Origin of the sequence: Halolamina pelagica, from assembly GCF_001307315.1 — an archaeon.
GTDB lineage: Archaea > Halobacteriota > Halobacteria > Halobacteriales > Haloferacaceae > Halolamina > Halolamina pelagica_B.
Window position 1 is genome coordinate 893,142 of record NZ_LGUC01000001.1, and the last position, 226,173, is coordinate 1,119,314.

199 protein-coding genes, 8 tRNA genes and 48 pseudogenes are annotated in these 226,173 nt (G+C 68.7%); 132 read left to right on the top strand and 123 right to left on the bottom strand.

Features of this window, described 5'->3' with window-relative positions; all coding sequences use genetic code 11:
• A pseudogene (locus tag SY89_RS04715) lies at positions 1-1,124 on the top strand (ATP-binding protein).
• Positions 1,121-1,384 carry a hypothetical protein gene (locus tag SY89_RS04720; RefSeq protein ID WP_054583343.1) on the top strand — a complete coding sequence of 88 codons (264 nt, stop codon included), beginning with the start codon at positions 1,121-1,123 and terminating at the stop codon, positions 1,382-1,384. Before SY89_RS04715 ends, SY89_RS04720 begins: the two are co-directional and overlap by 4 nt.
• An 11-nt stretch (positions 1,385-1,395) precedes the next feature.
• On the opposite strand, the gene folP is transcribed toward SY89_RS04720, so the two are convergent.
• The gene (gene folP, locus SY89_RS04725; RefSeq protein ID WP_054583344.1) at positions 1,396-2,625 is read right to left on the bottom strand and encodes a dihydropteroate synthase; all 1,230 of its coding nucleotides are present in this window, start codon (positions 2,623-2,625) and stop codon (positions 1,396-1,398) included.
• Between the two features lie 111 nt (positions 2,626-2,736).
• On the opposite strand from folP, the gene SY89_RS04730 reads away from it, so the two are divergent.
• On the top strand, positions 2,737-4,287 hold the full coding sequence (locus SY89_RS04730) for an alpha,alpha-trehalose-phosphate synthase (UDP-forming) (protein WP_054583345.1): 1,551 nt from the start codon (positions 2,737-2,739) through the stop codon (positions 4,285-4,287).
• Positions 4,288-4,601: 314 nt separating this feature from the next.
• Here SY89_RS04730 and SY89_RS04735 read toward each other — a convergent pair.
• Positions 4,602-4,674, bottom strand: a tRNA-Asp gene (locus SY89_RS04735).
• A gap of 223 nt (positions 4,675-4,897) precedes the next feature.
• Between SY89_RS04735 and SY89_RS04740 the strand changes: the two genes are divergently transcribed.
• The 9 genes and pseudogenes from SY89_RS04740 to SY89_RS04780 all read left to right on the top strand — a co-directional run bounded on the left by SY89_RS04740 (position 4,898) and on the right by SY89_RS04780 (position 15,820).
• A complete protein-coding gene (locus SY89_RS04740) occupies positions 4,898-5,125 on the top strand; it encodes a DNA-directed RNA polymerase subunit H (protein WP_049979642.1) in 228 nt (75 codons plus the stop codon).
• Complete coding sequence (locus SY89_RS04745; protein WP_054583346.1) at positions 5,125-6,693, top strand: DNA-directed RNA polymerase subunit B''; 1,569 nt, start codon at positions 5,125-5,127, stop codon at positions 6,691-6,693. Before SY89_RS04740 ends, SY89_RS04745 begins: the two co-directional genes overlap by 1 nt.
• A 1-nt stretch (position 6,694) precedes the next feature.
• Entirely contained in the window at positions 6,695-8,527 is a 1,833-nt protein-coding gene (gene rpoB / locus SY89_RS04750; RefSeq protein ID WP_054583347.1) for a DNA-directed RNA polymerase subunit B, read from the top strand.
• Positions 8,528-11,438, top strand: a pseudogene (locus SY89_RS04755) (DNA-directed RNA polymerase subunit A').
• Between the two features lie 3 nt (positions 11,439-11,441).
• Positions 11,442-12,680, top strand: coding sequence for a DNA-directed RNA polymerase subunit A'' (gene rpoA2, locus SY89_RS04760; protein ID WP_054583348.1), 1,239 nt, complete (start codon positions 11,442-11,444; stop codon positions 12,678-12,680).
• A gap of 49 nt (positions 12,681-12,729) precedes the next feature.
• Positions 12,730-13,152 (top strand): NusA-like transcription termination signal-binding factor, encoded by a 423-nt coding sequence (locus SY89_RS04765; RefSeq protein WP_054583349.1) that lies wholly within the window; start codon positions 12,730-12,732, stop codon positions 13,150-13,152.
• 105 nt (positions 13,153-13,257) lie between these two features.
• On the top strand, positions 13,258-13,686 hold the full coding sequence (locus tag SY89_RS04770) for a 30S ribosomal protein S12 (protein WP_049979636.1): 429 nt from the start codon (positions 13,258-13,260) through the stop codon (positions 13,684-13,686).
• A complete protein-coding gene (locus tag SY89_RS04775; protein ID WP_054583350.1) occupies positions 13,683-14,318 on the top strand; it encodes a 30S ribosomal protein S7 in 636 nt (211 codons plus the stop codon). Before SY89_RS04770 ends, SY89_RS04775 begins: the two co-directional genes overlap by 4 nt.
• A 128-nt stretch (positions 14,319-14,446) precedes the next feature.
• Positions 14,447-15,820 (top strand): PQQ-dependent sugar dehydrogenase, encoded by a 1,374-nt coding sequence (locus SY89_RS04780; protein WP_054583351.1) that lies wholly within the window; start codon positions 14,447-14,449, stop codon positions 15,818-15,820.
• Here the strand turns inward: SY89_RS04780 and SY89_RS04785 are convergent.
• The gene (locus SY89_RS04785; RefSeq protein WP_054583352.1) at positions 15,817-16,554 is read right to left on the bottom strand and encodes a DUF5781 family protein; all 738 of its coding nucleotides are present in this window, start codon (positions 16,552-16,554) and stop codon (positions 15,817-15,819) included. The two genes, SY89_RS04780 and SY89_RS04785, sit on opposite strands and share 4 nt — an antisense overlap.
• A gap of 322 nt (positions 16,555-16,876) precedes the next feature.
• Here SY89_RS04785 and SY89_RS04790 point away from each other — a divergent pair, with 322 nt between their 5' ends.
• The 6 genes and pseudogenes from SY89_RS04790 (at position 16,877) to SY89_RS04815 (ending at position 22,585) form a co-directional block, all read left to right on the top strand.
• The gene (locus tag SY89_RS04790; protein WP_054583353.1) at positions 16,877-19,066 is read left to right on the top strand and encodes an elongation factor EF-2; all 2,190 of its coding nucleotides are present in this window, start codon (positions 16,877-16,879) and stop codon (positions 19,064-19,066) included.
• Positions 19,067-19,208: 142 nt separating this feature from the next.
• The gene (locus tag SY89_RS04795) at positions 19,209-19,733 is read left to right on the top strand and encodes a hypothetical protein (RefSeq protein WP_054583354.1); all 525 of its coding nucleotides are present in this window, start codon (positions 19,209-19,211) and stop codon (positions 19,731-19,733) included.
• Positions 19,730-20,676: pseudogene (locus tag SY89_RS04800) on the top strand (homoserine dehydrogenase); the annotation flags it as partial. The gene SY89_RS04795 and the pseudogene SY89_RS04800, both read left to right, overlap by 4 nt.
• A 134-nt stretch (positions 20,677-20,810) precedes the next feature.
• The gene (tuf, locus tag SY89_RS04805) at positions 20,811-22,079 is read left to right on the top strand and encodes a translation elongation factor EF-1 subunit alpha (RefSeq protein WP_054583355.1); all 1,269 of its coding nucleotides are present in this window, start codon (positions 20,811-20,813) and stop codon (positions 22,077-22,079) included.
• The gene (gene rpsJ, locus SY89_RS04810) at positions 22,080-22,394 is read left to right on the top strand and encodes a 30S ribosomal protein S10 (protein ID WP_054583356.1); all 315 of its coding nucleotides are present in this window, start codon (positions 22,080-22,082) and stop codon (positions 22,392-22,394) included.
• 119 nt (positions 22,395-22,513) lie between these two features.
• Positions 22,514-22,585 (top strand) — tRNA-Ala (locus SY89_RS04815).
• Between the two features lie 138 nt (positions 22,586-22,723).
• Here SY89_RS04815 and SY89_RS04820 read toward each other — a convergent pair.
• From SY89_RS04820 to SY89_RS04850, 7 genes and pseudogenes are all read right to left on the bottom strand, one after another.
• The gene (locus tag SY89_RS04820) at positions 22,724-23,089 is read right to left on the bottom strand and encodes a DUF7289 family protein (RefSeq protein WP_054583357.1); all 366 of its coding nucleotides are present in this window, start codon (positions 23,087-23,089) and stop codon (positions 22,724-22,726) included.
• A gap of 118 nt (positions 23,090-23,207) precedes the next feature.
• A complete protein-coding gene (locus SY89_RS04825) occupies positions 23,208-23,468 on the bottom strand; it encodes a DUF7289 family protein (RefSeq protein WP_054583358.1) in 261 nt (86 codons plus the stop codon).
• 40 nt (positions 23,469-23,508) lie between these two features.
• Entirely contained in the window at positions 23,509-23,718 is a 210-nt protein-coding gene (locus SY89_RS04830; RefSeq protein ID WP_054583359.1) for a hypothetical protein, read from the bottom strand.
• A gap of 50 nt (positions 23,719-23,768) precedes the next feature.
• Positions 23,769-25,616, bottom strand: a pseudogene (locus SY89_RS04835) (hydantoinase B/oxoprolinase family protein).
• A pseudogene (locus SY89_RS04840) lies at positions 25,613-27,669 on the bottom strand (hydantoinase/oxoprolinase family protein). The pseudogenes SY89_RS04835 and SY89_RS04840 overlap by 4 nt, the downstream one beginning before the upstream one ends.
• 420 nt (positions 27,670-28,089) lie before the next feature.
• A pseudogene (locus SY89_RS04845) lies at positions 28,090-29,396 on the bottom strand (RNB domain-containing ribonuclease).
• Between the two features lie 65 nt (positions 29,397-29,461).
• Entirely contained in the window at positions 29,462-30,253 is a 792-nt protein-coding gene (locus tag SY89_RS04850) for a hypothetical protein (RefSeq protein ID WP_054583360.1), read from the bottom strand.
• A 91-nt stretch (positions 30,254-30,344) separates the two neighbouring features.
• Between SY89_RS04850 and SY89_RS04855 the strand changes: the two genes are divergently transcribed.
• Entirely contained in the window at positions 30,345-30,824 is a 480-nt protein-coding gene (locus tag SY89_RS04855) for an RNA-binding protein (RefSeq protein ID WP_054583361.1), read from the top strand.
• 55 nt (positions 30,825-30,879) lie between these two features.
• On the top strand, positions 30,880-31,152 hold the full coding sequence (locus SY89_RS04860) for a hypothetical protein (protein ID WP_054583362.1): 273 nt from the start codon (positions 30,880-30,882) through the stop codon (positions 31,150-31,152).
• On the opposite strand, the gene SY89_RS04865 is transcribed toward SY89_RS04860, so the two are convergent.
• Positions 31,153-31,647: a cupin domain-containing protein gene (locus SY89_RS04865; protein ID WP_054583363.1), complete on the bottom strand. Its 495-nt coding sequence runs from the start codon at positions 31,645-31,647 to the stop codon at positions 31,153-31,155.
• A gap of 40 nt (positions 31,648-31,687) precedes the next feature.
• The gene (locus tag SY89_RS04870) at positions 31,688-32,770 is read right to left on the bottom strand and encodes a molybdopterin-dependent oxidoreductase (protein WP_054583364.1); all 1,083 of its coding nucleotides are present in this window, start codon (positions 32,768-32,770) and stop codon (positions 31,688-31,690) included.
• A gap of 118 nt (positions 32,771-32,888) precedes the next feature.
• Here SY89_RS04870 and SY89_RS04875 point away from each other — a divergent pair, with 118 nt between their 5' ends.
• Positions 32,889-33,617, top strand: coding sequence for an SDR family NAD(P)-dependent oxidoreductase (locus SY89_RS04875; RefSeq protein WP_054583365.1), 729 nt, complete (start codon positions 32,889-32,891; stop codon positions 33,615-33,617).
• An 8-nt stretch (positions 33,618-33,625) separates the two neighbouring features.
• Here the strand turns inward: SY89_RS04875 and SY89_RS04880 are convergent, their stop codons facing one another.
• The 4 genes and pseudogenes from SY89_RS04880 to SY89_RS04895 form a co-directional block, all read right to left on the bottom strand.
• Positions 33,626-34,063, bottom strand: a complete 438-nt coding sequence (locus tag SY89_RS04880; RefSeq protein ID WP_054583366.1) for a pyridoxamine 5'-phosphate oxidase family protein — start codon at positions 34,061-34,063, stop codon at positions 33,626-33,628.
• Between the two features lie 68 nt (positions 34,064-34,131).
• Positions 34,132-35,285 (bottom strand): annotated as a pseudogene (locus tag SY89_RS19500) (pyridoxal phosphate-dependent aminotransferase).
• A 46-nt stretch (positions 35,286-35,331) separates the two neighbouring features.
• Complete coding sequence (locus SY89_RS04890) at positions 35,332-36,078, bottom strand: hypothetical protein (protein WP_054583367.1); 747 nt, start codon at positions 36,076-36,078, stop codon at positions 35,332-35,334.
• 43 nt (positions 36,079-36,121) lie between these two features.
• A complete protein-coding gene (locus SY89_RS04895; protein WP_054583368.1) occupies positions 36,122-37,123 on the bottom strand; it encodes a glutathione S-transferase family protein in 1,002 nt (333 codons plus the stop codon).
• A gap of 108 nt (positions 37,124-37,231) precedes the next feature.
• On the opposite strand from SY89_RS04895, the gene SY89_RS04900 reads away from it, so the two are divergent.
• On the top strand, positions 37,232-38,344 hold the full coding sequence (locus tag SY89_RS04900) for a hypothetical protein (RefSeq protein WP_144427133.1): 1,113 nt from the start codon (positions 37,232-37,234) through the stop codon (positions 38,342-38,344).
• Positions 38,345-38,365: 21 nt separating this feature from the next.
• Here SY89_RS04900 and SY89_RS04905 read toward each other — a convergent pair whose 3' ends face one another.
• From SY89_RS04905 to SY89_RS04920, 5 genes and pseudogenes are all read right to left on the bottom strand, one after another.
• Positions 38,366-39,277: a thiamine-phosphate synthase family protein gene (locus SY89_RS04905; RefSeq protein ID WP_054583370.1), complete on the bottom strand. Its 912-nt coding sequence runs from the start codon at positions 39,275-39,277 to the stop codon at positions 38,366-38,368.
• Positions 39,274-39,863 (bottom strand): annotated as a pseudogene (gene dcd, locus SY89_RS04910) (dCTP deaminase). The gene SY89_RS04905 and the pseudogene dcd overlap by 4 nt, the downstream one beginning before the upstream one ends.
• 171 nt (positions 39,864-40,034) lie before the next feature.
• Positions 40,035-40,316, bottom strand: coding sequence for a hypothetical protein (locus tag SY89_RS04915; protein WP_054583371.1), 282 nt, complete (start codon positions 40,314-40,316; stop codon positions 40,035-40,037).
• Positions 40,268-40,468, bottom strand: coding sequence for a hypothetical protein (locus SY89_RS16430; RefSeq protein WP_144427134.1), 201 nt, complete (start codon positions 40,466-40,468; stop codon positions 40,268-40,270). Before SY89_RS16430 ends, SY89_RS04915 begins: the two co-directional genes overlap by 49 nt.
• A gap of 42 nt (positions 40,469-40,510) precedes the next feature.
• Entirely contained in the window at positions 40,511-40,750 is a 240-nt protein-coding gene (locus SY89_RS04920; RefSeq protein WP_054583372.1) for a hypothetical protein, read from the bottom strand.
• Positions 40,751-40,849: 99 nt separating this feature from the next.
• Between SY89_RS04920 and pth2 the strand changes: the two genes are divergently transcribed.
• The 10 genes and pseudogenes from pth2 to SY89_RS04970 all read left to right on the top strand — a co-directional run bounded on the left by pth2 (position 40,850) and on the right by SY89_RS04970 (position 47,275).
• Positions 40,850-41,188 carry a peptidyl-tRNA hydrolase Pth2 gene (gene pth2 / locus SY89_RS04925; RefSeq protein WP_054583373.1) on the top strand — a complete coding sequence of 113 codons (339 nt, stop codon included), beginning with the start codon at positions 40,850-40,852 and terminating at the stop codon, positions 41,186-41,188.
• Between the two features lie 79 nt (positions 41,189-41,267).
• Positions 41,268-42,643 (top strand): annotated as a pseudogene (gene truD / locus SY89_RS04930) (tRNA pseudouridine(13) synthase TruD).
• A gap of 70 nt (positions 42,644-42,713) precedes the next feature.
• Positions 42,714-43,465, top strand: a pseudogene (locus SY89_RS04935) (DUF2103 domain-containing protein).
• A gap of 51 nt (positions 43,466-43,516) precedes the next feature.
• Complete coding sequence (locus SY89_RS04940) at positions 43,517-43,786, top strand: eL43 family ribosomal protein (protein ID WP_054583374.1); 270 nt, start codon at positions 43,517-43,519, stop codon at positions 43,784-43,786.
• A 3-nt stretch (positions 43,787-43,789) separates the two neighbouring features.
• Positions 43,790-43,924 carry a DNA-directed RNA polymerase subunit P gene (locus SY89_RS04945; protein WP_049981803.1) on the top strand — a complete coding sequence of 45 codons (135 nt, stop codon included), beginning with the start codon at positions 43,790-43,792 and terminating at the stop codon, positions 43,922-43,924.
• On the top strand, positions 43,921-44,178 hold the full coding sequence (locus SY89_RS04950; protein ID WP_054583375.1) for a KEOPS complex subunit Pcc1: 258 nt from the start codon (positions 43,921-43,923) through the stop codon (positions 44,176-44,178). Before SY89_RS04945 ends, SY89_RS04950 begins: the two co-directional genes overlap by 4 nt.
• A gap of 36 nt (positions 44,179-44,214) precedes the next feature.
• The gene (locus tag SY89_RS04955; RefSeq protein ID WP_054583376.1) at positions 44,215-45,042 is read left to right on the top strand and encodes a proline dehydrogenase family protein; all 828 of its coding nucleotides are present in this window, start codon (positions 44,215-44,217) and stop codon (positions 45,040-45,042) included.
• A gap of 82 nt (positions 45,043-45,124) precedes the next feature.
• Positions 45,125-45,832 carry a DUF502 domain-containing protein gene (locus SY89_RS04960; protein WP_054583377.1) on the top strand — a complete coding sequence of 236 codons (708 nt, stop codon included), beginning with the start codon at positions 45,125-45,127 and terminating at the stop codon, positions 45,830-45,832.
• A gap of 2 nt (positions 45,833-45,834) precedes the next feature.
• Positions 45,835-46,410: a YqaA family protein gene (locus SY89_RS04965; RefSeq protein WP_239685514.1), complete on the top strand. Its 576-nt coding sequence runs from the start codon at positions 45,835-45,837 to the stop codon at positions 46,408-46,410.
• 131 nt (positions 46,411-46,541) lie between these two features.
• Positions 46,542-47,275: pseudogene (locus SY89_RS04970) on the top strand (creatininase family protein).
• Here SY89_RS04970 and SY89_RS04975 read toward each other — a convergent pair.
• Together SY89_RS04975 and SY89_RS04980 are read right to left on the bottom strand one after the other, a co-directional pair.
• Positions 47,276-47,695 carry a DUF5790 family protein gene (locus tag SY89_RS04975; RefSeq protein ID WP_054583378.1) on the bottom strand — a complete coding sequence of 140 codons (420 nt, stop codon included), beginning with the start codon at positions 47,693-47,695 and terminating at the stop codon, positions 47,276-47,278. It lies immediately after the preceding pseudogene.
• A 123-nt stretch (positions 47,696-47,818) separates the two neighbouring features.
• A complete protein-coding gene (locus SY89_RS04980; RefSeq protein WP_054584666.1) occupies positions 47,819-48,160 on the bottom strand; it encodes a dihydroneopterin aldolase family protein in 342 nt (113 codons plus the stop codon).
• Between the two features lie 138 nt (positions 48,161-48,298).
• On the opposite strand from SY89_RS04980, the pseudogene azf reads away from it, so the two are divergent.
• Positions 48,299-49,083 (top strand): annotated as a pseudogene (gene azf / locus SY89_RS04985) (NAD-dependent glucose-6-phosphate dehydrogenase Azf).
• Positions 49,084-49,887 (top strand): MOSC domain-containing protein, encoded by an 804-nt coding sequence (locus SY89_RS04990; RefSeq protein ID WP_054583379.1) that lies wholly within the window; start codon positions 49,084-49,086, stop codon positions 49,885-49,887.
• On the opposite strand, the gene SY89_RS04995 is transcribed toward SY89_RS04990, so the two are convergent.
• Genes SY89_RS04995 through SY89_RS05010 form a run of 4 tightly spaced genes read right to left on the bottom strand, consistent with a single transcriptional unit; the run spans position 49,884 to position 53,890 of the window.
• Entirely contained in the window at positions 49,884-50,609 is a 726-nt protein-coding gene (locus SY89_RS04995; protein ID WP_054583380.1) for a hypothetical protein, read from the bottom strand. The genes SY89_RS04990 and SY89_RS04995 overlap by 4 nt on opposite strands.
• Positions 50,506-51,210 (bottom strand): hypothetical protein, encoded by a 705-nt coding sequence (locus SY89_RS17105; RefSeq protein ID WP_189319109.1) that lies wholly within the window; start codon positions 51,208-51,210, stop codon positions 50,506-50,508. Before SY89_RS17105 ends, SY89_RS04995 begins: the two co-directional genes overlap by 104 nt.
• Positions 51,207-52,415: a flippase activity-associated protein Agl23 gene (locus tag SY89_RS05005; RefSeq protein ID WP_054583382.1), complete on the bottom strand. Its 1,209-nt coding sequence runs from the start codon at positions 52,413-52,415 to the stop codon at positions 51,207-51,209. The genes SY89_RS17105 and SY89_RS05005 overlap by 4 nt, the downstream gene beginning before the upstream one ends.
• A 59-nt stretch (positions 52,416-52,474) precedes the next feature.
• Positions 52,475-53,890: a single-stranded DNA binding protein gene (locus SY89_RS05010; RefSeq protein ID WP_054583383.1), complete on the bottom strand. Its 1,416-nt coding sequence runs from the start codon at positions 53,888-53,890 to the stop codon at positions 52,475-52,477.
• Between the two features lie 209 nt (positions 53,891-54,099).
• Here SY89_RS05010 and SY89_RS05015 point away from each other — a divergent pair, with 209 nt between their 5' ends.
• The 3 genes from SY89_RS05015 (at position 54,100) to SY89_RS05025 (ending at position 55,570) form a co-directional block, all read left to right on the top strand.
• Entirely contained in the window at positions 54,100-54,783 is a 684-nt protein-coding gene (locus SY89_RS05015) for a hypothetical protein (RefSeq protein WP_054583384.1), read from the top strand.
• A gap of 59 nt (positions 54,784-54,842) precedes the next feature.
• Complete coding sequence (locus tag SY89_RS05020; RefSeq protein ID WP_054583385.1) at positions 54,843-55,037, top strand: cold-shock protein; 195 nt, start codon at positions 54,843-54,845, stop codon at positions 55,035-55,037.
• A 317-nt stretch (positions 55,038-55,354) separates the two neighbouring features.
• The gene (locus SY89_RS05025; RefSeq protein WP_054583386.1) at positions 55,355-55,570 is read left to right on the top strand and encodes a hypothetical protein; all 216 of its coding nucleotides are present in this window, start codon (positions 55,355-55,357) and stop codon (positions 55,568-55,570) included.
• Between the two features lie 80 nt (positions 55,571-55,650).
• Here the strand turns inward: SY89_RS05025 and SY89_RS05030 are convergent.
• The 3 genes and pseudogenes from SY89_RS05030 to SY89_RS05040 all read right to left on the bottom strand — a co-directional run bounded on the left by SY89_RS05030 (position 55,651) and on the right by SY89_RS05040 (position 59,774).
• Positions 55,651-55,723, bottom strand: a tRNA-Pro gene (locus SY89_RS05030).
• 42 nt (positions 55,724-55,765) lie between these two features.
• Positions 55,766-57,642: pseudogene (locus SY89_RS05035) on the bottom strand (SLC13 family permease).
• A 78-nt stretch (positions 57,643-57,720) separates the two neighbouring features.
• A pseudogene (locus SY89_RS05040) lies at positions 57,721-59,774 on the bottom strand (DEAD/DEAH box helicase).
• 132 nt (positions 59,775-59,906) lie between these two features.
• On the opposite strand from SY89_RS05040, the gene SY89_RS05045 reads away from it, so the two are divergent.
• The gene (locus SY89_RS05045) at positions 59,907-60,110 is read left to right on the top strand and encodes a hypothetical protein (RefSeq protein ID WP_054583387.1); all 204 of its coding nucleotides are present in this window, start codon (positions 59,907-59,909) and stop codon (positions 60,108-60,110) included.
• A gap of 143 nt (positions 60,111-60,253) precedes the next feature.
• Here the strand turns inward: SY89_RS05045 and SY89_RS05050 are convergent, their stop codons facing one another.
• The gene (locus SY89_RS05050) at positions 60,254-60,628 is read right to left on the bottom strand and encodes a cupin domain-containing protein (RefSeq protein ID WP_054583388.1); all 375 of its coding nucleotides are present in this window, start codon (positions 60,626-60,628) and stop codon (positions 60,254-60,256) included.
• An 80-nt stretch (positions 60,629-60,708) separates the two neighbouring features.
• Between SY89_RS05050 and SY89_RS05055 the strand changes: the two genes are divergently transcribed.
• Positions 60,709-61,893, top strand: a complete 1,185-nt coding sequence (locus SY89_RS05055) for a CBS domain-containing protein (protein WP_054583389.1) — start codon at positions 60,709-60,711, stop codon at positions 61,891-61,893.
• Between the two features lie 1,195 nt (positions 61,894-63,088).
• Here the strand turns inward: SY89_RS05055 and SY89_RS05060 are convergent.
• Positions 63,089-63,159, bottom strand: a tRNA-His gene (locus tag SY89_RS05060).
• Positions 63,160-63,273: 114 nt separating this feature from the next.
• On the opposite strand from SY89_RS05060, the gene SY89_RS05065 reads away from it, so the two are divergent.
• On the top strand, positions 63,274-63,729 hold the full coding sequence (locus tag SY89_RS05065) for a DUF5814 domain-containing protein (RefSeq protein WP_054583390.1): 456 nt from the start codon (positions 63,274-63,276) through the stop codon (positions 63,727-63,729).
• Here SY89_RS05065 and SY89_RS05070 read toward each other — a convergent pair whose 3' ends face one another.
• A complete protein-coding gene (locus tag SY89_RS05070; protein ID WP_054583391.1) occupies positions 63,730-64,116 on the bottom strand; it encodes a ribbon-helix-helix protein, CopG family in 387 nt (128 codons plus the stop codon).
• 125 nt (positions 64,117-64,241) lie between these two features.
• Between SY89_RS05070 and SY89_RS05075 the strand changes: the two genes are divergently transcribed.
• Complete coding sequence (locus tag SY89_RS05075) at positions 64,242-64,436, top strand: cold-shock protein (protein WP_049981782.1); 195 nt, start codon at positions 64,242-64,244, stop codon at positions 64,434-64,436.
• Positions 64,437-64,550: 114 nt separating this feature from the next.
• A complete protein-coding gene (locus SY89_RS05080; RefSeq protein ID WP_054583392.1) occupies positions 64,551-65,054 on the top strand; it encodes an acyltransferase in 504 nt (167 codons plus the stop codon).
• Between the two features lie 17 nt (positions 65,055-65,071).
• On the opposite strand, the gene SY89_RS05085 is transcribed toward SY89_RS05080, so the two are convergent.
• Both SY89_RS05085 and dacZ read right to left on the bottom strand, forming a co-directional pair.
• Entirely contained in the window at positions 65,072-65,878 is an 807-nt protein-coding gene (locus tag SY89_RS05085; protein WP_054583393.1) for a mechanosensitive ion channel domain-containing protein, read from the bottom strand.
• The gene (gene dacZ / locus SY89_RS05090) at positions 65,878-66,687 is read right to left on the bottom strand and encodes a diadenylate cyclase DacZ (RefSeq protein WP_054583394.1); all 810 of its coding nucleotides are present in this window, start codon (positions 66,685-66,687) and stop codon (positions 65,878-65,880) included. The genes SY89_RS05085 and dacZ overlap by 1 nt, the downstream gene beginning before the upstream one ends.
• A 122-nt stretch (positions 66,688-66,809) precedes the next feature.
• On the opposite strand from dacZ, the gene SY89_RS05095 reads away from it, so the two are divergent.
• On the top strand, positions 66,810-67,976 hold the full coding sequence (locus SY89_RS05095) for an AI-2E family transporter (RefSeq protein WP_054583395.1): 1,167 nt from the start codon (positions 66,810-66,812) through the stop codon (positions 67,974-67,976).
• 136 nt (positions 67,977-68,112) lie between these two features.
• Here SY89_RS05095 and SY89_RS05100 read toward each other — a convergent pair.
• The 3 genes from SY89_RS05100 to SY89_RS05110 form a co-directional block, all read right to left on the bottom strand.
• Positions 68,113-68,197 (bottom strand) — tRNA-Leu (locus SY89_RS05100).
• A gap of 67 nt (positions 68,198-68,264) precedes the next feature.
• Positions 68,265-69,140, bottom strand: coding sequence for a class 1 fructose-bisphosphatase (locus tag SY89_RS05105; RefSeq protein ID WP_054583396.1), 876 nt, complete (start codon positions 69,138-69,140; stop codon positions 68,265-68,267).
• Complete coding sequence (locus SY89_RS05110; RefSeq protein ID WP_054583397.1) at positions 69,140-69,961, bottom strand: class I fructose-bisphosphate aldolase; 822 nt, start codon at positions 69,959-69,961, stop codon at positions 69,140-69,142. Before SY89_RS05110 ends, SY89_RS05105 begins: the two co-directional genes overlap by 1 nt.
• A 99-nt stretch (positions 69,962-70,060) precedes the next feature.
• On the opposite strand from SY89_RS05110, the gene SY89_RS05115 reads away from it, so the two are divergent.
• From SY89_RS05115 to trmY, 6 genes and pseudogenes are all read left to right on the top strand, one after another.
• Positions 70,061-70,678: a pyroglutamyl-peptidase I gene (locus tag SY89_RS05115; RefSeq protein WP_054583398.1), complete on the top strand. Its 618-nt coding sequence runs from the start codon at positions 70,061-70,063 to the stop codon at positions 70,676-70,678.
• 105 nt (positions 70,679-70,783) lie between these two features.
• Positions 70,784-71,375: pseudogene (locus SY89_RS05120) on the top strand (DJ-1/PfpI family protein).
• Positions 71,376-71,530: 155 nt separating this feature from the next.
• Entirely contained in the window at positions 71,531-72,904 is a 1,374-nt protein-coding gene (locus tag SY89_RS05125; protein ID WP_054583399.1) for a M28 family peptidase, read from the top strand.
• Positions 72,905-73,178: 274 nt separating this feature from the next.
• Positions 73,179-73,613 (top strand): universal stress protein, encoded by a 435-nt coding sequence (locus SY89_RS05130; RefSeq protein WP_054583400.1) that lies wholly within the window; start codon positions 73,179-73,181, stop codon positions 73,611-73,613.
• A gap of 91 nt (positions 73,614-73,704) precedes the next feature.
• Complete coding sequence (gene ggt, locus SY89_RS05135; protein ID WP_054583401.1) at positions 73,705-75,399, top strand: gamma-glutamyltransferase; 1,695 nt, start codon at positions 73,705-73,707, stop codon at positions 75,397-75,399.
• Positions 75,400-75,479: 80 nt separating this feature from the next.
• The gene (gene trmY, locus SY89_RS05140; RefSeq protein ID WP_054583402.1) at positions 75,480-76,076 is read left to right on the top strand and encodes a tRNA (pseudouridine(54)-N(1))-methyltransferase TrmY; all 597 of its coding nucleotides are present in this window, start codon (positions 75,480-75,482) and stop codon (positions 76,074-76,076) included.
• A 20-nt stretch (positions 76,077-76,096) separates the two neighbouring features.
• Here trmY and SY89_RS05145 read toward each other — a convergent pair whose 3' ends face one another.
• The 3 genes from SY89_RS05145 to SY89_RS05155 form a co-directional block, all read right to left on the bottom strand.
• Positions 76,097-76,933, bottom strand: coding sequence for an RAD55 family ATPase (locus tag SY89_RS05145; RefSeq protein ID WP_054583403.1), 837 nt, complete (start codon positions 76,931-76,933; stop codon positions 76,097-76,099).
• A gap of 50 nt (positions 76,934-76,983) precedes the next feature.
• Positions 76,984-77,949 carry a beta-ribofuranosylaminobenzene 5'-phosphate synthase family protein gene (locus SY89_RS05150; protein WP_054583404.1) on the bottom strand — a complete coding sequence of 322 codons (966 nt, stop codon included), beginning with the start codon at positions 77,947-77,949 and terminating at the stop codon, positions 76,984-76,986.
• Between the two features lie 161 nt (positions 77,950-78,110).
• Entirely contained in the window at positions 78,111-78,596 is a 486-nt protein-coding gene (locus tag SY89_RS05155) for a DICT sensory domain-containing protein (protein ID WP_054583405.1), read from the bottom strand.
• On the opposite strand from SY89_RS05155, the gene SY89_RS18120 reads away from it, so the two are divergent.
• On the top strand, positions 78,587-78,916 hold the full coding sequence (locus SY89_RS18120) for a hypothetical protein (protein WP_054583406.1): 330 nt from the start codon (positions 78,587-78,589) through the stop codon (positions 78,914-78,916). The two genes, SY89_RS05155 and SY89_RS18120, sit on opposite strands and share 10 nt — an antisense overlap.
• A gap of 172 nt (positions 78,917-79,088) precedes the next feature.
• On the opposite strand, the gene SY89_RS05165 is transcribed toward SY89_RS18120, so the two are convergent.
• Both SY89_RS05165 and arcS read right to left on the bottom strand, forming a co-directional pair.
• A complete protein-coding gene (locus SY89_RS05165; protein ID WP_054583407.1) occupies positions 79,089-79,457 on the bottom strand; it encodes an SHOCT domain-containing protein in 369 nt (122 codons plus the stop codon).
• 48 nt (positions 79,458-79,505) lie between these two features.
• Positions 79,506-81,262, bottom strand: a pseudogene (gene arcS, locus SY89_RS05170) (archaeosine synthase subunit alpha).
• Positions 81,263-81,347: 85 nt separating this feature from the next.
• Between arcS and SY89_RS05175 the strand changes: the two are divergent.
• Together SY89_RS05175 and hemL are read left to right on the top strand one after the other, a co-directional pair.
• Entirely contained in the window at positions 81,348-82,496 is a 1,149-nt protein-coding gene (locus SY89_RS05175) for a sensor histidine kinase (protein ID WP_054583408.1), read from the top strand.
• A gap of 96 nt (positions 82,497-82,592) precedes the next feature.
• Complete coding sequence (gene hemL, locus SY89_RS05180) at positions 82,593-83,933, top strand: glutamate-1-semialdehyde 2,1-aminomutase (RefSeq protein WP_054583409.1); 1,341 nt, start codon at positions 82,593-82,595, stop codon at positions 83,931-83,933.
• Here the strand turns inward: hemL and SY89_RS05185 are convergent.
• Together SY89_RS05185 and SY89_RS05190 are read right to left on the bottom strand one after the other, a co-directional pair.
• The gene (locus SY89_RS05185; protein WP_054583410.1) at positions 83,930-84,352 is read right to left on the bottom strand and encodes a PIN domain-containing protein; all 423 of its coding nucleotides are present in this window, start codon (positions 84,350-84,352) and stop codon (positions 83,930-83,932) included. The two genes, hemL and SY89_RS05185, sit on opposite strands and share 4 nt — an antisense overlap.
• Complete coding sequence (locus SY89_RS05190) at positions 84,349-84,588, bottom strand: hypothetical protein (RefSeq protein ID WP_054583411.1); 240 nt, start codon at positions 84,586-84,588, stop codon at positions 84,349-84,351. Before SY89_RS05190 ends, SY89_RS05185 begins: the two co-directional genes overlap by 4 nt.
• Before the next feature lie 98 nt (positions 84,589-84,686).
• Here SY89_RS05190 and hemC point away from each other — a divergent pair, with 98 nt between their 5' ends.
• On the top strand, positions 84,687-85,835 hold the full coding sequence (gene hemC, locus SY89_RS05195; protein WP_054583412.1) for a hydroxymethylbilane synthase: 1,149 nt from the start codon (positions 84,687-84,689) through the stop codon (positions 85,833-85,835).
• Positions 85,835-86,569: a uroporphyrinogen-III synthase gene (locus SY89_RS05200; protein ID WP_054583413.1), complete on the top strand. Its 735-nt coding sequence runs from the start codon at positions 85,835-85,837 to the stop codon at positions 86,567-86,569. Before hemC ends, SY89_RS05200 begins: the two co-directional genes overlap by 1 nt.
• Positions 86,570-86,581: 12 nt before the next feature.
• Here SY89_RS05200 and SY89_RS05205 read toward each other — a convergent pair whose 3' ends face one another.
• The 3 genes from SY89_RS05205 to SY89_RS05215 are packed head-to-tail and all read right to left on the bottom strand — an operon-like array spanning position 86,582 to position 88,211.
• Complete coding sequence (locus tag SY89_RS05205; RefSeq protein WP_054583414.1) at positions 86,582-87,037, bottom strand: nucleoside deaminase; 456 nt, start codon at positions 87,035-87,037, stop codon at positions 86,582-86,584.
• A gap of 41 nt (positions 87,038-87,078) precedes the next feature.
• Complete coding sequence (locus SY89_RS05210) at positions 87,079-87,696, bottom strand: trimeric intracellular cation channel family protein (protein ID WP_054583415.1); 618 nt, start codon at positions 87,694-87,696, stop codon at positions 87,079-87,081.
• Positions 87,696-88,211 carry a nicotinamide-nucleotide adenylyltransferase gene (locus tag SY89_RS05215; RefSeq protein WP_054583416.1) on the bottom strand — a complete coding sequence of 172 codons (516 nt, stop codon included), beginning with the start codon at positions 88,209-88,211 and terminating at the stop codon, positions 87,696-87,698. Before SY89_RS05215 ends, SY89_RS05210 begins: the two co-directional genes overlap by 1 nt.
• Positions 88,212-88,411: 200 nt before the next feature.
• Between SY89_RS05215 and lonB the strand changes: the two genes are divergently transcribed.
• Positions 88,412-90,535, top strand: coding sequence for an ATP-dependent protease LonB (gene lonB / locus SY89_RS05220; RefSeq protein WP_054583417.1), 2,124 nt, complete (start codon positions 88,412-88,414; stop codon positions 90,533-90,535).
• A gap of 407 nt (positions 90,536-90,942) precedes the next feature.
• On the opposite strand, the pseudogene tatC (SY89_RS19810) reads toward lonB, so the two are convergent.
• Positions 90,943-91,715 (bottom strand): annotated as a pseudogene (gene tatC, locus SY89_RS19810) (twin-arginine translocase subunit TatC); the annotation flags it as partial.
• 632 nt (positions 91,716-92,347) lie between these two features.
• On the opposite strand from tatC (SY89_RS19810), the pseudogene tatC (SY89_RS18985) reads away from it, so the two are divergent.
• From tatC (SY89_RS18985) to SY89_RS05250, 3 genes and pseudogenes are all read left to right on the top strand, one after another.
• A pseudogene (tatC, locus tag SY89_RS18985) lies at positions 92,348-95,085 on the top strand (twin-arginine translocase subunit TatC).
• 187 nt (positions 95,086-95,272) lie between these two features.
• Entirely contained in the window at positions 95,273-95,452 is a 180-nt protein-coding gene (locus SY89_RS05245) for a ribbon-helix-helix domain-containing protein (RefSeq protein WP_054583422.1), read from the top strand.
• Entirely contained in the window at positions 95,449-96,183 is a 735-nt protein-coding gene (locus SY89_RS05250; RefSeq protein WP_204374419.1) for a queuosine precursor transporter, read from the top strand. The genes SY89_RS05245 and SY89_RS05250 overlap by 4 nt, the downstream gene beginning before the upstream one ends.
• Positions 96,184-96,329: 146 nt before the next feature.
• Here SY89_RS05250 and SY89_RS05255 read toward each other — a convergent pair whose 3' ends face one another.
• Positions 96,330-97,112: a 23S rRNA (uridine(2552)-2'-O)-methyltransferase gene (locus SY89_RS05255; RefSeq protein WP_054583423.1), complete on the bottom strand. Its 783-nt coding sequence runs from the start codon at positions 97,110-97,112 to the stop codon at positions 96,330-96,332.
• A gap of 222 nt (positions 97,113-97,334) precedes the next feature.
• Here SY89_RS05255 and SY89_RS05260 point away from each other — a divergent pair, with 222 nt between their 5' ends.
• Positions 97,335-98,732, top strand: coding sequence for a sodium-dependent transporter (locus SY89_RS05260; RefSeq protein ID WP_054583424.1), 1,398 nt, complete (start codon positions 97,335-97,337; stop codon positions 98,730-98,732).
• A gap of 30 nt (positions 98,733-98,762) precedes the next feature.
• Here the strand turns inward: SY89_RS05260 and SY89_RS05265 are convergent, their stop codons facing one another.
• On the bottom strand, positions 98,763-99,152 hold the full coding sequence (locus SY89_RS05265) for a MoaD/ThiS family protein (RefSeq protein WP_054583425.1): 390 nt from the start codon (positions 99,150-99,152) through the stop codon (positions 98,763-98,765).
• Positions 99,153-99,273: 121 nt separating this feature from the next.
• On the opposite strand from SY89_RS05265, the pseudogene SY89_RS05270 reads away from it, so the two are divergent.
• Positions 99,274-100,274 (top strand): annotated as a pseudogene (locus SY89_RS05270) (aldo/keto reductase).
• Positions 100,275-100,361: 87 nt separating this feature from the next.
• The gene (locus SY89_RS05275) at positions 100,362-101,387 is read left to right on the top strand and encodes a threonine aldolase family protein (protein WP_054583426.1); all 1,026 of its coding nucleotides are present in this window, start codon (positions 100,362-100,364) and stop codon (positions 101,385-101,387) included.
• Here the strand turns inward: SY89_RS05275 and SY89_RS05280 are convergent.
• The gene (locus tag SY89_RS05280; protein WP_189319110.1) at positions 101,384-104,164 is read right to left on the bottom strand and encodes a GAF domain-containing protein; all 2,781 of its coding nucleotides are present in this window, start codon (positions 104,162-104,164) and stop codon (positions 101,384-101,386) included. The two genes, SY89_RS05275 and SY89_RS05280, sit on opposite strands and share 4 nt — an antisense overlap.
• A gap of 184 nt (positions 104,165-104,348) precedes the next feature.
• On the opposite strand from SY89_RS05280, the gene alaS reads away from it, so the two are divergent.
• The 7 genes and pseudogenes from alaS to SY89_RS05310 all read left to right on the top strand — a co-directional run bounded on the left by alaS (position 104,349) and on the right by SY89_RS05310 (position 112,090).
• A complete protein-coding gene (alaS, locus tag SY89_RS05285; RefSeq protein WP_054583428.1) occupies positions 104,349-107,114 on the top strand; it encodes an alanine--tRNA ligase in 2,766 nt (921 codons plus the stop codon).
• Between the two features lie 43 nt (positions 107,115-107,157).
• A complete protein-coding gene (locus SY89_RS05290; RefSeq protein WP_054583429.1) occupies positions 107,158-107,673 on the top strand; it encodes a hypothetical protein in 516 nt (171 codons plus the stop codon).
• Between the two features lie 61 nt (positions 107,674-107,734).
• Positions 107,735-108,501, top strand: a pseudogene (locus SY89_RS05295) (alpha/beta fold hydrolase).
• A gap of 47 nt (positions 108,502-108,548) precedes the next feature.
• Positions 108,549-108,719, top strand: a complete 171-nt coding sequence (locus SY89_RS17110) for a hypothetical protein (protein ID WP_189319111.1) — start codon at positions 108,549-108,551, stop codon at positions 108,717-108,719.
• Complete coding sequence (gene corA / locus SY89_RS05300; RefSeq protein ID WP_054583430.1) at positions 108,716-109,702, top strand: magnesium/cobalt transporter CorA; 987 nt, start codon at positions 108,716-108,718, stop codon at positions 109,700-109,702. The genes SY89_RS17110 and corA overlap by 4 nt, the downstream gene beginning before the upstream one ends.
• A 91-nt stretch (positions 109,703-109,793) precedes the next feature.
• A complete protein-coding gene (locus SY89_RS05305) occupies positions 109,794-110,750 on the top strand; it encodes an AEC family transporter (RefSeq protein ID WP_054583431.1) in 957 nt (318 codons plus the stop codon).
• A gap of 125 nt (positions 110,751-110,875) precedes the next feature.
• Positions 110,876-112,090, top strand: coding sequence for an MFS transporter (locus SY89_RS05310; RefSeq protein ID WP_054583432.1), 1,215 nt, complete (start codon positions 110,876-110,878; stop codon positions 112,088-112,090).
• 76 nt (positions 112,091-112,166) lie between these two features.
• On the opposite strand, the gene SY89_RS05315 is transcribed toward SY89_RS05310, so the two are convergent.
• Positions 112,167-113,528: an MATE family efflux transporter gene (locus SY89_RS05315; protein WP_239685515.1), complete on the bottom strand. Its 1,362-nt coding sequence runs from the start codon at positions 113,526-113,528 to the stop codon at positions 112,167-112,169.
• A 213-nt stretch (positions 113,529-113,741) separates the two neighbouring features.
• Here SY89_RS05315 and mtnP point away from each other — a divergent pair, with 213 nt between their 5' ends.
• Positions 113,742-114,608 (top strand): S-methyl-5'-thioadenosine phosphorylase, encoded by an 867-nt coding sequence (mtnP, locus tag SY89_RS05320; protein ID WP_054583433.1) that lies wholly within the window; start codon positions 113,742-113,744, stop codon positions 114,606-114,608.
• A 12-nt stretch (positions 114,609-114,620) separates the two neighbouring features.
• Here mtnP and SY89_RS05325 read toward each other — a convergent pair whose 3' ends face one another.
• The 4 genes and pseudogenes from SY89_RS05325 to SY89_RS05340 form a co-directional block, all read right to left on the bottom strand.
• Complete coding sequence (locus SY89_RS05325; RefSeq protein WP_054583434.1) at positions 114,621-114,944, bottom strand: hypothetical protein; 324 nt, start codon at positions 114,942-114,944, stop codon at positions 114,621-114,623.
• A 239-nt stretch (positions 114,945-115,183) separates the two neighbouring features.
• A pseudogene (locus SY89_RS05330) lies at positions 115,184-117,111 on the bottom strand (ABC transporter ATP-binding protein).
• Between the two features lie 150 nt (positions 117,112-117,261).
• The gene (locus SY89_RS05335) at positions 117,262-117,534 is read right to left on the bottom strand and encodes a DUF7538 family protein (protein WP_054583435.1); all 273 of its coding nucleotides are present in this window, start codon (positions 117,532-117,534) and stop codon (positions 117,262-117,264) included.
• A gap of 18 nt (positions 117,535-117,552) precedes the next feature.
• Positions 117,553-118,038 (bottom strand): DUF192 domain-containing protein, encoded by a 486-nt coding sequence (locus tag SY89_RS05340; RefSeq protein WP_054583436.1) that lies wholly within the window; start codon positions 118,036-118,038, stop codon positions 117,553-117,555.
• A gap of 84 nt (positions 118,039-118,122) precedes the next feature.
• On the opposite strand from SY89_RS05340, the gene SY89_RS05345 reads away from it, so the two are divergent.
• From SY89_RS05345 to SY89_RS05355, 3 genes are all read left to right on the top strand, one after another.
• Positions 118,123-118,195, top strand: a tRNA-Val gene (locus tag SY89_RS05345).
• Between the two features lie 227 nt (positions 118,196-118,422).
• Complete coding sequence (locus SY89_RS05350) at positions 118,423-118,992, top strand: hypothetical protein (protein ID WP_054583437.1); 570 nt, start codon at positions 118,423-118,425, stop codon at positions 118,990-118,992.
• 60 nt (positions 118,993-119,052) lie between these two features.
• Positions 119,053-119,126 (top strand) — tRNA-Phe (locus SY89_RS05355).
• A 107-nt stretch (positions 119,127-119,233) separates the two neighbouring features.
• On the opposite strand, the gene SY89_RS16435 is transcribed toward SY89_RS05355, so the two are convergent.
• Together SY89_RS16435 and SY89_RS16440 are read right to left on the bottom strand one after the other, a co-directional pair.
• Entirely contained in the window at positions 119,234-119,503 is a 270-nt protein-coding gene (locus SY89_RS16435) for a DUF502 domain-containing protein (protein WP_144427135.1), read from the bottom strand.
• Positions 119,497-120,081, bottom strand: coding sequence for a DUF502 domain-containing protein (locus SY89_RS16440; protein ID WP_189319112.1), 585 nt, complete (start codon positions 120,079-120,081; stop codon positions 119,497-119,499). The genes SY89_RS16435 and SY89_RS16440 overlap by 7 nt, the downstream gene beginning before the upstream one ends.
• A 142-nt stretch (positions 120,082-120,223) precedes the next feature.
• On the opposite strand from SY89_RS16440, the gene SY89_RS05365 reads away from it, so the two are divergent.
• On the top strand, positions 120,224-120,646 hold the full coding sequence (locus SY89_RS05365) for a DoxX family protein (RefSeq protein WP_054584669.1): 423 nt from the start codon (positions 120,224-120,226) through the stop codon (positions 120,644-120,646).
• A gap of 45 nt (positions 120,647-120,691) precedes the next feature.
• Positions 120,692-121,476 (top strand): annotated as a pseudogene (locus tag SY89_RS05370) (enoyl-CoA hydratase/isomerase family protein).
• Positions 121,477-121,478: 2 nt separating this feature from the next.
• Here the strand turns inward: SY89_RS05370 and SY89_RS05375 are convergent.
• Positions 121,479-121,790: a hypothetical protein gene (locus tag SY89_RS05375; RefSeq protein WP_054583438.1), complete on the bottom strand. Its 312-nt coding sequence runs from the start codon at positions 121,788-121,790 to the stop codon at positions 121,479-121,481.
• A gap of 134 nt (positions 121,791-121,924) precedes the next feature.
• On the opposite strand from SY89_RS05375, the pseudogene nucS reads away from it, so the two are divergent.
• The 3 genes and pseudogenes from nucS (at position 121,925) to SY89_RS17115 (ending at position 124,451) form a co-directional block, all read left to right on the top strand.
• Positions 121,925-122,724: pseudogene (gene nucS / locus SY89_RS05380) on the top strand (endonuclease NucS).
• 61 nt (positions 122,725-122,785) lie between these two features.
• A complete protein-coding gene (locus SY89_RS05385; RefSeq protein WP_054583439.1) occupies positions 122,786-123,316 on the top strand; it encodes a 50S ribosomal protein L16 in 531 nt (176 codons plus the stop codon).
• A 736-nt stretch (positions 123,317-124,052) separates the two neighbouring features.
• Positions 124,053-124,451 (top strand): PfkB family carbohydrate kinase, encoded by a 399-nt coding sequence (locus tag SY89_RS17115; RefSeq protein WP_239685516.1) that lies wholly within the window; start codon positions 124,053-124,055, stop codon positions 124,449-124,451.
• A gap of 10 nt (positions 124,452-124,461) precedes the next feature.
• On the opposite strand, the gene SY89_RS18990 is transcribed toward SY89_RS17115, so the two are convergent.
• The 3 genes from SY89_RS18990 to SY89_RS05405 are packed head-to-tail and all read right to left on the bottom strand — an operon-like array spanning position 124,462 to position 125,730.
• Complete coding sequence (locus SY89_RS18990; protein WP_054583441.1) at positions 124,462-125,094, bottom strand: PfkB family carbohydrate kinase; 633 nt, start codon at positions 125,092-125,094, stop codon at positions 124,462-124,464.
• A gap of 5 nt (positions 125,095-125,099) precedes the next feature.
• Positions 125,100-125,465, bottom strand: coding sequence for a PfkB family carbohydrate kinase (locus SY89_RS18995; RefSeq protein WP_054583442.1), 366 nt, complete (start codon positions 125,463-125,465; stop codon positions 125,100-125,102).
• Between the two features lie 40 nt (positions 125,466-125,505).
• Positions 125,506-125,730, bottom strand: coding sequence for a DUF7860 family protein (locus SY89_RS05405; protein ID WP_054583443.1), 225 nt, complete (start codon positions 125,728-125,730; stop codon positions 125,506-125,508).
• A gap of 78 nt (positions 125,731-125,808) precedes the next feature.
• Between SY89_RS05405 and SY89_RS05410 the strand changes: the two genes are divergently transcribed.
• Positions 125,809-126,051 carry a hypothetical protein gene (locus SY89_RS05410; RefSeq protein WP_054583444.1) on the top strand — a complete coding sequence of 81 codons (243 nt, stop codon included), beginning with the start codon at positions 125,809-125,811 and terminating at the stop codon, positions 126,049-126,051.
• A gap of 21 nt (positions 126,052-126,072) precedes the next feature.
• On the opposite strand, the pseudogene htpX reads toward SY89_RS05410, so the two are convergent.
• Positions 126,073-126,946, bottom strand: a pseudogene (htpX, locus tag SY89_RS05415) (zinc metalloprotease HtpX).
• Between the two features lie 93 nt (positions 126,947-127,039).
• Between htpX and SY89_RS05420 the strand changes: the two are divergent.
• The 3 genes and pseudogenes from SY89_RS05420 to SY89_RS05430 all read left to right on the top strand — a co-directional run bounded on the left by SY89_RS05420 (position 127,040) and on the right by SY89_RS05430 (position 130,359).
• Positions 127,040-127,944, top strand: a pseudogene (locus SY89_RS05420) (NAD-dependent epimerase/dehydratase family protein).
• 95 nt (positions 127,945-128,039) lie between these two features.
• Positions 128,040-128,750 (top strand): fumarylacetoacetate hydrolase family protein, encoded by a 711-nt coding sequence (locus SY89_RS05425; RefSeq protein WP_054583445.1) that lies wholly within the window; start codon positions 128,040-128,042, stop codon positions 128,748-128,750.
• 496 nt (positions 128,751-129,246) lie between these two features.
• Entirely contained in the window at positions 129,247-130,359 is a 1,113-nt protein-coding gene (locus tag SY89_RS05430; RefSeq protein WP_054583446.1) for a 60S ribosomal export protein NMD3, read from the top strand.
• 131 nt (positions 130,360-130,490) lie between these two features.
• Here SY89_RS05430 and SY89_RS05435 read toward each other — a convergent pair whose 3' ends face one another.
• From SY89_RS05435 to SY89_RS05450, 5 genes and pseudogenes are all read right to left on the bottom strand, one after another.
• Positions 130,491-131,309 carry a hypothetical protein gene (locus SY89_RS05435; protein WP_054583447.1) on the bottom strand — a complete coding sequence of 273 codons (819 nt, stop codon included), beginning with the start codon at positions 131,307-131,309 and terminating at the stop codon, positions 130,491-130,493.
• Positions 131,306-133,166, bottom strand: a pseudogene (locus SY89_RS05440) (helicase C-terminal domain-containing protein). Before SY89_RS05440 ends, SY89_RS05435 begins: the two are co-directional and overlap by 4 nt.
• 77 nt (positions 133,167-133,243) lie before the next feature.
• The gene (locus tag SY89_RS05445) at positions 133,244-134,140 is read right to left on the bottom strand and encodes a DUF7351 domain-containing protein (RefSeq protein ID WP_463467454.1); all 897 of its coding nucleotides are present in this window, start codon (positions 134,138-134,140) and stop codon (positions 133,244-133,246) included.
• Complete coding sequence (locus tag SY89_RS16445; RefSeq protein ID WP_144427137.1) at positions 134,097-134,573, bottom strand: hypothetical protein; 477 nt, start codon at positions 134,571-134,573, stop codon at positions 134,097-134,099. The genes SY89_RS05445 and SY89_RS16445 overlap by 44 nt, the downstream gene beginning before the upstream one ends.
• A gap of 95 nt (positions 134,574-134,668) precedes the next feature.
• Complete coding sequence (locus SY89_RS05450) at positions 134,669-135,490, bottom strand: fumarylacetoacetate hydrolase family protein (protein ID WP_054584670.1); 822 nt, start codon at positions 135,488-135,490, stop codon at positions 134,669-134,671.
• Between the two features lie 141 nt (positions 135,491-135,631).
• Between SY89_RS05450 and SY89_RS05455 the strand changes: the two genes are divergently transcribed.
• From SY89_RS05455 to SY89_RS05470, 4 genes are all read left to right on the top strand, one after another.
• Positions 135,632-136,276 carry a DUF7504 family protein gene (locus SY89_RS05455; protein ID WP_144427138.1) on the top strand — a complete coding sequence of 215 codons (645 nt, stop codon included), beginning with the start codon at positions 135,632-135,634 and terminating at the stop codon, positions 136,274-136,276.
• 49 nt (positions 136,277-136,325) lie between these two features.
• A complete protein-coding gene (locus tag SY89_RS05460; protein WP_054583450.1) occupies positions 136,326-136,661 on the top strand; it encodes a DUF5783 family protein in 336 nt (111 codons plus the stop codon).
• A 69-nt stretch (positions 136,662-136,730) separates the two neighbouring features.
• Positions 136,731-137,108 (top strand): NifU family protein, encoded by a 378-nt coding sequence (locus SY89_RS05465; protein ID WP_054583451.1) that lies wholly within the window; start codon positions 136,731-136,733, stop codon positions 137,106-137,108.
• A 99-nt stretch (positions 137,109-137,207) separates the two neighbouring features.
• Positions 137,208-137,783 (top strand): Sjogren's syndrome/scleroderma autoantigen 1 family protein, encoded by a 576-nt coding sequence (locus SY89_RS05470; RefSeq protein WP_054583452.1) that lies wholly within the window; start codon positions 137,208-137,210, stop codon positions 137,781-137,783.
• On the opposite strand, the pseudogene SY89_RS05475 reads toward SY89_RS05470, so the two are convergent.
• The 4 genes and pseudogenes from SY89_RS05475 to metG all read right to left on the bottom strand — a co-directional run bounded on the left by SY89_RS05475 (position 137,784) and on the right by metG (position 144,186).
• Positions 137,784-140,185, bottom strand: a pseudogene (locus tag SY89_RS05475) (DEAD/DEAH box helicase). It abuts the gene before it with no gap.
• A gap of 78 nt (positions 140,186-140,263) precedes the next feature.
• Complete coding sequence (locus SY89_RS05480; RefSeq protein ID WP_054583453.1) at positions 140,264-140,506, bottom strand: ferredoxin; 243 nt, start codon at positions 140,504-140,506, stop codon at positions 140,264-140,266.
• Between the two features lie 91 nt (positions 140,507-140,597).
• Positions 140,598-141,940, bottom strand: a pseudogene (locus SY89_RS05485) (cytochrome P450).
• A gap of 165 nt (positions 141,941-142,105) precedes the next feature.
• Positions 142,106-144,186: pseudogene (gene metG, locus SY89_RS05490) on the bottom strand (methionine--tRNA ligase).
• A gap of 110 nt (positions 144,187-144,296) precedes the next feature.
• Between metG and SY89_RS17120 the strand changes: the two are divergent.
• From SY89_RS17120 to SY89_RS19000, 3 genes are read left to right on the top strand one after another with little or no spacing between them, the layout of a single operon-like run.
• Complete coding sequence (locus SY89_RS17120) at positions 144,297-144,500, top strand: hypothetical protein (RefSeq protein WP_054583454.1); 204 nt, start codon at positions 144,297-144,299, stop codon at positions 144,498-144,500.
• Positions 144,497-145,531: an amidase gene (locus tag SY89_RS17575; protein WP_054583455.1), complete on the top strand. Its 1,035-nt coding sequence runs from the start codon at positions 144,497-144,499 to the stop codon at positions 145,529-145,531. Before SY89_RS17120 ends, SY89_RS17575 begins: the two co-directional genes overlap by 4 nt.
• Entirely contained in the window at positions 145,528-145,716 is a 189-nt protein-coding gene (locus SY89_RS19000) for an amidase family protein (protein ID WP_204374421.1), read from the top strand. Before SY89_RS17575 ends, SY89_RS19000 begins: the two co-directional genes overlap by 4 nt.
• Here the strand turns inward: SY89_RS19000 and SY89_RS05510 are convergent.
• A complete protein-coding gene (locus tag SY89_RS05510; RefSeq protein ID WP_054583457.1) occupies positions 145,686-146,171 on the bottom strand; it encodes a DUF456 domain-containing protein in 486 nt (161 codons plus the stop codon). The two genes, SY89_RS19000 and SY89_RS05510, sit on opposite strands and share 31 nt — an antisense overlap.
• A gap of 81 nt (positions 146,172-146,252) precedes the next feature.
• Between SY89_RS05510 and SY89_RS05515 the strand changes: the two are divergent.
• Positions 146,253-146,623, top strand: a pseudogene (locus tag SY89_RS05515) (4Fe-4S dicluster domain-containing protein).
• On the opposite strand, the gene SY89_RS05520 reads toward SY89_RS05515, so the two are convergent.
• The 3 genes and pseudogenes from SY89_RS05520 to tmcA all read right to left on the bottom strand — a co-directional run bounded on the left by SY89_RS05520 (position 146,620) and on the right by tmcA (position 150,177).
• Positions 146,620-147,006 carry a hypothetical protein gene (locus tag SY89_RS05520; protein WP_054583458.1) on the bottom strand — a complete coding sequence of 129 codons (387 nt, stop codon included), beginning with the start codon at positions 147,004-147,006 and terminating at the stop codon, positions 146,620-146,622. The pseudogene SY89_RS05515 and the gene SY89_RS05520 sit on opposite strands and share 4 nt — an antisense overlap.
• 73 nt (positions 147,007-147,079) lie before the next feature.
• Complete coding sequence (locus SY89_RS05525) at positions 147,080-147,775, bottom strand: cupin domain-containing protein (RefSeq protein ID WP_054583459.1); 696 nt, start codon at positions 147,773-147,775, stop codon at positions 147,080-147,082.
• 84 nt (positions 147,776-147,859) lie between these two features.
• A pseudogene (tmcA, locus tag SY89_RS05530) lies at positions 147,860-150,177 on the bottom strand (tRNA(Met) cytidine acetyltransferase TmcA).
• 205 nt (positions 150,178-150,382) lie between these two features.
• Here tmcA and rpl7ae point away from each other — a divergent pair.
• Genes rpl7ae through ndk form a run of 4 tightly spaced genes read left to right on the top strand, consistent with a single transcriptional unit; the run spans position 150,383 to position 151,757 of the window.
• Entirely contained in the window at positions 150,383-150,745 is a 363-nt protein-coding gene (gene rpl7ae, locus SY89_RS05535; protein WP_054583460.1) for a 50S ribosomal protein L7Ae, read from the top strand.
• 3 nt (positions 150,746-150,748) lie between these two features.
• A complete protein-coding gene (locus tag SY89_RS05540; RefSeq protein ID WP_049979819.1) occupies positions 150,749-150,976 on the top strand; it encodes a 30S ribosomal protein S28e in 228 nt (75 codons plus the stop codon).
• Positions 150,976-151,296 (top strand): 50S ribosomal protein L24e, encoded by a 321-nt coding sequence (locus SY89_RS19515; protein WP_054583461.1) that lies wholly within the window; start codon positions 150,976-150,978, stop codon positions 151,294-151,296. Before SY89_RS05540 ends, SY89_RS19515 begins: the two co-directional genes overlap by 1 nt.
• Positions 151,293-151,757: a nucleoside-diphosphate kinase gene (gene ndk / locus SY89_RS05550; protein ID WP_054583462.1), complete on the top strand. Its 465-nt coding sequence runs from the start codon at positions 151,293-151,295 to the stop codon at positions 151,755-151,757. Before SY89_RS19515 ends, ndk begins: the two co-directional genes overlap by 4 nt.
• A 9-nt stretch (positions 151,758-151,766) precedes the next feature.
• On the opposite strand, the gene SY89_RS05555 is transcribed toward ndk, so the two are convergent.
• Positions 151,767-152,084: a hypothetical protein gene (locus SY89_RS05555; RefSeq protein WP_054583463.1), complete on the bottom strand. Its 318-nt coding sequence runs from the start codon at positions 152,082-152,084 to the stop codon at positions 151,767-151,769.
• 256 nt (positions 152,085-152,340) lie between these two features.
• Entirely contained in the window at positions 152,341-153,279 is a 939-nt protein-coding gene (locus SY89_RS16450) for a hypothetical protein (protein ID WP_144427140.1), read from the bottom strand.
• 132 nt (positions 153,280-153,411) lie between these two features.
• On the opposite strand from SY89_RS16450, the gene SY89_RS05565 reads away from it, so the two are divergent.
• Entirely contained in the window at positions 153,412-153,690 is a 279-nt protein-coding gene (locus tag SY89_RS05565) for a hypothetical protein (protein WP_054583465.1), read from the top strand.
• Here SY89_RS05565 and SY89_RS19520 read toward each other — a convergent pair.
• From SY89_RS19520 to SY89_RS19005, 3 genes and pseudogenes are all read right to left on the bottom strand, one after another.
• On the bottom strand, positions 153,687-154,214 hold the full coding sequence (locus SY89_RS19520; protein WP_054583466.1) for a hypothetical protein: 528 nt from the start codon (positions 154,212-154,214) through the stop codon (positions 153,687-153,689). The genes SY89_RS05565 and SY89_RS19520 overlap by 4 nt on opposite strands.
• A pseudogene (locus tag SY89_RS05575) lies at positions 154,207-155,900 on the bottom strand (sodium/proline symporter). The gene SY89_RS19520 and the pseudogene SY89_RS05575 overlap by 8 nt, the downstream one beginning before the upstream one ends.
• A gap of 16 nt (positions 155,901-155,916) precedes the next feature.
• On the bottom strand, positions 155,917-156,051 hold the full coding sequence (locus SY89_RS19005; RefSeq protein WP_275575393.1) for a hypothetical protein: 135 nt from the start codon (positions 156,049-156,051) through the stop codon (positions 155,917-155,919).
• Between the two features lie 140 nt (positions 156,052-156,191).
• Here SY89_RS19005 and SY89_RS15750 point away from each other — a divergent pair, with 140 nt between their 5' ends.
• The 5 genes and pseudogenes from SY89_RS15750 to SY89_RS19290 all read left to right on the top strand — a co-directional run bounded on the left by SY89_RS15750 (position 156,192) and on the right by SY89_RS19290 (position 160,216).
• A complete protein-coding gene (locus tag SY89_RS15750) occupies positions 156,192-156,827 on the top strand; it encodes an IS6 family transposase (RefSeq protein WP_080506588.1) in 636 nt (211 codons plus the stop codon).
• A gap of 58 nt (positions 156,828-156,885) precedes the next feature.
• Positions 156,886-157,059, top strand: a complete 174-nt coding sequence (locus SY89_RS17125) for an HVO_0416 family zinc finger protein (RefSeq protein WP_189319114.1) — start codon at positions 156,886-156,888, stop codon at positions 157,057-157,059.
• A 71-nt stretch (positions 157,060-157,130) separates the two neighbouring features.
• Positions 157,131-159,000, top strand: a pseudogene (locus SY89_RS05585) (UvrD-helicase domain-containing protein).
• Positions 158,997-159,218 carry a hypothetical protein gene (locus SY89_RS19285; RefSeq protein ID WP_321163889.1) on the top strand — a complete coding sequence of 74 codons (222 nt, stop codon included), beginning with the start codon at positions 158,997-158,999 and terminating at the stop codon, positions 159,216-159,218. The pseudogene SY89_RS05585 and the gene SY89_RS19285 overlap by 4 nt, the downstream one beginning before the upstream one ends.
• 296 nt (positions 159,219-159,514) lie before the next feature.
• Positions 159,515-160,216 carry a M24 family metallopeptidase gene (locus SY89_RS19290; protein WP_321163890.1) on the top strand — a complete coding sequence of 234 codons (702 nt, stop codon included), beginning with the start codon at positions 159,515-159,517 and terminating at the stop codon, positions 160,214-160,216.
• 149 nt (positions 160,217-160,365) lie between these two features.
• Here SY89_RS19290 and SY89_RS05595 read toward each other — a convergent pair whose 3' ends face one another.
• On the bottom strand, positions 160,366-160,614 hold the full coding sequence (locus tag SY89_RS05595) for a DUF7533 family protein (RefSeq protein ID WP_054583469.1): 249 nt from the start codon (positions 160,612-160,614) through the stop codon (positions 160,366-160,368).
• 91 nt (positions 160,615-160,705) lie between these two features.
• On the opposite strand from SY89_RS05595, the gene SY89_RS05600 reads away from it, so the two are divergent.
• Complete coding sequence (locus tag SY89_RS05600) at positions 160,706-161,302, top strand: riboflavin synthase (RefSeq protein WP_054584671.1); 597 nt, start codon at positions 160,706-160,708, stop codon at positions 161,300-161,302.
• A gap of 17 nt (positions 161,303-161,319) precedes the next feature.
• On the opposite strand, the gene SY89_RS05605 is transcribed toward SY89_RS05600, so the two are convergent.
• Positions 161,320-161,604: a helix-turn-helix domain-containing protein gene (locus SY89_RS05605; RefSeq protein WP_054584672.1), complete on the bottom strand. Its 285-nt coding sequence runs from the start codon at positions 161,602-161,604 to the stop codon at positions 161,320-161,322.
• A gap of 113 nt (positions 161,605-161,717) precedes the next feature.
• Here SY89_RS05605 and SY89_RS05610 point away from each other — a divergent pair, with 113 nt between their 5' ends.
• From SY89_RS05610 to SY89_RS05620, 3 genes are read left to right on the top strand one after another with little or no spacing between them, the layout of a single operon-like run.
• Positions 161,718-162,032 carry an EMC6-like membrane protein gene (locus tag SY89_RS05610; RefSeq protein ID WP_054583470.1) on the top strand — a complete coding sequence of 105 codons (315 nt, stop codon included), beginning with the start codon at positions 161,718-161,720 and terminating at the stop codon, positions 162,030-162,032.
• Positions 162,032-163,846 carry a ribosome biogenesis/translation initiation ATPase RLI gene (locus SY89_RS05615; RefSeq protein WP_054583471.1) on the top strand — a complete coding sequence of 605 codons (1,815 nt, stop codon included), beginning with the start codon at positions 162,032-162,034 and terminating at the stop codon, positions 163,844-163,846. Before SY89_RS05610 ends, SY89_RS05615 begins: the two co-directional genes overlap by 1 nt.
• A gap of 58 nt (positions 163,847-163,904) precedes the next feature.
• Positions 163,905-164,780, top strand: coding sequence for an ATP-grasp domain-containing protein (locus tag SY89_RS05620; protein ID WP_054583472.1), 876 nt, complete (start codon positions 163,905-163,907; stop codon positions 164,778-164,780).
• 16 nt (positions 164,781-164,796) lie between these two features.
• Here the strand turns inward: SY89_RS05620 and SY89_RS05625 are convergent.
• Positions 164,797-165,137, bottom strand: a pseudogene (locus tag SY89_RS05625) (Hsp20/alpha crystallin family protein).
• Positions 165,138-165,267: 130 nt separating this feature from the next.
• Here SY89_RS05625 and SY89_RS05630 point away from each other — a divergent pair.
• Complete coding sequence (locus SY89_RS05630; RefSeq protein ID WP_054583473.1) at positions 165,268-166,506, top strand: phosphoglycerate kinase; 1,239 nt, start codon at positions 165,268-165,270, stop codon at positions 166,504-166,506.
• Between the two features lie 3 nt (positions 166,507-166,509).
• Here the strand turns inward: SY89_RS05630 and SY89_RS05635 are convergent, their stop codons facing one another.
• The 7 genes and pseudogenes from SY89_RS05635 to SY89_RS19530 all read right to left on the bottom strand — a co-directional run.
• Entirely contained in the window at positions 166,510-167,535 is a 1,026-nt protein-coding gene (locus SY89_RS05635) for a type II glyceraldehyde-3-phosphate dehydrogenase (RefSeq protein WP_054583474.1), read from the bottom strand.
• An 85-nt stretch (positions 167,536-167,620) separates the two neighbouring features.
• Complete coding sequence (locus SY89_RS19010; protein WP_275575394.1) at positions 167,621-167,743, bottom strand: hypothetical protein; 123 nt, start codon at positions 167,741-167,743, stop codon at positions 167,621-167,623.
• Between the two features lie 172 nt (positions 167,744-167,915).
• Positions 167,916-168,173, bottom strand: coding sequence for a hypothetical protein (locus SY89_RS17585; RefSeq protein WP_204374423.1), 258 nt, complete (start codon positions 168,171-168,173; stop codon positions 167,916-167,918).
• Positions 168,170-168,907, bottom strand: a complete 738-nt coding sequence (locus tag SY89_RS05645; protein ID WP_054583475.1) for a DsbA family protein — start codon at positions 168,905-168,907, stop codon at positions 168,170-168,172. The genes SY89_RS17585 and SY89_RS05645 overlap by 4 nt, the downstream gene beginning before the upstream one ends.
• Entirely contained in the window at positions 168,908-169,165 is a 258-nt protein-coding gene (gene trxA / locus SY89_RS19295; RefSeq protein WP_321163891.1) for a thioredoxin, read from the bottom strand.
• A 248-nt stretch (positions 169,166-169,413) separates the two neighbouring features.
• Positions 169,414-169,599: a rhodanese-like domain-containing protein gene (locus tag SY89_RS19525; protein WP_394325749.1), complete on the bottom strand. Its 186-nt coding sequence runs from the start codon at positions 169,597-169,599 to the stop codon at positions 169,414-169,416.
• A 41-nt stretch (positions 169,600-169,640) separates the two neighbouring features.
• A pseudogene (locus tag SY89_RS19530) lies at positions 169,641-169,751 on the bottom strand (hypothetical protein); the annotation flags it as partial.
• Positions 169,752-169,873: 122 nt separating this feature from the next.
• Between SY89_RS19530 and SY89_RS05660 the strand changes: the two are divergent.
• On the top strand, positions 169,874-170,818 hold the full coding sequence (locus tag SY89_RS05660) for an aminopeptidase (protein WP_054583478.1): 945 nt from the start codon (positions 169,874-169,876) through the stop codon (positions 170,816-170,818).
• A 303-nt stretch (positions 170,819-171,121) separates the two neighbouring features.
• On the opposite strand, the pseudogene hmgB reads toward SY89_RS05660, so the two are convergent.
• The 6 genes and pseudogenes from hmgB to SY89_RS05685 all read right to left on the bottom strand — a co-directional run bounded on the left by hmgB (position 171,122) and on the right by SY89_RS05685 (position 177,369).
• Positions 171,122-172,457: pseudogene (gene hmgB / locus SY89_RS05665) on the bottom strand (hydroxymethylglutaryl-CoA synthase).
• 428 nt (positions 172,458-172,885) lie between these two features.
• Complete coding sequence (locus SY89_RS05670) at positions 172,886-173,215, bottom strand: hypothetical protein (protein WP_054583479.1); 330 nt, start codon at positions 173,213-173,215, stop codon at positions 172,886-172,888.
• 240 nt (positions 173,216-173,455) lie between these two features.
• On the bottom strand, positions 173,456-173,620 hold the full coding sequence (locus SY89_RS17130) for a hypothetical protein (RefSeq protein WP_189319115.1): 165 nt from the start codon (positions 173,618-173,620) through the stop codon (positions 173,456-173,458).
• Positions 173,620-175,812: a DUF4097 family beta strand repeat-containing protein gene (locus SY89_RS05675; protein ID WP_054583480.1), complete on the bottom strand. Its 2,193-nt coding sequence runs from the start codon at positions 175,810-175,812 to the stop codon at positions 173,620-173,622. The genes SY89_RS17130 and SY89_RS05675 overlap by 1 nt, the downstream gene beginning before the upstream one ends.
• Positions 175,813-175,851: 39 nt before the next feature.
• A pseudogene (locus tag SY89_RS05680) lies at positions 175,852-176,435 on the bottom strand (DUF2150 family protein).
• 82 nt (positions 176,436-176,517) lie between these two features.
• Positions 176,518-177,369: a TatD family hydrolase gene (locus tag SY89_RS05685; RefSeq protein ID WP_054583482.1), complete on the bottom strand. Its 852-nt coding sequence runs from the start codon at positions 177,367-177,369 to the stop codon at positions 176,518-176,520.
• 138 nt (positions 177,370-177,507) lie between these two features.
• On the opposite strand from SY89_RS05685, the pseudogene SY89_RS19535 reads away from it, so the two are divergent.
• Positions 177,508-178,142, top strand: a pseudogene (locus tag SY89_RS19535) (metal-dependent hydrolase).
• A gap of 57 nt (positions 178,143-178,199) precedes the next feature.
• Entirely contained in the window at positions 178,200-178,706 is a 507-nt protein-coding gene (locus SY89_RS05695) for a GNAT family N-acetyltransferase (RefSeq protein WP_054583483.1), read from the top strand.
• A gap of 41 nt (positions 178,707-178,747) precedes the next feature.
• Here SY89_RS05695 and SY89_RS05700 read toward each other — a convergent pair whose 3' ends face one another.
• Together SY89_RS05700 and SY89_RS05705 are read right to left on the bottom strand one after the other, a co-directional pair.
• Complete coding sequence (locus SY89_RS05700) at positions 178,748-179,383, bottom strand: GNAT family N-acetyltransferase (protein ID WP_394325730.1); 636 nt, start codon at positions 179,381-179,383, stop codon at positions 178,748-178,750.
• The gene (locus SY89_RS05705; RefSeq protein ID WP_054583484.1) at positions 179,380-180,018 is read right to left on the bottom strand and encodes a GNAT family N-acetyltransferase; all 639 of its coding nucleotides are present in this window, start codon (positions 180,016-180,018) and stop codon (positions 179,380-179,382) included. Before SY89_RS05705 ends, SY89_RS05700 begins: the two co-directional genes overlap by 4 nt.
• Before the next feature lie 108 nt (positions 180,019-180,126).
• On the opposite strand from SY89_RS05705, the gene SY89_RS05710 reads away from it, so the two are divergent.
• Positions 180,127-181,203, top strand: coding sequence for a DUF2891 domain-containing protein (locus tag SY89_RS05710; RefSeq protein WP_054583485.1), 1,077 nt, complete (start codon positions 180,127-180,129; stop codon positions 181,201-181,203).
• Positions 181,204-181,279: 76 nt separating this feature from the next.
• A pseudogene (locus SY89_RS05715) lies at positions 181,280-182,742 on the top strand (replication factor C large subunit).
• Positions 182,743-182,755: 13 nt separating this feature from the next.
• Here SY89_RS05715 and SY89_RS05720 read toward each other — a convergent pair.
• Genes SY89_RS05720 through SY89_RS05730 form a run of 3 tightly spaced genes read right to left on the bottom strand, consistent with a single transcriptional unit; the run spans position 182,756 to position 184,092 of the window.
• The gene (locus tag SY89_RS05720) at positions 182,756-182,974 is read right to left on the bottom strand and encodes a hypothetical protein (protein ID WP_054583486.1); all 219 of its coding nucleotides are present in this window, start codon (positions 182,972-182,974) and stop codon (positions 182,756-182,758) included.
• Positions 182,971-183,198 (bottom strand): hypothetical protein, encoded by a 228-nt coding sequence (locus tag SY89_RS05725; RefSeq protein ID WP_054583487.1) that lies wholly within the window; start codon positions 183,196-183,198, stop codon positions 182,971-182,973. The genes SY89_RS05720 and SY89_RS05725 overlap by 4 nt, the downstream gene beginning before the upstream one ends.
• A 51-nt stretch (positions 183,199-183,249) precedes the next feature.
• The gene (locus tag SY89_RS05730) at positions 183,250-184,092 is read right to left on the bottom strand and encodes a COX15/CtaA family protein (protein ID WP_054583488.1); all 843 of its coding nucleotides are present in this window, start codon (positions 184,090-184,092) and stop codon (positions 183,250-183,252) included.
• A gap of 105 nt (positions 184,093-184,197) precedes the next feature.
• Between SY89_RS05730 and SY89_RS05735 the strand changes: the two genes are divergently transcribed.
• The 9 genes and pseudogenes from SY89_RS05735 to SY89_RS05770 all read left to right on the top strand — a co-directional run bounded on the left by SY89_RS05735 (position 184,198) and on the right by SY89_RS05770 (position 195,885).
• Positions 184,198-185,301 (top strand): M24 family metallopeptidase, encoded by a 1,104-nt coding sequence (locus SY89_RS05735; protein ID WP_054583489.1) that lies wholly within the window; start codon positions 184,198-184,200, stop codon positions 185,299-185,301.
• 164 nt (positions 185,302-185,465) lie between these two features.
• The gene (locus SY89_RS05740; protein ID WP_054583490.1) at positions 185,466-187,721 is read left to right on the top strand and encodes an NADP-dependent malic enzyme; all 2,256 of its coding nucleotides are present in this window, start codon (positions 185,466-185,468) and stop codon (positions 187,719-187,721) included.
• Positions 187,722-187,895: 174 nt separating this feature from the next.
• Positions 187,896-189,547: pseudogene (locus SY89_RS05745) on the top strand (ABC transporter substrate-binding protein).
• A complete protein-coding gene (locus SY89_RS05750; RefSeq protein ID WP_054583491.1) occupies positions 189,548-190,546 on the top strand; it encodes an ABC transporter permease in 999 nt (332 codons plus the stop codon).
• Positions 190,543-191,577, top strand: a pseudogene (locus tag SY89_RS15755) (ABC transporter permease); the annotation flags it as partial. The gene SY89_RS05750 and the pseudogene SY89_RS15755, both read left to right, overlap by 4 nt.
• Positions 191,578-191,586: 9 nt before the next feature.
• Positions 191,587-192,765 carry an ABC transporter ATP-binding protein gene (locus SY89_RS05755; protein WP_054584674.1) on the top strand — a complete coding sequence of 393 codons (1,179 nt, stop codon included), beginning with the start codon at positions 191,587-191,589 and terminating at the stop codon, positions 192,763-192,765.
• A gap of 6 nt (positions 192,766-192,771) precedes the next feature.
• Complete coding sequence (locus SY89_RS05760; RefSeq protein ID WP_054583492.1) at positions 192,772-194,295, top strand: ABC transporter ATP-binding protein; 1,524 nt, start codon at positions 192,772-192,774, stop codon at positions 194,293-194,295.
• A gap of 96 nt (positions 194,296-194,391) precedes the next feature.
• Complete coding sequence (locus tag SY89_RS05765; RefSeq protein ID WP_054583493.1) at positions 194,392-194,883, top strand: CBS domain-containing protein; 492 nt, start codon at positions 194,392-194,394, stop codon at positions 194,881-194,883.
• 78 nt (positions 194,884-194,961) lie between these two features.
• Positions 194,962-195,885, top strand: a complete 924-nt coding sequence (locus tag SY89_RS05770; protein WP_054583494.1) for a DMT family transporter — start codon at positions 194,962-194,964, stop codon at positions 195,883-195,885.
• An 11-nt stretch (positions 195,886-195,896) separates the two neighbouring features.
• Here the strand turns inward: SY89_RS05770 and SY89_RS05775 are convergent, their stop codons facing one another.
• Positions 195,897-197,111: a metal-dependent hydrolase family protein gene (locus SY89_RS05775; RefSeq protein WP_054583495.1), complete on the bottom strand. Its 1,215-nt coding sequence runs from the start codon at positions 197,109-197,111 to the stop codon at positions 195,897-195,899.
• A 126-nt stretch (positions 197,112-197,237) separates the two neighbouring features.
• Between SY89_RS05775 and SY89_RS15760 the strand changes: the two are divergent.
• Positions 197,238-197,791 (top strand): annotated as a pseudogene (locus SY89_RS15760) (DUF1684 domain-containing protein).
• A gap of 7 nt (positions 197,792-197,798) precedes the next feature.
• Here SY89_RS15760 and SY89_RS05780 read toward each other — a convergent pair.
• The 8 genes and pseudogenes from SY89_RS05780 to SY89_RS19545 form a co-directional block, all read right to left on the bottom strand.
• Positions 197,799-198,725 carry a DUF7351 domain-containing protein gene (locus SY89_RS05780; RefSeq protein ID WP_054583496.1) on the bottom strand — a complete coding sequence of 309 codons (927 nt, stop codon included), beginning with the start codon at positions 198,723-198,725 and terminating at the stop codon, positions 197,799-197,801.
• A 52-nt stretch (positions 198,726-198,777) separates the two neighbouring features.
• Positions 198,778-200,112, bottom strand: a pseudogene (locus tag SY89_RS05785) (adenylosuccinate synthase).
• Between the two features lie 93 nt (positions 200,113-200,205).
• Positions 200,206-201,684 (bottom strand): small ribosomal subunit Rsm22 family protein, encoded by a 1,479-nt coding sequence (locus SY89_RS05790; protein WP_054583497.1) that lies wholly within the window; start codon positions 201,682-201,684, stop codon positions 200,206-200,208.
• Entirely contained in the window at positions 201,681-202,472 is a 792-nt protein-coding gene (locus SY89_RS05795) for a prephenate dehydrogenase/arogenate dehydrogenase family protein (RefSeq protein ID WP_054583498.1), read from the bottom strand. The genes SY89_RS05790 and SY89_RS05795 overlap by 4 nt, the downstream gene beginning before the upstream one ends.
• A 44-nt stretch (positions 202,473-202,516) precedes the next feature.
• Positions 202,517-203,686, bottom strand: coding sequence for a M24 family metallopeptidase (locus tag SY89_RS05800; protein WP_054583499.1), 1,170 nt, complete (start codon positions 203,684-203,686; stop codon positions 202,517-202,519).
• 74 nt (positions 203,687-203,760) lie between these two features.
• Positions 203,761-204,807, bottom strand: a complete 1,047-nt coding sequence (gene dph2, locus SY89_RS05805) for a diphthamide biosynthesis enzyme Dph2 (RefSeq protein WP_054583500.1) — start codon at positions 204,805-204,807, stop codon at positions 203,761-203,763.
• 115 nt (positions 204,808-204,922) lie between these two features.
• A complete protein-coding gene (locus tag SY89_RS19540; RefSeq protein ID WP_394325750.1) occupies positions 204,923-205,078 on the bottom strand; it encodes a helix-turn-helix domain-containing protein in 156 nt (51 codons plus the stop codon).
• Positions 205,079-205,210: 132 nt separating this feature from the next.
• A pseudogene (locus SY89_RS19545) lies at positions 205,211-205,611 on the bottom strand (bacterio-opsin activator domain-containing protein); the annotation flags it as partial.
• A 307-nt stretch (positions 205,612-205,918) separates the two neighbouring features.
• On the opposite strand from SY89_RS19545, the gene SY89_RS18150 reads away from it, so the two are divergent.
• Positions 205,919-206,389 (top strand): S1C family serine protease, encoded by a 471-nt coding sequence (locus SY89_RS18150; RefSeq protein ID WP_239685519.1) that lies wholly within the window; start codon positions 205,919-205,921, stop codon positions 206,387-206,389.
• Positions 206,386-206,955 carry a S1C family serine protease gene (locus tag SY89_RS18155; RefSeq protein WP_239685520.1) on the top strand — a complete coding sequence of 190 codons (570 nt, stop codon included), beginning with the start codon at positions 206,386-206,388 and terminating at the stop codon, positions 206,953-206,955. Before SY89_RS18150 ends, SY89_RS18155 begins: the two co-directional genes overlap by 4 nt.
• A gap of 4 nt (positions 206,956-206,959) precedes the next feature.
• Here the strand turns inward: SY89_RS18155 and SY89_RS05820 are convergent.
• From SY89_RS05820 to SY89_RS05840, 5 genes and pseudogenes are all read right to left on the bottom strand, one after another.
• Positions 206,960-207,441: pseudogene (locus SY89_RS05820) on the bottom strand (acyl-CoA thioesterase).
• A 72-nt stretch (positions 207,442-207,513) separates the two neighbouring features.
• Entirely contained in the window at positions 207,514-208,122 is a 609-nt protein-coding gene (locus SY89_RS05825) for a DUF4352 domain-containing protein (RefSeq protein ID WP_144427141.1), read from the bottom strand.
• 2 nt (positions 208,123-208,124) lie between these two features.
• Positions 208,125-209,486 carry an outer membrane protein assembly factor BamB family protein gene (locus SY89_RS05830; RefSeq protein ID WP_054583502.1) on the bottom strand — a complete coding sequence of 454 codons (1,362 nt, stop codon included), beginning with the start codon at positions 209,484-209,486 and terminating at the stop codon, positions 208,125-208,127.
• A gap of 77 nt (positions 209,487-209,563) precedes the next feature.
• Positions 209,564-212,842, bottom strand: a complete 3,279-nt coding sequence (locus SY89_RS05835) for a tetratricopeptide repeat protein (RefSeq protein ID WP_054583503.1) — start codon at positions 212,840-212,842, stop codon at positions 209,564-209,566.
• A 67-nt stretch (positions 212,843-212,909) separates the two neighbouring features.
• Complete coding sequence (locus SY89_RS05840) at positions 212,910-213,362, bottom strand: bifunctional nuclease family protein (RefSeq protein WP_054583504.1); 453 nt, start codon at positions 213,360-213,362, stop codon at positions 212,910-212,912.
• Positions 213,363-213,441: 79 nt separating this feature from the next.
• Between SY89_RS05840 and SY89_RS05845 the strand changes: the two genes are divergently transcribed.
• Complete coding sequence (locus SY89_RS05845; protein WP_054583505.1) at positions 213,442-213,897, top strand: DUF555 domain-containing protein; 456 nt, start codon at positions 213,442-213,444, stop codon at positions 213,895-213,897.
• 268 nt (positions 213,898-214,165) lie between these two features.
• On the opposite strand, the gene SY89_RS05850 is transcribed toward SY89_RS05845, so the two are convergent.
• On the bottom strand, positions 214,166-214,396 hold the full coding sequence (locus SY89_RS05850; RefSeq protein ID WP_054583506.1) for a UPF0058 family protein: 231 nt from the start codon (positions 214,394-214,396) through the stop codon (positions 214,166-214,168).
• Between the two features lie 239 nt (positions 214,397-214,635).
• Between SY89_RS05850 and cdd the strand changes: the two genes are divergently transcribed.
• From cdd to SY89_RS05875, 5 genes are read left to right on the top strand one after another with little or no spacing between them, the layout of a single operon-like run.
• Positions 214,636-215,058: a cytidine deaminase gene (cdd, locus tag SY89_RS05855; RefSeq protein ID WP_054583507.1), complete on the top strand. Its 423-nt coding sequence runs from the start codon at positions 214,636-214,638 to the stop codon at positions 215,056-215,058.
• Positions 215,059-215,105: 47 nt separating this feature from the next.
• Positions 215,106-215,690: a GNAT family N-acetyltransferase gene (locus SY89_RS05860; protein ID WP_054583508.1), complete on the top strand. Its 585-nt coding sequence runs from the start codon at positions 215,106-215,108 to the stop codon at positions 215,688-215,690.
• Between the two features lie 36 nt (positions 215,691-215,726).
• A complete protein-coding gene (locus SY89_RS05865) occupies positions 215,727-216,224 on the top strand; it encodes a hypothetical protein (RefSeq protein ID WP_054583509.1) in 498 nt (165 codons plus the stop codon).
• Between the two features lie 42 nt (positions 216,225-216,266).
• Entirely contained in the window at positions 216,267-217,205 is a 939-nt protein-coding gene (locus SY89_RS05870) for an RsmB/NOP family class I SAM-dependent RNA methyltransferase (protein WP_054583510.1), read from the top strand.
• On the top strand, positions 217,202-217,735 hold the full coding sequence (locus SY89_RS05875; RefSeq protein ID WP_054583511.1) for a DUF7122 family protein: 534 nt from the start codon (positions 217,202-217,204) through the stop codon (positions 217,733-217,735). Before SY89_RS05870 ends, SY89_RS05875 begins: the two co-directional genes overlap by 4 nt.
• Here SY89_RS05875 and SY89_RS05880 read toward each other — a convergent pair.
• Positions 217,736-219,260 (bottom strand): annotated as a pseudogene (locus SY89_RS05880) (DUF790 family protein).
• A gap of 273 nt (positions 219,261-219,533) precedes the next feature.
• Here SY89_RS05880 and SY89_RS05885 point away from each other — a divergent pair.
• A complete protein-coding gene (locus SY89_RS05885; RefSeq protein WP_054583512.1) occupies positions 219,534-219,938 on the top strand; it encodes a hypothetical protein in 405 nt (134 codons plus the stop codon).
• On the opposite strand, the gene SY89_RS05890 is transcribed toward SY89_RS05885, so the two are convergent.
• Positions 219,935-221,290, bottom strand: coding sequence for a DEAD/DEAH box helicase family protein (locus SY89_RS05890; RefSeq protein WP_054583513.1), 1,356 nt, complete (start codon positions 221,288-221,290; stop codon positions 219,935-219,937). The two genes, SY89_RS05885 and SY89_RS05890, sit on opposite strands and share 4 nt — an antisense overlap.
• 81 nt (positions 221,291-221,371) lie before the next feature.
• Here SY89_RS05890 and SY89_RS17135 point away from each other — a divergent pair, with 81 nt between their 5' ends.
• Positions 221,372-221,524, top strand: coding sequence for a hypothetical protein (locus tag SY89_RS17135; RefSeq protein ID WP_189319116.1), 153 nt, complete (start codon positions 221,372-221,374; stop codon positions 221,522-221,524).
• 1 nt (position 221,525) lies between these two features.
• On the opposite strand, the pseudogene SY89_RS05895 reads toward SY89_RS17135, so the two are convergent.
• Positions 221,526-221,837: pseudogene (locus tag SY89_RS05895) on the bottom strand (nitrate ABC transporter ATP-binding protein); the annotation flags it as partial.
• A gap of 95 nt (positions 221,838-221,932) precedes the next feature.
• Here SY89_RS05895 and SY89_RS05900 point away from each other — a divergent pair.
• Complete coding sequence (locus tag SY89_RS05900) at positions 221,933-223,051, top strand: pyridoxal phosphate-dependent aminotransferase (RefSeq protein ID WP_054583514.1); 1,119 nt, start codon at positions 221,933-221,935, stop codon at positions 223,049-223,051.
• Here SY89_RS05900 and SY89_RS05905 read toward each other — a convergent pair.
• Positions 223,052-223,797 (bottom strand): annotated as a pseudogene (locus SY89_RS05905) (proteasome assembly chaperone family protein). It lies immediately after the preceding gene.
• 86 nt (positions 223,798-223,883) lie between these two features.
• Here SY89_RS05905 and SY89_RS05910 point away from each other — a divergent pair.
• Positions 223,884-224,174, top strand: a complete 291-nt coding sequence (locus tag SY89_RS05910) for a PRC-barrel domain-containing protein (RefSeq protein WP_054583516.1) — start codon at positions 223,884-223,886, stop codon at positions 224,172-224,174.
• A 160-nt stretch (positions 224,175-224,334) separates the two neighbouring features.
• Here the strand turns inward: SY89_RS05910 and SY89_RS05915 are convergent, their stop codons facing one another.
• Entirely contained in the window at positions 224,335-225,786 is a 1,452-nt protein-coding gene (locus SY89_RS05915; RefSeq protein WP_054583517.1) for a DHH family phosphoesterase, read from the bottom strand.
• A gap of 98 nt (positions 225,787-225,884) precedes the next feature.
• On the opposite strand from SY89_RS05915, the gene SY89_RS05920 reads away from it, so the two are divergent.
• A tRNA-Lys gene (locus tag SY89_RS05920) sits at positions 225,885-225,958 on the top strand.
• The last annotated feature ends 215 nt before the right edge of the window (positions 225,959-226,173 follow it).

A 226,173-nucleotide genomic window follows, 5' to 3' on the forward strand; every position in this document is an offset into this window, starting at 1 on the left:
ATGCACGCCGTCGGGCGCGATCGGGAGCGACGGGAAAACGGCGAATCGCCGCCGATGACCGGCCACCTCGGGCGCTATCTCGCACGGGACGGGACCGTCGGCGCGGCCGTGGGAGTCGATCTCGACCGGCCACACGCGGGGCTCGTCGTGGGGAAACGTGGCGCCGGGAAGTCACACACCCTCGGCGTGCTCGCGGAGGCGGCAGCGCGCGCTCGGGGCGTCGCACCGGTCGTCGTCGACCCGATGGGAGCGTTCGCGGGGTTGGCGGGCGATTCGGACGACGACACGGCGGCAGTCCCGGCACGGGTGATCGACGCGCCGCGGATCCGTGCGGGCGCTGTGCCGGCGGCGCAGTGGCCGGCGCTGGTCGGCCTCGACCCCGCAGCCGGCCCGGGGGCGTTGGTCTGGGAAGCCGCCGCGTCCGCGTCGACGCTCGCGGGATGCTCGAGCACGTGCACGCGGCCGACAGCCAGCGAGCAGTCCGTCGGGCAGCGACGAACCACCTCGGCCGGGCGCGGGGGTGGGGCGTCTTCGATCCGGATGGGATCGGACGGGACGAGCTGTTCGATCCCGCGGCGACCGTGCTCTCCCTCGACGGCGTCGACGACGCGCCGACGAGCGCCGTCGTTGCCGCCGTGGCACGCACGCTGTACGACGCTCGTGTGGGCGACGATCCGCCGCCGCGGCTGCCGTGGCTACTCGTCGACGAAGCCCACGTCGCCGTCGACGGCGTCGCCGGGCCGGCGCTCCGGACGCTCCTGACGCGGGGGCGAGCGCCCGGGATCTCGCTGGTGCTGGCGACGCAGCGCCCAGCCGCGCTCCCGGCCGTCGCGGCCTCACAGGCCGACCTGCTGTTCGCCCACCGACTCACCAGCGAGGCCGACATCGACGCCCTGGAGCGGGCGAGCCCGACGTATCTGTCGGGCACCGTTAGGGAGCGCCTGCCGAGCGGCCGGGGCGAAGCGCTGCTCGTCGACGACGGGACGGAGTCGACGCACACGATCCGGGTTCGGGCCCGGCACACCCCTCACGGTGGCCACACGCCGCGGGCGAGCGAGGTGGCGACGGTAGTCGACGACGAAAGGGAAAGCGACAGGTACGAGCGGCCGAACGGTGAGTTGTGAGTAGCTCTGACGAGCGACCCGGGCGGGCGTGGGACGAGGGCACGCCGACGCTCCGCGAGCGGTTCAGGCTGGCAGTCCGACAGAACCCGATCCGCGGCCTCGGGATCTTGCTACTGCTCCTGCTCGCGTCGGTGTTCTTCGTCGCCACGATCCTCACGTTCCAGTTGGGCGAGTGGATGGTGATCCTGAGCGTCGGCCTGCTGATCCTCGCCGTCGTGCTCGGTGGGATCGGCGCCGCGACGCTGTTGACACGTCGGTAGGGCGGCGGTGATCAGGCGAGGCGTTCGCGGGCGAGCGTTCTGCGGATCCGTCCGACGAGCGCTTCGAGCCCATCGACCTCGGCGAGATCGGACAGCGCCGCCTCGAACGCCGCGGCAGTGCCGGCGACGAACGTTCCCTCGCTTGCGGGGCTGTCGCCGCGGCCGCCGGCGACGCTCTCGGGCGACGGCCGCTCCTCGCCGCCCGCAGCGACGAGGACGTCGTGGTCCGAGCCGATCGCCGCGAGTCGCTCGCGGGTCGATTCGTCGAGGCCCGTCGTGCGGAACGAGAGCGTCGCCGCCGCACCCGGGGCGACGCCGTTGTGGCCGCGGAGGCCGACGTTGCGCTCGATCTCTCGCGGGACGACGCCCGGAAGTTCCCCGGCGCCGTCCGCACTGGCGGCCGCAGCAGCGCCGTCGGCGTTGCCGCGGGCACCGTCGCCGAGGAACTCGGCAACGGCGACCACGTCGGCCGTCTCGGGGACGTCGTGGGTCCGGACGATGTCGGCGCCGCGCTCGACCTCCATCGTCGCCGCCGCGAGGCTGACGGCGAGTTGGTCCGCCGTCTCCGGCCGGTCGGCGATGACGCCGAGGAAGTCCTCGCGGTTGGTCGCAGTCAGCATCGGCCGGCCGAACGCACGGAACTCCCGGAGCCGGCGGAACATCTCCCAGTTGTCCTCGTGGGTCTTCTCGTCGTACCAGCCGCCGAACGCCGGGTCGATGATCGTCTTCTCGGTGAAGCCGCCGCGTTCGAGCGCGGCGAAGCAGTCGTCGATCGACTTCAGGTGGCCCGGCGACTGGATATCCGGCGGCGACGCCATCTTCACGACCGCGGCGTCGTGGGATTCGCACACGTCGGGCATGTCGGGGTCGGCGAACCCGCACACGTCGTTCACCATGTCGAAACCGCCCTCGAGCGCGGCGTCGGCGACCTCGGCGTAGCGCGTCTCGATGGACCAGACCGCGTCGCAGTCGGCGCGGTCGACGACCTCGAGCGCGCGTTCGAGCCGGTCGAGTTCAGTGTCGACGGCCTGCCAGGGGTTCTTCGGGTTCGAGGACTGGAGCCCCACGTCGATGATGTCGGCGCCCGCGGCGACCATCTGCTCGGCGTGCTCGACGGCGCCGTCCACGTCGCCCCAGGTGCTGGGGTCGTAGTTGGACTCGACGCTCATGTTCAGCACGCCCATGATCCGGGGCGGGTGACCGTCTCCGACCGGGAGGCCGGCGATGTCGACGGGGTTCATAGTTCAGCGTCCGGCGGCGCGGGCTAAAGCGTGCTGGAACCGGCCCCCGACCCTCGCCACGTCGTTGCCACTCCCGATGGGTTCAACACCGGCCGGCGACCACCAAAGCACGTGATCGACGACGCGTCCGGCGACCGGTCGCTCGTGGTTGTCTCGAATCGCGAGCCGTACGTCCACGAGTACGCGGACGGCGAGCCGACGGTCGAGCGACCGGCGGGTGGGCTCGTCAGTGCGCTGGACGGCGTCGTCACCGAGACGGGCGGAACGTGGGTCGCGTGGGGGAGCGGCGACGCCGACTTCGACCCCGCGGTGGCGCCCGACGGCGAGATCGAGCTGCCGCCCGGGGCCGCCGACAGCACGGCGGCCGACGACCCACCGGGCTACACGCTCTCCCGGGTCGACCTCCCGCGGCGCCTGGTCGAGAACTACTACTACGGCTACAGCAACCAAGTGCTCTGGCCGATCTGTCACCTCGAAGCCGACCCCGTGACCGTCGACCCGGAGTTCGCCCCCGCGTACCGCGAGGCCAACCGCCTGTTCGCCGACCACGTCGTCGCGGCGGACCCCGACGTGGTCTGGTTCCAGGACTACCACCTCGCGCTGGCACCGGGGTACGTCCGCGAGGAGCGCCCCGACGCGCGCCTGGTGCAGTTCTGGCACGTCCCCTGGCCGACGCCGGAGTTCTTCGAGATCTGTCCGCAGGCCGTCGAACTGCTCCGCGGGCTGTTGGGCAACGACGCGGTGGGCTTTCACCTCGAACGCTACGCGGCGAACTTCCGGGACTGCGTGGCCCAGTTCGTCCCCGATGCGGCAGTGATGGAGTCGGGCGAGGTGCGCTACGACGGCCGGACGGTCGAGACGTACGCCTCCCCCATCGGCGTCGACGCCGACCGCGTCGCCGAGAACGCCCGGAGCGACGCCGCGAGACACTACTGGGACCGCGTCGTCGACCGGTACGACCTCGATCCGAACCGCTCGGTCGTGCTGGGCGTCGACCGCCTCGACTACACGAAGGGGATCGTCGAGCGACTCGACGCGCTCGCACACTTGCTGGAGACGAACCCCGACCTCGCGGGCGAGTTTACCTACGTCCAGAAGGGGACCCGGACGCGCGAGGGCATCCCGGCCTACCGGCGCTACTACGACGAGGTGCGCGACCGCATCGCGGAGCTGGACCGGGTCCACGGGACAGCGGACTGGACGCCCGCGGTGTACATCGAGGACGACGTCGACGACCGTGAGCTCGCGGGGCTGTACCGCAACGCCGACGTTGCGGTGGTCAGCTCCCGCCGCGACGGGATGAACCTCGTGGCGAAGGAGTTCGTCGCGGCCCAGGGGCGACCGTTCCCGAACGCCGGGCTCGCCCAGGCGCGGGGGCTCGGGACGCCGACACGTGACCGGGTGCCGGGCGCGCTCGTACTCAGCCAGTTCGTCGGCGCCGCCGAGTCGCTCTGTCCGGCGGCGCTGTCGGTCAACCCCTACGACGTGTCGACGTTCGCCGGGACGATTCGGGAGGCGCTGGCGATGGGCGAGAACGAGCGACGCGACCGGATGGACTCGCTCCGGAGCTCGGTTCGGGAGGCGGACATCGACGCGTGGCTCGCGACACAGCTAGACGTGTTAGCCGCCGACGAGCGGGCGGCGCCCGCAAACGACGACTGACGAGCCTGGGACGGAGCCGGGGCTACCGGATCGTGGGTCGGCGACGAGAACGCGACGCTCGAAGCTTCTCGCTCACCAGTCGAGTCCAGTAGAAAGCGCCAAGGCCACGGTTCAAACTCCCTCGACGGTCGCGGATCACGATCCCCCCGTCGTGCTGCTGCTCGTTGAGTTGCGAGCCGAAGAAACGCCCGGAGCGGGATTTGAACCACGAGGACTCGCTGCACTCGTCCTCTGGGTTCAGACCCCTCGTGGTCGTTCTCCGCTCACGATTCGTTCGTCGCTGTCGCTCCTCACTCACTTGTTCGCGGAAGAAACGCCCGGAGCGGGATTTGAACCCGCGTCACGACCGTGACAGGGTCGTATGATGGGCCACTACACCATCCGGGCACGCTTCCTCGCTGCACTCAATCGTACCGCCGTGTTGTAAATAAGGCTTGCCATCCATCGGCGCCGTGGGACGCCCACCCGTGGCGTCCCCCGCGTCGTCGCGTCGCCGGCGACGGGTGGCAACGCCTCGCGCACGCGCAACCTACATTAGCAAGCGTTATGTGCCGGCGGCTAAAATACAGCCGTAGTATCTCGTGACCGATTCTCTGAACGCCCAACACCTATGGTAGACGTAAGCCAACACGAACTGGTTCCGGAGCACACGCTCCTCGACGAGCCCGAGGTCGAGGAGGTGCTGGAGGAGTACCAAGTGAAGAAGACGAACCTACCCAAAATCAAGCGCAGGGATCCCGCCCTGCCGAAGGAGGCAGAGCCCGGCGACGTCGTCCGCATCGAGCGCGACTCGCGCACCACAGACACTGCGGTCGTCTACAGGCTGGTGGTCGAATAATGGACCGAGAGAGTCGCCGCGCAGTCTCCCGGGAGTACTTCTCTCAGGAGCGACTGGCGGAGCACCACTTCCGGTCGTTCAACAACTTCCTCGACCGCGGCATGCAGGACGTCGTCGACGAGAAGGAGACCATCGGCACCGACATCGGCGACAAGGAGGGCCAGGAGCCCGTCTGGGTCGAGCTCGGCGACGTGCGCATCCTGACGCCGCGTGTCCGCGAGGCCGACGGCTCCGAGGAACTGCTCTACCCGCAGGAGGCACGCCTGCGGAACATCACCTACGCCGCCCCCGTCTTCATGGAGATGTCCATCGTCCGGGGCGGCGAGGACGAGCCCGAGGAGGTCGTCGACCAGACCGAGACCAAGGTCGGCCGGATGCCGATCATGGTCGGCTCGAACAAGTGTAACATCGACGGCTTCTCCGACGACGAACTGATCGACATCGGCGAGGACCCCGTCGACCCCGGCGGCTACTTCATCGTCAACGGCTCCGAGCGCGTGCTGATGACCAGCGAGGACCTGGCGCCGAACAAGATCCTCGCGGAGCACGACACCAAGTACGGCGACGACATCCAGGTGGCCAAGACGTTCTCCCAGCGCCGTGGCTACCGCGCGCTCGTGCTCTGTGAGCGCAACCGCGAGGGGCTGCTCGAGGTCAGCTTCCCCTCCGTCTCCGGCTCCGTACCGTTCGTGACCCTCGTCCGTGCACTCGGGCTGGAGTCCGACGAGGAGATCGTCCACCGCGTCTCGGAGGACCCCGAGATCGTGAAGTTCATGCTGGAGAACCTGGAGGAAGCCGACGTTCAGACCGAGGAGGAGGCGATCGAGACCCTCGGGAAGCGCGTCGCCTCCGGCCAGGGGAAGAACTACCAGCTCAAACGAGCGAACTACGTCATCGATCGCTACCTGCTCCCGCATCTCCACGAGGAGGGCGTCGAGGAGGAGGACGTGCGCATCAACAAGGCGTACTACCTCTGTCGGATGGCCGAGGCCTGCTTCGAGCTCGCGCTCGGGCGCCGCGACTCCGACGACAAGGACCACTACTCCAACAAGCGGCTCAAGGTCAGCGGCGACCTGATGAAGGACCTGTTCCGGACTGCGCTGAACAAGCTCTCCCGGGACGTGAAGTACCAGCTCGAACGCGCCAACATGCGGAACCGCGACCTCAGCGTCAACACGGTCGTGCGCTCGGACGTGCTCACCGAACGGCTGGAGCACCCGATTGCGACCGGGAACTGGGTCGGCGGCCGCTCGGGCGTCTCCCAGCTGGTCGACCGCACCGACTACATGGGCGTGCTCAGCCACCTGCGACGGCTGCGCTCGCCGCTGAGTCGCTCCCAGCCCCACTTCGACGCGCGTGACCTGCACGCCACCCAGTGGGGGCGTATCTGTCCCTCCGAGACCCCCGAGGGGCCGAACTGTGGGCTGGTGAAGAACTTCGCCCAGGCGATGGAGCTCTCCCAGCACGTCGACGACGAGCGCGAACTGAAGCGCGAACTCGACGATATGGGCGTCGAGGGCATCCCCGGTATCGAGGGCGTCGAACGAGCAACACCCGCGGACGACTGAGATGGCAGGAAAACAACAACGGCCTGCGAAGGTCTACGTCAACGGCAGCCTCGTGGGGACCCACCCGGACCCCGAGGAACTGGCAGCACAGATCCGAGAGTCTCGCCGCAACGGTGAGGTCAGCGAGATGGTCAACGTCGCGGTCAAAGACCGGACTCGCGAGGTCATCGTCAACGCGGACTCCGGTCGCGCGCGGCGCCCGCTGATCGTCGTCGACGACGGCGAGCCGCGGCTGACCGACGAGCACATCGAGGCCGTCGAGAACGACGAGCTCGAGTTCGAGGACCTCGTCGATCGCGGGATCGTCGAGTTCATCGACGCCGAGGAGGAGGAGGACATCCTCGTCGCCGTCGACGAGGACGACCTCACCGAGAAGCACACCCACCTCGAGGTCGACCCACAGCTCATCTTCGGCATCGGCGCCGGGATGATCCCCTACCCCGAGCACAACGCGTCGCCGCGTATCACGATGGGCGCGGGGATGATGAAGCAGTCCCTCGGGCTGCCGAGCGCGAACTACCGGATCCGGCCGGACACGCGCCAGCACCTCCTGCACTACCCGCAGCTGTCGATGGTCAAGACGCAGACCACCGAACAGATCGGGTTCGACGAGCGCCCCGCGGCCCAGAACTTCACGGTCGCGGTCATGTCCTACGAGGGGTTCAACATCGAGGACGCGCTGGTCATGAACCAGGGGTCGGTCGAGCGCGGGCTCGCCCGCTCGCACTTCTTCCGCACCTACGAGGGTGAGGAGCGACGCTACCCCGGCGGCCAGGAGGACCGCTTCGAGGTCCCCTCCCAGGACGTGCGCGGCGCACGCGGGGAGGACGCCTACACCCACCTCGACGAGGACGGCCTCGTCAACCCCGAGACGAAAGTCGACGAGAACTCGGTGCTGCTGGGCAAGACCTCGCCGCCCCGGTTCCTCGAGGAGCAGGAGGACCTCGGCGGGCTCTCGCCCCAGAAGCGCCGCGAGACCTCGGTCACGATGCGCTCGGGGGAGGACGGCATCGTCGACACGGTCACGCTGATGGAGGGCGAGGACGGCTCGAAGCTCTCGAAGGTCTCCGTCCGGGACGAACGGATCCCCGAACTCGGGGACAAGTTCGCGTCCCGGCACGGCCAGAAGGGCGTCGTGGGCCACCTCGCACCCCAGGAGGACATGCCGTTCACCGAGGAGGGACTCATCCCCGACCTCGTGATGAACCCCCACGCGCTCCCCTCGCGGATGACCGTGGGCCACGTGCTGGAGATGCTCGGCGGCAAGGTCGGCTCGCTCGAGGGCCGGCGCGTCGACGGCACCGCGTTCCAGGGCGAAGGCGAAGAGGAACTCCGCGACAGCCTCGAGGAACGCGGCTTCAAGTCCTCGGGCAAGGAGGTCATGTACTCCGGCGTCACCGGCGAGAAGATCGAGGCCGAGATCTTCGTCGGCACCATCTTCTACCACAAGCTGTACCACATGGTGAGCAACAAGCTGCACGCCCGCTCCCGCGGGCCGGTGCAGGTGCTCACCCGCCAGCCCACCGAAGGCCGGGCCCGCGAGGGTGGCCTCCGCGTGGGGGAGATGGAGCGTGAGGTGCTCATCGGGCACGGCGCCGCGATGGCGCTGAAAGAACGCCTGCTGGACTCCTCGGACCGCGAGACCGTGTACATCTCGGAGGACACCGGGATGGTCGCCGTCGAGGACGTGGAGCAGCGCCGGGTGTACGACCCCATTACGAAAGACGAGGACAACATCCACGAGCTGGAGGTCAGCTACGCGTTCAAGCTGCTGCTCGACGAGATGAAAGCGCTCGGCATCCGACCCAAACTCGAACTGGAGGACGCAGTATAAATGTCAATCTCAGGCTCACCCAAGGAGATCGGCAAGATCAGCTTCGGCCTGATGGACCCGGAGACGTACCGGGACATGAGTGCGACGAAGGTGATCACCGCCGACACGTACGACGACGACGGCTACCCCATCGACATGGGGCTGATGGACCCCCGACTGGGGGTCATCGACCCCGGGCTGGAGTGTCGAACCTGCGGACAGCACTCCGGCTCGTGTAACGGCCACTTCGGCCACATCGAACTCGCGGCGCCGGTGATCCACGTCGGCTTCGCGAAGCTGATCCGTCGCCTACTCCGTGGCACCTGTCGGGAGTGCGGCCGGCTCTCGCTCACCGAGGACGAGCAGGCCGAGTTCGCCGACCGACTCGAGCGCGCCAAGGAGCTCGGCGACGACCCCGACGACGTGCTGAAGGCCGCGATCCGGCAGGCACGGAAGACCTCGCGGTGTCCGTACTGCGGCGAGACCCAGTACGACATCAAACACGAGAAGCCGACCACCTACTACGAGGTCCAGGACGTGCTCGCCGGCGAGTACTCCGAGATCATCGCCGAGGCGATGCAGCCCGACGACGAGGACGACGAGGGGATGGCCCCGACCGAGCTCGCCGACGAGACCGGCATCGCGCTCGACCGGATCAACGACATCCTCGGCGGCGAGTTCCGCCCGCGCGAGGAGGACCGCAAGGCGCTGGAGAAGGCGCTGGACATCGACCTCACCGAGGAGGACGAGAACAAGCTGATGCCCAGCGACATCCGGGACTGGTTCGAGGACATCCCGGACGAGGACCTGGCGAACATCGGCGTCAACCCCGAGACCTCCCGCCCCGAGTGGATGATCATGACGGTGCTGCCGGTGCCGCCGGTCACCACCCGCCCCTCGATCACGCTGGACAACGGCCAGCGCTCCGAGGACGACCTCACCCACAAGCTGGTCGACATCATCCGCATCAACCAGCGGTTCATGGAGAACCGCGAGGCGGGCGCGCCCCAGCTGATCATCGAGGACCTCTGGGAGCTGCTCCAGTACCACGTCACCACGTTCGTCGACAACGAGATCTCCGGGACGCCGCCGGCCCGCCACCGCTCCGGCCGGCCGCTGAAGACGCTCTCCCAGCGACTCAAGGGGAAGGAGGGTCGCTTCCGTGGCTCCCTCTCCGGGAAGCGCGTGAACTTCTCCGCGCGTACCGTCATCTCGCCGGACCCGACGCTGTCGCTGAACGAGGTCGGCGTCCCCGAGCGCGTCGCCCGGGAGATGACCCAGACGATGAACGTCTCCGAGCGCAACATCGAGGAGGCGCGGACGTACGTCCGGAACGGCCCGAGGGCCACCCCGGCGCCAACTACGTCAAGCGCCCCGACGGTCGCCGGCTGAAGGTGACCGAGAAGAACTGTGAGGAGCTCGCCGAGAAGGTCGAGCCCGACTGGGAGGTCTCCCGACACCTGACCGACGGCGACATCATCGTGTTCAACCGACAGCCGTCGCTGCACCGGATGTCGATCATGGCCCACGAGGTGGTCGTGATGCCGTACAAGACGTTCCGGCTGAACACGACGGTCTGTACGCCGTACAACGCCGACTTCGACGGCGACGAGATGAACATGCACGCCCTCCAGAACGAGGAGGCGCGTGCCGAGGCCCGCGTTCTGATGCGGGTCCAGGAACAGATGCTCAGCCCGCGCTTCGGCGAGAACATCATCGGCGCGATCCAGGACCACATCTCCGGGACGTACCTGCTGACCCGGAACAACCCGACGTTCACCGAGAACCAGGCGCTGGACCTGCTGCGGGCGACCAGCGTCGACGAGCTCCCCGACCCCGACGGCGAGGAGGACGGCGAGCCCGTCTGGACCGGTCGAACCGTGTTCTCGGAGCTGCTGCCGGACGACCTCAATCTCGAGTTCCGCTCGGAGGCCGACGACGAGGTCGTCATCGAGGACGGCCAGCTCGTGCAGGGGACGATCGACGAGGGCGCAATCGGCGCCTTCGGCGGCGACATCGTCGACACCATCACCAAGGAGTACTCGAAGACTCGCGCACGCGTGTTCGTCAACGAGGTGGCGACGCTCGCGATGCGCTCGATCATGCACTTCGGGTTCTCGATCGGGATCGACGACGAGTCGATTCCCGCGGCCGCGGGCGAGCAGGTCGACGAGGCCATCGACGACGCCTACGAGCGCATCGACGAGCTCATCGAGACGTACCGAGCGGGCGACCTGAACTCGATCCCGGGTCGGACCGTCGACGAGACGCTCGAGCTCAAGATCATGCAGACGCTGGGGAAGGCGCGTGACTCCGCCGAGGACATCGCCAGCGACCACTTCGCCGACGACAACCCGGCCATCGTGATGGCCAGTTCCGGCGCACGTGGGTCGATGCTGAACCTGACACAGATGGCCGCCACCGTCGGTCAGCAGTCCGTCAGTGGCGAGCGCATCAACCGCGGCTACGAGGGCCGCACCCTCAGTCACTACGAGCCTGGTGACCTCGGCCCCAAGCCCCACGGGTTCGTCGAGAACTCCTACCGCTCGGGGCTCACCCCGCGTGAGTTCTTCTTCCACGCGATGGGGGCCGCGAGGGGCTGGTGGACACCGCAGTTCGGACCTCCAAGTCCGGCTACCTCCAGCGCCGCCTCATCAACGCGCTCTCCGAACTGGAAGCGCAGTACGACGGCACCGTCCGGGACACCTCCGGCACCGTCGTCCAGTTCGAGTTCGGCGAGGACGGCACCTCGCCGGTGAAAGTCTCCTCCGACGAGGACGACCCCGTCGACGTGGAGGCGATTACCCAGCGCGTGCTGGACGCCGAGTTCAGCAGCGACGAGCAGAAAGCCCGCTTCCTCGGCGAACAGACCGAGGAAACCAACCTCTCGGAGTTCGCCGGTCCCGGCCTGAACAAGGCGGGACAGGGGTGAGCGATGACTGACGCCGAGGCGCTCCCCGAGAGCTTCGAACACATCGACGAGGCGACCGAGCAGTTGGTCGAGGACACCGAGCTGCCACGGCGGTTGAAGGACCGCATCTACGGCGCCATCGAGGAGAACGAGGGCGCGACCGAAGCGGAGATCGAGGAGATCGTCAAAGCCGTCGTCGCACGGTACGACGACACCCGGGTCGACGCGCTCGACCCCGTCGGGACGGTGTCGGCACAGTCGATCGGGGAGCCGGGGACCCAGCTCACCATGAACACGTTCCACTTCGCGGGCGTCGCGGAGATCGACGTGACACAGGGGCTGCCCCGGCTGATCGAGCTCGTCGACGCCCGGAAGACGCCGGACACGCCGACGATGACCGTCCACCTCGACGAGGAGCACGCGACCGACCGCGACAAGGCCCGCGAGGTCGTCTGGCAGATCGAGGCCACCAAGATCCTCGCACTCGGGGACGTCTCGACCAACGTCGCGGACATGCAGGTCACGATCGACCTGAACGAGGAGACGCTCCAGAAGCGCTGGCCCACCTACGACGACGTGGGCGAGATCGCCGAGGAGATCCAGGACAAGATCGAGAGCGAGCTCAAAGTCGCGACCAAGCGCAAGGGGACGACGGTCGCGTTCGGCCCCGAGCAGCCCAGCTACCGCGAGCTGCTCCAGCTGGTCGAGGAGCTCCGCGAGGTCGTGTTCAAGGGGATCGAGGAGGTCTCCCGCGTCGTGATCCGCAAGGAGGAGCTCGACGACCGCGAGGAGGAGGAGTTCGTCCTCTACACCGAGGGGTCCGCCTTCGGCGACGTGCTCGAGATCGAGGGCGTCGACACCACGCGCTCGACGTGTAACAACATCCACGAGATCCACCAGGAGCTCGGGATCGAGGCCGCCCGCGAGACGATCATCAACGAGACCCACGAGACGCTGGCCGAACAGGGGCTCGACGACGTGAACGTCCGGCACCTGATGCTGGTGGCGGACATCATGACCAACCGCGGGACGATCGAGTCGATCGGTCGCCACGGCATCTCGGGATCGAAGGAGTCCGTGCTCGCCCGCGCGGCGTTCGAGGTGACGGTGAACCACCTGCTCGACGCCGCCGTCCACGGCGAGGTCGACGATCTCGACGGCGTCATCGAGAACGTCATCGTCGGGAAGCCGGTCTCGATCGGCACCGGCGACGTGGACCTCCGCATGGGCTCGGGCAGCGCAATGAAGTCCGCCGACGACTGATGGGGCGGCGCCGCCCACCGACGCAGCCGCCAGCCCGGAGGTGGCGTCGATGACGCTGACGCTGTCGGACGAGGCCCGGCAGTACATCGGCGCCTTCGACGAGGTGACCGGCGTGGCGCCGGTCGACTGCCTCGTCGACGAGGACCGCGCGGTGTTCCTGATCCCGGCCGGCGAGATGGGGGCGGCGATCGGCCCCAACGGCCAGACCGTCGACGCGGTCGAGGCGGAGTTGGGCATGCGCGTCGACCTGGTCGAGAACGCCGACGAGCCGGCGGCGTTCGTCGCGAACTGCCTCGCGCCCGCGGCCGTGCGTAACGTCACTCTCTCGACGCAGGGCGGCAGCACGGTCGCGTACGTCGAGGTGGCTCAGGCCGACCGCGGCGTCGCCATCGGCGCCGACGGCGAGTCGATCGAGACCGCCCGACGGCTGGCGGCACGGCATTTCGACATCGACGACGTGCAGTTGGCCTAGGACGCGACCGGCGCAGATCGGAGTAGCGGTACCTCTAACGCGTTCTCCGACCGTTTCTCTTCGCCGAAAGGGGACGCTTAAGTGGCTCCGTCGAGGAGTTGGGGTATGGCGAACGGCAAATACGCCGCGCGCAAACTCAAGAAGGACCGCCAGAAGCGGCGGTGGTCCGACTCCGAGTACGCGCGCCGAGAACGCGGACTCAAGGAGAAGTCCGACCCGCTCGAGGGAGCGCCCCAGGGTCGAGGGATCGTGCTGGAGAAGGTCGGCATCGAGGCGAAGCAGCCGAACTCGGCCATCCGGAAATGTGTCCGGGTCCAGCTCATCAAGAACGGGAAGCAGGTCACCGCGTTCTGTCCCGGTGACGGCGCCATCTCGTTCATCGACGAGCACGACGAGGTCACGATCGCCGGGATCGGTGGCTCGAAGGGTCGTGCGATGGGTGACATCTCCGGTGTCAACTACAAGGTCGAGAAGGTCAACGGCGTGTCGCTGATCGAACTGGTTCGCGGGAACGCGGAGAAACCCGTCCGATGAGCGAGGAAGAAGCCGCCGAAGCCGAGACCGAGGAGGTCGACGCCGAAGCCGAGGCCGAAGCGGAGTCGTCCACCACGGGCGCGAAGCTGTTCGGCGAGTGGGACGTGAGCGAGATCGAGTACTCCGATCCCTCCACCCAGCGCTACCTCAACGTGACGCCCGTCGCACACACGATGGGCCGTCACGCGAGCAAGCAGTTCGAGAAGTCCGAGATAAGCGTCGTCGAGCGCCTGATCAACCGACTGATGCAGACCGAGGACAACACGGGTCACAAACAGAAGACGACGCGTATCGTGCGCGACGCCTTCGAGATCGTCCACGAGCAGACGGACGAGAACCCCGCACAAGTGCTCGTCACCGCGGTCGAGAACGCCGCGCCGCGCGAGGAGACCGTCCGCCTGAAGTACGGCGGGATCTCCGTCCCGAAAGCCGTCGACGTGGCGCCTCAGCGTCGCGTCGACCAGGGGCTGAAGTTCATCGCGCAGGGCACGCTCAACGGCTCGCGCAACACGGCCACCCCCGTCGAGGAGGCGCTGGCCCAGCAGCTCATCGGCGCCGCCGACTACGACGTGCAGGTCTACCCGATCTCCCAGAAGGAGGAGACCGAGCGCGTCGCCGCCGCGGCCCGCTAAGCGGTTCTCTCCCTCTCTTTCGTTCTCCAGCCCGAGAGCGGCGGCGCCGTCGATCCGTCGGGCCCCGACGGCGCCGAGCGTCGACAGCGACAGAAGGCATTTACTCCCGGCTCGTGGATACCCGGGCAATGGACCCCGACGTGCTCTCCCGCCGGACGATGCTGGCCCTCTCGACGATCGGCCTCGCGGGCTGTAACAGTCTCGACGATCCCAACGACCCGCCGACGGACTCGTCGACGGACCCACCGGGATCCGGAACGCCGGGGTACGACCCGAGCCTCGACCACGACGAGACGGCTTGGGACGGCTACGACCCCGACTGGTCGGCGCCGACCGACGCCGCCGAGCCCGACCTCGAGATCGAGGTGTTGGCCGAGACCCTGGAGATCCCGTGGGACCTCTCCTTCGCCGACAACGGCGAGCTGTTTCTCACCCAACGGACGGGGCAGGTGCTGCGGTACGCCGACGGCGAGGTGACGCCGCTGTTCGAGCCGGCGAACGTCATCGACGCCGGCTCCGTCGAGCCCGGGAGCGACGAGGCCAGCTGGTTCGTCGACGGCGGTGAGGGCGGCACGATGGGCGTCGAAGTCCACCCGAACTACCCCGACGTGCCGCTTTTGTACGTCTGTTACACCGCCGACATCGGGACGGACGACCGGGAGCTGGTGGTCCGAGTCGCCGCCTTCGACCCCGAGAGCGATCAGCCGTCGGAGCCGGCGAACGTGTTGCTCGAGGCGCCCGCACGGGAAGGGACCAGAGCGAACATCCACAACGGCGGCCGCGTGCGGTTCGGCCCGGCCAACTACCTCTGGGTGACGACCGGCGACGCCGGCGACGGCGAGCTCGCGGCCGACCCCTCGTCGCTGGCGGGGAAGATCCACCGGCTCACGCCCACCGGGGAGGGCGCGCCGGAGAACGAGAGCGGCGGCGACCCGCGAGTGTTCACGCTGAGTCACCGCAACCCCCAGGGGATCAGTTGGCTCCCGGACGCGACGCCGGTCGAGAACGAACACGGCACCGGTCCCGACGAGCTGAACGCGCTCGAAGTCGGCACGAACTACGGCTGGCCCGAGGCGGCAAGCGAGACCGAGTACGCCGACACCGACTACCGCCCGCCGGTCGCGAGCTCACAGGTCGAGGGCGTGACGTGGGCGCCGTCGGGCTCAACGTTCTACCGCGGCGACGCGGCGCCGACGCTCTCCAATCGCCTGCTTGTCGGCTGTCTGGTTCACCAACGGCTGAAGGCGTTCACCCTGACCCCGCCGGACGGCGAGCCGCCGGCGCTGGGCGAGACCGGAGTGCGCCAGGACGCCGGCTGGCTCGACGACGCCTACACCGTCACCAGTCACGACCTGCTGGTGAACGAACTCGGGCGGATCCGCCACGTCGAGGAGGGCCCCGACGGCGCACTGTACGCGATCACGTCCAACCGCGACGGGCGGGCGAAGGATCCGTTCCCGCGGGAGCGCGACGACGTGTTGGTGCGGATCACCGAGAACTAGTCCGCACCCACGTACGCGCGGGTCACGTCGACCAGCGCCTTCCGGTACTCGCTCTCGGAGGGGTCGGCGGCCAGCGAGCGGAACGTCTCGGCGAAGCGCTCGACGCCGACCTCGGGCGCGTCGTCCGCGGCCGCGTGCGCGAGGTCGTAGATGCGGTGGCTCTCGTCGACGAGATCGTGGCGCTCGACCAGCGCGAGCGCGAAGGCGGCGTTGACCGCCGTGATCTCCGGGTCCGAGCCCGGCGTCGCGAGCTGCCAGCCCGTCGGCACCGCGGGCGGACGATCGGCGACGGCGTCGGCCAGCCGGGACTCGAGAAACGTCACCAGCTTCCTGCCGGGCGCGACAGAGAGGGTGATGTCGTCGGCGTAGATGTCCTTCATGTGGTTGGCGAGCTGGTGGACGTGAGTCAGCTTGCGGCGTTCGACGCTTTTCCCGGCCAGCGCGAGGAAGATGGCCTCCCGGGTCGACTGATGGTGGGAGGGGTGTTCCTGCTCGTAGCGCGCCATGTGTGAGAGCTCGTGTAACGCCAGCTCCCGGGCCATCGCGCTCGTTGCGGCCTGCCGGGAGATGTTGAGCACGTGGCGATCCTCGTAGTGGCCGGCCCAGGTCCGCTCGTCGGGATCGTCGCGGACGCGGACGTGGACTGGGTCGGCGATGTCGCTCTCAGTCTCCAGGAGGTCTGCTGCGCCGAGAAACGGCTCCGCGGGGCCGTTGTCGGGGAGTCGTATATCCATGTGTATCTGTACCACGGGGTAGAGGGGGAAGACGGTTTCGGGGGGCGCGGGTAGAAGGCGGCGACGGTCAGCCGCCGGTTCCGGAGCGGGTTAGAGGCGGCGACGGTCAGCCGCCGGTTCCGGAGCGGGTTAGAGGCGGCGACGGTCAGCCGCCGGTTCCGGAGCGGGTTAGAGGCGGCGACGGTCAGCCGCCGGTTCCGGAGCGGGTTAGAGGCGGCGAGCCGAAACCGTCCGCACGAACGGCCAAACCGCCGTGTGGCGGTGCCACACCCGCCTACGCGAAACACTACCCTTTTGACCCCGCCACGGGTACTCGACGGTAATGGGCCGACGCAAGAAAATTGTCCAAGAGTGTGAGCGGCTGATGGACACCCCGGAGAACATCCGGAACATCGCCATCGCCGCCCACGTCGACCACGGGAAGACGACCCTTTCGGACAACCTCCTCGCCGGCGCGGGGATGATCTCCGAAGGGACCGCCGGCGAGCAGCTGGCGATGGACACGAAGGAGGACGAACAGGAGCGTGGGATCACGATCGACGCGGCGAACGTCTCGATGACCCACGAGTACGAGGACACCAACCACCTCATCAACCTGATCGACACCCCGGGCCACGTCGACTTCGGTGGCGACGTGACCCGCGCGATGCGTGCCGTCGACGGCGCGCTGGTGGTCGTCGACGCCGTCGAGGGCGCGATGCCCCAGACGGAGACGGTGCTTCGGCAGGCGCTCCGCGAGGGCGTGAAGCCGACGCTGTTCATCAACAAGGTCGACCGCCTGATCTCCGAGCTCCAGGAGGGCGAGGAGGAGATGCAGGAGCGTCTCCTCGGCGTCATCGCCGACGTGAACGAGCTCATCCGCGGGATGATCGAGGAGATGGACGACATCAACGACGACTGGACGGTGTCCGTCGAGGACGGCACCGTCGGGTTCGGCTCGGCGCTCTACAAGTGGGGCGTCTCGATGCCGTCGATGCAGCGCACCGGCATCTCCTTCGAGGACATCATCGAGCTGGAGCGCAACGACAAGCGCGACGAGCTGCACGAGCGCTCGCCGCTGTCGGACGTGGTGCTCGACATGGTCTGTGAGCACTTCCCGAACCCCGTCGACGCCCAGCCCCGTCGTGTCCCGCGCATCTGGCGTGGCGACGCGGAGTCCGAGCTCGCCGAGGACATGCGGCTGGTCAACGAGGACGGCGACGTCGTGTTCATGGTGACCGACATCTCGATGGACCCCCACGCCGGCGAGATCGCGACTGGTCGCGTGTTCTCCGGCACGCTGGAGAAGGGTCAGGACCTCTACGTCTCCGGCACGGCCGGGAAGAACCGGATCCAGTCCGTCGGGCTGTTCATGGGGAGCGAACGCGAGGAAGTGGAGCGCGTGCCCGCGGGGAACATCGCCTCCGTCACGGGCCTGCGCGACGCCATCGCCGGCTCGACCGTCTCCTCCGTGGAGATGACGCCGTTCGAGTCGATCGAACACATCTCGGAGCCGGTGATCACGAAGTCCGTCGAGGCACAGACGATGGACGACCTGCCGAAGCTGATCGAGACGCTCCAGCAGGTCGCCAAGGAGGACCCGACGATCCAGATCGAGATCAACGAGGACACGGGCGAGCACCTCATCTCCGGGCAGGGCGAGCTCCACCTCGAAGTGATCACCCAGCGTATCGAGAAGGAGCAGGGCATCCCGGTCAACACCGGTGAGCCGATCGTGGTGTACCGCGAGCAGCCCCAGGAGGAGTCCCGCGAGGTCGAAGGGGTCTCGCCCAACCGCCACAACAAGTTCTACATCTCCATCCACCCGATGGGTCAGGAGATCGTGGAGGCGATCCAGCGCGGCGAGGTCTCCATGGACATGCCCGAACTGGAGCGCCGCGAGGCGCTGCAGGACGCCGGCATGGACAAGGACACCTCCCAGAACGTGGAGACGATCCACGGCACCAACATCCTCATCGACGACACGAAGGGGATCCAGCACCTGAACGAGACGATGGAGCTGGTGGTCGAAGGCCTGAGCGAGGCGCTCGACGACGGCCCGCTGGCGGCCGAGCCCGTCCAGGGGACGCTGCTGCGACTGCACGACGCGCGCCTCCACGAGGACACCATCCACCGTGGTCCCGCACAGGTCATCCCGGCCGTTCGTGAGGCCGTCCACCACGCACTGATCGACGGCGAGATCCGGCTGCTGGAGCCGATCCAGGACGTCCGCATCGACGTGCCGAGCGAGCACATGGGCGCCGCCTCCGGCGAGATCCAGGGTCGCCGTGGCCGCGTCGACGACATGTACCAGGAGGGCGGCCTGATGGTCGTCGAGGGCGTCGCACCCGTCGAGGAGATGATCGGCTTCTCCAGCGACATCCGGAGCGCGACCGAGGGGCGTGCCTCGTGGAACACCGAAAACGCCGGCTTCCGCGTGATGGCGGACAACCTCCAGCGCGAGAAGATCATGGAGATCCGCGAGCGCAAGGGGATGAAGCTCGAGCTCCCCGAGTCGATCGACTACCTCTAACTCGGCCCCCTCTGCGATATCTCTTCGCTCTTTCCCGTTCGACGAGCGGCGGCTCACACACCCCGGGAAGGCTTTTACCGACCCAGAAGCTCCGTTCGAACGTGCTTCACGCGTATCCGTTCGACCGAGGTGCCGTCACGCAATGAGCCGGCAGGACAGCGTCACCACCCACACGCTCCGGCTCGAGCTCACAGACGAGCCGGGCGAGCTCAGAGCCGCGCTCGAACCGATCGCCGAGCACGGCGGGAACCTGCTGTCGGTGTTCCACGAGCGGGGGAACCTCACCCCGGGCGGGCGCATCCCCGTCGAGGTGGCCATCGACTGTCCGGCCGGCCGGTTCGACGACGTGATCGAGGGGCTCCGCGAGGCGGGCGTGACCGTCGTCGCCGCCGACGAGGAGTACTACGGTGAGGCGTTCCGCGTGCTGTTGACCGGCCATCTGGTGGACACCGACCTCTCGGCGACGCTGCGGGAGATCGAGCGCACGTCGACGGTCTCCGTCGAGGAGCTGTCGCTGTCGGCGCCCGACGGCGTCGAAGCGGTGTCGAGTGCGTACCTGCGGCTGGGTGCGCGCTCGGGCGAGCGCGGGGTCGCGCTGGATCGCGTTCGCGAGATCGCCGACGCCAAGGGGCTGACCGTCGTCGAACCGCTGGGGACGGACGCATGAGGCTCGCGATCGTCGGCGCCGGCGCCGTCGGCCGATCCGTCGCCGAACTGGCCGGCGACGCCGGCCACGACGTGATCGGCATCGCGGACTCGACGGGGGCCGCGCTGGCGGACCCACTCGACGTGGCTGCGGCACTCGAACGCAAATCCGAGACCGGCGTCGTCGGCGACGCCGACCACGCCGACCTCCTCGCGGCAGATTACGACGTGCTGGTCGAGGCGACGCCGACGACGCTCGGCGACGCCGAACCCGGCTTCTCCAACGCCGTCGCCGCACTCGAGCGGGACCGCCACGTCGTGCTGGCGAACAAGGGCCCCGTCGCGGAACGGTACGACGAGATCCGGGCCGCCGCCCGCGAGAGCGCGGGCGCCCTCCGGTTCGAGGCCACCGTCGGTGGCGCGATCCCCGCGGTCCGGACCGTCGAGGACTTCGGGCCGAGCCGGGTCCAGCGCGTCCGGGGGTGCTCAACGGCACCGCGAACTTCGTGCTCTCCCGGATGGCCGCCGAGGGGCTGAGCTACGACCACGTGCTCGCGGAGGCCCAGGAGTTAGGCGTCGCGGAGGCCGACCCGACGTTCGACGTGGACGGGACCGACGCGGCGCTGAAGGGCGTGATCGTCGCAAACGTGCTCAGGGAGGCCCGCGGCGAGGACGCACTCTCGCTGTCGGACGCAGAGGTCGCCGGGATCGAAGATCTCCCGGTGAGCGCGCTCTCGCTGGCCGGGGACGACGGCCGGACGGTGCGGCTGATCGCCGAGGCGTCGCCCGACGGCGTCCGTGTCGGCCCGCGGCTGGTGACCCAGAACGGCACGCTCGCGGTGACCGGCACCCAGAACATCGTCCAGGTCGAGACGGCCCACGCCGGCCGACTCAACCTCTCGGGGCACGGCGCCGGCGGCCCCGAGACGGCGTCGGCGGTGCTGTCCGACGTGGGGCGATTGCCCCCCGCTGAGGCCAGAACCACGGTACGGTGGCACAAACCGCCGTACGCGGCCGGTTTCCGGTGGTACGTATCGAAATGGTTTTACGGCGTTCTGCCGAACGTTTCCCCACAGCGCCTTTAGCGCGTGAATCCATCATGAGCGAAGACCAACCGCACCAGAACTTGGCCATTATCGGCCACGTCGACCACGGGAAAAGTACCCTCGTGGGCCGGCTCCTGTACGAGACAGGGAGCGTCCCCGAGCACGTCATCGAGCAGCACAAAGAGGAAGCCGAGGAGAAGGGCAAGGGCGGCTTCGAGTTCGCCTACGTCATGGACAACCTCGCCGAGGAGCGAGAGCGTGGTGTCACCATCGACATCGCCCACCAGGAGTTCGACACCGACGACTACAACTTCACCATCGTCGACTGTCCGGGCCACCGTGACTTCGTGAAGAACATGATCACGGGCGCCTCGCAGGCCGACAACGCGGTGCTCGTCGTCGCCGCCGACGACGGCGTCGCGCCCCAGACCCGAGAGCACGTGTTCCTGGCCCGCACGCTGGGTATCAACGAGCTCATCATCGGGATCAACAAGATGGACCTCGTCGACTACAGCGAGGACTCCTACAAGGAGGTCATCAGCGAGGTTACGGACCTGCTGAACCAGGTCCAGTTCGCGACGGACGACACGACGTTCATCCCGATCTCGGCGTTCGAGGGCGACAACATCGCCGAGGAGTCCGACGAGACGGCCTGGTACGACGGCCCGACCCTGCTCGAGGCCCTCAACGACCTGCCGGAGCCGGAGCCGCCGACGGACGCGCCGCTCCGACTGCCGATCCAGGACGTGTACACCATCTCCGGTATCGGGACGGTCCCGGTCGGACGGATCGAGACGGGGACGCTCAACATGGGCGACAACGTCTCCTTCCAGCCCAGCGACGTGGGCGGCGAGGTGAAGACGATCGAGATGCACCACGAAGAGGTGCCCAGCGCTGCGCCCGGTGACAACGTCGGGTTCAACGTCCGCGGCATCGGCAAGGACGACATCCGCCGTGGCGACGTCTGTGGCCCGGCCGACGACCCGCCCAGCGTCGCGGAGACGTTCCAGGCGCAGGTCGTCGTCATGCAGCACCCGAGCGTGATCACCGCCGGCTACACGCCGGTGTTCCACGCCCACACCGCACAGGTCGCGTGTACGATCGAGTCGATCGACCAGAAGATCGACCCGTCGACCGGCGAGGTCGCCGAGGAGGACCCGGACTTCATCAAGTCCGGCGACGCCGCGGTCGTCACTGTCCGACCCCAGAAGCCGCTCTCGATCGAGCCGTCGAGCGAGATCCCGGAGCTGGGGAGCTTCGCCATCCGCGACATGGGTCAGACCATCGCGGCCGGCAAGGTCCTGAGCGTCGAAGAGCGATAGATGCCCGAACAACAGGCCCGCGTCCGACTGACGGGAACGAGCCCGGAGGATCTGGACGAGATCTGCGACGACGTCCGCGAAATCGCGGAGAAGACGGGCGTCTCGCTCTCGGGCCCCATTCCGCTCCCGACGACGGAGCTCAACGTGCCCTCGCGGAAGTCCCCTGACGGCGAGGGGACCGCCACGTGGGAGCACTGGGAGATGCGGGTCCACAAGCGGCTGATCGACATCGACGCGGACGAGCGCGCGCTCCGCCAGCTGATGCGGATTCAGGTCCCGAACGACGTCTCGATCGAGATCGTCCTCGAGGACTGAGCGACCTTCCGTTCTCACGTTTTCTCACCCTGGTAGCGGCCGCGCCACCGACGGCGCGCGTCGTCGACGCGACGAGGAAGCGCAACGTTCAAACCGCTCCCCCGCATCGATTCGAGTGCGGGCTCGTAGATCAGTGGTAGATCGCTTCCTTCGCAAGGAAGAGGCCCTGGGTTCAAATCCCAGCGAGTCCACTTCTTCACTCACTTCGTTCGTTCAGTCGTAAACTCGCGCTAGTCCCACCCGTCCACGCCGATCACTCGCGGGGCTCCCAGCGAGTCCACCGTTAGGACCGATCGAGCAGCGAGAAGGGGGAGAATCAGCGCCCGGACTCAGTCGAACGTCACGTCGATAGTGAACCGAACGAGCTGGACGCGATCGACGTTCTCGACTTCACAGGTGAGCCGGCTGCCGTCGTCGCCGTCCGGGCGGTTGCAGTCCATCCCTTCACCCTCGAAGTACGTCTGCCACGCGCCCGCCGCCGGCGTGGTGAGGTTGACAGTCAGTCGATCGACGTCGGTCTGGTCGATCTCCACGTCGTTGAGGGTGCGGTCAGCGCGTACGAGCACGGTCCGCGATCCGGCGATCGTCCGCTCCTGGACGGTGAGCTCCACGACCGGGATGATCACGCTGTCGTTCGCGAGACGGTAGTTGGGGTCGCCCAGCAGCGTCGAGCCGTCGGACTGGACCCGCGTCACCGCACCCCCGCGTAGCGGATCTTCGTCCCGTCGGCCTCGTACTCGATGGTGTCGAGCGTGTTGTTCCCCGTTGAGAACTGGCGCGAGCCGTCGGCTGCGAACCCCGAGATGTTCATCGTCACCGGTTCGCCGGGGCCGATGCTCGCCTCCGCCAGCCGGATCTCGGTCCCGCGGCTGGGGCGCCGCGGGCGGTGATGTCCTCGATGTTGTTCGCGAGCACGTCGAAGGCGCGCTCGGCGTTGTTGACGCGCTCGGCGTCGCGGGCGTCCTGCAGGCCGGCGTAGCCGACGGTGAGAACGGTACCGACCGTGAGCAACACGAGCGAGAACACGAGCACGAACCCGACGGTCTCGCTCACCCCGCGGCGGTCACGGAACACGCCTTAGCCTCGGCCAGCGACGCCATAAGCGTTCGCCACGTTACTCCTCCTCCAGCAGCCCGAGGTCTTCGACGACGAGGTCCTGAAACGCCGCCGCGAGTTCGGGGTCGACCCGGGCGAGCTCCTCGCCGTCGTGGACCGACTCGTTGTGTCGGTCGATCCGCTCGGCGAGCTCGTCGAGCGGCACCCGAGTGGTGGTCTCACACGCGGGACAGTGGATCGGCACCTCGGGGGCGTCGTCGTCGCTCATACTCGATGCTCGCCAGCCGGAACCATAAGCGTCCGGATGGGTTCGGGCGCCTACTCGTCGTCGGCGTCCGCGTGGTCGGCGTCGGCGGACTGCGCCCCGCCGGCTGCCGAGCCGGGTTCCTCGACGCCGTAGCGCGCCTCGGCGGCCGCGGGCGTCAGCTTCCCCAGACGGAGATCGCGCTCGATCGCCGCCGCCGCGCGGTCGTCGGGGTCCCCGTAGCCGCCGGCCCCGGGCGTGCGGATGCTGACGACGCTCCCCGCCGGGAGGTCGTGAACCGACTTCTGGGGGAGTTTCTCCCCCTCTGCGTCGGCCGTGGCTGCGGCGTAGGCGTCGGCGTCGGCGTACAGGTACGCGGCGCCGCGCTCGCCCTCGTCGCCGCCTTCCAGGCCGTACGGCGCGTGGCGCTGCCGGTCGGCGAGCAGGCTGAACCGAGCCTCGTGCCCCGAACCTCGATATCCCGCCGGAGGCCGAGGCCGCCACGGAACTCGCCGGCGCCGCCGGAGTCGGGCCGCAGCGCGTAGCGCAGGATCCGCAGCGGGTAGGCCGTCTCCAGCACCTCCGCGGGCGTGTTCATCGTGTTGCTCATGTGGACGTGGACGCCGTCCATGCCGTCCTTGCCCGCGCGGCCGCCGAAGCCCCCGCCCTGGGTCTCGTAGAAGGCGTACGGCTCGCCGTCGCCGTTCGCCCCTGTGTCGCCGTCGCCGTCCGCCCCCGCGGGTCCGTGCCGCCGAAGGTGACGTTGTTCATCGTCCCCTGGCACGCCGCGAGCACGCGCTCGGGCGCCTCGGTCGCGAACGCGCCGAGCACCACGTCGGTCACGCGCTGGCTCGTCTCGAGGTTGCCGCCGACGACCGCCGCCGGCGGTTCGGGGTTGACGAGGCTGCGCTCGGGGGCGTCGATCGTGATGGGTCGGTAACAGCCGTGGTTCGGCGGGATCTCCGGGTCGGTCACGCACCGAACCGCGTAGTACGTCGCCGAAGAGGTGACCGCCAGCACGGCGTTGATCGGCCCCTCGGTCTGGGGCGCGGTGCCGGCGAAGTCGACGCCCACCGCGTCGCCGTCGACGGTGACCTCGACCGCGACGGGCAGGTCCTCGTTCCCGCGGCCGTCGTCGTCGAGCAGGTCCGAAAACTCGTAGGTGCCGTCGGGGAACGCCTCGATCTCGCTGCGCATCCGGCGCTCGGAGTAGTCCTTCACCGCCTCGAAGGCGGCTTCGAGCGTGTCGGCGCCGTACTCCTCGACCATCCCGTGGACGCGCTCGCGGGCGGTCTCGTTTGCGGCCTCCTGGGCGCGCACGTCGCCGCGGCGCTCGTCGGGCGTGCGCACGTTCGCGAGGATCATGTCGAACACGTCGTCGTCGATCTCGCCGCCCTCGATCAGTTTCACCGGCGGGATCCGGAGCCCCTCCTGGTAGATCTCGGTGGAGTCGGCGGCGACAGAGCCCGCAGTCGAGCCGCCGATGTCGGCGTGGTGGGCGCGGTTGGCGGCGTAGGCGATGAGCCGCGGTTCGTCGTCGTCGACGGTCTCGGGAGCGAACACCGGCGAGACGAGCGTGAGGTCGGGCAGGTGGGCGCCCCCGCGGAACGGATCGTTGAGCAAGATCGCGTCGCCGGGGTTCAGGTCGCCCTTGAACGCGTCGACGGCCGCGGCGACGGAGAACGGCATCGCGCCGAGGTGGACCGGCATGTTCTCGGCCTGGCTCACCATCTCGCCGTCGGCGTCGAACAGCGCACACGAGCAGTCCCGGCGCTCCTTGATGTTCGGCGAGTAGCCCGTGCGGACGAGGTTGGCGTTCATCTCCTCGGCGACCGCGACGCAGCCGTTCCGGACGACTTCCAGCGTGACTGGGTCGACCTCGGTGCCGCCGGGGCCGCCCCACCCGCGGGATCGTCACTCATCGCTCCACCCCCGTATCCACGACCAGCGTCCCGTCCGGATCCACCTCAGCCGACTGGCCGGGACGGAGGACGACCGTGCTCTCAGGCCCCTCGACGACCGCGGGCCCGTCGAAGGCGCCGCCTGCGGGCAGGCGGTCGCGGTCGTAGATCGGCGCGTCGTGGGCGTCGCCGTCGAAGCGGACCTCGCGGCGCTCGGCGACGGCGTCGTCGACGGTGCCGGCGGCGCCGACGCTGGCCGTTTCCGGCGAGTCGACGACGCCCCGGGCGTGCAGGCGCAGCGTGACCAGTTCGACCGGCTCCTCGGGGTCGGCGTGGCCGTAGCGGGACTCGTGGCGCTCGTGGAAGCGCCGCTCGATCGTCTCGAGCATCGCGGCGTCGACCTCGCCGTCGGGCAGCGGGACGGATACGTCGAAGGACTGCCCCGCGTAGCGGAGATCGGCGACGCGCTCGAACTCGCGGCGGGCGGGCGGCACGTCCTCGGCGGCGAGTTCGTCGTCGCCCTCGGCACGGAGTTCGGCGAAGGCAGTGGCGACGGTGCCGGCGTCGACGGCGTCCCACGGCCGGACCATCGACTGGCTGTAGTCGTAGCCCACGTCGCTGATGAGGAGCCCGAGTGCGGAGAGCGCGCCCGCGGTTCGGGGACGAGCACGGTCGGCACGTCGAGTTCCGCCGCGAGCGTCGGCGCGTGGAGCGGCCCGGCCCCGCCGAAGGCGACGAGCGCGAACTCCCGGGGATCGTGGCCGCGCTCGACGGAAACGACCCGCAGCGCGCGGGCCATGTTCGCGTTCGCCACGTCGAGCACGCCCTGTGCGGTTTCCTCGGGCCCCATCCCGAGCTCGTCGCCCAGCGCTTCGAACGCCGCGCGCACGTCGGCGACGCCCACGTCGCGGTCCTCGGGCAGGAACCCCTCGGGGTCGATTCTCCCGAGGAGGAGGTGGGCGTCGGTCGTCGTCGGGCGCTCGCCGCCGCGACCGTAGCAGATCGGGCCCGGATCCGCGCCCGCCGAGCGCGGCCCCACGCGGAGCGCGCCGCCGGCGTCGACCCACGCCACCGAGCCGCCGCCGGAGCCGACGGTGTGCACGTCGATCATCGGCACGCCGACGGTGTAGTCGCCGACGGCCACGTCGGTCGAGACGACCGGCTCGCCGTCCTGCACGAGCGACACGTCACAGGAGGTGCCGCCCATGTCCATCGTGATGAGGTCCGCGTAGCCCGCGCGGGCGGCGACGTGGGTCGCCCCCTGAACCCCTGCCGCGGGCCCGGAGAGCAGGGTGTTGACCGGGCGCTCGCGGGCGGCGCCGGCGTCGATCAGGCCGCCGTTGGACTGCATGATCTTCACCGCGGCGTCGACGCCGCGGCCGCGGACCTCCCGCTCCAGCTCCCCCACGTAGTCGGACATCACGGGCTTGAGTGCGGCGTTGAGGCTCGTGGTGACGCTGCGCTCGTACTCCCGGATCTCGGGGAGGACGGTGCTCGACTGCGAAACCGAGACATCGGGCAACTCCTCGCGCAGGATCTCGGTGACGCGGTGTTCGTGGGCGGGGTTCTCGAAGGCGAACAGCAGACAGACCGCGACCGCGGAGACGCCAGTGTCGTCGATGGCGGCGGCGACCGCCCGCACGGCGTCCTCGTCGAGTTCGCGCAGGACGCTCCCTCGCTCGTCGAGGCGCTCCGGGACCGTGAAGCGGCGGTCCCGCGGCACCACCGGCTCGGCCTTCTCGGCGTCGAAGTCGTAGATGTCCGGGCGGTCCTGGCGGCCGATCTCCAGCGCGTCGCGGAACCCCTCGGTCGTCACCAGAGCGGTGTCGGCCCACGTGCCCTCCAGCACGGCGTTGGTGGCGACGGTAGTGCCGTGGCTGAAAAAGTCGACCGTCTCGGGCGTGTAGCCCGCCGCGGACTCGCTCTCGTCGAGGCCGTTCATCACGCCGCGCTCGGGCTCGTCGGGCGTCGAGGGCGTCTTCGTGACGGTGACCTCGCCGTCGCGGACGGCGACCACGTCGGTGAACGTGCCGCCGATGTCGACGCCGACGCGTGTCTCGTCTGTGTCGGTCACGGTGTGCCTCCGGTGGTCGGGGTCGTACGCATTACTCGTGGGGAGTGGGTCGTAGTACGTGGGTGTTTCCCTCTCGGCGACCTGGACACCCCCACCCTCGAGGGTGCTAGTTCCCGAGGTGGCAGGCATGTCCAGGTAAAAGGCGGCCGTCGGCGGCCTCGCCGGGACGCTCGGCGGGGGCGTACTCGGCGCCGTCGCTGGAGCGACGTTCTTCGTCCTCCTTGCGGGCATGACGCCGTCACACGCCCAAACCGTGCCCGTCGCGGAGCTCTCGACCACTACCGTGGGGTACGGTGCCGGCGGGGGCTCCCGCCCCGGGGTTGTACTCCGCGCGATCGGTGGGGCCGCCGCCTACTCAGTCCGGGGAGCATCGACCGGGTCAGAAGGTGGATAACGAAGCGGCGCCACGGCCACCGCCGCCTACACGTCGTGGTCGGCGTCCTCGGCGTCGACGACTTCGACGCCGCGGTTGTTGACGGCGTGGGGGTCGAGCCCCTGTTCCTGCATGAACTGCTTGTAGAGCCGTTCGGCGGTCTCGCCGTCCTTCTGCTTGTCCGAGGCCCGATCACAGAGTTCGATCAGGTCCTCGGGCACCTCGTTGGTGTGGACGATCCAGTGGTTGATCAGGTCCGACAGCCGCCGGATGGGCGAGGTGAAGTGGCCGTAGATGTCGAAGTTGAGCGCGTGGTGGCCGCCGAAGGGGTCGTTCATGTACTTCGCGCGGGGCATCACCTTCAACACGGCGCGCTGGATCTTGTCCAGCGAGCGCCCGGGTGACTCCTCCAGTGCCGCGTTGACCGCCTTGCGCGGGTCGTCCCCGAACGCCTCGCCCGGGATGGAGACGCCGTCGAGCTCCTGAATCTCCTTCAGCGCCTCGTTCCACTGCTCCGGGGTGGGCTGGGGTGGACCCGGTACATCGCCTCGACGCCGCGGTCCCACATCAGCGTGTGCGTCACCGCCTTGTTCGCCTTCAGCATCGACTCCTCGATCATCGTATGCGCTCGGTCCCGGCGGGGGTTGAGCACGAGCGAGCCGTCGGCCTTCCGCTGTTCGTGCATCCGGTCGGCGAGGTCGAACGCCAGCTTGTTCTCCTCGTGCAGCGGCGCGTCCTCGTCGTCGAGGCGGTGCTCACACTGGGTGTACGTCAGGCGCTCGTTCGAGTTGATGACCGATTTGTAGATGTCGATCTCCTCGAAGGAGAGGTTCTCCTTGTCGAGATGCATCTCGACGGTGTGAGCGAGGCGATCCTCCTCGGGGACGAGCGAGCAGACCGTCTCTGCGAGCGAGGGCGGGAGCATATGGGTGGTGTAGCCCGGCAGATACACCGTGTTACAGCGCTCGACGGCCTCCTCCCACATCAGCGAGTCCGGGTGGACGTAGTGGCTCACGTCGGCGATGTGGACGTAGAGCACGTACTCGTCGTCGTGCTCCTCGACCGACAGCGCGTCGTCGAAGTCCTGTGCGTCGGCGGGGTCTGTCGTCCACGCGGTCAGGTCCCGGAGGTCCTCGCGGTCGTCGATCTCCTCCTGGATCTCGTCTTCGACGTTCTCGATGCGGCGTTCGGCCTCCCGGAGCACGGCGGGCGGGAACTCGTCACGGAGGTCGAACTCCTCGAACAGCTCGTCGCGTTTCTGTTCCAGCCGTTCGTCGAGGGCTTCGGAGATCAGCACGGGGCCCTGTCCCTCGGCCGTGCCGGCCTCGGCCTGGGCGTCGTCAGTTTCGCTCATGGTTCCCGTTGGCGGACCCGGCAGGTAGGCGTTTCGGGGCGACAGCGTCCACAGGGCGAGCCGGCTCAGAGCAGGCCGAAGAAGCCGGCGTACACCAGCCCGCCACCCGCGAACAGCGCCACCGAGAGCAGCACCGCGGCCGGCGTGCCGACGAGGAGCCGTCGGGCGAGCCCCAGCCGGTCCGTGTCGGCCAACAGGAACGTCGAGCCGCCGTCGATAGTCGCCTGCACGGCGCCGACCGCACCCCGCGCGTCCCGGGCAGCACCACAGACCAACACCCCGTCGCCCGGTTCGACCCGGCGCTCGACGTACCGACGGTCCGTCCCGACACCCCACTCGATCGGGCCGAGGCCGACGCTCACGTCCTCGTCGTCGACGTCGTCGTTGCTGTCGATGAACCGCCGGATCCGCTCCGGCGGCGTGTCGCCACCCTTCACGCCGATCACCGTATCCGGTTCGAGCCGGAACGTCGCGCCGCTGGGGTCGACCCGGACCTGCCCGCTCCCGTCGTCGAGCAGGAACGGGCTGGCGACGGCGCCGCCGTCGATGGGTTCGAAGCTGGTCATGGTGCCGAACGGGAAGCCGAGCCACCACAACCCGGAGGACTCCTCCTCCAGCACTTGATACGCCATCGCGACGGCCGAGCGGCCCGAGAACGGCGCCTCGACAGTTCGGCTGTCTCCGGCCTCGACGACGGTGCCGGAGAAGCAGGCGCGGTCGGGCCGGTCGCCGAGCAGGTCCGAGACGGGACGATCGGGCATTCGGAGCAAGCGGAGCCCGGTCAGCGGCGCGGGCGCGGCGCCGAGCCAGACGAGGACGCCGGCGAGGAGGAACGCGGCGGGCCAGAGCGGGGGCATCGGCTCGGCTCTCGGCGCCCGCGGGCAAAAGCGGTTCGGCGACGCGGCTCGGAGCGGGCGATTTATGCCCCGAGACGGCCCATCGGGAGGTATGGAGATCAGCTCCCGTCACCACCTCCGAAGCGACGCCGTAGCCGAGATCGAGAACGCGCTCAGCGAGGGGCTGGGCGTCGACCTCGACGCCGACACGTACGAACTGGTGGAGCTGGAGGACACCGAGTTCGACGTGGTGCTGGTCGACGGCGACCCGGACGTGCTGTACTACGACGGCGAGCCGTTCCTCTCGGTGCGCGGCGCCAACGCCCACCCGCCCGCGGAGGGTGTCGTCACCGTCGACGCCGGCGCGGTGTCGTTCGTCAGCAACGGCGCCGACGTGATGCGCCCCGGGATCACCGAGGCCGACGAGGGCATCGAGGACGGCGACCTCGTCGTGATCGTCGAGGAGAGCCACGGCAAGGCGCTGGCGGTGGGACGGGCGCTGGTCGACGGCGAGGAGATGGCCGGCGACAGCGGGAAGGTGGTCGAGTCGCTACACCACGTCGGCGACGACGTGTACGAGTTCGCGGTCTAACGCCGACGGCGACTGGAACACAGCGCCTTTGAGCGCGCGCCGCCTCGATCACGGTATGAGCGAGTCTCCCGGGAGCGAGAACGACACGGCACGGAGCTACCGGCTCGACCGGCTGGCAGGGTTCTCGGTGATCGGCGCGTTCGTCTTCTCGCTCGCGCTGCTGTTCGTCGGCGAGCCGCTGTTCTGGGTCCCCTTCGCCGTCGGCCTGGGCATCGGCCTTCCGGGGTTCGCGATCCTCGCGGACCGCGAGCGCGACCGGACGGGCAGGGGCGGGCCCGTGTCGGTTGAGGAGGCGGACGCGTCCGAGCCCGGCGAGGAGTCGGGGTAGTTAGGGCACCTCACCCGACATCGGGCCGCGGTACCAGCGCCCAGTTTCGGTTCCACACACCTTGCAGACTGCGATGACTGCGTCCTCGTCGTCGGCGCGGTCGAGTTCGTTGTCGGTCTCCGTCTCACACGCCGGACAGTCGCGGCGTTTCACCTGCTCGCCGTACTCGAGCGGCGCGCCCAGCGCGAGCGCGACGACGCGTTCGTCGCCGCGGTTCCAGCCGCGCTGGAACTCCTCGCGTCCGAACCGGATCGCCTCGTCGGGTCCGACCGCGACGGAACCGGACTCGGTCTCGAACGTCGCCGTCCCCGTTATCACGTAGAACACCTCCTCCTGTACCTCGTGGTTGTGGTAGGCGAAGGCGAAGGAGTCGCCGGGTTCCAGTTCGTAGTAGTTCAGCGCGAAGTCCGTCAGCCCGAGCGGCTCGGTGAGGTGGCGCATCACCGCGGCGGCCTGGATGCTGTCGTCGAGATCGTCGACGGCGATATGCTCCATGGTCGGTGGGTGGGCTCGAGCGACAAAAAGCCGCGTCGGCTCAGTCGAACCCGCTGAGCAGCGTCACCAGCCACTGCGCCGGGTCTGGCTCGCGCCGGAGTTCGACGCGCTCGACCCACTTCACCCACTGGAACCCCCGGCGACCCGGAGCGACCAGCCGCGCGGGCCCGCCGTGGCCGTGGGGCAGCCGGGAGCCGTCGATCGCCGTCGACAGCAGCGCGTCGCGGGCCTCCTCGATCGGGAGGCTCCAACGGTAGCCCGTGACGCTGACGAAGCGTACCCAGCGCGCCCCGCCGCCGTCGACGCCGGCTGCCTCGAACAAGGCACCCACGCGGACCCCTTCCCAGTCCTGTACCGTGTACCAGCCGCTGGTGCAGTCGAGCGTCGCGCGGCGCCCGTCGCCGGCGAGCCCGAGCAGTTCGCCGTACGTGATCTCGCGCTCCCCCGCCGGCCCCGCGACCGTGAGCGTCCAGTCCGAACGGTCGATCGGCTCGGGGTCGTCGGCGACCCAGGAGGTGACGGGGAAGGCACCGCCCTCGGTGTCGGTGTCGTACAGTTCGCCCGTCGGCTTCGAGCCGGTGTCCGCGATCGTCGTGCCGCGGAGCGACGCGGCGGCCTCGCTGAGGCGCCACGCGATCGTGCCGGCGACGAGTAGGCCGCCGAGTCGGAGCGCGCTCCGGCGGGACGCGTCGGTCCGGGCGGGCAGCCGGAGGCGGGCCCGGAGATGCAGGAGGAGGATCGGGACGACGAGCAGCCCCAGGCCGACGTGGACGGCGAGCGTCGTCCACGGCCCGACCGGGACGTTCCCGCCCAGCCCCCAGAACGCGCCCGAGGCCAGCGCGGCGACGGCGACGACACCGAGGAGGACCGAGACCGGCGTCGCACGGTCCCAGCGATCGCGGTCCAGCACGCGCCGGGAGACCCGGGCGAACTTGAACAGGAGCAGGCCGGCGAGCGTGAGGCCGACGATACCGTGGAGATCGACCAGCAGCGCCGGCGGGAGCCAGCCGGTCCACGCGAGCAGCCCCGTGGCGACGACGCCGGCGACGACGGCGAGGATCGCCCAGTCCACGACTCGCGGCGGCGGGGCGAGTCGGCGCAGCAGCCGGCTCAAGCGACCCATATCGGGTGATGGGCCCGCGTGGGCAAGAGTGCGTCGCGGCGGTCGATCACCGGTGACGGCCGCCGGCCGGCGTCGCCGCCACCCCGAGAGCCAAGTGCCGTAGCGACGATTGACAACCGTGCCAGCAGCTATCGTCACTGGTTCGTCGCGGGGTATCGGACGCGGGATCGCCGAGCGCTACGCCGCCGACGGCTACGACATCGCGGTGAACTACCACACCAACGAGGAGGCGGCCGAAGAGACCGCCTCGCGGGTTCGGTCGGCCGGCCAGGAGGCGATCGTCGTCGGCGCCGACGTGTCCGACCCCGACGCCGCCGCACGGCTGGTCGAGGCGGCGGTCGACGCGTTCGGCGGCGTCGACCACGTCGTCAACAACGCCGGGATCGACCAGCACGTGTTCACCGAGGAGCTCTCCCCGGAGGACTTCGACCGCGTGATGGACGTGAACGTCAACAGCGCGTTCAACGTCACGAAGGCGGCGCTTCCCCACCTGCGGGAGTCAGGCGACGGCCCCTCGATCGTCAACATCTCCTCGATCCTCGCGTTCGAGGGCGCGCCGGTCGAGGTGCATTACGCCTCCTCGAAGGGGGCGTTGCTCTCGCTGACCAAGAGCCACGCCACGGACTTCGCGCCCGAAATCCGGGTGAACGCGGTCGCGCCGGGCCACATCGAGACCGACATGGTGAGCGACCGCACGGAGGAGGAGATGGCCGAAGAGATCGCCCGGATCCCCGTCGGGCGGATCGGCCAAGTCGAGGATATCGCCGACGGCTGTGCGTATCTCCGTGACGCGGGGTTCGTGACGGGTGAGACCCTCAACGTGAACGGCGGCGAACTGATGCGGTAGCCGCCGCCTCACTCGGCCTTCGGCGCGACCCCGAACTTCCGGCCGGACCGTTCCGCGGGGACCAGCCGGTAGTAGGTCATCCCCAACTCGTCGAGCGTGCGGTCGGGCAGAACGTTGAGCGTCGGCACCGTAGCGTTCTCCGCGATGGCGTTCGCGGCCGCGGCTTCCTCGGTCTCGGGGACCGGTTCGATCGCCCCGTGGACGACGACGCTCCGGGGCGGCTCCTCGTGCCAGGCCGTCAGCGTCGCCACCTCGGTGCGCTCGATGAACTGCATCTTGCGGCTGTCATCAGTCTGTACCAACTGGAAGTAGAGATGTTCCCCGTCGTAGCCGAACGACTCCGGCACCGCGTAGCTCTCAGCGCCGTCGGCCAGGGAGAGCGTCCCGGAGCCTTGTCGTCGAAGGAAATTATCGACCTCGTCGACCGTCATTTCGACAGCAACCATTACGACGGCGTACGCCGCGGGGAGGGATAACCGCGTGGATGACCGCCGCGCCGTCGGGGGATGTCGCCTCAGGCCTCCCGAAGCGCGGCCTCGATCCCGTCGAGGCCTCGCTCCAACTGATCGAGCGAGTTCGCGAAGGAGAGCCGAAGCTTCCCCTCCCCGGCCTCGCCGAACCCGTCGCCGGGGGCGAGCACCACGTCCCGCTCCCGGAGCAGGCGCTTGGCGATGTCGAGGCTACTCCCTGGCAGATCCACGTCGAGGAACGCGTAGAACGCGCCGTCCGGCGTCGGCGCCGAGAGCCCGTCGATCGCGTCGATGCGCTCGGCGACGTAGTCCCGACGCTCGGCGAAGGCGTCGTACATCTCCTCGACGGGCGCCTGCGGGCCAGTGAGCGCGGCGATCGCGGCGTGCTGGGCGACCGAGCCCGCACAGGCGGTCGTGCTCTCGTGGATCTTGGTCACCTCGTCGATCACCGCCTGCGGGCCGCCGAGCCAGCCGACCCGCCAGCCCGTCATCGCGTACGTCTTCGAGCAGGAGCCGATCGTGAGCACGTGCTCGGGGTGGCCGGTCAGGGCGGCGATCCCCGTCGGGTCGCCGTCGTACGTCAGTCCGAGATACACCTCGTCGGCGAGCACGTACGCGTCGTGCTCGGCCGCGGCGTCGACGACCGCGCGGATCTCGTCGGGGTCGTACAGCTGCCCGTAGGGTTGGCGGGCGAACAGAGGATCACCGCCCCCGTATCCGCGCTCATCCGGTCGATCACGCGGTCGGCGTCGAGCGCGTACCCCGACTCCTCGGGCATGGGGATCTCGACCGGCTCGGCGTCGGCAAGCCGGGCTTGCGCCCAGTAGTTTGGCCACGACGGCGAGGGGAGCAGCAGCTCCTCGCCCGGACCGACCGTCGAGAGGATCGCGAGATGCAGCGCCTCCATCCCGCCGTTGGTGACGACGTACTGCTCGGGGTCGTAGGACACGTCGTAGTCGCGGTCCAACGTCTCGGCGATGGCCTCACGGAGTTCGGCCATGCCGGCGTTGGAGGTGTAGTGGGTCTCGCCCGCGCGGGCGGCGTCGGCCGCCGCGTCGATGATGTGCTCGGGCGTGTCGAAGTCCGGCTCGCCGACCTCCAGTCGGACGAGGTCGCGGTCGGCGGCTTCCGCGAGGTCGAACATCACGCGAATCTTCGAGCGCTCGCAGGCGCGAACGCGCTCCGTGGGCGTGGGCATACGTCGACCTCGTGGTGGAGGGACAAGGGCGTTCGCCTCCCGGCGATCACCCGGCCAACATCACGGCGCCGAGCACGACCGCGAACGCGCCGATCGCGAGGCCGATCAGCGACGTGCCCGCCATCCGGCGGATCGTGGCCGTCGGCGAGCGGTCCGACACTACCAACGGATCGACGCCGCCCGCGTCCGTGACCCGACCGACGACGGTCACGTCGTCGCCCGGGGTCGCGCGCGCCTCGGTGTAGCGCCGCGCCCCGAGCGAGAGCGCGTCCATGATCGTTCCGAGCGCGAACGGCCGGGCGTGCCAGACCGTCGCCGACGGAAGCGCGTCCGTGTGGCGCTCGAAGCGGCCGATCCGCTCGGGCTGTGCCTCGTCGACACCGACGGCGGCGACGCGATCCGTTTCCAGCGTGACCGTCCGCACCGGCTCGCTCACGTCGACGACCGCCGCAGGCGTTCGGAGCCGGAACGGGACCGAGCCCGCTCGTTCGTGAACCGTCACGAACCACGGGAGGAGAGAGGGGCTGGGCCGGCGCTCCTCGACCGCGTAACGCAGGACGAGCGAGTCGCGCCCGGAGAACGGTGCCGCGAGTGTGCCGGCGTCGCCCGACTCGGCCGTGCCGGAGAGCCGTACGAGCGAGCCGGGATCGACACGCGCGAGCGTCGAGACGGCCGCCGCGCGGATCACCGCACTCGCCCGCCAGACGTACCGCGCGCTGGCGAGGAGGACGACGATCCCGACCGCGAGCATTCCGACGCCGAACAGGTCGGTGCCGGAGAGTCCGAGGACCATGCGGTCGGATCCGGCCGGACAGCGCAAGGAACTGCCGGTCCGCTTACTCGACGAGCGACGCCGGCGGGCCGCCGGGGAGCTCGTCCCGGCCGTGCGATTCGGTGAAGTCGATGTCGGGGCCGGTCGCCACGATGCGCGTGGGGTTGATGTCGGCGTGGCTGCCGTAGTAGTGCCGGGTGGTGTGATCCATGTTTACCGTCTCCGCGATTCCGGGGGTCTGGTAGAGATCCTTCGTGTACCCCCAGAGGTTGGGGTACTCGTGGATCGCCCGACGGTTGCACTTGAAGTGGGTGTGGTAGACGTGGTCGAACCGGATCAGCGTCGCGAACATCGCGAGGTCGGCGAGGGTGAGGCGTTCGCCGTCGCCGGCGAGGTAGCGCTGGTCGGCGAGCACGTCGTCCCACCGGTCGAGCGCGTCGAACAGGTCGTCGACGGCGCGATCGTACGCCGCCTGCGTGCCCGCGAAGCCGGCGCGGTAGACGCCGTTGTTGATCGGTTCGTAGATGGCGTCGACGACCGCGTCGATCTCGGCGCGCAGGTCAGCGGGGTAGAGCGACACCTCGTTGCCGTCGAACGCCGTATCGAGCATCCGCATGATCTCGCTCGACTCGTTGTTGACGATCGTCTCCGACTGTGTGTCCCAGAGCACCGGCACGGTCACGCGGCCGGTGTACTCGGGATCGGCGTCGACGTAAACCGCCCGGAGGTAGTCGTACCCGTACAGCGGATCGGGGTGGGCCTCGGAGAACTCCCAGCCCTGGTCGTAGCGTTCGGGCTGGACCAGCGAGATGGAGAGCTGTTCCTCCAGCCCCCGGAGCCGTCGAGTCATCGCCGCGCGGTGGGCCCACGGACAGGCCCGACAGATGTAGAGGTGATAGCGGCCGGGTTCGGGAGTGAACCTCGTGGATTTCGGCGCCTCGCCGGCGGCGGCGACGCTCCCGTCGAGCCAGTCGCGGAAGCGGCTCTCCTGACGGTCGAACGCCCCGGACTCGTCGGTGGATTCGTACGCGTCGGTCCGCCACTCGCCGTCGACGAGCATGTTCATGCTCGGACCGAGGAGCGCGGGGCGGAAAAGCCGAGCGTCGCCGGCGGACGCGCCGAGGATCGGTAGCTGACGCGAACAGTATTGTCGGTGGCGCCGTAACTGTCACTCGTGCGCTCACGCCCCGCACTGGTGGCGGTCCTGCTCGTCGCCGCCGCGCTGGCCGGGACGACGGCTGGGTCGCCGACGGTCGAGCCGTCGGCGCCGCCGGGCGACCAGCTCGTCTCGCCGGCCGGGACCGAGAGCTACGTGTGGCCGTACACCAGCCGGCGGCAGTCCACCGCCGGCCGGACGCTCGCGCTCAACGTCGTCGTCCACGGTGAGCCGGACCGAGTCCGGCGGGCGTTCGTCGACCGCTCGGGCGCGAACTGGACGACCGTCGGGGAGAACGAGACCGTCGACGTGTCGCCGTGGCGGCCGGCCCACGGCTCGGTCAGGTACTCCTACGTCAGCCCCGACGGCGAGGGCAACGGCGGCTGGATCGCCCCGGAGTACCAACTGGGGGTCGGCGCGTACTTCGGCGAACGAACCCACATCCGGGCGTACCCCAGCGCCTCGGCGAACTGGACGGCGCTGCAGGCCCACACGGAGTACTGGGACTGGTTCCGGCTCCGCCACACCGTCACCGGCGTCGAATCCGGCGCGTTGGTCGTCGAACGCGACCTGGAAGACGAGCCGTTCGTCGACGCCGTCGACCGCCGGACACGGGGGTCTCTCGGCGGCGGCAGCGACAGCAGCTGGATCGCCGTCGAGTTCACGGCGGCGACGCTGCTCGGGGTGGCGCTGCCACTGACCCGTCGCCGGCTCTCGCGTCGCGACATCGCGATCCCGGTCGCGGTCGTCGGCGTCGTCCTCGGCGTCCGCGCGTGGGGGCTGGCGGCCGAAGCGGTCGCTCCCGGCGTGAACCCGAAGCTGTACGTCGCAGTTGGCTACCCCGTGCTCGTTGTCGGGCCAGCGGCGCTGGTCAACGCCCTCGCACGCGACCGGCCGCCCGTGCTGGCCGCGCTGCTCGCGTTCGCGGGGATGGCCGTCGCCGCCGGGGCCGACCTCGCGCTCGTCGGCGTCGACCCGATCCCGACACACATCGTCCACCACCGCCTCGCGCTGGCGGCTGCGCTGGGAACTGTCGCGTTCGGCGCCGCACGAACTGACCGGCGTCTCCTCGGAATCGGCGTCGTCGCGTGGCTCGCCGCGCTGGCCGCGCCGCTGTTCGGCATCGTCTGAAACCGAGACCCGGCAGGAGCGCTACCGCAGCTGTGTCTCGACGACCGCTCGCGCGACCGCCGGCGCGTCGGGGCCCAGGACGTACGTGATCGCTTCGACGCCGTGGGCGCCGGTCTGGTACAGCACGAACGGCTCGTCGTCGTCGAGGTCGGCCGCCGCGACGGCGCGTTCGGCGCCGTCGTCGCCCGCGCCAGGGTCGAACTCGACGGTCGCGTAACCGGCGTCGGTGAAGGCTGTCAGCATCTCCTCGTCGTAGGCGACGTTCACTGCCCCGTTGGCCGCCGCGCCGCCGGCGCGGGCCGCGAGCAAGATCCCGGCGACGTGCTCGCTGACGCCGAACTCCGGGTCGCCCGGCACCGTCGCGGCGCCTTTCACGTCGACGATCCGGCCCGGGACGGCGGCCACGTCCTCGATCCCCGTCGGGTCGGGCAGGGTTTCGACGAGGTTCGTGCCGACGTTGGGGATCAGCCCCGCGAACCCCGAGGCGTTGGTGAGCACTCTGAGCCCGCGCCGGACCGAGGCGAGCACCTGCTCGCTCGTGCGCAGCGCCGAGTCGGCGTCGTGGACCGCAAACGTCGCGTCGGCGTCGGCGAGTTCGGGGACCGCCGCCTCGTGGAGTCGGGCGAGCAGGTCGCCGTCTTCGAGCTCGCGGATGAGCACCTCCGCCTCGACCAGCGCGCCGACGCGGCTGAGCGTGCCGTCGGCGAGCCCCGCCGCGACGCGGTCAGCGAGCGCCCGGACGCGTTCGTCGCCCTCCACGTCGGGGTGGACGTCGACCTCGCCGTGGGCGTACTTCGAGACGGCCGACTGGCTCACCCCCAGCAGGTCGGCGACTTCGGCCTGGGTGAGCCCGCGATCACGGAGGCGTTCGGCCAGCATCGCCCGGTAGGTCGGGAGGAAGGCGTCGACGACGACCTCCTCGACGAACTTCATTCGCCGTCCCCCGAGAACTCCGGATCGATGCCGAGGCGGGACGCCTGTGGGCCTTCCTGGTTCTGGTACTTCGAGTCGCGGTCGACGCCGTAGGGCCTGTCGGCCGCCGACGAGAGCTCGGTGAAGATGAGCTGTGAGACGCGCATCCCCGGCGAGAGCGCGACCGGGGCCGTCCCGAGGTTCGAGAGTTCGAGCGTGATCTGTCCCTGGTACCCGGGTCGACGATGCCCGCCGTGGCGTGAATGACGACTGCGAGGCGGCCGAGCGAGGAGCGCCCCTGGACGGTCGCGATCAGGTCGTCCGGGATGTCGACGCGCTCCTTGGTCGTCCCGAGCACGAAGTCACCGGGGTGGAGGATGAACTCGCCGCCCTCGGGTACGGTGGTCTCACGCACGTAGTCGCCGACCTCCTCCTCGCGGTTGGGGTGGATACAGGAGATGTTGGTGCGCTGGAACTCGAGGAACTCCTCGCCGAGACGGAGGTCGAGACTCGCCGGCTGGAGCTGGGTGTCGAGATCGTCGATAGGGTCGACGACGAGGTCGCCCTCCTCCATGCGGCGCAGGATGTCGCGGTCCGAGAGGATCATACCGGAGAGGCAGGAGCCGGGGGTGCCTAAACGCCCCGGTCCGCCAAGGCTTGAAAGGGGATGGCGCGGGCAGCCGGCCCATGAGCTGAGAGCCGCCCCGGAGCGGCGAGCGGGAGTACGGCACACCGCTTCGGGGTTCGCGAGTCCGTCTGCTCGCCACAAACGACCGGTTCAGCCGAGTTCGAACGCGAACCCGAGCAGCGTGAGCGCCGCGACCACGGTGGCCGCCGTCGGCACCGGGATCTCGTGGGCGTCGGCGAGCCCGTACGCCCGGATCGCGCCGGCCCAGACGCCGACGAGCAGCACCGTGACCAGGCCGACCAGCTCGACGCCCGCGATCGCCGACTGCAGCACCGCGACCGCGTTCTCCGGATCCGCGGGAACCGTGACCGACTGGAGCTGTGTCACCACGAACCCCAGCACGACGACCAGCCGCAGGAGGCTCGGCGCCATCCCCACCCGGCGACGGTGGCAGTGTCGGCGACGTTCCCGGAGCCGCCCGCGACCTTCCCCGATCCGTAGAGGACGATCGTGTGCCAGAGCCACCAGAGCGGGACGAGCACGAGCGACGCCATCGGGAGCCAGGAAAGTTCCTCGGCGACCATGGCGCCGAGGTTGCGCTCGACGGTCTCGGGCTCGTTACAGCCCTACGGCGTCTGTTCGAACGTTCCGTCCTCACAGAACGCGTCGCCGGGGTACGCCGGGTTGTCGACGGTGATCGGCGTGTCGAGCGCCGCGGCGAACTGATCGAGCAACACGGCCATCCCCGCGGCGACGCCGATCGTCACGACAGCGACGACCGCTGCCGCGTGGGCCAGCGGCGGTTTGCCGTCCTGTGCGCGGAAGTACCGGTCCGGTCGGAGGAGGGGCGTTCGGGGACCAGCCATGGTTTTCCGGTGGTCGCCGGGGGCAAATAGCCTGCCCTCGACGCCCAGCGGCGCCGCCGGTCCCGAAGCGCTTTCCCGCGTCCCGGGGGAGAGACGGGTATGAAGCAGGCGATCGTCGCTCGGACCGACCTCGGCATGGGGACCGGGAAGCTGGCCGCGCAGGTAGCACACGCCTCGCTCTCGGCGTACGAGGACGCCGACGACCGGACCCGCCGGGCCTGGAAGGGCGAGGGACAGAAGAAAGTCGTCCTGAAAGGCAGCGGCGAGGACCAACTGTTCGAGCTGGCCGACCGCGCCGAGCGGGAGGGGCTCCCGAACGCGGTCGTCCGCGACGCCGGTCACACCCAGCTCGACCCGGGGACGGCGACGACGGTCGCGATCGGCCCCGGCGAGGACGAGATCGTCGACCGCGTGACCGGCGACCTCTCGCTCTACTGAGAGTCGGTCACGACGCCGCCGGTCGGCGGCCGCGTCGGGACGGACAGCGTTAACTCCCGAGCCAGGGTAGCCGGAAGCGATGCGCGAGGCCCACCCCGCGAGCGGACGGTCGGCGTCGAGTGGTACGTCAGCGACGCCGACGGCGTCGGCGGCCGCCTCCGGGAGCGCCCGGGAGATTTCCGCGTCCGGGAACTGGAGGCGTTCGACACCCATCCCGTCGACGCCGGCGCCGACGACTACCCGTACCTGGTTCTCCGGGCGACGCTGACCGGCTGGGACACGAACGACTTCGCCGGCCGGCTCTCGGACGCGATGGCGGTTTCCCGCGAACGAGTCGACTGGGCGGGGACGAAAGACAAGTACGCCGTGACGACCCAGCTGTTCTCAGTGTACGACGCGGAGCCGGAAGCCGTCCCCGAAATCCGCGACGCGGAGGTCGAGATCGTCGGCCGTGCGGGGCGGCACCTCTCCTACGGCGACCTGGCGGGCAACGCCTTCGATATCACCGTGCGTGACCCCGAACACCCCGAGACAGCCGACGCGATCACCGACCAGCTCCGGGCGTTCGCCGGCGGCCGGGACGGCGACCGGATCGGCGTCCCCAACGTGTTCGGCCACCAGCGCTTCGGCAGCCGGCGACCCGTCACCCACGAGGTCGGGCTGGCGATCGTCCGTCGGGAGTGGCGCGAGGCGGTGCTGACGTACGCGGGCAACCCCTACGAGCCCGAACCCGACGACACCCGCGAGGCCCGGGCGGTCGTCGACGAGCAGGCCGCGAGCGACGACCCCGACTGGGGTGCGTGCCTCGACGTGATGCCCCGGAAGCTGGGGTACGAGCGGTCGATGCTCCACCGCCTGCAGGAGCGCGGGGCGGGAACTGGCGACGCCGACCCGGGCGCCGACGACGAGCCGGACGATCCGTGGCGCCACGCACTCGAAGCCGTCCCGTCGAACCTCCAGCGGCTGTTCGTCAACGCCGCGCAGTCGTACGCGTTCAACCGGATCCTGAGCGAACGCCTCGACCGGGGACTCCCGTTCCACGAACCCGTCCCGGGCGACGTGTGCTGTTTCGCCGATACCGGGATCGACGCCGTCCGGAAGCCCGATCCGGACCGACTCCAGCACGCAACCGAGGACCGCGTGGACGTGCTCTCCCGGCACTGCCAGCGCGGGCGAGCGTTCGTCACCGCGCCCCTGATCGGCACCGGGACCGAGTTCGCGAACGGTGAGCCGGGCGAGATCGAGCGTGCGGTGTTCGACGATCTCGGACTGAAGCCGTCGCTGTTCGACCTGCCGGGGAACTTCGAGTCGACCGGGACGCGGCGGGCGATCCTGGTCGACACGGAGATGACGGTGTCGTCCGACCCCCTGACGTTCGAGTTCGCGCTACCCTCCGGGAGCTACGCGACGACGGTGCTCCGGGAGTACCTGAAGACGGATCCGACGGATCTGTAGCCGAACCCGCGCCTCGGGGGACGACGACCACAAGCGGGCCGCTTTTCCCGGCCAGCCGCCATCTCCCAACATGGACTGTCGGCGGTGTGGCACCGAACTCGAGCGGCCGGGCGACTACTGTCTGGCCTGCGACACCGCCAACTGCGACGCCGTCGTCGCCGCGTTCGAACGCGAACGGGCGACGCTGACCTTTCTCCGCGATCCCCCGAGCACGCCGAGGGTGAGGAGCCCGAAATCGTCGGCGAGACCACCGTGACCACCGTCCCCGAGGAGGACCCCGAGGCCGAGGTGGTGGAACTCCGGAACTTCGCCGGCAAAGTCGCCGACGAGATCCGGCGCAAGCGCCCCGAGGAGGTGTACGCCGCCGGCGCCCGCGAGCCGCTACGGGAGTGTCGCGCTCAGTTGCATCACCGCTTCTACCGCGTCCCCGACGACGACCCCGTCGAGCGGGTACGCAGTCAACGCGGCGAGCGCTCGCTGGAGGTCGTCCAAACCCCGCCGGAGGAGAAACTCGGCGGCTCCCACTCCACCCTCATCGGCGGCCGGGACGGTCGTGACGTGGTGAACACCGTCGCCGCCCATCCGAACGTGAAGAAGCTGATTCCCGGGCCCATCGAGGCCGGCGGCGGTGGCAGCCGCGGCGGCGTGCGGGCGAAGGCGACCCGAGCGGGGCAGAACGGCAACGTCCGCCTGCTGATCCGTGACGGCTCCAGCGTCCAGGAGAACCGCGTGGTGACGACGGCGATGGATCGCGAGACCGGCGAGCGCGTTCGGGACGCACTCAACGAGGCGCTGACCGAGGCCGGCTTTCAGGCGGAGTAGTCGGGGCGACTCGCAGGGTTTTTGTGCGCGCTGGGGTTACCTCTCTCCACTATGGCTGAGAACAAAGCACGGTCCATCGGCAGCGCCGGCCGCTTCGGCGCACGCTACGGGCGTGTCTCCCGGCGACGTGTCTCGGAGATCGAGGACGCGATGGAGAACGCCACCGTCGACGGCGACTCCGTCAAGCGTATCGGCACCGGCATCTGGAAAAACGAGGAGACGGGCGAGACGTTCACGGGCGGCGCCTACCGCCCCGAGACGCCCGGCGGGCGCTCGGTTCAGCGCTCCATCCGTGCGGCGCTCTCCGAAGACAACGAGTAACGTATGAGCTACAAGTGCTCCCGCTGTAAGCGCGACGTCGAACTCGACGAGTACGGCGGCGTCCGCTGTCCCTACTGTGGCCACCGCGTCCTGCTGAAGGAACGCGGCGGCGACGTGAAGGAAGTCGACGTGAAGTGACGGCACACACCGCCACTCTCTCTATTTCGTTCGACTCTCCCGACCGCGCCAGACGCGTCGCCGAGAGCCTCACCCCGGAGGTCGGCGGCGTCGACGACGACCGCGCAACGGCGGGGGTCACGCGCGACGGCGACACCGTCTCGGTGACCGTCGAGGCGACCGACCTGACGGCCCTGCGGGCCGGCACGACGAGTTGGAGTCGGCTTCTCACCGTCGCCGAAGCGGTGACTGAGGCCGGAGCCCAACGGTTTTAGGCACCCCCAGGCGAACGTTACGGGTGTGATACCCCCATCGCCAATAACTTCGTCGCAGGTGAGAGTCCGGCGGCCGCGCTCGATCACGCCGCGCGCGCGAACGACGACGGCGTGAACGTGATTCTGAACCTCCTCGGCGAGCACTACGACGATCCGCGCGACGCCGCCGCGGACACGAAGGCCTACCGCGCGTTGGTCCGCGATATCGCCGACAGCGATGTCGATGCCTGCATCTCCGTCAAACCTTCACAGCTCGGGATCGACATCAGCGACGAGGTGTTCACCTCGAACTACCGCTCGATCGTCGAGGCCGCACAGGACGCCGGCGTGTTCGTCTGGTGTGACATGGAGGACGCCGACACGACCGACGTGACCCTCGACGCCTTCGAGGAGTTCGGCCGCGAGTTCGACGGCGGCGTCGGCCAGTGTGTCCAGTCGAACCTCCGGCGAACGAGCGACGACCTCGAACGGCTCTCGGACGTGCCCGGGAAGATCCGGCTGGTAAAGGGCGCCTACGACGAGCCCGAATCGATCGCGTACACCGAGAAGTCGGCGGTCAACGAGCGCTACCGCGAGGACCTGGAGACGCTGTTCGCCGAGTACGAGGGCGAGGTCGCCGTCGGGAGCCACGACCCGAAGATGATCGACTACGCCCGCGATCTGCGCGAGGAGTACGATCGGGAGTTCGAGATCCAGATGCTGATGGGGGTTCGCGAGGACGCACAGCGCGATCTCGCCGCCGAGGGTGAAGCGGTGTGGCAGTACGCACCCTACGGCGAAAAGTGGCTCTCGTACTTCTACCGCCGCCTGCGCGAGCGCAAGGAGAACGCGCTGTTCGCGCTGCGGGCAATCGTAAGCGGGTAAAATCGTAAGCGGGTAATCGCGTTACGCGCGGGTAGCTGACGGAGCGGTACCGCTTTACTTCTCGGGGCAAACGTGTAGACGAATGACTCGGTGGAAGCGAGACTTCGCCAGCGGCCTGATCGTCGTCCTCCCGGTCCTGGTGTTGCTGCTGGTGCTGCGCTGGCTGATCGGCCACCTACTCGGCCTGCCGCTGAACGTCCCACCGGACCGCATCCCGCCGGAGCTCGTGCCGGCGCCGATCACGCTCGAAGCGGCGGCGATGGCGCTGGAGCTCGGCATGACGCTTGGGCTGTTCGTGACGGTCACGCTCGCGGCGGGCTACCTGATGCGCACGCAGATGGGGCGGATCGCCGAGGGGCTGTTCGACGATATCGTGAACCAACTCCCGGGCGTTCGCGTGCTGTACAACGCGTCGAAGCTGGCAGTCGAGACCGCGGTCTCCGGCGCGAGCGACCTCCAGCAGCCGGTGAAGCTGGAGCCCTGGAACGGGATGCGGATGACCGCGTTCAAAACCGGCCAGCGCACCTCCGACGGCCGGGACGTGCTCTTTCTCCCGACCGCGCCGAACATCACCACCGGCTTCGTCGTCGAGGTCGACCCCGAGGAGTACGAGGAGACCGACGAGACCGTCGAACAGGCGCTGACGCGCGTGCTCTCGGCAGGCTTCGGCGAGTCGGAGGCGGCGGACGCGACGGAGATCCCGGTCAGCGACGCCCTCTCGGGGACGGCGACGACGGTGCGGAACGCTCCCAAACCTGAAGACTTAGGTCGGCGCAGGCTGGATACGTAGCCGTGTTGCCGGTCCCCGGCTTCGACCCGCTCGTCTCCCCTCTCACGGTCCTCCTCCAGCACACCGCTTCCGGCGGGCCGCTCTCACAACTCGTAGAGACCGCCACCGGGCCGGTCGGGCTCGTCGCGATCTTCATCTACTCCTTCCTGATCGCGTTCGCCCTGCCGGGCGTGAGCGAGATCGTGTTGGCGGCGCCGCTGGATCTGGGGCTGAGTCAGAGCCTCCGGCTCGCCGTGATCATCCTCGTCTCCGGCGTCGGGAAGGCTGCCGGCTCCGTGTTCGCGTTCCACATCGGTCAGGAGGCGAAGGAGTCCGGCCCCGTGACGCGGGCGCTGCGGCGCTCGCGGTTCGACGTGGTCGAGTGGTCCGAGAAGAAGGTGGTCCAGCTCGCGAAGAAGTACGGCTACGGCGGCCTCGCGCTCGCGCTCTGTGTCCCGACGTTCCCCGACACGCTCTCGATCTACGCGTTCTCGGTGCTCGAGGAGGACTACTACCGGTTCGCGCTGGCGACGTTCGTCGGGAGCGTCGGGCGCCTGCTGGTGACGCTGGGGTTGGTCGAGGTCGTGACGTTCTTCTGAGCCAGCCACGGCCCGCGACCGCGAGCGGCGTCGACCGCTCGCTCGGAACTCGATACCGTAGCTGTGCGAAGCCCCGCCCCCTGGACGCCGCGACCCACAGCCTACAAGCGCCACCCACCCCACCGCCAGGTATGCGTCTCGCCGATGCCACCTGGACCGACGTTCGCGACGCCGACGCCGACCTCGCGGTGCTCCCGGTCGGCTCGACCGAGGGCCACGGCCCGCACGCGCCGCTGGGCACCGACAGCCTGACGGCCGAGACCGTCGCCGAGGCCGGCGCCGACGCCTACGAGGAGGCGACCGGCCAGTCCGTACTGGTGGCGCCGACGGTCCCAGTCGGGATCAGCGAGGAACACCGCGCGTTCGACGGCACGCTGTGGGTGACGCCGGACACGTTCCGGGCCTACGTCCGCGAGACCGCGGAGAGCCTCGCTGCCGGCGACGGGCCGGCGGCGATCGTACTCGTCAACGGCCACGGCGGGAACGTCGACGCGCTCCGGGAGGTCGCCGCCCGGCTGACCCGTGACGGCGTGGCGCGAGTCGCCCCGTTCACGTGGTTCGAAGCCGTCGGCGAGCACGCGAGCGACATGGGCCACGCCGGCCCGCTGGAGACGGCGTTTCTCCGACACGAACGGTCCGACCTCGTCAGGGAGGACCGCATCGAGGACGCCCGCGAGAACGGGAGCGAACGCTGGGGCGACTGGGTCTCGGGGTGAACCTCGCCGTCGACAGCGACGAGTTCACCGAGAACGGCGTCGTCGGCGATCCGAGCGAGGGCGACGCCGACAGGGGCGAGGAGCTGAAGGAGCTGGCGACTGGGGCGCTGGTCGACCTGCTGGCGGCGCTTCGGGAGCGGACCGCGTAGCTACTCGTCGGCGGCGTCGGCTTCGTCCCCGTCCGCGGCGTCCTGGAGTTCGGCGCGGATCTCGGGGAGCGTGCCCGCGAGATCACCGACGTCGTCGTGTGCGTCCTGGATCTCCTCGATAAGCGCCTCCAACTCGTCGATCTCCTCTTCGAGGTCGGCGGCGTCCTCGAAGGCGTCGGCGCGTTCGCCCATCACGTACTGCTTTTTCGCCGCGCGGAGGTGCTCGGCGGCGTCGCCGGTGTCGAGCGCCGACTTGAGAGCGTTGAGCGCGCCGAGCGCGTTGTCGGACTCGATCTCCCAGACGGCGTCGGCGGCCGGCAGCGACTCGCGGGCGTCCGCGAGGTGGCTCTCCACCTCGCTGCGCATCTCCTCGGCAGCCTCGCCGAACAAGTCGTCCTCGTCGAACGTACTCTGACTCATGCCGACAGATTGCACACCCGGAGGGTAAAAAGGTCGCCACAGAGTGAAACTGAAACACCGGTCGATACGGGTTCAACACGCGGTTCAGCCGGGAACCGGCGATCAGTTTCACCGCGCCGGGGGTTACGCCTCGACCGCGACGAGTCGCATCCGCGGGTAGCCGTCCGCCATCGCCATCCGGGTCCGGACCGTGGTTCCCTCGTAGTCGATCCGCATCTCCACCTCCATCAGCGAGCCCGTGAGTTCGGCGTACCCCTCCTCGTGGTCGATCGCGTCGGCGACGCGGTCGTCGAGGATGTCGACCGAGACCGACTCGCAGTGGGGCTGGTTCTCGATCGCCTCCGCCATCGCGGTCTCCAGGCTGCCCGTGCTGGCCGGCGAGACGGGCGTCCCGGCGAACTGGTGGTAGAGCGAGCCGAACTTGATGCCGGCCTCGAAGCAGGCCTGCTGGGCGTCGGTGGGTATATCGGGCATGGTCGGAAGTGCGGGAGGCCGGCGGAAAGCCGTGTCGGGAGCGCTTCTCTGCCGCTCCGGGGGGCGCCCGGGTGCGGTGGGCGGCCGGACCGTACCGTATTTACCCCCGGTATACACATATCCATCCGAATGGACGACCCGGTGCTCCTGACGGGTGCTGGCGGCCGCGTGGGACAGGCGATCCTCTCACAGCTCGCCGACGAGTACGACTGGCGACTGCTCGACCGGGAACCGATCCCCGAGACGCGCCGACACGGCGTCCCCGAGTCGGCGACGTTCGTCGCCGACGTGACCGACGAGGCAGCCGTCGCGAACGCGATGGCGGACTGTGGCGCCGTGATCCACCTCGCGGGCGATCCGCGCCCCGACGCCCCGTGGGACTCGGTGCTGACGAACAACATCGACGGGACACAGACCGTCTTCGCCGCGGCCGTCGACACCGGCGTCGAGAAGGTCGCCTTCGCCTCCTCGAACCACGCCGTCGGCGCCTACGAGACCGACGAGCGGACCCCCGAGATGTACCGAGACGACGACGACTACCGGCTCGACGGCACCGAACTCCCCCGGCCGTCGAACCTCTACGGCGTCTCGAAAGCCAGCGGCGAGATGCTCGGCCGCTACTACTACGACCACACCGACCTCGACGTGGTGTGTGTCCGGATCGGCAACCTCACCGAAGGCCACCCCCGCGGGAGTACGAACGCGGCCAGGCGATGTGGCTCTCCCACCGTGACTGCGCGCATCTGTTCGATCGCTGCATCCAGGCCGACTACGGCTACGAGATCGTCTACGGCATCTCCGACAACGACCGCAAGTACTACTCCATCGAGCGCGCGAAGGCGGTGCTCGACTACGAGCCCGTGGACAACTCCGCCGACTACACGTTCGAAGGCGAGCCGAAAGACGAGGCGTAGATGGCCAGCCTCGACCGCATCCGGATCTACCCCGTCAAGGGCCTCGACGCCACCGAAGTCGAAGCCACCGACGTTCTCGCCGGCGGCACGCTCGCCGGCGACCGGGAGTTCGCGCTGTTCGACGCCGATACCGGCCCGGACGAGACCGACGGCAACCCACACGACAACGGCGTGTTCAACGCCAAACACAGCGATCTGTTCCACCGGCTCGACACCGAGTACGACCCCGCGTCGACGACGCTGACTGTCGAGACCGACGCGACGCGGCGGGTGTTCGAGCTCGACACCGAACGCGAGGCCGCGTCGGCGTGGTTCTCCGACGTGTTCGATCACGGTCTCACCCTGCGCCGCGACGACTCCCGCGGCTTCGTCGACCGGCGGACGATGGGCCCCTCCGTCGTGAGTACGGCCACGCTCGAGACGGTCGCCTCGTGGTTCGACGGCATGGCCGTCGAGAACGCCAGAGGCCGCCTCCGGGCGAACCTCGAAGTTTCGGGCGTACCGGCGTTCTGGGAGGACCAGTTCGTCGGCGACGACGCCCCGGCGTTCGAAGTCGGCGGTGTGCGCGTGGAAGGCGTCACGCCCTGCGCGCGCTGCGTGGTGCCCGAGCGCGACCCCGAGACCGGGGAGCCGACAGCCGAGTTCCGCGAGCGGTTCCTCGAGAAGCGCGAAGAGACGTTCCCCGACTGGGCCGAGGAGAACGCGTTCGACCACTTCTACACGCTGATGCTGATCGCACAGGTGCCCGAGCACGATCGCGGGCGGACGCTCACGGTGGGGGACGCGGTCGAACTCGTGGATTAGCGATCGAACAGCCCGTCTACGTCGTCCTCCTTCCGTCGCTCCCGGGCGACGACGCCGGCGAGCCGTTCGAACACGATCGACCGCTGGCTCGGGTCGGCGGCCGCGTAGTCCCGGAGGAACGTGGCGTAGCGCGTCGACTCCGGGTGCTCGGCCGCCCTGGCGAACCGGAGCGCGTCCGTCACCACCTCGGGGTCGTCACCACGGGTGGCCGCGACGGCGCCGGCGACGATCGTCGCCGCCGGGAGCGGCAGTTCGCCGGGGGTGGGCCGGTCGCCGTCGACGGCGACCGTCGGCGGCGGCGAGCGCTCGGCCAGCTCCGGGTCCGCCGCGAACGCCGCCAGCCAGCGCGCGATCGGCCCGCGATCGATCCCGTCGTCGGCCGCCTCGAGCGCCAGTTCCGCTTCGGTCGCTGCGTCGAGCGCCGCGGTCCAGTGGCCCCGGCGACTTTCCGTGACCGTCGTCCCGAACGCGGCGAGCGCGTCGAGCAGCTTGTCGTCGGTATCGATCTCGTCGCCGGCGGCGGGAAGCGCCGGGTCGACGGGCGCCTCACCCGCCCAGATCGCGCTGGCGACGGCGTACTCCCCGCGTTGTGCGCGGCCGCGCCGGCGAGGACCCTGATCATGCGTTCTCGGCCGTAGCGAGCGCGTCCTCGTCGACGAACACGACGACTTCGCGGCCCATCGTTCGGAGGTGGAGCTGCCGGCGCTCGTACTCGCCCTCACCGTCCAGCGCGGCCGTCACTGCGCCGTCGCGGTTCACGTGGGCGATGACGACTGCCGGGCTGTCCGCCTCGATCTGGGTCCGCAGTTCGCTCTCGTTGTACGCACACTCGGTGGTCACGTCGTCGGCCGCGACGTACCAGTGAATGGGAAGTGCGTGCCCGAGATTGAGGCACTCCGGTGGCATCCCCCCGCCCGTGCCGGGTTCGACGACCAGTTCGTTACCGTAGATCAGGAGATCCGTCCCCTCGTGGGTCGGCGCGATGGCGCCGATGTCGTCGAACGTCTCCCGGAACTCCTGCTGCGGTTGGGCGTACTGGACGAGTTCGTTGTCGTCGGCGGTGGGGTTGACGTAGGCGGCCGACGCGGCCGGCACGAGCATGGCGCCGACGACGAGCACCACCAGCGCCGCGCTCACGACGGTGCCGACTCGGTCCTCGGCAGCCAGCGACTGCCAGCCAGTGCGGACCACCAGCGCCAGCGCGACGGCCGCGGGGATCACCAGCGGCACGATCGCGTTCACCATGATCCAGCCGGCGCGGATGTCCGTCGCCAGCGGGTAGCCGAGGATGCTGACGAACCCCCAGTAGCTCGCGAACATCACCAGGGGGCGCGGGCGGTCGCCGCCGTAACGGGCGACGAGGAACCCAACCACGGCGAACGGGACGACGACGAGCGCGTAGTTCGCCAGCACGCCGACGGTGTGTTCCAGGAAGCAGACGTACCCCCGATCACCGTCTCCTCGCCGCATTTGGGTTCGACGCTGCCGCCGAACCAGTACTCCAGCCCCGGCCGGATGTCGCCCCACGTCGCGTCGAGCAGGGCGGGGAACCGGGTGGGGTCGAACACGGCGTCCCAGAGGCCGACGCCGGCGCCGACGGTCCGCGGCGCGTAGAAGAACAGCGAGACCAGGGCGAACAGGCCCAGACTTCCCAGCAGCGCGCCGCCCCAGCGGATCGCCGCGCCCTCAGGGTGGACGAGGTCGACCAGCATCGTCAGCGCGACGAGCAGCACCAGCGCGGCGACGATCGCCGTCAGCGGCCATCCCGAGAGGGCGGCGTAGCCGAGCACCAGTAGCGTCAGCACCGACACCGCCGTCCAGAGAATCACGTCGGTCGATCGGTCGGGGCCGGCGAGCGCGTCGACGTAGGGGTCGATCCGGGCGAGGACGGCGTCGAGCCCCGAGTCGTAGTTCCGGGGGTTCATCAGCGAGAAGTCGAGCAGGAGCGCGCCGGCGCCGACCCAGCACATCAGATACACCAGCGCGTTCTCCTTGGCGGCGAACCCGAGCGCGCCGAAGGCGAAGGCCGGGTAGAGCAGACGCGGCCGGGCGTCGTCCAGCGCCCGGAGGCCGAAGCCGAAGGCGACGAACATGAACGCCGCGACCAGCAGCGAACTGCGGTAGAACCGCGAGTAGTAGAGCAGGATCGGGTTGAAGGAGAGCAACACGGCGGCGAGCACCGTCTCGAGATCGCTGAGCCGGCCACGGAACAGCAGCGCGGCGAGGGGCAGCAGCGCGCCGACGACGGCGACGAACAGGCGCATCGAGAAGTCGTTCGCCCCGAGGAGGGCGAACACCCAGGCGTCGGCGTACTGCGCCAGCGGCCCGTGGACGATGTACCGGTAGCTGATCTCGCCCGTTTCGAGGTAGTTCAGCGCCCAGTAGGCCACTCGTCCCTCGTCGAAGTGGGCGACGCGCTGGCCGAGAAACAGCAGTCGGGCGACCAACCCCGCGGCGACGACGAGGAGGACGGCCCGCACCGTGTCGTCGGTTCGGCGGAGGGCTTCGGGGAACGAGGAGCGATCCATCGGTCAGCGAGTGTAACGGCCGAAACCTAAGTGTGTCCCTCCGGGACGAGCGACCGCGGTCAGAGCAGTTCGTCGGCGTCGATCCGCCCGTCGCGTTCGACCCCGCGGACCGTCACCTCCTCGCCGAGCTGGACGCTCTCGCCAGTCTCGACGCTGCGGGTCTCCTCGCCGTTGTCGACGACGACCGGGCTGCCCGACTGGACGACCGTGCCGGTGAACTCCACTTCCTCGCCGTCGTCGCTCGTGTCGTCCTCGCGGAGTTCGTCGGCCCCATCGCCGTCCTCGCCGAACGCGGAGAGCCCGCCCTGATCCGCGGCCGGTGGCGTCTTCTCCCCGTCGGCGTCCGGGGTGTCGACGTCGGCCTCGCCGTCGAGCACCGAGACGGTCGACTGCCAGCCGGCGGAGGCTTCGAGCTCGTCCTGCCAGCCGTCCTGGATCTCCACGTCCGTGAAGGCGACGCGGTCGGCGAGGTCGATCTCCCGGTCCGCCTTCTCGCCCCAGAGCGCGACCCGAATGTCGCCGGTGTCGTCCCGCACCCGGACGTTCCGGACCTGGCCCTGCGAGCCGTCGTCGCGGTCGAACGTGCGCTTGTCGTCCGTCTCGATCACCGCGCCGGCGATGTCGACGGTGTCGCCCATCTCCACGTCGTCGATGGCGGTCGTCTCGGGGACGTACTCCACGTCCTCGTCGACTTCCTCGATCGTCCCGCGGGAGCCGACGTGGAGTTCGAGATCGCCGTCGCGCTCGCGGACGTAACCGTCGACGACCTCGACGACCTCGTCGGCGTCGAGCTCGGTCAGGAGGTCGGTCGCCTCGTCCCAGAGCGTCACGCGGATGCGCCCCGTCTCGTCGCCGATAGCGACGTTCGCCACGCGACCCTCCGTGCCGTCGTCGCGGTCGAACGTGCGGTAGTCGTCGTCCACGTCGAGCAGCTTCCCGACGAGGGTCACGTCCGAGAGCCCCATCGAGAGCTCCTCGACGGTGTAGCTGTCGCTCAGCGACACGTCGATCTCCACGTCGGGATCGATCTCGGCTTTGTCCGCCGAGACCTCGACGCCGTTGTACCCCTCCTTGGGGCGGCCGGCGATACGGAGCACGTCGCCCTCCTCCAGTTCTTCCAGCGCGGACTCGGCCATCTCGTCCCACAGCGAGAGCCGGATCCGCCCGGACTCGTCGGCGACCTCGGTGTTGACGACCTGGCCGTCGGGCTGGTCGCCGTCGCGCTCGAACGTGCGTTTCTCGCCGATCGAGACGAGCTTGGCGACGAACTTCACGTCGTCCATGCCGGGCTCGATGTCGGCGACGCTCTCGACCTCCCCGCCCTCGTCTTCGAGTTCGTGGGCGACGAGCATCGCCGCCGTCTCGTCGTCCGCGAGGCCACCCATCTCCTCGACTTTCTCCGCCACCATCTCCTCGAACTCCTCGGCGGAGACGTCCGCGTCGAGTTCTTCGTGGACGTCCTCGATGGCACTCATTCGTAGCGGCAGGTAGCACAGGCGACGGTTAAGCGTTGCCGTTGGGGTGTGAACGCGCCGCTATCCCTCGGTTTTCGCGTGCTGTCTTTCGGGTCCATAACGCGGGCTGGCGCGCCCTCCTACAAGAGGTCGGGGGCAGCGGCCCGGAGCGGCGCCGCGCCGCCGAAACGGCGACAACGCTTTTCGGTGCGCTGGCGCTACCGAGGGGCATGAGCTACGAGACCACGACCGAGCGAGGGTTCCTGCTCTCGACGCGGGAGTGGGGCGTCATCGGCGGCGCGACGGGGCTGATGCTCCTGAACGTGTTCGTGATGTATCTCGCGGCGGCGACGCCGCTGGCGCGGCTGAACCAGCTGCTGTTCTCGGTGCCGATCGTCGGCGCGCTGGTGTACGGCGCGCTGATCACCGGCGGCCAGATGGTCGCCGAGCGAGGGTTCAAGAACGACTCCATGGGGCTGGCGATGGCGGGCGTGGTCGTCCTCGAACTCGCCTTCGGCGCCTTCGGCGGCGGCGTGCTCTCGTTCCTCTCGGCGGGAGCTCGCGTCCCCGCGCTCGCGATCGCCGGCGCCGTCGTCGTCGTCATGACGGCGGTGATCGGCGGCTACGTCTACCTGCGCTCGGGCACGCAGTTCGATCACTACGGCCGCTGGGCGACGTACGCCTTCCTCGGCGGGCTGGGCGCGCTCCTCGTCGCGACGTTCGTCCCGGTCGTCGGCGTCGCCGCGTTCGCGCTCATCTTCCTCGGCTTCCTGTTCCGCCTGGGGTACGAGATGTGGCAGGTCCGGGAGAGTCGCGGCCGGCCGGCGATGCAGTCCGTCGGGCTGTACGTGGCAGTGGCTGGGGTGTTCGTCCACGTGCTCCAGATCGTCGTGCGGATGCTGGCCGAACGATAGGTCGTGGTACCACGACCCTCGCAAGGGTTATCCCGTAATGGGCTGTACGTTTGTTTGCAATGGCAAACGGTTCAGTTGATTTCTTCAACGACACAGGCGGCTACGGTTTCATCTCGACTGAGGACGCGGACGAGGACGTGTTCTTCCACATGGAAGACATCGGCGGCGCCGACCTCGAGGAGGGACAGGAAGTGGAGTTCGACATCGAACAGGCCGACAAGGGCCCCCGCGCGACGAACCTCGTCCGCAACTAATCTGTCTTCTGTCGCCTGACAGCGACCGGATACAGCACCTTTTCCCAACCCAACTACCCACGAGCGACCGCGCTCGCGGCGTCGACGCCGGCAAACGACACCCGTAGCCGGTGGTCTGTCGTGACCACATCGCACGGCCGCCGACGGCGTCCGCGCACCCGAGTTATCAGTCGAGATAGATGCAGGGGAAGTTTTTACGTTGACAGGATGGATCTCCCGCCCATGAGCCACCGACAAACCGGGAGCACCGGGGGCGAAACCGTGGCAGTCGGCACGATTGGGGAGCGAGTGTCCGGGCGGCTTCACACGCGAGGGCGATGACCGACACACTCGAAATCACCGTCTCACTCGACAGTGAGGCGGCACATGCGTACCAGCGGATTCTGGACGGCCTCGAGCAACAGCACGAACGGACGGTCAGCGCCGACGATCACGCCGAACGAATCCTGCGGAAGTACATCGCCGACGAGTATCGGAAGCTAATCCTCAACGGGGATTCGACGGCGAAGATTCAGCAACTGCCGGAGGAGTGATCGGGCGTCGAGTATCGCGGCGGGTCTATCTGTCGGGAGGTTCGGCTCGCCACGCTCCTCACGTTGGTCGTCAGGAAAAGTGGGACCGCCCGGATTCGAACCGGGGTCACGGGCACCCAAGGCCCGAAGTATACCAGACTAACCCACGGTCCCGCAGTCCTACCTCCGCGACTCTCGCGGTAAAGCGTTTCGGGGTCAGATCGGGATGTCGAACATCACCGCGATCCCGACGGTCGTCACGCCCATCAGGAGCAGTTGCAGTGGCCCCCCGACCCGGACGTAGTCCGTGAACCGATAGCCGCCCGGCCCGTAGACGAACAGGTTGGTCTGGTAGCCGACCGGCGTCATGAACGCGGTGCTGGCCGCGAACATCACCGCGAACAGGAACGCGGTGGCGCTGGCGCCGACGGCCTGGGCGGTCTCGACGGCGACCGGGATCATCAGGACGACGCTGGCGTTGTTGCTGATCACGTTGGTCAGCAGCGCGGTGAGCAGGTAGAACACCGCGAGCACGCCGATCGCCGGCAGCATCGACGACGAGGCGACGACGCCCTCCGCGAGCAGCGAGGCCGCGCCAGTGCGTTCGAGCGCGATCCCGAGCGGGATCACGCCCGCGAGGAGGAGGATCACGTCCCACTGCACCGCCTCGTAGATCTCCCCAGGGTCGAGACAGCCCGTGACGACCATCGCCAGCGATCCCAAGAGCGCCGAGACGACGATGGGGAGCACGCCCAGCCCCGCCAGCGCGACGACGCCGGCGACGATCCCGATGGCGATCCCGGTTTTCTCCTGGCGGTAGTCGTGGTGGTCGACCTCGCCGATGAGGATGAACTCCCGCCCGGCGTCGATGCGCTCGACGGTCTCGGTCGGCGCCTGCACCAGTAGCGTGTCACCGACTTTCAGCGGCACCTGATCCATCCGCCGGCGGACGACCTCGCGGCCGCGCCGGAGCGCGAGCACGGTCGCGTTGTAGCTCTGCTGGAACGAGACCGAGGAGAGCGACTCGCCGACCAGCGACGAACCGGGCGCGACGACCACCTCGACGAGGTTCTGGCCCGCCTCGGCCTGTTCGAGCTCCGCCTCGTCGACCGGTACGTCGGTCAGATCCAGCCCCTCCACGTCGAGCAGCGAAAGCAGCGTGTCGCGATCGGTCCGGAGCGTGAACGTGTCGCCCGCCCGAATCTGTTTGGGGCCGAGCGGCTCGAGGAACACGTCGTCGCCCCGGATGAGCTGGAGGAGGTCCACGTCGAGATCGCTCTCGACCAGCGCCTCACGGACCTTCTTGCCGACCAGCGGCGAGTCGTTCCTCACGGTTACCTCGGTGAGGTAGTCGCCGACGCCGAACTCCTCGGTGAGGTCGTCCGTCGGCGGGATGCGCCCCGGCGTGAGCCACCGGCCAACCGTCAGCAAGTAGGCGATCCCGACCAGCATCACCACCACCCCGAGTCCGGTGAACTCGAACATCCCGAGCGCGTGGAGGTCGGTGTCGGCGTACGCCGGGTCCGTCGCCAGCCGCGCGGCCACGTCGCTGGCGAGCACGTTGGTCGAGGTCCCGATCAGGGTGAGCGTCCCGCCGAACATCGACGCGTACGACAGCGGGAGCAGGAGCTTCGACGGCGAGGTGTTCCCGCGGTTGGCCACGTCGGTCACCATCGGGAGCAGGATCGCGACCGCGGCGGTGTTGTTGATGAAGCCCGAGACCGGCGAGACGATGCCGACGACGGCACTCAGCTGCTTCGTCTCGCTGTCACCGGTGACGCGGCCGATGTACTCCCCGAGCGTCTGGACTATCCCCGTCATGCGGACGCCCTCACTCAGGATGAACATCGCCAGCACGGTGATCGTCGCCGCACTCGCAAACCCCGAGAGCCCCTGTTCGGGGTGATCATCGTCACCGGCCCCGCGAGGTAGCCGGCGTCGGCGAGCAGGCCGCTGATCGGTTCGACGAGCATCAGCGTCACCATCACCCCGAGTGCGGTGATGTCGACGGGCACGGGCTCGGTCGCGAACAGCACCAGCGCCGCCAGCACGATCAGGGCGACGACGACGACTCCGGGCGTGATCGCTGCCACGGCGTTGCGGTCTCCGGGCGTCGGCAAAAGGATGGGGTTCAGTCGTCGTCGCCGGCCGCGCGTCGAACTGTCGAGGGCCTAGAGCTCTTGCTCGGCGAGTTCGAGCGCCGCCACCTGCTCGTAGGGGCTCTTCCCGTTCCGAATCCCTTCGAGGATCAGGAAGGCGTCGTCGGGCGAGAGGAAGTGGCTCGTGACCGCCCGGCCCAACGGCGTCGCCTCGAAGCCGTCGATGAACTCCCACTCCAGCAGCTTCCCGATCGCGTGTTTCGTGGGCACGTCGCCGATCATGCGGTCGTTGAGCTTCTTCGCGAGCTTGCCGGCGACGGCGATGTTCGCCAGTGTCTCCTCGGCGGCGGCGGACTCGTCGTACACCGTCGCTACGTCCTCCATCTCACCTTTCAGCAGTTTGAACGCGATCTCGTCCTCGGTCGCCTCCATCGAGCCGTGGTAGCTGCAGTCCGGCTCCACGAGGAGGTACACTTTCCCCTGATCGTGGTAGTCCGGCCGGCCCGCGCGGCCGAGCATCTGGGAGAACTCCTGCACCGAGAGCCACTCGATCCCCATCGCGAGCGAGTCGAACACCACCTGCGAGGCGGGGAAGTCGACGCCGGCCGCGAGCGCGGCCGTGGTGACGACGGCCGCCAGATCCTGGTCGCCGAACTGGCGCTCGACCTGCTTGCGCCGGCCGTAGTCCAGGCCGGCGTGATACGGCGCGGAGTCGTACTCCAGCTTCCGGGAGATCTCGTGACAGCGCCGGCGGGAGTTGGTGAAGATGATCGTCTGGCCCCGGTACCCCTTCGAGGACTTGCTGTCGAACTCCCGTCTGACGAGGCGGTTCTCGATCCGCAGCTTCTCCCGGCCGTCGGCGAACGTGACGTGGCGTTCGATGGGGACAGGGCGCTCCTCGAACTCGATCAGCGTCGCCCGGAGCTGTTCGGACAGCCACTCGGGGTTGCCGACGGTCGCGGAGAGGTAGACGTACTGGGCGCCGCCGTAGCTCGGTCGGTCGTTCTCGCGCTGCTCGCAGTAGTGCTTGAGCCGGGAGATCATCCCGTCGAGGCGGTGGCCGCGTTCGCCCTCCTTCAGGCTGTGGACCTCGTCGATGACGACGGTCCCGATGTCGCCCATGTCCTTGCCCGTCCGGAGGCCGTGGTCGATCCCCTCGTAGGTGCCGACGATCACGTCGGCGTTCGGGTCGAACTGGGCGCCGGAGTCGGTGACGCGGGAGCCGCCGACGCGGAGGGTCACGTCGAGGATGTCGCCGTAGCGTTCCTCGAAGTCCTCGTGTTTCTGGTTCGCGAGCGCGACCAGCGGGACGAGAAAGAGGAGTTTCCCCTCGCCTTTCAGCGCGCGGTCGACGCCCGCGAGCTCGCCGACGAGGGTCTTCCCCGTCGCCGTCGCCGACACAACGAGCTGATCGCGCCCCTCGAACAGCCCGTTCTCGACGGCCAGGCTCTGGACGGGCAGGAGGTTGTCGAACCGGTCCTCGATCATCGACTGGAGTTTCGGGTGGAGGTCGAGATCGCTCGTCGGGTACGGGTCGACCTCGTCGGTCGTCGCCGAGATGGTGTCGAACTTGGTGAGGTCGGGGTCGAGTTCGCCCTGGAGGAGGTCGGTGATGCGGTCGAGGTCGCCGACCTCGAGCAGGAGCTCCTCCAGGCGGTCCTGTGCGGCGCCGGTGAACTGCCCCTTGTAGGCGAGTTCGCGCTCCAGTTCCTCGACGGCGCAGTCCTGACAGATGTAGTCCCGATCGGCCGAGATGGCCGTCTCCTCGGTGATCGGCGAGTACCGGCCGGCGTTGGCGCAGTAGCGACAAGTGCGGACGACCAGCGCCTCCTGCTGGTAGCCGTCGAGCATCTCCTGGAGGCGCTTGCGCCCCTCGGGGAAGTCTGCTCGGAGATGCGGATGCGCTCGGCGCGGCGGGCGAGTTCGACGAACTCCTCCGGGCGCATCGGCTCGCCGCCGTCGTCGTCGGACTGGAGGAACCGTCGGGGTCGGGGGCCCGCGTCGGTCTCCTTCAGTTCGAGTTTGCCGCGGAACACCCGAGAGCCGTCACGCAGCACCGCGACGAGGAAATCGTCGCCGGCCTCGTGGAGGAACAGGGTGTCGACGCGAGCGACCTGCTGAGACACGAGTAGCCGTAGGCGAAACGGGTACTTCAGCCATGCGGTGCAGCGCGGCCCGTTCCCGCGGGAATCCGCCCCATGCGGGTGTAACACAGCCTCACAGAGCCTTTACCACCCCGGAGCGGGTAGGTTCCGGTAATGAACTCCTCCACGCGAACGAAGACGACGCTGTTCTGTTCGGTGTGTGGCCACGAGAGCCCGCCCGACGGCGACTGGGACGAGTCCGAGACGACGACGGAGCTGGGCCAGCGGCTCACGCTCTCCTGTCCGGACTGCGGGACGACAATCACGCGCCGTCCCCTCCGCGGGCCGGGCGTCGATACGGTCGTAGCGGGCGATTGATCCCGCCGGTGCCGAACGACCGGCGTGGGCGATTGTTCCCGCCGGTGCCGAACGACCGGCGCGGGCGATTGATCCCGCCGGTGCCGAACGACCGGCGCGGACGACTACTCACCAACCACTAACAGGGAAATCGCGTCGCGGCGCTACTCCTCGACCAGTTCGATCGCGTCGTCGCCGTTCGGGACCGCACAGATGAACGCCCCCGGCTGGTCGCCCTCGTTGCGGTACCAGTGAACGACGCCCGCGGGGATCAGCAGCGAGTCGCCCGCCGAGACGGTGTACTCCTCGTCGCCGATGCCCACGACGTACTCGCCCGCGAGGACGTACTGTTCGTGTTCGATCTCGTTCGTGTGCTCGGGGACCTCGGCGCCGGCGTCGAGTTCGAACCGACGGATCGCGAAGTTGGGTGCGCCGTCGGAGTCGTCGATCAGGACGCCTTTCCGCATCCCCTCGGCGGCGTCGACCGAGTCGTAGTCGATCTCATCACTGCGCTTCAGGACGGGGTCAGTATCGCTCATACGTCCCCGTTCGACGCCGACGGCATAAACCGTGCCGACAGCGCCGCGCCTTTTTCACTCCGTACCCCGAAGCGGGGAGTATGCGAGGAATCCGGTTGGGGAGTATCTTCGGCATTCCGATCAAGCTCAACGTCACGTTCCTGCTGATCCTGCCGCTGCTGGCGTACCTGATCGGGAGCGACGTCGGGACGATCGTCGAACAGGTGCTCAACCCCACCTTCGGCGCCGGCATCGAGGCGACGGCGTTGACCGGCGGCTCCACCCCGTTCGTGTTGGGCGCCGTCGCCGCCGTCGGCCTGTTCACCTGCGTGCTCCTCCACGAACTCGGCCACTCGGTGGTCGCGATGTACTACGGCTACGAGATCGACTCGATCACGCTCTGGCTGCTCGGCGGCGTCGCCCAGTTCACCGAGATGCCGGAAGACTGGAAGATCGAACTGCAGGTCGCCATCGCCGGCCCCGTCGTCAGCGTCGCGTTGGGGGTGCTGGCCTACGGCGGCTTCACGCTCCTGGCCGGTGGGGGCCAGCCGGTCCTGGTGTTCGTTCTCGGCTACCTCATGCTCGCGAACATCGTGCTCGCGGTGTTCAACATGCTGCCGGGGTTCCCGATGGACGGCGGCCGCGTGCTGCGTGCGCTGCTGGCCCGCACACGAACTCACGCCCGCGCGACCCAGATCGCCGCCGAAGTCGGGAAGGGCTTTGCGCTGCTGCTGGCGCTGTTCGCGCTCTTTACCGGGCTGAACCTCTACCTGCTCGCGCTGGCGTTCTTCATCTACATGGGCGCGGCGGGCGAGGCCCAGCAGACCGTCCTGAAGGCGGCGTTCCGCGGCGTCACGGTCGCCGACGTGATGACGCCGGGCGAGGACCTCCACACCGTCTCGCCCGACGACAGCGTCGCCGACCTGATCGGGCGGATGTTCCGCGAGCGCCACACGGGCTACCCGGTCGTCGACCGCGGCACCCTGGTGGGGATGGTGACGCTCGGCGACGCCCAGTCGGTCGACGAGGTCGAGCGCGACGCGATGCGCGTCGACGACGTGATGGCCACCGACGTGTTCACCGCGACGCCGGAGACCGACGCGATGGACGCGTTCCAGACGATGCAACAGCAGAACGTCGGCCGACTGCCGGTCGTCGACGCCGACGGCGAACTCTGTGGGATCGTCTCCCGGACGGACCTGATGACCGCCTTCGACATCATTCAGCAGAGCGGCGCCGCCCAGAGCGAGACGATGGGACCGAACATGTCGCCGTTCGGGCGATAAGCGGCGTTTTTTGTGCGTTTTGCAGGTCGTCGTTCGTGGACAATTGGCGGTGAGGCAGTCAGAAAATATGGCTCTGTGGAACTCCTATTGGTTCGCCAATATTTGTGGTGAAACGTCCGGGAAATAGGATTGCGGACCACTAAACAGGGCGCATAAGGGGAGGCGCTATTCACCCAGGGAAACCAACCACGATAATGTTTCTTCTGTGATAACCGAGAGCGTAGACAGAATTGGAGAAAACATATACCAGTCGTAGTAGGTTGAGAGTTTGCTACTCATGTCTGGTCCTGTATAGAACACCATATACGAGACTGGGAGTGAAACCGCGACCACGGCGGACATCAAATAAACAAATAGACGTACAATGGACCGCGCTTGAAGCTGCTTGAATACCATGAGAGACTTTGCGAGGAATATTCCACCGAGGGCGGCAGCGGGAGTAATTAGGAGCGGTGCAAACAGTCCTCGGCCATCAACATGGGGTTCCCCAGGCGGTAGTGGGTGGTAGGTGCCCTTAGTCAGCAAGAGGCCAAACCCGATTAATGCGACGCCGATGAGCATTCCTCCAGCGGGTAGTATACGACTTTTCAGCATGCCTTTCAATAATTTCAGAAATAGTAAATGTCTTCTGTATTTTGTTTAGAAGATCCTTTCAGTAGATCTGTTTCTAGTAACTGTTCAGAGATTTCACAGAGACTTCACCACGATTTTTGAACTGACCTTACTTTGAGATCTGATCCGACAGCAACAGCACCTCGATCGTTGATCACTTGTGACCGCGCCGCACATCCCACAGGCCTCCCCAGCCGACTCACTCGCTTCGTTCGTCCCTCGCGCTGACTCGCGGATGGAAGCGCGACCGCTTCGCGCCGACAGCTCCGCGGTGCGGTAACCGTGGACGCCTCGCGGCCGCCAACGGTCGGCGGCCGCGGGGGGGGTGGGGAATCGGCGCTGCGCCGGACCTCGTGTCCGGCGCACTGCGGTCGCAAGTGGTCAAGCATCGAGATGCTGTTGCTGTCGCTGTCCGAAGCACCAACTGTCGACGACCTGAACTCGATCGCAGCCAACGAACGAGGGCGGGGGAATTGAACCGGAGCCAGACGTGCTCGCTCACTCCGTTCGCTATGCGCGACTGGCAAGGTTCAGTTCCTTACCGACGGACCTTCGGCTGCTCACGTTCGTTCGCAGCCAGAAGGTCCGGGCGCGGGAATTGAACCCGCGTCTCAGCCCCCACAAGGCTGAAGGATACCACTACCCCAGCCCGGACACACTCTCTCCTACCGGGGTTCGAGGGAAATACGTTACGACATTCCCGGCGCCGTGTGACGCCGACGCAGAGGAGCGGGGAGCTTTTGCCGGCGAACGCCGTAGCCGCCGGTAGTGGCCATCACCGACAAGATCTACGTCAAGAACCACCGGCAGATCGCCTCCCAGCTGGAGCGCTCGATCCCCAAGGGCGCGTTCAAGGGCGCGACGCTGGACCTGCTGTTCACCGGTGACGGCATGGAGAAACTCGACGAGGCGACCCGCGAGAAAGTGCTCGACTTCGCGGAGGACTTCCTCGACTGCGACTGCGACAACAACCCCTACTGCGGCCACCCCGAGGAGAAGTTCATCACCTACCTGCTCGAACTCCGCGCCCAGGGGCTGGGCCCCGACGCCATCGTCGACACGATGTCCGCGGAGTACATGCTGTACGCCTACTCGGGGGACATCCTCTCCTTCCTCGACAGCGCGATCCGGCGGCTGGAAGCCGTCGAGTCGCTGGCGGAAGTCGAAGGCGATCAGGAGGCGGCGCGGCGCGCCCGCGAAGCGAAACAGGAGCTCTCCGGGTAGCTACCCGATCTGATAGGTGTTCTCGTCGCCGTCGAGCTCTTCGAGTTTGACCACGTCCTCCTCCTCGTCGGCCTGCTCGCGGAGGTAGTCGATGTAGCGTTTGTGCTCCTCGAGCTGCTCGCGGAGGTGGTCGGCCTCCAGCTCCAGCCGCTCGTGTTCGCGGATGAAGCTCTTCGGCACCTCCACCGTCGGCGGGAACCCCTCGCCCTCCTCGGGCCCCTCGCCCGCGGGGACGAGATCCACCTGCCCGTCGTGGGCGACGAGGGTGTCGACGTAGTCACGGAACACCGCCGACAGCGAGAGCTCCCGCTCCTCGGCGATCTCCCGCAGCGTCTCGAAGGCGTCCTCGTCGACGCGGAACGAGATCGTCTTGCTCTTCGTGCCCATCTTGGTGGCGCTTGCGAGCGACCGGACTTAAGGGTTTGTCAGACTACGGGTTCGGCGATCGGGGAGATTCGTGCGGTCACTCTCTCGAAAAGGTTATCCCGTCGGCCGGCGTTGCTCGGAGTGCAATGGCGACTGGAACGGTTGATTTCTTCAACGACACGGGCGGTTACGGTTTCATCGAGACTGAGGACGCGGACGAAGACGTCTTCTTCCACATGGAAGACGTGGGCGGCCCTGACCTCGAGGAAGGCCAAGAAGTTGAGTTTGACATTGAACAGGCCGACAAGGGCCCCCGCGCGACGAACCTGACCCGCCTGTAAGTCGGTTCTTCGCTGCGGACTTCTGCGTTTATCACATCGAGTAGCGGTCGCGCCGGCGGTTCGACGCCAGCAGCCCGCCCCTGCCGTTTTGTCCACCCGCGACGAACGCCACCCATGAGCGACGCCTCCCGGTTCGATCGGCTCGAGCGCCACGCCACGCCCGGCCCGCGGAACTCCCTCCAGCACTGGCCCGACGCCAAGTCCCCGATCCGCGTCGCGCTGAACTACGTCCTCGTCTGGCTGATCCGCATCTCCCCCAGCCTCCGACTGAAGAACTGGCTGCTCGCGCGGCTCGGCGCCGACGTGGGTGAGGGGGTCTCGTGGGGACTGGAAGCCACCCCGGACGTGTTCTGGCCCGAGCGCATCACGCTCGGCGACGACGCCATCGTCGGCTACGACGCGACACTGCTCTGCCACGAGTTCCTCCAGGAGGAGTACCGCCTCGGCGACGTTGAGATCGGCGACCGCGCGATGATCGGCGCCGGCGCGATCGTCCTCCCGGGCGTCGAGATCGGCGACGACGCCCAGGTGGCGGCGAACTCGCTGGTCGTCGACGACGTGCCGGATGGCGAAACCGTCGCCGGCGTGCCCGCGGAGCCGCTGGATCGCTCGGAGTGAGCACGTCGGCACCGCGCTCAGTCGTCGTGGAGGATCACGATGCCGCCCTCGAACACGCGGTCGTTGGGGACCACGTACTCCTCGCCGTCGGACTCGATGTGGGTGACGAACACGTCGATCTCCTGGACGACGCCGGCCTGGTCGCCGATCCGCACTCTGTCGCCGATGCCGTAGGGCTCGTTCAGGAACAGGTACAGCCCCGCGGCCGCGGAGGTGAGCAGCTGTTCGCCCGCGACGACGGTGAACACTACGAGTGCAAGCGCGTACAGCGCCAAGAGGACGACGAGCGCGAACGTCGCGACGCCGATCTGGTCGAGCGCGAGCACGAACGCGACGTAGAACACGCTGTACTTCGCGACCGTCGGGATGATCCCGATCTGCGGGAGTTTGACGCTTCGGAGCCGCTCGGAGAGCAGGAGTTCGATCTTGTCGCCGACGATGACGCCGACGATCAGTATCAACACCGCGACGAACAGCCTGGGGAAGAAGCCGGTCGCCCGCTGCCAGAACTGCTCGGCGTACGTCGGTTCCGCGATCGAGAGGGCGACGATGCCGCCGAGGAGGATGATGAACCAGCCCGTGAGCTGGGAGACGATGGCGACCGTCGAGGTGCCGATCCCGCGGACGGTACGTTCGAACGCCGTGCCCTCGATCGTTTCGGGCACGCCGGCACGTCGGAGCAAGCCGGCGTTGATACGGACGACCACCCACGCCAGCAGCGCTGCGAGGGCGAACACGGCGAACGCGAGCCAGACGCGCTCCGGGATCACGCCCAGCGGGCCACCGATCTCGACCCCGAACTGGATGGCTGGCGCACCAGACATCAGTAGTCCTCCGGATCGATCTCCAGGATGAGCTCACCACCTTTGAACGCCCGGACCATCCCGTCGGACTCCGAGAGCACGATGGTTGTCGCGTTGGTCTCGCGGGTGATCGCCGCGCCGGCCATGTGGCGGGTGCCCAGCCCCTTCGGGATGTCGACGCCCTCGGCGCCGGGTTCGAGGTAGCGGTAGGCCGAGACGATCTTCCCCGAGTCGCTGATGACGAACGCGCCGTCGAGCCGGGAGAACTCCTTGAGCATCACGTTCACGATCGGGTCGCCGACGTGGACGTGGGACTTCTCGAAGGGGTTGTACGAGAGCGGCCGGGACTTGTTCATCACCTTCCCGGCGTCGCCGACGACGAACAGCGCGCCGACCGGCTTCCCTTTCTGCCCTTTCTTCCCCAGTTCGATCACGACCTCGAACACGTCGCGGATGACCCCCGGATCCGCACGCGAGTTGGCGAACAGGTCGTAGACGCCGGAGTGCATCGACTCGTCGGCGCGCACGCGGACGATCGCGTCGTGGTCGCCGTCGAACACGCTCACCACACAGCCGACCTCGTCGCCGTCGCCGACGAAGTTGCGTTCCATCGCCCCCTCGACGCCGAACCGGATCCGATCGCGGATGTTCTCGAACGCGAGCGGCAGTTCGACGTACTGGTCGGCGTCGACGGTGTTCTCGGGAGCGATAACGACCACCCCGTCGTCGAGCTCCTCGAACTGTTCGTAGAACCCGCTACTGGGAGAGAACACGAACACCGCGTCCAGGTCGGCCGTCAGATCGTCGAGGAGATCGGCAGGGGTCGACATTATCAGGAATAATCCCACCCGTGGATGAAAGGGTTTTGGGGTTTGTCAGACGGACGGCTGACACGGCCGGCGAACCAGTTCGCTCCAGTACACTTTACAGCAACCGCGATGTTGGCTCCCCCATGGACGAGAAACGGCTGGTCATCGCCGCGTTCGGCGTCGTCGTCACAGCCGTGGTTGGCTTCCTCGCCTACCAGTTCATCGCGCCGTTGACCGTGTCGATCTTCCTCTACTACTCGACACGGCGGTACTTCAAGTTCCTCCGGCGGCTCCGGCTGCCGGCGCGAGTGCGTGCGGTGGCCGTGCTGGCCTCCCTGGCGGTCCCGCTGATCCTGCTCATCAGCTACGCGACGGTGCTGCTGGTGATCGAGGCGCGGGCGTTCGTCACGGAGTACTCCCTGCTCGAGGTGGCGGCGACGAACGTCGACTGGCTCGGCGGCGTCGACGAGATCCCGGCGTTCACGGTCCAGGGGCTGTACGAAGCCTACCAGTCGGGCGATCTCTCGCCGTTCATCGATTTCGCGAGCACCCACGCGGAGCTGCTGACCTCACTGATCTCGGGCTTTTTCCTCAACCTCTTCGTCGTCGTCATCGTCACCTACTACCTGCTCGTCGACGGCCGCCGGATCCGCGACTGGCTGCTCCGGTTCGACGACGACGCGATAATCCGTGAGTACCTCGAGGCCGCCGACCAGGAGCTGGAGTCGGTGCTGTTCGGCAACCTACTCAACGTCATCGCGATCTCGCTGATCGCCATCGCCGCCTTCACCAGCTACAACGCGTTCGTTCCCACCCCCGCCGAGGTGCCCTACCCCGCACTCGCTGGGACGCTGACGGGCATCGCGAGCCTGATCCCGGTGGTCGGGATGAAGATCGTCTACCTCCCGCTGACGGGGGTTGCCGCGCTGCCGATCGTGCTTGGCGGCGACAGCTCCCACCTCGCCTACGTCGTCGCCTTCCTCGCGGTCGCCGTCGTCGTCGTCGACACGATTCCGGACATCCTGCTGCGACCGATCCTCAGCGGCGAGAACACCCACGTCGGGCTCCTGATGCTCGCGTACACGCTCGGCCCGGTGGTGCTGGGGTTCTACGGGCTGTTCTTCGCGCCGATCGTGCTGGTGATCGGGCTGACGTTCGCCCAGACGGCGCTCCCCCGGCTGTTGGGCGCCGACGAGGACGACGGTGTGTCCGCGGAGCAGATGCGACTGGGTGACTTCGGCGTCTCGACCGACAGGAGCGTTCGGGACCGCGTTCGGGCGGCGGCGGCGAAGCCGTTCCAGCGCGAGTGAGCAGTAGGTCGTGAAAACGGTACTGGCTGCAGTGGGCGGGACCGGATTCGAACCACGAGAACTCACTACGTTCGTTCTCTGCGCTTCGAACCCTCACGTGGCGCATACACGTCTCTCACGTTCGTTCGAGACGGTATGCGCGGGACCGGATTCGAACCGGCGGACCCCTACGGGATAGCGTCCTAAGCGCTACGCCTTTGGCCTGGCTCGGCAACCCGCGCGCACCAACACGTACGACCCAATCGCGGTAAGAAACTGTCGTTCGTTTCCGCGCCGGCGGCGACGTCCTCAGTCCGCCAGCGCGGCTTCCAGCCGGTCGACGTACCCCGTGTTCCCGACGTGAACTGGCACGCGCTGGTGGAGCTCCGTCGGCTCGACAGCCAAGAGCGACTGCTCGCCGTTCGACGACGCCCCGCCAGCGGCCTCGATGATCTTCGCGATCGGCGCGCCCTCGAACTGGAGCCGGAGCTTCCCGTTCGGCGCCGACTCCAGCGCGGGGTACGCGAAGATCCCGCCGTAGGAGAGCACCTGGTTCACGTCGCCGACCATCGCGCCGCCGTAGCGGAGTTTCAGTTCGGTTTCGACCTCGCGGGCGTAGTCGTGGAACGCGTCGGGCCAGTCCGGCACCCGGCCGCCGAAGCCGTACACCACCGGCTCGTCGGGCAGTTGCACGTCCTCCTCGACGGCCGTCATCTCGCCGCCGTCGACGACGTAGGTGGTGACCGACCCCCTGCGGGCGACGGTCATCGTCGTGATCGGGCCGTAGAGCACGTACGCCGCGGCGACGAGTTCGGTGCCAGCGGCGGGCAGGGAGTCGTCGGCGACGCCGACGATCGTCCCCATCGCGTTGTTCGAGGCGAGGTTCGAGGAGCCGTCGAGCGGGTCGATCGCGACCGCGACCCGCCCGTCGCCGGGCTCGCCGTCGCCGGTGTCCGCGACCGCCTCGCGCTCCTCGCTGGCGTACTCGACGACGCCGTCGATGGCGCCCAGCGCCTCGAAGAACAGCTCGTCGGCGTGGACGTCGGCAGCCGTGACGGTCTCGCCGGAGGGGTTCTCGACGCCCGCCTCCGTCAGTCGGCGGCCCGGGAGCCCGCCGCGAACGTCGGGCGCGACCGCGGCGACCGTCTCGAGTACGTCGTCGACGACCGACTCGTGGGGCGCCATCAGTCGAGCGTCGCCTGCTCGCCGTGGCTCTCGACGGCGGCCAGCGCCTCCTCGACCGACGTTTCCTCGAAGATGACCTTCTCGAGGCCGTCGAGCAGCGCCTCGGGGTTCTCACGCTGGAACACGTTCCGGCCGACGGCCAGCCCCTTCGCGCCGGCGTCCATCGCCTCCTTCACCGTCGAGAGGAACGCCTCGTCGGACGCTTTCGAGCCGCCGGACATCACCACGTCCGTCGACGCCGCGGCGTCGCAGGCGTGGGCCATCGCTTCGGGGTCGCCGGGGTACTTGATCTTCGCCACGTCGGCGCCGAGTTCCAGGCCGAGGCGGGCCGCATAGGAGATCGTGCCGGGCTTGGTGTCGTTTTTGACGCCCTGGCCGCGCGGGTAGGACCACATCACGACGCCCATGTCCTTGTCGCGGGCGGCCTCCTGTGCGTCGCGGAACTCCTCGGCCATCTCGACCTCGTGGTTCGAGCCGCCGTACAGCGTGAAGCCGATCGCGTCGGCGCCGAGCTCGTCGGCGTACTCGACCGACCAGTTCACCGCCGAGTCGTGCTCGCCCATCCAGAGGTTCGAGGTGCCGTTGAGCTTCGCCAGCAGGTTGACCTCGTCCTCGTAGTCGGGGTAGTGGGCCTCGGCGACGCCCTTGCCGACCGCCAGCGCGGTGACGGCGTCGTGAGTCGCCACGTCGAACACGTGCTCGGGGTTCATCGACTCCGGCACCGCCTCGAAGTCGACGGGGCCGTGTTCGAGGCCGTGGTCGTACGCGAGGATCAGTAGTTTGCCGTCACGGGAGATGGGGTCAGTTGCACCGGGGATCATATCCGGCGTTCGGGCGACTCGACACAAAAAGCTATCCAACGGCCGGTCCGAATCGCCCCGACCGAAAGCTCGAAGCCGGCGGGGACCTCCCTGACGCGTATGACCCTGCTCTGTACTGGCTACGAGCCGTTCGGCGATCACGACACCAACCCCAGCCGCCAGGTCGCCCGCGAACTCGACGGGGAGACCGTCGCCGGCCACGACGTCGTCGGCGCCGTCCTGCCGGTCGAGTTCGACCGCGTCGCCGACGAACTCGCGGCGCTGATCGACGAGCACGACCCCGCGGCCGTCGTCGCTACGGGGCTGGCCGCCGGCCGCACGACCGTCAGCGTCGAGCGCGTCGGCATCAACGTCGACGACGCCGTGACGGTGCCGGACAACGCCGACGACTCGCCCCACGACGCCCGGATCGAGCCGGCGGGCGCCGACGCGCACCTGTCGACGATCCCGGTCGTCGGGAGCGTCGAGGCGCTGCTCGAGGCGGGCATCCCCGCTCGCGTCTCCAACTCCGCGGGCACCCACTGCTGTAACCACGCCCTCTACAGCCTGCTCGAGAACCACGACGTGCCCGCGGGGTTCGTCCACCTGCCGCTGACTCCCCAAGGCGCCGTCGCCGAGGCCGAAGCGCCCGAGCGCGGCGGCGGGGTGCAGGCCTCGCTACCGCTCTCCCTGCAGGTCGAGGGCGTCCGGACGGTGCTCGAGACGACAGTAGCCTAGCTCGGTCGGCACGCGAACAGCCACGTTCCAGCCCGTAGGCGCCGATTACTCGGCGAACCCGACACAATAGCTAAGAGCGCAGCGAACCAACTCACGTTCGTAATCATGTCAGAGAAGAAGATACTGGAGATCGTCGGCGACTTCGTCGAAGATTACGAAGTGATGGTGCCGTATCAGGCGCTCGAGATGGTCGGCCACGAGGTCCACGCGGCGTGCCCCGAGAAGGACGAGGGTGACGTGGTCAAGACCGCCGTCCACGACTTCCGTGGCGACCAGACGTACCTGGAGACGCGCGGCCACGACTTCGGCGTCGACGTGGCGCTGGAAGAGATCGATCCGGCGGACTACGACGCGCTGGTCGTCCCCGGCGGGCGCCCCCGAGTACCTGCGGTCGTACGACTCGGTGATCGAGACGGTCCAGCACTTCTTCGAGGCGGACAAGCCAGTGGCCGCGATCTGTCACGGCCCGCAGATCCTCGCGGCCGCCGGCGTGCTTGAGGGCCGCGAGATCACGGCCTACCCCGCGGTTCGTGCGGAGGTCGAACGAGCCGGCTGTTCGTGGGTCGACGGGACCGTCCGCGACGGTAACCTCGTGACCGGACAGGCCTGGCCCGACCACCCCGAGTGGCTGGCGACGTTCCTCGACGTGCTGGGTACGGATATCGATCACGCCGATCCTGTAGCCGCGGACGACTGAGCCTGGCGGCCAGTTGCCCGCGGGTCGCTTCGTCGCCGGCGGATCCGCCGCCGGCTGCTCGCGGGACCGTCGGTCCCGCGTTGCTCCCCGCTCGCTCTTCCTCGCGATTTCCGCCTTCCGCATCCCTTTATCCCGGCGCCGTAACAGGACCGTCCATGGTCCATCTACCCGACGCCGTCGTCGGCGACGCACAGACGAGCCTGTTCGCCTGGAACCGGCTCGAGGAGCTCGTCGACGTGGGCAACCGCATGGCCGGCCAGCAGGGCGAGGCAGCCGGCGCAGAGATCATCCACGAGGCGTTCGAAGACGCCGGGCTCCGGAACCCTCGGATCGAGGAGTTCGAGATCCCCGGCTGGTGGCGTGGCGACGCCTCGCTGACGGTCGAGTCGCCCCACGAGCGCACCCACGACGGGAGCCACCAAGTCGTCGCGCTCCCGGGCACGCCGGCCGGCGAGGCGTCGGCGCCGATCGTCGACGTGGGCGACGGCACCTACGAGGAGTTCGAAGCGAAAAGCGACGACCTCGACGGCGCGATCGCGATGGCCTCCAGCGACACGCCCGAGCACGCCGACCGCTGGCTCCACCGGATGGAGAAGTACGTCAACGCCGCCGACCACGGCGCCGTCGCGTTCGTGTTCCGCAACCACATCGAGGGCGCGCTCCCGCCGACCGGCGAGGTCGGGTACAACAATCGTCCCGGCCCGATCCCCGCAGTCGGCGTCAGTAAGGAGGTCGGCGCGCGCCTCGAGCGCTACGCCGCCGAAGACGACTGCGAGGTCACCGTCGACGTGGACTGTCGGAACGAGCCCGCGACCTCCCGGAACGTGGAGGCGCTGGTGGGTCCCGAGGGCCCCGACGAGGGCGGCGAGGCGGACGAGGTGCTCGTGACGGCCCACGTGGACGGCCACGACATCGCCGACGGTGCCAACGACAACGGCGCGGGCTCCGTTCTCGTCGCCGAGGTCGGGCGTCTGCTCTCGCAGGTCGAGGACGATCTCGACAGTCGAGTTCGCCTGGTGACGTTCGGCTCCGAGGAGATCGGCCTGCGCGGCGCCTACCACTGCGCGGAGACCACCGATCTCTCGAACGTCAAATGCGTGATCAACTTAGACGGCGCCTGTAGCTCCCGGAACCTCCGGGTGGGGACCAACGGCTTCGGCGAACTCGGCGAGCTGTTCCGCTCGGTCGCCGACGACTTCGACGCCCCCATCTCGACCGGCGACACCATCTCTCCCCACGGCGATCAGTGGGCGTTCGTCCAGGAGGGCGTGCCGGCGACGATGACCGGCACGACCTCGAACCAGTCGGGTCGCGGGTGGGGCCACACCCACGCCGACACGCTGGACAAACTCGACTCCCGAGACCTGCGGGACGTGGCGACGCTGGTGACCGAAGCGGTCTACCGCGCCGCCCGGGACGGGTTCGAGGTCGAGGCCCGCAGCCGCGAGGAGACCCGCGACGCCATCGACGAGGGGTACGTCCAGGAGCTGAAGATGGGCGGGCGGTGGCCGTACGAAGACGACAACTGAGCCACGGCGCGAGACCTGCCGCCGGCTCCGTCCGGCGGCCGCGGAGCTTGATGCCGTGGCTCTGGGACTGGTACCAACGGCGCGCGACCGCTCGCGACCGTCGTGTCGCGAGCATAGAGCTTGAAGCCGTGGCTCTGTGACCTGTACCCAACGGCGCGAGACCTGCCGCCGGCTCCGTCCGGCGACCACGGAGCGTGCTGCCACCGGCCGACTGAGTTCCCGTCACGTGAGACCGCCCGGTAGCTTTTCGACGCCAGGCGCCGACCACTGAGGCATGTCGAAAACCGTGCTGGTCCCCGTCGATGGATCGCCACAGGCAGACGCCGCGCTCGAGCACGCGCTGTCGCAGTTCCCCGAGGCGGAGATCGTCGCCCTGACCGCGATCGACCCCGTCGCCGCCGGCTACGCGTCGACGCCCGGCCCGGACGGCGGCGGCTACCCCGGCGAGTGGGTCGAACAGGCGAACGAGCGCGCGGACTGGATCCTCGACGAGGCCGTCGAGACCGCCGCCGACGAGGGGCGGGAGATCGACACCGTCCGCGTGAACGACCGCCCGGCGCGGGCCATCGTCGACTACGCCGAGGAGGAAGCGATCGACCAGATCGTGATCGGCAGCCACGGCCGGACGGGCGTGACCCGCGTGCTGCTCGGCAGCGTCGCCGAGAAAGTGGTCCGGCGGTCGCCCTGCCCGGTGACGGTCGTTCGGTAGCGAACGGCGTCCCGCAGTCGGTCGGGGTCCCGACCCCGGCAGAGCCCGCCCGGTCCTGTCCCTTTTTGCGTCCGCTTCCCCAAGCCCGCGTATGTCTGAGCCGGACCTCGACCGATTCACTTCTCGCCGTTCGACCGTCTACGGCGCCGAGGGCGTCGTCGCGACGAGCCAACCCCTCGCCTCGCAGGCGGGGATCTCCGTCCTCCAGGACGGCGGCAACGCGTTCGACGCCGCCGTCGCGACCGCCGCCGCGTTGAACGTCGTCGAGCCCACCTCGACCGGGCTGGGCGGCGACGTGTTCGCGCTGTACAAGACCGCCGACGGCGACGTGGGCGCGATGCGCTCCTGCGGGGGCGCCCCCGCCGACGCGACGCTCGAGAACGTCCGCGAGGCCGTTGCCGAGCAAAGCTCGGCAGCCAACCAGACGCAGTCTGGTGACGTCGCCGATGAGTCAGACGAGGAGATCGACCCCGAGGAGGCGGAAATGCCCCAGACCGGCGCGCAGGCCGTCACCGTTCCCGGAACCGCCCGGGGCTGGGAGCTGACCGCCGAGGAGTTCGGCCGCAAGGAGCTCGGGGAACTGCTCCAGCCGGCGATCCGCTACGCGACCGAGGGGTACCCGGTCTCGGAGGTCGTCTCCGCGCAGTGGCAGCACGCCGAGGAGCTGTTCACCGACGATCACGCCCGCGACGCGTTCCTCTTCGACGGCGAGGCACCGAGCACCGGCCAGGAGGTCACGCTCCCCAAACTCGGCGCGTCGCTGGAGACGATCGCCGAGGAGGGCGCCGACGCGTTCTACGAGGGCGAGATCGCCGAGAAGATCGCCAACGAGGTGCAGTCCAAGGGCGGCTTCATGACGACCGAGGACCTCGCCGACTTCGAGCCCGAACTCCTCGACCCGGTGTCGACGACGTACAACGGCGCCGAGATCTACGAACTCCCGCCGAACAACCAGGGGCTGATCGCGCTGGAGGCGCTCAACGTCGCCGAGGAGATCGGCGCCGGCGAGTACGACCTCGATTCGCCCGAGCGCGTCCACTACTTCGCCGAGGCGATGAAGGTCGCCTTCGCCGATGGTCACCACTACATCACCGACCCCGAGTACGAGGACCACCCGCCGCTCGGGTCGAAAGAGTGGGCCCGGAAGCGCGCCGAACTGATCGGCGAGGAGGCCAACCACGACGTGAGCTTCGGCGTCGAGGGGAGCAACGCCGAGGACGCCGACACGGTCCTGCTCTGTGTCGCCGACGGCGAGGGGAACGTCGTCTCGTTCATCAACTCCCGCTTCGCCGGCTTCGGCTCCGGGCTCGTCGCGGGCGATACGGGGATCGCACTCCAGAACCGCGGCGCCTCGTTCTCGCTCGACGAGGACCACCCGAACCGCATCGAGCCCGGCAAGCGCCCGTTCCACACGCTGGTGCCGGCGATCGCCGACTTCGCGGCCGACGACCCCGAGACGGAGGACTGGGCGGCCTTCGGCGTGATGGGCGGCTTCATGCAGCCCCAGGGCCACCTGCAGGTGATCGCGAACATAGTCGACTACGATCTGCCGCTGCAGGCCGCGCTCGACCTGCCCCGCTGGCGCTACCGCGAGGACGGCTCGCTGGCCGTCGAGGAGCGGATGGACGCCGACGACGAGCTGCTGACGAAGCTGACCCGGAAGGGCCACGAGGTACAGGTGCTCTACCCCGGCCTGTTCGGCGGCGCCCAGATCGTCCGCAACGAGGACGGCACGCTCTCGGGGGCGACCGAGCCACGGAAGGACGGCAACGCACAGGGGTACTGAGGAGCCGAAGCCGGCCGATCGTCGCCGGCTCCCGCCGGGAAGCGGAACCCCTTCCACCCGGAAGCGCCGATGGGTGAAATATGCGCCAGTTCCTCGTCGTCGGCCACGACGCGCCGACGGAGCCCGACTTCTCGCTCGACGACATCGCCGGCGGCGCCGGCCGGCTCGACGTGCTGTGTCGCTGTGTCAACTCGGCGTTTTTCCTCTCACACGACCTCAGGACGGACGTACAGGTCCACCTCGTGCTGTCGGACGAGTACACCGTCTCCTTCGACGGCGCCGCCCTGCGGCGGCTGAACCCCGACGAGCGCTCGACGGCCGCCCTGATCCGCGGCGCGCTCGAGGAGAAACGGGAGGCGATCGGCCACCAGCCGGTCGAGACGAGCCCCGGCGTCTCGCTCTACCGCATGGGGTTCGCGGACACGGTCGAGCGCGTCGCCCGGGACGCGACGGTCGTCCAACTCCACGAGGACGGCGACCCGCTCCCCGAGGTCGAGCCGCCCGAAAACCCGCTGTTCGTGCTCTCGGACCACCACGACTTCGGTGACGCCGAGGCGGATCTGCTGGCCGACGCTGCCGATCGCCGGGTCCGCGTGGGGCCGAAACGGCTCCACGCCGACCACACGATCACGGTGGCCCACAACTACCTCGACACGGACGGGTACGAGCGTTACTGACGGGAGAGAGCGTCGACCAGCTACCTGATCTTCCGCACGTCGCTCACGTCGAAGCCGCCCTCGTGGATCTCGGTCTCGAACCGGACGATGTTCTCGGCCTCCAACTGCGAGAGCACGCCGCGGAACTGTCGGACGACCATCGTCCGGGCGCGCTGGGAGCCGCCGGACTCCCAGGTGAACTCGAACGTGCCCTCCACGGCGTCCATCAGGTGGCCCATCTCCGTCGGCGTGAGCGTGTCGCTGTTGACGAGCAGGATGATCAGGCCGTCCCACGTGTGGGAGGCCTTCGTCAGCCCGCGGATCACCGTCGTGATGTCGTTCCACTCCACCTCGTCGCCCATCGCGCCGACCAGGTCCGAGACCGAGTCGATCACGACCAGGTTCCCGGCCGCGTACTCGTTGAGGTAATCCCCCAGCGCCCCGAGCACGTCGTCGGTCGCTTCGGCTTTCCCGAGGTCCTCGATCGTCTGGGCCTCGCCCATGTACCACTCCCGGGGGATGGGCGAGAGCTGGAAGTACTCCGGCGAGAGATCCCGGAACTGGATCGCATCGGTCGCCGCCTCGACGATCTCGTCGGCCATCGTGTGCTCCATCTCGCGGGCGATCTCGTCGGAGTTGGCGGTGAAAGAGACGTAATGAACCTCCGACGGCACCGCGGACTTGCCTGGTAGATCCCCGTAGTAGAGGTCGAACAGGTCAGGGTCGGCGTCGTACAGCGCGTTCATCGCCGCCGCGGTGTGGGCGAACTCCCGGCCCCCGGCACCGGACTCGCCCGCCGCGAGCAGAGTGCTCCCCGGCGGCGCCCCGCCCCGGAGGATGCTGTCGATGCGCGCGATGCCGAACGGTAGCCGCTCCATGCACGTTCGAGGGCTCGCCGTCCGTATAAAGGGTTCCCGTGTCGCGGGCGCTACGGGTCGATCGACGCGCCCCGGTTGTGACCCTCGGCGACGAACACGTCGCCGTCGACGCCCGCGGCCGCGAGCGCCTCTCGGCCGGCCGCCCGCGCCGCGTCGGCGTGGGCAGCGTCGGTGACCCCGTAGACGATCGGCCCCCACGACGACTGGCCGGCGCCATACACCGCGGCCGACCCCGAGAGCGAATCGACGAGGCTCCCGACCGGCGGCCGGTAGGTGCCGCCCTGCTCGTCGGCGTACCACGCGCCGTTGAGTCGCCCGACCTCGCTCACCGCGTCGCCGAAGCGGGCGGCGTCGCCGTCGGCGATCGCGGGCAGCACCCCACGGACGACGACGCCCGCGACGCGGTCGGCCAGCTCCGGGTCGGCGTCGGTCACCGCCCGGCGCATCGCGGCGTCCTCCTCGTCACCGCTCCGGCCCGCGGCCGCGTCGGGGACGACGACGAGGAACCGCCAGTGGTCCGGGATCGGGTGGCGGGTGGCGACCGGCGGCACCTCCCACTCCCCCACGGCGGGCGCGTCGGACGTGAACAGCGCGGACGGGTGGCCGGCGTCGAGCACGAACCCGCCCTGCTCGAAGGCGGCGATGCCGATGCCCGAGCGCCCGCCGCGGCCGAGTTCGGGCGCCCGTTCGCGGGCGGCCGGCGCGCGGCCGTAGGCGCGAGCGATCGCCGACAGCACCGCGAGCGCCAACTGCGTCCCGCTCCCGAGGCCGGCGTGTCTCGGGAGGTGGCTCTCGACGGTCACCGCGGCGCCCGGGACGGAGAGCAACTCACAGACGCGTTCGGCGTACTCCGCGGCCGCGTCGTCGGCGCACTGCACCGTCTCGGCCGTCGTCGCCTCGACGACCAGCCGCGGCTGGTCGATCGCGACGCCCAGCGCCCCGTAGAGGCGGTCGTGTGCCAGCGAGAGGTTGCCGAAGCCGAAGTGGAGTCGCCCGCTCGTCTCGACGCGTGCCATCGTCCGTGTCTCTCGCTCCGTGACCTTCGCCGTTTCGGCAGTGGCTTTGCTGCTAGAACTTCGCCGTCCGTACGGGTCGCACCCGTGACTTGCCGGAAACGGAGGGCTGAACGCCCGCCACTGGTCGGTCGCGGTCCCGTTGCCGCTCCCGCAAGGCGCGGTTACGCCCCCTCGAGCGTATCCAGGATGTCGCCGACCAACGACGGGTCGTAGGTCCAGAACCCTCGGTAGCCGTCGTCGTGTTCCCGTGCGACCAACGCACACCGCTGGCTCTCTTCGGTCCCGCCGTCGAAGGCCATGAACCAGTACGGCGCGAGCGTCCCCGCCGTGTCGCGGTGGTAGGTCACGTTCGGGATGGTCGGGGGCGACCAGTCCGGTTGGCCGTACACGTGGATGTCGAGGTCAGTCTCCGCCCCCAGGCGCTGATACGCCTCAGTCTGGGGCTCGAACGCCGACAGCGACTGGAACCCGACTCGAAGCGTCCCCCGACCGACCTGCCAGGCCCGGCTTTCGAACTCCCGGCTGGTCGCCTGGAGCTGTTGCCGGTCGAGCGTCGCGAACACAGTCCCGTCGAGTACTTCCAGTAACGCACGGTAGGCTTCGCCGACGTCTTCGGGGTCGCTGGGGCGGACGATCGGTGGTTCCAACAACACTTGCAGATCGTCCAGGTCGATCCCCCGAGGAACCGCTCGCCGTCGTAGATCTCCACGAACGGCTCCGGGTCGGTCGACGGGAGATCCCGACGTTCGACTGTCACGTTCCGCGTGGCCAACTGGTCGGCGACGTCGACCGCCTCGTCGCTGTAGACGACGAACCGCTTCTGACGGCGTTCGACCTCCTCGATGAACTTTTCGAGCATGGTTACCGGAGCCCCCGGTGTGGCTGTCTGCGACTCGCGTGGTGGGTCGCATCGTGTTTCGGCCTCGATCGCGACCCGGAGGAGTCCCCGGACTGGTTTTGGGCATGAGTACACAATAGTCAAAGCTAATAGTCAACGTTTCTTAAATTTCCGCGCTGCCACGTCATGAATTCAAGCAGCCGCCGGTCTCGTGGTCAGCCTCGGTCGGGAGAGCGACGGACACTCCGGAAGCGATGAACCGCGTCCGGGGTCGGACCGAGAGATCGTGTGGCTCCGTCCGTTAGCGCTCCCTGACGCGCTCGCGGTCTCGCTCCCCGGCCGCACCAGCGTTCCCGTCGTCGACTGCGGAGCGCTCGGCTCGTTCGGTCTCCAGGAGCCGATCCAGCCGACGCTCGAACTCGGATTCGGTCAGTTCACCGCGTGCGTAGCGATCCCTGAGCGTCGCCACGGGGTCGTCGTTTCCGGCGGGAGCGTCGCTCCCGTCATCGTAGTACGTGAGGATCGCCAGCACCGGGGCGACGAGGAACCACCCCACGATAGTGATGACCGCGGGGAGCGCGCCGAGGGAGAGCACTGCGGTGAGCGCCGCGAGCCCGAGCGTAACCACGAGCACGAGGGCGATCCCGGGAACCGATTTGAGGGGGACCATGACGAAAGGACAGGAAGGATTGTTGAAAAGTCTACCGCGACGGCATCGCTACAGCTCGTCCACGTGCCGCGTCTCGACCGCGATCCCCCGCGTCGACTCCTGCATCTCCGCGCCGAACATCGATGCCCGGCCGACGCCGAACGCCTTCGGGCCGGAGACGATCACCTCGTCGCCGGTGCGGATCGAGTCGTCGGCGTCGACGACGCCCGGCGCGAGCACGCTGCCGTGCGGGACGAACTCGTCGATCTCGACGACCTTGCTCGGCGCGTCGCTCTCGGCCCACTTCCGGGCGCCGGCGGTCGTGAACGAGAGCACGCCGTAGTTGGGCACCATCGTCGCCAACTGCTCGCCCTCGGTGTCGCGGACCTGGATCTTGGGGTAGCGACTGGTGGTCTGGATCTCGTCGCTCGGGAACAGCGCCGCGCCGGCGCCCTCGCCGAGCTGGTAGTCGGCCATCGCCCGGACGATCCGGTGCTCCCGGGTCCGCTTCTGGTAGGCTTCTTCGCCCTCCAGCGCGCTGGAGAGGGCGGCGAGGGACTCGTCGGTCGTCGGGTGGTCGGCGACGGTGTACTCGAACTCGGCGTCGACGGCGGCCTCGACGGTCTCGCAGATGTCGGTGTAGCCGCCCGGCGGGACGTGGGCGATGACGCGGTCGTACTCGTTCCGTTCCAGGTAGCGCCGGAGGACTGTCGAGACGAACTCCTTCTCGTCGGCGCTCCAGCGGCCGGTGACGACGGTATCGTACTGCTGGGCGGGGTAGGTGAGCTCCAGTTCCTGGGGCACGACGCCGATGGGCGAGGTCATCGACGCGAGGTGGCCGCGCCACTGGATCGCGTCGTGGAACTGCCGGTGGCTCTGGGACTCGCTGTAGGGCTTCGTCGCCGAACAGGGCACCAACACGAGCGGGCCGTCGAACTCGGTTTCGTAGCGCTCGGTCACGCGCTCGGCGAAGCGCTGGATCTCCGGCCGCCGGATGCTGTCGCCGCTGGCGGCGGCGAGCTCGCTGTCCCGGACCACGGGGGTGCGCTCCTCGACGTAGGCGTACTGCTGGTCGAACTCCCGGAACGCGGCGGTGAGCCACTGCTCGTGGCGGGCCTGCCCCTCGATGTAGTCCCGGAGGCGCCCCTCGCGGATCCGTTCGCGCACCACGCGGAGTTCGGTCCGCAGTGCGTTCACGTTGTGCTCGGCGCAGTCACGCGGGCCGAACTCCTCGATCGGCTGCTGGCAGGCCGAACAGGAGCAGGGAAGCTCCCGCAGGTCCTCGAGGAAGCGCTCCCCTCGCTGGTGAGATAGAACCCCTCCGCGCCGCGAACTTTCGCCTTCTTCGCGTCGACGAGGTCGACGCCGGCGTAGACGAGCGTGGCGACGTTCCGGGGCGTCGCGACGCCCGAGAGGTAGAGCGCGGTGTCGGCGGGGATCGCCTCGCGGGTGCGGACGATCGCGTCCTTGAACGCCGACGCGTGGCCGACGAACCCGTTGGCGTCCGAGAGGAGGTAGGCGTCCGCACCCACGTCGCGGGCCTCCTCGCTGGAGACGACGGCCGCGCTCGGGGCGTCGATGTCCGGGTGGTCGACGCGGAACGACTCCCGGACGGGCTCGCGGGTGCCCGGCGGGAACGCGCGGTGGGGGAGCACGGTGAGGCGGTCCTCGGCGCCCGCGGGGAGTTCGCGCTCCTGAGCCCACAGCGAGCCGGCGTCCTCGACGTGATCGTCAACCGTCGCCGGCGTCGTGACGGGGTCGGCGAGGCGGAGTTCGCCGAGGCGGGCGGCGCCGTCGCGCCCGTGCACCTCGAAGTACTCGGTCATGCCCGGAACTGGCGCCGGGAGGGCCTTATCCCGTTCGTTGTGACGGCGTCGGTAGCTTGATGCGGCCAGTGGGCCACGACCCGCTATGACCGAAACCGGGGGCACAGGGGGTATCGTCGACGCGATCCTTCGGGAGGTCGGGTTCAACCCGGCGGTCGAGTCCGACCGGGAGCCGGACCGTGGAACGGTGCGAGCCGTCGCGAGCGCGATCGTCGTGCTGACGGGAGTCGTGCTGCTGATCCCGAACGTCACGGTGCTGCTGACGTGGCCGATCGAGCCGGTCGGGACGGTGCTGTCGCTGCTCGGGACCGTCGTCTCGACCGGCCTCGTCGCGGCGGGATACAGCCTCTACCACAGCAACTTCAGCAACCGCAACGCGATCCGGATCGCGATCTGGAACGTGCTCGGAATCGTCGTGCTCGGCGCCGTGATGGTCGGGCTGTTCGCCTACCAGCGCAACGCCGGCGCCGCACCCGTCGATCAGACGTTCACGATCGCGAACCTGCTGGCGATCGGCGCCGCGGCCCACGTGATCATCGGCGTCTACGACGCCCGACGTATCCGAGCCGAGGAACTGGCGGCCGAGCGCCGGAAGCTGGCGGTGTTGAACCGCGTCCTCCGGCACAACCTCCGAAACGAGGCGACGGTGATGCTGGGCCACGCCGAGCACATCGCCGCGACGGCCGACGACGAATCGGTCGCCGCTTCCGCCGAGACGCTCACGCGCCACGTCGAGACCGTCGGCGAACTCGCGAACGAGGCCGACACGGTGATGAGCATCTACGAACGCCGCGGCCAGCAGTTGGAGGATCGCTCGGTCCGCGAGGACGCCACGGCAGCGGTGCGCGCGGTCGCCGAGGAACATCCCGCGGCGGAGCTCTCCGTCGACGTGCCCGAGGGGCTGGCGGTCCACTCCGACCCGGCACTCCCGGACGCGCTGCGAGAACTGGTCGAGAACGGCGTCGTTCACGGCGCCGACGAGCCCACCGTCTCGGTCCGGGCTGTCCGTGAGGACGACTGGATCGCCGTCGAGATCCGCGACGACGGCCCCGGGATCCCCGAAGCGGAGTACCAGATCGTCACCGGCGACAGCGAGATCACCCAGCTCACCCACGGCTCCGGGCTGGGGCTGTGGATCGCGCAGGCGGTCGTCGACGCCGCGAACGGCCGGCTCGACTTCGGCGCCCCGGAGTCGGGCGGCGCCGTCGTCACGCTGCGGCTGCCGCCGGCCTGAGCGGCCGCGGTTCCCGTCCGGGCGCCTGCCGTCCGAACCCGGCCTGGCCCGCCGAACCCGTTAGCTTCTTTCGCCGGCCGACCCGACCCCTAGTACATGAACCACGAGCGCTCTGGCGACCTCTACGACCGTGCGCTGTCGGTGCTGCCCGGCGGCGTCAACTCCTCGGTGCGGGCGGCGATCGAGCCGTACCCGCCATTCGCCGACCACGGGGAGGGAGGCCACCTGATCGACGCCGACGGCAACCGCTACGTCGACTGGGTGATGGGGCTGGGCCCGCTGCTGCTGGGCCACGACCTGCCCGAACAGGTACAGTCCGAGATCCAGCGCCACGCCAGCGCCGGCCCGATGTACGGCATGCCGACCGAGATCGAGGTCGAGCACGCCGAGTTCGTCGCCCGGCACGTCCCGAGCGTGGAGATGCTGCGGTTCGTCAACTCCGGCACCGAGGCGACGGTGTCGGCGACGCGGCTCGCCCGCGGCTACACGGGCCGGAACAAGATCGTCGTGATGCAAGGCTCCTACCACGGCGCCAACGACTCCACCCTGGTCGAGGGCGACGTGGACGAGCGGGGGCCCTCCACCGCCGGGATCCCGGCCGAGTTCGCCGAGCACACGATCCCGGTGCCGTTCAACGACCCCGAAGCCGCGACCGAGGCGTTCGAGAAACACGGCGACGACATCGCGGCGGTGCTCGTCGAGCCGATCCTCGCGAACAAGGGGATCGTCCACCCCGTCGACGGCTACCACGAGACGCTGCGGGACCTCTGTGACGACTACGGCTCGCTGCTGATCTGGGACGAGGTGATCACCGGCTTCCGCGTCGGCGGCCTCGGCTGCGCCCAGTCGAAGTTCGACATCGACCCGGACGTGACCACGTTCGGGAAGATCATCGGCGGCGGGTTCCCCGTCGGCGCCATCGGCGGCAAGTCCGAGATCATCAGCCAGTTCACCCCCTCCGGCGACGTGTTCCAGGCCGGGACGTTCTCGGGCCACCCCGTGACGATGGCCGCCGGCCTCGAGACGCTGCGCTTCGCCGCCGAGAACGACGTGTACGAGCACGTCAACAGCCTCGGCGAGAAGCTCCGGAGCGGGCTGACCGAGATCGTCCGCGAGCAGGCGCCGGCGTACACCGTCGCGGGCACCGACTCGATGTTCAAGCTGATCTTCACCCGGGAGGGGCCGGCGGACGTTTCGGACACCTGTTCGGGCGGCTGTCAGCAGGACGAGAGCTGCCCGCGGTTCGACTACTGCCCGAAAACCGGCGCCGACGTGGCCGCCGTGGAAACCGACCGCTGGCGCCGGCGCTTCTGGCCGGCGATGAAGGAGCAGGGGATCTTCCTCTCCCAGAACCAGTTCGAGTCGCAGTTCGTCTCCTACGGCCACACCGAAGAAGACGTCGAGGAGACGCTCGCGGCGTACCGCGAGGCGCTCTAGGCGTACTCTTCGATCTTCAGCCCGTCCACGCCGGCCTGCTCCTTGATCCGGCGTCGGAAGTCACCATCGTCGGTAACGACAGGCTCCCCGACGTGTACTGCTGTCGCGGCGATTACTGCGTCTGCGGCGCCGACGCCGCTATCGTTCGGGTCGGCTGCCTGTACCCGGCCTTCGATCTCGCCAGCCTGCTTCACGATCGCGTCCGTCGTCTCCGCCCGTGGCAGCCCGTCGAGTACACGTTCGAACTTCCGTCGATTGGGTTCCGTTTCGGAGCCCTTGCCGACGGCCGTCCACAGTTCGAAGAGGACGACGTGCGGGACTCGTCGGGGGAGCCCTTGCTCCTCGATCTCTCGGGCTTTCTCGATTGCTTCGGGTCGGTTGGCGTCGATGTCGATCAGGAAGTTCGTATCCAGAATCACGTCTCCCGCTCCGTGAGATCGGTCAGTGAGACCTCGTCAGCGTCGGCAGTGCGTTCGAGAGCAGCTTTCCGCTCAGCGGCGCGTTCCTCATCGTACTCCCCGCCCTCGGCGAGGTCGAGCAGCGAAACGTCGTCGATGAGCCGGTCGACGGTCTCGGAGACGGTCTCACCCTCACGCTTACGGGCCATCACTCGCTCGTACAGGTCGACATCGAGGCGGACGCTCTTGGTCGGCATGCGTATACGTTCGTGTACGAGCCGTATCAGCGTTTCGTCGCGGTCGGTGTTCGGCGGCGAACGCACCCCTTTTCCCCACCGGTCGCCCAGTTCCGGCTATGAGCACCGACAGGACCCTCCGCCTCGCCACGCGCGGGTCCGACCTCGCCATGCGACAGGCCGCGTTCGTCCAGGAACGGGTCGGGACCCGGCGCCGGCCCGTGGAACTGGTCGAGATCGAAACCGAGGGCGACCGGATCCAGGACGAACTGATCGCCGACCTGGGTCGGATCGGCGCGTTCGTCCACGCGCTGGATCAGGAGGTCGTCGACGGCGACTGCGACGCCGCGGTCCACTCGATGAAGGACATGCCCACGGAGTTCGCCGAGGGGATGGTCGTCGCCGCCGTCCCCGAGCGCGCCGCCGCGGGCGACCTCCTGGTGACGAAAGACGGCAGCTCACTCGACGACCTCCACGAGGGTGCCGTCGTCGGCACCTCGTCGCTGCGCCGGACCGCCCAACTGCTCCACGCCCGGCCGGATCTCGACGTGCGGCCGCTGCGCGGGAACGTCGACACCCGGATCGAGAAGCTGCTCGCCCCCGAACTCCAGCGCGAACACGAGCGCCGGATGGACACCGAGGAGGCGGCCGAGAGCAAGGAGATGCGGGAGTACAACATCGACCCCGAGGGCGTCCTCGACGACGAGAACGAGGATCTCGACGAGCCCGACGACGCCGACGACGGGTTCGACGAGACCGTCGAGGAGTGGTTCGACGGCCTCTCCGAGCTCGAACGCGGCGCGCTCGGCCAGGAGTACGACCACGAGTACGACGCGCTCGTGCTCGCCGAGGCGGGGCTCGAACGCAGCGGCCTGCGCCACAAGATCGGGACGAGTCGCCTCCCGATGGACGAGTTCGTCCCCTCGCCCGCTCAGGGCGCCATCGCCGTCACGGCACGCGACGAGGACACAGTCTCGCGACTCCGCCAGAAGCTCGACCACGCGCCGACCCGCGTCGCCGTCACCGTCGAGCGGACCGTGCTCGCCGAACTCGGCGGTGGCTGTGTCGCCCCGCTGGGCGTCCACGCGACGGTCCAGGGCGACACCGTCACCGTCCGCGCCCAGGTGCTCTCGACCGACGGCACCGAAGTGGTCGCGGAGAGTCGCGACCTGCCGATCGAGACTCACGTCGTCGCCGCCGAGTCGTTCGCCGCCGATCTCGCCGAGCGTGGCGCGGCCGACCTGATCGCGGCCGCAGCCGACGAGTAATGGCTCGCCCGCGCGTCGCCGTCTTCCGCCCGGACGACGAGCGCATCGACGACGCCGCCGCCCTCCTCGACGAGCTCGGCGCCGAGCCGGTGCCGGACCCGATGTTGACGGTCGAGCCGACCGGCGAGACGCCGCCGGACGCGGAGTTCGTCGTGCTCACGTCGTCGACGGGCGTCGACATCCTCGCCGACGCGGGCTGGGCGCCCGGCGACGCGACGCTGTGTTGTATCGGCCCCTCGACGGCTGACGCCGCCGAGGCGGCCGGCTGGACCGTCGATCGCGTCCCGGAGCAGTACGACTCCGCGGGGATGGTGGCGGAACTCGAGGACGACGTGGCCGGGAAGACCGTCGCGCTCGCGCGCTCGGATCGGGCGAGCGCGAACATGCCCGAGGGGCTGCGCGCGGCGGGCGCCGTGGTGAGCGAGACGACGCTCTACCGGCTGCACCGTCCCGAGGACGCCGGCGAGTCGGCCGAGTTGGCCGCCGAAGGGCGGCTGGACGGCGCGGCGTTCACCTCCTCGGCGACTGTCGAGGGGTTCCTGACGGCGGCCGAGGAGCGCGGGATCAGCGACCACGCGCTCGCGGGGCTGAACGACGCCGTCGTCGGCGCCATCGCCGAGAGCCCCGCCGAGACGGCTCGCGATGCGGGTATCGAGGTCGACGTGGTGCCCGACGAGGCCGACTTCGAGGCGCTGGTCCGCAGGGTCGTCGAGCGGGCGACGCGACGGGAGTAGCGCTCGGGCCGCTCAGCGGTGTGCGTCGTGGAGTTTCTCCCCCTCGGCTTTCAGCACGTCCGGGATCACCCGCACGTCGCTGCGGCCCATGTCGAACACCTCAGTCGAGGAGAGCAACGGCTCGGTACCGTGGATGGCTGCGGCGCGCTCGCCCGAGACGCTGTAGACGACCGCCCGGAGGCCGGCGATGTCGATACCGCCGGCACACATCGGGCAGGGCTCCGTCGAGGTGTACATCACCAGTTCGTCGGCGTCGTCGCGCTCGGCCGCGGCCCGTTTCGCGAGCGTGAGTTCGGGGTGGGCCCGGAGGTCGTTCTCGGTCTCGATCCGGTTGCCGGCGGTCATCACCACCTCGTCGTCTTTCACCAGCACGGAGCCGAACGGGTCGTCGCCGCGGGCGGTAGCCTCGCGGGCACAGTCGAGCGCGTCGCGCATGTGTGACTCGTGGTCGAACGCGTCGAGATCCATACCCGCGGCTGGCGGCGACGAGGGATAGGCGTTCGGTCGGCTCACACCGTCGGGAGCCGCCAGCCGTACCGCAGGGCGCCGAGACGGAGCGCAAGCACGACGCCGGCGGCGAGCAGCGTCGTCGCCCCGAGCGGGAGGCCGAGCGCGACCGCCGGTGGAACGACGGCGCCGCCGACGACGGCCGGCGTCGCGTAGAAGTCCTCGCGCAGGACGGCCGGAACGCGGGCTAAGAGGAGATCGGAGAGGCTGCCGCCGCCGACGCCGGTCAGCGTCGCGGTGACGACCACGCCGAAGGGCGAGAGCCCGGTTTCGACGCCGACGGCGGCGCCGGTGGCGGCGAAGGCCGCGAGGCCGATCGCGTCGGGGAGGAGGACCGCCGGGCTCTCCATCAAGTCGCCGCGGACGCGCGTGGCGAGGACGACCGCGAGGGTGATGCCCGCCGCCGCGATGAGCACCTCCGTGTTCGACTGGAGCGACGTGGGAACCCGCCCGACCAGCAGGTCGCGGATGGTGCCGCCCCCGAGCGCCGTAAGGAAGCCGAGGACGGCGACGCCGAACAGGTCGAGGTCGGCGTCGCTCCCCTTGAGCGCGCCGACGGCGGCGAACGCGACCAGTCCGATCGCGTTCATCGCCTCGAAGGCGAGCCCCGCCTCGACCATTACCCCGAGTTGGAGTCGGTTTCGGAGACCTGTTTGATGCGCTCGACGCCGTCGACCTCGTGGATCGTCTCGACGACGGCGTCGGGGACGAGCGACTCCCAGTCGCCGCCGTTGACGAGGCGTTCGCGGATCTCCGTCCCCTCGAGCACGTCGCGCTGGAACATCGGCGACTGGCGCACGTCGACGCCGGCCTCCGTGAACAGCCGGACGACGAGCGGGTTGTTGGAGTAGGCAACGTCGAACTTGGGCGTCATCGACCGGACGTGCCCGACCCACACCGCGTTGCGTTCGAGGTCTTCGATCGGGACGACGTACGTGGGGATGTCGAGCGTCTTCAACGCCTTCGTCACCATCATCACCCGCTCACCCGCGGTGAAGGGGTTCCGTGTGGTGTGGGAGTCGCCCGCGGAGCCGATGCCGACCACGAGTTCGTCGACTTCGTCGGCGATCTCGGCCACCATCTGGTGGTGTCCGTCGTGGTACGGCTGGAATCGACCGATGTAGAACCCCCGCATGATCGCGGCTTCGCTCTCGGAGGGAATAAAAACGGCGAGTCGCCTGTCGGAGTCCTTTATAAGCACAGGAGGCTACCCCCACTACCGATATCGCCAGATAGAGGCCTCAAGAACGCCATTCACGACGTTCGAACCGTCGTCTGTGATGGGGGAAAGTATATCAGGCGCGCGAGCCTCGTTTGGGGTAGCGAAAGCGTTCTATGAGCAACGAAACGGAGGATACCGACGTGCCCGACGAGGGGGAGGAAGAGCCCTTCCCGCTCAACGGGTCGGGCACCCGAGAGGGTGACCCCGACGAACAGCCCGACCGGCCCGCGGAGCAGCAGCCCCGCGAGGCGGACGAGGACGAGGCTCCCAGTATCGACGACCTCGGGAGCGAGGTGGAGTTCGACGCCGAGATCGCCGACGACGAGGAGATCGGGAAGGACGACCTGCTCGGTGGTCTCCGGATCGACTCGACGGCCGAGATCGAGGTCCCGGATCGGCTGGTCGATCAGGTGATCGGGCAGGAGCACGCCCGAGACGTCGTGATGAAGGCGGCCAAGCAGCGCCGCCACGTGATGATGATCGGCTCCCCCGGGACGGGGAAGTCGATGCTCGCGAAAGCGATGGCGGAGCTCCTCCCCAAAGAGGAGCTGCAGGACGTGCTGGTCTACCACAACCCCGACGACGGCAACGAGCCGAAAGTCCGGACCGTCCCCGCCGGCAAGGGCGAACAGATCATCGACGCCCACAAGGAGGAGGCCCAGAAGCGCGATCAGCTCCGGAGCCTCCTGATGTGGATCGTGATCGCGGTCGTCGCCGGCTACGCGATCCTGGCGATGGGGAACCCGATCCTCGCCGTGATCGGCGCGGTGCTGATCTACATCGGGTTCAAGTACGCCTCGCGTGGCAGCGACGCGATGATTCCGAACCTGCTGGTCAACAACGCGGACACGAAGACGGCGCCGTTCGAGGACGCCACGGGCGCCCACGCCGGTGCGCTGCTGGGCGACGTGCGCCACGACCCGTTCCAGTCCGGCGGGATGGAGACGCCGAGCCACGACCGCGTCGAGGCCGGCGCCATCCACAAGGCGAACAAGGGCGTGCTGTTCATCGACGAGATCAACACGCTCGACGTGCGCTCCCAGCAGCACCTCATGACCGCGATTCAGGAGGGTGCGTTCGGGATCACGGGCCAGTCCGAGCGCTCCTCGGGCGCGATGGTCCAGACCGAGCCCGTCCCGACCGACTTCGTGATGGTCGCGGCCGGGAACATGGACGCGATGGAGAACATGCACCCCGCGCTCCGGAACCGCATCCGCGGCTACGGGTACGAGGTGTACATGGACGACACCATCCGCGACAGCCCGGAGATGCGCCGGAAGTACGCGCGCTTCGTGGCCCAGGAGGTCGAGAACGACGGCCGCCTGCCCCACTTCACCGACGACGCCGTCGAGGAGGTCATCCTCGAAGCCCGACGCCGCGCCGGTCGGAAGGACCACCTCACGCTCGAACTCCGTTCGCTGGGTGGGTTGGTTCGCGTGGCGGGCGACATCGCCCGCGGCGAGAACGCGGAGTCGACCACGCGCGAGCACGTGCTCGAAGCCAAGGGTCGTAGCCGCTCGATCGAGCAGCAGCTCGCCGACGACTACATCGAGCGCCGGAAGGACTACGAACTGCAGGTCTCGGAGGGCCACCAGGTCGGCCGCGTCAACGGCCTCGCGGTGATGGGCCAGGACTCCGGGATCATGCTGCCGGTGATGGCGGAGATCACCCCCTCCCAGGGGATGGGTGGGCAGGTGATCGCCACCGGCCAGCTCAAGGAGATGGCCGAGGAGTCGGTGCAGAACGTCTCGGCGATCATCAAGAAGTACACCGACGAGCAGATCTCGGACAAGGACATCCACATCCAGTTCATCCAGACCGGCCAGCAGGGCGTCGACGGCGACTCGGCGTCGATCACGGTCGCGACGGCGGTGATCTCCGCGCTGGAGGACATCGGCGTCGACCAGAGCCTCGCGATGACGGGCTCGCTGTCGGTGCGGGGCGACGTGCTCCCCGTCGGCGGCGTGACCCACAAGATCGAGGCAGCCGCGAAGGCCGGCTGTGACCGCGTGATCATCCCGAAGGCCAACGAGCAGGACGTGATGATCGAGGACGAGTACAAGGAGATGATCGAGATCATTCCGGTCTCGCACATCTCCGAGGTGCTCGAGGTGGCGCTGGAGGGCGAGGGCGAGAAGGACTCCCTCGTCAGCCGACTGAAGAGCATCACCGGCTCGGCGCTGGAGAGCTCCGACGTGACCACCCCGGCGGGCGGCTCCGAGCCGACGCCGCAGTAGCGTTTTCGGCGGCGCTTCTTTCGTGCGCTCCGCTCCCTGAGCCAGCGGCTCGTCAGTCAGCCAGTGGGCCGTGAATCAGCCTGTGGGTGGGCTCACCATCGGACGGCGTCGATGGGCCCCGGTGTTCGGAGCCGGCAGTGGCGCAGCCGTCGCCGTCCCTCGTCGATACAGGCCACCACGCTGACGGCGCTCCTGAAGCACGGGCGCGTCCAGAGCCGGCTACCGACGACGGCTCCACAAGCGAGGGGCCCCGCGTCGAGCCCACGATGGCGGTCTTAACGGTCAGGGCAGAAAGGAGGTGGCAGCAGGGTAGTCACCTCGGCGACGCAGCGACTACCTCGGCGGCGACGACGGACGGAGCGGCGACTGTGAGGCGTTCGTGGTCGAAAGGACCCGCGACCGACCGGTCAGTTCCCGGTCCAGCGCAGCAGCGCCAGCGTCCCCTCGTACAGCACGATCATTGTCGCCGCGATGATGAACGGCGTCATCCCCGTGGGGTCGGGGTTGACCAGGAACGCGATGGTGAGGAACCCGCCCCAGAACAGCAGGCGCTTGTCCTCCAGCCACTGCCGGGTAACGATCCCCATCATGATCGCGAGCATGATGAACAGCGGGATCTGGAAGATCACCGCCATGTAGCCCATGAGGACGATGATCAGCGAAAACGTGCTCTCCAGCCCGTAGGCGACGGTGGCGACGTTCTCGTCGGTGTACACCGTGAAGTAGCGCATGATCGCCGGGATGATCACGAAGTGGGAGAACGCCATCCCGATCGTCCCGAGCACCAGACTGGTGGGATCGCGGCGATGTAGTACCGCCGCTCCTTCGGGAACAGCCCCGGGCGCATGAACATGTACGTCTCGTAGACGAACACGGGGAGTGCGACCAGCAGGCCAGCCAGCGCGGTCACCTTCAGCTTGGTGAGCAGCAGTTCCAGCGGCCCGTACACTCGCGGGCGCCGGCCCTCGATCTCCGGCGCGCCGGGGATCGCGTTGTTCCAGAGCGCGTCGATGATGTCCACCGCTGTCGGGACCTGCGGGAACAGTTGGCCAAGCCCCAGCAGCGTCAAGGCGACGGTGCCGCCGACGATGAACACCACCGAGAGCCGCTTCATCATCTCCTCGATGTGGGCCGCAAGCGGCATCTCCTCGTCCGAGTCGGGGCCGTCACCCAACAGCCCGTCGTCGACGTCGCCACCCGCCGAGCGGTCCACATCACCGCCCGGCGAGCGATCGATGTCGGTGGGGCCGGCCTCGCCGTCGCTCGACGGCGGGCGCGCGCCGTGCTCGGCGGCCGCCGCGGGCGGCTCGTTGGGGTCGTAATCCTCGAACATGTACTCGCCGTCGTCTTCGGACCCCTCGTCCCCGGCTTCGTCTGACGCGTCGGCAGTGTCGCCCGGTTCGTCGGCCGGCTCGTCACCCGAGTCGGGGCCGAGCCCCTCCACGTCAGTGAACGCTGGCGCGGTCTCGTCGCTCGACTCCGCCCCGTCCTCGTCGGCGAGGTCGTCCCCTCGGCGTCGTCGGCGTCGTCGGCGCCGTCGGACTGGTCCCCCTCGGCGTCGTCGGCGTCGGCCGTCGTCGGCTCGTCCTCGCTCGGTTCCTCGTCAGTCGAATCGTCGTGGGACTCCGTGGGTTCCGACTCCCGTTCCTCGTCGGAACCGGGCGCCGACGAGTCGGACGGCTCGCGTCCACCCTCGTCGTCCGGTTCCTCGGCCATATGGGTCGGTATCGCTCACGCGTTCTTATAGGCCTTTTCGGATCGCCCGCCCGCGAGGTGAAAAGGTTGATAACGCCGAAGTGGCTCCTTCTCGCTATGTCCAGCGCGCTCGACGACGATACCCAGCGCGCCATCGCCGAGGGTCGGGAGACTGCGGGGGCGATGCTTCGCTCCGCCCAGAAAGACCTCCAGAAGGTGTTCGTGGTCTTCGTCATCGCCTTCATGGGGATGTTCATGGCCCTCCGCGGGGGTATCTGGGAGTGGCTCAAAGGCGTCACCACCCAGCGGATGCCCGCGGAGCTGGTCTCGCAGTTCGACATCATCGCCCAGACCCCGTTCGACGTGATCCTGCTCCAGGCGAAGATCTCGCTCGTCGTGGGGCTGATCGCCGCCGCACCGGTGCTCCTCTACTTCTCCCGTGACGCGCTGAAAGAGCGCGGTCGCTGGCCGGAGATGCCGATCCCGCTGTGGAAGGCACTCCCCATCGTCGCGCTCTCGTTCCTCCTGTTCATGGGCGGAATGGCGTACGGCTACCTCCTCTTTTTCCCGATCATGTTCAACTTCCTCGCCGGCAACGCGGCGGCCGCCGGCTTCGCCCCCACTGGTCCATCGTGCTCTGGACCCAGTTCGTCCTGCTGCTGACGTTCTCCTTCGGGCTGGCGGCCCAGATGCCGCTGGCGATCACCGGACTGTCCTACACCGGGATCGTCCCCTACGAGCAGTTCCGTGACAAGTGGCGCTACGCCGTCGTCGCCATCTTCGTCTTCGGCGCCGTGTTCTCGCCGCCGGACCCGTTCACCCAGATCATGTGGGCGGCGCCGCTGTTGGTGCTGTACGGGTTCAGCCTCTACCTCGCGAAGTTCGCGGTCACGATGAAGCGCGGCAGCGAACGGCTCACGATCGGCGGCGTCCTCCGGCGGAACTGGAACGAGGCCGCCGCGCTCGTCGTCGCCGGCGTCGCCGTCGCGTGGCTCTACGCCAACGCCGGCGGCCGCGACGCGATCAACGCCGGCCTCGAGGCGATCGGCAGCAGCTACCGTGCCCCCACAGTCGGCAGCCTCACCTCGCTCTCGGCCACCGGAAACGTCGTGTTGGTGGGTCTCGTCGTCGGCATCGGCTTCGCCGTCGTCGGCCTGCTGCTGTTCGCTTACCGCGAACTCGAGGGCGCCGTCGACCCCGGCGCCGAGATGGGCGATCCGACGGGGATCGATCTCGACGCACTCGACGAGGAGGGCGTGCGCGCGGCGCCGATCCAGGCGTTCGAGACGATGGACGAGCCCCAAGCGCTCGAAGCCGCCCAGCGGGCCATCGACGACGGCTACCACGGGAAGGCACAGGCCATCCTCGACCGCTACGACGAGGCCAACGAACCCGCCGCGGACGAGCCCGAACCGCCACGACACGAGGCCGAGCCGCTGTTCACGCCGGCCAACCCGCTCGAGGCGATCCAGCGCGGTCGCGAGTGGGTCGACTGGGGCCAGCGCGCCCGCAAACAGGGCCAGCCACTCGCCGTCCTCGCGGTCGTACTGTTCGGGCTGGCCTACGCCGCACTCGGCTACACCGCCGCGGTGAACGACCTACTCCGACAGGCGGGGTTCGAGCTCTCGCTTCCCGCGTTCGGCTACTCGACGCTCGTCGCCGCCGGCATCGCGGCCGCGGGGGTGCTCGCAGTCGTCGCCGTGCTCGTCGGCGTCTACGTCCTCCTCGCGTGTTACTTCGCGGGCACCGACCCGACTGCGGTCAACGTCGGCCAGCTCTCGACCGACGAGCTCGAGCGCGCCCCGCCGGCGACGTTCCAGGCGCTGAGCGAGCAGGCGGCGAACTTCTACGCCAACAGCGCGCTTGCGGCCGACGACGACGAGCGGGCGCGCCTGATCCTCGATCGATTCGACGACGCCCAGGCGGCTGCCGAGACCGAAGCCGAGGAGGACGAGCCCGACCCCGGCAGCATGGGCGACCGCACACAGCGCGCCGGCAGCACGTTCCTCGACGAGTTCGCCGACGACACCGACGAGGACGACATCGGCGGCTACTACAAGGACATCCAGTTCATCCTCGGCTCCGTCACCTCGGGGCTGTTCTACATCGTCGGCACGTTCATGGTCGTGATGGCCGGCTCGTTCTTCTGGCTCTACACGGGCGGGATCAAGGACGTGTACGCCGACTTCCTCTCTCGGGTGCCTGGGGAGGTGCTCCAGCCGGGGCAGACGGCGATGGAGGCGTCGAAAGTGATCGCGCTCCATCCCGTCGAGGCGCTGGTGTTCGAGGTGAAGTTCTCGGCGCTGCTGGGCGTCGTCGCCGTGCTGCCGATGATCGCCTACTTCGCGTGGCCGGCGCTGCGCGACCGGGGGTTCGTCCGCGGGCGCCGCGAGGTCATCTTCGGCTGGGCCGCGCTCCTGACCGGCGGGCTGCTCGGCGGGCTGGTGTTCGGCTACTTCGAGGTGGCGCCGCGGGTCATCTCCTACCTCGTCGAGGACGCGCTGGCGGCGAACATGACGATCAGCTACCGGATCACCGACTTCTTCTGGCTGATCTTCTTCACGACCGCCGGCATCGGTATCCTCGCCGACATCCCGGTGTTGATGGCGCTTCTGAACACCGCGGGGATCTCCTACACCGCGATGCGGACCCGCTGGCGGGAGGTGATGATCGGCATGATGCTCGTCGCCGCGCTGCTGACGCCGGCGGACGCGCTCACGATGATCATGATCACGGTGCCGCTGATGGGGGCGTACGGCATCGGTCTCGGCGTGCTGTACGTGCTCACCCTCGGCGGTCGCCGGAACCTCCGTAAACCCACGATCGGGCCCGAGACGGCCGGCGACGACGGGTAGCGCGACCCGGCGTTCTTCGAGCCAGCCCCGTTCTCACCGGCCAGTCACGACGCTGTCGGCACCAACCCTCGAACGGTGCGTTTTTGCGTATCCCTGGGTATCCCTCCGGTATGACTATGCGAACATTGATTCGGCCGACGCCGAGCGCCGGCGATCGAGGCGGCGCCAAAGCACCGGAGGGCGGGCGATGACGAAAGTCTCCGTGGAGATCCCCGACGAACTGCTGGCGGATCTCGACGAGCACGTCGGCGCCGAGGGGAAGTTCGTCAACCGCAGCGACGCCATCCGGGCGTCGATCCGGAAGACGCTCGACCGCCTCGACGAGATCGACGAGCGACAGGGGCGGATCGAGGGGGACGACGCGTGAGCGCGGACCGTCGCCCGCTCCCTGTCGATCGCCTGCTGCTCGCGGCGCTGTTCGTGACGGCGCTGGTGACTGCCCAACTCACCGCCGCGAAGCTGCTCTCGTTCCAGTTGCCGTTCGCGATCCCGGTCGCGGGCAGCGCGCTCACGCTTCCGGGTGCCGCGCTCGCGTACGCGCTGACCTACTTCGCCTCGGACTGCTACGCCGAACTGTACGGCAAGCGCGCCGCCCGCGAGCTGGTCAACGTCGCCTTCCTGATGAACTTCGTCGTGCTGGCGCTGGTCTGGAGCACCATCGTCGCCCCCGCCGCCAACCCCGAGTTCGCGAGCACGTTCTCCTCGGTGCTCGGCGCGTCGACGAACATCGTCGCCGCCAGCCTGCTGGCGTACGTCGTCAGCCAGAACTGGGACGTGATCGCGTTCCACCGGCTGAAGGAGTACACCGACGGCGGGAAGCTCTGGCTCCGAAACATCGGCTCGACCGCCAGCAGCCAGCTCATCGACACCGTCATCTTCGTCGGCGTCGCGTTCTGGGTGCTCCCCCAACTGGGCATCAACCCCGGTCTGGGGCTCCCGCTGGTCGGCGGTGGGCCCGTGCCGAGCGTCGCCGCGCTGATCGTCGGGCAGTACGTCCTGAAACTGGGCATCGCCGTGATCGACACCCCGTTCGTGTACGCGGCCGTCGCCGCCGCAAGACGGCGTGACGCCGACGAACGGCGGCTGTTCACGACATAGAGCGGGTCGATTTTTCCCGCGCGCGCCGGGTTGGTGCCGATTGGCAATCGCGGCGCACAGAAGCTTCACGCCAGCACCGCCAGCAGCGTCACTGTCCTCGGTGTCGGCACGCCGATCGAACTGAGACGGTGGTCCCGCGGACGTCGTTACTCGACGCGCTCGGCGAACCCGAAGTTCGGCTTCACGTCCGTGACCGCGATCTCGAGCTCCTCGCCCTCCTCGGCGCCCGAGACGAACAGCGTGAACCCATCGACCGTCGCGATACCGTCGCCCTCCCCGCCGGTGTCGGTGATCTCGACGGTGAGCCGGTCGCCCTCGGCGACGGGCGCGTCGGTGTACCCCTTCCCGATCAGATACACCTCGCTCGAGGCGTCGCGGGAAGCGTCGGGCGATACCCGCCGGACGTACTGGAACGACGGCTCCATGTCGGCTTCCAGATCGTCGAGGTCCCGACCCTGGAACACCTTGGCGACGAAGTCGCCGCCTGGTTTGAGGAACTCCACGGCGGTCTCGTAGGCGATCCGCGCGAGATGGACCGAGCGCGCGTGGTCGAGTTCGTACTCGCCGGTCATGTTCGGCGCCATGTCCGAGACGACCAGATCGACGACGCCCTGCCCGCCCTCAGCACCGAGTTCGCGCCGGAGTCGGTCGCGGGTCTCCTCCTCGGTCATGTCGCCGGGGATCGTGCTCACCTGGTGGGCCTCGAGGTCGTCGATGCGCTGGAGGTCGACCCCCACGACCTTCCCCTGCGGGCCGACCTTCTCGGCGGCGACCTGGAGCCATCCGCCGGGGGCGGCGCCGAGGTCGACGACGGTGTCGCCGTCGTCGAACAGGTTCGCGGTGTCGTCCAACTGCTTCAGCTTGTACGCCGAGCGGGCGCGATACCCCTGCTGTTTGGCCCGGTTGTAGTAGTCGTCTTTTCCAGTCATGGTTCTCCCTCTGGCGGCGCGGTCGGTCGCGGGGAACCGACCGGCGAATTCGCGTTCATACCGGTTCTGAGGGAGTCTACTCGGAAAGGCACATCGGATACGCTGTCGTCGCCACAAGCCGGACCCAGCCCGGGTCGCGGGGCGATATCGGCGTTCGCTGACACGATTGTGACCAGCGGATCAACACAGATTTGTCTGTCCTGTGTCCAACGCTGTACACTGATGGCTACACGTGACACGTGGGTATCGAACGTCGGGTTCGTGCTCGCCGCCGTCGGCAGCGCGGCCGGACTGGGGAACATCTGGCGCTTCCCGTGGCTGACAGCCGGCAACGGCGGTAGCGCGTTCCTGCTCGTCTACCTGCTGATCGTTGTCGGCGTCGGCGTGCCGGGGCTGCTCGCGGAGTTCGTGCTCGGGCGCCGCGGCCGGCAGACGCCGATCGGCGCCCTCAGCGACCAGATCGGCTCCCGGTGGGGGTCGGCGCTGGGCGCATTCAACGTCGCCACGACGCTCGTGATCCTCTCGTTCTACTCGGTTGTCGGCGGCTGGATCCTCCGCTACACGCTGGTCTCGCCGACAGGGGCGTACTTCAGCCAGCCCCAGCAGTACTTCGGGGAGATGAGCTACGGCCTCGCGGCGGTCGGGTTCCACCTGCTGTTTCTGGCGATCGTCGCCGGCATCGTCTTCTTCGGCGTGAGCCGCGGTATCGAGCGCGTCTCGAAGGTGATGCTGCCGGCGGTCGTGGTGCTGCTCGTCGGCCTCGCAGCCTGGACGGCGACCCAGCCCGGGGCCGCCGCTGGCTACGAGTTCTACCTCGGCTTCGACGCCGACTACCTCGCTGCGAACTTCGCGAGCGTGATCGGTCCGGCGGCGGGCCAGGCGCTGTTTACCCTCTCGGTCGGCGCCGGGTCGATGCTCACCTACGCCTCCTACCTCGACGAAGAGGCGTCGCTCCCCAGGGACACCATCGTCATCGCCGTCTCGAACACGTTCATCGGCGTGCTCGCCGGTCTGGTCGTGATCCCGTTGCTGTTCTCCCAGGGTATCGACCCCGGCCAGGGCGGCCCCGGCGCGCTGTTCGTCGCGCTCGCGACGGCGTTCGGCTCGCTGCCGGGCGGCACCGTCGTCGCGACGGCCTTCTTCGCGACGGTGCTGATGGCCGCGATCACCAGCGGCATCAACCTGCTCGAGACGCCGGTCGCGACGCTCGTCGACGAGTTCGGCGTGCCGCGCCGGCGGGCGACGCTGGCCGTCTCGCTGCTGCTCGCCGTCACGGGGAGCGGGCTCGCGCTCGCCAGTTCGGCGTTCCGGTTCGCCTCGGGCACCCTCGCGGACCTGATGCTGACGCTCGGGCTGTTCGGGTTCCTCGCCATCGTCGGCTGGGTGCTGCGGGCGGAGTCGGTCACCGAGTTCCGTGCCGGCGCGGGGCGGTACGCCGTCCTCGCCGAGTCGTGGGTGCTGACGGTCGGGTGGCTGCTCCCCGTCGTCGTTCTGTTCTCGCTGGCGAGTTCGGTCGCGCCGCTGGTCGGCGTCTCGCTCGGCCTGGGGGCCCGGGTGGCCGTCGCCGTCGTCGGGACGCTGGCCAGCCGGCTGGCTGTCCGGCTGGCGGCGACCCGCTGACCGGCGCTCGCGGCGACGCCGAGGACACCCCTACAGACAGAACATGAACGGGTACAACAGCGCGACGCGATCGCCGTCTTCGAGCGCCGTACCGAAGCCGTCCAGCAGTTCGTTGAACGTCCCGTTGACCAGCACGCGGGCGAACGCTCGCGTGCGCTCGCCTTCGGGGTTGCGCTCCCACCGCCCCGGCGGGTCGCCCGGGTAGTCGGCCCAGCCGTTGGCGGTTTCGTCCACTTCGGTCTCCGCCAGCAGCATCTCCTCGCAGCCGTATTCGGCGAAGAAAGCGTCGAGGAACGCACCGAGCGTATCGCCGGCGAAGCTGAACTCGAACTCGTGGGTCCCGAGCTCCCGGCGGACGTGGCCGGTCGCCTTCACCTGGACGGTGGTCGTCGGCAGCTGGTCGGTCTCGGCGTGGCTCATGTGTGCTGGTACGCGCCGCGGCCGGATACCCACCTGCCCGAACATGATCGGCTGCCCGGCCGGGGACGAGTGTCGCCGATAGCTGAACGCTTTTCCCCCGGTCATCCCAATACTGCACTGTATGAGCGAGACAGATCTCGGCTTCGTGCAGTTCGGCGACAGCGGCCTCCAGAGCAGCGAGCTCCAGTTCGGCACCTGGCGCTTCGGCCGCGAGACCGAGGAAGGCAGCCTCGAGATCGGCGAGGGGCAGGCAAAGCGTCTGCTCGACACCTACGCCGACGCCGGCGGGCGTTACATCGACACCGCCGACGTGTACGGCGGCGGGCAGGCCGAGGAGTGGATCGGCGACTGGCTGGGCGAGCGCGACCGGGAGCGTTTCACCGTCGCCTCCAAGATCTACTGGCAGATCCGGGAGGACGACCCAAACAGCCGCGGCAACAACCGGAAGAACCTCCGTCACCGCGTCGACGCCATCCTCGATCGGCTGGACACCGACTACATCGACGTGCTCTACCTCCACCGCTGGGACGGCGAGACGCCGACCCGCGAGACGATGAAGACGCTGAACGCGCTGGTCGAGGCGGGGAAGGTCCACTACCTCGGCGCGTCGACGCTCTCGCCCAACGCCTGGCGGGTGGCGAAGGCGAACGAACTCGCCCGCGCCGAAGGGTGGGAGCCGTTCACCGTGCTCCAGCCCCGGTACAACCTCGTCGACCGCGAGATCGAGGGGACTACCTCCAGTTCGCCCGCGAGGAGGGGCTGGCTGTCTCCCCGTGGAGCCCGCTCGGCCAGGGGTTCCTGACCGGGAAGTACGACCGCGAGGAGGGGCTGACCGGCGAGTCGAAGGCGGCGGAGTCGAGCCGCTTCGAGAGCGCCTACCTGACCGAGACCAACTTCGACGTACACGACGTGCTCGACGAGGTGGCCGACGAGGTCGACGCCTCGCCCGCCCAGACCGCGCTGGCGTGGCTGATGCACCGCGACGGCGTCACCGCGCCCATCGTCGGCGCCCGCACCGTCGAGCAGTTGGAGGAGAACCTCGGCGCCGCGGCGATCGACCTCTCCGAGGAGCAGGTCGACCGCCTGACCGAGGCGAAAGGCGGCCCGTACGCGAACCTGTAGCGCCGGAACCCGGTAACGTTCCAGCCGGAACCCGGTAACGTTCCACCCCACCGAGTCCCTTATTCCTCCGCCTCTCCCAGCGACCCCATGGTCGTAGACCTTCGCTCCGACACCGTCACCAGACCCTCAGACGCGATGCGGGAGGCCGCCAAGAACGCCGAGGTCGGCGACGACGTGTACCGCGACGACCCGAGCGTCAACGAACTCGAAGCCCGCGCCGCCGAGATCCTCGGCAAGGAGGCGGGGCTGTTCGTCCCCAGCGGCACGATGGGCAACCAGGTCGCGATCCGGACCCACACCGACCGCGGGCAGGAGCTGCTCGCCGACGAGCACGCCCACGTGCTGAAGTGGGAGCTCGGCGCCGTCGCCCAACTGAGTAGCCTCCAGACCCGCCTGCTCGACTTCGGCGACGACGGCGCGCCGACGCCCGAGCAGGTCGAGAACGGCATCGTCGAGGAGGGGCTCCACGAGGCCGGCACGGGGCTGTTCTGTCTGGAGAACACGCACAACTACCGCGGCGGCGTCGCCGTCTCGAAGGCGGAGATCGACGCCGCGGCCGCGGCCGCCCACGATCACGGCGTCCCGGTCCACCTCGACGGCGCGCGGCTGTTCAACGCCGCCGAGGCGCTCGACACCGATCCCGCCGCGCTGGCGGAGAACGTCGACAGCGTGATGTTCTGTCTCTCGAAGGGGCTCGGCGCGCCCGTCGGCTCCGTGCTGGTCGGCGACGAGGCGTTCATCGACCGCGCGCGCCGGACCCGGAAGCTGTTCGGCGGGGGGATGCGCCAGGCCGGCATCATCGCCGCCCCGGGGCTGCTCGCACTGGAGAACCGCGACCACCTCGCCGACGATCACCGACGCGCCGAGCGGATCGCCGAGGGGCTCGGCGACATCGACGGCATCGAGACGACCGAGCCGGACACGAACATCGTCGTCGCCGACGTGGCGGGGACGGGCCTGAACGCGGAGGAGTTCGTCGGCCGGATCGAGCAACACGGCGTCCTCGCCGTGGCGTTCAGCGAGACGACGGTGCGGTTCACCACGAACTGGGACGTGAGCGACGAGGATATCGAGGGCGCGATCGACTCGGTGCGGACGGCGATGCGGGACTAGGCGATCTCGAACTCGAATCTGGCGCCGCCGTCTTCGCTTTCGGTTACCGACACCGACCAGCCGTGGGCTTCGGCGATGCTCTGGACGATCGGGAGCCCGAACCCGGTTCCCTCCTCGCTGGTCGTGACGCCCGTGTCGAACGGGTCGATGTCGTCGTCGATCCCGGGACCGTCGTCGGCGACGTAGAACCCCTCGCCCTCGGCCAACGTCCCGACGGTGACCGTCGGGGCGTCGCCGGCCTGATCGGCCGTTGCACTGCACACCGTTTGGCTGCTCGTGGCGTCGTGGGGCGCGCCGTCATCCTCGCTACCCGCCGAACAGTGCTCGACGCTGTTCCGGTAGAGGTTGCCGAGCAGTTCCACCAGCCGATCCTGGTCGGCCTCGATCGTCGCGTCGTCGACGACCTCGAGGGACGCCTCGCCCGTCGCGACGTGGGCCCACGACTCCCGCGCAATCGTCGAGAGCTCGATCGGCTCCGTCTCGCCCACGTCCTGTCCCTCACGGGCCAGCGACAGGAGGTCGGTGACGAGCTGGTCCATCCGATCGAGCGCGTCGTCGACCTGGTCGAGCTTCGCGAGATCGCCGGTCTCCCTGGCCAGATCGAGGTAGCCCGAGGCGACGTTGAGCGGGTTGCGCAGGTCGTGGGAGACGACGCTGGCGAACTGGTCGAGACGTTCGTTCTGTCGGCGGAGTTCGGCTTCGCGCTGGCGCTGCTCGGTCACGTCGGAGTAGATGGCGTACCCCGGGGCGTTCTCCTCGCCGACCTCCAACGGAGTGACCTGCAGGAGGAAGTGCTTGGTGCCGTCGGCGGTCTCTCGCTGGACTTCGGTCTGGACCCGGTCGCCCTTGGCGAGCTGTTCGTTGAACGCCTCCGCCTCGTCGGCGCTCTCGGGCGGAACGATGAACTCGTCGAGCGACGCCCCCTCGACGTCGTCGGCGCCGTAGCCGAACGTGCGCTCGAAGGCACCGTTGACCCGGCGGACGATCGGCTCGCCGTCGATCATCTCGTAGGCGACGGCGGCGCCGGGGATGTTCTCGAACAGCGCCTCGAGGCTGTCGCGCTCCCGCCGGAGTTCGGCTTCGGCGCGGATCCGCCGTAGCGCCACCGCGGTGTGGGCCATCAACAGCTCCGCGAGTTCCAGATCCTCCTCGTCGAACGCTTCCTGCTCGGTCGATACCGCCTGGAACACTCCGAGATCGCCGAGCGGCACGGAGATCGCCGACTCGAACTCGGGGTCGGTGGGTTCGGCGTCGCTGTCGCTGTGGAGATCGTTGACCAGGAACGACTCCCCGGTCCGGACGGTTTTGCCGGCGAGCCCCTCCGAGACGTGCATCTCCCGACCCGCGTCCTCGGGGACTTTGCCCGACTCCGCGACGGGGATGAGCATGTCGCCGTCCCGGATGTCGAGCTTGCACATGTCCATCTCGAGGACGTCGTGGGCGGCGTCGACCGCGCGATCGAGCAGTTCCCCCTCGGTCTCCGCGGTGCCGAGCTCCATCGCGGTCGTGTGGAGCCGTTCGATCACCCGCCTGGACTCACGGAGTGCGGTCTCCGAGCGGATGCGATCGAGCGTCGCCTCCACGTAGCCCATCAACAGCTCCGCGAGCTCCATGTCGGTCTCGTCGAACGCGTACGTCTCGTCGGAGAGAACCTGAAACACGCCGGAGTCGCCGACGGGGACGCTGATCGCCGACTTGACCGACTCGTTCGCCGGCTCCGCGTCGGGGTTCGCCTCGGCGTCGGTGACGAGGAACGACCGCTTCTCGTTGTACGTCCGGCCGACGATGCCGGTGTCGGTCGACACTTCGTCGACCCTGTCGGTGCGGCCGCCGACCGGCGTGAGTTCGCCGCCGCGCTCCATCAACAGCACCGACTGGTCGAGCGCGAGCACGTCCTCCGTGATGTCGACGACGCGGCGGAACAACGCCGGCTCGTCGTCGGCGTTGATCAGCGACGGCGCGGCCTCGTGGAGCCGCGTGATGCGCTCCTGGCGATCCCGGAGGTCGGCCTCCGCCCGGAGGCGCGCGTCGACCTGCGAGCCGTGGGTGACCAGCAGCTCCGCGAACTCCAGATCCACCTCGTCGAACGCCGACAGCTCCGTCGAGATGCCCGCGAACACGCCGTCGTCGCCGAAGGGGACGGCCAGCCCCGAGCCGTGGCGTTCGATCTGCCGTTCGGCGGTGGGGTGGGCCTCGATGTCGTCGACCAGCGCCGGTTCGCCGCTCTCAAACACCTGCGAGATCATCCCGTGGTCCGAATCGAGCCGGCCGGGCTGCTCGTCGCCGGTCGCGGCGCTCGGCACGAACCCATCAGCGTCGTGGAGGTACAGCGCGGCGGCGTCGAAGCCGAGCACGTCCTCGGCGATATCGACGACGCGGCGGTGAAGCCGATCGCGTTCCTCGATGCTGACCAGTTCCGCGGCCCCCTCGTGGAGGCGGGCGATCCGTTCGCGGTTCGGCGTGCTGCCGACGGCGTTCGTGACGCGCTCGTCGAGGTCGTGTCCGTCGACCGGCTCCTCGCCGCCGTCACTCCTGGTCGGGACCACTGGCTCGTCGCAGTCGACGATCGGGCAGCCGTCCTCCGAGGCCGCCACCGCCAACTCGGTCGGGATCGAGCCGCCACAGACGACCAGACAGTCGGGATGTAGCTCCTCGAACGCCGAGCGAGCTTCCGACGGCGGGCGGGCACGTCCGGTGAACCCATCCTGTTCGAGCAGCATCCCGGCTCCCTCGCAGGGTGAGTCACCGACAACGAGAATCTTGGTTCGACGTGGCACGGGCTGTACAGTTACTGTTTGTCTTGTGAGACTATCTCATATGTGTTTCGGTAAGCCGTGTCGCTGGTAAACCGGATCCGCTCACGTCCTCGCGCTTTCGGCCCACGGGAGGCGCTGTTTGTCGGATGTGTCGCTCGCTCGGACCCCGGAATCCTTTTGCCCGGCGGTAGACCACATTCCGGTAATGAGCGAGCTCGAGAGCGAGTACCGTCTCGACTACTTTGCCGAGAACGGGTTCGAACGCCAGACCTGTTCGTCGTGTGGCGCACACTTCTGGAGTCGCGCCGAGCGTGAGACCTGTGGGGAGCCGCCGTGTGAAGACTACGGCTTCATCGACGACCCCGGGTTCGACGAGGCGTACTCGCTGGTGGAGATGCGCGAAGCGTTCCTCTCTTTCTTCGAGGAGCAGGGTCACGAGCGCGTCGATCCCGCGCCGGTCGCCGCCAACCGCTGGCGGGACGACGTACTGCTGACGCAGGCGTCGATCTACGACTTCCAACCGCACGTCACCAGCGGCGAGTCGCCGCCGCCGGCGAACCCGCTGGTCGTCTCCCAGCCCTGCATCCGGATGCAGGACATCGACAACGTCGGGAAGACCGGCCGGCACACGATGGCGTTCGAGATGGGCGGCCACCACGCGTTCAACGCCGACGAGGGCACCGACTACGCCTACGAGGGGGAGGTGTACTGGAAGGACCAGTGTGTCGAGTACTGCGAGGAGTTCTTCGCCTCGATGGGCGTCCCGAAAGAGGAGATCACGTTCATCGAGGACCCGTGGGTTGGCGGCGGCAACGCCGGCCCCGCCTTCGAGGTCATCTACAAGGGGCTCGAACTGGCGACGCTCGTGTTCATGATGCTCGAGCGGGACCCCGACGGCGAGTACGAGATGAAGGACGGCAATACGTACTCCGAGATGGACCGTCGGGTCGTCGACACGGGGTACGGGATCGAGCGCTGGACGTGGATGAGCCAGGGCACCCCGACGATCTACGAGGCGATCTACCCCGAATCGATCGAGTTCCTGAAGGAGAACGCCGGAATCGACATGACGGATGAGGAGCAGGAGCTCGTCCACCGCGCCTCGAAGCTGGCGGGCCACATGGACATCGACGAGGCCGAGGACATGGAGGCCGCCCGCGACAACATCGCCGAGCGGCTGGACGTGGACGTGACGCGCCTCGAGGAGTTGATGGAGCCCCTCGAAGCGATCTACGCCATCGCCGACCACGCGCGCTGTCTCGCGTACATGTTCGGCGACGAGATCGTCCCCTCCAACGTCGGGACGGGGTATCTCGCCCGGATGGTGCTCCGCCGGACGAAGCGACTCGTCGACGACGTGGGCGTCGACGTGCCGCTGGACGAACTGGTCGACCGCGAGGCCGAGCGACTGGGGTACGAGAACCGCGACACGATCCGTGACATCGTCCGCACCGAGGAACGCAAGTACCGCGAGACGCTCGAACGCGGCGGGCGAAAGGTGCGCCAACTGGCCGACGAGCACGCCGAAGCCGGCACCCCGATCCCGACCGAGACGCTGATCGAACTGTACGACTCCCACGGGATCCAGCCGTCGATGGTCACCGATATCGCCGAAGAGCGCGGCGCCGAAGTGAACGAGCCCGACGACTTCTACTCGCTGGTCGCCGAGCGCCACGACGCCGAGGAGGCGCTCGAGGACGAGGGCGCGGAGACCGATCGCGTCGACGACTTACCGGAGACTGATCAGCTCTACTACGAGGATCAGGACCGCATGGAGTTCGAAGCGGTCGTCCTCGACGTGCTCGAGCGTGAGGAGGGGTACGACGTGGTGCTCGACCAGACGATGTTCTACCCCGAGGGCGGTGGCCAGCCCGCCGACCACGGGACGCTCGTCTCCGAGGACGGCAGCGTCGCGGTGACCGACGTGCAGCTTCGTGACGGCGTGATCCTCCACCGAACCGACGAGCGCCCCGAGAAAGGCGAGTTCGTCACCGGCCAGATCGACGCCGAGCGCCGCCACCGGCTGATGCAGCACCACACCGCGACCCACATCGTCGGCGCCGCCGCGCGGCAGGTGCTCGGCGAGCACGTCCGGCAGGCCGGCGCCCAGAAGGGCGTCGACAGCTCGCGACTCGACGTGAACCACTACGACCGGGTGAGCCGGGAGGAGGTCAAAGAGATCGAGCGCGTCGCCAACCAGATCGTCACCGACAACACCAGCGTCCGCCAGGAGTGGCCCGAGCGCCACGAAGCCGAGGAGAAACACGGCTTCGACCTCTACCAGGGCGGCATCCCGCCGGGCGAGAACATCCGGCTGATCCACGTCGGCGACGACGTGCAGGCCTGTGGCGGAACCCACGTCAACCGGACCGGCGACGTGGGGACGGTCAAGATCCTGAACACCGAGCCCGTGCAGGACGGCGTCGAGCGGTTCGTGTTCGCCGCGGGCGGGGCCGCCATCGAGGCGACCCAGCGCACCGAGGACGCGCTGTACGACGCCGCCGACACGTTCGACGTGAACCCCGAGGAGGTGCCCGCCGCCGCCGAGCGCTTCTTCGGCGAGTGGAAGGAGCGTGGCAAGACGATCGAGGACCTCAAACAGCAGCTCGCGGAGGCCCGCGCGGGCGGCGCCGGCGCGGGCGAGGAGGTCGATATCGACGGCACGACCGCCGTGATCCAGCGCATCGACGCCGACGCCGACGAACTCCAGGCGACGGCGAACGCGCTCGTCGGCGAGGGGAAGCTCGCGGTCGTCGGCTCCGGCGCCGACGACTCCGCCCAGATCGTGGTCGGCGTCCCCGACGGCGTCGACATCGACGCCGGCGACGTGATCGGCGAGCTCGCCCGCAAGGTCGGCGGCGGCGGCGGCGGCCCGCCGGACTTCGCCCAGGGCGGCGGCCCGGACGTGGAGGCGCTCGACGAGGCGCTCGAGGAGGCGCCCGACGTGCTGCGACGGAAGCAGGCGGCCTGAGGTCGGCACAAGACCTTCAACCCGATCGGACCATCGTGGGGACGTGCGAAAACCAGCCCCCGCCGTCGCCGTCACGCTCCTCCTTCTCCTCGCCGGCTGTAGCGCCCCTGGAGGCATCGGTGGCGACACCGTCGCGTACGACGACCTCGACGAGAGCCAGCAGGACGCGTTCCGCGAGGCCATCGGCGACGACGCGACGCTCACAGGGGTCGACGCCGCCCCGTTCCGGAACCACGACTACGTCCGCTACGAGGGGAAGCGGTACCGAGTCGGCGTCTCTCGAAGCTGGTCCGCCTCGTACACGATCGAGGCGTCGCCGGGCGGTCCACCCGAGGACGCGACGGTGCGTGCCGTGGAGGAACTCCCGCCCGACGTTCGGGACGAGGTCCGGACAGCGGTAACCGAAGGGAGCTACTACGCGCCGTACGGGAAGTGGGACGCGCTCCCGGCGCCGCTGAACGAGGTCGAGTACGTCACGTACGGGAACGAGAGCTACGAGCTCTCCTACGTCGTCGGCGACGCAGTCTCCGAGACGCTGACAGCCGAACGGGTGGAGTGATCGACTCGGGTCGGCCGTAAAGTCCCGGAACGGTAAACACCGACCCGTCCGAACCCCCACTGTGCCTTACGCGAGCAACGACGCCGTTTCGCTGTACTACGAGACCGACGGCGACGGCGAGGCGGTGCTGTGCTGTGGCGACGTGGGACTGGGCGCGTGGCAGTGGGGCTGGCAGCACGCCGCCCTCGCGGGGCCCTACGAGACCGTCGTCGCCGACACCCGCGGCTGCGGGCGTTCGGACGACCCGCCCGCGGACTGCACCGTCGAGACGCTGGCCGCCGACGCGGTCGCCGTCCTGCGGGACCACGACGTGCGCGCGGCCCACGTCGTCGGCGCCGGACTCGGGGGATGGTGGCGCTCGAACTGGCCCGCACGACGGGCCGAGTGGCGTCGCTCACCCTGATCGGGACGGCGCTGTCGGGCGACGGCTACGACCCAGAACCGATGTTCGCGGCGCCGAGCGACGCCGACGGGCTCCGAGAGAGCCTCGAAGCGGCGCTCTCCCGAGAGTTCGTCGACGCACAGCCCGACGTGATCAGCCAGATCGTCGAGTGGCGCGCCGCCGAGGACGCCGACGCCGTGTCGTGGGAACGACAGGCCGCCGCCCTCGACGGGTTCGCCATCGAGAAACCCTACGAGATCACCGAACCGACGCTGGTGGTCCACGGCACCGACGACCGACTCTGCCCGGTCGCCAGGGGCCGTGAACTGGCTGCCGACCTCCCCAAGGCGGAACTGTTCGAAGTCGAGGGCGCCGGCCACCTCGCCCACGTCGAGGCGTCGAAAGTGGTGAACGACCGCTTGCAGACGTTTCTGGGGCCAACGTAGCCCTCGCCGCGGGCGGCTTTAACTAGCTGACCCCCGAACCCGAGCGCATGCACCGACGCGCACTCGCCGGCGGCGGGCTGCTCGTCGCCGGGCTGGCCGGCTACGTCGCCGGCGTGTCCGTCGCCTACCCGGGCCGGGCGTTCTCCCTCACCGCGATCATGGCCGGGATCGTGCTCGTGGTGATCGAGGGGCTGCCGACGACCGGGGGTGACCGATGACGCTGCAGACCGTCGTGTACACGAGCGACGGCGTCGAGACGTACGACGACGTGGCCGCGGCCGTCGACGCCCCGGGGGAGACGTGGATCCACGCCTCGGCCGATGAAGCCGCGGATCTGGCGGCGGTCACGGAGCGCTTCGGCCTCCACTCGCTGGCCGTCGAGGACGTGCTCGACGAGAACACCCGCCCGAAAGCCGAGGCGTACGACGGCCACACGTTCGTGCTGGTGAAAACCACCCGCCTGAGCCAGCGCGACGACGTGGCGTTCGGGAAGGAGATCCACACCCAGTCCGTGGGGCTGTTCGTCGGCGACGGCTGGCTCGTGACCGTCGCGCCGTCGGAGCTGGAGTTGATCGCGCCGACGGCGCCGGCCTGGACCCGCAACAGCGACCGCGTCGTCGACCGCGGCGCGGACTTCCTCGCCTACCGAGTGCTCGACGCCGTCGTCGACGACTACTTCGACGTGCTCGACGAGATCGAGACCGACATCGAGGCCGTCGAGGAGCGCGTGCTGACTCACCCCGAGCCGGAGATCCTCGAAGAGCTCAACGGCGTCCGCCGGGACCTGCTCGCGTTCCGGAAAGTCGCCTGGCCCGCCCGCGAAGCGGTGGGCACGCTCTCCCGGGGCGACAGCCCGCAGGTCGCCGCGGCGAACGAGAAGTACTTCCGGGACGTGTACGACCACCTCGTTCAGGTCGTCGACCTGGCGGAGACGTACCGCGATCTGACCAGCGGCTCGCGGGACATCTACCTCAACGCGGTCTCGCAGTCGACCAACGAGGTGATGAAGACGCTGACGGTGGTCGCGACGATCTTCATCCCGCTGACGTTCGTCGTCGGCGTCTACGGGATGAACTTCGCGGGCACGCCGCTGTCGATGCCCGAACTCGGCTGGACGTACGGCTACCCTGCGACGATGCTGGGGATGGCGCTGGTCGCGGCGCTGATGCTCACCCACTTCCGGCGGCAGGGCTGGCTCTGAGTGTCGGAACCGACCGCCCAGCGCCGGTACCGGCCGGCCCTGATCGCCGGAACCGAACTCCTCTTGCCGGTGCCCGCGTGAGGCTCCGGTAGTGTCGCTGCTCTCGATCTTCGCCTCCGCCATCCTGCCGATCGTCCTGATCGCGACCGTCGGTGTCGTACTCGGCCGGCTGCGGGACGTGGAGCCCGGCCCGCTCAACACCGCCGTCGTCTACGTGCTCGCGCCGGCGCTGGTGCTACACAGCCTGATGGCGACGGAGCTGGCTGGCGGGACGCTGCTCAAACTCGCCGCCGGCGTCGCCGCGTTCACGCTGGGGATGGCCGCGATCGTGGAGCTGTCAGGCCGGCTGCTCGGCGTCGACGAGGCCACGCTGTCGGCGCTCGTGCTGGTGTCGACGTTCCCCAACGCCGGCAACTACGGGATCCCCGTCAGCGACTTCGCGTTCGGCACCGTCGGCCGGGGCGTCGCGGTACTGTACGTCGCCGTGCAGGCGGTGTTGATGTACACGATCGGCGTCTACGTCGCCTCCCGCGGCGGCGGCAGCGCGGGGCTCGGCGCCCTCAAGCGCGTGTTCCGCATCCCGCTGATCTACGCGGTCGCCGTTGGCCTGCTCGCGCGGGCGCTCGACCTCGTCCCCGCCGCCGACTCGACCGCGATGGAGACGCTCCAACTGGTCGGCGACGCCTCGATCCCCGTGATGCTGCTCATCCTGGGCATCCAACTCGCGAACACCGACTTCGGCGCCGCCCTCCCCCAGATCACGGTCGCGACCGCGGGCAAAATGGTCGTCGCGCCCGCCGTCGCCGTCGGCGTCGCGCTCCTGCTCGGCTTCGACCAGCCCACCGTCGCCCGGACGTTCGTGCTGGAGTCGGCGATGCCCGCGGCGGTGACGCCGCTGGTGTTGTTGATCGAGTTCGCCGACGACGTGGAGGTCGGCGGCGTCAGCGCCCCCGAGTTCGTCTCGACCGTCGTCGCGGTGACGACGATCCTCTCGGTACCGCTGCTGACGCTGCTGATCTCGGTGCTCCAGTCGGGCGTGCTGGTGTAGCCAGGTCGGTCACGCTCCCCTCGCCCGGTCCATCGAGAGTACGGTATGCCATAGCGAACCTATGAGACGTGAACGCGTCACTAAGTGACTGAAAATTTATAATTGCGGTGTGTTACACAGTAGGTATGGACGCCCCGTCGCTGCCCACCGGCGATATCCTGCGGTTCTACGCGTTCCGTGCGAGCCAGTCCGCCGGGTTCAGCCTCCCGATCTACGTGCTGTTCTTCCAGTCCCGCGGGCTCTCGCTCGCCGAGATCGGGGCGATCGAGGCGCTGTTCACCGTGTTCGTGGTGGCCGCGGAGACGCCGACGGGCTACCTCGGCGATCGGTTCGGCCGGCGGGCGAGCCTGCTGGCCGGCACTGCGCTGTCGGCGCTGGGCATCGTCGGGTTCGTGTTCGCCCGCTCGTTCGCGGCGTTCGCGGCGATCATGGTCGTTCGGGCGGTCGCCGAGGCGTTCCGCTCCGGCGCGACGGACGCCTGGCTCTACGAGACGCTGGCCGGAACCGCCGACGACGACCGGTTCGCCCACGTCTCGGGGCGTGCGAGCGCGATCGGGCTCGCAACGCTCGCGGGCGCCTCGCTCGTCGGCGGCGGGCTGTACGCGCTCGACCCGGTCTACCCGTGGCTGCTCGAAGGCATCGCACTCACGACCGGGATGGCGGTCCTGCTCGGGATGGACGAGCCGGACCGGACCGTCGAGGACGGGGCCGGATCGGCACGGTTCTCGCCGTGGGAGACGCTCGCCGCGATCCGCTCGACGCTCGCGAACCGCGCGGTGGGCCCGCTCGTGCTCGCGGTGGGGCTGCTCGCGGGCATCACCAACACGATGGAGTTCTACCTCCAGCCGGTCGCGGTCGCCACGCCGGGGCTCTCGGCGACGACGCTGGGGCCGCTGTACGCCGGGCTCACGCTCGCCTCCGCGGGCGTCACCGCGCGGGCGGGCTGGATCGAGGACCGCTTCGGCGTCCGGGGGTGGTTCCTCGTCGGCCCGCCGCTGCTGGGGCTCTCGCTTCTGGCCGTCGCCGTCGCGCCGGCGTTCGCACTCCCCGTGTTCGTGCTCGGCCGGGCGGTCAGAAGCGCCACCACGCCGATCTTCGGCCAGTTCCTCAACGACCGGACCGACGAGGGTCGGGCGACGGTGCTGTCGGCGGCGTCGACGGTGCGGTCGCTGTTCACCGCGCCGCTGAACCTCGTCGGTGGCGGGCTCGCGACGGCGTACGCGCTGTCGACCGGGCTCGGCGGGCTCGGCGTGATGCTGCTGGGCGGGCTGGTGGTCACGCTCGGGGTGTGGCGGCCGTCGTTGCCGAGCGTGACGGCGAGGGAGTCGGACGCCGCGTGAGCCAGTCAGTCGTCCGTCTGATCGGCCGACAGCGTGGCGATCAGTCGTCTGCCCTGCCCGGCTGACAGCGTGCCGGTCAGTCGTCGCTCGGCGGCGGGACGTTCCGGGTCTGCGAGACCGGCGCCTCGGCGTCGACGACCGCCGACTTCCACGTTCCGCGTGAGAGCCACGCGACGGCGACGACGGCGCCGACGATGTCGCCGAGTGCGACCGCGGTCCAGACCCCGGCCGGCCCCCAGCCCAGGGGGAACGCCAGCAGGTACGTCGCCGGGAGTCGGACTACCCAGAGCGCGACCAGCGAGAGCCCGAGCGCCGTGGTGGTGTTGCCGGCGCCGCGGAACGTCCCCATCGCCACCTGGAACGCGCCGAAGAACACGAACGCGACGCTCGCGATCCGGAGGTACGCCGACGCGTAGTCGATCGTCGCGACGGCGGTCTCGCTCCGGGCGGGGAGGAACACCGAGACGATCGGCTCCGGCACCGTGGCGACGACGACCGCGACGACGGCGAGGACGCCGACGACGAGCACCAGCCCGAGTTTGACCGCGCGGGTCGCCCGCTCGGGCTCGGCGGCGCCGAGGTTCTGGCCGACAGCGGTGTCCATCGCCTGCGAGAGCCCCATGGCGGGCAGTGTCACCAGCGAGAGCAGGCGGTTGCCGAGCCCGTAGGCGGCGACGACCGCCGGCGGGAACGTCGCGACCATCGCGGTGGCGACGACCATCGCCAGCGCGGTGCCGGACTGCTCCAGCGCGGTGGGGACGCCCAGTTCGACGATCTCGCGAACGGGGCCGGGCTGGGGGATCAGGTCCCGCGGTTCGATCGCCGGCCCGAGCTCCGTCCCGAACAGGACGTACAGCCCGGCGACCGTCGCGACAGCGCGCGAGGCGACGGTGGCGACGGCGGCGCCCTGCACGCCCCAGGCGGGGAAGGGGCCCCAGCCGAAGATCAGGAACGGGTCGAGCGCGACGTTGACGACCACGGAGAGCACCATCACCACCAGCGGCGTCCGGGTGTCGCCGACGCCGCGCATCAGCGCCGTGAACACGAAGAAGCCGAACAGCGCCGGCGCGCCGAGGAAGAACACCCGCATGTAGTCGGCCGACAGCGGGATGACTCGCTCGGCGGTCGCGGCGTCGGCCGGCAGGAGGGCCAGCAGCGGCCCGGTAGCGAGAAAGCCGAACGCGCCGACGGCGACGGCGACGAGGCCCACGAAGCCGAGCGTCTGGCCCGCGATCCGGCCGGCCGCGCGCTCGCCGCCCGCGCCGGTGTGCTGGGCGACGAGGATCGCGCCCGCGGCGGTGAAGCCGCCGCCGACGGCGATGACGAGAAACACGAGCGGGAAGGCGAGACTGAGCGCGCCGACGGCGTCGGCCGAGAGCCGGCCCAGCCAGACGGTGTCGACGAGGTTGTAGGCAACCTGGAGGAGCTGGATCGCCACCAGCGGCCACGCCAAGCGGACCAGCGGTCGCAGCAGGGGCCCCGCGTGAGCGAGGCGCGTTCGGCGTGTGTGGCGGTCATTACGTATCGAAGGTCGTGGGGGTCTTGAACACGAGCAACAGACGGTAGCACGGTGCACTGGGCACGCGCTCGCCGGGACGGCGGGGAGCGCGAACCGCCGCCGTTTATTTCGGCGGCTGTCCAACGGGTGGGTATGACTATCGGCTTCATCGGCGGCTCGGGCATCTACGAGGCGCTCCCGCTGAGCAACACGCGCGAAGTGACCGTCCAGACGCCCTACGGCGAGCCGTCCTCGTCGGTCACCATCGGCGAGTTCGGCGAGACCGGTCGGGAGGTCGCGTTCCTCCCCCGGCACGGCCCGGACCACCAGCACTCGCCGACGAACCTCCCGTACCGTGCGAACATCTACGCGCTGAAACAGGTCGGCGTCAACCACGTGCTCGCGACGAACGCCGTCGGCAGCCTGCGCGAGGACCTGCCGCCGCGCACGCTCGTCGTGCCGGACCAGATCTACGACCGCACCAAGCAGCGCGACCTCTCCTTTTTCGGCGACGGGATCGTCGTCCACCAGCCGTTCGCCCAGCCGTACTGCCCCGAGATGGTCGACCACCTCAGCGACGCCGCCGAGCGCGTCGAGACCGACGCCGGCGTCGAGGAGGGCGGCACCTACGTCTGCATCGAGGGGCCCCAGTACTCCACCAAGGCCGAGTCGGAGTTCTACCGCGAGCAGGGCTGGGACGTGGTCGGCATGACGGCGATCCCCGAAGCCAAGCTCGCCCGTGAGGCCGAGATGTGCTACGCGACGCTGGCCGGCGTCACCGACTACGACGTGTGGAAGGACGACCACGAGGTGACGCTACAGGAGGTGCTGGAGAACGCGTCGGCCAACGAGGACGCGATCAAGGCCGCCGTCGAGGAGGCGATCCGGACGTTCCCCGAGGATCACGAGTGTAGCTGCCACAGCTCGCTCGAGGGGACGATCAACACGCCGACCGAAGCGATTCCCGAAGAAACCCGCGAGCGCGTCGACCTGTTCGTCGGCGACTACCTCGAGGACTGAGGCGTCGGGTCGCTACTGCTGAATTTCGCAGTCGGTGTTCGTGAAGAAGCCGAGCCGCGGCGCCCCCTCCCCGTCGCTCTCGACGACGGGGAGCACCTTCGCGCAGAGCGGTCCCGACTCCGAATCTGGGAGCGAGTCCGGGCCGAAGGAGAGATGCGCCCGTTCGTCGCTCGCCTGCCCTTCGTGCCACGCGTACAGCTCGTAGCGACCCGGTTCCGTCGGGTAGTTCTCGAACTCGCCGCCGCCGGCCTCCGTCGTGCCGTCGTCGCGTTCGCGTGCGCCGTCGGCGTCCATCGTCGCCCGGTACACTGGCTCGTCGTGCTCCAGGACGAGCACGGTGACGGTGAGCGGGTGAGAGTTGACCAGCGTCAGCTCGTCGAACCCGACATTCGGCGGCTCCGGCTCGGAGGAGCAGCCCGCGAGGCTCGTTGTGGCGGCGACGCCGGCGGCACAGAGGAGGGCTCGTCGGGAGGGTACGGACCCCTAGAGAACCGGTGTTCGCAAAAAGTTGCCGCGTCGGCGCCGTTCGTGCGCGCTAATCGTCGTCCACCGCGGCTGACAGCGTGCCGCGGCGCCTAATCGTCCACGTCGACGTCGGCCTGCGCGTGACGCTCCTGGGCGCGCCGGATGAACTCCTCGGGGAGTTCGTCGATCTCGCCGGCCTGCACGCCCCAGAGGTGGGCGTACAGCCCGTCCTCCTGCAGCAGTTCGTCGTGGCTGCCGCGCTCGGCGATCTGGCCGTCCTCCAGCACGAGGATCTGGTCGGCGTCCTTGATCGTCGACAGTCGGTGGGCGATCGCGAACGTGGTGCGGTCCTCGGTCAGCTTGTCGATGGAGCGCTGGATCAGCATCTCCGTCTCGGTGTCCACGTCGGAGGTCGCCTCGTCGAGGATCAGGATCTCGGGATCCTTCAGCATCGCGCGGGCGATGGAGAGCCGCTGGCGCTGGCCGCCCGAGAGCTTCACGCCCCGCTCGCCGATCTCGGTGTCGTACCCCTCGGGAGGTTCATGATGAACTCGTGGGCCTCGGCGGCTTTCGCGGCCTCGACGACCTGCTCGTGGTCGGCGCCGAACGTGCCGTACTCGATGTTGTCCGACACCGTCCCGTAGAACATGAACGTGTCCTGGGAGACGTAGCCGAGTTTCTTCCGGAGCGAGGGGATCGTCACGTCGCGGATGTCCTGGCCGTCGATCTCGATCGACCCCTCGTCCACGTCGTACATCCGGAGGAGGAGTTTGAGCACCGTCGACTTGCCGGCCCCGGTCGGGCCGACGAGCGCGAGCGTGTTGCCGCCCTCCACCTCGAAGTTGATGTCGTCGACGATGGTCTCCTCGTCGTAGCCGAAGGAGACGTTCTTGTACTCGACGTTGCCGTCGGTGACCGTCAGTTCGTCGGCGTCGGGGTCCTCGACGATACGGGACGGCGTGTCCATCAGACCGAACATCCGGGCGCTGGACGCTCGAGCCCGCTGGTACATGTTGATGATCGAGCCGAACTGGGCCATCGGCCAGATGAACCGCTGGGTGTAGAGGATGAAGGAAACGAACACACCGGCGCTGAGATCCTGCTGCCCGCCGGTAATCCACGTCGGCGCTTCACCCAACACCCAGAGGCCGCCGACCATGAAGGTGATGACGAAGCCGATACCGGCGATGACTCGCAGCGCCGGGAAGAACTTGATCCGGGTGTTGATCGCGTCCCAGTTGGCGTCGTAGTACTCCATCGACACGTCGTCGACGCGCTCGGACTCGAAGCTCTCCGTGTTGAACGTCTTGATCACCTTGATGCCGCCGAGGTTGTTCTCCAGCCGACTGTTGAGGTGCCCGACCGTCTTCCGGACCGTCGCGTACTTCGGCTGGATGATGTCGATGAACTTCCACGTCGTGACGGCGATGATCGGGATGGGGAGCAGCGTGACGATCGCCAGCCGGGGGTTGAGCCAGAGCAGGATGCCCGCGATCCCGATCACCATCACCGAGAGGCGGAACGCGGAGTTCATCCCGTCGTTGAGGAACCGTTCGAGGCGGTTCACGTCGTTCGAGAGGATGGACATCATCTCGCCGGTCTGCTTCTCGGCGAAGAAGTCCATGTTCAGGCGCTGCATCTTGTCGTACGTGTCGGTCCGCACGTCGTGCTGGATGTTCTGGGCGAACGCGTTCCAGCCGTAGTTCCGGATCCAGTGGAACAGCGACCCGCCGAAGAAGGCGAAAGCGATCGCGCCGATCGTGAACCAGAACTGCCCCTCGGTCGTCGACGGGAGCCACGCCTGCGGGATCAGCGGGAGGTCGTACGCGGCGTCGTTGCGGAAGATCGAGTCGACGGCGATACCGAGCAGCAGCGGCGGTAGCAGGTCGAGTATCCGCGCGATAACGCTGCCGAAGAACCCGAGCCCGAAGTAGCCGAGATTCGGCTTCCCGTACTCGGAGAACAGCCGCCGCATCGGATTGTCCGTCTTCTGACGGATATCCTCGAAGGGGTCTTCGTCGTCGGAGGGATGTGACATTACTTACTCTCTGGGACGCAAGGGGCCTTCAAAAACCTTTACGAATCGAAACACGTCGTTGTCAGGGTAAGGCGGCCGAATTCACCGGTATCGGTCGAGCGGGCCGGGGAAGAAAGTAGTTTCCGGTGGGGTGCGGTGTGTGGACGCTGCTCACAGTGGCCGGTTTTCGACGCCGGGGTCGACGCCGGCGGCAGCGAGATCCTCACGGATCCGCGCGCGCAGGGGGTCGGGGACGGTGTCGCGGCCGACGGGGGCGGCGGTCTCGCCGTCGCCTTTGACCTTCCAGTAGAGCACGCAGTCGCTGGGCGCGTAGTACTCGATGCTGTAGCGGTCGCCGTCGCCGCGGTAGTGGACGCGGGCGGCGAACCCCTCGGCGGTCCAACCCTCGCGGTCGGCGAGGGCGTCGACGGCGTCGTCAGTCACAGCGACACGTTGGGGCGCTCAAACCTCGGCCTTTCGGTGTTCCTCGGGGATCTCGACCCGGTCGCCGACCTCGATCCCGTGGTCGGTGGTGTACTCGTAGGGGAGCTCGACGACGTACTTCCCGTAGCCCTCGTAGGTGGGGCTGTCCTCACCCTCGGGTGGGAGCTCGGCGTGGTGGATCGTGGTGACGGTGCCGTTCTCGGCGACGAACACCATGTCGATAGGGAACGCCATGTCGCGCATCACGTAGCCGTGGGTCGCTTCCCGGGGGTGGACGAACAGCATCCCCTCGTCGGCGTTGAGGGAGTCGTGGTTGCTCAGCCCGGTGTAGCGCTCGTCGTAGCTGTCGGAGACGTTCACCTCGACGGTCGCGAGTTCGCTGCCGTTCTCGCCGTCGACGAACGTGACGGTCGTCTGTTCGGCGGGGCCGCCGAGGAAGAGGGCCACCCCGGCAACGACGGCGATCACCGCGAGCAGGAGCGCGAGCCAGGCGCGATTTCGCACGCCTCGAAGGAGGCGGTACGGGGTGCTAAGCGTTGCGACGCAGAGCGTAATCGTTATTCGCCCGGCGGCGGGAGTCCGAAGTACGGGCTCGTGGTCTAGTGGTTATGACGCTTCCCTTACAAGGAAGAGGCCGGTGGTTCAAATCCGCCCGAGCCCACTACTTCTGTGCGAACGAAGTGAGCACGAAGTAGTGACAGCGAGGGCGATTTGAACCCAGAAGACGAGCGCCAGCGAAGTCCTCGCGGTGCAAATCCGCCCGACCTTCCCCAGCACCCATCCGCCCGAGCTGCCGATTCCGGCCGCCGACGCCGCCGAACGCGTCGGGTTTCCAACGGAACCGCCCAACAGACCTTTTGCTGGAGAGGGAGTCTCGACGCACAAACCATGCAACGAAGTCACGTCGTGCTCGCGGCGCTCGTCGTCGTGGTCGCACTGGCCGGCGTCGCCGGCGCGTTCATCACCGGGTTCGGGCCGGCTCCCGGCGGCGACAGCGGGAGCGCAGACACGTCGACGCCCTACGAGGACACCGTCGTCGTCGAGTCGACCGACGCCGGCGGAACCGGCGGTGAAGACGGCGGCGGCGAAGACGGCGGCAACAGCAGCTCGACGACCACCGAGTCCCAGCCGCCGTTCTCGTTCGTCATCGAGAACATCACCGAGTGCGGCCAGACGTGCCGCGACGTGAACGCCACGATCGTGAATCAGCAGGACACCGCCGCCACCGGCGTCGAGGTGCACTCGGAGATCTACACCGACGGCGACATGATCTGGGAGGGGACCACCGACGTGGGCCGGCTCGCGGCCGGCGAGTCGTTCACCGACTCCAAGCGCGTCGAGCTGAGCTACAGCGAGGCGTACAAGGTCCAGCAGAACGACGGCGAGATCCTCGTGAAAACGTACGTCCGGACCGACTCGGGGACGTACGTGTTCAAGGACACTCGGAACGTGAACTGATCGTCGCCGGCTCGCGGTTTTCGAAATCCTTAATGCGCAATCGGGCCTCGTTCGGAGTGCGCCGCCTTAGCTCAGACTGGGAGAGCACTCGACTGAAGATCGAGCTGTCCCCCGTTCAAATCGGGGAGGCGGCATCCCTTTTCCACACGAACTGCATTCGACAGCCACGACTGAACGTCGAGCTGTCCTCCCCCGCGAGCGTAGCGACGCGGCGGGCACACTTCGCTCGCCGCGAACGCGATCAGCGGCGTTCGTCGTCGGTCTCTTCCTCTTCGGGCGTGAAGCCGAAGGCGTTCTGTAGTTGGTCGACGCCGGCGACGTTCTGGATATCGTCCATGGAGAGCGGGTCTTTGGCGGTTGCGCCTTTCCCGGTGGCGACGCCGCTGGTCAGGATGCTTCTGACGCCGTCCTCGATGGTCATGTCGATGTCGAAGACTCGTTCGCGAGGGACGTACGTGAGGAAGCCGCCGGTGACGGGGTTTGGCGCCATCGGAACGAACAGCGTCACCATCTCCTCGTGATCGGCGGAGGTTTCGACGCTCGCGGGGCAGCGCTGGTCTCGAAGCCGAGCACGTACATCTCCTCGCCGAGACACCGCACGAGCTTGATGTCCTGGAAGTTCTCGGCTTCGTTGTCGAGCATCACGTCGCCCATGCGGCGAAAGCTCTTGTAGACGGTGCCGACGCCGGGGATCGAGGCGATCGTGAGGTCGATGAACTCGATGATCTGCTCGCCGTATCGATTGTGACCGATCGCGCCGACAACCATGACGATGCCGAAGAGGATGAGCAACGCGATGAGTTCGGTGAGGAACTCGATGACGAACGACATGTTCAGGTCGATGAGGAGGCCGAAGAGTTCGACGCGCTCGAAGGGCCGAATGAGGTTGAAGTGGCGCAGCACCAAGATGAACGGGTCGAGCGCTTGCCTGATGACGTTGACCGCCATCCGCGCGAGATAGAGCGTGATGATCACCGGGATGATGATGGCGACACCGGTGAGGAGGACGTTCCAGAAGTGTTCGTACATCGCGGTGAAAGTGCCGAGGACCAGAGAGCGGGATTGAGGGTCGTCGTCCGGGGCAGCCATACAGATGTACAACTCTCTCCGAAAGGAAATAAACAGTCTGGCCGGGATGAATCTGGACCGCACGACGGGTGGATCGGTCCCGACGACCGAGTTCCGCGCCCGACGGGGAACGTTCTTCGCGTCGGGAGCCGACGTGCCGACGATGACCGAACCCGACACGTCGTCTCGTTGGAGCGGGCGCCGGCTCCGGTACGTCATGGGGCTGTTCTACGTCGTCGCCGGCGTGAGCCACTTCCGCGCGCCGAACGCGTTCAAACGGGTCGTGCCGCGTCGGCTCCCGCGGCCGACGGCGCTCGTCTACCTCTCCGGCGTCGCCGAGATCCTCCTCGGCGTCGGCGTCCTGTTCGAGCGGACCCGCCGGCTCTCGGCGTGGGGGATCGTTGCGCTCCTGGTCGCCGTGTTTCCGGCGAACGTCTACACCGTGACCGACGACGTCGCGCCCGAACTGGTGCCCGACCGACTGAACGACGTGGCCCGGCTCGCGGCCTGGGTTCGCCTCCCGATGCAGGCGGTGTTGATCGGCTGGGCGTGGCTGTACACCCGGCCGGCGGAAGACGACGCGTGAGCCGACCCCGGTAGCTCTTTGCCCGCGCCCCGACCAGCGCCGACTATGCCCGAGTACGGTCCCTATCGCCACCTCGACGTGCGCGTCGAGGACGGCCTCGCGACACTCACGATCGACCGGCCGGCGACGCACAACGCGCTGAACACCGCCGCGATGCACGATCTCGGTCGCGCGTTCGCGGAGATCGAGAGCCACCGTGACGCCGTCGACGCCGTCGTGATCGAGGGCGCCGGCGACGAGGCGTTCTCCGCCGGCGCCGACCTCGCGGAGTACGCGGGGCCGTTCGAGGACCACGATCCCGACCAGCGCGAGCGACAGGAGCGCTTTCACGACGTCTTCCGGGCGCCACACGACTGTCACGCGCCCGTGATCGCGAAGATCGACGGGTTCTGCATCGGCGGCGGTCTCGTGCTCGCGCTGTACTGCGATCTCCGGGTCGCCAGCGAGCGCTCGACGTTCGGGCTGCCGACCGCCGCGGTCGGGCTGCTCCCACCGGCGGCGCGACGCGGCGGCTCGTCGACGCCGTCGGCGAGTCGACCGCGAAGGAACTGGTGTTCACTGCCGAGCGCGTCGACGCCGCGCGCGCCCAGCAGGCGGGCCTCCTGACTGGCGTTGTCGCGGCTGACACACTACCGGCGCGCGTCGCCGAACTCGTCGAATCGATGCGGACAGTCGGGGACGACGCTCGGACGCGGGCGAAACAGGCGATCAACGCCGCCGTCGCGGCGCCGGATCCCGCGACGGCCCGCGAGCGCGAGGCGTCGCTCTGGTGGGCGCAGTTCGAGAGCGAGGAGCGCCGCGAACGCGTCGACGAGTTCGTCGAGAAGTAACCTCAGGCGTCGTCGCGCTCCGGCTCGTCGACCGCCTCGTCTTCGGCCTCACCATCGTCCGACTCGGTATCGTCGTCCGTCTCGTCACCCGCCGCTTCGGCGCCGTCTCCCTCGGTCTCCGCCTCGGCCGCGGTGTCGGCTTCGGTATCGCCGCCGGCTTCCGCGACGGGGCCGACGCCGCCGACGACGCTCTCGCTCGGGTACTCGTCGCCCGCCTCCGTGTCCGCTTCGGCGTACAGCAGGTACAGCACCGGGGCGATGATGAGGACGAGGAAGGCGATTCCGGCGATGTAGGTGAATATTGGATCGACCATACCTCCCCGTTTTCCCGGGGGACTGTATGTGCTACGGCTTCCGTTCACCGGCTGTCAGCTTCCGGTGGCCGGGGGTCGACGACCCCGGTTCGGGGGACCGTCGGCCATTTGTCCGTCCACGCCGAACGGGAACTGTGAGCGTGACCACTCTCCACCGGCCCACGCACCGCGACGCGCTCTCGGCGCTGTCGGCGGCGTTCGAGCGCGGGAGCTGGTCACCGTGTTCGGTCGCTGCACCGTCGAGTACGACGGCCGCGCGGCCTCCTCGCTCGGGGCCGGCAACCGCCTGCTGATCCTCAAACCCGACGGGACCGCGCTCGTCCATACCGACGAACAGCGCACGCCCGTGAACTGGCAACCCCCGGGGTCGGAGCACCGCGCCGCCGTGCGCGATGGCCGCCTGCGCGTCCGCAGCGTGCGCGAGAACCCCGACGAGCGGCTGGACGTGCGCTTCGACCGCGTCGAGCAGGTGTCGGCGCTCCCGGTCACCGGCGGCCGGAGCGTCGACGTGTACGGAAGCGAGGAGGATCTCCGCCATCGAATCCTGGACGAACCAGAACTGGTCGAGCCCGGCTTCGAGCCCGCGGCGACCGAGCGTGCGACCGCCGCCGGCCCCGTCGACGTGTTCGGCCACGACGACGAGGGGCGGCCGGTCGTCGTCGAACTCAAGCGCCGGCGTGTCGGGCCGGACGCCGCCGGCCAACTGGGCCGCTACGTCGAGGCGCTCGCGCGCGAGCTGCCCGACGGGACCGAAGTTCGTGGCGTGCTGGTCGCCCCTTCCGTGACCGATCGGGCAGGGGAGCTGCTGGCCGAGAAGGGGCTCTCGCACGTCCCGCTCTCGCCCCCGGCGTCGTCGACGACGCCAAGCGGCGACGGCAGGGGGTCGACGACGGCCCCGGAGCGCTCGACTGACGCCGACGACGGGGCGGACTGACGCGGCGGCGACGCATCGAAGGCTTTAATCGCCGCCTGGGCCTCAGAACAGCCAAGTAGCTATGTCTGACAAGCCCGCCTCAATGTACCGGGAGATCGACAAGCCGTCGTACACCCGGCGTGAGTACATCACCGGCATCCCCGGTTCGAAGATCGCACAGCACAACATGGGCGACCTGCAGGCTGACCCGCAGGACTACCCCGTCAAGATCTCGCTGCGACCCGAGGAGACCCTGCAGGTCCGCCACGGCTCGCTCGAGTCCGCGCGGCTCTCCGCCAACCGCCACCTGATCAAGACCCTCGGCGAGGGCAACTACAAGATGGTGCTGCGGAAGTTCCCCCACCAGGTGCTCCGCGAGAACAAACAGGCGACCGGCGCCGGCGCCGACCGTGTCTCCGACGGGATGCGGCAGGCGTTCGGGAAGCCGGTCGGCACCGCCGCCCGCATCAACCAGGGCGAGAACATCTTCACGGCCTACTGCGAGGTCGACCAGGCCGACGAAGTGAAGGAAGCGTTCCGCCGCGCGTACAACAAGATGTCGCCGCCCTGCCGCATCGTCGTCGAGCGCGGCGAGGATCTGCTGGTCCGGTAACCCCGCGGCTTCTTTCGCGCTCTCTCCACCCCAGCGACGCTTCCGAGCGTAGCACCCTTCTTCCCCCGGTCGAACGCCGTCGCGTGCCCTACCAGCGACTCGCCCGCCGGCTGGCCGACGACCCCGCGCCCGCGGTGACGACGCTCCCCGACGGGAGCATCGACCGCTACTGTCGGCTCTCGACGGGCGCACTCGACCCAGTCAACCGCCGGACAACGTTCGCCCGCGAGGCCGGCGCCGACGGCCGGAAGGGGTTCGATCTCGAGCCGCGGTTCGTCGAACCCGGCGGCCAGGCGGTCAACGCCGCCCAACAGGCCCACGCACTCGGCGCCAGGGCGGCCTGCTACGGCCACCTCGACGACCCCGAGCCGGGCCGGGACGTGTTTGCCGACCTGCCGTTCGAGACCGTCTCGATGGGGCGGGCGGCGAAGGTGAACGTCCTCGACTTCGTGGACAGTGATCTCCTGTTAGTGGAGGCGTCGCCCGATCTCACCGGGTGGTCGCTGGCCGACCTCCGCGAAGCCGCACCGCTCTCGACCGTCTTCGGCGTCGACGCCGTCGTCTGTGCGAACTGGGTCTCGACGCCCGGCATGGCCGAGGCGTTTCACGAACTCGGCGCGGCGGCGCTCGGACGCGTGCCGTTCGTGTTCGACCCCGGCGACGTGCTGGGGGCGACCTCGACGACCACCAGGAACTCCGGGAGGCCGTCCGCGCGCTGGGCGACAGCGTGGACGCCGTGCTCTCGGTCAACCCAACCGAACTCCGCGCGCTCGCGGCGGCGCTGCCGGCCCCGCCCGCCCCGCCGGTCGACGACGAGGACCGCGTCGTCGCCGTCCGCGAGGCGTTCGACGCCGCGGCGGTCGTGAAACACGGAAAACAGGCCGCGCTGGCGGCGACCGGCGAGGGCGTCGTTCGCGTCGAGAACCCCACCGTCGACGCCCAGCGCCAGGTCGGCGGGGGCGATCGCTTCGACGGCGGGCTTGCGGTCGGGCTCGGCGCCGGCTGGGACTGGCCGGTCGCGCTGGCCTGCGGGAACGCGTGTGCCAGCTACTACGTCGCGACGAGCGAGACGGCCTCGGCCGCGACGCTCCGGACGTGGCTGGCCGACCGTGGTCTGGTGGGGAACGCCGACTGACCGCGGGCGGCTAGCGCTGGGCGACGATCCGCTCCACCGCCCCACGGGAGACACTGACCGAGTCGCCGTCGAGCGTCCGCGCCAGCGCCGCGGCGGCGGCCCCCCACTCGAGCGCATCGCCGACAGCGGGGGGCGACATCCCCTCGCTCCCCGGTGTGCCGTCGCCGTCGGAGTGGGCGCCCCTCGCCTCGGCGGTGTCGGCGATCCGTTTCGCGTGGAACGCGCCGACGAACGCGTCGCGGGCGCCCGCGTCGTCGACCGACTCGCCACGAACGGCCTCGGTCTCGTGAACCTCGTCGTCGTGGACCGCCAGCGCGCCGCCGTCGCTCCGAAGCAGCACCACCGTCTCGAGGCCGTGGTCCGTCCGGAGCGCGTGGGCAGTCTCGATCGAATCCCCCTCCTCGCCGAGTACGTCCCGGGCCGCCGTCGAGGAGACGAACAACACGTCGACGGCGGGGAGCAGCGACTCGCAGGCCTCGCGTGCGGCCGCGGGCGACCAGTCCCGGCTCCGGTAGTGGAGGTCGAACGCGGTGGTCGTGTCGCCGTCCCCGGCCGCGGCCAGCAGCGACTCCGTCGCCGCCGCCGTCTGCTCCGTCCGCGCGACCGTGGCGCCCGTGACGTGGAAGCGGTCGGCGTTCTGCACCGCGTTCAGCGGCAGGTTCTCGGCGTGGATCCCCTCGAAGGCGGCGCCCTCGCTGTCGCGGACGACCGTGCTCCCCGTGGCTGGGGGCCAGTCTCGACGAACGCCGTCGCGAGCCGTGCGTCGGCGTCGGCCCACGAGACGCCGGTCCGGACGCCGTGTCGGCGCAGATCCGCGACGACACGCTCGCCCAGCGGCGAGTCGGGGAGTCGGGAGAGCCAGACGGCGTCGGCGCCGAGCCCCGCCGCCGCGACGACGGCGTTTCGCTCCGGCCCGCCGACGGCGGCGTCGAAGGAGTCGGTGTCCGCGAGCTGGCGGCCGCGCCCGGCGCGCAGTCGAAGCGTCGCCTCGCCGAACCCGACGATGTCGAACATATCCGGCCGCTCGGGCGGTCGGGTGAAAAAGCCTCGGCGGCTACTCGGTCAGCGGCAGCACGATGCCGAACACGATCGGACTGAGGACGAACGCGAGCAGTCCGACCACCGCGGTGGCGAGAAACAGCGACTCTTCCCACCCCGGGATGCTGACGTAGTTCTCTGCGAGATAGCCGCCAGTTTCACCCACGGCCATGAGCACCAGCCCCAGCAAGAGGCCGCGTTTGACTGTCGACGAGTAGTCGATCGATCCGTATCTGCCCATATCGGTTCACGGTTGTCGCGTCGCTACATACGTCTTGTGAGGTCGAAAGGCGTATACGAGATAGCGCGAATTCGGGGTATGGCTTCCGGAGTCACGGAGATACTCATCGAACTCGCCACGCTGCTGGCGTACACGCTTCTGTCGGGCCTGCTGACCTACGCCGGCATCCTGTCGGAGCGCACCGCCGTCGAGCTGCTCGCGGCCGGGGTGACGCCGCTCTCGGTCTGGTTCCTCGTGCTGGGAGCGATCGCGCTGTACGGCGGCGTCGTGGCGGTCGGCCGAGACGTGGTTGGCACGCGCCTGCTGTCGCTGCTGCACTGACTCCGAAAAAACGGCGAGCGGTTACTGCGTCTCGATCTCTCGTTCGAGTTCGCGCAGGCGGTCGACGCGGTTCTCGGTGCTCGGGTGGGTGCTGAACAGCTTGCCGATGACCCCCGAGCGGATCGGGATCACGAAGAATGCGTTCATCTCCGCTGTCTCCCGGAGATCCTCCTGTGGCACGCGGTCCATGCTGCCGTCGATGGTCATGAGCGCCGACGCCAGCGCCGAGGGGTTGCCCGTGATCGCGGCGGCGCCGCGGTCGGCCGCATACTCCCGGTAGCGCGAGAGCGTCCGGATCAGCACGAACGAGAGGATCCAGACCGCGAAAGAGACGCCGATCGCGACCAGCACCTGGCCGCCGCCCTGCCGGTTTCGGCCGCCGCCGAACAGGAAGCCAAAGCGCACGACCATGAACGCGAGCGTCGAGAGGAACGAGGCGATGGTCATCACCATCACGTCCCGGTTTTTGACGTGGGCGAGCTCGTGAGCCAGCACGCCCTCCATCTCCTCGCTGTCGAGGGTTCGCAGCAGCCCCGAGTCACACAGACGGTCGCGTTCTTCTGGGACCGCCCGGCGGCGAAGGCGTTGGGCACCTCCGAGTCCGCCACGGCGACGGTGGGTTTGGGGAGGTCGGCCTGCTGGCTGAGGCGCTCGATCGTCCCGTGGAGTTCGGGGTACTCCCCCGATCGACCTCGCGGGCGCCCATGCTCCGCAGCGCGAGCTTGTCGCTGAAGAAGAACTGGCCGACCATGAACAGCCCCATCACGACCACGATCCCGCTCATGCCGATATCCGTCAGCGAGAGCGCGGCGATGAAGACGATATAGAGGAGGCCGAGCAGCAGCATGGTGATCGCCATGCGCGCCCGGAGCCCCCAGTCCGCTTTCCACTCCATACCGGTGAATAGGCGTTCAGCGGTTTAAACCCTCCTCGCCAGTCCCGTCGCCGCCACCGGGGACGCTTTCAGGCCGGCGGCTGGTGGGTCGGTATGGACACCGTCATCGTCACCGGCGGCCGCGGCGCCTCGGGGCGCTGGGTCGTCGACCGCCTGCGCGAGGCCAACGAAGTCGTCGTCGTCGACCGTGACCACCCCGGCTTCGGCGCCGAGCCCGTCGAGAACGTCGACTTCCGCGCCGCGGACCTCACCGACCGCGGCGCGGTCCGGGAGCTCGTCGCGAGCGTCGAGCCCGACGGCGTCGTCCACTGGGGCGCGATCCCGGCGCTCGGGCGCCACCCGGAGGGGGAAGTGTTCGAGAACAACGCCGTCGCGGCGTACAACGTGCTTACCGCCGCGGGGGAGGCGGGGCTCGAGTCGTGCAGGCGTCCAGCGACGGCGCCTACGGCTTCTTCTTCGCCGACGAGGAGCTGCTCCCCGACGAGCTTCCGGTCACCGAATCCCACCCGCGGCGGCCGGAAGACGGCTACGGCCTCTCGAAAGTCGCCGCCGAGGCGGTCGCCGCCGGCGTCGCCCGACGCCACGGCGTGCAGGTCGCGTCGATCCGCCCCTCCTGGATCCAGGAGCCCGGCGGCTACCCCTGCCGGGACCCCGACTACACCGGGAATCTCGCCGCCGGCGCGGGAAACTACTGGTCCTACGTGGACGCCCGCGACGTGGCCGAGATGGTCCACGCGGCACTGACGACCGCGTTCGCCCCCGATGGCGGCCACGAGGCGTTTAACTGCGTCGCCGCCGACAACGCGCTGGGCGAACCACTCGAGGAACTGCTGGCGCGCTACTACGGCGACGTTCCCGAGGCCGGCCCGGGCGTCGACGGCGACGGCGGCGCCTACAGCGTCGCGAAAGCCGCATCCCTGCTGGACTGGACGCCCGAGCACTCCTGGCGCGACGCCGCCGAGGAGGCGGTTCCGCGGCCGGAGCTGGTGCGGGACTGATCGATCCCGAACGGACGCGGAACTGATCCGGGGCTGGACGGGTCGATATCGGCCGCGAAGCGAACCCCTTTGGCCCCGCCGACGGAGCTTCAGCCATGCGACTAGCACGGATCCAGACCGACGACGGCGTCGTCGCCGGCGAGTACGAGGACGGTGCGGTCGAAAGCGACGGCGAACGCTACGTGGTGGGCGAGGACGGCGATCTCGCCGCGCCGTGTGAGCCCTCGGCGCTCTACTGCATCGGGCGCAACTACGCCGAGACGCTGGAGCAGAAAGGGTACGAGCGCCCCGAGCAGCCGACGTTCTTCATCAAGCCGCCGGCGTCGGTGGTCTCCCACGAGGCGCCGATCCCGTACCCGACGTTCTCCGAGGAGGTGACGTACGCGGGCGAGCTGGTGGCGGTGATCGACGAGCACTGTCGCGACCTCACGCCCGCGGAAGCCGAGGACGTGGTTCGGGGGTTCACCATCATGAACGACGTGGACGCGCTAGACCAGCCGGGGCTCACCTCGCGGAAGGCGTTCGACGGCTCCGGGCCGCTGGGGCCGTGGATCGAGACCGACGTGGACCCGCGGAGCCTCGACATGTACACCGAGATCAACGGCGAGCGCCGGCAGGCGGCGAACACGGAGCTGATGCTGTGGGGTCCCTACGAGCTGATCTCGTTCCTCTCCGAGCGGTTCACGTTCCGGCCCGGCGACGCCATCGCGTTCGGGAGCCCGGGGAACCCGGGGACGATCGAGCCGGGCGACGAGGTGGAGATCTGGTACGAGGGGGTCGGGACGCTGCGGAACACGGTCGAATAGTCGGATGGGGAGGCAAGCTTCTCGGTGTCAGTAGTAGCGACAGCGACCGCATCGGCAACGGCATCTCGTTCGTAGCACACTTGCGACCGCCACGCGCCGGGAACGAGGTCCGGCGCAGTGCCGAATCCCCACCCCTCCCCCGCGGGCGCCGACAATCGGCGTCACCAGAAATCGGAGAGTTCTGGTTGGCAGCCGAGAGTCTTCGGCTCTCGGCGACGCCCCCGGGGCGTCCACCGCGACCGCAGCGCGGCCGCGGTGGCGCGCGACGTTAGCCCCTGCGTGGGCGAACGAGCGCGCGAGGGACGAGCGAGGGGGAACCCGAGCGAGTCGGCTCGGGAGGTTGTGGCCGCGGTGCTCGGCGGTGCGGTCACAAGTGGTCATGCTCACTCCGCGGTGACGTTCGCCGTCGCAGTCCGGAAGCCGCCGAAAGCGGGGTTCCGAACCCACACACCGTATAGCGCGGGCCTTATCAGTCCGAACCGTCCAGTTTTCGGTAATGAGCAAGTCCGGCGAGTTCTGCCCTCGCTGCGGCGACGACGTGCCCGAGCGCCCCGAGCCGCTCCCCGGGGAGCCGCGGGACCGCGACGCCGCACTCTGTGACGCCTGCTACTTCGAGCAGTTCGACCTCGTCGACGCGCCCGACCGGATCGAGGTGCTCGTCTGCTCGCGCTGTGGTGCGGTCCACCGCGGCAACCGCTGGGTCGACGTTGGCGCGAAAGACTACACCGACGTGGCCGTCGACGAGGTGGCCGAAGCCCTCGGGGTCCACCTCAAGGCCGAGCAGGTGCAGTGGGGCGTCGAGCCCGAACAGGTCGACCAGAACACCATCCGCATGCACTGCACGTTCTCCGGGATCGTCCGCGGCACGCCCGTCGAGGAGCAGGTCGTGGTGCCCGTGAAAGTCTCGCGGGGCACTTGCAAGCGCTGTGGCCGCATCTCCGGCGGCGCCTACGCCGGCGAGGTGCAGGTCCGCGCCGACGAGCGCGAACCCACGAAGGCGGAGCGCGAGCGCGCCATGGAGATCGCCCACGAGATGGTCCAGGAGCGCGAGGCCGACGGCGACCGCGACGCGTTCGTCACCGAGGCGAAAGAAGTCGACGACGGCGCCGACATCAAGCTCTCGACGAACAAGCTCGGCCGCGCGCTCTCGAAACGGCTGGTCGAGGAGTTCGGCGGCGACTTCGAGGAGTACGCCACCCTCGTCACCGAGGACTCCGACGGCAACGAGGTGTACCGCGTCACGTTCTCGGTCCGCCTGCCGCGCTATCGCCCGGACGAGATCATCGACCCCGAGGACGGCGACGGCCCGGTGCTCGTCACCTCGGTCCGCGGCAACCTCAAGGGGACGCGACTCGCCTCCGGCGAACGCTACGAGGCCCGGTTCGACGAGGAAGACGCCCCCGACGCGCTCCGACTCGGTGAGCGCGAGGAGGCCGTGGAGACCACCGTCGTCGCCGTCGAGGACGAGCACGCGGTACAGGTGCTCGACCCCGAGACGTTCGAGACGGTGAGCATCCCGCGGCCCGACTTCTTCGACACGAACGCCGACGAGGTGCTGGTGCTGAAGTCCCGCGCCGGCCTACACATGGTGCCCGGCGAGGACGCCTGATCGGCGACGGAAGTTAAGCCGCTGGCGCCGCTAGGTCGCGTATGGAGTGGAAACAGGTGCTCGCCGTCGTGCTGACCGTCCTGATGCTCGGCTCCTCGTTCGCCTACGCGCTGGCGCTGTGAAACCCGGTTCTACGGCCGGTGCTCGCGGTTGATCGCGTCGAACACCCAGCCGAGGATCGGCCGACTCGATCCCGCAGGACGCTCGACGGTTACGTCGTTCCACCGGTCGTAGCGGTAGCGCTGCCAGTCGGTGTCGTTGCCGTTGGCCGAGTAGATCGTTATCGCCCGCAGCCGACCCGAATCGGCGTCGACGGTCACGGTGACGTTGGCGTCGAACGACTCCGGCGGCGCCGAGGCGTTCGCAGACGTGCCGAGCAGCCGACTCGCGACCGTGTCGTTGTCGGTCCGCAGCCGGATCGTCCCGTTGGACTCCGAGACGGTCGTCTCGACGGCCGAGTCCGCGAGCGTCGCCGCCAGATCGCTCCGGTCGAGGCGATCCGCGCCTTCCCAGAGGTTCAGCGCCCGGGAGCGACTCCGGTCGGGCCCCTCGGGGAAGTCGTAGTACGTCGCGCTGACCGCGTCGGCGTACACGTCCGGGCCGCTGCCGAAGTATCCCTCGCCGTTGTCGGTGTCGAACTCCCGGTCGCTGCGCTCGACGGTGTAGCGCAGGAACACACAGCCGCCGTCGCGGCGCGTGACGTTCTCCTGGTCACAGGGCGTGATCCAGTCCATCCGGTAGTCGTTGGTCGCCGTGGTGTTCAGCGCGTCCAGTGCGACCTGTTCCGGCGGCGCGTCGGTGTCGACGGTCCGGGGCTCCGGCGGCGAGTAGAACGGGTCGGCGACGCCGAGTGAGCCCATCAGCAGCGCGGTCAGTACGGCCGCGATCGCCATCCGGCGGAAGATGTCCTCGCCGAACCGTGCACGGATGGCGTCGGTGAGTCGGCTCATCCGTCACCCCAAACATCCGAGAGGGGATGGTTCTCACGCTTTGCCGCCTCCGCCTCGGTCTTGTTCGCCGGCGCGTCGCCGCCCGAACTGGACGAACGCGTCGACGACGATCCCGAGGACGACGAGGTCGTCGAGCCGCCGGACTGGCGGCTGGCGCCCCGCCCGGACCACCCCGACGAGCGCGCGTTCGGGCTGGCGTCGACGCCCGCGAGCGCGGCCGCGGGGTCGGCCGCGGGCAGCGTCGGCGTCGAGAGGCGGTCGACCTGCTCCTGGAACCACCCCGGGATGTCGGTGCTCGCGCGGTCGAACAGCTCCAGGAGGGAGTCGTCCGCGAGGTAGGTCGCGCCGTAGTCCTCCGGCGAGCGGACGACCCGGCCGCAGGCCTGGATCACGGTTCTGAGGGCGGCGCGGTAGTACCACGCCCACTGCCCCTCCTCCAGTCGCTGTTCGACGCGTGAGTCCTTCGTGTTGAGGTACGGCGCCTTGCAGAGCACCTGCCAGCGACAGAGGTCGCCCTCCAGATTCAGGGCCTCCTCCATCTTGACTGAGAGGAACAGCTCGGGCTCGTCGCTGGCTTTCCACGCCTCGAGCTGGGCGTCACGGTTCTCCCGGTCGTGGACGCGCACCCGGCCGGCGACGCCCAGTTCGGCGAGCCGCTCCGTGAGCCGCTCCTGGATCCCGTAGGAGTGGCAGTGGACCAGCCCCTTCTCGTCGGCGTGTTTCGCCATCAGCCGGACGACCAGATCGGCGATCTTGGGGAGCGTCTCGTCGCGGTGCTCGTAGGTCATCTTCCCCTGGGTGGTGTCGTACAGCGGGCGGTTCTCGACGGGGAACGTGTGGCCGACCTCGACGAGGGCGACGTTCTCGGGGTCGAGCCCGACGCCGCGGCAGAACGCCTCCTTGTTGAGGATCGTCGCCGACAGCAGCGCGAACTTCGAGCCGCGGTCCCAGACGGTGTGCTTGAGGTACTTCGCGGGGTCGAGCGGCTTGATCGAGATGGCGCCGCCGGCGCCCTCGGGCTGGTCGACGACCCACGTCGTCGGCGAATTTGGGTCGCGGTAGTCCTCCGCGAAGTAGGCGAGCTCGCTGATCAGCTCCTGCAGGCGGTCCCGGCGGGCGGCCTCCTCGGGCGTGAGTTCGGGCTTGGCGAGCAGTCCGTCCTTCTCGGCCTCGCAGCGCTCGAGCAGCTGTTCGGCGAACCGGACGGCGCCCTCGACGGGATCGCCGGTGGCCGCGGTCACGTCCGGCACGTTCACGTCGTCCCAGACCGGCACGCGCCGGGGGAGAGCTCGACGGCCGCGTACATCTCCGCCCACTCCGCGAGCCCGTGGGCCTCGTCGACGACGACCACGTCGCGCATCCGGAACACGTCGCTGCCGGCGGTCTGCATGAAGTACGCGAGCGTCATCGCCGCGATGGGTTGGTTCGACGCGATCGCGCGATCGGAGAAGTACGGACAGCGGTGGCGAACCGTGCAGTCGAACCCCTTCTTGCGCACGCAGGGGGCCTGATCGACCGGCGTGTCGTGCTCGCCGGGGAGGATGCAGTCGTAGTTGTTCTTCCCCGGATCACCCGGAAGTCGTCGAGCAGGTCGTCGGCCTCCACGTCGTCGAGCTGGCTGACCTGCGGCGTGGTGTAGTAGGCGCCGGTGGGCTGGGCGGGGTCGGCTTCGGCGACGGTCCGGGCCGCACCCATGATCGAGCGCGCGAGGAGGGACTTGCCGCTGCCCGTCGGCGCGCGCACGAGCACGACATCGTTCCCGGCTGCGAACGCGTCGCGGATGTCCGCGAGCGCCCGCTCCTGGTTGCCGCGGTAGGAGGGCGCGGGGAACGACTCCGGGATGCGGGCGGGCTCCACTCTGTGTAGTGGTACGCGGTCGGGCGGATGAATGTAGCGCTCCGACGTGGTGGGGCGGACGACCCGGGCCAGCGGGATCAGGACTCCGCCGTCCCGGCGTTCAGGAACGCCTCGTCGATCGTCCGGGTGAAGGTGTCGCCGTCGACGGTCAGGCGGATCTCCACCTCGAGCGGCGAGTGCGACCGGACGACCGTCTCGTAGTTCGAGATCGCGTTGAGGTAGGCGGTGACGGAGTCGGGGTTCATCGGGTTCAGCCCGTGGTTCGTCATGAACGCCAGGAACTCCGTCTCCGCGAACAGCGCCATGAGCACGCCGCCCGCGGCCTCGTAGTTGCAGTTCGTACACGCGGAGCCGAACACGACCGACCGCCGGCGCCCGCAGTCCGAACAGACACCCCCGTCGGCGCCGTGGTCGTCGCAGGCCTCGACCGTGCGCTCGGTCCGGGCCGAGCACCGGGGGCAGATCCCCGTACTCGCCGTGACGAACTCGGTCTGCCCGAGGCTGAACGCCGCCCGCAACACCTCGTCGGCGTCCCGTCCGTCCAACCCCGCCGGCGGGAGCGGCATCCCGCCGAGCCAGCCGTACCCCGGCGGGATCTCGGCTTCGGCCGGCGCGTGCCCAGCGTCGTACGCGCCGCTGCACTCGGGACAGAACACGTCGACCTGCTCCTGTCGGTACCGAACCTCGACAGGCGCCCCGCAGTAGTGGCAGTCCTCGTCGACCGGCGTCGGCTCCATCACGGGCGTCTCCGTCACCGTGCCCGAGAGGACTGCCTCGACCACACGCTCGCCGGCCTGCCGGAGGCGGTACCCCTCCTCGGTCTTGCCGACGAAGTGGCCGACAAGCTCCCCGAGGTGGTAGTTGAACTGGCCGGAGTCGCGAACGTCCACCGCGTCGCGGAGTTCGGAGAACGAGAGCGGGCGGTCGGCGTCACCTAGCCGTCGGACGATGTCGAGTCGGATCTCGCTGCCCAGGGTCGAGAACGCGTCGTCCGGCGGGACGCCGCCGAGTCCGGGTCGGGTCCGGAAGCCATACCCACTCGTTGGCTGTCACGTTTGAAAAGAGTTCGCGGCGGTCGGTTCCACCGGAGCCCGGGGGAACACCGCCCGCGTCGCCGTTACCGGGCCGGCCCCCGGCGGGCGGCGTCGACGCCTCGGTGTCGGGGTTCCTCCCACGTATAGTGGTCGGCGTCTCGCCGACGATGCGGCCGGGCACCTCGTACCTGCCAGCTGCGGCACCGACGGCGACGCCCGCCACGCCGGCCGCGACTGTCGGGGCCTGTATCGCCCAGACGGCGGCGAACACGACGGCGGGAACGACGACGGCAGCCACGAAGGCGCCGTCCTTGGGGTGAGCGTCGATCGTCGGGTCTGTACTACCGTGGGGGGATGGGTTGTGGTCCGTCACGTCTACCACGTGGCTACCCGGCCCAAAAAGTGTAATCAGAACTATGTTTCTGTTCGCGATCGAACCGAAGATCGCTACTGTACGATCGCTGTCAGTTATCGGGTCACGTCCGCCGCGACGCCGCCGAACCCGTCGACCTCCGCACGCACGTGCGAGCCGGGTTCGATGACGCCCGCGCCGGGCGTGCCGGTCGAGATCACGTCGCCCGGCTGCAGCGTCATCACGTCGGAGTGATACGCCACGAGCTCCCGGGGCGAGAACGTCATGTTCCCGACGACGTTCTCCGCGATCGTCTCGCCGTCGATCACGGTGCGAACGGTCGTGTCAGCGAGGTCGGCCCCGGGTTCGGGCATCGCGATGTGGGGACCGAACACGAGGAACGTGTCGAAGCTCTTCGAGCGCGTCAGGAACCTCGGGTTGCGCTGGAGGATGTCCTCGGCGGTCATGTCGATCACCGGCACGTAGCCGGCGATCACGTCGTCGGCGTCCGCGGCGTCGACGTTCCGGCAGGTCCGTCCGATCACGACCGCGAGTTCGGCCTCGGCGGTCACGCGGTCGCTGATCTCGGCGGGCGGGAGGCGGATGGGGCCGCCCGGCCCGGTCGCGGCCGTCGTCGGCTTGAAGAAGCTCGCCGGCTCCTCGGGCGCGTCCTCCGAGAGGTCGCCGGCGTGTTCGACGTAGTTGAGGCCGATGCCGAACAGCTTCCCCGGCTCCGCGACGGGGGCGCCGAGGGAGTAGTTCCCGCGAGGGGTTCGCTCGGCGGTTGCGTCGTCGGCGCCCGGGAGCGTCCCGGCGGCCGCTGCGGGCAGCGCGTCGCGGACGCTCGTGTGCTCTGGTACAGCCGCCTCGAGCGGGACGACGCCGTCGTCGTCGCCCAGCAGCGCGTCGCCGTCGGCGGTTCGTGCGAGGTACCGCATCAGCGCCACCCCCCAGCGTCGGGTCAGCGGTTCGTAGAGCAGTCGCCATACCTCGTCACTGGCACGTACCTTCATCAACGTCCCGACTGCCGACGGGTGAACAGGGAACAGCGTTTTGTGGTCTCCCCGAGAGGTGGGCGTATGAGAATGGAGGAGCCCACCTCCCAGACCCTGGACTCCGCCATCCCGATCGCCGAGCTCGCGGTGGGTCGGAGCGTGCTGGTGCGCGGCCCCGCGATGTCCGGGAAGTACGACCTGCTCCTCCGGCTGCTCGACGCCCTCGCGGACTGCGGGCTGCTCGTCTCCACCAGCCGGCAGGCGACCGGCGCCCGCGAGGATTTCGCCGACTACGGCGACCCCGACTGCTTCGGCATCGTCGACTGCGCGAGCCGCGCCCAGGGGCGTGACGGCGACGAGAACGGGCTCGTTCGCTACGCCTCCTCGCCGAAGAACCTCACCGAAGTCGGCGTGAAGTTCACCGATCTGGTCGATTCGGTTCAGGCCGACGCCGACCACGCCGCCGTCGGCGTCCACTCGGTGTCGGAGCTACTGATGTACTGGGAGACCGAGCGGGTCTACCAGTTCCTCCGCGTGCTGCTCGCGGAGGCGAAGGGGCTCGACTGGCCCGCCGTCGCCGTCATCGACGACGACGCCGCGACCGAGCAGGCGGTCACCACGCTCACCCAGCCGTTCGACGCCGTGATCACCACCCGGCGCGACGACGACGGACGGGCGTTCCGCTACCAGGAGTCGCGACGGGAGCCCACCGACTGGGTCGCGTTCTGAGGCCGGCCGAGTCGCCCCACTTTTGGCCCCGCCTCGCGAATCGTCGCCGATGGCCGAGTTCGACCCCGAAACGTTCGAGGAGGAGAAGTACACCGACCACTTCACCGAGCTCCAGCGCGCGTACAAGAACGCGTTCGAGACGATGAGCGAGCACCACGACTCGGACCTGATCCACGTGATCGACCAGCAGGTGCTCAACGAGTCCGAGCCCCACTTCGTCGACGGCGCCTTCGAGGTCGAACTCCCCGAGAACCCCGCAGACCGCGTCACGGCAGTGAGCGTCGACCCCGAGACGCTGCACGAGACGCTGGAGCAGTACACCGACGTGATCGCCGCCGAACTCCACCAGCTGTTGGGCGTCGAACAGCCCGAAACCGACGGCTGAGCCGGCTATCGAACGTGTTCGGGGTGACCCGAACCAAAGGCATAAGCCGCCCGCTCGCCAAGCCGAAGTATGAGCACGGAGAGCCAGTCCGGCGACGACGACCTTCGCGAGCGCGTCAGCAACTTCCTGCGACGCAACTTCCCGCAGATCCAGATGCACGGCGGTTCGTCCTCGATCACCCACCTCGACCGCGAGGCGGGCGAAGTACACATCCAGCTCGGCGGCGCGTGTTCGGGCTGCGGTATCTCCCCGATGACGATCCAGGCGATCAAGTCCCGGATGGTCAAGGAGATCCCCGAGATCGAGACGGTACAGGCCGACACCGGGATGAGCGCCGGCGCCGACGGCGACCTCGGCGGCACCGGCGGCAGCAGCATGAGCCCCTCCTTCCCGGGCGAGGGCGACGACGACGGCGAGGACGACGAAGGTCCGCAGGCTCCGTTCTAACTCGCTCCCGTTCAGTTCCCGTGTTTTCAGCCGCCTAGCCGCGGCACTGGCGTTCTCGGACTACCACGCCTTTTTGCCCCGGAGCCCCAACCGACGCCCATGAGCGAGGAGTTCGACAAGGAGGCCGAGCGGGAGAAACTCCGCGAGAAACTCGAGAAGGACCAACAGAAGCGCCAGGAGACCCAGCGCATGAGCGAGCTGCTGCTGCAGGGCGCGACGATGACCAACGAGCACTGCGAAAACTGCGGCGACCCCCTGTTCCGCGACGGCGATCGCACGTTCTGTCCGACCTGTCACGGCGGTGGCGCCGACGACGCGGCACAGGCCGGCGAGCAGACACAGCAGCAGTCCTCGGGACAGCGCCAGCAGCCCGCGAGCCAGCAGCCGGCCGAGCGCCAGGCTCCCCAGCCGGTCAGTGCCGAGCCGACGCGGACCGAACCCGACCGGGGCAACGCCGCGCCGACGGAGTACGTCGACGAGAGCAGCCAGGAGCCGACTGGCGAAGCGCCGACGACGAGCGAGGCGCCGACGCCGGCCGACGGCCCGCGGGCTGAACTCCAGCGCGCGGTGACCCGCAGCGCGCGGAAGGCGAACGAGGCGAGCGATCCGCGGACGGCGAAGCAGTGGCTCGAAGCGGCGAAAGAAGCAGCCGAGGCGCTGGACGCGGTGGAGTAGTCAACCCGAGTAGTCCGAGCCGACGACCTCACGCAGTCGATCCGCGGTCACTTCGCCGACGCCGTCGACCGCCATGAGGTCCTCCTTCTTCGCGGTCATCACCGCCTCGACGGTTTTGAACTCCTCGAGCAGCGCCCGCGCCGTCACGGGGCCGATGTCGGCGACGCTGCCGACGACGTACTCCTGCTGTTCGGCAAGCGTCTTCCCGGATTTCTCGCCGTGGACGGAGACCGTCCGGTCGCTCTCCTCCTGTTCGCGGCCCGCGACGACCTCCAGCAGGTCGGCAGTGTCGTCCTCGTCCTCCGTGCGGAGTACGCTGGCATCGAAGTCGATGGCGAGCGAGGAGAGCGCGCCGCGGATGGCGTTGGGGTGGACGTTGCGCTCGCCGTAGAGATCCTCGCCTTCGAGGATCACCACCGGCCGGGCGTACGCCCGCGAGAGGTCGCCGACCTGCTCGAACATCGAGCGGTCGCCGCCGGTGAGCGTGTCGAGGAAGTCCGCGACCGACTTGCGCTCGACGGCGACGCGGTCGGAGAGCACGTAGTCGCCGACTTCGAGCGTCTCGAGCCGGGTCCGAACGCCCTCCCGGCGGGAGAGCTCCTTCGCGATCGGCGAGTCGAGCTCGCGCTGGTCGACGACGACCTCGATCACGTCCTCCTCGGGGTCGGAGTCGGCAGTGGCGACGACCCCCTCCTCGGCAGGGTCGGACGCGGCGTCCGCGCCGTCGGCGCTGCTCTCGCTCTCGCTCTCGCTCTCGCTCTCGAAGTCGGTCAGCCCGGGCTCGACGCGCTCTTCGCGTTCCCTATCGGCGTCGCCGAACGCCGAGAGCGCCTGCTGGGCGTCGTCGAGCTCCGCCTCGACCTCGTCGGCGACGCCTTTCAGCTCCCGAAGCTCGTCTTCCATCTCCTGTTCGCGGCGGCGAGCGATCCAGAAAAAGGCCTCGTCCCGGGTGTCGTTGGCCATCAGGACGACCACCTTCCCCTCGGCCTGGCGGCCGGTTCGACCCTTCCGCTGGATCGACCGGATCGCGGTCGGGACCGGCTCGTAGAACAGCACGAGGTCGACCTCCGGCACGTCGAGCCCCTCCTCGGCGACCGAGGTGGAGACCAGCACCTCGAACTCGCCGTTGCGGAACTGGTCGAGGCGCTCCTGCTGCTGTTTCTGGGTCATCCCGTCGGAGCCCTCCTTGTCGCCCTGCCCGACGAACTTCCGGGTCTCGAAGCTCTGCCCGAGGAACTCGGTCAGGGCTTCGGCGGTGTCGCGGGACTCGGTGAACACGATGACGCGCTCGCCCTCGCCGATGCCGAGGGTCTGGGCCAGCAGAATGCGGGCCTTCGAGAACTTCGGGTGGAGCTCGTCGTACGTGTCGGCTTTCCGCATCGCGCGGCGAACCCGGGGTCGCTGACCATGCGCTGGCTGGCCTTCGACGCCCCCGAGGAGCGGGCGTCCTCGCGCTGGCGCTCGAAGTAGCGCCGGACGGACTCGACGGACTGGGTCTCGACGAGTTCGACCGCGCGACGGAGCTTCATGATCTCCGCGTGGGTGCTCATCCCCTGGTACCCCTCGCTCTGGTCGTTGTTGATCAGCTTCTGCAGTTCGGCGCGCATGCCGTTGAGCTTCTTCTGAGAGAGGTCCGGGCTGGTGGCGTTGGTGACGCCGAGCTCCTTCAGGTCCTCCAGCCGCTCAGTGATCACCTCGTTCAGCAGTTCACGGATTTCCAGGATCTCCTCGGGCAGGTCGACGCGCTCCCACTGCACGTCGGTGTCGTGGGTGAACTCGTCGACGTCGGCGTCGTCCTCGGTCATCACCTCGACCTCGGTCAGCCCGAGGTTCTCACACACCTGCAGGATCTCCTCCTCGTCGCCGCCCGGCGACGCGGACATCCCGGTCACGAGCGGGTCGGCGGCGTCGGCGTGGTAGCGCTCGGCGATGTACACGTAGGCGTAGTCGCCGGTCGCGCGGTGGCACTCGTCGAAGGTAAGATGGGTCACGTCCGACAGCGAGATGCGATTGCCGACGAGGTCGTTCTCGACGACCTGGGGCGTCGCGATCACGATCGTCGCCGACTCCCAGAGCTCGGCGCGGTCGTCCGGGCTGACCTCGCCGGTGAACACGACGATCTCGTCGTCCGGAACCTGGAGTGCCTCGCGGTAGAACTCGGCGTGCTGCTGGACCAGCGGCTTCGTCGGCGCGAGCATGAGCGCCTTGCCGCCGACCTCGTCGAGTCGCTCGGCGGTGACGAGCAGCGAGACGGTGGTCTTCCCGAGCCCCGTGGGGAGACAGACGAGCGTGTCGGCCTCCTGGGCGGTGCCCGCGAGCTGGAGCTGGTAGAGCCGGCGCTCCAGGAAATCGGGCGTCAGCAGCGGGTGGTCGATCCGGCCGACGTCGTCGGAGGCCGCCATTTGCAGGTACTGGGGCGCGCTCGCCGATAAGGGTTCGGCGAGCGTGGTGGAACTGAAACGGGGGCGTGCCGGGACGGCTCAGACGATCTGCTCGCCGTCGTCGTCGTACACGCGGATGGCGTCGACGGGGCAGGCCCGGGCGGCGAACTTCGCGTCGAGTTCGGCGTCCTCGGGCACCTCGCGGACGAACAGGTCCTCGTCTTTCGGTTCGGCGTCGACGAGGACGGCTTTCCCGGCGTCCTCGTCGCGCTCGAAGGCGTCCCACTCGGCGACGCACTGGAACATCCCGATACAGGTGTCGCGGTCGTACTCGATGCGCATGGCCGGCGGTTCGACGCGAGCCGTCGTAAGTGGTTGGTGTTGGCCGGGAAGGTCGGCGCCGAGGCTCGGCCGCGCGCCGGTCGACGGCCGCTCAGCGGCGCTCGACCCGCATCGGCATCCCGTTGCGCGGGTGCGCCGTCAGCGTCGGCAGCAGTTCGAGCGGACGCTGGCCCTCGTAGGTGAGCCGGTACTGACTGGCCGTCGTCGCGACGATGGTCCGGGCTTCGAGCATGGCGAGATGTTTGCCGATACAGTGACGCGGCCCGCCGCCGAAGGGGAAGTACGCGAACCGGGGGCGCTCCCGCGTCCGTTCGGGGCGCCAGCGCTCGGGATCGAACGTCTCCGGGTCCGTCCAGTACTCGTCGGAGCGGTGGACCGCCCACTGGGGAGCATGATCGACGCCTCCGGCGGGATCGTGTACCCCCCAACGTCGACGGGCTCACGCGGCTGGCGGAAGATCGTGTACACCGGCGGGTAGAGCCGCATCGCCTCCTTGATCACCCACTCCGTGTACTCCAGCTCCCGAAGCTCTTCGGCCGTCGGCCGGCCGTCGCCGACGACGGCGTCGATTTCCTCGTGGAGCCGGCGTTCGACCTCTGGGTGTTCGGACAGCAGGAACCACGTGTACGTCAGCGTCAGCGCGGTGGTGTCGTGGCCCGCAAGCAGCATCGTCATCATCTCGTCGCGGAGCTGTCGGTCGGTCTGCTCGCCCGCTTCCCGCGCCCGCAGCAGGATCGAGAGGAAGTCCATCGGCGCGTCGGGATCGTCCGCGTCGCCGATGTCGTCGCGGCGCTGGGCGACGATGTCGTCGATGACGGCTTCCAACTCCGTGACGGCGGCGTCGAACTCGGCGTCGCCCGGCATCGGCACCCACTCCGGGAGCGCGAAGCGGACGGGGTCGGGCTCGAACCGCATCCCCAGCGGCTCCAACTGCTCGCGGACGTGCTCCAGCCGGTGGCGCGGGAGCTCGACGCCCATCATCAGGTCGAGGATCACGTCGATGGTGACCGTCGTCATCTCCTGTTCGACGTCGAACTGCCCGCCGTCGCCCCAGTCGGCGAGCCGGGACTCGGTGTGGTCGACGATGCGGTCGGCCATCCCCGACAGCCGCGACATGTCGAACGCTGGCTGGGCGAGTCGGCGCTGCTGTCGCCACGTCTCGCCCTCGCTGAGCAGCAGCCCCTCACCGAGCAGGCTGCCGAGCGCGTCGTCCTGAAAATCGGGTTTGCCGAACCGGTCGGCGTCGGCGACGAGGATCCGCTCGATCTCCGCCGGGTCGGTCACCATGTACGTCTCGAGCGGCCCCATGTCGAACTGGCAGACGCCGCTGTACGCCTCCTCTAAGTGCGTGACGAACCGGAACGGGTCGCGAGCGTACTGCCGACTGCTCCCGAATACCGGCTGTCCTTTCGGCCCGGGCGGGGTTCGAGACATTGTGTAACCTAGGGGACGACAGGGTATAAATCTCGGTTCCGCGACACGGCTGTCGCGGCCGAGCGTCGGCCCGTTACGGCCACAGCCCGGCAGTTTCGGTCAGTGGCGCAGGGCGGCTGCTTCCGTCGTCACCGTACCGTCGTCACGGAACGCCTGCACCCGCCGTTACCGCACCTTCGTCCCCGGCTCGGCGTCGCCGCTCGTCGTCAGCAGGTCCGCCTGGTCGCCCGCCGCGAGCACCATCCCGTTCGACTCCACGCCGAACAGCTCCGCCTTCTCCAGGTTGGCGAGGACGATCACCTTCTCGCCGGTCAGGTCGTCCACGTCGTGGAGCTGTTTCAGCCCGGCGACGATCTGGCGGGTCTCGACGCCGATGTCGACCGAAAGCCGCACCAGTTTGTCCGCACCTTCGACGCCCTCGGCCGACTCGATGCGGCCGACGCGGATGTCCAGGCTCTCGAAGGTGTCGAAGTCGATACGCTCGTCGATCAGGGGTTCGAAGTCGCTCTCGTCCATGGCTGAGTCTGCAGTTTCGGCGTCGTCGTCCTCAGTGTCGTCCTCGTCGGCAGTCGCTGCCGCGATCTTCGCGTCCAGCGCCTCGTCCAGTTCGTCGACGCGGTCGTCCTCGATCTTCTCGAACAGCTCGTCCGGTTCGTCGAAGGCGCCCGGCTCGGTGTGGACCGCGTCGGTCTCGGCGGCGTGGACGTCGGCGTCGATACCGAGCTGGGTCCAGACCGTCTCGGCCTTCTCCGGACAGGTGGGCTCGAGCAGGACGGCGACGGCGGTGGCGACCTGCAGGCAGTCGCGGATGACCTGGGCCTGCTCGTCGCTGCCGTCCTCGAGCTGCCACGGCTCGTGCTGCTGGATGTACTCGTTGCCGAACTGCGCGAGTTCGACCGCGGCGTCGCCGGCAGTGCGCACGTCGTAGTTCTTGACCGCGCTCTCGAACTGCTCGACGGCGGCGTCGATGCGCTCGCGCACCTCGTCGCTCACGTCGGCGTCGGGCGTGCCGTCGAAGTTGCGCGCCGCGAACAGCATCGACCGGTAGACGAAGTTGCCGACCGTGCCGACCAGTTCGCCGTTGACGCGCTCCTGGAAGCGCTCCCAGGTGAAGTCGAGGTCCTGCTGGAACCCGCCCATCGTGGTCAGGTAGTAGCGGAGGAGGTCCGGGTGGAACCCCTCGTCGAGGTACTCTTCGGCCCAGATCGCGCGGTTGCGGCTGGTCGAGAGCCCCTTGCCGTCGATGGTGACAAAGCCCGTCGCACAGACCGCGCGCGGTTCGGCGTGGTCCGTGGCGTGGAGCATCGCCGGCCAGAAGATCGTGTGGTGCTGGATGATGTCGCGACCGATCACGTGGACGATCTCGCCGCCGTCGCCACCGTTGCGGCCCCAAACCTCCTCCCAGTCGTACTCGTCGGCGCCGACGCGCTCGGAGTACTGCTTGCTCGAGGAGACGTACTCGATCGGCGCGTCGACCCAGACGTACAGCACGAGCTCCTCCTCGCCGGGGTAGTCGATCCCCCAGTCCATGTCTCGCGTGATACACCAGTCCTGGAGCCCCTCCTCGATCCACTCACGGGGCTGGTTTTGGGCGTTCGAGGTGCCCTCGAGCCGGTCGAGGAACTCCGAGAGGTAGTCCGCGAGTTCGGAGACGGCGAAGTACTTGTGTTCGCGCTCGCGGTACTCCGCGGGGTTGCCCGTCAGCGTCGAGACGGGGTTCTCGATCTCGCCGGGTTCGAGGTGGCGGCCACAGCCCTCGTCACACTCGTCGCCGCGGGCATGCTCGCCGCAGTACGGGCAGGTCCCCTCGACGTAGCGGTCGGGGAGGGGCTGGTCCTCCTCGGGGTCCCAGGCGACGAGAATCTCGCCCTCGTAGATGTAGCCCGCGTCCTCGAGCCGTTCGACGAACTCGCGGGTGATCTCAGTGTTCGTCTCGTCGTGGGTGTGGCCGTAGTTGTCGAAATCGACGTTGAACTTCGGGAACGTCTCCTCGTACTTCCGGTGGTACTCCATCGCGTACGCTTCCGGGGAGACGCCCTCCTTGGCGGAGTTGAGCGCGACGGGGTGCCGTGCATGTCCGACCCACAGACGTACGCCGACTGCTGGCCGAGCTTCTTCAGCGAGCGGTTCACCGCGTCCGCGGCGGTGTACCCACGGAGGTGACCGATGTGGAGATCGCCGTTTGCGTACGGCAGTCCACACGTCACCACCGCGGGACGGTCGGTCGGGAGCTCCTCGTGGCTCATCTACTCGTGGATTGATCGATGCGGGCCTAAAGCCCGCCGGTTTCAGTGGTCGCCCGGCGAGGATTGCGGCGGCCGAACGGCCCTTACGTGTACGGTGAAAACGGCCGATCATGGAGCGCGCCGACCCGCCGGACACCGACGACCGGGTCGACGAGTATCTCGCCCGGGTCCGATCGCTGCCGGGCGACAGCGTCGCCGGCGCGTTCGCCCCCCGACCGCCCACGAGCGCGCGAACCCCCACGACGCCTTCGCCGAGACGTTCATCGCCGACGCGCCGCTCTACGGCCCGCTCGCCGACCTCGATCTCGCCGTGAAGGAGAACGTCGCCGTCGGCGGCGTGACGACGACCTGTGGCACCGACTGCTTCGAGTGGACGCCCGACATCGACGCCGTCGCCGTCGAACGACTCCGGGCCGCGGGCGCGACGATCGTCGGCACCACGGATATGGACCCGTTCGCGTTCGGGACGACGGGCGAACTGAGCGCGCGCGGCCCGACACGGAACCCCGCGGTCGACGGCCACGTCCCCGGCGGCTCCTCCTCGGGCAGCGCCGCCGCGGTCGCCGGCGGGAGCGTCGACGCCGCACTGGGCACCGACACCGCCGGCAGCGTCCGCATCCCGGCCGCGTTCTGCGGGATCGTCGGCTACAAGCCCACCTACGGGCTGGTGCCCGCGGAGGGCGTCGTCCCGCTCTCACCGTCGAACGACCACGTCGGCGTCCTCGCTCGCACTGTCGAAACGGCCGCACGGGTGCTGGAAGCGACCGCCGGACAGGAAGCCACGCGACCGGCGTCGCTGGGCGCGCCCGCACGGCTCGCGTTCGTCGACGATCTCGATCGCGAGCCCGACGACCTGCGGTTCGGCGTTCCCGATGCGTTCATGGCGGCGGCGACGCCGGCCGTCGAGGCCGCGGCCGAGGCGGCGGTGACGAGGGCGGCGGTCGCACTCGACGCCGAGATCGACTCGGTCGGGTTCCCGGAGGCCGAGGCGGCCGTCGACGCCAACGACGCCGGGACGGTGATGGAGTTCGCGGCGCTGCTGGAGCGGGGCAGCCTGCTCGGCACGGGGTCGCGGGCTGGCCTCCGAGCGGCGCTGCGGCGGGCGAACGAGCGACGCGACACGCTCCCCGACCGCGTACTGGAGTTGATCGAGACCGGGCGCCGCCTGCCGTCGCGGGCACCCGACGCGTACGGGCGGACGTGGGACGCCCGCCGGCTGGCAGCCCGCCGCCAGCAAGCGCTGTTCGCCGAGGTCGACGTGCTCGCGATGCCGACGACGACGATTCCGGCACCCCCTTCGGCGCGGTGCCCGGCGACGGTGGGCCGTCGGTGCTCGACACGGTGACGAACACCGCGCCGTTCAACGCCACCGGCGCGCCCGCGGTGTCGATCCCCTGTGGCGAGGTCGACGGCCGCCCGGTCGGCCTGCAGTTGGTCGGGCCGCCGGGCGCGGACGGCTTCCTGCTCCGGGTTGCGGCGTCGGTCGAACGGGCGCTGACTCAGCCCAGCCAGAGCACGAACACGGCGTAGCCCGCAAGCATCGACGCGACGAGTAGAAACACGGCGACGCCGGAGGCGAGCATCCCCCCGGTCGCCCAGAGGGCGTTCTCCAGTGACTGCTCGACCGTGCGGTCGTCGCGGCGCAGTTCCAGCACGAACACGGTACCGAACATCCCGAGCAGCACCCCGAGCGGGCCGACCACGAAAAAGAGCACCAGCCCGGCGACGGCCGCGAGCAGCGTCGTCTGGTTGCTCGTCCCGCGCGCTCGTCCGGCGATGGCGCCGCCGAACAGGTCGACGACGAGCGCGAGCACGCCGACGACGGTGAAACTCGCCAGGAGCCACAGCGCCATGCCGTCGCCGTAGAGGAACTCGGCGTAGATCCCCGCCAGCGCGAGCAGGCCGGCGGGGACGCCGGGCACGACGCTCGCGACGACGGCGGCCACGAGCAGCGCGAGCGCAAGCAGCGTGACGGCGTCGAACACGTTCGGGGAAACGCCGGCGGGCTACAAGAACCTGGCCGGACGCACCAGCGGATACTTACGTGGAGAGGCGGAACGCCGAGTATGCCCATCGACCCCAACTTCGACCAGAACCGCGAGCGCGTCGAGGGGCGGAGGCCGCCGACGCCAGCGGCGAGGACCAGGACGAGGCGGCCGTCGCCGTCTGGGGGCCCGTGGATCCGCCGGAGAAGCTCGGCATCCACGGCACGCACGTCGCCGTCGACTACGACCTCTGTATCGCCGACGGCACCTGCCTCGAGGACTGCCCCGTCGACGTGTTCACGTGGGTCGATACGCCCGACCACCCCGAGAGCGACCGCAAGGTCGAGCCCACGTTCGAGGACCAGTGTATCGACTGCATGCTCTGTGTCGACGTGTGTCCGGTCGACGCCATCGACGTGGACGCGAGCCGCGCCGGCGGCGGCGGGCTCTAGGCCGACTTTCGGAGCTCCCGCACGCCGACCAGGAGGTAGAGGAACCCGACCAGTCGCGTGCCGGTGTACACCCACGGCCGCCACTCGACGGCCGACGCGTCGCGGTAGGCCGCCTTCGCGCCGTAGTTCACGTAGGCCCGCGGCCGGAGGAACGCCAGCAGGCCGACGGCGCCGAGGAGCTTCTTGAACTGCGAGTAGGACCGGTCGCTGCGCCACAGCAGCACGAGGAACAGCAGTCCTTCGAGTCGCGCGCCCGGGAGTACCCACGAACGCAGTTCGCTGGCACCCGGATCGTCGAGTGCGACCGACTGGGCGGCCTCGATGAGCGCCCGCGGCGCGAGCACCTCGACGGCACAGATCGCGGTGAACAGTTTGCGGAGCATGGACGGCGTTTGGGGACCCGTGGGGATGAGTATAGACCGCTTACGTCCGGGGCCGTGGCCGCCTCGATCGTCCTCAGAGCTCCGGCTGCTCGACCGTCTCCGCCCAGAACGCGTCGTCGAGGTACCGCTCGTCCATCGCACGGCGACCGGCCCACTTCGCGACGCGACCGACCGACGCCCAGAGCGCCCGCTGGACGATCCGCGGGCCGAGGTCGATCCGGGTCTCCGCCCTGACGTACTCGGCCAGCAGCAGCCCCTGAACGAGGTCGGGCTCCCCGTACTGGCCGTCGTCGCCGAAGTAGCCCTCGTGGTCGAGCCCCGCGGACATGTACTGGGTGTCGATCGTCCGCGTCCACGGCACTTCGACGCGGAACGCGACGAACTCGTCGGTGTCGTTCCGGAAGTAGTGGGGCTCGCCCGGGTGGACCGCCTGTTCCTCGCCTGGGGCGACCCGTTCGGGCTCGCCGTCGACGACGACGGTGAGTTCTCCCTCGAGCACCCGGAACGTCTCGGACTCGCTCGCGTGGACGTGGGGCGGGAGTTCGGTCGCGTCCGGCGCCAGCCAGACGAGCATCGCCGGCGTTCCCGTCTCCGACTCCGGGTAGCGAAGGATCGTCGACCAGAACCCCATGCCGGGGCTGGACGCAAGCGCGTGGGAGGACTCCGAGAACAGCGTCATCGCGGGGCCGTCGGGATCGACTTCCAGCGCCGGGCCGTCGGTCGGCTCGCCGGCGTCGTCAAGGGGTCGTCCCGTCGTCAGCGTGACCATGCGGGATGTCACGAAGATCGACGTAAAGGACTGTTGAAACTTCGTTCGACGCGGGCCGTGCCGGGACGAGCGACAGCTCTCGGTTCAGTCCCAGTACTCGCGGTGTTCCTTCGCCGCCGTAGTACCGTAAGTCTCGACCAACGGCTCGCACGCGTCGCCGAAGGCGCGCATCGTCATCCGGGTCGACACTCTGTCCAAGTCCGACGCAACCGCATCCCACTCGCGGTTCTGGAGCACCTTCTCGACGAGCAGGCGCTCGGCGGACGGCTCCAGTTCCGCGTCGCCGAGGACCAGGTCCCGCAGCGCCAGTTCGGTGAACGCCGCCGGCGCGGCGTGGTAGCTGCCCATCCCGTTGGCGGCGTCGACGACGACCCGCCAGTCACGCCCGGAGAGTCCCGGTTCCTCGGGAACAGCGTCGTCGTCGACCGCACGCAGCGCCCGCCGGACCACGTTCGGGTCGAGATCAGCGAGCGGCCCGGTCAGTACCCCGGGTGCGCGCTCCCGGAACCACTCGGCGTGCCGGGCAGCGAGGTCGGCGCCGTCGTCGGTGAGCGGTCGGACCATCAGCGCCGAGTGCTCGCCGCTGGCGTCGTTTTTCGTGGTGGAGAGGTGGACCGTCCGGTAGCCGTTCTCGGCCCAGAAGTCGAGCAGGTCGGCGGTAGCGCCGTAGCCGACGCCCAGATAGTCGACACGCTCGCCGCGCAGGTCGGCGTCGCGGCCATCGTCGTCCCGGAACTCCGACTCGACCTCCGAGAGCAGCATCGAGCCGAGCCCGCCGGATCGTACGGCGTGGTGGGTCGCGATGCGCATGACGCGGTAGCCGACCGGGCCGCCGCCGTCGCGGTCCCGGAGCTGGCTAGTGAACACGTCCGGAAGCATGTTCCCCCTGATCCGCTCGCCGCAGTAGACGCGCTCGCTGGTAGCGTCGTCGAGGCCGCCCTCGCGTGCGAGGAGGGCGACGCTGACCACGCGTCCCTCGTGCAACAGCGCCCGGCAGGTGAGGTTCGGCGCGTCGAGCAGGCGTGCGAGGTCGTCGGGCTCGGTTCGGTAGTGGGCGAGGACGAGCAGGCCGAACGCCTCCCGCAGCAGGTGTTCGTCCGCGAGTAGGTCTTCGGGGGTGAGCTCCTCGTAGGTGACCGTCTCCGGGGCGGCGCCGGCGACCAACTGGGCCACCGGTGGGCGGGCGTCGAGCAGCAGCGCGCGGAACGCCCACGACTCCACGGGGTCGCCGGCCGCGTAGCGGATCGGCTCGTCGAGGCGCACGTCGATCACCTCGCGCTCGGCGTCGGCGAGGCTCCCGCGGAACCGCACGTCGAAGCTCCGGCCGGCGCCCTCGTAGCCGTGGACCGTCGTGCAGAACGCCGCCGGCGGGCCGTCGAGGAACCGCTCCAGCAGCGCGACCGGGAGCGCGGCGGCCTCGTCGACGATCACGGCGTCCGGGTCGCCCGGGAGATCGGCGGCTTCGGGCGGGCGGGCGAAGCGAACGCAGCCGCCCGACGCGGCGTCGATTCGGTCCGCGGAGTCGCTCCCGATCGATCCAGCGGCATCGAGCCGCTCCCGAGCGCGGGCGAAGAGCTCGTCGGCGCCGCGGCGGTCGGCGGCGGTCACGAGCACGTCGCGCCCTTCCCGGGCGAGCGCGCCCGCCGCGAGGCCGGCGGCACTGGACTTCCCCCGGCCGCGGTCGGCCTCGACGACGATCGCCGGCGGCGAGTCGCCGGCGGCCGCGTCGCCAGCTCGGAGCGCTTCCAGGTCGTGGACCGCCTCGACCTGGTCCTGGGTCTCGCAAGCGCGGTAGATCTCGTCGCCGAACAGGGCGTCTGCCGGCGGTTCGGGGGCTCGCGAGGGCGCGCGGGCCGCGGGTCGGTCAGCCCGTCGTCTCGGACCTCGACCGCGTCGCCCTCGGGGTCGTCGTACCCCTCGTCGACCTCGCAGATCGCAGTTCCCGGGTGGGCGCGGAGCGTCGCGACGAGTCGCGCCCGGAAGTTCCCGGCCACGTCCTCGACGCCGAACGGCGGGACGGCGAGGCTCTCGTCGAACCCGTCACGGCGGTCGGGCCACGAGTCGAGGTCGGGCGCGAGCAGGAGATAGAGGCCGCCGCCGTCGACGGCGCCGACGGTGCGCCCGATGGCGTTGGGCGAGCACTCGTCGTGGCCGTCGACGACGATCGCCTGCTGGGTTCTCCCGAGGAGGTCACGCGAGTGCCGGGGGCCGACGTGTTCGAACGGCCAGTCCGCGGCGGCGGAGACGGCGGTGCAGTCGGGGAGCGGGAGCCCCGCCGCCTCGATCGCGTCGACGGCCGCGGCGCGGGTGGCCTCGGGCGGGCCAGCGAGCACGAGCGCCCGCCGCTCGTTCGCGCGCTCGGCCTCCGCGTGCAGGCGGGGCGCAAGCGAGGAGAGGGTCATGGGGCGGGATTCGCCCGCCGGCGGTTTGCCCGTTTCGGCTCCCCTGTCGGGCGCTGACACGGTCCCAGCAGTTTGAACACGCTTTTACGTGGGGCTAGCGAATCGAGGATCGAAGCCTGTCCGGGGTTGATGATACTCCCCACCGTCAGGGACGCAGTTCCGGTGGGGCAGTCGAGCCCGCAGGCAGGACCGAGGTACTACAACAATGCCAGTTTACGTCGACTACGAGACCCCCGCCGACCTCGCCGACCGCGCGCTCGACGCGCTCGAGGTCGCCCGGGACACCGGCACCGTCAAGAAAGGAACCAACGAGACGACCAAGGCCGTCGAGCGAGGCAACGCGGACCTCGTCTTCGTCGCCGAGGACGTCCAGCCCGAGGAGATCGTCATGCACCTGCCCGAGCTCGCCGAGGAGAAGGGCATCGCTGTCGTCTTCGTCGAGACTCAGGACGACCTGGGTCACGCCGCCGGCCTCGAGGTCGGCAGCGCCGCCGCCGGCATCGTCGACGCCGGGGACGCCGAGGACGACGTGGAGGACATCTCCGAGAAGGTCGAGGAACTCCGATAACCTATGAGCGCAGAAGAGGAGAGCGGCACGGAATCGACGCCGGCCGAGGTGATCGAGATCGTCGGCAAGACCGGCATGCACGGCGAAGCCATGCAGGTCAAGTGCCGCATTCAGGACGGCTCGAACCAGGGTCGAATCATCACGCGGAACGTGCTGGGCCCCGTCCGCGAGGGCGACATCCTCCAGCTGCGGGAGACCCAGCGTGACGCCGACTCCATCGGAGGTGCCTGATGCCCCAGAACCGAACCTGTGACTACTGCGGCGACGACGTCGAGCCCGGCACGGGCACGATGTTCGTCCGCACGAACGGTAGCGTGATCCACTACTGCTCGGCGAAGTGCGAGAAGAACGCCGACCTCGGGCGCGAGCCCCGAGACCTGGAGTGGACCGAAGAGGGCGGCGACCACGGCGTCGAGGAGGACGTCGAGGAAGCCGAACCCGAAACCGACGCGGTCGAGGAGGAGGCCGACGAGGACGAAGCCGATTCCGAGGAAGCCGAGGACGAGGCCTCCACAGCTGACGAGGACGAGAACGACGAGGACGAAGAATGAGCGAGCGAGAGCGTACTTTCGTCATGGTCAAGCCCGACGGCGTGCAGCGTGGCCTGATCGGCGAGATCGTCTCGCGCTTCGAGGACCGCGGCCTGAAGCTGGTCGCCGGGAAGTTCATGCAGATCGACCAGGCGCTCGCCGAGGAGCACTACGGCGAGCACGCCGACAAGCCGTTCTTCGACGGCCTCGTCGACTTCATCACCTCCGGCCCCGTGTTCGCGATGGTCTGGGAGGGCGCCGACGCCACCCGCCAGGTCCGGAAGATGGTCGGCGAGACCGACCCCGCCGAGTCGCCCGCGGGCACGATCCGCGGCGACCTCGGCCTCGACCTGGGTCGCAACGTCATCCACGCCTCGGATCACGAGGATCCGGGCTCGAACGAGCGCGAGATCGACCTGTTCTTCGACGACGACGAGCTCGTCGACTACGAGCGCGTCGACGAAGGCTGGCTCTACGAGTAGCGCCGCGCTTCAGCCACTTTCTTCGCAGTTCGTGTACTCGTCAGCGGTGCCGCGGCCGAACGCGACGTTGCCCTCGGTTAGTCTGACGAGGACGAAGTGACAATTGCCGTCCACAGGGTTCTCCGTCTCGCTTACCTCGTGAACCGCGCTGGGGCCACCGTCGACCCGGGCGGCAACCGTGTACTGGCCACGTCCGGGATCGTAGTCCGGCGGGTCGATGTGGTGGCTATCGTCAGTGGCGAGTTCGTGGGACCGCCAGTAGAGCTTCTCCCCATCGCGGACGATCAGTATTGAGACGCTGAGTGCGTCGTCGGTGTCGTTGAACACGCCGACTGCGCCCAGACGTTGCTCAGCTCCTGTGTCAGAGGTTAAACATCCGGACAACCCAGCAGCGGAACAGACGCCTATATATTGAACGTATTCTCTTCTGTGCATAATTGAATATTGGTTATTTCGAGACGGAAATAGATTTGTTGGGTTTAGATGGAGGGTCGTTACTTTTCGATTTTAGATACTGGAGGATTATGAGCCCAATACAGAGGAATGTCGTTTTTAGTATGTTTAGTTATGGACTTTTCATCAATTACAATATTACCTTTCTTTTGTTCACTGATGATTTCTCCGGGGGTATTTTCTCAATTTCCCAATCATGGCCGGATTCATCCTCAGAAGAAAAGCTCTTTTTCGTTGTAGAATAGCTTCCAGAAGAAGTTGTTGAATCTCGACTTGGAATTTTTGGACTATATCCGTTATATAGCTCAAGACTCAATATTGCTTCTGGAGTGTTATTATAATAACTATTCACTCTAGTTACAACATCGAAGTAGTTTCTCTCCCCATCGCTCGACCAAGCTTCAAAGAAATAATAATTTGAGAACTCTTCGAATACACTGGTCCCGTATGTCCATTCGCGGTCAATTTCATAATCTGGTTTGTCAGTTCCACTTGTAGCCTCCATATAACTTGCCACAAGTTCTGTTGCAGTAATAGCATATCCTACCTTTGTACTTATTTCACTTATTGCAGCATTAGCAACTTCATAAGCAACATCAGAATAATCAAAACTAGGATCACCGTCATCGGGTTGTCGCGGTCGAGCCCCCATGTAACAGTTATCGGTATATTCTGCGAGGTTATCGCAAGTTCCTTGATTAACTGACGATCTCTGTGTGCTAAGTGCATTAAGAGAGTCTCCACTAGGATATTTCTCTGACCGCGCGACTGTATTTTGCTTGAACTTGTACCTCCACACATTATAATCGGAATCAAATTCAGCACCTATACATCCCACAGAAGTTGCTAGATAAATACCTTCATTTTTACCTTTTGCATTTTCTTTTTCATCACTCACTTCCCAAGTATTATTTGGGTCTGGTAGTGAGCAGCTTGAGGACGCCTTAACTGGAGTACTTAATACGCTACCGAGGATGACTCCAGAACTAGCGCCAGTAATTCCCTTAAGAACCGTCCGTCGGTTAGTATTCGATCCATCATTCCCAATATCAGAGTATCCATCTGACATTACAAAGATAAGATGATAGAAGCTGTATATAATAATTTTTTAATTTTAGTTATATAATATAATGTATATTATTCTTATAGATCTTATTTGCGGTCACAAACGTCTTTTGGCCGACGCTCGAATCCTCCGTGTATGCTCCTGAGAGCTCTCACGTTCGTCACCGGCGTCGCCAGCGCCGCTGCCCCCGAAAAACTGCTCGACATCTGCGCCCGCTCGACGCTCGCGGGCTACGAGAACCCCGAGGACCTTGAACCCGAGGACTGGTACGTCGACGCCACGCGCTACGCGGGCCTGCTGCTCGCCGTCGCCGCCCTGATCGCGCCGTTCCTGCCGACGCCCAGCGAGGGCGACGACGAAGCAGAAGAAGTCGAAGACGGGCCGGTCGTCGACGTCATCGAGTCGAGCGACTAACCCTCGAACGCTCGCTCCTCGCCCCGCACGCTGTCGATTATCACGTCGCCGTCGGGGCGCTCGGCCAACCAGAACAGCTTGTACGCGTCGGCGACGCGCGCGAACTCGATCTCGGGCGCGTCGGCGAGGATCGACCCCCGAAGCGTCCACTGAAACGCGGCCTCACGCGCTTTTTCGTCGGCCTGGTCGGGCGAGAACTCGCCCGGCAGCACCAGCACGTCCTCGACTCGCTGTTCCGTGACCGCGGGGAGCGTGTCGGCCCGGACCGCGAGCCGGCGCGACCGGTCGACGCTGATCACCCGGCGATCGGTCCGCGGGGCGAGCAGCGGTCGGTCCACCTCGATCTCGGCCTCGTACACCCGAAACGGGTACGCCACCGCGCCGACCCGGCCCGCGGACTCGACCGACTCCCGCGGGACCGACGGCTCGATGACCGGGAGTTCGACCGACTCCTGTTTGTTGCCGACGAGCGGGTGGTCCGCCGGGGGCAGACCGTTCTCACCCGAGACCTCGGCGTCACTCATCGTCGTCCCAGTAGCCCGAGGCGGCGACGTGGGCGCGGATGTTGTCGCCCTCGGTGATCGCCTTGGGCGAGGTCGGCGTCTCCGCCCCGCCGTCGGTCGCGTACTCGGGGTGCCCGGCGAGCCCTCGGCGTCAACGATCGCCGAGAGCGGCTTGTCGAACACGTCGAAGTGCTCGTCGACGTTCTCGGGCGGCTCAGTCAGCAGCGACACCGAGACCAGCGTGATCACCGAAACGATAAACGCCGGGAACAGGCCGTACACCGTCACGAGCCCGTACCAGAACGCCGCGGACTCGGGCGGCATCATCCCGACCCAGCCCAGCACCGTCGAGAGCTGTGTCCAGAGCACCATCGTCGCCGTACCGACGATCATGCTGGCGAGCGAGCCCGCCGCCGTGACGCGTTTCCACCAGAGCGTCGCGATCACGGTCGGCCCGATCGCGGCGCCGAGGCCGCCCCACGCGTAATCGAGCACGAGCGTGTAGATCGGCGTGTCCTTCGCGACGAACGCGAAGGCGACGCTCGCGGCGCCGAGCCCGAAGGTGACGTAGCGGGAGTAGCGCACCAGTTCCTCCTGGCTGGCGTCACGGTCGAGGAAGCCGTGGTAAACGTCCTCGACGACCGCGCTCGTCGCGACCAGGAGCTGGGAGTCCGCACTGGACATCATCGCCGCCAGTGCGGCCGCGAGCACGATGCCGGCGACGACGCTGGGCAGGAGATCGAGCGTCAGCCGCGGCATCGCGTTGTCGGGGTCGGCCAGCGCGCCGTCACCGAACATCGCGATCGCGTAGAGGCCGACCAGCGCCGCGCCGACGTACGCGACGAACATGAACAGCTGGGCGACCATCGCCGCCAGGCGGACGTTCCGCACATGGTCGATCCCCATGAACCGCACCATGATGTGGGGGTTGCCGGGAACGCCCAGCCCGATCGCGGCGTAGCTGATGACACCGAAGACCGCGGCCCAGCCGGCCATCCCCGCGGTGATGCTGGTCGCGGAGTCGCCCGCCGCGGCCGCGACCGCCTCGAACGGCAGCCCCATCTCGGTGAAGGCGAGCACCGGGAGGATGATGAACGCGATCAGGATGATGGCGCCCTGGAAGTAGTCCGACCACGCGACCGCGAAGTAGCCGCCGAGGAACGTGTAGCCGATGACGATGATCCCGCCGACGATGATGCCGATCCAGGGCTGGATCCCCGTCAACACCTGCAGCAACGTCCCGGCGGCGACGATCTGGGCGCCGACGTAGCCGCCCTCGAACAGCATCAACACGAGCGCCGAGACGGCTTTCACTCGGCCGGTGTCGTCGCCGAGTCGCGTCTCGAAGAAGGTCGGCAGCGTCACCGAGCGGACGATCTCGGTGTACTTCCGGAGCCGTTTCGCGATGCCGGCCCACGCGAACAGGTCGGCCGGGATCATCCCCAACCCGTTGAGAAAGGCCATGATCCCGGTGCCGTAGGCGTCCGCGGGCACGCCGAGCGTGAGCCAGCCGCTCATCTCGGAGGCCCGCTCGGAGAAGCCGGTCACGACCGGCCCGATCTCGCGGCCGCCGATGACGTAGTCGCCGACGGAGTCCATGAAGCGGGAGGCCCACAGGCCGATCCCGACGAGGACGACGAGGTAGAGCGCGAACGTGCCGAGCACCCACACCCCCGCCGCGCCCGCGATGCCGCCAGTGCCCTGCATGGGCACGAGCGCGCCGCTATGCATGGTCGCCCTCCTCGTACTGCTCTCTGAGCGCCCGTTCGCGGCGCCCCTCCCAGACGTAGTACACGATCAACATCACGAAGAAGATCGCGTACGGTCCGACGACTCCGAGCCAGTCGAGTGTACTCATCGCGGCCATACTCGAACGGCCGTTCGCGAATCAGCCGTATATATGTTTGCTCACGGCCTGATAAATAAATAGGACGACGGCTCAGTCGGCGGTGTTCAGATAAGGATGAAGAGTGAGGCGGGACGATCTGTGAGTGGTCAATGCTCGAAATCGCCCGCCTCAACGGAGGTAGCGACTGCTTCGAGTTAGATTTTGTGAAGCGAGAGGCGACACCCGAGCCCGCGATGAAGCTCGGTATCCGACTCCATCTGGCTGGATTATCACTTTCGGATACCATTTCGATTCTCGATAGGTTGGGTGTCGAACGCTGTCGAACGACCGTTCACAACTGGGTGCAGAAGGCCGATTTACAGCCGCTTGGCGGTGCAAATCCGGATCACGTCGCGGTTGACGAGACCGTGATCCAACTCAACGATGAACGGTTCTGGCTGTACGCTGCTGTCGATACCGACACGAACCGCTTGCTGCACGTCAAGCTCTCTCCGACGAGAAATCAAGCGATTACCGAGATGTTCCTCTCCGAACTCCGCGAGAAACATCTCGTCGATGACGCAGTCTTTCTCGTCGATTCTGCACCGTGGCTGCAAGCAGCACTCCACCGACATGGCCTCGATTACCGATACGAAAAACACGGTAATCGGAATAGCGTCGAACGTGTCTTTCGAGAACTAAAACGACGAACTAACCAGTTCTCAAACTGTTTCAGCCATGCCGAAGCAGATACTGTCGAAAATTGGCTTCAAGCGTTCGCCTTCGCATGGAACCAGCTTATCTGAACACTACCTGGCATGGGGGCACAAGACTTACTTACTCGTGTGGCATACTGTGACATGCATGGCGACGTCAGAGCAGCACTCCGCCGACGAACTGTTCGACGAGTTCCTCGAAGACCGCGGACACGACACACAGGGATGGGAGGAGTCCTATAACAAGAAACAGTGTCCGGACTGCGGCGGCCTTCACGAAGCGACTGCGGTGGAGTGTTCGGTCTGTGGCTGGCGGCCCTGAGCCACGGACACCCGCGTCTCGCCGTCTCACGAACCCACTTCCTTATTGGGGACCGGCCCCTGTAACCGGTAATGACCGAGTCGGACGTTCACGTCACGCGCCTGTTCGGTGGGCCGGGGAGCGGGAAGACGACTGCGCTCCTCGACCGGGTAGAGGAACTACTTGAGGACCCCGACGTGACTGTTCGGGACGTGCTGGTGGTCTCTTACACCCGCGCAGCGGCGGCGGAGATCCGTGAACGCCTCGCCGAGCGCCTCGACACGACGCCGCGAGCCCTCCAAGGGAACGTCTCCACGATGCACGCGAAGGCGTACGAACTGCTCGACCTCTCGCGGGGCGACGTGGTCGGCGAGAGCGACAAGGAGGAGTTCTGCGAGGAGTACGGCGTCGAGTACGAGGACGAGAAATCGGGCGCCGGCCGGCGGACCGCGCGGTCGACGACGCTCGGCAACAAAGTGATCGCGACCTCCCAGTGGCTCCAGCGAACCGACCGCGAGGTCGCGGACTGGTACGACGTGCCGTTCCAGTGGGACGTGGAGGACGTTCGGCTCCCGCCCGAGATCGACCCCAACGCCCAGGAGGGGAACAAGTACACGCCGACGTGGCCGTCCGACGACGACCGCCTCGACGTGCCCGAGGCGATCCGCGCGTGGCGCAACTACAAGGGCGAGAACGGGGTCGTCGGCTTCGCCGACATGCTCGAACGCGTCGCCCAACGCTCGCTGCAGCCAAACGTCGACTACCTCATCATCGACGAGTTCCAGGACATCACGACGCTGCAGTCGAAAGTGTACGAGGAGTGGAAACCCCACCTGGAGAAGGCGCTGATCGCCGGCGACGACGACCAGGTCGTCTACGCCTGGCAGGGCGCCGACCCCGACCTCCTGCTGGACGAGGACGTCGACGAGGACGTGGTGCTGCCGAACTCCTACCGCCTCCCTTCCCGCGTGCTCAACGTCGTGAACAAGGAGATCCGCCACATCGACAAGCGACAGGAGAAGGATCTCCGGCCACGGAAGGAGGGCGGCCGCGTCGAGGCCGCCGAGTCGCCGTCGATGCTCGAGCTCGTGCGGAACGTCCGCCACACCGTCGAACAGGAGGACAGAAGCGAGGACGGCGACGGGACCGTCATGCTGCTGTTCCGGGCGCGCTACCAGATGTTCGACTTCGTCGACGAGTTCATCGACGAGGGGATGCCGTTCTCGTCGCTCACGGATCAGCGGCTCTGGACCGACCGGCTCACCGACTACGTCCGGGCGATCGAGGCCGTCGACGCCGGTGAGCGCCTCACCGCACTCCAGGCACGGCGGCTGGCGGACATCCTGCAGGAGTCGGCCTTCGGCAGCAGCGAGCGCGACGACCTCTACGACCTCATCGACGAGATCGAGGAGCAGTCCGCGAAGGACGATCTCGCGGAGATCCCGGTCGCGCCGGACGCCGTCGAGGACGTGGTGCCGTTCATGCCCGGCCCCCGAAGCGGGGGACATGGCCCGCAAGATCACCTCCTTCCAGCGGAAGTCGATGAAGGCGTACTTCGAGGGCGACTACCGCGGGATGGAGCCCGACCGCGTCCGCGTCGGGACGATCCACTCCGCGAAGGGTCGCGAGGCCGACCACGTGTTCGTCGCGACGGATCTGACCGAGAAGGTGGTCGAGCAGATGGCCGCACAGGCCGAGCAGGAGGGGATCGACACGCCGGGCGACGAGGAGTTCTCCAAAACCACCGACCCCGTGCCGGTGCTGACCGACAACGAGCGGCGCGTGTTCTACGTCGGGATGTCCCGCGCCCGGGAACGGCTCGTCCTCATGGAGAACCTCGTCACCGGCGCGCCGACGCTGCCGATCAGCGTAGTGCTGTTCAACGAACTCAGAGAGGATCCGCCGGGAGCGCTCATCGACGAGGTGCAGGAGTCGCTGGAGGCGCCCGAACCCGAGCCGTGACACGGCCACTCGCCCCCGGGGCGCCCGAGGTCGCCGCCGACCACCCCGACGCCCCGAGACCGACCTCCAGTCGATCGCCGAGGCCGTCGAGCACGCGGGCGCCGCCGGCTTCGTCGCCGTCGGCGACCGATTCGCCGACGATCTACGCTACCTCTCGCGGTTCGGCGGCCCGGATCGCGACTACGCCGTCGTCGTCACTCCCGATCGTGCCGCGCTGACGGCGCCGGGACTGTTCGACGAGCAGGCCCGCCGCGAGTTCGTCGACGGCGCGCCCGACGACGGGATCGCCCGCGAGGTTCGGACCGAGAACCAGGGCGAGCCCGCGGGCGTCCGCGCGGCCGCCGCGCTCGCGGACGCCGCCGCCGAAGGCTCGTCAGTCGTCCTTACCCCCGCCAGCATCCCCCACGACGCCGCGCTCTACCTCGAAGAGGCCGGCTACGAACTCGAGTCGACGACCGCCGCCGCCGAGGCGCGTCTGCGCAAGCGCGAGGCCGAACTCGCCTGCCTCCGGCGCGTGCAGGCGGTGACCTGTCGCGGGATGGCCCGTGCCGAGGCCGTCCTTGCGACGGCGGAACCGGACGGCGACGACTTGCTGTACGAGGGCGAACCGCTCACGACCGAGCGCCTGCGGCGGGAAGTCGACGCCGAGATGGCTCGCCACGGGATCCGGAGCGCGGGTAACACCGTGATCGGCGCCGGCGAGACGGCGGCGGATCTCCACTACACCGGGATCGACCACATCTCGCCGGGTGAGACGGTGCTGCTCGACATCTCGCCCCGCGGGCCGCACGGCTACTACGGCGACCTCACGCGGACGTTCGCCGTCGCCAGCGAGGGCGGCTGGGAGCGTCGCGCGTTCGTCGCCGTCGAACAGGCTCACGAGACGGCGCTCGAACACGTCGAAGCGGGCGCCACGGCCGGAACGGTTCATGAGGAGGCCGCGGCCGAACTCACCGCCCACGGGTTCCGGATCGACTCGTCGGATGTCGGTTTCACCCACGGCGTCGGCCACGGCGTCGGCGTCAGCCTCCACGAGGGGCCGTCGCTTCGGGCCGACACGCCGCTGGATCCGGGCAACGTCGTCACCATCGAACCCGGCGTCTACGACCCCGACACCGGCGGCGTCCGGATCGAGGATCTCGTCGCCGTCACCGAGCACGGCTACGAGCGACTGGCGACGTATCCGGTCCGATTCACCCCGGTCGCGCCCGAGTAATCCGGCCCCGACTTTTTGAGAGAGAACGCGACCAACTCCCCTGTGGTCTGAACCGGGCCGTGGGGTGGTCGAGGCGGGAGCACGGCGTGCCCCTCACGGCGGCGACGACGCGCCGTCTGTTCGCCAGGATCCGTAGGGCCGGCTCCGCCCTACTCCTCCTCGGACTCCTCGCTATCGGCGACGGCGCCCTCGACCGCTCGCTCTGCGGCCATCCCCGGCAGGTCGCCGGGCGTGGTCAGGTACTTGGGAAGCAGCACCATCAGCACCGCGACCAGCAGGAAGGCGCCGCCAACAGCGGTCTCCCCGCCGAGCAGTCGCTCGGTCGCGTAGATCCCCAGCGGGATCGCGAACACGAGGCTGCCCGCAACGCCGACGGTTTCCAGCAGGCCGAGTCGCATCACCGCCGCGTAGGCGCCCGATCGGCAAAACCCTCCCGTAACGGAATCGAGAGTGGAAACGTTCTTGAGACGCGACGGCGGATCTCAGAACGTGTTCACCGGCATCGTCGAGCGGACGGGCGAGATCACCGACGTGAACGAAACCGCGGATGGGCGCCGCCTCACCGTCGCGGCGTCGGGACTGGACGATCTCCATCACGGCCAGTCGATCGCCGTTAGCGGTGTCTGTCTCACGGTCGAGGCGTTCGACACCGCGGACGGCTGGTTCGAGGTGTTCCTCGCGAGCGAGACAGTCGAGAAGACGTACCTGGGCGAGCTGTCGGTGGGGGACCCGGTCAACATCGAGCGCGCGCTCCCGGCCGACGGGCGCTTCGACGGCCACGTCGTGCAGGGGCACGTCGACACCACCGCGACCGTCGAGGCGATCGAGCAGGTGGGCGAGGACTGGCGCTACACGTTCTCTCTCCCCGCCGAACTGAGTCAGTACGTGGTCGAGAAGGGGTCGATCGCCGTCGACGGCATCAGCCTCACCGTCGCCGCGCGCGACGAGGATCGCTTCGAGGTCGCGATCATCCCGGCGACCCGCGAGATCACGACGCTGTCGGCGAAAACCGTCGGCGACCCGGTCCACCTGGAGGTAGACGTGATGGCGAAGTACGTCGAGCGGATGACGGACGGCTATCGCTGAGTCGTCGTCGCGTCGATTCAGTCGGCCTGCCCGGAGCAGGCTTCCGCGCCGCCGTCGGCCTGGACGGGCTCGGGCGGGTTCAGCTGGTAGAGATTCTGTCGCGCGTCGGCGAAGTAGACGTCCTCGTCGACGACCCCGATCCCTTCCAGTCGTTCCAGTGCGTAGCGAACCGTCCGTGCAGAGAGCATCGACTCCTCGACGATCCCTTTCTGCGTCAGCGGGCCGTCGTACTCGAGCACTTTGAACACGAGCTTGGCACTTGGTGGGAGGTCGTCGAGGCCCTCCTCGTCAGTCTCAGTCATCATTTCGGATCGAAACCCTCCACCGGCATAAATCTTCGTGGACTGGTGTCGTGGCCCAACACGTCCGACAGCCAAGCGAACTCCTTTTGTCGGCGCGTCACGGAGTCGTCGGCATGGCTACGGAGAGTTCTCGCGGGCTGTCGGACCACGTCCGCGGGGTAACCGTCACGACGCTCGCCTGTCTGGCCGGCGTTATCGCGGCCGTCGTGACCGCGATCGTGTTCGGTACCGACCCGTCGGCGGTGTCGACGACGACGCCGTTAGCGGTCGTCGCGGCGTTCGTCATCGCTCAGTACCCGATCCTCTATGCCCTCCGCGTCGACGTGTCGGCGTTCGGCATCAAGGACAATCTCTACGTCGCGTTCATGACGTTCGCGCTCTGGTTCCTGAGCAACACCATCATGCTCTCGACCGGAGTGAGTTTCTGATGTCCAGCGACAGTATCGCGGTCGTGGATCTGGATCGCTGCCAGCCCGACCGATGTAACTACGAGTGCCAGAACTTCTGCCCGCCCAACCGGACGGGCAAGGAGTGCATCACACTCCGCGGTGAGGACGCGATGGAGGGCGACCCCGACCAGATCCACATCTCCGAGGAGATCTGTCTGGGCGAGTCCTGCGGCATCTGCGTCGAGAAGTGTCCCTTCGACGCGATCGAGATCATCAACCTCCCCTCGGAACTCGAGGAGGAGCCCGTCCACCGCTACGGCGACAACGCGTTCGCGCTGTACGGACTGCCGACGCCCGAACCGGGCAAGGTGACCGGGATCCTCGGCCCCAACGGGATCGGGAAGTCGACCGCCGTTCACGCGCTGGCTGGCGAGACGACGCCCAACCTCGGCGAGTACGAAGGCGATTCGGACTGGGAGGCGGTGCTCGACCGCTACCGCGGCACCGAGCTCCAGAACTACCTCGAACAGCTGATCGACGGCGAGATCGAGGTCGCGCGCAAGCCCCAGTACGTCGACCAGATCCCCAAGCAGTTCGACGGGAAGGTGCGCCAGCTGCTCGAACGGACCGACGAGCGCGGCGAACTCGACTACCTCGTCGACGAGCTCTCGATCCGGCCGGTGCTGGACCAGGCGATCGACTCCATCTCCGGCGGGGAGCTCCAGCGCGTCGCGCTCGCGGCCACGCTGGCTCGGGACGTGGATTTCTACTTCCTCGACGAGATCACGCCGTACCTCGACATCAGCCAGCGGATGACTGCCGCCCAGCTGATCCAGGAGCTCTCGGAGGACGGCGACCGCTCGATGCTGGTCGTCGAGCACGACCTCGCGATCCTCGACCTGCTCGCGGACACGCTGCACATCACCTACGGGGAGCCCGGCGCGTACGGTGTCGTCACCGACCCCAAATCGGTCCGTAACGGCATCAACGAGTACCTCTCGGGCTACCTCGACAACGAGAACATGCGGATCCGCCCCGAGTCGATCACGTTCGAGGAGCACGCGCCGCGTGCCGCCACGAAGGGCCAGCCGCTGGTCGAGTACCCCGACCTGCACAAGTCCTACGGCGAGGGCGAGTTCTCCCTCGACGTGGAGGCCGGCACCATCTACGAGTCGGAAGTGCTGGGCGTCGTCGGCCCCAACGGGATCGGGAAGTCGACACTCGCGAAGATGTTCACTGGCGCGCTCGATCCCGACGAGGGCGAACTCGACACGCAACTGGATATCGCGTACAAACCCCAGTACATCGAGATCGACCAGCCAATGCGGGTCGACGCGTTCCTCTCGTCGATCACCGATCAGTTCGGCTCCTCGTACTGGAACACCGAGATCGCCCAGCCGCTCCAGCTGGAGCGGATCATGGAGCAGAACCTCGACGACCTCTCGGGCGGGGAGCGTCAGCGCGTCGCGATCGCCGCCTGCCTCTCCGAGGACGCCGACCTCTACCTGCTCGACGAGCCCTCCGCCCACCTCGACGTGGAGCAACGCGTGCAGGCCACCTCCGCGATCCGCCGCTACACCGAGAACCACGACGCGACGGCGATGGTGATCGATCACGACATCTACATGATCGACCTGCTGTCCGACCGTCTGATGGTGTTCGACGGCGAACCCGCCGACCACGGGACCGCCCGCCCGGCCCAGGAGATGCGCGCCGGCATGAACGATTTCCTGGCGGATCTGGACATCACGTTCCGCCGCGACGAGCGGACGGGCCGCCCCCGGATCAACAAGCCCGGCAGCCAGAAAGACCGCGAGCAGAAGCGCGACGGCGAGTACTACTACGCCAACTAAGCCGCGACCGTTTTCCGGAACCGCCCGACTATAACTCCGCCCGCCCGTACTCCCGAGTATGCTCCGCCTCGCCGTCGCCACCCAACAGGAGACGTTCGAGCGCATCCGCGACCCGCTTGCCGACCGCGGGATCGAGGTCGTCGCCGTGCAAGCCAGCGAGCGAACGCTGTCGCTTGCGGATCCGGCCCTGCCGAGCGTCGACGCCGGGCTCGTGTTCCCTTCCCGGCTGATGGAGGGCGGCGCCGTCGCGGCCGCGCTCGACGTGCCCTGGGTCAACGACCGCGAGGCGATCCTCACCTCCCGCAACAAGGCGGGGGCGCTCGCCGCCCTCGCCGCCGCCGACCTCCCCGTCCCCGAGACCACGCTCGTCTCCAACCCCGTCGACGACGACGCCGTCACCGCCGCCGCCGAGACGCTTCAGGCCCACGCCGGGACCGACTCACTCGTCGTCAAGCCCAACTCGACCACCCGCGGCGTCGGCGTCGCCCGCGTCGAAGATCCGGACTCGCTGCTGGGCGTGACCGACTACCTCGACCTCGTGCACGACTTCCGAGCCACCGGCGATCGCTCGTACCTGCTCCAGGAGTACCTCCCCGACGCGCGGGACTACCGCGCGATGATCGTCGACGGCGAGTACGCCGGCGCCGTCGAGCGGCGGCTGCCGGCAGCGGAGACCGAGGCGGGGAAGTGGAAACACAACGTCCACCGCGGTGCGGTGGCGGAGGGCGTCTCGCTCCCGCCGGCGGCACGGGAACTCGCCGAACGCGCGGCCGACGTGCTGGGTATCGACTACCTCGGCGTCGACCTCCTCGAGACCGAGGACCGACTGGTCGTCAACGAGACCAACGCGCGCCCGACGGTCGACGACGCGACGAAGTACGAGCCCGGCTTTTACGACCGACTGGCGGCGCTGATCCGGAAAACCGCGGAGTAAGGGCGCACGGCGCCGATCAGGCGAGGTCGATGTCGGCGGCGTCGTCGGACTTCTCGAAGCTGACCTCGAGCACGCCGTTGTTGAACGTCGCCTCGGCGCTGTGTTCGTCGACGCGGGTGGGGAGCCGCACCCGTTCACGGTACTCGCCGGCCTCGATCGTCAGCGTCTCCCCGTCGCACTGCAGCGAGATCTCCTCCTTGCTCGCGCCGGGAAGGTCCGCGACGAGTCGGAGCTGGTCGCCCTCGTCGAACGCGTCGACGTGGGCGTCGCCGTCGGCCTCCTCCCGACTCCCCCCATCATCCGCTCGATCTCGTCGAAGATGTCGCCGAACGGGTCTTCGCGGTCATCCCTACGCATGGGAGAGGGTAGACCAGCACCGCTCAAAAGCCTTCTGTCGGTGGCTATCGTGGTCCCTTCCCCGAATCTCGTCGGTCGACGCCGACGGAACCGGTCGGTTTGAAGTGCGATTGGCCCCAATCGCGGGACGATGGCTTCTTTCGCGACGCTCGATGCGCTGGCCGGGCGGTTCTCGGAAGCCCGGGTGCTCGTTCGCCTCGACCTCAACTCCCCGATCGAGGACGGAACCGTCCAGGACAACCGTCGGTTCGAGCGCCACGCCCGCACCGTTTCGGAGCTGGCGGGGGCCGGCCACCGGGTGGTCTGTCTGGCTCACCAGGGCCGCCCCGGCCGCGACGACTTCACCCACCTCGATCAGCACGCCGGGATCCTGAGCGACTACCTCGACCGCGACGTGCAGTACGTCGACGACATCTGCGGCGCGACGGCGATCGACGCGATCGCGGACGCCGAGCCGGGCGAGGTGCTGCTGCTGGACAACGTCCGGATGCACGACGACGAACTCGCCGACCGCGACCCCGAAGCCCACGCCGACGCCGACCTGGTCACGACGCTCGCCGAGGCCGCCGACGCCTACGTCAACGACGCCTACTCGGCTGCCCACCGCGGCCACGCCTCGCTCGTAGGGTTCCCGCACGTGCTTCCGGCCTACGCCGGCCGCGTGATGGAGACGGAGTACGAGGCCAACTCCGCCATCGCCACCCGAGAGTTCGACGGGCAGGTGACGATGGTCGTCGGCGGGACGAAAGCGACCGACGTGATTCAGGTGATGGACGCCATCGGCGACAAGGTCGACGCGTTCTGTCTGGGCGGCATCGCGGGCGAACTGTTCCTCCGGGCGGCAGGCCACCCCGTGGGCCACGACGTGGGCGGCTCGGACCGCTTCGACGAGCAGTGGGAACGAAACGAGGAGACGATCCGGGCCGTGCTCGACGAGCGCGGCGATCAGATCCACCTGCCGCTGGACCTGGCGTACGCGGACGAGTACGAGCAGCGCGCCGAGATCGCGCTCTGGCAGATCGACGAGAAGAGCACGTCGTTCCTCGACGTCGGCTCGGCGTCGATCGACAGCTACCGCGACATCGTCGCCGACAGCGAGGCGGTGTTCGTGAAGGGCGCGCTGGGCGTCTTCGAGGACGAGCGCTTCGCCGACGGCACGGTGGGCGTGCTCGAGGCGATCGCCGACACCGACTGCTTCTCGGTCGTCGGCGGCGGCGACACCTCCCGCGCGATCGGGATGTACGGGCTGGACGAAGCCGACTTCTCACACGTCTCGATCGCCGGCGGCGCGTACATCCGTGCGCTCACGGGCGAGCCGCTGGTCGCCGTCGAGACGCTGGAGAACTGCCGACCGAAAACGGAAGCGTAGCCGTTACAGGTCCCGACCGAGCCCCATTCCGAGGGTCTCGTTCGTCGTCGCGATGCTCTCGGCTTTGCTCGCGCTGTCGGTGATCGCGCGGATCGCGTCGACGTTCTCCGGCACCACGTCGGACTCCTGGTGGATCGCCTGGAACAGGTAGAGATCGTTTCCACGGATGGCGATGGAGTCCGCCCAGATGCAGTTCTCCCAGACGTCGCCGCGGGAGCGGCCGCTGTCGAGCGCGAACTCCTTGAGCTTGCCCGAGCCGTCGATGCCCGCGTAGCCGGGAACCAGGAACGTCCGGGACTCCTCGGCGAGCAGGTCGCGGACCGCCTCGGCGTCGGCGTCGCTCTCGAGGGTGACGTTCACCGAGTGCATATGCATCAGCGTCGCCGGCACCTTCAGCCCGAGCGTGTCGATCGAAATATCCGGGAAGATCGTCTTCACGTCCGGGCCGTGGTGGCTCGGCAGCGAGACGGGATCGGGGAGGATGTCGTCGATGGGGCCGCGGCCGGTCTGGCCGGGGTCGCCGCCGCGGCGCACCAGCGTCACCCGTGCCTTCTCGACGCCGTACTCCTCACGCAGCGGCGCGAGCAGGCGTGAGAGGCCTGTCGTGTTACAGGAGACGACGCGGACGTGGTCCGCGCCGATCGCGTCCTCGTAGTTGGCGCGGGCGTTGAACGACGTGTCGGCCACATCGGCGTCCTCGCCGCCCTGGTAGATCGCGGGCGTGTCGTGGGCCTCGTACACGTCGCGGTTCTGGGCGCCGATGCCGCTGGGGGTGGCGTCGACGATCACGTCCGCGGCCTCGACGAGGTCGTCGAGATCGCCGGCGACGGGGATGCCGGCGTCGTCGAACAGCTCGCGGCGCTCTTCGACGGCCGCGTGGAGGTTGTACCCCTTCGAGACGGCGGTTTCGGCCTCGAAGTTGGGCGAGGTCTTGGCGACCCCGACGATCTCCATGTCGCGCTGTGCGACGACCGCGTCGGCGACGCGTTTCCCGATGGTGCCGTAGCCGACCACACCGACTTGGATCATGCGAGTAGATGGGGCGCTAGCCGATAAGTAGGCGGCGGTTCGTCGTGCGGCCGTCGACCGCGAACTGCCCCGCACGCGGACGGCCTCAGGACGATTCAGCTCGGTCGATCGCACACGTCCGCGGGTCGCCAGTCCGGCCGAGGAACAACAACAGCAGCGACAGGCCGACGAGGCGCAGCAGGTTCCCGTCGAACGGGAGCGTGGCCATGGCGCCGACGAAGCCGAGCGCCCCAGTACGCCGGCGCCACAGCCCGCACAGCCTGCCGCGAGAAAGCCCGGGAGCACGCCGAGCAGCGTCGACGCGTTCCGCCGACGTGCGCGTCGGGAGAGCGTGACCGCGTGCGTGGCTGCGACGCCGGTCAGCAGCGCGTAGGCCACGATCAGCCCCAGCCCGATCCAGCCGACGCTTCCGTACGTCTCTCGCGTGAGCGTCGCGACGCCGTAGAGCAGATCCCCGGATTTCGAGCCAGCAGCTGGACCGAGAACTCGGGGAACGTACTCAAGATCAGCGCGGCGTAAGTGAGCGCCGTCGCGCCGCCGGCGACGACGAGTCGTCCGTCCGACGTGAGCGGATGGACGAGCGCGGCCCGAAGCTGGTCCATCCACCCCGGGCGCCCGACCGATCGGCCGTCGCTCATGCGTTCAGCACCTGCTCGATCGCGTCGGCGAAGTTCTCGTAGGGGTGGGCGCCGACCAGCTTCCCGGCCGTCCCCGTCTCCCGGTTGTAGAGCACGAACCCGGGTGTCCCCCTGATGCGGGACGACTGCGCGACCGCGACGTTCGGGGCTATCGACTCACGGATCGCCTCGGTTCGGGACTCTCGACAGTCGTCGACGGCCGCGGCGGGGACGCCCTCGGTCTCCTCGGTGATCCGGGCGAACGTCTCCTCGTCGGCCCAGTCGGTCCCCGACGCCGGCTGTGCCTCGAACACCGACGCGTGCCACCGCCAGAACGCCGCCGGGTCGTCGGCGGCGACCTGCGACCAGACACACCGGCTCCAGACCGCTGCGGGCATCGAGTACTCGCCGATGTTCGGGTAGGAGAGCGCGACCAGCCGCACGTCCCCGGTGTCGACGTGGTTTCGCCCGACCGCCGGGAGCGTCTCCCGATCGAACTGCGCACAGAACGGACAGAGGTAGTCCGTCCAGTAGTAGAGGTCGACGGGCGCGTCTGGGTTGCCGGCGATCGGGCGCCCGGCGAGTTCGACCCCGAACCCGGTGGTCTCCTGACTCGTGTGGGAACGCTCGGGGACGTAGACACCAGCATCCGAGCCCGATCGAGTGGCGAGATACGCGACGCTCCCGCCGAGTGCAACGACGCCGACGCCGCCAGCGATCGCTCGCCGGCGGGATATCGACCGCCCGTCGCCCATCTACGCGCCGGTGTGTGACGAGACGAGCGTTCGGAGCTTCGACTCGTCCTGCATGCCGACGAGGCGCTCGACCGGCTCGCCGTCGGCGAACAGCATCATCGTCGGGACGCCGCGGACGCCGTACTCCGCGGCGAGCTGCTGATTGGCGTCGACGTCGACTTTCGCGACCGCGGCCTCGGTGTCTTCGGCGATCGTCTCCACGACCGGTTCCAGCATCTGACACGGCCCACACCAGTCGGCGTAGAAGTCGACCAGCACGACGCCGTGCTCGTCGGTCGTCGATTCGAGGTCGGCGGCTCCGGCGACCGGGATCGGCTCCGTCGGCGCGTCGTCCGCGTCGTCCGCGTCGTCGTCCCCTCGGCTCGCTCTCGAAGCTCTTCGAGCTTCCTCTCACGGATCTCCTCGATGTCTTCGGTCATTACCGGCGCTTTCGCGCTCGCTGGGCTTAGGTGTTTTGCAGTTTCTGTCCAATACCGGCGGGTCGTGGCCGCCCCAGTCGGCGTCGGTCAGGCTGTCGCGGCAGTCCCTGTCGTGCTGGCGTCCCAGTTGTTGATCCCGCCCCGCATCGCCTTCGCGTCGAAGCCGAGTTCGCGGAGCCGTCCGGCGGCGACGGCGGCGGTCGACCCGCTGAAACAGACGACGGCGATCTCCCGGTCGTCGGGGAGTTCGGCCGCCGAGACCTCGAGTCCGATGAAGTTCTCCCCTTGAGCTGGTCGTAGATCGGGAGACTGTGACTCCCCGGGATGTGGGCTTCCTCGTAGCTGTAGGTCGGCCGAATGTCGAGGACGTACAGCTCGTCGCCGCGCTCTCGAACCGTCTCGGCGTCGATTACAGTATTGCTCATCTGGCCCAATATTGGCGCTTCGCGGGTATGAATCCTCCGCGAGTCGAGTTAGCACGCAGCGGTTCCGGCGGTGGTGAGGCGTCGTCGCAAGACCTATTCGGGTCTCCGCTGAACCGCGAGCCATGGCCGATCTCAGAACTGCCGCGGAGACGGCGATCCACCAGTGTCTCGATCTCGACGCCGAGGAGTCGATCGCGATCGTCACCGACGACGAGCGTCGCGCGATCGCGGAAGCGCTCTACGAAGTGGCCGCCGAGACGACCGCCGACACGACGTTCGTCCAGTACCCGCCCGGCGAGCAGCACGGGCAGGAGCCGCCCGAGCCAGTCGCGGCGGCGATGAAGCACGCCGACGCCTTCCTCGCGCCGACGACGCGCAGCCTCTCGCACACCCGCGCCCGCTCGGCCGCCTGCGAGGCGGGCGCCCGCGGCGCGACGCTGCCGGGGATCACCGAGCAGGTGATGGTCGCCGGCCTCGATGCGGATTACGAGACGATCGCGAGCCACTGCGAGGACGTGCTCGACCAACTCGGGGACGCCGACGAGATCCGGGTCACCAACCCGGCCGGCACCGACATCACGTTCGCCGTCAGCGACCGCGAGTGGCACGAGGACACGGGGATGATCCGGGAGCCGGGCAGTTTCTCGAACCTCCCTGCCGGCGAGGTGTTCGTCGCGCCCGCCGACGCCAACGGCACGTTCGTCGTCGACGGCACGATGATGCCCCACGGGCTGTTGGGCGAGGAGCAGACGCTCAGCTTCGAGGTCGCGGACGGCCACGTGACCGACATCTCCGACGACGCGATCAGTGAGGACGTCGCGGCAGCCCGCGAGGAGGTCGGCAACGCCGCAACCAATCTCGCGGAACTCGGGATCGGCACCAACGTCGGCGTTGCGGAGCTGGTCGGCTCGGTTCTGCTCGACGAGAAGGCGGCGGGCACCGTCCACATCGCCATCGGCGACAACGCCTCGATCGGCGGCGACACCGAGGCGCCGATCCACCTCGACGGCATCCTCCGGTCGCCGACGGTGTACGCCGACGGCGAGGAAATCAGCCTGCCCGAGTGAGACCACTCCCGCCCGGATCGGTCGTTCTGCGGCGGTAGTGGCTCGGTGCGACCGACACAGAGGTCGGTCTCGGTCGCTCAGTGGTGCTTACACAGTCGCGGCATTAGCTCCGAGGACCGACACAGAGGTCGGTCTCGGTCGAGCGCCGCGACTGGTGTTACTCCATACGCGGTCGGCCTACGCTCCCCGACGACGACACGGAGGTCGTCGTCGGTCGCGTGCCATGGTTGGTTCTACACAGTCACGGCATGGGCTTTGTGCGAGCGGCCGTCGCCGCTCGCTGGTCACGCGCCGCGACTGGTGTTACTCCACGTACTCGTACAGTCGCTCGTTCATCCGGCCGCGGCCGGCGAACACGAACTCCCCTCGGGGTCGTGAACTCCTCGACGTCGACGGTCATGTCGTGGTTGTGAACGTCGTGGATCTGCTCGTACTCCTCGAAGTCGAGGTCGTAGCGCTGGTCGAGCTGTTCGTCGATGTTCAGGTTCTCGATCTCCTCGCGCCAGCCGTCGACGACGGTCTCGGCGTGGATCTCTGCCTGCGCGCCGGAGCCGTAGGAGCCGACGAGGAGCTTCTTGCCGGCGAGGTCGCGGTCCTGCTCGGCGGCGGTTTTGAGCGCGCTCGCCCGGGCGACGTGGACCGAGCCGGTGTACCAGTTCCCGACCTCCCGGGCGATCGACAGCGTCGGCTCGATGGTGTCGGCGTACCACGACTGGTACGTGTCGGTGCGCTTGAGCTCGTCCATGTACTCCTGGATCGCGTCCTCGTAGGCGTCCCAGTCCTCGAACTCGCTCTCGCGGGGCTGGCGCCCGATCTCGTCGGCGAGGCCGTCCTCGATCTCGGTGTCGCGGATCATGTGCCGATAGCCCAGCAGGCCCGCCTTTCGGACCATCCCCGGGAACGGCGTGTGGAACGGGATGTACGCGAAGTCGTCGGGGTGCATGTCCCACGCGACGGACTCGAAGTCCTCGACGGCCTCGCGCATCCGGGCGAGGTACACCTGCATCGAGCGCTTGCCGTCGACGCTCGGGAACTGCTGGTTCGGCTTCAGGAAGTCGGTCTCGTCGGCGCTGCCGTACCCCTGTTCCGTCGACAGTTCGACGAGGCTCGGGTCCTCGGTGATCAGCATCGCAACCGCGCCCGCGCCCTGGGTCGCCTCACCGCTCGAACCGCGGGCGTACAGCGCGGTATCGGTGGCGATCACGAGCGCGGACCGCCCGCGGTTCCGTCCGGCCTTGATCCAGTTGTACGCGTCGTCGATCGACTGCGTGCCGGAGATGCAGGCGAACTTCCGCTCGCCCTTGTTGGCGTGGTGGAAGTCGTCGTCGTACACGTCCTCGAGACAGCCCGCGATGTACGTCGAGACGGGCTTGGAGTTGTCGAACGCGGACTCGGTCGCCACGTCGATGCGCCCGATGTCGTCGGGCGTGAGCCCCTCGCGGTCCATCAGGCGCTTGGCCGCGTTGGCGCCCATCGTGACGATGTCCTCGTAGACGTCCGGGAACGAGGAGTTCACCAGCCCCAGCCCCTTCCGGTACTTGTCCGGTTCTTCGTCCTTCTCCGGGGCGAACGTGCCCGGGAGATCGAGTTTGGTCTTGCCCGCCCAGATCTCGACAGCGTCGATGCCCACCGTGGTCATGGTGCCGAATGGGTCGGTTGGCTATTTGGGTTTGTCGATGAGGGTTACGTTGTTTGTCGAAATAAATAATTAGAGGTGTCGGTTATCCTGCTTGGAACTCGATCGTCTCACTCGCCGTGTTGCCCGCTTCGTCGGTAACCGTGATCGTGATTCGGTAGGTGTTCCAGCGAGTGTAGTCATCTTGTACAAGAGTGGTTTCCCCGGCTGTAGATGCACTGTACGAAGCTGCATCGACTTGGCTCCAATAGAACAGCACTCTTTGCTCCATCGTAATGGATACATCCGAAATATTTCGGTTATCGTACACCTCCCAAGACACTGTAACGTTCGCCTTTGAAGCCGTGTAAGGGCCGAAGAACCCTTGTCTCTGCTCAGTCGTCGTGTTGTCCGCAATTATCTCGAATGACTCGATAGTTGGGTCTGTGGTGTCAGGCCCTGACGGGGTTGCGGTGGGAGTAGCGGTGGGTGTCGCGGTTGGTGTTGCGGTGGGAGTAGCGGTGGGTGTCGCGGTTGGTGTTGCGGTGGGAGTAGCGGTGGGTGTCGCGGTTGGTGTTGCGGTGGGAGTAGCGGTGGGTGTCGCGGTTGGTGTTGCGGTGGGAGTAGCGGTGGGTGTCGCGGTTGGTGTTGCGGTGGGAGTAGCGGTGGGTGTCGCGGTTGGTGTTGCGGTGGGAGTAGCGGTGGGCGTTACAGTGGGCGTCGCGGTGGGTGTCGCGGTACTGGTAGGCGTGCTCGCAGTGGACGTCACCGTCCGCGTCCACCCCTCGCCCACTGCCCACTCCTCGCTGTACAGCCGGCTCTCGCTGGGCAGGTGGTACAGAGTGACGCCGACGATAGACCCGCGGCTGACGTTCGCGTGCTCGGAAACGTTCACTGCCCACGTCTCCCCGGGTGTGAACTCCTCGCCGAGTGGAGGAGGGTAGGCGACTCGGCTCCCGTTCACCTCCATGGAGAGCCGCAGTTCTCCCGCGCCGACGGAGTCCCCCCGGCGTGAGTGATCGTCACGTTCGGGGATCGGTGTTGCCCTCGATAGAGAACAGCGGTCGCTCGCCGCCATCGTCGAGCGTTGGAAGGTAGAACGCGCCGAAAGCACCGACAGAGAGAACGATGACTCCCGCGAGGAGGATGACGCCGATGGACTCGGACTGGGCGCGAAGACCCTGCATCAGGTTTTTATCTCTACTTCGCCTGGATCAACGCTACCCTCTCCTTCGACTTGGCTTGTTTCTCTGACTTCGGCGATCAATTTGGCGTTGCCGCCGGTGATTCCCAATCCGCCGACCCTGATCCTCCCGTCGTCGTCATTGTTGATCTTTGCCTTCTTCTCACCCGGCGCACTGACAGTCGCATCTCTGAGATCGATATCGCCAGTCTTCGTGGTCAGAGTAACCTTAGTTGAGGAGTCGAGCGTTGCGCCGTCCGCGATGATATCATCTCCATCGCCATCGGCGCTAATCGAAATCTCCCCTGGCGTGGAAACATCCGCGTTACTGAGGCCGATGTCGCCCGAGTTCGAACTCAGTGTGACCTTGGTCTGAGACTCGATCGTCGCACCGTTTGCGATGATATTATCGGCGTTGTTTTCGGCGGTAATCGACACCTCCCCTGGCGTAGAGATCGTCGCGTCGGTGAGGTCGATATCTCCCGATTTCGCCCTCAGAGTTACTTTTGTCGAGGACTCTATCGTTGCACCGTTCGCAATAATGCTGCCATCGTTTTGTACTGAGATTTCGCCATCGGCATCGATGCTCCCTCCGATTACGTTGAGGTCGCCGGACTGCTGGAACTGCATTTGGCCGCTCGAACTCACACTCCCCTCGATAGTGACGCTGCCGACGTTGTTTCCCACTTTGAACTGACCGTTCGTGTTCACCGAGGCTCCATCCTCGACGACGAAGGAGTTCGCTTTGTTGATCTGTATCTTGTTGTTCGACTCGATGGCATCGGCGATCCGGAGGTCCGCGGATTGATCGTCGAAATTTTGCAGTTGAGACGGGGTATACCTCGTTTCGCCGTCGTCGTATACGCCGTCACCGTCTGCGTCCTTGTAGGCGACGTACTCTTCGCCGTCCTGTGAACCTGGAACGTTGTTGTCGTTGCCATCGTCGCTGTCACCGTTTCCGCCGCCACCGCCGTCGGTCCCGCTCCTGTCGGTATTCACGACGGTGAGGTTCACCGCCGCACGCTCCGCAGCAGCACTGCCGCCGCCGAACGTCGCCTCCACTCGAACCGGCTCCGAACTGCCGTCGATGTCGTTCGTCGCCCGGAACTGCACCTCGATCTCGCCGTCGTGGTCGTCGGCGTCGACCGTGACACTTGACCCACAGTTATCTGGATTCGTCACGTAGATACAGCCCAAACTGGAGTCGTTGATCGACACCGTCACGGCTTCGCCGCCGGTCGGGTTGTTGAGCTCGTCCCGGAGTTCGAACCGGACGGACTGCTCTGTGTTCTCATTGACAACGGCGTCACCGCTGACTGCGGTCAGGTACGCCGCTTCCGTCCCTCCCGCGCTGCCGACCGTTCCGACCCCGATCTTCGAGACGCTGAGTCGGTAGCTCCCGGGCTTCAGCACCAGCCTGATGCGGTTGAACTCCTCGTCGATTGAGCCGACCGACTCGACAGCCAGCACCGGTTCCTCACTCGTCAGGTCCTCCCACTGCTCGACGCTGAGTCGAGTCGCGAGCGTGATCGTGACGTTCTGATCGCTGTCGATCTCGACTGTGTTCTCTGAACTGCTCACCGGGCGGATGTCGAGGGAGGTGGCGTACGAGCCACCCTTACTGAGATTCCCCGCGAGGAGAACGAGGTTGATACGGTTCCCCTGAATCAGCTGCTGGTCGGTAGTAGGTATCTTCGCGTCCTGTTGTGCGTTAAAAACCACTCCAGTGCCGATATCGATCCCCGTATCCGGGGCGTTCTGGTACTGGTTGTAGTCCGGGGAGTAGACGATCGCTCCCGTATTGAACGCCCGGTCGCTCCCGTTCCAGTAGTCACCGACATCGCCGTCTGCGGTCGCGTTTCCGATCGTGACGTTTACCGCGTCGTCGTTCGTTCCGACGGTTTCAATCGTTCCTGAGGGCGGAGGTGGATTAATAAAGAGCGCCCGGGCAGGGTACCGGGTGCCCAACTGCACTGTCGTCGCCGTTGTTCTCCCGGTCCGTCCGGCAGTGAGCAGGTCGTTCCGGAGGTCGAGCATGTCCATCCCGGCCGCCTGATTGTGGTTGTACTCTATCTCCGCGTTCTGCTGGGGGACGACCGTCGTCTGGTACGTGGTGAGGGCGATAACGAGAAAGCCGAACAGTAGGACTGCCCCGACCTGTACGGACTGCCCCCGGTCGTCACCCCAGAACTTCATACTCCCTCCCACACGCCCGGTGGGGAAAAAGCTGCTCCGTCAGTCCTCTTCTTCGACGGTCTCGGGGAGGCCAGCGCGTTCTGCAGCGACTCCAGCCCGTTGACCCACTCCGCGACGAGCCCGTACTCCATCTCCTCGACCAGCGCCGGGTCGATCTCCTCGCCGTCGATCACGAGCGTCCCTGCCTGCACGATGTAACCGACCGCCGTGTCGATGTCGTCGCCCGCCTCGGCGTCGGCGGCAGCGTCGATGTACTCCTCGACGCTCGCCTCCTCTGCGGCGCCGGCGGCGACGAACTCCTGGGCCGCGTAGAAGACGACTTCGAGGCTCATCTGGACGCTCTCGATCAGCATCGCCTTCTCCTCGTCCTCCAGGGGCGCCTCCGCGAGCACGATCTCCTGCATCTCCGAGAGCTCCTCGTGGGCGCGCTCCTCGTCGATGCTCCCGTCCTCGTAGGACTCGAGCACTTTCGCCACCGCGATGGCGGTGTCCTCCTGGAGGTTCATCAGCAGGCGCGCCGAGTCCTCGTCCTCCAGGTCCAGATCCTCCTCGCGAAGGCGGTCGATCCAGTTCTGCCAGCGCTCTTCGGTGTAGAACGTCTCCACGGGCTCGTCGTCGGTCATACCCCCATCTCCTCCCCGACGACGCAAAGGGTTTTCCTATCCGTTTCCGCGAGCGAATCCGCCGAGACCCCGTGCAGGCGGACTATTCGCCGGAATCGAGGGTCCCGACGGTGTCGATCCCGTAGACGAGTTCGGGCGTCTCGACGTGGGCGCGAGCGACCGCATCGTCGTGGCCCGCTTCTAGCAGCCACCGAACGCGGCGCGGAACGGTCTTCGGACCCAGTACGGCGCCCGGGCGATCGGGATCGTCGACGAAGTCCGTCTCCATCAGGAACGGCTCGCCCGACTCGACGGCGACGCGGAGTCGGTCCTTCTCGCTCATGACGCTCGGTGTCGGCCCCGCAAGTTCGCCGCCGGCGTAGTGCTTGACCACCTTCTCGGTCGGCAGCCCGCGCGCCTCGGCCCACTCGGCGACCTCGGTCAGGTCGTCGGTGCCCTCGGTGTGGAGCTGGACCGCGCAGTCGTGTTCGGCGCCGAGCCCGAGCCCGTGTTTGAGCACCGCGTTCGAGGCGTCCCACACCGCGTCGCTCACCTCGTAGTGGGGACGCCCCGTCTTGAGTCCCAGCGCAGGACCGTCAGCGACGTACTCCGCGGCGAGGTCCAGCCCGGACTGCATCAGGTCCCGCGCCTCGGCCGGCTCGTACCCCTCGTCGACGAGGTGGCTGATCAGCCCTGGATGCACGCCCAGCACGGGCCACGCCTTCCCGGGGAGGATCTCGTTCGCGTCGGCGACGGCGTCGATCGTCGCCTCGAACGCGGTCCGGAAGTCGGCTCGCTCGCTCGGTACCGGCCCGAGGTGCCACGAGGGCTTGTTCACGACGAGGAGGTGGGTGCCGCCGAGGCGCACGAAGTCTCGGACCGCGTCCATCCCGCGCCCGTGCTCGGGATCGAGGTGGAGATGGTTGTCCAGCACCGGCGTGTCGAGTTCGTCCATGTCCGACGTGGGGGCGAGCCGCCCTTGAACGCTGTCCTGTCGCTCGGCGGCGGCGCCCGACACGGTGGCCGGCCGAGAGCACACCGGGGTGGATCGCCCGGCACAAACGCTATATCTGTGTGTGGCTCACCCCCACGCGTGCCCTCGACGCTGGTCCACGTCGCCGTCGGCGGCCTCGTCGGCGCCGCGCTGCTGGGCGATCGCTTCACGCCGAAAGCGATCGCCGTCGTGCTCGTCGCCGCCGCTATCCCCGATCTGGACTCCTTCCTCGCGCCGGTGATCGGCGGCGCACACCGCTCGGCGCTGCACACGCTGCTCCTGCCGGTGCTCCTCGGAACGGTGCTGTACGTCGATTCGCGCGTGCTCGACCGCTCGCGCATCCGCGAGCGCTGGGGACGAGTGCGCCCTACGTCGCCGGCGTCGCGATCGCGGCCCTGCTTGCGGGCGGCATCCTCCCCGACCTGGTCACCAACGGCGTGAACGCGCTCTGGCCGCTGCACGACCAGTTCTACACCGTCGACGGCGAGCTCAAACTCTCGACGACGGAGGGGCTCGTCCAGACGTTCGTCGACCTCTCGCCCGCGGAACCCTCGCGACCGTCGACTACCGACAACACCCGATACAGTACGGGCGCGGACCCGACACCGTGGCAGGAGCGTGAGGGCCCTGTCGAGCGCGTGTTCCCCGTCGTGACTGCGGGTTGGCAGCTCATGCTCGTCGGCCTCTCCGCGGCGACGGTGAGCGTTCGCTCGTGGCAGAGCTGGCGGCACTGAGTCGGCGAGGCTTCGGGGGAGCGACAGCCTCAACAGCGGCCGGGCGTCAGTCGATTCATGGAGATCCGTCCGTACGAACCCGGCGACGCCGACGGGCTGTGGGACTGCAAACGCGCCTTCGAACTCGGCCTCGGCAGCGGCACCGGCGGCGACAACAAGGCCGAGAAGTACGAGGGGAAACTCGACCGCGAGTACCGCGAGCAGTGGGTCGGGTGGGTCGAGCGCTGCGTCGACGCGGATCCGCGGTGTGTCACCGTGGCCGTCGACGAAGCAGGAGGCACGGACGAGACCGCCACCCTCGCCGGCTACGTGTTCGTGCTGCCCGAGAGTCACCGATTCATCTGGGACGCGGCCGTCCTGAACGAGATCTACGTCGCCCCCGACCACCGCGGGACGGGCGTCGCCGACGACTTGATGGACGCCGCGGTCGCGTTCGCCCGCGATCAGGACCTGCCGCTGGATCGGCTCGTCCTCGACGTGGATCGGGAGAACGACCGGGCGAAGGGGTTCTACGAGCGCCACGGCTTCGAGCACTGGGGCGAGATGGTCGCCCGCGGGATTTAGGCTCCCAACGGGCTCCGCCGACTCACGTCGCCGCCGACCCGTCAGTCGCGGAACTCGACGGCGGTCTCGGCACCGTCGGCGGCGGCCCACTCCGACTGGCTCACCGAGTACTCGACGGTGTCGTGTATCGACCCGTCGTCGAAGCTGACGCGGTTCCGAAACCGCCCCTCGCGGCGACCGCCGTGTCGATCGACGTACTTCGTGATCGCGCGCTCGGAGTTCGTGTTCTCCGGAACGTGCGAAACCCGGACGACGTCGAGGTCCAGTCGGTCGAACGCCAGTTCGAACAGGGCGTCGGCGCGTTCGCCGGAGTAGCCCCGCCCCCAGAACGGCTTACGCAGCCACATTCCGAACACCGCGAGCCGTTGGTCCCAGCCGGTGAACAGCCCGGTCGTTCCCGCGATCTCGCCCGCTCGATCCTCACCGTCGCGGGGCCGGAGCAGGTACATCGCCCCGTCACCGCCCTCGACGCGGTCGACCGCTCGCTCCAGCGTCTCGGCCACGCCGTTGGGGTGGTCGTACGGCTCCCACGAGACGTACTCGGTGGACTCCTCGACGTTCGGCGCCTCCGTGCGCCAGTGTTCGTAGAGGTCGAGCGCGCCGGCGTCGTCGGCGTCGACGCGCTCCAGTCGCAAGCGGTCAGTTTCGACCGACTCGGGGAACAGGCTCGCGCTCACGGCCACGGCTCCCCATCGCTATCGAGGAACGTCACCTCGTGATCGGGGTCGGCGTCGCGGTACTCCGACTGCGTGACGCTGTAGCGGACCGCGTCGACGGGACCGTCGCTGCTGGGGTGGAAGTTCCGCAGCGTGCCCTCGCGGCGGCCGCCCATCCGCTCGATGTACTTCTCGATCGCGCGCTTGGACTGCTCGTTGTCGGCGTCGTGGGTCACCGTCACGACCTCGACGTCGAGCCCCTCGAACGCGAGTTCGGCCAGCGCCAGCGCTCGCTCGCCCGAGTAGCCCCGGCCCCAGAACGGCTTCCGCAGCCAGGTACCGAGTTCGGCGCTGTCGGTGTCCCAGTCGAAGGAGAGGCCGCCGAAGCCGGCGATCTCGCCGGCTCCCGCTTCGCCCTCCTTCGGTCGGATGACGTAGTCGATGCCCTCGCGCTCGTCGCGGCCCTCGGCGCCGCGTTCGAGGAACTCGGCCGACTCGTTCGGCGTGCTGTGGGGCTCCCACGGCAGGTACTCGGTAACCTCGTCGATGTGAGGGTGGCCCTCTCGGCAGTGTTCGTACACGGCCAGTGCGTCGACGTACTCTGGCGTCCGTGGCTCCAACCGGAGTCGCTCGGTCTCGATGATCGCGGGGAACATACTCGGGCTGACGTGACCGGACTGAAAAAGTCTGCCTCGGCTGTGGGGGGCGCTGGCAAACGACCCACCACCGAACGATTCATTCGTCACCCGCCGAACCCGCCAACGATGGAGACACCCGACGAACTCGATGTCGATGTCGCGGCGGCGCTGGCCGGGACCGTGACCGACCTCGGCGAGGACGCCCTCCGACGGCTCGCGCACCACCCGCTCGACTCCGTCGGGCAGGCGTACCCCCACCACGGCGGCGCCGTCGACGGCCCCGACGACACCGTCCGACCCCGGGAGGACCACCCCGTCTTCTTCGGCTGCTACGACTGGCACTCCGCGGTCCACAGCCACTGGGCGCTGGTCCGGCAACTTCGGCTGTTCGACGGCCACCCCGACGAGGACGCCATCGTCGACAGCATCGACGCCCGCCTCACTCCCGAGAACGTGGCCGGCGAAGTCGCGTACTTCGAGGAGCACCCCGCCTTCGAGAAACCGTACGGCTGGGCCTGGCTGCTGCGGTTCGCCGCGGAACTGCACCGCTGGGACGACCCGCGCGCCGACCGCTGGGCCGACACGCTCGCGCCGTTGGTTGGACGGATCCGTGACCTGACCGCCGAGGCGTTCCTGACCGACTCTCGGCCGTTCCGGGTCGGCACCCACGGCAACAGCGCGTTCGCGCTCTCGGCGGTGCTTGACTACGCCGAGGTGGTCGGCGACGACGACCTCGCCGCCGACGCCGCCGAGACCGCGCGGCGTTTCTACGCCGACGACATCGACGCGCCGGTCGCCTACGAGCCGCTGGGGTGGGACTTCCTCTCGCCCACGTTGGCCGAGGCGAACCTGATGCAGCGGGTGCTGGAGGCGGCGGAGTACGCGGCGTGGCTCGACGGCTTCCTCCTGGATCTCACGGCGGCGCGCAACGAGGCGTTCCTCGATCCCGTCGACGCGGGCGCCGACGGCGAGGGCGGCCTCGCGCTCCATCTCGTCGGGCTGAACCTCTCGAAAGCGTGGGGCCTGGCCGAGGTAGCCGACGCTGTCGACGGGGAGACGGCGACCTTGCTGGAAGCGAGCGCCGAGCGGCACTTCGACGCCGGCCTCGGCGGCGCCTTCACCGACGACTACGCCGGCGCCCACTGGCTCTCCTCGTTCGTGCTGTACGCGCTGACGCGGAACGTCGACGACGGGGCGGCGTAGCGCGTGTCGGCGACGCGCGGACGCGGCGCTCGCCCGCTCCGGAACCACTAAACGCGAAAGCGCCCTGATGCCGGTAATGGCTGATTGGACGGAGTCCTACCGGCCCGACACGCTCTCGGCGGTCCGGGGGAACAACAAAGCCCGCGACGCCTTCGAGGAGTGGGGGCGGACGTGGGACGACCACCGGGAGGCGGTCATCCTCTACGGCAGCCCCGGGGTCGGCAAGACCTCCGCGGCCCACGCACTCGCCGCGGACATGGGCTGGGAGACGGTCGAACTCAACGCCTCCGACCAGCGCACGGCCGACGCCATCGAGCGCTTCGCCGGCCGCGCGGCCCGCAACGAGACGCTCGGCGGCGACTCGACCGACGAGGGCGGCCGCCAGCTCATCATCGTCGACGAGGCCGACAACATCCACGGCAACTACGACCGCGGCGGCGCCCAGGCGATCACCAAACTGGTGAAGGAGGCGAACCAGCCGATCGTCCTCATCGCCAACGAGTTCTACGACATGAGCCGCGGACTCCGGAACGCCTGCCAGGACATCGAGTTCCGGGACGTGTCCGCGCGCTCGATCGTCCCCGTCCTGCGGGACATCTGCCGGAAGGAGGGGATCGAGTTCGACTCGGACGCGCTCCAGCGGATCGCCGACGCCAACAGCGGCGACCTCCGGGGCGCCGTGAAGGACCTCCAGGCCACCGCCGAGGGGAAACAGCACCTCACCGTCGAGGACGTGGTCACCGGCGACCGCGACACGACGGCGGGCATCTTCACCGTTCTCGACGCCATCCTGAAAGAGGAAGCGAGCGCACAGGACGCGCTCCACGTCGCCTACGACGCCGACGAGACGCCCGACGATCTCACGGCGTGGGTCGAGGACAAGGTGATGAAGGTGTACGACCCCCAGGAGACCGTCCGGGCCTACGAGTTCATCGCGAACGCCGACCGCTGGCTCGGCCGCGTGCAGGCAACCCAGGAGTACGGCTACTGGCGCTACGTCACCGACAACGTCGCCGCCGGCGTCGCCGCCTCCCGCGACGGCACCTCCGGCGGCTGGACCCAGTACGGCGGCCGCCCGCAGATGTGGCCCTCCTCGGACGCCACGATCGACGAGATCTGCCGGAAGATCGCGGTCTCCGGCGGCCTGAGCATCGAGACCGCCCGCCGGGAGGTGCTGCCGTTCCTCTCGGCGATGATCCACCACTGCAAGCCCCGCGAGCTCACCGTCGCTGTGACGGCGTACTTCGAGTTCGACGAGGAGGACCTCGCGGCGGTCTCGGGCAGCGGCGAGTCCACCAACAAGGTGCAGGGGATCGTCGAGGACGCCCAGGAGCTCCGGGAGGAGGCGCTGGAGGAGCACGCCGCCGGCGCCTTCGCCGGCGACCTCCCCGAGCGCGACGACGACGCGCCGGCGGGCGACGACGACGCCGGCGCGACGGACGCGGAAGCGGGCGCCGATGCTGACGCCGCCGAGGGGCAGCGCCCGAGGAGGAGGAAGACGCCGACGACTCCCAGGCCGGGCTCTCGGACTTCGTGTAGCGCCCGACTCGCCTCAGTCGACGGTCGTCGCCCGCGCGGTCACGCCCCGTTCCCGCACGGTGACGAGCATCGTGTCCGCACCCGTGGGTCCGGGGAGTGCGGCGTGGAGTTCGATCCGACTGCGGTCCCCGTCGTCGTCGACGACCGCCTCGAACGCCCACCGACCGGCCGAGGGGAAGAACGCGCCGACTGCTCGCTCACTGCGGGGTCGGAGCCGGAACTCCCCGGTCACGTCGGGATCCGCGAGCGATCGGTCGTCGGGGTGCCGGGTGTCGCGGTGGCCGCCCCGGGACCCGGCTCTGGCAGGACTGCGGCCCGGATCGAGACCGTGACTGGCTCGCCACGGCGGTTCCGGAGGTGGAGCCCGCCCGGGACGGTGTTCTCGCGGAACGATCGGCCACAGCCGGCCAGCGCGACCGGGATGCTGGCGAGGACGGCGCGGCGGGACCGATGCATAGGCGAAAGCTACGGGGGCGGGGAGAAGAGCGTTGTGACGGCCCGGCCGCCTTACGCCAGCGAGGGCCGCTCCTCGTTCGAGCCACCACGGGCCGCGTAGGCGACGACCGCCGCGGCGGCGAAGCCGACGAGGTAGAGCAGGCCGTTGGCGAGGCGGGCTTCGGCGGTGTAGACGACCAAGTCACGGCCGAGCAGCGTCACGAGGAACATGGCGGCGCCGGCGACGAACACGCCGGGACGGTAGCGTGCCAGCTCGGTGCCCGGCAGCCAGACCGCGGCAGCGACCAGCATCGCGAACGCCGCGAGCGCCGTCAGCGCGAACGTGCCCTGGGCGGCCGGGCCGTAGTCGATCAGCGGGCTGACGCGGCTGACGAGGAAGTTCGCAACGATCAGCACCAGCGCCGCGCCGACGGCCAGTCGGCTCCGTTCGTGGGCCGAGCGGCGGTAGTGGCCACGCATCGCCGAGATGGTCGTCAGCGTCAGCGCGGTGAAGATCGAGAGCGCGAACAGGAGGTGGGCGGCGTGGGTCGGCACCGAGTACCCCCACGGGATCGTGCCGTTGAGCGTCACCGTGATCGCGCCCACGGAGATCTGGAACGGCAGCAGGACGAGCGCCGCCGTGGCGAACAGCGCGGTCCGGCGGTCCTGATCGCCCCGCCAGGCGGCGCCGACGACGCCCATGATCGCGAACCCGGTGATCATCGCCACGAGGCGGTGGAACCACTCGATGAAGCTCGGGATCGACTGTGGCAACACGCCGCCGTCACACAGCGGCCACTGCTGGGAACAGGCCAGCCCCGCCCCCGTCGCCGCCGTGTACACGCCGAGTGCGACGAGGACGCCGGTCAGAGCCGTAGTGAACAGGGCGAACCGCCGGTAGCTAGGGCGCTTCATTGGTCGGAATTGGGGCGCGAATCCACTTGGGGTTTCCGTTACGAGCGCGCTCGCGCGCGAGGCACGGAGCGGCGCGTTGAAGTCGGCGGCGGCGCCAGCGCGGGTATGGTCGATCTCGATGCCCGCGCCGAGCGCCTCGACGCCTCGCTGGCGGCGACGGGCGCCGACGCCGTCTGGTTCGCTCGCCCGAACGCCTTCGCGTGGCTCACCGGCGGTGACAACGCCCGCAGCGCGACTGACGATATCGGCGTCGCCGCGGCGGGCTACGTGCCCGAGCGCACGCCCTCGTTCCGCGCCGTCGCCCTCGCGGGCGAAGCCGACCGCATCGCCGCCGAGGAGCTCCCCGACGCGTTCGCCGTCGAGACCGTTCCGTGGCACGAGTCGCTGGGCGAGGCCGTCGCCGCCGAGACGGTCGGGGCGGGCGTGGCCGACTTCGACGCACCGGGACTGGAGCGCATCGATGCCAGCCCTCTCAGGCAGCCACTCGCCGGTGACGACGTGGAGCGCTACCGGGCGCTCGCCGAGGAGACGGCCGCGGCCGTCGAGCGTGTCTGCCGGGAACTCGACGCCGACGACGCGGAGTACGAGGCCGCGTCGGCGCTGCGGATCGCGCTCTCCTCCGGCGAGATGTCGGCGCCGGTCGTCCGGGTCGCCGGCAGCGAGCGCGCCGAAACGTACCGCACGCCGCCGGCCGGCGCCGCCGAACTCGGTGACTACGCGGTGATCACCGTCACGAGCGAGCGTCGGGGGCTCCACGCGTCGCTCACCCGGACCGTCGCGTTCGACCCGCCCGAGCGCTTCGAGACCCAGTTCCGGGCCGCGGCGCGGGTCGAGGCGACCGCGCTGGCGGCGACCCGCGAGGCCGTCGCGGCCGGCGGCGACGCTGGCGACGTGTTCGACGCGATCCGGACGGCCTACGACGAGGTCGGGTTCCCCGACGCGTGGGAAGCAGGCGAACAGGGCGGCGCTGCGGGCTTCGCCCGTCGGGAGTGGCTAGCGGCGCCGGCGGCGACCGGAACCGTGTCGGCGCCGATGGGATACGCGTACAACCCCGTCGTCGGCGGCGCGCGGAGCGAGGACACGTACCTCGTCGAGGCCGGCGACGAGCCGTTCGAGTGTCTGACCGCGACGCCCAACTGGCCGACGTTCGACGTGGCGGCCGTGGGCTACGACCTGACCCTCGAACGACACGCGCCGTACGCGCCCTAAACCGGGTCTCAGCAGCGGAAGCGCGTTCGACCCCGTACGTCGCACGAACCGGCATCTCCCGGACGACGCCGTCGGCGATCGTTCCGCGAGCTGTTCGACACGTGTCGAACTAAGTTACGACGCAGGTGGATAGATTTTTGGCCACGCCGAGTGACCCCGCTCGTATGGGACTCGACGACGACGCCCGGGAGTATCACCGGTCCGATCCGCCCGGCAAGATCGAGATTTCGACGACGAAGCCGACGAACACACAGCGTGACCTCTCGCTGGCGTACTCGCCCGGCGTCGCGGCGCCGTGTCGGGACATCGACGCCGACGAGGAGCGCGCCTACGAGTACACCGCGAAGGGGAACATGGTGGGGGTCGTCTCCAACGGGACGGCGGTCCTCGGCCTCGGCGACATCGGCGCGCAGGCCTCGAAGCCCGTGATGGAGGGGAAGGGCGTGCTGTTCAAGCGCTTCGCCGACATCGACGTGTTCGACATCGAACTCGACGAGACCGACGTGGACGCGTTCTGCCAGTCGGTGGAGGCGATGGAGCCGACGTTCGGCGGGATCAACCTCGAGGACATCGCCGGGCCGGAGTGCTTCGAGATCGAGGAGCGACTCCGCGAGTCGATGGATATCCCCGTGTTCCACGACGACCAGCACGGGACGGCGATCATCAGCGGCGCGGGCCTGCTGAACGCGGTCGACGTGCTCGACAAGGACATCTCCGAGATGGAGATCACCTTCTCCGGCGCGGGCGCGTCGGCGATCGCGACCGCGAAGTTCTACGTCGAACTCGGCGCCGACCCCGACAACATCACGATGTGTGACTCCTCGGGGATCATCACGGAGCAGCGCGCCGAGAACGGCGACGTGAACGAGTACAAACAGGAGTTCGCCCGCGACCTCCCCGAGGGCGACCTCGCGGACGCGATGGACGGCGCCGACATGTTCGTCGGCCTCTCCGTCGGCGGCATCGTCTCGCCGGACATGGTGGCGTCGATGGCCGAGGACCCCATCATCTTCGCGATGGCCAACCCCGAACCCGAGATCGGCTACGAGGAGGCCCGCGCGGCCCGCGACGACACCGTGATCATGGCCACGGGACGCTCGGACTACCCGAACCAGGTCAACAACGTGCTCGGGTTCCCGTTCCTGTTCCGCGGCGCGCTCGACGTGCGCGCGACGAGCATCACCGAGAACATGAAGATGGCCGCCGCGGAGGCGCTGGCGGAACTCGCCCGGAAGGACGTGCCCGACGCCGTCGTGAAAGCCTACGGCGACCAGCCGCTCCAGTACGGCCCGGAGTACGTCATCCCGAAGCCGGTGGACCCGCGCGTGCTGTTCGAGGTCGCCCCCGCCGTCGCCGAGGCGGCGATGGAGGAGGGCGTCGCCCGCACCGAGATCGACACCGACGCCTACTCCGAGAAGCTGGAGGCCCGACTCGGCAAGTCCCGCGAGATGATGCGGGTCGTGCTCAACAAGGCCAAGAACACCGACCAGCGCATCGCGCTGGCGGAGGGGACCGACGAGAAGATGGTCCGCGCCGCCGCCCAGATCCAAGAGCAGGGGATCGGCGACCCCGTGCTGCTGGGCAACAGCGACGAGATCGAGGGAATCGCCGCGGATCTCGGCCTCGACTTCACGCCGGAGATCGTCGACCCGCGCGTCGACGATACCGAGGCCTACGCCGAGCGACTGTACGAGCTCCGACAGCGAAAGGGCGTCACCCGGAGCGAGGCGACCGAACTCGTCAAGCGTGACACCAACTACCTGGGGAGCGCGATGGTCGAGACCGGCGACGCCGACGCGCTGCTGACGGGGCTGACCCACCACTACCCGTCGGCGCTCCGCCCGCCGCTCGAGGTGATCGGCACCGCCGACGACGCCGAGTACGCTGCCGGCGTCTACATGCTGACGTTCAAGAACCGCGTGGTGTTCGTCGCGGACGCGACGGTGAACCAGGACCCCAGCGAGGCGGTGCTCGAGGAGATCACCAAACACACCGCCGAACTCGCCCGGCGGTTCAACGTCGAACCGCGTGCGGCGCTGCTTTCGTACTCCAACTTCGGCTCGGTGGAGAACGAGGGCACGGCCAAACCCCGCGACGCCGCCGCGGCCCTGCGTGCGGACCCCGAGGCCGACTTCCCCGTCGACGGGGAGATGCAGGCCGACACCGCGGTCGTCGAGGACATCCTGACTGACACCTACGAGTTCTCTGAACTGGACGAGCCGGCGAACGTGCTCGTCTTCCCGAACCTGGAGGCCGGCAACATCGCGTACAAGCTGCTCCAGCGTCTCGGCGGCGCCGAGGCGATCGGCCCGATGCTCGTGGGGATGGACAAGCCGGTCCACGTGATGCAGCGCGGCGACGAGGTCAAGGACATCGTCAACCTCGCGGGCGTCGCGGCAGTCGACGCCCAGGGGGAGTAAGCCGCGGCCCGGGGAACCGGCAATCCCGGCCACTGACGCATCTTTTAGGTTGAATTACGTCGTTATTCGGTGTTAGCATCGGTTTTCATATCTGAGGTATTTCCCCGACGGCGACCGGGGACCAGTGTGCGGATGGGCGTAGGCTATAAGTTAGTCCGCCACATCCGCCTGCCTATGTCTGACAAAGACAGTCCGGACGTGAGTCAACGGAAGTTCCTCGGCTTCGCGGGCGCAGCGACCGCGACTGCCGTCGCCGGCTGTGGCGGCAACGGCGGGACGGACACTGCGACCGACCAGCCCGGCGGCGATACCGACGAGCCGACGGACACGCCGACCGGCGACGACACGCCGACGGAGCGGCCGGAGCCCGAGACGCGCGACGGCTACCTCCAGCGGGCGAACCGCGTCGCTCACGAGCAGGCACCGTGGGTGTTCCTCAACCGCCAGTACTCCGTCTACGGCAAGAGCGCCGACATCGAGTGGCAGGCTCGCGCCGACGAGTTCATCGACGCCTACGCCATCTCCCCCGCGACCGACAGCGGGGACGACGTGGTGATCAACCAGTCCCAGATGGACAGCGGGCTGGACCCCCAGGACCACCGCGCGACGCCGACGGACAACATCGTGATGCAGGCGTACGAAAAGCTGCTCGACCGCGACCGTGAGGGCGCTATCCTCACCTCGCTGGCCGAGGACTACAGCCGACAGGAGGACGGCGTGGTGCGGTTCCACATCCGCGATGGCGTCTCCTTCCACTCCGGGGACAACCTCACCCCCGAAGACGTGGCGTACTCGATCAACCGGATCGTCGACCCCGACACGGGGATCGCCAGCCCGCAGCAGGACCAGCTCGCGGGCGTGACCGGCGCCGAAGTGGTCGACGGCGAGCGCGCCGTCGACGTGATGAGCGACGGGCTCAACCCCATCGTGTTCTCGCTGTTCGCGAGCTACGGCCCGATCGTGAACAAGTCGTGGATTCAGGCCAACGAGAACGCCTACATCAACCAGAACATCGACGGCACCGGGCCGTTCGTGCTGGAGACGTACGAGCAGGGCGTCGAAGTGGTGTTCAACCGCAACGACAACTACTGGAAGGAGGCCGCGGACATCAGCAGCCTGACGATCACCTCCGCCAGCGAGTCGAGCACGCGAGTGAACTCGCTGCTCTCCGACGAGGCGGACATCATCGTCAACGTGCCGCCCCAGGAGGTCAGCCGGGTCGAGGAGAACGACGGCAGCAGCATCGCCGCGACCCCGTCGACGCGTGTCATCTTCAACGCGATGCGCTACGACGTGGAGCCGTTCGACTCCCCCGAGTTCCGTCAGGCCGTCAACTACGCGATCGACCTCGAGAGCATCGTCCAGAACGTGCTGAGCACGTTCGGCGACCAGACCGCCCAGCCCACGCTCGACGGCTTCTTCGGGTTCAACGGGGATCTCGACCCGTACCCGTACGACCCCGAGCAGGCCGAGGCGCTGGTCGAGGAGTCCGGCTACGCGGGCGTGGAGGTCGAACTCCACACCCCGGTCGGTCGCTACCTCAACGACGTGGAGATCGCCCAGGCGGTCGCGGGCTACCTCGACGATCTCGAGAACGTCACTGCGAGCGTCAACCAGCGTGACTTCCAGGCACTCGCCGGCGAGGTCACCGACGGCGACATCGAGACCAGTCCGCACTGGTACCTGCTCGGTTGGGGAACGCGACCTTCGACGCGAGTCAGACCCTGATTCCGCTGCTGAAAAGCGACGGGGTCCTCACCAGCTGGTCCAACGACGAGTTCGACCGCGTGATAGAGGAAGCACAGAGCCTGCCCAGCGAACAGTAGATGTCGTACGGACGGTTCCTGCTGAAGCGGGGCCTGCAGGGCGTCGTGGTCGTCTGGGGCGTCGTCAGCATCGTCTTCGTGCTGCGGTTCATCACGCCGGGGAACGCGGTCGACGCTGTCGCGCCGCTGGACGCGAGCCCCGAGCTTCGCGAACGCATCGCGGCGGAGTTGGGGCTCGACCAGCCGCTGTACGTCCAGTATCTCGACTACCTCTGGGAGCTGCTCAACGGCGACATGGGCTACTCCTACATCTCCGGGATCGAAGCCAGCCAGATGGTGTTCTCGAAGCTGCCGGCGACGATCGAACTGGCCGTCGCCAGCAGCATCATCGCCATCGGGCTGTCGATCCCGCTGGGCGTGATCAGCGCGACGCGGCGCCACGAGCCGGCGGACTACGCGGCGACGACGTTCTCGCTGGTGGGGATCTCGACGCCGAACTTCTGGCTGGGGATCATGCTGATCCTCCTGCTCTCGGTGCAGTTCGGGATCTTTCCCACCAGCGGCCGAGCGTTCGGCTTCATCGAGGCGTTCCGGATCGCAGCGAACCAGGGCGTCGGCGCCGGTGTCGACGCGTTCTACCAGTGGCTCCGGTTCATCACGCTCCCCGCGGTGACGCTGGGGACGTACTTCACGGCGCTGATCACCCGGCTCACCCGGTCGGGGATGCTCGAGGAGTTGGGGCAGTCCTACGTGCGGGCGACCCGTGCGAAGGGGCTACCCGAGTCGCTGATCCGCTACAAGCACGCGCTGCGGAACACCCTGATCCCCGTGATCACCGTCCTCGGCCTGCAGCTGGGGACGCTGATCGGCGGCGCGGTCATCACCGAATCGGTGTTCTCGTGGCCGGGCCTCGGGACGACGCTGATCAACGCCATCAACACCCGTGACTGGCCGATCCTGCAGGCGACGCTGGTCGTGATCGGCACGGGGTTCGTGATCGTGAATCTGGTCGTCGACGCCGTCTATGCGTATCTCGACCCACAGGTGGTCGCTGAATGATCTCTCCACGTACGCTCCGAAACCTCCGGAAAGAACTCCGCTCCAGCGCACTCGCGAAGATCGGTATCGTGCTCGTGCTGGCGATGATCCTGATCGCGGCGTTCGCGCCGTTCATCGCGCTGCACAACCCGACCAACCAGAACCTCGACGAGAACAATCTCCCGCCGATGGGGTTCAGCCGGACCACCGAGGAGACGACCTCGGAGATGGTCAACGGCTCGCTCGAGCTCACGAACGAGACGGTGTACGTCAACGCCAGCGCGAGCCACCCGATGGGGACGAACTCGCTCGGCCAGGACGTGTACTCCCGGGCGGTGTACGGCGCCCGCACGTCGATGATGGTCGGCGTGTTGGGCACGCTGCTCGCCGCCGTGCTGGGGGTGAGCGTCGGTCTCGTCGCGGGGTTCTACCGCGGCCGCGTCGACGACGCGCTGATGCGCTTTGCCGACGTGTCGCTGGCGTTCCCCTCGCTCGTGTTAGCCATCGCGCTAATCGGGCTCTGGGGCCGGGCGGCCGTCGACGTGCCCGACCCGTTCGTGGTGTTGGGGCTCGTCGACCCGGTGCGATCGGCGCTCGGCTTACCGACCGGGATGCCTGATTCCTTCGTGTTGCCGGGGACGGTGATCGTCGTCGTCGGGCTCGTGAACTGGGTCTGGTTCGCCCGGATCGCCCGCGGCGAGGCGCTCTCGATCCGCGAGGAGGAGTACGTCAAGGCCGCCCGCGCACTGGGCGCCAGCGACGCCCGGATCATCGGGCGGCACGTGCTCCCCAACGCGACGACGCCGATCCTCGTGCTCGCGACGATCCAGGTCGCCGCGATCATCCTGCTCGAGTCCTCGCTGTCGTTCCTGGGGTTCTCCGGGACGACGCTCTCGTGGGGCTTCGACATCTCGCAGGGCCGCGCCTATCTCTCGACGGCGTGGTGGATCGCCACCGTCCCCGGGCTCGCGATCGTGCTGGCAGTGATCGGCGTCAACCTCGTCGGCGACTGGCTGCGTGACGCGCTCGACCCCGGCATCGAAGGGGAGGGGGTGTCTGAGATGGCCGACGAGATCCTCAAGGTGCGGAACCTGACGACCCGCTTCTTCACGGAGGAGGGGCAGGTCAACGCGGTCGAGCACGTCGACTTCGACGTGCGCGACGGCGAGGTGTTCGGCATCGTCGGCGAGTCCGGCTCCGGGAAGTCCGTCACCGCGCTCTCGCTGATCGACCTGGTGGAGACGCCGGGCCGCATCACCGAGGGCGAGGTGTGGTACCGCGACGCCGACCTCGCCGAGGAGCACCGGGACTCCCACCCCGAGGCGGTCGACGGCGACTACGTCGACGTGCGCCAACTGCCCGAGGCCACCCGCCGGTGGCTCCGCGGGCCGGCGTTCGCGACCATCTTCCAGGACCCGATGAGCAGCCTCAACCCCTCGATCACGGTCGGCGAGCAGATCGCCGAGGCCGTCGAGGTGCAGCGCCGTGCCCGCGCGAACCCGCGGCGCACGCGATCGCGGACCCAGGGGTACGGGCTCGGTCGACTCATCGCCGGCGCCGTGCTCCCTTCACAGAGCTACGTCTCCGAGGAGAGCGAGGAGCGGGCGGTCGAACTGCTCGAACGGGTCGGGATTCCCGATCCCGAACAGCGCGCCGAGGAGTACCCCCACGAGTTCTCCGGCGGGATGCTCCAGCGCGCGATGGTCGCTCAGGCGCTCGCCGGCGAGCCCGACGTGCTGATCGCCGACGAGCCGACGACGGCGCTGGACGTGACGATCCAGGCCCAGATCCTGAACCTGCTGACCGAGCTGCAGGAAGAAGAGGACATGAGCGTCGTCCTGATCACCCACAACCTCGGCGTCATCGCGCGGATGTGCCAGCGCGTCGGCGTGATGTACGCCGGCGAGGTCGTCGAGCGCGGCTCGCTCGAGGACGTGTTCGAGAACCCGGTCCACCCCTACACCGAGGGACTGCTGGGCTCGATTCCGGACATCGAGGATCCGGCACCACGGCTCTCACCCATCGAGGGGAACGTCCCCAGCCTGCTGGACGCGGAGATGGGCGAGAAGTGCTACTTCGCGGACCGCTGCCCGAAAGCGATGACGTCCTGTCTCACGGACATCGAGGAGCACGAGGCGCCGGCGGCGACCGACGACACCGATCACCTGGTCCGGTGTATCCTCGCCGACCGCGAGTACGACGAGTCCGAAGCGCTCGGCAGCGCGGCGAAACAGGGGTGATCTCGGATGACTGAGACCGCTCCGGAGCGCGAGTCGACCGGCGACGACGCGCTCGTGGAGGTGCGGAACCTCCGGAAGTACTACCAGGACGGTGGCGGCCTGCTCGACCGCGTGCTGGGTCGGGAGGCGACCAGCGTCAAAGCCGTCGACGGCGTCAGCTTCGACGTGCGCGAGGGCGAAACCCTCGGGCTCGTCGGCGAGTCCGGCTGTGGGAAGTCGACGACCGGCGAGACGCTCCTGCGGCTGCGGGAGGCGACCGACGGCACGGTGGCGTTCGACGGCGAGAACGTGTTCGACCTCGACGACGAGTCGATGTCCTCGTTCCGTCGCCGCGCCCAGATCGTGTTTCAGGACCCGTTCTCCAGCCTCGACCCGCGGATGACCGTCGGCGCCATCGTCGCCGAGGGGATGCGGATCCACGGGCTACCCGAGTCCGATCCGACGGTCGCGACCGCCGCGGAGCTTACCGTCGGCGACGGGATCGACCGGACCGTCGAGGTGTCCGTCGCCGAGGACCTCGACCGCGTCGTCGAGGCCGAGGAGGGCGTCGCCCGCGTGTCGGTGAGCGTTCGAAAGCACGAGGGCGACGACGAGACGCGGTACGAAGCGAGCGTCGACAGCCACGCGGACCTGCTGGGCGCCACCGTCGAGGACCGCGACACCGACCTCCACGTCGAAGTCACCGTGACCGGGAGCGCAAACGCGATCCGGAAGAAGCGAGCGGGCGACCTGCTCGAACGCGTGGGGCTCTCGGCCGATCAGGTCGACCGCTACCCCCACGAGTTCTCCGGCGGGCAGCGCCAGCGCGTCGGGATCGCCCGGGCGCTCGCGCTCGACCCCGAGTTCATCGTGCTCGACGAGCCCGTCTCCGCACTCGACGTGAGCGTGCAGGCACAGGTGCTGAACCTGCTCGACGAACTGCAGGACGAGTTCGGGCTGACCTACCTGTTCATCGCCCACGACCTGAGTGTCGTCCGGCACATCTGCGACCGCGTCGCGGTGATGTACCTCGGCAGAGTCGCCGAGCTGGGGCCGACCGACGAGATCTTCGAGAACCCCGACCACCCCTACACCGAGGCGCTGCTGGAGAGCGTCCCGCGTGCGGAGGTCGCCGAGCAGGGTCGCCGCGTGGCGACGCTGGCCGGCGACGTGCCGTCACCGCGCAACCCGCCCTCCGGCTGCCGGTTCCGGACGCGCTGTCCGAAGGTGATCCCGCCCGACGACATCGAGATCGAGCAGGACGCGTTCCGTGCGGTGATGAACCTCCGTGAAGAGATCGAGGCCGAGAACCTCGATCCCGACGAGGTTCGGACGGCCGACCCGGCGGCGTACCGCAAGGAGGAAGTGCCGGGCATCGCCGGCGAGAACGCCGGCATCGTCGACGAGGCGCTCGAAGCCGTCGCCGACGGCGACTTCGACACTGCGGCCGAGACGCTGCGGGACCGCTTCGAGACGGTGTGTGAGACCACGCCGCCGGACGACTCGCCCGGCGGCGACGGGACAGTCGTCGCCTGTCACCTCCACGACTGACCCGGCACTCCCTTTTTGCCAGCGTCGGACGGCTGCTGGCCGCCGCCTTCCAGTTCATCAGCAACGTTGACGTAGCTCCCGCCCAACAGTTCGAGCATGAACGCATCCGACGTGATGACCGCCGACGTGGAGACCGTGACACCCGACGACGAGGTGGGCGAGGTGCTGGCTCGTCTCGCCGACGTGAACTTCAGCGGCTTCCCCGTCGTCGACGAGGACGACCACGTCGTGGGCGTCGTCACCGAGGGCGACCTCGTCGACCTGTTCGAGGTCGACGACCGCGTGCTCTGGATCCCGATCGGCATCCCGCCGATCGTCGACACGCTCACCTACGCGTTCGACCTGCCGGGCGACGACGTGGATATCGCCGCCCACGCCGACGACCCGATCAGTTCGGTGATGACGACGGAGCCGGTGACCGTCGACGCCGACGCGAGCGTCGACGAACTGCTCGATCTGCTGGCCAACCCCGAGCAGGACATCAACCGCCTCCCCGTACTCGAGGCGGGGAAACTCGTCGGCATCATCACCCGTCAGGACCTGCTGCGCGGGCTCAAAGCGGAGCGTGGCGCCGCGGGCGCGGCCTGACTGGAGTCGGCCGGCGCAGTCTGCAGGTGCCGTCGGCGAACGATGGGCCTAAGCGGACCCCACCGCTGAGTCAGCATCGTGACTCGCTACCGGAATCTCGCACTCTTTCTCGTTCTCGCAGCCGTTTGGGGCTCGGCGTTCATGGCGATCAAGGCCGGCCTCGACGCCGGGTTCCCGCCGGTGCTGTTCGCCGCGGTGCGGTACGAGATCGCCGGCGTACTGATGCTCGGCTACGCGTGGTGGGTGCTCGACGACCCGCTCCCGCGCGGCCGCACGCAGTGGGCGGAAGTCGCGGTCGGCGCGGTGCTGATGATCGCTGCCTACCACGCGTTCCTGTTCGTCGGCGAGGCCGACGACGCCGTGACCAGCGCCTCGGCGTCGGTGCTCGTCAGTCTGAGCCCGATCCTGACGACCGGGTTCGCGCGGGTGTTCGTTCCCCAGGAGCGCCTCGAACCCGTCGGCCTCGCGGGGCTGTTCCTCGGCCTCGCCGGCGCCGTCGTGATCGCGAACCCCGACCCCGCGAACCTCCTCGCTGGCGGGATGAGCGCGAAACTGCTCATCGTCGCCGCCGCGACGGCGTTCGCCCTGGGGAGCGTGCTCACACGGTGGATCGACAGCGACCTCTCCATCGAGGGGATGGAGGCCTGGTCGATGCTGCTCGGCGGTCTGCTGATGCACGTCGTCAGTCTCGGGCTGGGCGAGGCGTTCGGCGCCGTGGCGTGGAACCTCACCACCGTCGCGAGCCTGGGCTACCTCTCGGTGTTCGCCAGCGCGGTCGGTTTCCTGATCTACTTCGACCTGCTGGACAAACTGGGCGCCATCGAGATCAACCTCGTCTCCTACGTCGCGCCGGTGTTCGCGGCGCTGTCGGGGTGGCTAGTGCTCTCGGAGGTCGTCACCGTCGAAACCGTCGCCGGCTTCCTGTTGATTCTCGCGGGCTTTTCGCTGCTGAAACGGCGGGAGATCGCTCACGAACTGGACCGGACGGGCGTTCTCGGGTAGCGACCGGGGGTTCAGACCCGTTCGCCGCTCTTGTACACCGCGGCGGGCTCGTAGAGGTTCGTGATGTCCGACAGCGGCGACTCCTCGAAGGCGACCACGTCGGCGTGGTTGCCGACCGTGAGCGTCCCGATGTCGTCTGCAGGGACCGTCTCCGCGGCCGTGCCGGTGCCGGCGACGATGGCCTCGTGTTCGCTCATGCCGACCTCGTCGACGAACAGCTCCGCCTCCAGCGCGTTCTCGCCGTGGCCCATCGGCTCCGGCCCGAGGAAGTCCGTCCCGAGCGCGATGGGGATGCCCGCCTCGTAGGCGCGCCGGGTGGCCTCGAAGTGGGCTTCGCTGGCGTTGCGGGCCTTCCGGAGGCCGTACTCGGGCACGCCGAACTCGTCGCCGCGCTCGATGAGTCGGTGCATGATCGCGAGCGTCGGCACGAACGTCGCGCCCGTCTCCTCGAACAGGTCGAGACACTCCTGATCGATGTAGAAGCCGTGCTCGATCGTGTCGACGCCGTTACGGAGCGCGGATTTGATCCCCGGCGCCCCTTGCGCGTGGGACGCCACCGGGATCCCGACGCGGTGGGCCTCCTCGGTGAACGCCCTGATCTCCTCGTCGGTGAACTGGCTCTGGCTCGGGGCGTCCTTCTCGCTCAGCACGCCGCCGGTGGTCATGATCTTGATGAGGTCGGCGCCCTCGCGGATCCGTCTGCGCGCGCCCTTCCGGCACTCGTCGGCGCCGTCGACGATGCCGTCGCCACTGGCGTCCCGGCTGGTGGCCCACTCGTAGGGCAGGTAGTGGGCGTCGCCGTGACCTGCCGTCTGAGAGAAGGACTGCCCGCTGGTGAACACCCGCGGGCCGGGGATCGTGCCGTCGTCGATGGCATCCCGGACCGGGATGCCGGCGTCGCTGCCCACGTCGCGGATGGCCGTAAAGCCCGACTCGAGGAGCGTCCGCGCGTCGGCGGTCGCCCGCGCGGTGTTGAGTTCGCTCGACTCCCGGATCCAGTCGAACGGCTCCATCGATCGCGTTCCCTTCAGGTGGAGGTGGGCGTCGATGAGTCCCGGGATCACGGTCTCGCCCGAGTGGTCGATCCGTTCGGCCTCGTCGGGCACGTCAACCGACTCCGCGGGCCCGACCTCGGTGATGCGGCCGTCCTCGACGAGGATTCGGGCGTCGTTGATCGGGTCCTTGCCGGTGCCGTCGACGAGCGTGCCACAGTCGATAGCCTTCATCGGGTCGTGCTAACGAGTGGCGTCTGATAGTGGTTCGCTTCGCGGCAGGGGAGGGGAGCGAATCGACGGCTGACAGCCGGCTCCCGGGAGCGCCGGACTCATGCCGTCGCGCACCGAACCGGACACATGAGCGATCCCGAGTCGTCGGAGTGGGAAGCAGCACTCAGACGGAACCGCGAGGAGAAAGACCAGTTCTTCGACGAGCACCCGCAGTCGCCGATCCCGCCCGCGGAGCGCGACGAGTTCGACGGGCTCGACTACTTCGAGCCCGACCCCGACTTCCGGGTCGCGGCCGAGGTGACCGTCCACGACGACCCCGAACCGGTCGAGATGGAGACCACCAACGGCCCGCCGGCGCGGTACCTCCGGGTCGCGACGTTCGCGTTCGAACTCCGGGGAGAGGACTGCGAACTCCACGCCTACCGCCAGGAGACCGCCGAGGACGACCCGCTGTTCGTCCCGTTCCGGGACAAGACCACGGGCCAGCAGAGCTACGCCGGGGGACGGTACATGGAACTGGAGCCCGAGGAGGAACTCGAAACGGGCGACACAGTCACGCTCGACTTCAACCTCGCGTACTCGCCGTTCTGTGCGTTCAGCGAGACGTTCGCCTGCCCCTCCCGCCCGAGGAGAACTGGCTGGATGTCGTCGTGCCGGCCGGCGAAAAATCCCCCAACTGATCGGTTTTTAGCCGCGGGAGTGGGGGGCACCCTCGGCCGGTTCCGTTCGACTCTCGACCACCTCGAGGTGGTGGTCGAGTTCCGCGACCAGCGCCGCGCCGTCCAACGGGACGCGCACCCGGAACCGCCAGGGGTCCGTGCTGAGCATCTCGGTCGTCCGGTCGGTGACCGCCCACTCGAGTTCCCACTTCGGCACCGCCGTCAGGTCCCGACCGTGGGCGTGGTAGAACGCGATGGCGGCCGGGTGGTAGAGCAGGACCTGTGAGACCGGGAGGTAGTGGAACCCGGTACAGTTCGTACACCGGTAGACGGCGTACGCGTCGAGGTCCCGGGTGTCGTGCAGCGACGGGAGCGAGCCGTCGCCCGCGCGAACTTCCAGCGCGACCTCGTCGGCACACCACGGACACTGCCCCGAGGTCATCGCGTCGAGGACGGTTCGGCTCCGTCGGTGGACCGTCTCGAGCATCGCCTCGGGCGCTTTCCCGACCAGTCCCCGTGTCGGCACGTAGATGTCCGCGTAGTTGGCGTCGCAGGCCGAACACCGGACCCGGAACAGCGTTTCGTACAGGTCCCCTTCGACCGGTTCGCCACAGCGGTAACAGTCGACGCCGACCGGCACGGGGCCGATGTCGTGGTCGGTCTCGCCGGTGAGCAGGCCGGCGACCAGCGCGCGGTAGAGCACCATCCCCGGCCACCGGAGCCGGTAGCCGGCCTCGCCTTTCGCGACGTAGTTGCCGAGGAGCTTCGTCAGGTGGTAGTTGAACCGCCCGGAGTCCCGGATGCCGACGCGGGACTTCAGTTCCGCGTAGGGGACGGAGGGGATGCCCGTGTCGGGGGAGACGGTCGCGTCGCCGAGCTCCTCGATGATGCGGACGCGGTTCTCGTCGGCCAGCAGCGACAGCGCCGTCTCCCGATCGAACCCCTCCCCGCTCATCCTCGTGGCTCCGTGGTGGTCACGCTCTCGGGGCCGACGACGCCTCGAATCCTCATCGTTTCGATGTCGGGGCCGTGGTGGCCTCGACGATCGGGTTCTCGCACACGATGGTCGCCTCCCGGTCCGGGCCGACCCCGATCGCGTAGACGGGGACGCCGAGATCGTCGCTCACGAACTCCGTGTACGCCTTGGCGGTCTCCGGGAGCGCCTCGTAGCCGCGGTCGGCCACCGCCTGCCAGTCCTGGTCGGCCCAGGAGTCGAAGCGCTCGTACTGGGGGACACACCGCGCCCACGCCTCGGCCGAGGGCGGCGGCGTCTCGATGCGCTCGCCGTCGAGTTCGTACGCCGTACACACCTGCAGGTCGTCGAGGGCCGCGAGCGCGTCAAGGTGACCCAGCGTGATGCCGGTGTAGCCGTTGACGCGGGTCGCGTGGCGAAGCATCGGGAGGTCCAGCCAGCCGACGCGTCGCGGGCGTCCGGTGACGGTGCCGAACTCGCCGGCGGCCTCACGCAGGGTCGTCGCCGTCTCCCCCTCGAACTCGGTCGGCATCGGGCCGGCCCCTACCCGGGAGAGGTACGCCTTGACCACGCCGACGGTCTCCCCCGCCGCGACCGTCGCCGGGGGACGCCGGTGCCGACGACGGCGCCGCCGGCGGTCGGGTTCGAGGACGTGACGAACGGGTAGCTCCCGTGGTCGAGATCGAGCTGGGTGCCCTGGGCGCTCTCGAACAGCACGTCGCCGTCGTGGGCCGCGAGGAACGATCCGGTGTCGACGACCATCCCGTCGTGATCCAGCCGGCGGCCGTACGCCCGGAGCTGCTCGAACAGCGCGTCGGCGTCGAACGCCTCGCCCGGCTCGATGCCGTACACTGACTCGGCGAGCGCGCGCTTCTGTGGCACGACGTGTTCCAGCCGTTCCCGGAGCGTTTCCGGGTCGAGCAGTTCGCCCACCCTGATCGCGCGCCGACCCGTGGCGTCCTCGTAGGCCGGGCCGATCCCGTTTCCGGTGGTTCCGACGGCCGTCGCGGTCTCCTCGCGCGCTTCCTCCTCCGCTTCGTCGAGCACGCGGTGGTACGGGAGGACGACGGTCGCTCGGCTGGAGACGTACACCTCGGGATCGAGTCCTCGTTCCCGTAGGCGATCGAGCTCCTCGAACAGCGTCCCGAAGTTCACCACGCAGCCGTTGCCGAGCACGCCCGTCTTCCCCCGAACCACGCCGCTGGGGAGGAGCCGGAGTGCGTACTCCTCGCCGTCGGCTGCGACCGTGTGGCCCGCGTTGTCGCCACCTTGAAACCGGACGACGAGCTCCGCGTTCTCGCTGAAAATATCGGTCATCCGCCCTTTTTCCTTCGTCACCGAACTGCGAGCCGACGAGCGTCGTGTTCACAGGAGAGGGATGGACAGGCTGTTCATTAACGGTTCTGTGAATCGCGATTCACACCGGCCAGCGGTGGCGCTCCGACCGCGTTCGCAGCCGGGGTCAGGGCACGACCAAGTCGACGACCGTCTCGCCGTCGACGACGAGGTTGTACGCCTCCTCGTCGTCGTTCCAGAGCGCGAGCGCGTTCTCCATCGAGAGGACGGCGCCGTAGGGCGCGTCCCCCAGCGCCCGATTCAGCTCCGTGTGCTGTGTGAGCACCGCGTACTGCTCGACCTGCTCGCTCCCGTCGCCGATCTTGAAGACGGGGTTGGGGTCGCTCCCGTACTCACGCTGGCGCTCGCCCTGCCGGCTCAGGTCGGGGCTGAGCTTCACCGTCAGCAGGTCGATCCGGTTGCTCACGTGGCGCTCCATCTCCGCGGCCTTCGCGTGGTGGTCCGCCGACGCCCGCACGTCGGCGCGGCGCTTCCCGTCGGGGCGCAGCAGCGCGTACGCGAACTGCACCGTGGTTTTCAGGAACGTGCCGGGGTCGTCCGTCCCGTCGCCCTGTGTCCCGCGCTCGCCCTCGTCCAACTGGCGCTGCATCCGCGGCGCCTCGATCTCCGGGCGAACGTCGAACGACCAGCCACGATCCGCGGGCGACTCGCCGGGCCAGAGCCGCAGTGTCGGCGAGTACACCGACGGCCCGGCGCCCGGGCGAGCGAGCGCCCGTTCGACCTCGCGGAGCCCCGTCGCCGTCTCCAGATCCGCCGGCGCCATCGCGAGCATCGTGCCGTCACCCGCGACGGCGTCGAGGTAGCGCTCGGCGGTCGCCGCGGGGTCGTCCAGTTCGGAGAGCACGTTACAGAACGAGAGCAGATCGACCTCCCCGAGCGAGTCGGGGTCGAACGCCTCGGCCGTCTCGCGGTGGACCGTCGTGTGAACGTTCCGGGGGGTTTCGGCGAGCAGGGCTTCGAGGAGGTCCGCGGCGGGCGAGGGCTCCAGTGCGTGGTACTCGATCAACGGCGGGCTCTCGTCGTCGGTAGCGTCGTGCAGGTAGTCGATCAGCGCCAGCGCCGGGCCGCCGACGCCCGCACCCACGTCGAGCACGCGGAGCGTGCGTGGAAGGTCGCGGTTCGTCGCGAGATCGTCGAGCACGTACCCCATCGCGGCGTAGTAGTCCGGCAGGTGGTAGATCGCGTACCCGAGCGCCGCGGTCGCGTCGTACTCGACGGGGTTGCCGTGGTAGTAGTCGGCTTTGAGCCGGCGAACCGCATCCCGGAGCCGGTCGCCGGAGTCGCCGTCCTGCCAGTCGAGGCCGAACCGTTCGACCAGTCGATCGACGACGACGCGCTCGTACCGGTCCGGCAGCGACTCCGGCGCCCAGCCCGGCGGGTCGACGGGCGCGCCGCTCGCCGGGACGAACGTGCCGTCGTCGCGCTCGACGAGGTCGAGATCGAACGCCGCCGTCCGGAGCGCCTGTTTGACGACCGCGGGGTGGGGAGCGTCGTCGAAGTACTCCTGGATCTCGCTGGGGTCGATCGGCCGGACCTCCCGGAGGTAGTTCACCGTGTCCCGGAGTCGGTCGCGATCGACGCTCATCGCTCACCCTCCGTCGAGCGCGCGTCGGCGATCGCGCCGGCCTCGGCGTAGAGCTCGGCGAACGTCTCGCCGTCGGCCTCGGCGACCGCCCGGGCGGCGTCGGCGACGGCGTCGGCGCCGCCGAAGGCGTCCTGGATGTCGGCGTACACCCGCGCGTCGCCCTCCGTGACGGTCGCGGCGATGTCGGCCAGCCCCGCGGAGACCGGCGTGTGGAACTCCTCGCGAACGTCCTCGCCCGCCAGCGCCCACGCGAGCACGGCGGCGTGGCTCTTGGCCTGAACCGTCTGCATGGCGTCGTCGTGCTCCGCGGGGGTCGTCTCGAACAACTCGTTGCCGGCGTCCCGGAGCGCGTCGAGCAGCGGTTCGACCGTCGGGCCGACGGCGTCCTCGACCACGGCGACGTTGCCCGGCGCCCGCGCGGGAGCGAACAGCGGGTGGAGGCTCGCGCGCTCGCGGTCGGGCAGGTGCTCGCGCATGGCCTCGACGGGCGCGGCCATCACGCCCGAGAGATCCAGCATCGCCGACTCGGCGTGGGGCGCCCAGTCGGCCACGGCCTCCTCGACGGCCGGGATCGGGACCGCGAGGCAGACTGTCTCGAACGTGCGGTCGTCCTCGGGGGTGCCGTCGGCGAGCGGGACGGTCGCGGCGTCGTCGAACGCGGCGGCGGCGGCCTCGGCGGCCGCGGTGTCGGTGTCGGCGAAGGCGAGCTCGAACGCCGACGGGGCGGCGGCGAGCGTCTCGGCCAGCCAGCGTCCCATCGCGCCGGCGCCGACGATACAGAGCGTCATTACCGGTTCGAGGGCGTCGTCGGGTGAAAAGGGGTCGGTTCTCGCTACAGTTCGAGCGTTTCGGGGTAGTCAGTGAAGTTCTCGTAGCCGTCCTCGGTGACGACCGCGATGTCCTCGATCCGCACGCCGCCGTGCTCGGGGTCGTACAGTCCGGGCTCGATCGTCACGATCTGGCCGGCTTCGAGTTCCTCGCCGCGGGGCGACAGCGACGGCGCCTCGTGCACGTCGAGCCCGATCCCGTGGCCCGTGCTGTGGATGAACCCCGTCTCCGTCGAGGGGTCCTGCCGGAGCGTCGGGTAGCCGGCGTCCTCGTACACCTCGCAGGCGGCGGCGTGAACCTCGGCGCCCGTCGCGCCGGGCTCCAGCGCGGCGAAGGCCGCCTCCTTCGCCGCCTGGGTGAGCTCGTACCACTCCCGAACCGTCTCGCTGGCCTCGCCCTTGAGGAACGTCCGGGTCATGTCGGAGTGGTAGCCCGTCTCCTTGTCCCGCGGGAAGATGTCGACGATGATGGGCTGGCCGGCTTCGAGCGGGCCGCTCCCGCGGTCGTGGGGATCCGCGGCGTCGACGCCGCAGGCGACGATCGTCTCGTCCAGCGCGCAGCCGTGCTCCAGGAGGGTGACCTCGATCTCGGTCGCGACGCGCTCGCTCGTCAGGGGTTCGTCCTCGTAGTACAGCGTGCCGTTGCGCACCTCCGCGGCGTCGAGGAGGTCCTCGCAGGCCTGCATCGACGCCTCGTTCGCGACGGTTGCCTCGCGGACGTGCTCGATCTCCGCGTCGGTTTTCACCGCGCGGATGTCGTCGACGACGCCGTCGGTGTCGATCGCCAGCGCGATCCCCTCCTCGCGCAGGCCGTCCGCCGCGCCGACCGGGAACGTCTCCGGCACCGCCACCGCGTCGACGCCGTGGGCGTCGAGGAACGCGGCCTGCAGCTTCGCCCGGGCCACTCTGGACTCGTACTGCTCGCGGAGCGACTGGTAGTCGTAGTCGGAGGTGCGGTCGACCGTACCTCGGGCCTCCTTCGAGGCGCGGCCGTACTCCAGCCCGGAGGTCAGAAGCGCCGTCTGCTCGGGCGTGTAGACGGTGAAGAAGGGATCGGGCGCGTCGAAGCCGGAGAGGTAGCGCTGCGTGGAGTCGTCGCCGTCGGCGAAAACTGCGTAGCCGTCGAGCCCCTCGTCGTCGAGGTACTCGTCGAGGGAACTGGTGTCGATGTCCATGGCCGGGATGGCGGCCGGCGGAGGCAAAGGCGTTACCGTCGCGGTGAGTCTCGTGACGTGTCAGCCCCGGCGGCTCACCAGGTGCCGTGGAACGTGTCGAAGGAGAGCTCGTCCAGCGGCTTGTTGCCGACGGCGATCTCGTACTCGCCGGGGGTCAGCATCGGCTTGTGGAACTGCGGGCCGTCGTCGGTGGTGATCCGGGGACAGCCCGTGTTGACGAACGCGTCCATGTCGAAGTTGCGCAGGCGGTCCGGGGTGACCTCGTCCATCGTGATCAGGTAGGCGTTCTCGTTCTCGTCGACGATCTTCTCGGCCATCTCCCAGCGCCCCTGGCCGATCTTGGTACAGAAGATGACGCCCCACTTCTCGGCGTCCATCGCGCGGTGGACGGCGCCGTAGCGCTGCTTCATGAACTTCTCCGTGTCGGCGACGGTGACGACGTTGTTCACGGGGTCGGCGATGACGACCTTCTTGTCGGGGTGCTCCATCGCGAGGCCGAGGGGGTGGAACTTCCCGCCGCCGACGTACAGCACCTGATCGGCGTCGATGTCCGCGGAGGCGTAGTTGCAGCCGAGCACCTGCCCCTCGTGGGTCAGGCGGTCGTCGCCTTTCCGGGTGTGGACCTCGTACCCCTCCTCCTCCAGCCACTCCTTCATCTCGCCGAAGAGGTTCATGTGCTGGGCCGTCGTGACCAGCCCCACGTCGCCCTCGGGGAGCTCTTCGAGCGCCTCCTCCATCATCGGGAACGGGTCGACGTTGGAGAACAGCGGCACGTAGATGATCTTCTCGGAGTTCTTCATCGGCGAGTGGCCGAAGTGGACGAACACGTCCGTCCGGCGCATCAGGTACGTGTCGAGGTCACAGGCGCCGTAGCAGGGCTGGCCCGACAGCATGAACGTCACGTCGTCGGGCGCCAGCTCCCGCAGGTCGTCGGCGACCGCGGGGCCGCGGCGCTTGAGCCCTTCGGGGAACTGCAGGCCGACTTTCTTGGCGTCCCGGTCCTCGATCTCCTCGATGATTCGATCCAGTTCGTAGTCCCACTCCCGGTCGTGTTTCAGGGACATGCCCGTGTTCCGGAGGTCCCCCTCGGTCGTGGCGTCGCCGGCGGCGTCCTGACTCATTAGCGTTGCTACCCGGCCGGGACGGATAATCCCGGCGTTTCCGTCAGTCGCGTGCGCCCGCGGCGCACGGCAGCCCGGCGCCCGACCGAGTCGGCGACGCCGTGGGCGGTGCCGACTACTGGTCGAACACCAGCGAGAGCAGTTTGCGCTCGGCGGTCGTCAGATGCTCCGAGAGCGTCGGCTGGCTGATCCCCAGCTCGTCTGCCAACGCCGCGCCGCTGATCTCGCGGGGCCAGTCGTAGTAGCCCGCCTCGAAGGCGGTTTCGAGCACTTCACGCTGGCGGTCAGTCAGGAACTGATCGAGCGCCTGCTCGAGTTCACGCTGGCTGAACAGCGGCGTGAACGAGTCCCGCTCCCGTTTGGCGCGCAGTTCGCCCCCATACTCCGACAGGAACGTCGATACGACCTCGGTGGCGTCGTACGACGCCGGCAGCTCCGCGACGATCGTGCCGTCGCCGTGGTCGCCGACGACCGACCGGGGGAGTGCGCCCAACTCCGCCAGGCCGACCGCGGGGCAGTTCCCCCGACCTCGAACTCCATCAGCCCCCCGTCGTCGTAGCGCTCGAGCATCGTCGCCGACACCGAGGGATGGTCCTTCGCCATCGTCTCGACTGTCGACGGTGCGGCGCCGCGAACGCTGTAGAACTCGGCGTACGTCCCGTCCCCGCGGGGAACCATCTCCTCCAGTTCCACCCGGCACCCGGCCGCAGCCGAGGCGCCCACGAACGGGTACTCGGGGTCCTCGAACCCGAACTCGAGTTCGACGACCGGCCCGGAGTCCGCGTTGGACGGTCGGTGTGACATACCCGACAGTACTGGTTACTCTGTAAAAACGTTCTCGGCCGTCAGCGGGACGCTTTCGCCGGGGCCCCTTCCGTTTTAGCGGTCGGGCCGTCCCGAACCGCTTGACCCCGGTAAGGCCGGTGCCGGTCGTGGCTGGGCGGGCCACGACCGAACGGTGGTCGCTTCGGGTGAACCGGTCACGGTAACACGGTGTCGCTCGGAGGTGATGACCTCCAACCGTAGGTTACGGGACTGGCCACCTCAACTCACCGCCTAAGCTGTTAGGGACCACCCAGCCATTTATTCGCGGCAGTACCCAACACGCTGCATGGACCACACTCGGCGCCGGTTTCTGGCCGCGGCCGGGGCGGGCATCGCCTCGCTCGCGGGCTGTACCGCGCCCCAGAGCGGCCCGGCTGGCACCGGCGACGAACCGTTCGTCGATCTCTACGAATCGGTCTCACCAGCTGTCGTCCGGCTGCGGGTGTACGACAGCATCGGCGTGCTCGCGGAGGGTTCCGGGTGGCTCTACGACGACGGCGTGTTGGTCACCAACGACCACGTCGTCGCCGGCGCGGAGACGGTGCGCGCCCAGTTCGCCAGCGGCGACTGGGTCGAGGTCGAGATGCTGGGAACCGACCCCTACAGCGACCTCGCGGCGCTGTCGGTCGAGCCGCCGAACGACGCCGGCGGGCTCCCGCTGCTCGACGAACAGCCGGAAGTCGGCACCCAGGTCGCCGCCGTCGGCGCGCCGCTGGGGCTCGAGGGATCGCTCACCTCCGGGGTGGTGTCGGGGTGAACCGGACGATCTCTTCGGTCCGGAACTTCACCATCTCCGGCGCGGTCCAGACCGACGCCGCAGTCAATCCGGGTAACAGCGGCGGCCCCCTGCTGACGCTCGACGGCGACGTGGCGGGCGTGATCACGCAGGCCGGCGCCGAGAACATCGGCTTCGCCATCAGCGCCGCGCTGACCGACCGCGTGATCCCCGCCCTCGTCGAGACGGGGACGTTCGAGCACTCCTACCTCGGGGTGCGCATCCTCCCGGTGACGCCGCTGCTCGCGGAAGCGAACGATCTCGAGTCGGCCCGCGGCGTCTACGTCGCGGCGGTTCCGTCCGGCAGCCCCGCCGACGGTCGTCTGCAGGGCGGCACCGAGTCGGTGACTGTCGAGGGTTCGCCCCAACCCACCGGCGGCGACGTGATCGTCGCCCTCGACGGCCAGCGAGTCGACACGACCGGCCAGCTCGGGACGTATCTCGCGCTCGAAACCAGCCCGGGCGACAGCGTGTCGGTGACGGTGATCCGCGACGGCGAGCGCCAGACCGTTGACGTGACCCTCGGGACGCGGCCCGACCCGCGGTAGCCGCTCAGTCCTCCATCCGGTCGACGAGGTCCTCGAACTGCTGTTTCCGGCCCTCGACGGCCTCCTCGCGCAGCGCGACCTCCTCCTCGGTCGGACATTCGAGATCGGGCACCTCGGTCGGCGTCCCCTCCTCGTCGAGCGCGACGAACGTGAAGAAGGAGGCCGTCGTCTTGCGCTCCTCGCCCTTGCGGGGATCCTCGGCACGCACGTCGACTTTCACGTCGACGCTCGTCCGCCCGGTGTTGAACACGTACGCCTGCACCACCGCGACCTCCCCAGGTCGATCGGCGAGATGAAGTCGACGTGGTCCATCGACGCCGTCACCACCTGCGTGTTCGCGAACCGCATCCCCGCGATGGCGCCGGCGATGTCCATCCAGTGGAGGACGGCGCCCCCCAACGCCCGGCCGAGGTTGTTGGTGTCGTTCGGCAGCAGGAGCTCGGTCATCTCGGTGTAGGACTCCGCGAGCGTGCCCGTCTCGGTCATGCCCCACGCTCGGACGGGCGGCCACTCAAAGCCGCCGGTCGCTTGGCTCTCCGGCGTGAGTGAACACCCACCTCAGTCCGGGACGGGTACGCGATACGTGATTTCCCGGTCATCCTCGGTTCGAACGCTGGTGCTGAAGAACCAGACGAACGTCACCGTCGACGCGTCCGCCGGGATCTGGGCGTAGCACCACCCCTCGTTGGTCACGTCCGGCCAGTAGATATCCCACCTCCCGTACAGTTTCCGCTCGGACGAGAGGATTCGCTCTCGGGTGTCCGCCTCGTACTGCTCCCGGATCTCCGTCTCGCCGTTTTCCGTGCGGATCGCGAACGACGACGGTACGTTCATCGACTGGTCGCCGACGTTCGTCGTCGACAGTTTCAGGAGGAGGTACACGGTCCCCTCCGCGGCCGTCTCGGTCCCGTTGTCGAACTCCAAGGTCCGTCTGGTCTCCGGGGCCGAGACGGTAAGCGACTTCCCGCCGTACGTCTGCGTCTCCGCATAGCCCGGAGACGGTGTCGGCGTCGCCGTCGCGGTCGGCGTGGGAGTGTCGGCCGCCGGCCGTTCGGAGGGTTCGGGAGACTGTTCCGACGCCGTGGGTGATCTGTCGGTCGTTGCCCACACCCCGCCGGCACCGAGTCCGAGCACCGCCAGCAGCACCAGTTGTCGGCGTCGGCGCACGGTTACGCCTCGGTCTCGACCGGTTCGAGGTGCCTGAGTTGGGTCCCGCGGACGTAGATCCCCTCGCTGGCTGGCCGCAGGCGAACCTTCGGCTGGTCGTAGAGGCCGCCCTCACCCTCGCTCTCGTACATCGACACCCGGTCGGCGTCGCCGTTGGCGGGGTCGATGCGGTGGATTCTGATCTCACCGCTCTGGTAGCGGTCCGGCACGAGAAGCGCCTCGTCGGTGACCATCGACCCCGGGGAGAACGCGCCGGTGGTCTCGTACTGCCACTGCTGATCGCCGGACTCCCGATCCAGCGCCAGCACGGTATCGGCCGCGATCAGATAGACGTTGTCCTCGTCCAGAAGCGGCGGGGAGACGCCCTTGTTGACGAACAGGTCGGGCTGCCGCCAGTGTAGGCTGCCGTCGGTGTCGTAGGCGAACATGCCGTTGCGTGCGTCGTCGTACTGCATCCCGCTGCGGTCCGTGACGGAGAACACCGTGCTCCCGTCGACGGTCGACCAGTCGGCCCACCCCATCTCCTCCTCGCGGAGCCACGTGCGCTCGAACGAGCCCAGCACGTCGCCCGTTTCGAGGTCGCGGCGCTGGACCATCATAGGGTTGTCCTGCCACGTCGACTCGACGGGCGCCGCGCCGATCAGGATGATCTCGCCGTCGCTGATCAGCGTCTCGTAGACGCCGGCCATGCTCTCGACGGTGCTCTGGTGGACGATCTCGCCGGCCGTGAGGTCGACGATGGCCAACTCGGATGGATCGTACGACTCGCTGCTCACCGTCACGAACAGCCCCGACTCGCTCGCTTGATTCAACGACACGTCGGGTTCGGTCTCGACATCGGTGACGAGCGCCGTCCGCTCACCCGTTTTGGGGTCCAAGACGAGTACGTCGCCGTCCCGCGTGAGGCCGGCGACGGCGCCGTCGGCGTACACTGTCCCGCCGATCTCCCCGGCGTCCCACGTCCAGCGAACCTCGCCGTCGGGGTCGATCGCGCTCAGGGAGCTCGCGACGTGATCGCGGTCCGATTGAACGAACAGCGTCTCGTCGCCGGCGATCACCCGACTGGTGCTGGACACGTCGGCCGCCCAGTTGACCTCGTACTCGCCGGCGATATCCGGCTGGTCGGCGACGTATCTCGCGTTGGTCGCGTCCCGGGCGTACGTTCGCCAGTCGAGGGGGACCGCCGGCGGCTCCGTCGGCGTCGCCGTCCGGGTCGCCGTTTCCGTGTCCGTCTCTTCGGCCTCGTCCCTCGCCTGCTGTACCGTCTCGGGGAGCGTCGCCGTACCCTCGCTGTCGCCGCCACAGCCCGCCAACCCAGCCGTACCGGCCACCGCGAGCGCCTTGAGGTAGTTGCGTCGGTGCACACCGACTCCAGACCGTCGCCGGACAACGGTTCACCGGGTGAGGATGTTCGCCGAACCCCGGCGAACTGCGGCGCGGCTCAGTGGTCGGCGGCGACAACGTCGGCCTCGCACGTCTCCCGACCGTGGGTGCTCCGGGCGAGCGTCTGTGCGGCCTCGGTGTCGCCTACTTCCAGATACAGCCCGACGAGCTCCGCGGTGAGCGCGTCGGCCTGCGGTTCGGCGCCGCAGTCGCGGAGTTCGTCGATCCCGGTTTCGAGCTGTTCGATGGCGTCGTCGTACTCCCCGCGTTCGACCAGCACGTCCGCGAGCAGCGAGCGCGTGACGCCAACCGAGCGCTGGTTCCCGGCCGCCGAGAGGTGGACCATCGACTCGCGGGCCAGGGTCTCGGCCCGCTCGATCTCGCCGCGCTTGAGCGCACAGACGGCCAGGTTGTGCTCGCTCATCCCGATCTCGTGGGGGTTCCCGATCGCCTCGCGGATCGCCAGCGCCTCACGGTGGCTGTCGACGGCGGCCGCCAACTCCCCGAGGTCCTTGCGGACGATGCCGACGTTGTTGAGACAGATCGCCAGCCGGTGGTCGTCGCCGATCCGGCGGAACAGCGACTCGGCGCGTTCGAGGTACGACAGCGCCCGCTCGTCGTTCCCACGGCGGCGTTCGAGGTCGCCGAGACTGGTGAGCGTGCCCGCGGCGCCGTGGTCGTCGCCCCGTTCGGACTGGATGTCGACGGCGCGCTCGTACCGGCCGGCAGCCGCCTCGTACTGCCCCAGATTCACCATCGCGTTGGCGGCGTTGGCGAGGCAGTTGGCGACCCGGAGTGGCTCGTCGGCGGCCTCGAACGTCTCTCGGGCGGCCCGGGCGTGGGCGACCGCCGCCTCGTAGTCGGCCCGTTCGGCCGCCGCCGTGCCGAGGTTCTGTCGACTGACCGCGAGTAGCACCGCGTCGCCGAGCGCGGTCGCCTGCCGGTGGGCGGCGTCGTAGCGACTCGCCGCCGTCTCGTGGTCGCCGCGGCGCTGTGCCGCGGTCCCAAGATCGATCAGCGCGCGGACGGCCGTCTCCCGGTCGTCGAGTCGGAGTCCCAGCCCCAGCGCGGCCGCGAGGTCCTCGACGGCGTCCTCGTAGGCCGACTGCTGGAGCGCGGCGCTCCCGAGCCCGCGCCGAGCGCGCGCTTTCGCGTGCGGGTTCCCGGCCGCCTCTGCCGCCTCCAGCAGGCGGTCGAACGCGGCGGCCGCATCCTCCGGACTCCCGGCGTTCAGCGCCAGCCGACCGTGCCAGCGGTGGCGCCGGAGCGTGGCAACGGAAGCCGGAATCTGGCTCCGGAGCTGCTCACCGACCAGCCCGGCGAGACGGGGACGGGTCCGCAGCGCGTCGAACAGCGCCGCGACGAACGGCTCTGCCCAGTCGTCGGTGTGTGGGAGGGGCGACTCCTCACCGGCGGTCTGTGCCCCACCGTCGAGTACTGCCGTGAGCGACCGGCCGAGCGCCTCCTGTGCCCCGCGCTCACCGAGTCGGTCGACGGCGTGGGCGAGAAACGCGGTCGACCAGGCGTCGTGGACCGTCCCACCGACCCGGAGCGGGTCAGCGCGCCGGCCGAACAGCACCTCGCCGTCGAGCACGCCAAGCGCGTCTTCGAGGAACGTCGAATCGCCCAGCGGCTCGACGGTGCCGGGTCGGATCGGGAGGGCCGCGAGGTTCAGCAGATTGATCCAGATGCCCAGATCCACGGCGAGTCGCCCGCGGGACTGGAGGCGGTCGAACGCATCGGTGGCCGCCGCCGAGAGGCTGGTCGGGGTGTCGCCGGCCGCGACGGCCAGCGGATCGGCCAGCCGTGCGACGCGGTGGGCTGCGACGACGAAACCCCCGGCAGGGTCGTCGGCGGTGACCGCCTCATGGAGTTCGGCGGCCGAGAGCGGGAGCGCCGACTCGCGATCCTCGGCGGCCCGGTCGAGCAACGCCTCGCAGTCGGCGACCGACAAGCCGGGCATCGACAGTTCGGTCGGGCCACCCGCGGCGGGCGTGTCGGCCCGCTGCCACGCCGCCGTCCGTGCGTCGAACAGGAAGCTCACGTCCGACCGCCCGGCGAACTCCGCCCGGAGATCCAGCGCGCGCCGTGCGCTTGGGTCGGCAACGTCCTCGACGACCACTAGTGTGTGCCCCGAGGCGGCGTCGACGGCCCGGCGCAGCGCCGGGACCGACTGGAGCGACCGCTCGCCGTCCGGCTGTCGGTAGAGCACCGCCCCGCGGTCGTTCCGGTGCCACGTGACGGCGAGGCGTTTACAGACCGTACTCTTCCCCGACCCCGGCGGCCCGGTCAGGACCACGTCCTCGCCGGCCAGCAGACGTTCTCGGGCCTCGAGCGCCACCGACTGCTCGCCGTCGGCCGGGGGACGGTCCACGAGGTGGCCGCTGTCGGCGTCTGCGAGAGAGATTCCGGTGCGCCACGCTTGCAGCAGGGAGGCCGTTCCTCGGCGTGCGAGCAGTTCGTCGGTGACTCGGACGACTCCCTCCCGTTCCAGGCCTACCGGGAGCGTGTCGTCGTTCGCTGACTGGGTCGCTGGCTCGGTCGCCTCTGGAGTGGTCTCGACAGACGCAAGTTCGTCGGTCCACTCGGTCGCGGCCGCGATGCGCTCCGCGACGCGGTCGGCGAGTCGGTCGACGGCGGCGGGATCGGTCAGTTCCAGCACGCCAGCGACGCCGCCGAACCCGGTGTAGGCGATCACCAGCGCCCGGTCGGTCTCACCTCGGCAGACGACGATCCCCACGTCGGCGACGGCGCCGCGGAACACTCGTACGTCGGCGGTGGCGAGGCGGCGAGACTGGGTCGGGAGTCGGTCCAACAGCGCGTCCGCGAGCGAGGGTGAGAACACGAGTCGCGTTCTCGTCTCCGGGTCGGCGTGCTTTCGGTAGGTGTCGAGCACGACCGAGTCCGAGAGCCGCGGGAGCGCGGCGACGACGCTGGTTGCGCCGGTCAACGCCTCCCGCACGAGGTCGGGAACGTCGTGTGGGTCGACGCGGTGGGTCGTCGACTTGGCAACCGTCAGCGCCGAGAGCGTCACGTCCGCCGGGACGGCGTCGACGACCGGGCTGGCGTCGAGGACGTTCTGTACGTCCGAGCGAAGCGTCTCGTAGCGAGTGAGGGCGAGCCGGCCCGTTCTCGTCGTCCGGTAGCCGCCGTCGACGTGTGCGACGAGGCCCGCGTCGACGAGCGCGTCGATGGCGCGGTCGACTGTCGAGCGGGAGGTGTCGAGTCGGTCGATGATGTCCCGTTTGAACAGCGGCCCGTCACGGAGCACCCGGAGGAACTCCGTACGGTCGCCGACGAGGCCGAGCAGTTCGTCGATCGGGGCGTCGAACGACATCGTGACTGGATGCGTGGGGGCCCGGTAAAAACTTTCACCGGACGGGAGCCGGCGACTCGGGGACGGCTCAGTCGCCGTCGCCGACGCCGTCGACGCCGAGCTCCTCGCCGCTGCGCCCCGCGGCGTCGAGCACGGCGTCGGCCACCTCGATCGGGCAGTCCGCCCGGACCGCGATGGCGACGGCGTCGCTGGGGCGAGCGTCGAACGTGAGCGGTTCGGGCTCGCCGTCCACGTAGCGCTGGGCGTCGATCTTGGCGTAGAACGTCCCCTCGCGCAGGTCGTCGATCCGCACACGGTCGAAGGCGCCGCCGAACTCCGCCACCATATCGACGAACAGGTCGTGGGTCAGCGGCCGCTCGAAGGAGTCGCCAGCGAGACCGCGCCTGATCGCGTCGGCCTGATCGTCGGTGACGAAGACCGGGAGGTACTCGCCCCGAGCGCGCAGGAGGGCGGCCGGCACCTCCTCGCCCGACGGCGTATCACCCGTCGCGATTCCTGTGAGTTCGGCGACGTGACTCATACTGAGTGGATTCGTTCGAACCGGCAAATAGCTGTCGCGGGGGCGAACGTTCATGCCGCCGGGCCGTCAACTATCGGTGATGGACTGTCGAGTGGTGCTCGAGGCTGCGGTCCCCGTCTACGACGTGGCGACGCCCGAGGCGGCCGTCGGCGCGGCGATCTCGAAGATCGGGAAGGCGCTCAATCCGGAGCTCTCCTACGTCGACATCGAACCGCGAAGCCGTCGATCGCCCCGCGGCGCCGAGCTCCCGCCGGCGACCGTCGCCGCCGGCGAGGGGCTGGTCGCGCTCGAACTCGGGATGACGGTGTACGACGTCGAGGGGGCCGATCACGCCGTCACGATCGCTCGTTCCGAGATCGGCCGCCGACTGGAGGAGATCCCGCTCGAACGCGTCTCGTGTTCGCCCGTCGACGCGGACGATTCCGACGCTGCGGAGCCCGAGACCGTCGAGGAGGGAGCGGAGAGAGAGGACGACGACGGGGAGGAGACACTCCTCCCGGAGTTTGAGGAGATGGTCGAACGGCATCGAGAGTAACCGACCACGGCGACCGCCCGGTCGTGGCCTCCGTGCCACGACGCCGGCGGCGGATGCCGTGGTCGTGTGGAAGCGGATTACGGCGACCGCCCGGTCGTGGCCTCCGTGCCACGACGCCGGCGGCGGATGCCGTGGTCGTGTGGAAGCGGATTACGGCGACCGCCCGGTCGGGGCCTCCGTGTCGCGACGGTGACGTACATAGCGTCGTCTGTCTGACCAGTGCTGCCGCTCCGGGGGTGGTTGATCGCGGCGGGATCGCGTCTACAGATCAGTCGGCCGTCGGCGTGACCGGCTCCTCGGTGTCGATAGAGTCGGTCAGGCCGTGAACGAGTTCGAAGACGGCGCGTTTGTGGTCCGTTTTCGAACGGTGAATCGAGGTCGGCTGCACGCCGAACTCTCGGTAGTCGCTCAGGTCGAGTTCCGGAGTCTCCGCGCCCTCGTACTCGGCTCGTACTTCCGAGAGAAGGCCGTGGAGATGGATGAGCTCCTGCTTCTTCATGTCTATGCACATCTACCGGCTGGAGGGTTATAGGATTACTTTGTGTATTGTTAACACGGAATGGCTGTAGACAGGCTGGATTGGCCGAAATCGCCGTAATTGCTAAACTCGGCGACACGAATCAGTTCCATCGCCCGCGGCTGGGAAACGATGGCGATGCCTTCCTGCGAGTCGCCCCAACGCGGCTGTCCGACGAGCCGTTCCAGTCGTTTCAAGTCCGTGCACTCGGAGCAACGCGTATGGAGCCTACCGATGCCGCGGCGTTGATCGAGCGGGCTCGCGAGGCCCTCGACGCCGCCTACGTCCCCTACTCCGAGTATCAGGTCGGCGCCGCCGTGCTGACCGCCGACGGCGAGGTGTTCACCGGCTGCAACGTCGAGAACGCCAACTACAGCAACGCGCTCCACGCCGAGGAGGTCGCGGTCGGGAGCGCGGTTCGGGCGGGTCACCGCTCGATCACCGCGGTCGCGGTCACCTCCGGGGAGCGGGACGGCGTCACGCCGTGTGGGATGTGCCGACAGACGCTCGCGGAGTTCGGCGACGACGACGTGCCGGTGTACTGCGACACCGGCGACGGCGAGTGGAACGAGTACACGCTCGGCGAACTCATCCCCGACACGATCACGCCGGGGATGCTGGGTATCGACCCCGACGCGGCGTAACCCACGGGCGCGACAGTCCTTTGCCCCCTGGGGTCATACGATCGGGCATGTACGTCCGCGATGCCCGGAACCGGGACGAGGCGTGGTTACTCGACCGGATCGAGGAGATGGGGCTCGACAGCGTGGCCTTCCGTTCGCGGGACTACGTGATCGCGGTCGACGAGAGCACGAACGAGCGCGCCGGCTTCGGCCGCTACCGCATCCACAAGACCGACGAGGGCGAGTTCTGCGAACTCACTGGTATCGGCGTCGTCGACGGCTGGCGCGGCCAGGGCGTCGGCGCCCACGTCGTCGAACGACTGGTCGACCTCGCGGCCGACGAAGGGTTCGAGACGGTGTACTCGATCACCGACAGCGACGACTACCTCCGACAGTTCGGCTTCGATTCGGTCGACCCGGACGACCGGCCGCCGGTGATCGCGGACCGCCTCGAACAGAAGCGCGAAACCGTCGGCGAGGACGTGGCCGTCGTCGCCGTCGACACCGACGCCTTCGAGATGCCCGCGGCGCTCCGTCAGCGGTTCAAAGCGGCGGAGAAGGGCGGCTCCGACACCACCGAACCCGAGGAGACCGCGGAGGACTTCGGCATCGACGCCGACGAGGCGACGTACAAGTACGACACCGGCAACTGACGGAAAGCCTATACCGGTGGCAGTTGATCGCCGAACGTGTCCCTGAAACGATACCTCGGTGCCCTCCGCTTCTCACTGGTCGGTGTCGGCCTCCTCATCGTCGCCTACGGCGTCTACTTCGGCGCGAACATCCCCGAGCCGCCGCCGAACAGCGACGGCGTCCCGACGGGGTTCGCCGTCGTCTACGTCATGCTCGTCCAGGCTGCCGGCGCGCTGCTCGCCCAGATCGGCTACGCGCTGCCGGCCGGAACCGGCCGACTCCGGTTCGGCCCGCTCGCGGATCGCTCCCCGCCCGTCCGGGCGGCTGTGGCGACCGGCGTGTTCGCGGGGTCGTGGGTCCTGCTGACCGTCCTCGGGATGCTGCTGCCCGGCTCACTCCCCGACCTCGTCGCAGGGACACACGCCTTCCTGTGGTTCGCTAGCGTCGCCGGGGCGGTCGTTGGCGTCGTGTTCACCGCGGTGGTCGGCCTCGGCACGGCGCTTTGGCGGCTCGTCCGCGACGAACCGGTCCTCGGCGGCGCCGTCGGCGGTTAGGCCGCTCCGAAACCGACAAGCGCCGCGGCCGACCATCCCGGTATGAACCCGCTCGATCGCTACGAGCGCCTCGTCGACGACCCCGAGGCGTTCCGTGGCGCCTGCGACCGACGGCTCCCCTCGGTGGTTCGGGTCAACGAACTCCGGGCCACGCCCGAGCGCACCCGTCGCGCCCTCGACGAGGAGGGCGTCACCTACGAGTCGGTGGACTGGAACGACCGGCTGCTCCGCCTGCCCGACGGCTCGCCGGGGACGACGTGGCCGTACGTCCACGGCTGGCTCCACGGGCAGGAAGAGGTGTCCGCGCTGCCGGCGCTCGCGCTCGATCCCGACCCCGGCGACCGAGTCTGGGACGCCTGTGCCGCGCCGGGGAGTAAGACCTGCCACCTCGCGGACGTGATGGACGACTCCGGCGTGCTGATCGGCAACGACAACAACCTCGGCCGGCTCTCGGCGCTGCGGCACAACGCGGAGCGACTCGGGGTGAGCAACCTGGTCGTGACCAACGACGACGCGCGGAACTTCTCGCTCGACTCGCTGGGGATCGACGCCCTGGACGGCGCGGTCGCGGACGTTCCCTGCTCGTGTGAGGGCACCTGCCGGAAGAACCCCGACGTGCTGGAGAAGTGGTCGATGGGGCACGTCGAGGGGCTCGTCGGCATCCAGAAGGGGATCCTCCGGCGCGCGATCGAACTCACCCGCCCGGGCGGCGAGGTCGTCTACTCGACCTGCACGTTCGCCCCCGAGGAGAACGAGGCTGTCGTCGACCACGTGCTCGCCGAGACCGACGCCGAGATGGTGCCGTGGGACGCGCCGCTGGAAACGTCGCCGGGGATCACCGAGTGGGAGGACGAGCAGTTCGACGCGTCGCTGGCGAAGGCCCACCGCGTCTACCCCCACCAGAACGACACGGGCGGCTTCTTCGTCGCGAAACTGCGGGTCGGCGGCGCCGACGACGCTGGCGAGGTGGTGGGCGCATGACCGACTCCGAGCTCGCCCGGAACGACGGCCAGCAGTTCGACCGGCTGCCCGCCACGCCCGCCGATCGCGAGGTGGAGGGGCGTGCCTCCCGCGAGGAGGTCGTCGACTGGTGGCAGGAGCGCTTCGGCGTCGCCCCCGAAACGTTCGAGAACGTCACGTTCTGGGAGAAAGGATCGGGAAAGATCTGGGCGTTCAACGCCGACCTCCCGTCGCCGGTACGGGTCGAGGGGCTGGGGATCACCGTCCTCCGGACCCGCCAGGAGCACTGGAAGCCCACTACGACCGGCGTGAAGCGGTTCGGTCGCGAGGCGACCGCGAACGTGATCGAGCTGGAACCGGCCGAGGCCGCGGCGTTTGCGGCCGGCCACGACCAGCAGCTCGACCGCTGGGACGGCGACTGGGGCTACCTGATCGCCGCCCACGAACTCGCCGGGGAGCGCGAACCGATCGGCGTCGGCCTCTACCTCCACGGCGAACTCCGCTCCCGGGTGCCGAAAGGCTACCAGGAGGAGCTCGCGGTGCTAGAGTAGCTACTTCTCCCGAACCGTTCCGCCGCTCAACCCTTCCCACTCGACGCGGTAGCCAAGCGCCGACAGCGCCGCGGAGGCGTCGGTGAGCCCCTGTTCCGCCAGCACCGCTTCGGCCTCAGCGAGGGCCATTCCGTCGTCGATCCCGTCCCTTGCGGCGTCGAGCACCGCGGGCCGGACGAGCGTTCGCCCGACGAGTCGGTGGTCGGGGAACGATTTCCCTTCGACGGCGTCGACGCTCACGCCGTACTCGGCGGCCAGATCGGCCAGCCCCACAGTGTCGGCTTCGGGGACGATCTCGTCGGGGAGGGAGTCGGCGGCGTCGGCGACCAGCTCCTCCTCGAACGCCCGGAGCGCGTCGACGACGTCTTTCACTCGGACCGATCCGGAGTAGGGGATCGCGCGGTGGTCGCGGGCCTCGATCGCCTCGCTCGCGGCCAGGGACTCGTCGACGGCGACCAGGAGCGCCACGTCCTCGACGGTCGCCAACTGCGAGAGCTTCTTCTCGACGTACTCCGGCGTCCAGAAGCCCATGATCTCGAAGTAGACGCGGAACCGGTCGGCGACGGACCCGACGTCGGCGCCGGCGGGCGCGTAGTCGAACGCGAAGTCGGGGATCATCACGCGGCTCCCCGTCGCCAGGGGTTCGGGCTCGCGAACGAGCTCCCAGTCCGTCTCGAGACTCTCGAAGGCAGCCGCGAACTCCGCCTCAACCGTGGAGTCGTACGTCGGTTCCGCGACGGGATCGACGCCAGGCACGGACACGTCGGCGTCGGTCAGCGTCATCGTCCGCTCGCGGCCGCGGTCGTCGATGGTGGCCGAGAGCCGCCAGTCGTCGGTATTCGCGACCGACCGGAGCAGGCGGGCGAAGGAACTGCCGTAGCGTCTCGTCGCGCGGAACAGCGAGTCCGGGCCGGTGACGACGAGCGCCCGCCCCTCGTCGGTCTGCCGGACCTCGTACATCAGGCCGAGTCGCTTCACCGCACTGACGAGCCCTGCGGGGTCCGCGGAGCGCACTCGAACCTCGGTCGCGTCGAACAGCGCGGTTTGGGCCAAGGAGAGATCGTACTGCGTCAGCAGCGTCTCGGGGTCCCAGCGCGGCTCGAACGACGCCAGCACCTGATTCTCCTCGCGGTCGGCGTACAGCGACTGCTCGACGACGGCGGCGTCGACACCCAGTCGATCCGCTGCCGCTTCGAGGGCGTCAGCGCGCTCGCGGTCGCTGGCGACACCGATCGACTCCGCGCGCTCGAACACGACCCGGCGGGTTCGACGCGGGGGCACTTCGGCACGGGTCTCGAACGTCGCGTCGCGCTCTAGAAGCGCCGCCAGCCCGCGGACCAGTTTGAACGAGTCGGCCCCCCGTTCGGCCTCCTCGAGTGCCTCCCGTAGCCGCGCCCGGCGTTCGCCGACGTGGCCCTGAAACGTCCCGAGGAGGCTCGCCGCCAGCGCGCGGTCGCCCTCGTCGGTGAACTGGGGGTGGTACCCCCCCCGCTCGCGACACCCGGAGGTGTTCCTTCCGCAGCACGGGCGGAGTTGACCGGGCGGGCGTAAAACCCCGCCGGAGCAGTGTGTCCCCGAGTTCAAGTAGGGAGCCGGGACCAGCACGCCCATTCGCTGAGTCCGGCCGCGGGGTGGCCGAGGCGGGAGCGCGGCGACCCCCGCGGTAGCGATACCGCCGCCTGTTCGCACGCTACCGGGAGACCCCCCCTGTCGTCGACGCCCCTCGGCCGGTCGTCGCGGTCGCGGCGTCCGTTCCCACAGGGGAACGCTGATTGTCTCCCCCGCCACAGACGTGAGCGTGCAGCGACGGCAGTTCCTCTCGCTGACTGCGGTCGGGCTCGGGGGTTGTGTGAGCGCTAGCGACGGCTCCGGGCCGCGTAACCCGCCGACGACGCCGGAGGATGGCGAGCCGGTTCAGGACACACGCAGTCTCCGGATCGTCGACGCCGTGCCACGCGAGGGCGGGGACGGGGCGCTCGTCCTCGTGGTCACGGTCGAGAACACCGCGTCGGGAACGCGCAGCGATCAGCTCGTCGCGAAAGCGACGGTCGAAACTGACGACGGGACGACCGAGTACGAGACCAGCCGGGAGGTCTCTCTCGACGCCGGCGTCGAGGCCGAGGTCGAACTGTCCTTCGACATTACCTACGAGGCGTGGACGAGCGGCGGCGGGCTCTCCTACGGCTGGGACGATCAGCTCTAGCGGCGGCGCTCGGCAACCCGCTCCTCGGCCGTCTCCTCGCTGACGAGCTCGTACAGCAGCGCCCGCGAGCCGTCCTCGTTCGGTCGGAGGATCCGCCCCAGCCGCTGCGTGAACTCCCGCTCGCTTCCCGAGCCGGCTAGGAGGACCGCGACGTTGGCATCCGGCACGTCGACGCCTTCATCGAGTACGTTCGCGGTGACGACTCGGGAGTACTCGCCCGAGCGGAAGCGCTCGAGGACCTCTCGGCGCTCGGCGGCGCCGGTCTCGTTGGTGACCGCCGGTAGGAGGTAGCGCTCGGAGAGCCGATACACCAGGTCCGTACTCGCGGTGAACACGATCACCCGGTCGCCGCGGTGCCGGTCCAGCAGCCCGCCGAGCTCCGCGACTTTTCGATCGGCCTCGCGGACGATCCGTCGGGCTCGCTGTTTGGCCAGGAGCGCTTCCCGCGCGTCGGGATCGCGTCCCGACCGCTTCACGAGCTCCTGATAGTCGCTGCCGCGGTTCATCGAGATGCCCGACCGCTTGAGGTAGTCGACGAACGTCTCCTGAGCGGTGTCGTAGGCCGCGCGCTCCTCGTCCGTCAGGCCGACCTCGACCCGGCGGATCTCGTACTCTGCGAGGTGTTGACCGGCGAGGTCGTCGGGATCGAGGCTGTACACTCGCGCCCCGACGAGATCGACGACCGCCTCGTGGGCGCCGTCGGCGCGCTCGAACGTCGCAGTCAGGCCGAGCCGCGCGGGCGCCGCAAGCAGCCGCGCGATCTCGCGGTACCCCTCGCCGCCGAGGTGGTGGACTTCGTCGAACACGACGAACCCGAACTCCCCGCCCACGTCGTCGGCTTTCAGGTACGCCGAGTCGTAAGTGGCGACGGTGATCGCTTCCCGGCTTTGCTCGCCGCCGCCGAACTGGCCGATCGGCACGTCGAACTCCGCCTCGAGTTCGCGGCGCCATTGCTCCAACAGATCGATCGTCGGGACGACCACCAGCGTCGGAACACCCAGCTTCGCTATCGCGGCGATGGCGAGCACGGTCTTCCCCGCGCCCGTGGGGAGTTCGACGACGCCGCGGTCCCCGGCGTCGCGCCACGCGTCCAGCGCCTCCTGCTGGTACTCTCGGAGCTGGTAGCGCGTCGAGAGCTCGAGCGCATCGGTGTCGAGCACGCGGTCGCGATACGCGACCCCGCGGCCGTCGAGCGCTTTCAGGAGGTCCGCGTAGCGGTACGCCGGCGTGCGGTACCCGCCGCTTCTGTCGTCGCGCTCGAGGAACCCGCAGTCGTCGGCGAGCGTCGACGCCCCGCCGCCGTCGCTCACGACCCTGACCGTGCCGTCTTCGAACCGGAGCGTGAGCGTCATACCCCGGTTTGGCCGGCGCGGCGTTTGTGGATTTCGGGGCATCCCGAACAGCTTACCCGCTCGCGGGGGTTATCGGGGTTCATGAGCGAGGAACCCGAGGACGCCGTCGCGGCGTTCCTCGACGCCGCCGACAAGGTGTACAGCGAGTACGACCAGGGCTACATGAACGCCGACGTGGCGCTCTCCCAGCTGGAGACGCGGATCGAGACGCTGCGCGAATCGGTCGAGGAGTAGATTACTCGCTGATGCGGCCGCGCACGTACTCGACGTGCTCGGCGAATGCCTCCTCCGTCCGTTCCCGTGGGCGATCGAGGTCCACATCGACGATCTCCTGCACTCGGCTGGGGCTGGGGGCCATCACGACGATCCGATCGGCCAGCGTCACGGCCTCGTCCACATCGTGCGTGACGAACAGCACTGTTTTGCCCGTCTCTTCCCAGACTGACAGTCGTTCCTCGTGTAGCATCGAGCATGTCCGGGCGTCGACGCTGCCGGAGGGCTCGTCCATCAACCGGGTTTCGGGATCGACCGCGAGTGCGCGGACGCCCCGGCGCTCGCGTCGGAGGAACCAGCAGTTTCTGCTGCTTCCGCGCCCGCACCGGAGAGGGAACCATTAACGCGGTGCCGGCCAACGTCGGGGGTATGCCCCAGTTCTCAGACCGCGTGGAGCGTATCAGCATCTCCGGGATCCGCGAAGTGTTCGAAGCCGCGGGCGAGGACGCGATCAACCTCGGCCTCGGCCAGCCGGACTTCCCGACGCCCGAACACGCTCGCCAGGGTGCCGTCGACGCCATCGAGGCCGGCAAGGCCGACGCCTACACCGGGAACAAGGGAATCCCGGAACTCCGCGAGGGGATCGTCGACAAGCACGAGCGCGATCTCGGCCTCGACTACGACCCCGAGCAGGTGATCGCCACCGCCGGCGGGAGCGAGGCGCTGCACATCGCGCTGGAGGCCCACGTCGGCCCGGGTGACGAAGTGATCATCCCGGACCCAGGGTTCGTCGCCTACGACGCCCTGACGAAGCTGACCGGCGCCGAGCCGGTGCCGGTGCCCGTTCGGGACGATCTCACCATCGACCCCGCCGCCATCGAGGCCGCGATCACCGAGGACACCGCGGCCTTCGTCGTCAACAGTCCCGGCAACCCCACCGGCGCGGTCTCGCCCGCCGCGGACGTGAAGGAGTTCGCCCGGATCGCCCGGGAACACGACCTGCTCTGTCTCTCCGACGAGGTGTACGGTCGGATCGTCTTCGAGGGCGACCACCGATCGCCCGCGGAGTTCGCGCCCGAGCAGACTGTCGTCGTCGACGCCTGCTCGAAGACGTACTCGATGACCGGCTGGCGGCTGGGCTGGGTCGCGGCCGCCCCCGAGCGCGTCGAGCGCATGCTGCGCGTCCACCAGTACGTCCAGGCGTGCGCGTCGGCGCCGGCACAGTACGCCGCCGCCGCCGCGCTCTCGGGGCCACAGGACGTGGTCGAGGAGATGGTCGACACGTTCGAACAGCGGCGTGACCTGGTCGTCGACGGCCTGCGGGAGATCGGCCTCGACGTGCCCACGCCGGAGGGCGCGTTCTACGTGATGCCGGAAGTCCCCGAGGGGTTCGTCGACGAGTGTATCGCCCGCGGGGTCGTCATCGTGCCGGGCGAGGCGTTCGGCGACGCCGGCGAGGGGTACGCACGCATCTCCTACGCGACGAGCACCGAGGAACTCGAGGAGGCGCTCGCGATCATGGAGGCGGCGTACGAGGCGGTCCGCTGACTACTGGTACATCCCGGTCCGGGACACCTGCGAGGACTCGTGGCGGTCAGCCTGCCGCATCTGCTTTGCCAGTTCTTTGCGGCGCTCCATGATCTCCTCGGCCTGTTCGAGCAGTCGCTCCGTCTCGATCCCGGCGCCGGCGACGGGGTTGATCCCCTGCTTGATCAGCGCGTGGGCACCCTGTGGGTCCGGGAACCGCGGGTCGGTGCCGACCATCAGTCCGACGGCGTCGACGCCCTCGGCGGCGGCTTCCGAGAGCAGCGCGCCCGGCGGCCCGGAGATCATCCCGCCGCTGTCGGGCGGTGCTACCGCGGCCTCGTCAAGCCGGGCCTGCCCGTCGCCGACGCCGATCCCCTCGATCGACGGCACCTCGTCGGCGCCGCGTTCGGCGGGTACCCCACCGAGGTAGATGGGGAGCACCTCGTGGTCGACGATCCACTCGGTGAGGTGCTCGGCGAACAGCGGCGCGTCCATCACGTGGACCGGCACGTCGCTGCGGAGCGCGATCAGCTCCTCGTCGTCGTCGATGTAGAGTCGGATGGGGGTGTTGACATCGCGTTCGGCCTCGTCGAACACCGTCACCGGGGGACGCCGTCGCCACGGACGCTGGCGAACTCCGTCAGCCCCCGGCTCTTGATGACGTGATCAGTCGCGATTTTGCCGACCAGGCCGACGCCAGGCATCCCCTCGATCAGCGTCGCGCCCGTCGGATCGACCGAGTCGTCGGTCACGCGGATTTCGACCATGGCTGCACAGTCGGGCGCCGCGAGCAAGTGCGTTGTGGCGATGGGGACAGCGAAGTATTATTGTCCGCCGGTTCATCGGCCCGGGTATGAACGTGGATTCCCAAGAGATCACCGCGCTCGTGGGTCGGGAGGTCTACTCCAACAACGGGGTCTTCGTCGGCGAAGTCGAGGACGTCCGACTCGACCTCGGCGCCGAGCAGGTGACGGGGCTGGCGCTCGCGGATCTGAACACCGAACTGTTCCAGGGCAACATCGAACGCGGGAAGGGCGTGATGATCCCGTACCGCTGGGTCCGCGCTGTCGGTGACGTGGTCCTGATCAACGACATCATCGAGCGGCTCAAGGGCCCCGAGGAAGCCGAAGAGCCCCTCGCGTAGCTCTTCTGCGGCGTAGCGATACTGAAAGGATATATCGTCGCGGCTGATTGCTTCCGCGTCGTCGCTGTACCGTCGCGGTGACCGACGCTGTACTACCGCCGCTCACCGTCGCCGCGTCGTCAGTTCACTCCCCAGTGGGCCGTTTCGACAGGGCGCAGTTTTAGGACCCGTTCCCCGTCTCGCCTTCCACGCCCATCGCCTCGAACAGCTTCCGGCGAACCGCTTCCTCGGCGAGCGTGAGTAGCGTATCGCGGTTCTCCTCGGTTGTCTCGATACCGCCGAAGACGCCGAGCGGGATCTCGACGCTCGCCTGCGTCGAGTGGCCCGCGGCTTCGCCGATCTCGCCGAAGGCGTCGTGCAGCACTTTGCCGATGTTGAGCCGGATGTCCTTCGAGCGTGCCGAGAGGTAGATGGTGTCCTCGGCGATCCCGAACACCGCGGTGGTGGTGATGCCTTCCAGGTTCAGCAGGTGGGAGGCCGCCTGCGTGAGCGCGTCGCGATCCCGGATGAACCCCGCGTTAGAGACCAGATGACTCCCCTGCACGTCGCGGTTCTGGATCGCTTCGGCGAGCACGTCGAGCGTCTCCGGCGACATCGACGGCGACTCGACCTGTTCCAGCGTCTCGTGGTCCGCGAAGGGGTAGAGGTAGGCGGCGGCGGTGAGGTCGGCGGGCGTCGTGTCCCGCTTGAAGTCGAGGGTCTCCGCCCGGATCCCGTACAGGAGCGCGGTCGCAACCGCCTCGCTGGGGGAGATGTCGAACTCCTGCATGTACTTCGTTAGGATCGTCGACGTGGCGGAGATGTTCGGGCGCACGTCAACGAACGAAGCGTCGACGTCCTCGTCGGGTTCGTAGTGGTCGATGAACACGTCGATCGGGGCGTCGATGTCCAGTTCCCCGCTCTTCATGTGGTCGACCAGCGCCAGCGCGCCGTAGGAGGAGAGCGCGGGCGCCTCGTCGCGCTCGGTGAGTTCGATCCCGAGCAGATTGACGAACGCGCGGTTCTCTTGGTGGCCGATGTCGCCGTCGTAGAGGATGTCGGCGTCGACGTCGTAGCTCTCGGCGATGGCCCGCAGCGCCACCGCGCTGGCGATCGAGTCCGGGTCCGGGCTGTGGTGAGTCAGGATCGCGAGCTCACCGTCGGCGTTGCGCAGGATCTCGGCCAGCTGGCGCGCCTTGTACTCCATCTCGCCGGACTCCAGGGTTCGGAGCGCGGAGTTGGCGATCACCTCGGAGGGGTTGATCACCACGTCGGCGCCGAGCTCCCGGAGTTCGTCGCCGCTGACGGGGTCGGAGGCGCGGACGACGATGAACTGGTCCTCGTCCCGTTCCCGGATCGACTCGACGGCGGCTTTGTTCGCCTCCACGTCGGAGGCGAGGATCAGCAGCACGTCCCGGTCGGCGACGGCGTCGACGACACCGGGGGTAGCGATGTCCTGTACCACCGCATTGAGGTCCTGATCCCGCAGTGCCTCGACGCGGTCCTCGTCCTTGTCGAGGATGAGGACGTCCTTCCCCTCGGCGTCGAGCGACTCGGCGACCGCGTGGCCCACGCTCCCGCAGCCGAGAATGGCGTACGACGACATCGAGGAGATGCTGACCCCGGTGCTCATGAGTATCGGGATTTCCGCGGGACGACACTTAAGGGCCACCGTTCGGTTCGACCCGAAAAGGAAACGCTCTTTATCGGCCCGCCGGGATGTGGTTGTGAGGGCCGGTAGCTCAGTTAGGGAGAGCGACGGACTCTTAATCCGTCGGTCGAGGGTTCAAATCCCTTCCGGCCCGCTGACATTTTCCGCGACGCAACGCGCCGAGTGATAGCGAGGCGCCGCGTCGCGTGTGGCACGATCGCCGGAAGGATTTGAACGAGGCGAGACGAGCGAAGCGAGTCTCGACGTGGTTCAAATCCCTTCCGGCCCGTTTTCCTGCGAACGAAGTAAGCAGTGAAAACGCCACGAAGGGATTCGAAGCAGGGAACGGAGCGAAGCGGAGTGACCGTG

Coding starts and splice junctions, on each gene's coding strand:
- folP (WP_054583344.1), bottom strand. CDS start 2,625: ATGAACCCCGTCGACATCGCCGGCCTCCCGGTCGGAGACGGTCACCCG.
- SY89_RS04740 (WP_049979642.1), top strand. CDS start 4,898: ATGGTAGACGTAAGCCAACACGAACTGGTTCCGGAGCACACGCTCCTC.
- SY89_RS04745 (WP_054583346.1), top strand. CDS start 5,125: ATGGACCGAGAGAGTCGCCGCGCAGTCTCCCGGGAGTACTTCTCTCAG.
- rpoB (WP_054583347.1), top strand. CDS start 6,695: ATGGCAGGAAAACAACAACGGCCTGCGAAGGTCTACGTCAACGGCAGC.
- rpoA2 (WP_054583348.1), top strand. CDS start 11,442: ATGACTGACGCCGAGGCGCTCCCCGAGAGCTTCGAACACATCGACGAG.
- SY89_RS04765 (WP_054583349.1), top strand. CDS start 12,730: ATGACGCTGACGCTGTCGGACGAGGCCCGGCAGTACATCGGCGCCTTC.
- SY89_RS04770 (WP_049979636.1), top strand. CDS start 13,258: ATGGCGAACGGCAAATACGCCGCGCGCAAACTCAAGAAGGACCGCCAG.
- SY89_RS04775 (WP_054583350.1), top strand. CDS start 13,683: ATGAGCGAGGAAGAAGCCGCCGAAGCCGAGACCGAGGAGGTCGACGCC.
- SY89_RS04780 (WP_054583351.1), top strand. CDS start 14,447: ATGGACCCCGACGTGCTCTCCCGCCGGACGATGCTGGCCCTCTCGACG.
- SY89_RS04785 (WP_054583352.1), bottom strand. CDS start 16,554: ATGGATATACGACTCCCCGACAACGGCCCCGCGGAGCCGTTTCTCGGC.
- SY89_RS04790 (WP_054583353.1), top strand. CDS start 16,877: ATGGGCCGACGCAAGAAAATTGTCCAAGAGTGTGAGCGGCTGATGGAC.
- SY89_RS04795 (WP_054583354.1), top strand. CDS start 19,209: ATGAGCCGGCAGGACAGCGTCACCACCCACACGCTCCGGCTCGAGCTC.
- tuf (WP_054583355.1), top strand. CDS start 20,811: ATGAGCGAAGACCAACCGCACCAGAACTTGGCCATTATCGGCCACGTC.
- rpsJ (WP_054583356.1), top strand. CDS start 22,080: ATGCCCGAACAACAGGCCCGCGTCCGACTGACGGGAACGAGCCCGGAG.
- SY89_RS04830 (WP_054583359.1), bottom strand. CDS start 23,718: ATGAGCGACGACGACGCCCCCGAGGTGCCGATCCACTGTCCCGCGTGT.
- SY89_RS04850 (WP_054583360.1), bottom strand. CDS start 30,253: ATGCCCCCGCTCTGGCCCGCCGCGTTCCTCCTCGCCGGCGTCCTCGTC.
- SY89_RS04855 (WP_054583361.1), top strand. CDS start 30,345: ATGGAGATCAGCTCCCGTCACCACCTCCGAAGCGACGCCGTAGCCGAG.
- SY89_RS04860 (WP_054583362.1), top strand. CDS start 30,880: ATGAGCGAGTCTCCCGGGAGCGAGAACGACACGGCACGGAGCTACCGG.
- SY89_RS04865 (WP_054583363.1), bottom strand. CDS start 31,647: ATGGAGCATATCGCCGTCGACGATCTCGACGACAGCATCCAGGCCGCC.
- SY89_RS04870 (WP_054583364.1), bottom strand. CDS start 32,770: ATGGGTCGCTTGAGCCGGCTGCTGCGCCGACTCGCCCCGCCGCCGCGA.
- SY89_RS04880 (WP_054583366.1), bottom strand. CDS start 34,063: ATGGTTGCTGTCGAAATGACGGTCGACGAGGTCGATAATTTCCTTCGA.
- SY89_RS04890 (WP_054583367.1), bottom strand. CDS start 36,078: ATGGTCCTCGGACTCTCCGGCACCGACCTGTTCGGCGTCGGAATGCTC.
- SY89_RS04895 (WP_054583368.1), bottom strand. CDS start 37,123: ATGAACATGCTCGTCGACGGCGAGTGGCGGACCGACGCGTACGAATCC.
- SY89_RS04905 (WP_054583370.1), bottom strand. CDS start 39,277: ATGAAGTTCGTCGAGGAGGTCGTCGTCGACGCCTTCCTCCCGACCTAC.
- SY89_RS04915 (WP_054583371.1), bottom strand. CDS start 40,316: ATGGCGCCGAGCCTCCTGCGGCTGGTCGTCGTGCTGGGGTTCGTGGTG.
- SY89_RS16430 (WP_144427134.1), bottom strand. CDS start 40,468: ATGGTCGCCGAGGAACTTTCCTGGCTCCCGATGGCGTCGCTCGTGCTC.
- SY89_RS04920 (WP_054583372.1), bottom strand. CDS start 40,750: ATGGCTGGTCCCCGAACGCCCCTCCTCCGACCGGACCGGTACTTCCGC.
- pth2 (WP_054583373.1), top strand. CDS start 40,850: ATGAAGCAGGCGATCGTCGCTCGGACCGACCTCGGCATGGGGACCGGG.
- SY89_RS04940 (WP_054583374.1), top strand. CDS start 43,517: ATGGCTGAGAACAAAGCACGGTCCATCGGCAGCGCCGGCCGCTTCGGC.
- SY89_RS04945 (WP_049981803.1), top strand. CDS start 43,790: ATGAGCTACAAGTGCTCCCGCTGTAAGCGCGACGTCGAACTCGACGAG.
- SY89_RS04960 (WP_054583377.1), top strand. CDS start 45,125: ATGACTCGGTGGAAGCGAGACTTCGCCAGCGGCCTGATCGTCGTCCTC.
- SY89_RS04975 (WP_054583378.1), bottom strand. CDS start 47,695: ATGAGTCAGAGTACGTTCGACGAGGACGACTTGTTCGGCGAGGCTGCC.
- SY89_RS04990 (WP_054583379.1), top strand. CDS start 49,084: ATGGCCAGCCTCGACCGCATCCGGATCTACCCCGTCAAGGGCCTCGAC.
- SY89_RS05005 (WP_054583382.1), bottom strand. CDS start 52,415: ATGGATCGCTCCTCGTTCCCCGAAGCCCTCCGCCGAACCGACGACACG.
- SY89_RS05010 (WP_054583383.1), bottom strand. CDS start 53,890: ATGAGTGCCATCGAGGACGTCCACGAAGAACTCGACGCGGACGTCTCC.
- SY89_RS05015 (WP_054583384.1), top strand. CDS start 54,100: ATGAGCTACGAGACCACGACCGAGCGAGGGTTCCTGCTCTCGACGCGG.
- SY89_RS05020 (WP_054583385.1), top strand. CDS start 54,843: ATGGCAAACGGTTCAGTTGATTTCTTCAACGACACAGGCGGCTACGGT.
- SY89_RS05025 (WP_054583386.1), top strand. CDS start 55,355: ATGACCGACACACTCGAAATCACCGTCTCACTCGACAGTGAGGCGGCA.
- SY89_RS05045 (WP_054583387.1), top strand. CDS start 59,907: ATGAACTCCTCCACGCGAACGAAGACGACGCTGTTCTGTTCGGTGTGT.
- SY89_RS05050 (WP_054583388.1), bottom strand. CDS start 60,628: ATGAGCGATACTGACCCCGTCCTGAAGCGCAGTGATGAGATCGACTAC.
- SY89_RS05055 (WP_054583389.1), top strand. CDS start 60,709: ATGCGAGGAATCCGGTTGGGGAGTATCTTCGGCATTCCGATCAAGCTC.
- SY89_RS05070 (WP_054583391.1), bottom strand. CDS start 64,116: ATGGGCACGAAGAGCAAGACGATCTCGTTCCGCGTCGACGAGGACGCC.
- SY89_RS05075 (WP_049981782.1), top strand. CDS start 64,242: ATGGCGACTGGAACGGTTGATTTCTTCAACGACACGGGCGGTTACGGT.
- SY89_RS05080 (WP_054583392.1), top strand. CDS start 64,551: ATGAGCGACGCCTCCCGGTTCGATCGGCTCGAGCGCCACGCCACGCCC.
- SY89_RS05085 (WP_054583393.1), bottom strand. CDS start 65,878: ATGTCTGGTGCGCCAGCCATCCAGTTCGGGGTCGAGATCGGTGGCCCG.
- dacZ (WP_054583394.1), bottom strand. CDS start 66,687: ATGTCGACCCCTGCCGATCTCCTCGACGATCTGACGGCCGACCTGGAC.
- SY89_RS05095 (WP_054583395.1), top strand. CDS start 66,810: ATGGACGAGAAACGGCTGGTCATCGCCGCGTTCGGCGTCGTCGTCACA.
- SY89_RS05105 (WP_054583396.1), bottom strand. CDS start 69,140: ATGGCGCCCCACGAGTCGGTCGTCGACGACGTACTCGAGACGGTCGCC.
- SY89_RS05110 (WP_054583397.1), bottom strand. CDS start 69,961: ATGATCCCCGGTGCAACTGACCCCATCTCCCGTGACGGCAAACTACTG.
- SY89_RS05115 (WP_054583398.1), top strand. CDS start 70,061: ATGACCCTGCTCTGTACTGGCTACGAGCCGTTCGGCGATCACGACACC.
- SY89_RS05125 (WP_054583399.1), top strand. CDS start 71,531: ATGGTCCATCTACCCGACGCCGTCGTCGGCGACGCACAGACGAGCCTG.
- SY89_RS05130 (WP_054583400.1), top strand. CDS start 73,179: ATGTCGAAAACCGTGCTGGTCCCCGTCGATGGATCGCCACAGGCAGAC.
- ggt (WP_054583401.1), top strand. CDS start 73,705: ATGTCTGAGCCGGACCTCGACCGATTCACTTCTCGCCGTTCGACCGTC.
- trmY (WP_054583402.1), top strand. CDS start 75,480: ATGCGCCAGTTCCTCGTCGTCGGCCACGACGCGCCGACGGAGCCCGAC.
- SY89_RS05145 (WP_054583403.1), bottom strand. CDS start 76,933: ATGGAGCGGCTACCGTTCGGCATCGCGCGCATCGACAGCATCCTCCGG.
- SY89_RS05150 (WP_054583404.1), bottom strand. CDS start 77,949: ATGGCACGCGTCGAGACGAGCGGGCGACTCCACTTCGGCTTCGGCAAC.
- SY89_RS05165 (WP_054583407.1), bottom strand. CDS start 79,457: ATGGTCCCCCTCAAATCGGTTCCCGGGATCGCCCTCGTGCTCGTGGTT.
- SY89_RS05175 (WP_054583408.1), top strand. CDS start 81,348: ATGACCGAAACCGGGGGCACAGGGGGTATCGTCGACGCGATCCTTCGG.
- hemL (WP_054583409.1), top strand. CDS start 82,593: ATGAACCACGAGCGCTCTGGCGACCTCTACGACCGTGCGCTGTCGGTG.
- SY89_RS05190 (WP_054583411.1), bottom strand. CDS start 84,588: ATGCCGACCAAGAGCGTCCGCCTCGATGTCGACCTGTACGAGCGAGTG.
- hemC (WP_054583412.1), top strand. CDS start 84,687: ATGAGCACCGACAGGACCCTCCGCCTCGCCACGCGCGGGTCCGACCTC.
- SY89_RS05200 (WP_054583413.1), top strand. CDS start 85,835: ATGGCTCGCCCGCGCGTCGCCGTCTTCCGCCCGGACGACGAGCGCATC.
- SY89_RS05205 (WP_054583414.1), bottom strand. CDS start 87,037: ATGGATCTCGACGCGTTCGACCACGAGTCACACATGCGCGACGCGCTC.
- SY89_RS05210 (WP_054583415.1), bottom strand. CDS start 87,696: ATGGTCGAGGCGGGGCTCGCCTTCGAGGCGATGAACGCGATCGGACTG.
- SY89_RS05215 (WP_054583416.1), bottom strand. CDS start 88,211: ATGCGGGGGTTCTACATCGGTCGATTCCAGCCGTACCACGACGGACAC.
- lonB (WP_054583417.1), top strand. CDS start 88,412: ATGAGCAACGAAACGGAGGATACCGACGTGCCCGACGAGGGGGAGGAA.
- SY89_RS05245 (WP_054583422.1), top strand. CDS start 95,273: ATGACGAAAGTCTCCGTGGAGATCCCCGACGAACTGCTGGCGGATCTC.
- SY89_RS05255 (WP_054583423.1), bottom strand. CDS start 97,112: ATGACTGGAAAAGACGACTACTACAACCGGGCCAAACAGCAGGGGTAT.
- SY89_RS05260 (WP_054583424.1), top strand. CDS start 97,335: ATGGCTACACGTGACACGTGGGTATCGAACGTCGGGTTCGTGCTCGCC.
- SY89_RS05265 (WP_054583425.1), bottom strand. CDS start 99,152: ATGAGCCACGCCGAGACCGACCAGCTGCCGACGACCACCGTCCAGGTG.
- SY89_RS05275 (WP_054583426.1), top strand. CDS start 100,362: ATGGTCGTAGACCTTCGCTCCGACACCGTCACCAGACCCTCAGACGCG.
- alaS (WP_054583428.1), top strand. CDS start 104,349: ATGAGCGAGCTCGAGAGCGAGTACCGTCTCGACTACTTTGCCGAGAAC.
- SY89_RS17110 (WP_189319111.1), top strand. CDS start 108,549: ATGCACCGACGCGCACTCGCCGGCGGCGGGCTGCTCGTCGCCGGGCTG.
- corA (WP_054583430.1), top strand. CDS start 108,716: ATGACGCTGCAGACCGTCGTGTACACGAGCGACGGCGTCGAGACGTAC.
- SY89_RS05310 (WP_054583432.1), top strand. CDS start 110,876: ATGGACGCCCCGTCGCTGCCCACCGGCGATATCCTGCGGTTCTACGCG.
- mtnP (WP_054583433.1), top strand. CDS start 113,742: ATGACTATCGGCTTCATCGGCGGCTCGGGCATCTACGAGGCGCTCCCG.
- SY89_RS05350 (WP_054583437.1), top strand. CDS start 118,423: ATGCAACGAAGTCACGTCGTGCTCGCGGCGCTCGTCGTCGTGGTCGCA.
- SY89_RS16435 (WP_144427135.1), bottom strand. CDS start 119,503: ATGGTGACGCTGTTCGTTCCGATGGCGCCAAACCCCGTCACCGGCGGC.
- SY89_RS16440 (WP_189319112.1), bottom strand. CDS start 120,081: ATGGCTGCCCCGGACGACGACCCTCAATCCCGCTCTCTGGTCCTCGGC.
- SY89_RS05365 (WP_054584669.1), top strand. CDS start 120,224: ATGACCGAACCCGACACGTCGTCTCGTTGGAGCGGGCGCCGGCTCCGG.
- SY89_RS05375 (WP_054583438.1), bottom strand. CDS start 121,790: ATGGTCGATCCAATATTCACCTACATCGCCGGAATCGCCTTCCTCGTC.
- SY89_RS05385 (WP_054583439.1), top strand. CDS start 122,786: ATGTCTGACAAGCCCGCCTCAATGTACCGGGAGATCGACAAGCCGTCG.
- SY89_RS18995 (WP_054583442.1), bottom strand. CDS start 125,465: ATGTTCGACATCGTCGGGTTCGGCGAGGCGACGCTTCGACTGCGCGCC.
- SY89_RS05405 (WP_054583443.1), bottom strand. CDS start 125,730: ATGGGCAGATACGGATCGATCGACTACTCGTCGACAGTCAAACGCGGC.
- SY89_RS05410 (WP_054583444.1), top strand. CDS start 125,809: ATGGCTTCCGGAGTCACGGAGATACTCATCGAACTCGCCACGCTGCTG.
- SY89_RS05425 (WP_054583445.1), top strand. CDS start 128,040: ATGCGACTAGCACGGATCCAGACCGACGACGGCGTCGTCGCCGGCGAG.
- SY89_RS05430 (WP_054583446.1), top strand. CDS start 129,247: ATGAGCAAGTCCGGCGAGTTCTGCCCTCGCTGCGGCGACGACGTGCCC.
- SY89_RS05435 (WP_054583447.1), bottom strand. CDS start 131,309: ATGAGCCGACTCACCGACGCCATCCGTGCACGGTTCGGCGAGGACATC.
- SY89_RS05450 (WP_054584670.1), bottom strand. CDS start 135,490: ATGCGGTACCTCGCACGAACCGCCGACGGCGACGCGCTGCTGGGCGAC.
- SY89_RS05455 (WP_144427138.1), top strand. CDS start 135,632: ATGAGAATGGAGGAGCCCACCTCCCAGACCCTGGACTCCGCCATCCCG.
- SY89_RS05460 (WP_054583450.1), top strand. CDS start 136,326: ATGGCCGAGTTCGACCCCGAAACGTTCGAGGAGGAGAAGTACACCGAC.
- SY89_RS05465 (WP_054583451.1), top strand. CDS start 136,731: ATGAGCACGGAGAGCCAGTCCGGCGACGACGACCTTCGCGAGCGCGTC.
- SY89_RS05470 (WP_054583452.1), top strand. CDS start 137,208: ATGAGCGAGGAGTTCGACAAGGAGGCCGAGCGGGAGAAACTCCGCGAG.
- SY89_RS05480 (WP_054583453.1), bottom strand. CDS start 140,506: ATGCGCATCGAGTACGACCGCGACACCTGTATCGGGATGTTCCAGTGC.
- SY89_RS17120 (WP_054583454.1), top strand. CDS start 144,297: ATGGAGCGCGCCGACCCGCCGGACACCGACGACCGGGTCGACGAGTAT.
- SY89_RS05520 (WP_054583458.1), bottom strand. CDS start 147,006: ATGCTCCGCAAACTGTTCACCGCGATCTGTGCCGTCGAGGTGCTCGCG.
- SY89_RS05525 (WP_054583459.1), bottom strand. CDS start 147,775: ATGGTCACGCTGACGACGGGACGACCCCTTGACGACGCCGGCGAGCCG.
- rpl7ae (WP_054583460.1), top strand. CDS start 150,383: ATGCCAGTTTACGTCGACTACGAGACCCCCGCCGACCTCGCCGACCGC.
- SY89_RS05540 (WP_049979819.1), top strand. CDS start 150,749: ATGAGCGCAGAAGAGGAGAGCGGCACGGAATCGACGCCGGCCGAGGTG.
- SY89_RS19515 (WP_054583461.1), top strand. CDS start 150,976: ATGCCCCAGAACCGAACCTGTGACTACTGCGGCGACGACGTCGAGCCC.
- ndk (WP_054583462.1), top strand. CDS start 151,293: ATGAGCGAGCGAGAGCGTACTTTCGTCATGGTCAAGCCCGACGGCGTG.
- SY89_RS16450 (WP_144427140.1), bottom strand. CDS start 153,279: ATGTCAGATGGATACTCTGATATTGGGAATGATGGATCGAATACTAAC.
- SY89_RS05565 (WP_054583465.1), top strand. CDS start 153,412: ATGCTCCTGAGAGCTCTCACGTTCGTCACCGGCGTCGCCAGCGCCGCT.
- SY89_RS19520 (WP_054583466.1), bottom strand. CDS start 154,214: ATGAGTGACGCCGAGGTCTCGGGTGAGAACGGTCTGCCCCCGGCGGAC.
- SY89_RS19005 (WP_275575393.1), bottom strand. CDS start 156,051: ATGAGTACACTCGACTGGCTCGGAGTCGTCGGACCGTACGCGATCTTC.
- SY89_RS15750 (WP_080506588.1), top strand. CDS start 156,192: ATGCTCGAAATCGCCCGCCTCAACGGAGGTAGCGACTGCTTCGAGTTA.
- SY89_RS17125 (WP_189319114.1), top strand. CDS start 156,886: ATGGCGACGTCAGAGCAGCACTCCGCCGACGAACTGTTCGACGAGTTC.
- SY89_RS05595 (WP_054583469.1), bottom strand. CDS start 160,614: ATGCGACTCGGCCTGCTGGAAACCGTCGGCGTTGCGGGCAGCCTCGTG.
- SY89_RS05605 (WP_054584672.1), bottom strand. CDS start 161,604: ATGACTGAGACTGACGAGGAGGGCCTCGACGACCTCCCACCAAGTGCC.
- SY89_RS05610 (WP_054583470.1), top strand. CDS start 161,718: ATGGCTACGGAGAGTTCTCGCGGGCTGTCGGACCACGTCCGCGGGGTA.
- SY89_RS05615 (WP_054583471.1), top strand. CDS start 162,032: ATGTCCAGCGACAGTATCGCGGTCGTGGATCTGGATCGCTGCCAGCCC.
- SY89_RS05620 (WP_054583472.1), top strand. CDS start 163,905: ATGCTCCGCCTCGCCGTCGCCACCCAACAGGAGACGTTCGAGCGCATC.
- SY89_RS05630 (WP_054583473.1), top strand. CDS start 165,268: ATGGCTTCTTTCGCGACGCTCGATGCGCTGGCCGGGCGGTTCTCGGAA.
- SY89_RS05635 (WP_054583474.1), bottom strand. CDS start 167,535: ATGATCCAAGTCGGTGTGGTCGGCTACGGCACCATCGGGAAACGCGTC.
- SY89_RS19010 (WP_275575394.1), bottom strand. CDS start 167,743: ATGGCCACGCTCCCGTTCGACGGGAACCTGCTGCGCCTCGTCGGCCTG.
- SY89_RS17585 (WP_204374423.1), bottom strand. CDS start 168,173: ATGAGCGACGGCCGATCGGTCGGGCGCCCGGGGTGGATGGACCAGCTT.
- SY89_RS05645 (WP_054583475.1), bottom strand. CDS start 168,907: ATGGGCGACGGGCGGTCGATATCCCGCCGGCGAGCGATCGCTGGCGGC.
- SY89_RS05660 (WP_054583478.1), top strand. CDS start 169,874: ATGGCCGATCTCAGAACTGCCGCGGAGACGGCGATCCACCAGTGTCTC.
- SY89_RS17130 (WP_189319115.1), bottom strand. CDS start 173,620: ATGCAGGGTCTTCGCGCCCAGTCCGAGTCCATCGGCGTCATCCTCCTC.
- SY89_RS05675 (WP_054583480.1), bottom strand. CDS start 175,812: ATGAAGTTCTGGGGTGACGACCGGGGGCAGTCCGTACAGGTCGGGGCA.
- SY89_RS05685 (WP_054583482.1), bottom strand. CDS start 177,369: ATGGACGAACTCGACACGCCGGTGCTGGACAACCATCTCCACCTCGAT.
- SY89_RS05695 (WP_054583483.1), top strand. CDS start 178,200: ATGGAGATCCGTCCGTACGAACCCGGCGACGCCGACGGGCTGTGGGAC.
- SY89_RS05705 (WP_054583484.1), bottom strand. CDS start 180,018: ATGTTCCCCGCGATCATCGAGACCGAGCGACTCCGGTTGGAGCCACGG.
- SY89_RS05710 (WP_054583485.1), top strand. CDS start 180,127: ATGGAGACACCCGACGAACTCGATGTCGATGTCGCGGCGGCGCTGGCC.
- SY89_RS05725 (WP_054583487.1), bottom strand. CDS start 183,198: ATGCATCGGTCCCGCCGCGCCGTCCTCGCCAGCATCCCGGTCGCGCTG.
- SY89_RS05730 (WP_054583488.1), bottom strand. CDS start 184,092: ATGAAGCGCCCTAGCTACCGGCGGTTCGCCCTGTTCACTACGGCTCTG.
- SY89_RS05735 (WP_054583489.1), top strand. CDS start 184,198: ATGGTCGATCTCGATGCCCGCGCCGAGCGCCTCGACGCCTCGCTGGCG.
- SY89_RS05740 (WP_054583490.1), top strand. CDS start 185,466: ATGGGACTCGACGACGACGCCCGGGAGTATCACCGGTCCGATCCGCCC.
- SY89_RS05750 (WP_054583491.1), top strand. CDS start 189,548: ATGTCGTACGGACGGTTCCTGCTGAAGCGGGGCCTGCAGGGCGTCGTG.
- SY89_RS05755 (WP_054584674.1), top strand. CDS start 191,587: ATGGCCGACGAGATCCTCAAGGTGCGGAACCTGACGACCCGCTTCTTC.
- SY89_RS05760 (WP_054583492.1), top strand. CDS start 192,772: ATGACTGAGACCGCTCCGGAGCGCGAGTCGACCGGCGACGACGCGCTC.
- SY89_RS05765 (WP_054583493.1), top strand. CDS start 194,392: ATGAACGCATCCGACGTGATGACCGCCGACGTGGAGACCGTGACACCC.
- SY89_RS05775 (WP_054583495.1), bottom strand. CDS start 197,111: ATGAAGGCTATCGACTGTGGCACGCTCGTCGACGGCACCGGCAAGGAC.
- SY89_RS05780 (WP_054583496.1), bottom strand. CDS start 198,725: ATGAGCGGGGAGGGGTTCGATCGGGAGACGGCGCTGTCGCTGCTGGCC.
- SY89_RS05790 (WP_054583497.1), bottom strand. CDS start 201,684: ATGAGCGTCGATCGCGACCGACTCCGGGACACGGTGAACTACCTCCGG.
- SY89_RS05795 (WP_054583498.1), bottom strand. CDS start 202,472: ATGACGCTCTGTATCGTCGGCGCCGGCGCGATGGGACGCTGGCTGGCC.
- SY89_RS05800 (WP_054583499.1), bottom strand. CDS start 203,686: ATGGACATCGACACCAGTTCCCTCGACGAGTACCTCGACGACGAGGGG.
- dph2 (WP_054583500.1), bottom strand. CDS start 204,807: ATGAGTCAGGACGCCGCCGGCGACGCCACGACCGAGGGGGACCTCCGG.
- SY89_RS18150 (WP_239685519.1), top strand. CDS start 205,919: ATGGACCACACTCGGCGCCGGTTTCTGGCCGCGGCCGGGGCGGGCATC.
- SY89_RS05835 (WP_054583503.1), bottom strand. CDS start 212,842: ATGTCGTTCGACGCCCCGATCGACGAACTGCTCGGCCTCGTCGGCGAC.
- SY89_RS05840 (WP_054583504.1), bottom strand. CDS start 213,362: ATGAGTCACGTCGCCGAACTCACAGGAATCGCGACGGGTGATACGCCG.
- SY89_RS05845 (WP_054583505.1), top strand. CDS start 213,442: ATGGACTGTCGAGTGGTGCTCGAGGCTGCGGTCCCCGTCTACGACGTG.
- SY89_RS05850 (WP_054583506.1), bottom strand. CDS start 214,396: ATGAAGAAGCAGGAGCTCATCCATCTCCACGGCCTTCTCTCGGAAGTA.
- cdd (WP_054583507.1), top strand. CDS start 214,636: ATGGAGCCTACCGATGCCGCGGCGTTGATCGAGCGGGCTCGCGAGGCC.
- SY89_RS05860 (WP_054583508.1), top strand. CDS start 215,106: ATGTACGTCCGCGATGCCCGGAACCGGGACGAGGCGTGGTTACTCGAC.
- SY89_RS05870 (WP_054583510.1), top strand. CDS start 216,267: ATGAACCCGCTCGATCGCTACGAGCGCCTCGTCGACGACCCCGAGGCG.
- SY89_RS05875 (WP_054583511.1), top strand. CDS start 217,202: ATGACCGACTCCGAGCTCGCCCGGAACGACGGCCAGCAGTTCGACCGG.
- SY89_RS05890 (WP_054583513.1), bottom strand. CDS start 221,290: ATGACGCTCACGCTCCGGTTCGAAGACGGCACGGTCAGGGTCGTGAGC.
- SY89_RS17135 (WP_189319116.1), top strand. CDS start 221,372: ATGAGCGAGGAACCCGAGGACGCCGTCGCGGCGTTCCTCGACGCCGCC.
- SY89_RS05900 (WP_054583514.1), top strand. CDS start 221,933: ATGCCCCAGTTCTCAGACCGCGTGGAGCGTATCAGCATCTCCGGGATC.
- SY89_RS05910 (WP_054583516.1), top strand. CDS start 223,884: ATGAACGTGGATTCCCAAGAGATCACCGCGCTCGTGGGTCGGGAGGTC.
- SY89_RS05915 (WP_054583517.1), bottom strand. CDS start 225,786: ATGAGCACCGGGGTCAGCATCTCCTCGATGTCGTCGTACGCCATTCTC.